At 36.2% G+C, this 204647-nt stretch carries 201 protein-coding genes and 1 tRNA gene (1 of these 202 cut by a window edge); 144 read left to right on the top strand and 58 right to left on the bottom strand.

What is annotated here, in order from left to right:
• The first annotated feature begins 282 nt into the window (after positions 1-282).
• Both J2786_RS09290 and J2786_RS09285 read left to right on the top strand, forming a co-directional pair.
• Positions 283-1203 carry a helix-turn-helix domain-containing protein gene (locus J2786_RS09290; RefSeq protein ID WP_047433687.1) on the top strand — a complete coding sequence of 307 codons (921 nt, stop codon included), beginning with the start codon at positions 283-285 and terminating at the stop codon, positions 1201-1203.
• 242 nt (positions 1204-1445) lie between these two features.
• Entirely contained in the window at positions 1446-2954 is a 1509-nt protein-coding gene (locus J2786_RS09285; RefSeq protein ID WP_310024841.1) for an amidohydrolase family protein, read from the top strand.
• Between the two features lie 71 nt (positions 2955-3025).
• Here J2786_RS09285 and J2786_RS09280 read toward each other — a convergent pair whose 3' ends face one another.
• The 3 genes from J2786_RS09280 to J2786_RS09270 form a co-directional block, all read right to left on the bottom strand.
• Positions 3026-4237 carry a winged helix-turn-helix domain-containing protein gene (locus J2786_RS09280; RefSeq protein WP_310024839.1) on the bottom strand — a complete coding sequence of 404 codons (1212 nt, stop codon included), beginning with the start codon at positions 4235-4237 and terminating at the stop codon, positions 3026-3028.
• A gap of 56 nt (positions 4238-4293) precedes the next feature.
• Positions 4294-4434 (bottom strand): hypothetical protein, encoded by a 141-nt coding sequence (locus J2786_RS09275; RefSeq protein WP_156121537.1) that lies wholly within the window; start codon positions 4432-4434, stop codon positions 4294-4296.
• A 71-nt stretch (positions 4435-4505) separates the two neighbouring features.
• The gene (locus J2786_RS09270; RefSeq protein WP_047433684.1) at positions 4506-4994 is read right to left on the bottom strand and encodes a GNAT family N-acetyltransferase; all 489 of its coding nucleotides are present in this window, start codon (positions 4992-4994) and stop codon (positions 4506-4508) included.
• 361 nt (positions 4995-5355) lie between these two features.
• Between J2786_RS09270 and J2786_RS09265 the strand changes: the two genes are divergently transcribed.
• Positions 5356-7026: a hypothetical protein gene (locus J2786_RS09265; protein WP_047435845.1), complete on the top strand. Its 1671-nt coding sequence runs from the start codon at positions 5356-5358 to the stop codon at positions 7024-7026.
• Between the two features lie 148 nt (positions 7027-7174).
• On the opposite strand, the gene J2786_RS09260 is transcribed toward J2786_RS09265, so the two are convergent.
• The gene (locus J2786_RS09260; RefSeq protein ID WP_047433683.1) at positions 7175-7639 is read right to left on the bottom strand and encodes a hypothetical protein; all 465 of its coding nucleotides are present in this window, start codon (positions 7637-7639) and stop codon (positions 7175-7177) included.
• 486 nt (positions 7640-8125) lie between these two features.
• Between J2786_RS09260 and J2786_RS09255 the strand changes: the two genes are divergently transcribed.
• The 3 genes from J2786_RS09255 to J2786_RS09245 all read left to right on the top strand — a co-directional run bounded on the left by J2786_RS09255 (position 8126) and on the right by J2786_RS09245 (position 12277).
• Entirely contained in the window at positions 8126-9493 is a 1368-nt protein-coding gene (locus J2786_RS09255; RefSeq protein WP_047433682.1) for a phage tail-like protein, read from the top strand.
• A 430-nt stretch (positions 9494-9923) separates the two neighbouring features.
• The gene (locus tag J2786_RS09250; protein ID WP_310024835.1) at positions 9924-11063 is read left to right on the top strand and encodes a helix-turn-helix domain-containing protein; all 1140 of its coding nucleotides are present in this window, start codon (positions 9924-9926) and stop codon (positions 11061-11063) included.
• A gap of 155 nt (positions 11064-11218) precedes the next feature.
• On the top strand, positions 11219-12277 hold the full coding sequence (locus J2786_RS09245) for a serine hydrolase domain-containing protein (RefSeq protein WP_047433680.1): 1059 nt from the start codon (positions 11219-11221) through the stop codon (positions 12275-12277).
• Between the two features lie 104 nt (positions 12278-12381).
• On the opposite strand, the gene J2786_RS09240 is transcribed toward J2786_RS09245, so the two are convergent.
• Positions 12382-14778 carry a hypothetical protein gene (locus tag J2786_RS09240; protein ID WP_047433679.1) on the bottom strand — a complete coding sequence of 799 codons (2397 nt, stop codon included), beginning with the start codon at positions 14776-14778 and terminating at the stop codon, positions 12382-12384.
• A 482-nt stretch (positions 14779-15260) separates the two neighbouring features.
• Between J2786_RS09240 and J2786_RS09235 the strand changes: the two genes are divergently transcribed.
• A complete protein-coding gene (locus tag J2786_RS09235) occupies positions 15261-17171 on the top strand; it encodes an amidohydrolase (RefSeq protein WP_185097559.1) in 1911 nt (636 codons plus the stop codon).
• A 69-nt stretch (positions 17172-17240) separates the two neighbouring features.
• Here J2786_RS09235 and J2786_RS09230 read toward each other — a convergent pair whose 3' ends face one another.
• The 4 genes from J2786_RS09230 to J2786_RS09215 form a co-directional block, all read right to left on the bottom strand.
• Positions 17241-17411 (bottom strand): lmo0937 family membrane protein, encoded by a 171-nt coding sequence (locus tag J2786_RS09230; protein ID WP_047433678.1) that lies wholly within the window; start codon positions 17409-17411, stop codon positions 17241-17243.
• Between the two features lie 55 nt (positions 17412-17466).
• On the bottom strand, positions 17467-17784 hold the full coding sequence (locus tag J2786_RS09225) for a hypothetical protein (protein WP_047433677.1): 318 nt from the start codon (positions 17782-17784) through the stop codon (positions 17467-17469).
• Positions 17785-17909: 125 nt separating this feature from the next.
• Complete coding sequence (locus J2786_RS09220; protein ID WP_310024831.1) at positions 17910-18458, bottom strand: type 1 glutamine amidotransferase domain-containing protein; 549 nt, start codon at positions 18456-18458, stop codon at positions 17910-17912.
• A 97-nt stretch (positions 18459-18555) separates the two neighbouring features.
• Entirely contained in the window at positions 18556-19008 is a 453-nt protein-coding gene (locus J2786_RS09215) for a PA2169 family four-helix-bundle protein (protein WP_052187098.1), read from the bottom strand.
• Positions 19009-19222: 214 nt separating this feature from the next.
• Here J2786_RS09215 and J2786_RS09210 point away from each other — a divergent pair, with 214 nt between their 5' ends.
• The 7 genes from J2786_RS09210 (at position 19223) to J2786_RS09180 (ending at position 26390) form a co-directional block, all read left to right on the top strand.
• On the top strand, positions 19223-20101 hold the full coding sequence (locus J2786_RS09210) for a helix-turn-helix domain-containing protein (RefSeq protein ID WP_047433675.1): 879 nt from the start codon (positions 19223-19225) through the stop codon (positions 20099-20101).
• A 90-nt stretch (positions 20102-20191) separates the two neighbouring features.
• Positions 20192-21247 (top strand): alpha/beta hydrolase, encoded by a 1056-nt coding sequence (locus tag J2786_RS09205; protein ID WP_047433674.1) that lies wholly within the window; start codon positions 20192-20194, stop codon positions 21245-21247.
• Between the two features lie 68 nt (positions 21248-21315).
• Positions 21316-21882 (top strand): DapH/DapD/GlmU-related protein, encoded by a 567-nt coding sequence (locus tag J2786_RS09200; protein WP_310024825.1) that lies wholly within the window; start codon positions 21316-21318, stop codon positions 21880-21882.
• A 105-nt stretch (positions 21883-21987) separates the two neighbouring features.
• Entirely contained in the window at positions 21988-22407 is a 420-nt protein-coding gene (locus J2786_RS09195) for a cupin domain-containing protein (RefSeq protein ID WP_310024823.1), read from the top strand.
• Between the two features lie 269 nt (positions 22408-22676).
• Entirely contained in the window at positions 22677-23348 is a 672-nt protein-coding gene (locus J2786_RS09190) for a hypothetical protein (RefSeq protein WP_047433672.1), read from the top strand.
• 411 nt (positions 23349-23759) lie between these two features.
• Positions 23760-24398 (top strand): hypothetical protein, encoded by a 639-nt coding sequence (locus J2786_RS09185; RefSeq protein ID WP_052187097.1) that lies wholly within the window; start codon positions 23760-23762, stop codon positions 24396-24398.
• Between the two features lie 360 nt (positions 24399-24758).
• Positions 24759-26390 carry a DUF6119 family protein gene (locus J2786_RS09180; RefSeq protein WP_047433671.1) on the top strand — a complete coding sequence of 544 codons (1632 nt, stop codon included), beginning with the start codon at positions 24759-24761 and terminating at the stop codon, positions 26388-26390.
• A 110-nt stretch (positions 26391-26500) separates the two neighbouring features.
• On the opposite strand, the gene J2786_RS09175 is transcribed toward J2786_RS09180, so the two are convergent.
• Together J2786_RS09175 and J2786_RS09170 are read right to left on the bottom strand one after the other, a co-directional pair.
• Positions 26501-26974: a hypothetical protein gene (locus J2786_RS09175; RefSeq protein ID WP_047433670.1), complete on the bottom strand. Its 474-nt coding sequence runs from the start codon at positions 26972-26974 to the stop codon at positions 26501-26503.
• A 197-nt stretch (positions 26975-27171) separates the two neighbouring features.
• On the bottom strand, positions 27172-27393 hold the full coding sequence (locus J2786_RS09170) for a hypothetical protein (RefSeq protein WP_047433669.1): 222 nt from the start codon (positions 27391-27393) through the stop codon (positions 27172-27174).
• Between the two features lie 215 nt (positions 27394-27608).
• On the opposite strand from J2786_RS09170, the gene J2786_RS09165 reads away from it, so the two are divergent.
• Positions 27609-28136, top strand: coding sequence for a hypothetical protein (locus tag J2786_RS09165; protein WP_047433668.1), 528 nt, complete (start codon positions 27609-27611; stop codon positions 28134-28136).
• Between the two features lie 686 nt (positions 28137-28822).
• Here the strand turns inward: J2786_RS09165 and J2786_RS09160 are convergent.
• Complete coding sequence (locus J2786_RS09160) at positions 28823-30040, bottom strand: phage tail-like protein (protein WP_047433667.1); 1218 nt, start codon at positions 30038-30040, stop codon at positions 28823-28825.
• Positions 30041-30460: 420 nt separating this feature from the next.
• Here J2786_RS09160 and J2786_RS09155 point away from each other — a divergent pair, with 420 nt between their 5' ends.
• The 10 genes from J2786_RS09155 (at position 30461) to J2786_RS09110 (ending at position 43551) form a co-directional block, all read left to right on the top strand.
• Positions 30461-32965, top strand: a complete 2505-nt coding sequence (locus J2786_RS09155; protein WP_047433666.1) for a PIG-L family deacetylase — start codon at positions 30461-30463, stop codon at positions 32963-32965.
• A gap of 100 nt (positions 32966-33065) precedes the next feature.
• Positions 33066-34757 carry a sodium:solute symporter family protein gene (locus J2786_RS09150; RefSeq protein ID WP_047433665.1) on the top strand — a complete coding sequence of 564 codons (1692 nt, stop codon included), beginning with the start codon at positions 33066-33068 and terminating at the stop codon, positions 34755-34757.
• Positions 34758-34791: 34 nt separating this feature from the next.
• Positions 34792-35310: a DUF2911 domain-containing protein gene (locus tag J2786_RS09145; RefSeq protein ID WP_047433664.1), complete on the top strand. Its 519-nt coding sequence runs from the start codon at positions 34792-34794 to the stop codon at positions 35308-35310.
• Positions 35311-35622: 312 nt separating this feature from the next.
• Positions 35623-35922 carry a hypothetical protein gene (locus J2786_RS09140; protein ID WP_047433663.1) on the top strand — a complete coding sequence of 100 codons (300 nt, stop codon included), beginning with the start codon at positions 35623-35625 and terminating at the stop codon, positions 35920-35922.
• 346 nt (positions 35923-36268) lie between these two features.
• Positions 36269-37744, top strand: a complete 1476-nt coding sequence (locus J2786_RS09135) for a hybrid sensor histidine kinase/response regulator (protein WP_047433662.1) — start codon at positions 36269-36271, stop codon at positions 37742-37744.
• A 5-nt stretch (positions 37745-37749) separates the two neighbouring features.
• Entirely contained in the window at positions 37750-41358 is a 3609-nt protein-coding gene (locus tag J2786_RS09130; protein ID WP_047433661.1) for a response regulator, read from the top strand.
• A 15-nt stretch (positions 41359-41373) separates the two neighbouring features.
• Entirely contained in the window at positions 41374-41739 is a 366-nt protein-coding gene (locus tag J2786_RS09125; protein WP_047433660.1) for a response regulator, read from the top strand.
• Complete coding sequence (locus tag J2786_RS09120) at positions 41740-42570, top strand: CheR family methyltransferase (RefSeq protein WP_047433659.1); 831 nt, start codon at positions 41740-41742, stop codon at positions 42568-42570.
• An 11-nt stretch (positions 42571-42581) separates the two neighbouring features.
• The gene (locus J2786_RS09115; protein ID WP_047433658.1) at positions 42582-43151 is read left to right on the top strand and encodes a chemotaxis protein CheB; all 570 of its coding nucleotides are present in this window, start codon (positions 42582-42584) and stop codon (positions 43149-43151) included.
• 28 nt (positions 43152-43179) lie between these two features.
• Entirely contained in the window at positions 43180-43551 is a 372-nt protein-coding gene (locus J2786_RS09110; protein WP_047433657.1) for a response regulator, read from the top strand.
• A 56-nt stretch (positions 43552-43607) separates the two neighbouring features.
• Here J2786_RS09110 and J2786_RS09105 read toward each other — a convergent pair whose 3' ends face one another.
• Positions 43608-43895: a hypothetical protein gene (locus tag J2786_RS09105; protein ID WP_047433656.1), complete on the bottom strand. Its 288-nt coding sequence runs from the start codon at positions 43893-43895 to the stop codon at positions 43608-43610.
• Between the two features lie 117 nt (positions 43896-44012).
• Here J2786_RS09105 and J2786_RS09100 point away from each other — a divergent pair, with 117 nt between their 5' ends.
• Positions 44013-44696 (top strand): MarR family winged helix-turn-helix transcriptional regulator, encoded by a 684-nt coding sequence (locus J2786_RS09100; protein WP_047433655.1) that lies wholly within the window; start codon positions 44013-44015, stop codon positions 44694-44696.
• A gap of 141 nt (positions 44697-44837) precedes the next feature.
• Here J2786_RS09100 and J2786_RS09095 read toward each other — a convergent pair whose 3' ends face one another.
• On the bottom strand, positions 44838-45659 hold the full coding sequence (locus tag J2786_RS09095) for an alpha/beta fold hydrolase (protein WP_047433654.1): 822 nt from the start codon (positions 45657-45659) through the stop codon (positions 44838-44840).
• A 483-nt stretch (positions 45660-46142) separates the two neighbouring features.
• Between J2786_RS09095 and J2786_RS09090 the strand changes: the two genes are divergently transcribed.
• The 9 genes from J2786_RS09090 to J2786_RS09050 all read left to right on the top strand — a co-directional run bounded on the left by J2786_RS09090 (position 46143) and on the right by J2786_RS09050 (position 55668).
• The gene (locus tag J2786_RS09090; protein ID WP_047433653.1) at positions 46143-46685 is read left to right on the top strand and encodes a hypothetical protein; all 543 of its coding nucleotides are present in this window, start codon (positions 46143-46145) and stop codon (positions 46683-46685) included.
• A gap of 202 nt (positions 46686-46887) precedes the next feature.
• Positions 46888-47433, top strand: a complete 546-nt coding sequence (locus J2786_RS09085; protein ID WP_310024806.1) for a peptidoglycan-binding protein LysM — start codon at positions 46888-46890, stop codon at positions 47431-47433.
• Positions 47434-47755: 322 nt separating this feature from the next.
• Positions 47756-48301 carry a peptidoglycan-binding protein LysM gene (locus J2786_RS09080; RefSeq protein WP_142017105.1) on the top strand — a complete coding sequence of 182 codons (546 nt, stop codon included), beginning with the start codon at positions 47756-47758 and terminating at the stop codon, positions 48299-48301.
• Between the two features lie 323 nt (positions 48302-48624).
• Complete coding sequence (locus J2786_RS09075; protein ID WP_047433651.1) at positions 48625-49170, top strand: hypothetical protein; 546 nt, start codon at positions 48625-48627, stop codon at positions 49168-49170.
• A 66-nt stretch (positions 49171-49236) separates the two neighbouring features.
• Complete coding sequence (locus tag J2786_RS09070) at positions 49237-49782, top strand: hypothetical protein (RefSeq protein WP_047433650.1); 546 nt, start codon at positions 49237-49239, stop codon at positions 49780-49782.
• A 201-nt stretch (positions 49783-49983) separates the two neighbouring features.
• A complete protein-coding gene (locus tag J2786_RS09065; protein WP_047433649.1) occupies positions 49984-50529 on the top strand; it encodes a hypothetical protein in 546 nt (181 codons plus the stop codon).
• An 80-nt stretch (positions 50530-50609) separates the two neighbouring features.
• Positions 50610-51410, top strand: coding sequence for a fimbrial biogenesis chaperone (locus tag J2786_RS09060; protein WP_310024800.1), 801 nt, complete (start codon positions 50610-50612; stop codon positions 51408-51410).
• A gap of 9 nt (positions 51411-51419) precedes the next feature.
• Complete coding sequence (locus tag J2786_RS09055) at positions 51420-54224, top strand: collagen binding domain-containing protein (protein WP_047433648.1); 2805 nt, start codon at positions 51420-51422, stop codon at positions 54222-54224.
• Between the two features lie 10 nt (positions 54225-54234).
• The gene (locus J2786_RS09050) at positions 54235-55668 is read left to right on the top strand and encodes a hypothetical protein (protein ID WP_047433647.1); all 1434 of its coding nucleotides are present in this window, start codon (positions 54235-54237) and stop codon (positions 55666-55668) included.
• 116 nt (positions 55669-55784) lie between these two features.
• Here the strand turns inward: J2786_RS09050 and J2786_RS09045 are convergent, their stop codons facing one another.
• Positions 55785-56072, bottom strand: coding sequence for a hypothetical protein (locus J2786_RS09045; protein WP_047433646.1), 288 nt, complete (start codon positions 56070-56072; stop codon positions 55785-55787).
• Positions 56073-56148: 76 nt separating this feature from the next.
• Here J2786_RS09045 and J2786_RS09040 point away from each other — a divergent pair, with 76 nt between their 5' ends.
• The 7 genes from J2786_RS09040 (at position 56149) to J2786_RS09010 (ending at position 63346) form a co-directional block, all read left to right on the top strand.
• Positions 56149-56883 (top strand): sensor histidine kinase, encoded by a 735-nt coding sequence (locus J2786_RS09040; protein WP_047433645.1) that lies wholly within the window; start codon positions 56149-56151, stop codon positions 56881-56883.
• A complete protein-coding gene (locus J2786_RS09035; protein ID WP_047433644.1) occupies positions 56883-57527 on the top strand; it encodes a response regulator in 645 nt (214 codons plus the stop codon). The genes J2786_RS09040 and J2786_RS09035 overlap by 1 nt, the downstream gene beginning before the upstream one ends.
• Positions 57528-58231: 704 nt before the next feature.
• Positions 58232-59854, top strand: coding sequence for a helix-turn-helix domain-containing protein (locus J2786_RS09030; protein ID WP_052187096.1), 1623 nt, complete (start codon positions 58232-58234; stop codon positions 59852-59854).
• A gap of 462 nt (positions 59855-60316) precedes the next feature.
• Positions 60317-60748 carry a hypothetical protein gene (locus J2786_RS09025; protein ID WP_047433642.1) on the top strand — a complete coding sequence of 144 codons (432 nt, stop codon included), beginning with the start codon at positions 60317-60319 and terminating at the stop codon, positions 60746-60748.
• Positions 60749-60811: 63 nt separating this feature from the next.
• Positions 60812-61141 carry a hypothetical protein gene (locus J2786_RS09020; protein ID WP_047433641.1) on the top strand — a complete coding sequence of 110 codons (330 nt, stop codon included), beginning with the start codon at positions 60812-60814 and terminating at the stop codon, positions 61139-61141.
• A 29-nt stretch (positions 61142-61170) separates the two neighbouring features.
• Positions 61171-62595, top strand: coding sequence for a phage tail-like protein (locus J2786_RS09015; RefSeq protein WP_156121535.1), 1425 nt, complete (start codon positions 61171-61173; stop codon positions 62593-62595).
• Entirely contained in the window at positions 62573-63346 is a 774-nt protein-coding gene (locus J2786_RS09010; RefSeq protein ID WP_047433640.1) for a hypothetical protein, read from the top strand. Before J2786_RS09015 ends, J2786_RS09010 begins: the two co-directional genes overlap by 23 nt.
• A gap of 54 nt (positions 63347-63400) precedes the next feature.
• Here the strand turns inward: J2786_RS09010 and J2786_RS09005 are convergent.
• Positions 63401-63474 (bottom strand) — tRNA-Arg (locus J2786_RS09005).
• Positions 63475-63533: 59 nt separating this feature from the next.
• On the opposite strand from J2786_RS09005, the gene J2786_RS09000 reads away from it, so the two are divergent.
• From J2786_RS09000 to J2786_RS08990, 3 genes are read left to right on the top strand one after another with little or no spacing between them, the layout of a single operon-like run.
• Positions 63534-64580 carry an ABC transporter substrate-binding protein gene (locus J2786_RS09000; protein ID WP_047433639.1) on the top strand — a complete coding sequence of 349 codons (1047 nt, stop codon included), beginning with the start codon at positions 63534-63536 and terminating at the stop codon, positions 64578-64580.
• A gap of 43 nt (positions 64581-64623) precedes the next feature.
• Entirely contained in the window at positions 64624-65268 is a 645-nt protein-coding gene (gene mtgA, locus J2786_RS08995) for a monofunctional biosynthetic peptidoglycan transglycosylase (protein ID WP_047433638.1), read from the top strand.
• A gap of 13 nt (positions 65269-65281) precedes the next feature.
• On the top strand, positions 65282-67312 hold the full coding sequence (locus tag J2786_RS08990) for a transporter-like protein (protein ID WP_047433637.1): 2031 nt from the start codon (positions 65282-65284) through the stop codon (positions 67310-67312).
• Positions 67313-67367: 55 nt separating this feature from the next.
• Here J2786_RS08990 and J2786_RS08985 read toward each other — a convergent pair whose 3' ends face one another.
• From J2786_RS08985 to J2786_RS08965, 5 genes are all read right to left on the bottom strand, one after another.
• Entirely contained in the window at positions 67368-67535 is a 168-nt protein-coding gene (locus J2786_RS08985; protein WP_156121532.1) for a bacteriocin-like protein, read from the bottom strand.
• Positions 67536-67636: 101 nt separating this feature from the next.
• The gene (locus J2786_RS08980; RefSeq protein ID WP_047433636.1) at positions 67637-67930 is read right to left on the bottom strand and encodes a hypothetical protein; all 294 of its coding nucleotides are present in this window, start codon (positions 67928-67930) and stop codon (positions 67637-67639) included.
• Positions 67931-67991: 61 nt separating this feature from the next.
• Positions 67992-68369, bottom strand: coding sequence for a four helix bundle protein (locus tag J2786_RS08975; RefSeq protein WP_047433635.1), 378 nt, complete (start codon positions 68367-68369; stop codon positions 67992-67994).
• Positions 68370-68501: 132 nt separating this feature from the next.
• Positions 68502-69581, bottom strand: a complete 1080-nt coding sequence (gene recF, locus J2786_RS08970; protein ID WP_047433634.1) for a DNA replication/repair protein RecF — start codon at positions 69579-69581, stop codon at positions 68502-68504.
• Positions 69582-69584: 3 nt separating this feature from the next.
• Positions 69585-70340, bottom strand: coding sequence for a UbiA prenyltransferase family protein (locus J2786_RS08965; protein ID WP_047433633.1), 756 nt, complete (start codon positions 70338-70340; stop codon positions 69585-69587).
• 18 nt (positions 70341-70358) lie between these two features.
• Between J2786_RS08965 and J2786_RS08960 the strand changes: the two genes are divergently transcribed.
• From J2786_RS08960 to J2786_RS08910, 11 genes are all read left to right on the top strand, one after another.
• Positions 70359-76307, top strand: a complete 5949-nt coding sequence (locus J2786_RS08960) for an alpha-2-macroglobulin family protein (protein ID WP_047433632.1) — start codon at positions 70359-70361, stop codon at positions 76305-76307.
• 155 nt (positions 76308-76462) lie between these two features.
• Positions 76463-76951 carry a serine protease inhibitor ecotin gene (gene eco / locus J2786_RS08955; protein ID WP_047433631.1) on the top strand — a complete coding sequence of 163 codons (489 nt, stop codon included), beginning with the start codon at positions 76463-76465 and terminating at the stop codon, positions 76949-76951.
• An 896-nt stretch (positions 76952-77847) separates the two neighbouring features.
• A complete protein-coding gene (locus tag J2786_RS08950; protein WP_047433630.1) occupies positions 77848-79266 on the top strand; it encodes a TolC family protein in 1419 nt (472 codons plus the stop codon).
• An 11-nt stretch (positions 79267-79277) separates the two neighbouring features.
• Positions 79278-80234 carry an HlyD family secretion protein gene (locus tag J2786_RS08945; protein WP_047435837.1) on the top strand — a complete coding sequence of 319 codons (957 nt, stop codon included), beginning with the start codon at positions 79278-79280 and terminating at the stop codon, positions 80232-80234.
• Between the two features lie 67 nt (positions 80235-80301).
• Complete coding sequence (locus tag J2786_RS08940) at positions 80302-81510, top strand: ABC transporter permease (RefSeq protein WP_047433629.1); 1209 nt, start codon at positions 80302-80304, stop codon at positions 81508-81510.
• A gap of 251 nt (positions 81511-81761) precedes the next feature.
• The gene (locus J2786_RS08935; protein ID WP_034699611.1) at positions 81762-82217 is read left to right on the top strand and encodes a DUF1569 domain-containing protein; all 456 of its coding nucleotides are present in this window, start codon (positions 81762-81764) and stop codon (positions 82215-82217) included.
• 13 nt (positions 82218-82230) lie between these two features.
• The gene (locus J2786_RS08930) at positions 82231-82701 is read left to right on the top strand and encodes a hypothetical protein (protein WP_047435836.1); all 471 of its coding nucleotides are present in this window, start codon (positions 82231-82233) and stop codon (positions 82699-82701) included.
• A 2-nt stretch (positions 82702-82703) separates the two neighbouring features.
• Positions 82704-83108 (top strand): hypothetical protein, encoded by a 405-nt coding sequence (locus J2786_RS08925; RefSeq protein ID WP_047433627.1) that lies wholly within the window; start codon positions 82704-82706, stop codon positions 83106-83108.
• Entirely contained in the window at positions 83105-83476 is a 372-nt protein-coding gene (locus J2786_RS08920; protein ID WP_047433626.1) for a VOC family protein, read from the top strand. Before J2786_RS08925 ends, J2786_RS08920 begins: the two co-directional genes overlap by 4 nt.
• A 23-nt stretch (positions 83477-83499) precedes the next feature.
• Positions 83500-84048: an SRPBCC family protein gene (locus J2786_RS08915; protein WP_226798660.1), complete on the top strand. Its 549-nt coding sequence runs from the start codon at positions 83500-83502 to the stop codon at positions 84046-84048.
• Positions 84049-84080: 32 nt separating this feature from the next.
• Entirely contained in the window at positions 84081-84530 is a 450-nt protein-coding gene (locus J2786_RS08910) for a VOC family protein (protein WP_047433624.1), read from the top strand.
• 79 nt (positions 84531-84609) lie between these two features.
• Here J2786_RS08910 and J2786_RS08905 read toward each other — a convergent pair whose 3' ends face one another.
• Entirely contained in the window at positions 84610-85455 is an 846-nt protein-coding gene (locus J2786_RS08905) for a T9SS type A sorting domain-containing protein (protein ID WP_156121530.1), read from the bottom strand.
• A gap of 315 nt (positions 85456-85770) precedes the next feature.
• On the opposite strand from J2786_RS08905, the gene J2786_RS08900 reads away from it, so the two are divergent.
• The 16 genes from J2786_RS08900 to J2786_RS08825 all read left to right on the top strand — a co-directional run bounded on the left by J2786_RS08900 (position 85771) and on the right by J2786_RS08825 (position 98331).
• The gene (locus J2786_RS08900) at positions 85771-86097 is read left to right on the top strand and encodes a hypothetical protein (RefSeq protein ID WP_047433623.1); all 327 of its coding nucleotides are present in this window, start codon (positions 85771-85773) and stop codon (positions 86095-86097) included.
• 18 nt (positions 86098-86115) lie between these two features.
• Positions 86116-86748: a hypothetical protein gene (locus tag J2786_RS08895; protein ID WP_052187093.1), complete on the top strand. Its 633-nt coding sequence runs from the start codon at positions 86116-86118 to the stop codon at positions 86746-86748.
• A gap of 21 nt (positions 86749-86769) precedes the next feature.
• Positions 86770-87546 (top strand): sensor histidine kinase, encoded by a 777-nt coding sequence (locus J2786_RS08890; RefSeq protein ID WP_047433622.1) that lies wholly within the window; start codon positions 86770-86772, stop codon positions 87544-87546.
• A gap of 11 nt (positions 87547-87557) precedes the next feature.
• Positions 87558-88247: a response regulator transcription factor gene (locus tag J2786_RS08885; protein WP_047433621.1), complete on the top strand. Its 690-nt coding sequence runs from the start codon at positions 87558-87560 to the stop codon at positions 88245-88247.
• Positions 88248-88398: 151 nt separating this feature from the next.
• The gene (locus J2786_RS08880) at positions 88399-88791 is read left to right on the top strand and encodes a DUF1398 domain-containing protein (RefSeq protein WP_047433620.1); all 393 of its coding nucleotides are present in this window, start codon (positions 88399-88401) and stop codon (positions 88789-88791) included.
• Between the two features lie 130 nt (positions 88792-88921).
• Positions 88922-89599: a DUF2490 domain-containing protein gene (locus J2786_RS08875; RefSeq protein WP_052187092.1), complete on the top strand. Its 678-nt coding sequence runs from the start codon at positions 88922-88924 to the stop codon at positions 89597-89599.
• A 77-nt stretch (positions 89600-89676) separates the two neighbouring features.
• Positions 89677-90681: a bestrophin family protein gene (locus tag J2786_RS08870; protein ID WP_047433619.1), complete on the top strand. Its 1005-nt coding sequence runs from the start codon at positions 89677-89679 to the stop codon at positions 90679-90681.
• Positions 90682-90810: 129 nt separating this feature from the next.
• Positions 90811-92424 carry a Na+/H+ antiporter gene (locus J2786_RS08865; RefSeq protein ID WP_047433618.1) on the top strand — a complete coding sequence of 538 codons (1614 nt, stop codon included), beginning with the start codon at positions 90811-90813 and terminating at the stop codon, positions 92422-92424.
• A gap of 219 nt (positions 92425-92643) precedes the next feature.
• Complete coding sequence (locus J2786_RS08860) at positions 92644-93069, top strand: SRPBCC family protein (RefSeq protein WP_047433617.1); 426 nt, start codon at positions 92644-92646, stop codon at positions 93067-93069.
• 3 nt (positions 93070-93072) lie between these two features.
• A complete protein-coding gene (locus tag J2786_RS08855) occupies positions 93073-93579 on the top strand; it encodes a GNAT family N-acetyltransferase (RefSeq protein WP_047433616.1) in 507 nt (168 codons plus the stop codon).
• Positions 93576-93959, top strand: a complete 384-nt coding sequence (locus tag J2786_RS08850) for a VOC family protein (protein ID WP_047433615.1) — start codon at positions 93576-93578, stop codon at positions 93957-93959. The genes J2786_RS08855 and J2786_RS08850 overlap by 4 nt, the downstream gene beginning before the upstream one ends.
• Positions 93960-93994: 35 nt before the next feature.
• Positions 93995-95017 carry a glutaminyl-peptide cyclotransferase gene (locus J2786_RS08845; protein WP_047433614.1) on the top strand — a complete coding sequence of 341 codons (1023 nt, stop codon included), beginning with the start codon at positions 93995-93997 and terminating at the stop codon, positions 95015-95017.
• A gap of 101 nt (positions 95018-95118) precedes the next feature.
• Positions 95119-96144, top strand: a complete 1026-nt coding sequence (locus tag J2786_RS08840; RefSeq protein ID WP_047435832.1) for a glutaminyl-peptide cyclotransferase — start codon at positions 95119-95121, stop codon at positions 96142-96144.
• 145 nt (positions 96145-96289) lie between these two features.
• Positions 96290-97252 (top strand): hypothetical protein, encoded by a 963-nt coding sequence (locus J2786_RS08835; RefSeq protein ID WP_052187090.1) that lies wholly within the window; start codon positions 96290-96292, stop codon positions 97250-97252.
• A 26-nt stretch (positions 97253-97278) separates the two neighbouring features.
• The gene (locus tag J2786_RS08830) at positions 97279-97893 is read left to right on the top strand and encodes a deoxynucleoside kinase (protein WP_002977952.1); all 615 of its coding nucleotides are present in this window, start codon (positions 97279-97281) and stop codon (positions 97891-97893) included.
• An 87-nt stretch (positions 97894-97980) separates the two neighbouring features.
• A complete protein-coding gene (locus tag J2786_RS08825; protein ID WP_310024781.1) occupies positions 97981-98331 on the top strand; it encodes an arsenate reductase family protein in 351 nt (116 codons plus the stop codon).
• Positions 98332-98385: 54 nt separating this feature from the next.
• Here the strand turns inward: J2786_RS08825 and J2786_RS08820 are convergent, their stop codons facing one another.
• The 3 genes from J2786_RS08820 to J2786_RS08810 form a co-directional block, all read right to left on the bottom strand.
• On the bottom strand, positions 98386-98859 hold the full coding sequence (locus J2786_RS08820; protein WP_142017046.1) for a hypothetical protein: 474 nt from the start codon (positions 98857-98859) through the stop codon (positions 98386-98388).
• A gap of 62 nt (positions 98860-98921) precedes the next feature.
• Complete coding sequence (locus J2786_RS08815) at positions 98922-99227, bottom strand: DUF493 family protein (protein ID WP_047433612.1); 306 nt, start codon at positions 99225-99227, stop codon at positions 98922-98924.
• A 40-nt stretch (positions 99228-99267) separates the two neighbouring features.
• A complete protein-coding gene (locus tag J2786_RS08810; RefSeq protein ID WP_047433611.1) occupies positions 99268-99939 on the bottom strand; it encodes a DUF4197 family protein in 672 nt (223 codons plus the stop codon).
• A gap of 365 nt (positions 99940-100304) precedes the next feature.
• On the opposite strand from J2786_RS08810, the gene J2786_RS08805 reads away from it, so the two are divergent.
• The 17 genes from J2786_RS08805 (at position 100305) to J2786_RS08725 (ending at position 122910) form a co-directional block, all read left to right on the top strand.
• A complete protein-coding gene (locus tag J2786_RS08805) occupies positions 100305-103142 on the top strand; it encodes a SusC/RagA family TonB-linked outer membrane protein (RefSeq protein WP_047433610.1) in 2838 nt (945 codons plus the stop codon).
• 3 nt (positions 103143-103145) lie between these two features.
• The gene (locus tag J2786_RS08800) at positions 103146-104612 is read left to right on the top strand and encodes a RagB/SusD family nutrient uptake outer membrane protein (RefSeq protein ID WP_047433609.1); all 1467 of its coding nucleotides are present in this window, start codon (positions 103146-103148) and stop codon (positions 104610-104612) included.
• A gap of 76 nt (positions 104613-104688) precedes the next feature.
• Positions 104689-106080: a glucoamylase family protein gene (locus J2786_RS08795; protein WP_052187088.1), complete on the top strand. Its 1392-nt coding sequence runs from the start codon at positions 104689-104691 to the stop codon at positions 106078-106080.
• A gap of 100 nt (positions 106081-106180) precedes the next feature.
• Entirely contained in the window at positions 106181-106888 is a 708-nt protein-coding gene (locus J2786_RS08790) for a carboxylesterase family protein (RefSeq protein ID WP_047433608.1), read from the top strand.
• A 78-nt stretch (positions 106889-106966) separates the two neighbouring features.
• Positions 106967-109294, top strand: a complete 2328-nt coding sequence (bglX, locus tag J2786_RS08785) for a beta-glucosidase BglX (protein WP_047433607.1) — start codon at positions 106967-106969, stop codon at positions 109292-109294.
• Between the two features lie 92 nt (positions 109295-109386).
• Positions 109387-109785 carry a hypothetical protein gene (locus J2786_RS08780; protein WP_047433606.1) on the top strand — a complete coding sequence of 133 codons (399 nt, stop codon included), beginning with the start codon at positions 109387-109389 and terminating at the stop codon, positions 109783-109785.
• Positions 109786-109908: 123 nt separating this feature from the next.
• A complete protein-coding gene (locus J2786_RS08775) occupies positions 109909-110319 on the top strand; it encodes a hypothetical protein (RefSeq protein WP_047433605.1) in 411 nt (136 codons plus the stop codon).
• Positions 110320-110713: 394 nt separating this feature from the next.
• Complete coding sequence (locus tag J2786_RS08770) at positions 110714-110857, top strand: bacteriocin-like protein (RefSeq protein ID WP_156121528.1); 144 nt, start codon at positions 110714-110716, stop codon at positions 110855-110857.
• 1090 nt (positions 110858-111947) lie between these two features.
• Positions 111948-113375 (top strand): adenylosuccinate lyase, encoded by a 1428-nt coding sequence (gene purB, locus J2786_RS08765; RefSeq protein WP_047433603.1) that lies wholly within the window; start codon positions 111948-111950, stop codon positions 113373-113375.
• A 160-nt stretch (positions 113376-113535) separates the two neighbouring features.
• On the top strand, positions 113536-114444 hold the full coding sequence (locus J2786_RS08760) for a hypothetical protein (protein ID WP_156121525.1): 909 nt from the start codon (positions 113536-113538) through the stop codon (positions 114442-114444).
• 27 nt (positions 114445-114471) lie between these two features.
• Positions 114472-115443 (top strand): WG repeat-containing protein, encoded by a 972-nt coding sequence (locus J2786_RS08755; RefSeq protein ID WP_047433601.1) that lies wholly within the window; start codon positions 114472-114474, stop codon positions 115441-115443.
• A 199-nt stretch (positions 115444-115642) separates the two neighbouring features.
• Complete coding sequence (locus J2786_RS08750) at positions 115643-116674, top strand: PDDEXK nuclease domain-containing protein (protein ID WP_047433600.1); 1032 nt, start codon at positions 115643-115645, stop codon at positions 116672-116674.
• A gap of 26 nt (positions 116675-116700) precedes the next feature.
• Positions 116701-120396 carry a phosphoribosylformylglycinamidine synthase gene (locus tag J2786_RS08745; protein WP_047433599.1) on the top strand — a complete coding sequence of 1232 codons (3696 nt, stop codon included), beginning with the start codon at positions 116701-116703 and terminating at the stop codon, positions 120394-120396.
• Positions 120377-120790: a barstar family protein gene (locus J2786_RS08740; RefSeq protein WP_052187087.1), complete on the top strand. Its 414-nt coding sequence runs from the start codon at positions 120377-120379 to the stop codon at positions 120788-120790. The genes J2786_RS08745 and J2786_RS08740 overlap by 20 nt, the downstream gene beginning before the upstream one ends.
• A 492-nt stretch (positions 120791-121282) precedes the next feature.
• Positions 121283-121912, top strand: a complete 630-nt coding sequence (locus J2786_RS08735; RefSeq protein ID WP_082002012.1) for an SGNH/GDSL hydrolase family protein — start codon at positions 121283-121285, stop codon at positions 121910-121912.
• Complete coding sequence (locus J2786_RS08730) at positions 121912-122244, top strand: gamma-glutamylcyclotransferase family protein (protein WP_047433598.1); 333 nt, start codon at positions 121912-121914, stop codon at positions 122242-122244. The genes J2786_RS08735 and J2786_RS08730 overlap by 1 nt, the downstream gene beginning before the upstream one ends.
• A 207-nt stretch (positions 122245-122451) precedes the next feature.
• Positions 122452-122910 (top strand): GyrI-like domain-containing protein, encoded by a 459-nt coding sequence (locus J2786_RS08725; RefSeq protein ID WP_047433597.1) that lies wholly within the window; start codon positions 122452-122454, stop codon positions 122908-122910.
• Between the two features lie 145 nt (positions 122911-123055).
• Here the strand turns inward: J2786_RS08725 and J2786_RS08720 are convergent, their stop codons facing one another.
• Complete coding sequence (locus tag J2786_RS08720) at positions 123056-123412, bottom strand: diacylglycerol kinase family protein (RefSeq protein WP_047433596.1); 357 nt, start codon at positions 123410-123412, stop codon at positions 123056-123058.
• 183 nt (positions 123413-123595) lie between these two features.
• Here J2786_RS08720 and dnaN point away from each other — a divergent pair, with 183 nt between their 5' ends.
• The 6 genes from dnaN to J2786_RS08690 all read left to right on the top strand — a co-directional run bounded on the left by dnaN (position 123596) and on the right by J2786_RS08690 (position 130709).
• Positions 123596-124726, top strand: coding sequence for a DNA polymerase III subunit beta (dnaN, locus tag J2786_RS08715; protein WP_034699704.1), 1131 nt, complete (start codon positions 123596-123598; stop codon positions 124724-124726).
• 206 nt (positions 124727-124932) lie between these two features.
• The gene (locus J2786_RS08710) at positions 124933-125766 is read left to right on the top strand and encodes a M23 family metallopeptidase (protein ID WP_047433595.1); all 834 of its coding nucleotides are present in this window, start codon (positions 124933-124935) and stop codon (positions 125764-125766) included.
• Positions 125767-125821: 55 nt separating this feature from the next.
• Positions 125822-126652: an AraC family transcriptional regulator gene (locus tag J2786_RS08705; RefSeq protein WP_047433594.1), complete on the top strand. Its 831-nt coding sequence runs from the start codon at positions 125822-125824 to the stop codon at positions 126650-126652.
• Positions 126653-126715: 63 nt separating this feature from the next.
• The gene (locus J2786_RS08700) at positions 126716-127333 is read left to right on the top strand and encodes a DUF417 family protein (RefSeq protein WP_047433593.1); all 618 of its coding nucleotides are present in this window, start codon (positions 126716-126718) and stop codon (positions 127331-127333) included.
• Positions 127334-127539: 206 nt separating this feature from the next.
• A complete protein-coding gene (gene pheT / locus J2786_RS08695) occupies positions 127540-129942 on the top strand; it encodes a phenylalanine--tRNA ligase subunit beta (protein WP_047433592.1) in 2403 nt (800 codons plus the stop codon).
• 356 nt (positions 129943-130298) lie between these two features.
• Entirely contained in the window at positions 130299-130709 is a 411-nt protein-coding gene (locus tag J2786_RS08690; protein ID WP_047433591.1) for an META domain-containing protein, read from the top strand.
• Positions 130710-130758: 49 nt separating this feature from the next.
• On the opposite strand, the gene J2786_RS08685 is transcribed toward J2786_RS08690, so the two are convergent.
• The 6 genes from J2786_RS08685 to J2786_RS08660 all read right to left on the bottom strand — a co-directional run bounded on the left by J2786_RS08685 (position 130759) and on the right by J2786_RS08660 (position 136479).
• A complete protein-coding gene (locus tag J2786_RS08685) occupies positions 130759-130998 on the bottom strand; it encodes a DUF8828 family protein (RefSeq protein WP_002977986.1) in 240 nt (79 codons plus the stop codon).
• A 51-nt stretch (positions 130999-131049) separates the two neighbouring features.
• Entirely contained in the window at positions 131050-131940 is an 891-nt protein-coding gene (locus tag J2786_RS08680) for a 3-hydroxybutyryl-CoA dehydrogenase (RefSeq protein ID WP_185097571.1), read from the bottom strand.
• A 10-nt stretch (positions 131941-131950) separates the two neighbouring features.
• On the bottom strand, positions 131951-132361 hold the full coding sequence (locus J2786_RS08675) for a hypothetical protein (RefSeq protein WP_047433589.1): 411 nt from the start codon (positions 132359-132361) through the stop codon (positions 131951-131953).
• Between the two features lie 31 nt (positions 132362-132392).
• Positions 132393-133271: a CGA/CIA family class A beta-lactamase gene (bla-A, locus tag J2786_RS08670; RefSeq protein WP_047433588.1), complete on the bottom strand. Its 879-nt coding sequence runs from the start codon at positions 133269-133271 to the stop codon at positions 132393-132395.
• A 66-nt stretch (positions 133272-133337) separates the two neighbouring features.
• The gene (locus J2786_RS08665) at positions 133338-135068 is read right to left on the bottom strand and encodes a cellulase family glycosylhydrolase (protein WP_047433587.1); all 1731 of its coding nucleotides are present in this window, start codon (positions 135066-135068) and stop codon (positions 133338-133340) included.
• Positions 135069-135516: 448 nt separating this feature from the next.
• Complete coding sequence (locus J2786_RS08660; RefSeq protein ID WP_047433586.1) at positions 135517-136479, bottom strand: Gfo/Idh/MocA family protein; 963 nt, start codon at positions 136477-136479, stop codon at positions 135517-135519.
• 134 nt (positions 136480-136613) lie between these two features.
• Here J2786_RS08660 and J2786_RS08655 point away from each other — a divergent pair, with 134 nt between their 5' ends.
• The 4 genes from J2786_RS08655 (at position 136614) to J2786_RS08640 (ending at position 139708) form a co-directional block, all read left to right on the top strand.
• Entirely contained in the window at positions 136614-137261 is a 648-nt protein-coding gene (locus J2786_RS08655; protein WP_047433585.1) for a hypothetical protein, read from the top strand.
• A gap of 102 nt (positions 137262-137363) precedes the next feature.
• Positions 137364-138014 carry a protein-L-isoaspartate(D-aspartate) O-methyltransferase gene (locus J2786_RS08650; RefSeq protein WP_047433584.1) on the top strand — a complete coding sequence of 217 codons (651 nt, stop codon included), beginning with the start codon at positions 137364-137366 and terminating at the stop codon, positions 138012-138014.
• 364 nt (positions 138015-138378) lie between these two features.
• Positions 138379-139365 (top strand): 2-hydroxyacid dehydrogenase, encoded by a 987-nt coding sequence (locus J2786_RS08645; RefSeq protein ID WP_047433583.1) that lies wholly within the window; start codon positions 138379-138381, stop codon positions 139363-139365.
• 49 nt (positions 139366-139414) lie between these two features.
• Positions 139415-139708: a hypothetical protein gene (locus J2786_RS08640; protein WP_047433582.1), complete on the top strand. Its 294-nt coding sequence runs from the start codon at positions 139415-139417 to the stop codon at positions 139706-139708.
• A 114-nt stretch (positions 139709-139822) separates the two neighbouring features.
• Here the strand turns inward: J2786_RS08640 and J2786_RS08635 are convergent, their stop codons facing one another.
• Positions 139823-140260, bottom strand: coding sequence for an endonuclease domain-containing protein (locus J2786_RS08635; protein ID WP_052187086.1), 438 nt, complete (start codon positions 140258-140260; stop codon positions 139823-139825).
• Positions 140261-140543: 283 nt separating this feature from the next.
• On the opposite strand from J2786_RS08635, the gene hutU reads away from it, so the two are divergent.
• From hutU to J2786_RS08620, 3 genes are all read left to right on the top strand, one after another.
• A complete protein-coding gene (gene hutU, locus J2786_RS08630) occupies positions 140544-142529 on the top strand; it encodes a urocanate hydratase (protein WP_047433581.1) in 1986 nt (661 codons plus the stop codon).
• A 14-nt stretch (positions 142530-142543) separates the two neighbouring features.
• Complete coding sequence (locus J2786_RS08625) at positions 142544-143086, top strand: Crp/Fnr family transcriptional regulator (RefSeq protein WP_047433580.1); 543 nt, start codon at positions 142544-142546, stop codon at positions 143084-143086.
• Positions 143087-143464: 378 nt separating this feature from the next.
• Positions 143465-144226 (top strand): MBL fold metallo-hydrolase, encoded by a 762-nt coding sequence (locus J2786_RS08620; RefSeq protein ID WP_052187085.1) that lies wholly within the window; start codon positions 143465-143467, stop codon positions 144224-144226.
• Positions 144227-144342: 116 nt separating this feature from the next.
• Here J2786_RS08620 and J2786_RS08615 read toward each other — a convergent pair whose 3' ends face one another.
• The 3 genes from J2786_RS08615 to J2786_RS08605 form a co-directional block, all read right to left on the bottom strand.
• Positions 144343-145158, bottom strand: a complete 816-nt coding sequence (locus J2786_RS08615; protein ID WP_047433579.1) for a hypothetical protein — start codon at positions 145156-145158, stop codon at positions 144343-144345.
• Positions 145158-145730, bottom strand: a complete 573-nt coding sequence (locus J2786_RS08610; RefSeq protein WP_047433578.1) for a hypothetical protein — start codon at positions 145728-145730, stop codon at positions 145158-145160. Before J2786_RS08610 ends, J2786_RS08615 begins: the two co-directional genes overlap by 1 nt.
• Before the next feature lie 68 nt (positions 145731-145798).
• Positions 145799-147019 (bottom strand): PIN-like domain-containing protein, encoded by a 1221-nt coding sequence (locus J2786_RS08605; RefSeq protein WP_047433577.1) that lies wholly within the window; start codon positions 147017-147019, stop codon positions 145799-145801.
• Between the two features lie 412 nt (positions 147020-147431).
• Between J2786_RS08605 and J2786_RS08600 the strand changes: the two genes are divergently transcribed.
• The gene (locus J2786_RS08600; protein WP_047433575.1) at positions 147432-148157 is read left to right on the top strand and encodes a TonB-dependent receptor plug domain-containing protein; all 726 of its coding nucleotides are present in this window, start codon (positions 147432-147434) and stop codon (positions 148155-148157) included.
• A 237-nt stretch (positions 148158-148394) separates the two neighbouring features.
• Here the strand turns inward: J2786_RS08600 and J2786_RS08595 are convergent, their stop codons facing one another.
• The 3 genes from J2786_RS08595 to tpx (J2786_RS08585) form a co-directional block, all read right to left on the bottom strand.
• On the bottom strand, positions 148395-148769 hold the full coding sequence (locus J2786_RS08595; protein WP_047433574.1) for a helix-turn-helix domain-containing protein: 375 nt from the start codon (positions 148767-148769) through the stop codon (positions 148395-148397).
• 229 nt (positions 148770-148998) lie between these two features.
• Positions 148999-149157 (bottom strand): hypothetical protein, encoded by a 159-nt coding sequence (locus tag J2786_RS08590; protein WP_156121523.1) that lies wholly within the window; start codon positions 149155-149157, stop codon positions 148999-149001.
• Between the two features lie 120 nt (positions 149158-149277).
• Entirely contained in the window at positions 149278-149847 is a 570-nt protein-coding gene (gene tpx, locus J2786_RS08585) for a thiol peroxidase (protein WP_185097557.1), read from the bottom strand.
• A gap of 286 nt (positions 149848-150133) precedes the next feature.
• On the opposite strand from tpx (J2786_RS08585), the gene J2786_RS08580 reads away from it, so the two are divergent.
• The 6 genes from J2786_RS08580 to J2786_RS08555 all read left to right on the top strand — a co-directional run bounded on the left by J2786_RS08580 (position 150134) and on the right by J2786_RS08555 (position 155059).
• Complete coding sequence (locus tag J2786_RS08580) at positions 150134-151765, top strand: NADP-dependent glyceraldehyde-3-phosphate dehydrogenase (RefSeq protein ID WP_047433572.1); 1632 nt, start codon at positions 150134-150136, stop codon at positions 151763-151765.
• Between the two features lie 155 nt (positions 151766-151920).
• Complete coding sequence (locus tag J2786_RS08575; RefSeq protein ID WP_047433571.1) at positions 151921-152430, top strand: RNA polymerase sigma factor; 510 nt, start codon at positions 151921-151923, stop codon at positions 152428-152430.
• Between the two features lie 10 nt (positions 152431-152440).
• Positions 152441-153256: a hypothetical protein gene (locus tag J2786_RS08570; protein WP_047433570.1), complete on the top strand. Its 816-nt coding sequence runs from the start codon at positions 152441-152443 to the stop codon at positions 153254-153256.
• A gap of 61 nt (positions 153257-153317) precedes the next feature.
• A complete protein-coding gene (locus J2786_RS08565; RefSeq protein WP_047433569.1) occupies positions 153318-153677 on the top strand; it encodes a DUF7716 domain-containing protein in 360 nt (119 codons plus the stop codon).
• Positions 153678-153945: 268 nt separating this feature from the next.
• Positions 153946-154455: an RNA polymerase sigma factor gene (locus tag J2786_RS08560; RefSeq protein WP_047433568.1), complete on the top strand. Its 510-nt coding sequence runs from the start codon at positions 153946-153948 to the stop codon at positions 154453-154455.
• Positions 154456-154468: 13 nt separating this feature from the next.
• Entirely contained in the window at positions 154469-155059 is a 591-nt protein-coding gene (locus J2786_RS08555) for a hypothetical protein (RefSeq protein WP_047433567.1), read from the top strand.
• A gap of 41 nt (positions 155060-155100) precedes the next feature.
• Here the strand turns inward: J2786_RS08555 and J2786_RS08550 are convergent, their stop codons facing one another.
• Positions 155101-156495, bottom strand: a complete 1395-nt coding sequence (locus J2786_RS08550; protein ID WP_310024754.1) for a S41 family peptidase — start codon at positions 156493-156495, stop codon at positions 155101-155103.
• A gap of 315 nt (positions 156496-156810) precedes the next feature.
• On the opposite strand from J2786_RS08550, the gene J2786_RS08545 reads away from it, so the two are divergent.
• Positions 156811-157908, top strand: coding sequence for an MBL fold metallo-hydrolase (locus J2786_RS08545; protein ID WP_047433565.1), 1098 nt, complete (start codon positions 156811-156813; stop codon positions 157906-157908).
• Here the strand turns inward: J2786_RS08545 and J2786_RS08540 are convergent, their stop codons facing one another.
• Complete coding sequence (locus J2786_RS08540) at positions 157909-158196, bottom strand: GNAT family N-acetyltransferase (RefSeq protein ID WP_047433564.1); 288 nt, start codon at positions 158194-158196, stop codon at positions 157909-157911.
• 528 nt (positions 158197-158724) lie between these two features.
• Here J2786_RS08540 and J2786_RS08535 point away from each other — a divergent pair.
• The 4 genes from J2786_RS08535 (at position 158725) to J2786_RS08520 (ending at position 162344) form a co-directional block, all read left to right on the top strand.
• Positions 158725-159183: a hypothetical protein gene (locus J2786_RS08535; RefSeq protein ID WP_047433563.1), complete on the top strand. Its 459-nt coding sequence runs from the start codon at positions 158725-158727 to the stop codon at positions 159181-159183.
• Between the two features lie 96 nt (positions 159184-159279).
• Positions 159280-160185 carry a helix-turn-helix domain-containing protein gene (locus J2786_RS08530; protein WP_047433562.1) on the top strand — a complete coding sequence of 302 codons (906 nt, stop codon included), beginning with the start codon at positions 159280-159282 and terminating at the stop codon, positions 160183-160185.
• 86 nt (positions 160186-160271) lie between these two features.
• On the top strand, positions 160272-161273 hold the full coding sequence (locus tag J2786_RS08525; RefSeq protein WP_047433561.1) for an aldo/keto reductase: 1002 nt from the start codon (positions 160272-160274) through the stop codon (positions 161271-161273).
• Positions 161274-161351: 78 nt separating this feature from the next.
• Positions 161352-162344 (top strand): MBL fold metallo-hydrolase, encoded by a 993-nt coding sequence (locus J2786_RS08520; protein ID WP_047435824.1) that lies wholly within the window; start codon positions 161352-161354, stop codon positions 162342-162344.
• A 305-nt stretch (positions 162345-162649) separates the two neighbouring features.
• Here J2786_RS08520 and J2786_RS08515 read toward each other — a convergent pair whose 3' ends face one another.
• The 7 genes from J2786_RS08515 to J2786_RS08485 all read right to left on the bottom strand — a co-directional run bounded on the left by J2786_RS08515 (position 162650) and on the right by J2786_RS08485 (position 170110).
• The gene (locus tag J2786_RS08515; protein WP_047433560.1) at positions 162650-163042 is read right to left on the bottom strand and encodes a DoxX family protein; all 393 of its coding nucleotides are present in this window, start codon (positions 163040-163042) and stop codon (positions 162650-162652) included.
• Between the two features lie 37 nt (positions 163043-163079).
• Positions 163080-163856: a DUF1223 domain-containing protein gene (locus tag J2786_RS08510; RefSeq protein WP_047433559.1), complete on the bottom strand. Its 777-nt coding sequence runs from the start codon at positions 163854-163856 to the stop codon at positions 163080-163082.
• Between the two features lie 335 nt (positions 163857-164191).
• Positions 164192-164956: a LytR/AlgR family response regulator transcription factor gene (locus tag J2786_RS08505; protein WP_047433558.1), complete on the bottom strand. Its 765-nt coding sequence runs from the start codon at positions 164954-164956 to the stop codon at positions 164192-164194.
• The gene (locus J2786_RS08500; RefSeq protein WP_047433557.1) at positions 164937-165950 is read right to left on the bottom strand and encodes a sensor histidine kinase; all 1014 of its coding nucleotides are present in this window, start codon (positions 165948-165950) and stop codon (positions 164937-164939) included. The genes J2786_RS08505 and J2786_RS08500 overlap by 20 nt, the downstream gene beginning before the upstream one ends.
• A gap of 80 nt (positions 165951-166030) precedes the next feature.
• Positions 166031-166474 carry a hypothetical protein gene (locus J2786_RS08495; protein ID WP_142016946.1) on the bottom strand — a complete coding sequence of 148 codons (444 nt, stop codon included), beginning with the start codon at positions 166472-166474 and terminating at the stop codon, positions 166031-166033.
• A complete protein-coding gene (locus J2786_RS08490) occupies positions 166471-167454 on the bottom strand; it encodes a heme-binding domain-containing protein (RefSeq protein ID WP_310024749.1) in 984 nt (327 codons plus the stop codon). The genes J2786_RS08495 and J2786_RS08490 overlap by 4 nt, the downstream gene beginning before the upstream one ends.
• 436 nt (positions 167455-167890) lie before the next feature.
• Positions 167891-170110, bottom strand: coding sequence for an NADP-dependent isocitrate dehydrogenase (locus J2786_RS08485; RefSeq protein WP_310024747.1), 2220 nt, complete (start codon positions 170108-170110; stop codon positions 167891-167893).
• 360 nt (positions 170111-170470) lie between these two features.
• Here J2786_RS08485 and tpx (J2786_RS08480) point away from each other — a divergent pair, with 360 nt between their 5' ends.
• The 25 genes from tpx (J2786_RS08480) (at position 170471) to J2786_RS08360 (ending at position 189092) form a co-directional block, all read left to right on the top strand.
• A complete protein-coding gene (tpx, locus tag J2786_RS08480; RefSeq protein WP_310024744.1) occupies positions 170471-170971 on the top strand; it encodes a thiol peroxidase in 501 nt (166 codons plus the stop codon).
• An 83-nt stretch (positions 170972-171054) separates the two neighbouring features.
• Positions 171055-171630 (top strand): Crp/Fnr family transcriptional regulator, encoded by a 576-nt coding sequence (locus J2786_RS08475; protein WP_310024742.1) that lies wholly within the window; start codon positions 171055-171057, stop codon positions 171628-171630.
• Between the two features lie 66 nt (positions 171631-171696).
• A complete protein-coding gene (locus tag J2786_RS08470; RefSeq protein WP_310024740.1) occupies positions 171697-172386 on the top strand; it encodes an alpha/beta hydrolase in 690 nt (229 codons plus the stop codon).
• Between the two features lie 86 nt (positions 172387-172472).
• Positions 172473-172820 carry a VOC family protein gene (locus J2786_RS08465; RefSeq protein WP_047433550.1) on the top strand — a complete coding sequence of 116 codons (348 nt, stop codon included), beginning with the start codon at positions 172473-172475 and terminating at the stop codon, positions 172818-172820.
• A 105-nt stretch (positions 172821-172925) separates the two neighbouring features.
• On the top strand, positions 172926-174137 hold the full coding sequence (locus J2786_RS08460) for a DUF763 domain-containing protein (RefSeq protein WP_310024737.1): 1212 nt from the start codon (positions 172926-172928) through the stop codon (positions 174135-174137).
• Between the two features lie 270 nt (positions 174138-174407).
• Positions 174408-174998, top strand: coding sequence for a Crp/Fnr family transcriptional regulator (locus tag J2786_RS08455; protein WP_052187084.1), 591 nt, complete (start codon positions 174408-174410; stop codon positions 174996-174998).
• A gap of 77 nt (positions 174999-175075) precedes the next feature.
• Positions 175076-175483 (top strand): VOC family protein, encoded by a 408-nt coding sequence (locus J2786_RS08450; RefSeq protein WP_047433548.1) that lies wholly within the window; start codon positions 175076-175078, stop codon positions 175481-175483.
• Positions 175484-175577: 94 nt separating this feature from the next.
• Complete coding sequence (locus J2786_RS08445) at positions 175578-175988, top strand: VOC family protein (RefSeq protein ID WP_047433547.1); 411 nt, start codon at positions 175578-175580, stop codon at positions 175986-175988.
• Positions 175989-176015: 27 nt separating this feature from the next.
• Entirely contained in the window at positions 176016-176477 is a 462-nt protein-coding gene (locus J2786_RS08440) for a DinB family protein (RefSeq protein WP_310024734.1), read from the top strand.
• 311 nt (positions 176478-176788) lie between these two features.
• The gene (locus J2786_RS08435) at positions 176789-177289 is read left to right on the top strand and encodes a DinB family protein (RefSeq protein ID WP_310024731.1); all 501 of its coding nucleotides are present in this window, start codon (positions 176789-176791) and stop codon (positions 177287-177289) included.
• Between the two features lie 2 nt (positions 177290-177291).
• Entirely contained in the window at positions 177292-178068 is a 777-nt protein-coding gene (locus tag J2786_RS08430) for an alpha/beta fold hydrolase (RefSeq protein ID WP_047433544.1), read from the top strand.
• Positions 178069-178157: 89 nt separating this feature from the next.
• Positions 178158-178589 (top strand): VOC family protein, encoded by a 432-nt coding sequence (locus J2786_RS08425; RefSeq protein ID WP_047433543.1) that lies wholly within the window; start codon positions 178158-178160, stop codon positions 178587-178589.
• Positions 178590-178667: 78 nt separating this feature from the next.
• Positions 178668-179081, top strand: a complete 414-nt coding sequence (locus tag J2786_RS08420) for an SRPBCC family protein (RefSeq protein WP_047433542.1) — start codon at positions 178668-178670, stop codon at positions 179079-179081.
• A gap of 35 nt (positions 179082-179116) precedes the next feature.
• Positions 179117-179356 carry a helix-hairpin-helix domain-containing protein gene (locus J2786_RS08415; RefSeq protein ID WP_226798657.1) on the top strand — a complete coding sequence of 80 codons (240 nt, stop codon included), beginning with the start codon at positions 179117-179119 and terminating at the stop codon, positions 179354-179356.
• A gap of 141 nt (positions 179357-179497) precedes the next feature.
• On the top strand, positions 179498-180364 hold the full coding sequence (locus J2786_RS08410; RefSeq protein ID WP_047433541.1) for a VOC family protein: 867 nt from the start codon (positions 179498-179500) through the stop codon (positions 180362-180364).
• Positions 180365-180411: 47 nt separating this feature from the next.
• Positions 180412-181245 (top strand): SDR family oxidoreductase, encoded by an 834-nt coding sequence (locus J2786_RS08405; protein WP_047433540.1) that lies wholly within the window; start codon positions 180412-180414, stop codon positions 181243-181245.
• 94 nt (positions 181246-181339) lie between these two features.
• Positions 181340-181768: an SRPBCC family protein gene (locus tag J2786_RS08400; protein ID WP_047433539.1), complete on the top strand. Its 429-nt coding sequence runs from the start codon at positions 181340-181342 to the stop codon at positions 181766-181768.
• 84 nt (positions 181769-181852) lie between these two features.
• Complete coding sequence (locus tag J2786_RS08395) at positions 181853-182311, top strand: SRPBCC family protein (protein ID WP_047433538.1); 459 nt, start codon at positions 181853-181855, stop codon at positions 182309-182311.
• 101 nt (positions 182312-182412) lie between these two features.
• Entirely contained in the window at positions 182413-182871 is a 459-nt protein-coding gene (locus J2786_RS08390) for a DoxX family protein (protein WP_047433537.1), read from the top strand.
• Between the two features lie 173 nt (positions 182872-183044).
• Positions 183045-185048 carry a S9 family peptidase gene (locus J2786_RS08385; RefSeq protein WP_310024725.1) on the top strand — a complete coding sequence of 668 codons (2004 nt, stop codon included), beginning with the start codon at positions 183045-183047 and terminating at the stop codon, positions 185046-185048.
• Between the two features lie 788 nt (positions 185049-185836).
• Complete coding sequence (locus tag J2786_RS08380; RefSeq protein ID WP_047377580.1) at positions 185837-186415, top strand: RNA polymerase sigma factor; 579 nt, start codon at positions 185837-185839, stop codon at positions 186413-186415.
• Between the two features lie 11 nt (positions 186416-186426).
• Entirely contained in the window at positions 186427-186759 is a 333-nt protein-coding gene (locus J2786_RS08375; protein WP_047433535.1) for a hypothetical protein, read from the top strand.
• 90 nt (positions 186760-186849) lie between these two features.
• The gene (locus tag J2786_RS08370) at positions 186850-187107 is read left to right on the top strand and encodes a hypothetical protein (protein ID WP_142016923.1); all 258 of its coding nucleotides are present in this window, start codon (positions 186850-186852) and stop codon (positions 187105-187107) included.
• Between the two features lie 259 nt (positions 187108-187366).
• Positions 187367-187915, top strand: a complete 549-nt coding sequence (locus J2786_RS08365) for a lipase family protein (protein WP_310024719.1) — start codon at positions 187367-187369, stop codon at positions 187913-187915.
• A 529-nt stretch (positions 187916-188444) separates the two neighbouring features.
• The gene (locus J2786_RS08360) at positions 188445-189092 is read left to right on the top strand and encodes a J domain-containing protein (protein ID WP_310024717.1); all 648 of its coding nucleotides are present in this window, start codon (positions 188445-188447) and stop codon (positions 189090-189092) included.
• 6 nt (positions 189093-189098) lie between these two features.
• Here the strand turns inward: J2786_RS08360 and J2786_RS08355 are convergent, their stop codons facing one another.
• Positions 189099-189248 carry a hypothetical protein gene (locus tag J2786_RS08355; protein ID WP_164723264.1) on the bottom strand — a complete coding sequence of 50 codons (150 nt, stop codon included), beginning with the start codon at positions 189246-189248 and terminating at the stop codon, positions 189099-189101.
• Positions 189249-189734: 486 nt separating this feature from the next.
• Between J2786_RS08355 and gcvP the strand changes: the two genes are divergently transcribed.
• Positions 189735-192593: an aminomethyl-transferring glycine dehydrogenase gene (gene gcvP / locus J2786_RS08350; protein ID WP_310024714.1), complete on the top strand. Its 2859-nt coding sequence runs from the start codon at positions 189735-189737 to the stop codon at positions 192591-192593.
• 258 nt (positions 192594-192851) lie between these two features.
• On the opposite strand, the gene J2786_RS08345 is transcribed toward gcvP, so the two are convergent.
• The 3 genes from J2786_RS08345 to J2786_RS08335 form a co-directional block, all read right to left on the bottom strand.
• Positions 192852-193670, bottom strand: coding sequence for a hypothetical protein (locus J2786_RS08345; RefSeq protein WP_047433531.1), 819 nt, complete (start codon positions 193668-193670; stop codon positions 192852-192854).
• A gap of 383 nt (positions 193671-194053) precedes the next feature.
• Positions 194054-194791: a YggS family pyridoxal phosphate-dependent enzyme gene (locus tag J2786_RS08340; RefSeq protein ID WP_310024711.1), complete on the bottom strand. Its 738-nt coding sequence runs from the start codon at positions 194789-194791 to the stop codon at positions 194054-194056.
• Positions 194788-195507 carry an AAA family ATPase gene (locus tag J2786_RS08335; protein ID WP_310024709.1) on the bottom strand — a complete coding sequence of 240 codons (720 nt, stop codon included), beginning with the start codon at positions 195505-195507 and terminating at the stop codon, positions 194788-194790. The genes J2786_RS08340 and J2786_RS08335 overlap by 4 nt, the downstream gene beginning before the upstream one ends.
• Before the next feature lie 985 nt (positions 195508-196492).
• On the opposite strand from J2786_RS08335, the gene J2786_RS08330 reads away from it, so the two are divergent.
• Entirely contained in the window at positions 196493-196828 is a 336-nt protein-coding gene (locus J2786_RS08330; RefSeq protein ID WP_047433528.1) for a DMT family transporter, read from the top strand.
• Here J2786_RS08330 and J2786_RS08325 read toward each other — a convergent pair.
• The 3 genes from J2786_RS08325 to J2786_RS08315 all read right to left on the bottom strand — a co-directional run bounded on the left by J2786_RS08325 (position 196825) and on the right by J2786_RS08315 (position 199085).
• Entirely contained in the window at positions 196825-197481 is a 657-nt protein-coding gene (locus J2786_RS08325; protein ID WP_047433527.1) for a glycosyltransferase family 32 protein, read from the bottom strand. The two genes, J2786_RS08330 and J2786_RS08325, sit on opposite strands and share 4 nt — an antisense overlap.
• A gap of 196 nt (positions 197482-197677) precedes the next feature.
• Positions 197678-198649 carry a hypothetical protein gene (locus tag J2786_RS08320; RefSeq protein ID WP_310024707.1) on the bottom strand — a complete coding sequence of 324 codons (972 nt, stop codon included), beginning with the start codon at positions 198647-198649 and terminating at the stop codon, positions 197678-197680.
• Positions 198650-198656: 7 nt separating this feature from the next.
• The gene (locus J2786_RS08315) at positions 198657-199085 is read right to left on the bottom strand and encodes a hypothetical protein (protein ID WP_047433525.1); all 429 of its coding nucleotides are present in this window, start codon (positions 199083-199085) and stop codon (positions 198657-198659) included.
• Between the two features lie 191 nt (positions 199086-199276).
• On the opposite strand from J2786_RS08315, the gene J2786_RS08310 reads away from it, so the two are divergent.
• Both J2786_RS08310 and J2786_RS08305 read left to right on the top strand, forming a co-directional pair.
• Positions 199277-200353, top strand: a complete 1077-nt coding sequence (locus J2786_RS08310; protein WP_310024704.1) for a sensor histidine kinase — start codon at positions 199277-199279, stop codon at positions 200351-200353.
• Entirely contained in the window at positions 200353-201075 is a 723-nt protein-coding gene (locus J2786_RS08305) for a LytR/AlgR family response regulator transcription factor (protein ID WP_310024867.1), read from the top strand. The genes J2786_RS08310 and J2786_RS08305 overlap by 1 nt, the downstream gene beginning before the upstream one ends.
• Positions 201076-201261: 186 nt before the next feature.
• On the opposite strand, the gene J2786_RS08300 is transcribed toward J2786_RS08305, so the two are convergent.
• Together J2786_RS08300 and J2786_RS08295 are read right to left on the bottom strand one after the other, a co-directional pair.
• Entirely contained in the window at positions 201262-201996 is a 735-nt protein-coding gene (locus J2786_RS08300) for a DNA-formamidopyrimidine glycosylase family protein (RefSeq protein ID WP_310024702.1), read from the bottom strand.
• A gap of 91 nt (positions 201997-202087) precedes the next feature.
• Positions 202088-202717: a class I SAM-dependent methyltransferase gene (locus tag J2786_RS08295; RefSeq protein ID WP_310024699.1), complete on the bottom strand. Its 630-nt coding sequence runs from the start codon at positions 202715-202717 to the stop codon at positions 202088-202090.
• Between the two features lie 205 nt (positions 202718-202922).
• On the opposite strand from J2786_RS08295, the gene J2786_RS08290 reads away from it, so the two are divergent.
• A complete protein-coding gene (locus tag J2786_RS08290; protein ID WP_047435818.1) occupies positions 202923-204278 on the top strand; it encodes a deoxyguanosinetriphosphate triphosphohydrolase in 1356 nt (451 codons plus the stop codon).
• A gap of 3 nt (positions 204279-204281) precedes the next feature.
• Here J2786_RS08290 and J2786_RS08285 read toward each other — a convergent pair whose 3' ends face one another.
• Positions 204282-204647, bottom strand: partial view of an NAD(P)H-dependent flavin oxidoreductase gene (locus J2786_RS08285; RefSeq protein ID WP_310024697.1) — the 3' end only. Its footprint extends 729 nt past the window's final position; only the last 366 of its 1095 coding nucleotides appear in the window; its start codon lies off the right edge, out of view; it ends in the stop codon at positions 204282-204284.

Genomic DNA, 204647 nt, shown 5'->3' with positions numbered 1-204647 from the left:
AATAAAACACGGACTACTTTAATCACCAACATCTGTGCAAATCTGCGCCATCTGCGGGAAAATATAAACCACAAAAGTCACAAAAGTTTTTAATCTTTTAGTAGGACGAAGAGCATATTCTTACGCTGAAAAGTACACTTAAGAATAAAACACGGACTACTTTAACCACAAATATCTGTGCAAATCTGTGCCATCTGTGGTAAAATATAAACCACAAAAGTTTAAGCAATAGTCAGGAAAAAATGGCAGCATTCACTGTAAAACAATTTGTAATTTTATGATATGGAAAAACGGGCTGTAAAAAGAATAAAGACCATCACAGAATTTCACCGCTCGAGAGGATTACCGCCTCCTGAACATCCATTGATCAGTGTGATTGATTATAAAGACGTAAAACGGCCAGCTGATATTGGTGAAGTTAACTGGATGCTGGATTTTTATCAGATTTCTTTAAAAATTGGCATAAATGGGAAGCTGAAGTACGGTCAACAGGAATATGATTTTGATGAAGGAACACTGTTTTTTATCTCTCCAAACCAGATTTTCAGAATTGAATCAGATCCTAAAATACAGGAAAAACAATCCGGATGGATGCTGTTGATTCACCCTGATTTTCTTTGGCATACTTCACTGGCGAAGACCATAAAGCAATATGATTTTTTTGAGTATTCAGTGAATGAAGCTTTATTTCTTTCAAAAAAAGAAGAACTTACCATCAATGGAATTATAGAAAATATTGAACTGGAATATCATTCGGTGATCGATAAATTCAGTCAGAATATTATCATTTCCCATATTGAAACATTGCTCAATTATTCAGAAAGGTTTTATGAAAGGCAGTTTATCACCAGAAAAATAACCAATCATACCATTTTAAATCGTTTAGAAGTTGTACTGCATGATTACTTCAATAACAATGATCTGATATCGGAAGGTTTACCTACAGTTCAGTTTGTTGCTGGTGAGCTTGGAATTTCTCCCAATTATCTCAGCCGGTTATTGAAAACACTTACCGGACAGAGTACTCAGCAATTCATTCATGATAAACTGATTGAAAAAGCGAAAGAAAAACTCTCTACTACCAATTTATCCGTGAGTGAGATTGCATATGAATTGGGTTTTGAACATCCGCAATCCTTTACCAAACTGTTTAAAAATAAAACCAATCTTTCTCCTCTGCAGTTCAGAGCTTCTTTTCAGTGAGGGATTAAAAAATAATTTATAATAAGTCTATAGCATTGATGTTGTAGACTCTTTTGTCTACTGTTTAATTTCACTTTATGCTTCATGCACAGAAAACAATGAGCGCATAATAATGACTTGGTGGCTTTAAAAATTAATATTATTTTTGAATTAGCTTTATTTTGCACAATTTTTGCTGTAAAAAGCTACTTTTAACGGTTAAAGCATAACCGATAGTACAAAAAACTCCTCCAATATTTATTATGATGAAAAAATACCTTATTTATATATCACTTTTTGGAGCACCCTTATTTTGGGGGCAAGGTAAAGTGACTGAAAAAACTGCATACCAACAGAACCTGACATTATCAGAGGCAGAAAATGCTGCAATGGCATTTGATGCTGATATAAAATTGTCTGATGAAGAAATCAATTTGGATAAAAAACTATTCCAGATTCGTAAACAGTTTCTCAGTGATTCGGAAGCAAAGAAAATATCTTTATATAACAGCTCTTTTAATGAATTAAAACCATTAATAGAAAGCAGCAGGCTGTTTGAAATTCTTCAGACAATGCCGAAAGGAGGGCTGCTGCATACCCATAGCGGTGGAATCACAGACGTAAGATGGATTATTTCAACAGCCAGAAAATATACTGAATGCTATGTTTACGATCAGAAAGATAACGATCAGTTTATTTCCGGGCAGCTGGCATTTTTTGAAAAAGGAAAAGTCCCGAACGGATTTGTAAACCTTGATAAAAAGCTCACTTCAAACCCTGGTTTTGAAAAAGAACTGGAGGATCTTCTTACGTTGAAACGTGACAATCTTTGTTTTTATACCAATTATTGGATTGAATTTGAAAAACGTTTTAAACGCATCAGTTTAGTGCTTCCGTATCGTCCTTTCTTTAAAGAATATTATCTGAAAGGATTTCAGGATTTGATCAAAGATAAAGTTCAGCACGTAGAAATAAGATATATCTTTGATGAACTTTATGATTTTCAACATGGAAAATATCCTTTGAAAACATCCATTACAGATCTGCAGGACATTCTTAAAAAAGTACACCAGTCAGATCCGCAGTTTACCCTGAAACTGATCTATTCGAGTTTTAAATTCTTAGATAATGACAACATTGAAAAGCAGCTGGAAACGGCATTTGAAATGAAAAAAGAATTTCCGGATATGATCTCAGGCTTTGATCTTGTAGCAGATGAGGCAGCGGGACATCATATCAGTTTTTTTGAGAAAAGCTGGGCCAAAATGAACGGGCTTAGTAAAAAATACGGAGTAGAACTTCCTCTTTTTCTTCATGCGGGCGAAAGCAATTCTATCCTGAATAAAAATATTCTGGATGTTGTGCCGCTAAACAATAAGAGAATTGGGCACGGACTGAATCTGATTTACTTCCCAAAAACCATGGAACAGATCAGAAAACAGGATAAGCTGGTGGAAGTAAGCCCGCTTAGTAACCAGATCTTAGGATATGTAAGTGACCTGAGAAACCATCCGGCAAGAGTTTTATTGAGCAATGGGGTACAATGTTCCATCAACAGTGATGATCCGTCTGTGTACGGATATACAGGTCTCAGCTATGATTTTTGGGTGACACAGGTTTATTGGGAACTGGATGTGAAAGCCCTGAAGAAGCTGGTCTTCAATTCTATTAATTATTCTTCTATGAATGATGGTGAAAAAAAGAAAGCACTCACTTATCTGAACCAGCAATGGAATGATTTTGTTCAGAAAACAAATCAGAAATTAAATTAATAGGAGTTTTCCTAAAAAATAAGATCGCATTATTGAAGTCAATAATGCGATTTGTTTTTTAATAGCTTCAATTACTTTTTAAACTTTACTTTGGATAACTCCTTTTTTACAGAAGAACCCAACTTTGATGGACTTACTTTTGTCAGAAGCAAAGATTCACAACCATTGAAAATGACAAAACGTTTTATGGTTTCTACGAAAGGTGTAAGCCATAAATCAAGGTCAATAGTACTGTTTTCAATATGTAGATGGATAAGTTCAAACTTTTTTTCTTTTCTGTGCGCTTTACAGTCAACCCTTCCGATAAACTGATCTCCAAACAGGATAGGCAGACAGAAATAGCCATATTGTCTTTTTTCTTTTGGAGTATAGCATTCCAGACGAAAGTCAAAATCAAAAATCTGTTTGATCCGCTCCCTATGAATAATGGAGTTATCAAACGGAGACAGCAGCCGGATATTGGAATCTTTAAGATCATATGTCTTTTCAAAAAAATCGTTCCGAACAAAGACGGAGGGCAATCCTTCTATTTTGACCTGAGAAATCAAGTTTTCTTCAAGCATCATGTCTAAGACCTTGTTGACATTTTTCTTTACATCATTTCCTTTTCGACGGTGAGTGATCTGTTTTAACGTCGTAAAGCCATAAGCTCTCAGATTGGTTTTTACCAGATATTCAGCAAACTCAAGTGGAGTAGGTTCTGTAGTATCAATGATAGATGGTAAAACTCTCTTAGCGAGATCATAAGTTTTCTGCATTCCCGAACGTCCGCTGATCATCAGATCTCCCTGCATGAAAAGTCTTTCCAGAGCCAGCTTGGCAGGTTTCCAGTTCCACCAGCTTCCTGGTGTTTGGCTTTCATTTTCAAAATCTCTTGCTCTTTTAGGCCCTTCATTCCGGATGGTGTCTGTCACATATTCCATCACTTTAGGATCAGCATTGTAGTAACGGGATTCTCCTCTTTTGATCGTCAGCATCTGAGGTAAAATATACCGGAAATCCTTCATGGGAAGATATGAAGCTGCATGAAACCAATATTCAAATACTTTACGTTCTTCTACCAGTTCTTCCAGATAATCGGCCCGGAAATCCGGAATTCTTGTCCAAAGGGTGTGATGATGAGCCCGCTCCACCATAGACAGCGTATCGATCTGGATATATCCAAGATGTTCCAAAGCATTGAGAACAGCTTCTTTTCCGGTTCCGAATGGCGTATTGTGCGTTAATCCCTGGCTGTCTAATGTGGCAAGCTTCAATTGTCCTAATGCCAACTTGTTTTTCATATTTTAAATTCAAGAAACATGCTTTATAATGTCTTGGTACTAAGTTGGAATTTATATTACACTTTAGATATTGCCTGGTAGAACCCTGAGGCATTAACGGATATTCCGCCCTGAGGTTTCCAGCCACGGAGGATGTAGTCGTTAACTTCCTGTTCTAAATTTTCTAAAATAAAATTGGAAAGTACTTTATAATTCATGATAAGAGATTTTAGTGTATCGAATATACAATTATTCATTCATAGACCATGCAGTCAAATACAGTTTTCTCTTATCGGTCAAGCCTGTAAATAAATTCCTCAATTTCCGTTTGTCTGGCATTGGCAAAACCTTTGTCAGTACCAATTTTCATAAAACCACATTTTTCCAGAACCTTTTGCGAACCCAGATTATCAAAAGCAACCCGTCCAAAAATAGGTCTTGTTGTTTCCAAGACTAGAAAATTCTTTAACGCCGTTGTGGCGACACCTTTTCCCCAGAAATTCTTATCAATCCAATAGGTGATTTCTGCGTCACCCTCCATGATAAATTTGGCAATACTTCCGGCAATTACTGTATCGGCCATAATGGTTTGGTTGTTGACGGTGGGATCGGCCAGTAATTTGGTAAACTTAGCAATGTAAGCTTCTTTATTCGTGGAATCTTTTGATGTAAATGCTGCCAGATGATTCGCTTCATCATCAAGCTGAAAATGAAAAAGAATTTCCAGATCTTCCACTGCGGTCGGCCTGAGTTTAATGTTATATTGAATATCTTTCATATATGAGATAGGTGTTGGTTGATCTTCAAATATAGACTTTATTTAAGCTATTTAGATAACGTTTAACCTTTAAAAAGAGCTTTGAAGATAAAAATCAAATATTTTTAAAACTTTTGTGGTTTATATTTTCTTACAGATGACACAGATGCTGGTGGTTAAAATAATACGCTGTTTTTTATACGTACAAATGCGTATAGGTTTCAGTAAAAATACCTGGCTTCAAAATCGGAAATTTATACTCTGAAATCCGGTCTTTTTTCATCGTTACTTTGGTATGTTCAAAAGAAGCTTCAAAACCCTGAACAACGGCAGCATCCGAAAAGCCAGGAAAAGAGTAGGAACCATACCCAAAATTATTATCATGAAAAATCGAGAAAATGTTGCTCCCTTTGTAGAAGCATCACAAATTATTACAGAACTGAAAGACAGAGCCAATGATATTCTTGCAAGTGTTTTAAGTACAGATCTGTCTGCAATTACTATTAATGGAAAAGGAAATTTTCCTTATTACTGGCAGGATCCGTCAAACCTGAAGTTTAATAAAAAAACTTACGACTGGATCTCTTCCAACCTGAGAGCCAATACTGAGCCGGTACAGCTGGATCAGGTATTTACCAATTACTTTATTGATGCTTTTTCAAAAGTCAACTATTCCTTATCTGTAGAAGATACAGCTGTACTGAATGATGCTCATACCAGAGCGACAGATCAGCAAATGGCCCTGCTTAATGCCTGGGTAGCCGCTTATAACACACTTCCTCCAGCTACCGACACCATGCAGCCTATTGATATCATTATGGATAAAATTGCTACAGAGTGGGCGAACCCTGCTACCACTTTGTACCAGATTCAGAAGAGTGATAACCTTGATGCATTACTGAATAAGACACCGGCAAGCGGAAAACCTATTATTCCTGTACTGGCCAATTATCTGGATGCGCTGGGGGCCACTATATCTTTGCAGAATAATGTGACAATGAATAATGGCTACCTATCCAAAGCCTTGAAGAATGTACAGAATCCTAAAAAAGAAAACGGCGGACTGCTCCTGAATGACGACAGTATTTTACCCGCTTTTGAGGTGACCACGCCGCTAAATGAGATTTTAAACGGGCTTAAAAATACTTCTCAGACTGCTCAGATCGATATGGAAGTAAGCCGTGAATCCGAAAGTCGTTTCCGGGTTTCCGTAGAAGGGAAAACGGGTTTTTCTATTCCTATCTTTGATTTCTTTACGTTAGGAATCGGGGGCAATGCCAATTATTTCAGTGAAGATATTGCGATAAGCAAAAACTCAATCAAAATATCTATGATGTTTACAGGGGTTACTCTGGTGAACTTTGGACCAAAAGATTTTAATATTGCCAGCAATATGTACTGGGCATGGTTTGATCCTATCCGCAAAGCACAGATCAACAGCAGAGACAAAGAAGAAGAAAAGCATATCTCAGGATATAAATTTTCTCCGGATCCTGGGATGAAATTCGGACCGGAAGGACCTTTCGGACTCCTGAACGGGGTGGCAATCTCCAATTATCCTACTGTAGAGATTACAGTAACAGGTGAAGATTATAAAAGCATTCAGAAAACCTTTGAACAGTCTACTTCTGCCACACTTTCTTTCTTAGGTATTCCATTGGCAAGCGTTAAAGAATCTACCTATTCTTCCTCCATCTCTGTAGACCAATCAAAATCTACAATCAAGATCACACTCAGTCCTCCGCCAAGTCTGGTGGCTGGAAACAACAGAGATTCCATAGCATGGGTTCTGGGTGCTGTTGTCGATTATCCGGCTGAGGTGGGTGATGATGTCGAACTTCTTAATAATGAAGAGTTGGTAGCGAAGGGCGCTTATCCTAACTACCAGCTGTATAAAGATAACTTCGGAACTACCTATTGTTCTGTGAAAAAAGTGAAATCTCATGCTGTGGGAGCCACATGGGTAAGTGAATGTCTTGCTGCCCATCCGGGAACAAGTCCTGCAGGAAAACCATGGACGAGCCCTAAACAATCCGGGGTGATCTGGCCATAATAAACAAAAATAAGTATAACAAAATAGACTGTCTCAACAAGGCAGTCTATTTTATTAGGTTGATTTCAAAGTATTCTCATTGTGGCAATTTTCAGACTTTTTGCTGGCCTAAACATGGAAACTTTGAAGTATAGGAATGTTTAAAAAACTATTTGACCAGAAGATAGATTCCAACACCAATGGCGGCATAAGCCGTAACGGTAAGAATATCAGCAATAGGCTGTGAAAAGCGTTTTTCTGCAATTCTCTCACTATTGATCTGGTTCTTATGGAATTTCAGACTTTTTTTAGCATTACGAACAGGGTGTGCGACCAGACTGTCTCCTTCCCATCGGTCAACAATGACTTTATAACTGTTGTTATCCACTTCAATTTTAACATTTTTACCGGCGGCCAGTTTCTCCTGAATATTGACAGGAGCAGGTTGTGCGCTCAGACTTTGAGATGCTGGATTTGTACCTGTTATTTCTGTAGAAGGATTATTAGCTATAGCTGTATTCTTTTTAGTGCCTTGATTATTGTTGACTGCCGGATCTACAGGCTTTTTTACCTGATAGGTATAGCAACTGGTAAGCGTACATAATATAATGATGAAATAAAGATTCTTTCGCATAAGCCAAATTTAAGAATTAAACGGAATATTTGGGAGTTTCTTTTAAAAGATGATGTTTTTTTTAAAGTTCCCAGTTGTTCCTGATATAAAACGTCTCCAAATATCAGTGGGGGATAAAGTAAAAAGATTTTAGGTGTCTGATATAAATTTAAGTCAAAGGAACTCATGCAACAGAATATTCTGATGAAAAAGAGTTTTTAGATTACCTTTTTGTTTTTAGAATCTTTTATTGACAATATTAAAAGAAGCCCGAAAAAAATTGTGAAAAAAAATTAAATATAAAAACAGAAACCGGTCTGTCGGTTTTTCAGATCTATCGTTAGAAGCAGTTGAAACATACTACAAATTATCCTGCTTATATGACGTATATAATGGATAGATGTATCATTGGTGTATTAATGATCTGTTAAAAATGCATGTTTGATGTAGTTGTATTTTGTTGGTATATCTTTTATCTCTCTACTTTTGCGGCAACAAAATGATCAAATGATGAAAAAAAAATTTCTATCACTTGGAGGCATTATACTCAGCCTTCAGGTGTTCTCGCAAGTAGGTATTAATACGCCAAATCCCCAGGCCAGCCTGGATGTTGTAGGTAAGCCGACATCTACAAATGTATTCGATGGTATTATTGCTCCAAGAATTACGGGGGCACAGCTCAGAGCAAAGACCTATACCCAAAAACAGCAAGGAGCGATGGTATATGTAACTGCTGCTGATACAGCTCCCAGCGGGCAGACTACAGAAGTAACCAGCACAGGGTATTTTTATTTTGACAGCAACCTGAACCGCTGGCAAAAACTGAATTCTGGAACGATCGCCGTAGGGGATCCCACAGCAGATGCCTTCATAGATGATCCGGCCAATACAATGGTAAAATTAGGAGCAGCCTCTACCGGAACTGCCAGAACTTCAAACACGGATTTCGTTATTAAAGACAACGGAAGAGTAGGGATAGGAACGCAATTGCCTGATGCAGCCCTGCATATAAAAGAAAATGGCAATACTGACAGTAATCAGCTGAAAGTTCAGTCAACCAATAGCTCTCCATTGATTAATCTGGAAAGAACAGGAACCAATAACCTGGCTTCCGGAACAGAGCTCGGAAAAATATCCTTTAACGGAAAGATTTCAGGATCTAATTTCCCATTAGCAGGTATAAAAGCCAATTACTGGGGTAATGGAGCAACCAATTCTTCAGCTCTTACATTTTCTACGAGTGACCGACCAGCTGTTTTAATTAACGAGAATGGAAATATGGGAATAGGACGTTATGATACCAATTATGCCTTGTCTCCTACCCAAAAACTTGATGTAGACGGAAATGTAAGATTCAGAGGGGTTCCGTCATCCACAATGAACAGCACAGACATGTTAATGGCCTTGGATGCTAACGGGGTTGCTAAAAAAGTAGATATCACAACACCTGTCAGTGCTCTGGTTGCAACAAGAACGGGACCTTCATTAAAAACGGCGGATGGCTCCGCTGCTATCATGTGGTTTGAAAATACCCGTCTTTCTGATAATGCCTATCTGACAAGAGTTGATAGTGGTACCTTTAAAGCAGTCAAGACAGGACTATATACTATAAGTATCACAGCCCATTTTGACCAGGTTCCTGAAGGTACACCATTAGAAAGCCATTACAGAGGAGTATCAGTTGGGGTTAGGACTACAGGGAACAAGCTTACCCAACATTACGGATCTAATTATTTAGGAAGTGGATACACCAATATTACTGCTGTTTTTATAATGAATGCAGGCGAACAATTTCATGCATATAGCCAATGTAATAAAGGTGGATCGTACAGACAGATGGAAGCTACAATGTCCGTTGTTTATACACCTTTGTAAAGTATTTCAAATATATTGCATTAATAAACTTTATAATACGCCAGTTTTTATATAAAAAATATAAGCAGCTAATAAGGTAAACTTCATAATTGCCTTGCTTCAAAACCAAAACCCCGTTCAGAAAACTGAAAGGGGTTTTGGTTGTTATTTTCCAAGAATTTTGCTGGAATCCTTGTCAAGGTTTTAAACCTTGACAAGGATAAATTTTTCCGTATAGTGGAAAGATTCTTTCTTCATAAAGAGGCTTTACAACATTAATTCCTCACTCCAGCTCCCATCTTCCAACCTCTCAGATGATGACAGATAAAAAACTCAGCCAGTGTCAATCTAATTTTTATATTTGCATTTGTAGGATTGGGATTCTCAGAAAACCGCCGGAATACTCATAAAAATTTTAAAATATAATAACCAAAACAAAGAAGAATAAGGAATGGATAAGAGTAATTTATTGATTATTATCGCTTCGGTTTCCGTATTCATTTCTGTACTTCTTGCGATTTTCCTTGTTACAGTAAAAACCAGGCACAGAGTAAGCAATGTTTTATTTGCTGTTTTTCTCATCATTAACGCCATAGATATGAGTGATCCTCTGTTTACTATGGTGTCTGATGGACCATCCAACCTTGGAATATTCAAAAATATGCTTGTGTTTCTGCAAATTCCGGTTTTTTATCTCTACGTGTTATCCGTTTGTTATTCGGATTTCGAACTGAAATCCCAGTATCTGCTGCATGCGCTTCCGTTTTTGATTGCTAATCTGACTTTACTGCCTCGTTTTTATGGGGTAGATATGGCATCGAAAATTCACTTTATTGAAAACCGTCAAAACATGGTAGAATTGAAGTTTAATCATGTTCTGTTGCATGTCCAGATGGTTATCTATTTTGTTGCGGTTTTCAGAGTATTAAGGAAATCAAAGACGCTTTATCTTGAAAATTATGCCGGGAAAAACATCAGTTCTTACCACTGGCTGTTCCAGTTTACGGTTGTATTGTGTATAGTTTATGCCATCGCTCTTTTAAAAAACATTCTTAAGTTTTCAGAATATGTCTACATTTCGGAAGGGATAAAGGCTGCACTTTTATTATTATCCCTTTTTATTATTTGCTGGTATCTTTTCAAAGCATTGAATCATCCTGAGCTTTTCAGAAACGTGGATTCAAAATTGAAACTGGTTTCCGAGATGGTTTCGGAAGAAAAAAATAATGAAGAACCAGTGACAAATGACAGGGAATATAATGAGGATCTTTTGAGATTAAAAAAGTATATGGTGGAGAAAAAACCGTTTCTTAATTCTTCCCTTACCATTCAGGAGGTTTCGGGAGAAATTGGAATTCCTGTCAGAGAATTGTCTCTTTTAATCAATCATCAGTTGGGTCAGCATTTCTATGATTTTGTAAATACCTATCGTATAGAAAATGCCATGAATATGTTAAAAGATGAAACCAAAAGTAAGGTGACGATCCTTGAAATTCTGTATGAAGTGGGGTTCAATTCAAAATCTTCTTTTAATACTGCCTTTAAAAAACATACGGGAACTACGCCTACGCTTTATCGTAAGGGGTTGTAACACAATATTTTGTGATTACTCGTACGCTTTCTCAGAATGATCCGTACTTATTTTTCTGAGAAAATGGGAACGATTACTTTTATTCGGTCGTCTGCTTTCAAGGGCTTCCACATCTTTGTATCGAAATAAATTTTTAACATTTAAAAAACGATACAATGAAAACATCTTTTCAATTTTTAGCAGTACTGTTATTCTTAAGCAGCTTTACTTTCGGACAAAAAAAATCCGCAAAAATTGATTCCATTATCCAGGATAATTATAAAAAAAGTCCAGAGGTAGGAATCAGTGTTGGCTTTATCAGTAATAATGAAGAATATTATACGGCATATGGTAATATAAGTAAGGAAAGTAAAAGCAGGATTGATAAAAATTCTCTGTTCGAAATTGCCTCTATTACTAAAATTTTAACTGCCAATTTAATTGCCCAGGCAGTGATAGACCGAAAAATAAAACTGGATGATTATATCGACGGTTATCTTCCCAAAGAATATGTGTTGCAACAAAATCTTAAAAATAAGGTCAGAATTTCAGACCTTGCATCTCATCAATCCGGTTTACCCGATATCGACTTCCCCAAATTAATAGAACTGAATCCACAGCAGCCTGTAAGCAACGTCACCCAAAGTACACTGACCTCTCTAATCAATAACTGTAAAGAGCTTAGAGATTATGGCAAGTACCAATATTCAACCATGGGTTACACTTTACTGGGACAGATTCTGGAAAAAGTATATGGAAAGAGTTATGATCTCATTATTAGAGAAAAACTAATAGATCCATTGAAAATGACCACTACATTAACAAAGGATTTTAACGTGAAAAACAAAACGACTGGTCACAATGCGGATGGAGGAATTCAGGAATTTTTCAATTGGAATGTTACCGCTCCCGCCGGATTGGTAAAATCTAATTCAACCGATATGATAAAGTTTTTAAAGGCGGTATTAAATGATAAAACCAAAGTAGGTCAGGCTTCCATAATAGCGGAGAAAATCTTTTATAAAGATGACAAAAGAGAAATGGGATTAGGCTTAAATATATCAACGGATGATCAAAATACGCTCTATTTAAAATCCGGAGATTCTATGGGACAGTCTTCCATCATATGTTATAACAGGGCTAAAAAGTGGGGCATTATCATCCTTCTTGATCAGAGAAACTCAAAGATGAGACAGGATCTTCTGAATACAATTTATGATACCGTCCTGAAGTAAGGGTTGTAAGCCTGTTTATTCAATCAATATTTATTGTAATGAAAAGGGACAAGTCTGAATACAGACTTGTCCCTTATGGTGATCTACAGAATCTTTTTTGAAGATTATTTTAAAACTTGCTGGTCATAAAGAAGATTGTCATCTTCATCAAAGCTTATGATCAACATTTTATATTGTTTTGCACTGTCGTTATTAAAGAATTTAATTCTTGGAGGAACATAATCACTGTCAAATAAATTAGGATTCCAGTACAGTGTTTCGCGGGTATCGTTTTCAATTTTTTCCGGTGCGTCATCATCTATCATTTCAATCGGGAATTCTGAAGGTTTATCATATCCTTTGATGATGGATGAGTTGTTCTTTTTCGTCTCTTTTTCATTGCTTTTAGCCTGCATGTTGCCTTTCATTGTGTAGATGGCTACGGCATCACCTACCAATCCTGATCCCTTAATAATTTTTACCATCGCAATATTGTTGATGGGTAGAGTGGAAATCATGGTAGGATCGGTCGCTATTTCATCTAAAAAGAGCTTGGCTTGCTGGCCCCGGATGTAGGGTACGTTAGCTCCTGAATTATTCCTCTGAAATGTCAGTCCGGCAGCTTTTCCCTGCAGCCAGTCTAAAATATTGGTGTATCCCGAGGTATGCTGATCTTCATTGACAAAATCAAATACCGTAGAATTGACTGAGCTGAACATTCCGGTGGACAGTTGTTTATCCAGTTCTGCTTTCGGATCTTTCTTTTTTCCTACTAAGGCTACTTCCTGAATTTGTATATCATTACTCTCTTTCTTTTTAATATTTTTTTGAGTATTGATAGCTCTGGAAATTGTAGAGGTAAGGGTTTTATTTTTACCCGCTTTCACCAAGGTATATTGAGTCGCCGGGAAATTACCCTTAAATTGGGAAGGGGTGACCAGCGGTTCTATGGTGACAAACAAATCATTATTTCCTGATTCTTTATTTTCTGAATTAACAAAGGCTGAAATTTCCAGCGGTTCATCATTATTCAGGTTATTTAAATAGATATATCCGTTTTGATCTGTTTTGAATTGGCTGAATACAGGCTGACTCTGACCGGATTTTGATAACAAATTGATATTCGTGTTGGGCAGAAGAGCATTATTTTTAATAGGTTTTACTCTGTAAGAAAGGTATTTTTGAGATGGGGTTTTAATGGCTGGGGCAACTCCGCTGAGTACAGCATTCCAGTCGAATCTTTTCCAGTTTTCAGAAATAAGAAGGGCGTCCAAAGCTTCCGTATTGGCATTCTTCGAGAAGTATTGTGCCGGGCTGTCTATTCTTGTTGGAAAATCTCCCGTTAACCAAAGCGCACTCAGAATATTATCTTCTTCAGGAATTGGGGTACCACTATCATCACTTACTAAAACCGTGTAGTTTTTGAAATAAGATTCCGGAGAAAGATCAATACTGTTGAAAGCTCTTGGGGTTAGCTTTAAGCTTTGACCTACTATTTCTGCTTTCTCAATCTTTAAATTACCTGGTTTTACAAAACAAAGCCTTTGTGCAACAACATTATCCTGTTCATCAAAAATAACCAATTGCAAAACCACGTTGGCGCCACTGCTGATTTTCGTAGGAATAAGACTTGATGCTTCATTGGTCAGATGGTTGATATTGGCTCTGTAAGCAAGATGATTATTGATCATTCCAATAATTTTATAACCCTGAAGCTGCTGTTTGAGATGAACACCTTTTAAATTATATTTTACTCCTTCTTTGGAACTTGAAACTTCTATACTCAGGCCGCTGTCTGCAACTTGTGGCAAATCTATTGTCTGACTTTTTCCATTATTATCCTGAATAACAGCCTGATATTTCTTGCCTGATGCCGGAGTTATCTTAAAAGAAGCTATATTTTTATCAAAAGATTTGAATGTGGTAACAGGAGTATTGGGATTTTGGCTGTCTATAATTTTTCCCGACCAGTTTTCCGGCAGAGAAGAATTGGAAGATAATCTTACCGCAAATTTTGTAGGCATACCGCTAACAAAAGTTCCGCCTTCAGGAAAGACTTTGGCAGACCAGTCCGAGCTTTTTGCAATGACCAGTGATTCCGGAGAGTTCGGATTGTAAACCGGAATTGTTTTGACAATTTGGAAGTCTTCATTAAAATTGGTCATGTAAGGAGTGTAAGCTCTTACAAAATAAACCTGCTCGGGAAGGTCTTCTTTCAGTTGAAAATCTCCGCTGCCTTCACCATTGGTAAGAAGTACAGTTTTCCAGTCTATTAATTTTTTATCGGAATTATACAGCTCAACAAACAGAGTAGTGGATAATGCGGAGCGGTTATATCCGTCAAATACAAAACTTTTGAACCAAATTTTATCACCAGCTGCGTATTGCGGTTTGTCGGTAAGTACATATACTTTCTCCTGCTCGTAATTATTCTCAAGATTAGTAATTGCTTTTTCCAGTTTGGTTTGTGACAGTACAGGCTGTACCATTGAAAGTAGCAATACACAGAACATATTTTTCATAGAAATCTCAGCGCATTTTAATTCTTTGCTAATGTAATCATTTAAAGACTTCTGAAGTTGATTTTTAACATGTTATTTCACAAGACCGAAAAGAGATTGGTGATGGTTTTTTACCAAAAATTACCGGATGCATTGCCTGATGAGGTATTCCAAACATCATGTTGTAATTGTGAATTAAACAGGAACATGCTGTAAATTAAAATTTTAGACAATAAAATTTAATCAACATTGAGTGATAAAAAATATTTTGAATGAATATTTTTATTATTTTTATAAAATAAACTAAAACATGAAAATATATGAAATTTATTCACGTTCCCGAATTCAATCTGACCTAGTACCTTAAAAATCATCATCAATTTGCATTACAAATAAGCCTCCTCTGATGAGAGGCCTGTATTTCTATGTACTTAAGGTACAGTATAATTAAAAGTCAACACACAAAATTAAACTTAAAAAAAACCTTAAATCCAATTATTCCTATGGAAAAATCACACAATCACACGCATGGCTGCACGCATTGCTCTTGCCACAATCCTGTTTTGGATGTTCTTAAAGAAGACCTTTTCAGTGCAGAAAATATGACGAAACTCAATCCGGGTTCCGGAAAAGCAACCCACGAAAAACCACAGACTCTGATGGTAAGCGGAGGAATCATCCGTCCTATGATCGGAGGATCTACAGCTACCGTTGAATCCGTTGGGATCGCGGATGGAAAAGTAGTGGTAACCGGTACAAAAGATCAGGTAGAAAACTATATGAAAGCAAACTATCAGGGATTTCAAAGAAAAGAGTTAACTCCTACCCAAACTTTACTTCCCGGCCTCATAGAGCCTCATGTTCATATGATTCCAACAGCCATGATGCAGGGATGGCTGGATCTGAGCCCTTTTGAAGGACAGAATTTAAAGGCCGTATATGACCTAACCTCTGTAGGAACCATCATCAACAATCATATTCCTAAAATTCCGGGTGCGGTTATTTTAGGTAGAGGACTAGATCCTTCATTAATGCCTTTTAAGGAAAAAGACGGTAAAAAAGAGTTAATAACCATCGATAATATACTGCTTGATAGTATTAATCATATTACACCGATGATGCTGTTAAGTGCTTCCATGCATACCCTTTATCTGAATACCAAGGCGCTGGAATATGTATTTAAACATAATTCTGATATCAGTGACGAGTATAAAACTGTTGAAAATTATATTGCTGAAACTAAAGGTCAGCTGCAGGAAGGCTTACAAATGACTCCGGCACTGAAGACGGTAAAACTGCAGATCATTGCGATGAGCATAGAGATTAACAGGTATCTTACTAACCTTTTCAATACGGCCAATTCGAGAGGAGTTACTTTTATGTATGATGCCGGATTAAATAAAGGATCAGAAATGCTTTTGACCAAATATTTTGAAACTCATCCTGAATGGGTAAGAACGGGCGGGGCATATCTTTGTTCCAATCAGGAAGATGTTGACAACCTGAAGCCTTATAAAGAACCGGATCATTATAAACCTGTTTATTACGGACATATTAAAGTGGTTTCAGATGGCTCCAACCAGGGTTTGACAGGGTATCAGAGTGCTCCTTATCTGTGTAATCCTGCAAATAATACAGGAGTATTTAATTTTCCGCAGACAGGTATTCCTGCCCATACGATTCCGCCAAGCTATAATGCATTAATTAATAGTGTGGTAGCTGTAAAAGGCTGGCCACTCATGGTTCATGCCAATGGAGATCAGGCAGTGACATTTGCCATTAATGCTTATCAGCGTACTTTGGCTCAATATAAAGGTCCTGAGCTTCGTAACCGTATTGAACACTGTTCACTGCTGACGGCAGACCAAGTTACCAATATGCTCCAAATGGGAGTTTCTCCAAGCTTCCTTATCGGACACGTAGGCTACTGGGGCTATGCTTTTAAAGAAGTCATCTTCGGTGAGAAAGCGCAAATGCTTGATCTTTGTGGTTCAACACTTGCTGCCGGTATGAGAATTACCCTTCATAGCGATAATGAGGTAAGTCCCTTGGGTCCTTTAAGAATGATGGAGCAATCCATTACCAGAATCATGGAAAAGAATCCGAATGATATTGAAGTTTTAAACAGTGCAGAACGTCTTACCCCTGAACAGGCTTTGATTGCAGTTACTTACGATGCTGCCTGGCAATGTTATGCAGATAAATGGGTAGGATCACTAGATAAAGGCTACTTTGCTGATTTTGTTATTTTGGAACAGGATCCTCTTTCCTTAAATACCCCTTCACTGCAGTATATGAAAATGAGAGATATTCCGGTATTGGAAACCTGGGTGGGCGGTATACCCGTGTATATAAATGATAAAGCCACAAAAGCGGCTACTGAAAAAGATGTACTTTTTTCAGATAATTCATAGTTTGTTTTACATTATTGCTGATTAAATATCAATCAGAGTAGATGGTTTTCTACTCTGATTTTTTTGTTTTTAATTAAGAGGTTTTCTGCCTGTAAAAATATTGATCAGAACAACAATAATGGCAACAACTAAAAGTGTGTGGATTAAACTTCCTGTGTCCATCCCCGGAATGATTCCGAGCATTCCCAGGAGCCAGACGGCAATGCAGATGACTGCAACAAGCCATAATAAATTTCTCATAATATTATTTTTTGTGGTTAGTGTTGTGGTGTCGTGTATATCTGGTGGCTTCGTTTTATTGATGCCTTACCCCTTTATGGTGATATTGGGTGCTTTTATGATCGGTTTTATAGTTGGAGTAAACGTTATCAGTAACTGTACTGTAGCTTTTATTAGAATACTGATCATTCTCTACCTGCGGCAGGGAATAATGAAACTCCTTGCCGTTCTTATAAAGTTTGTTATCGTAAGTACGGTAAATCTGATTTTCTTTATAAGAGTTTCCATCAGGAGCAAGATATATTTTGCTTTTCTTGCCTTTTTTTCGCAGGCCCAGATAAAGCAAAGAACTTCCTGCTGCAAGAGCCAATGTAATTTTTACTATATTGTTCATACGATTGTGATTTGATTTTAATAATTACAAATTTTTTGCCATAGGACATAAATGTGGTACTTTTTACATACAAAAATCTGATGATAAGAAAAGAAAAAGTCTGGAAGAACCAGACTTTATTTGTTTCAGAGCGTTTGTTCCGAATGTTTTCCTTCCCTGATCTCTTCTGCAAGTTTCGCGTTGAAGGCAGGAAGGTCTTTTGGAGTTCTGCTCGTAACGAGTCCGGCATCTACTACCACCTCGCTGTCTTCCCAGCGTGCACCAGCGTTTTTTAAATCCTGGCTGATGGAGTTTACGGAAGTCAGATTTCTGCCTTCTACCACACCAGCGTTGATCAGTACTTGTGGTCCATGGCAAATGGCCGCTACTGGTTTATGCTGAGCAAAAAAATCCTTTACAAAGTTGAGTGCTTTCTCATTGGTTCTGAGCTGATCCGGATTAATAACTCCACCCGGTAATACCAACGCATCATAATCCGAAGCTACTGCATTTTCCAGCGTTTGATCCACCGGATATTCCTTTCCCCAGTCTTTTTCTGCCCAGGCTTTAATACTTCCTGATTCCGGACTTATGATATGCGCGGTCCATCCCTGTTGTTCCAGATATTCTTTTGGTGAACTTAGTTCACTCTCTTCAAAGCCATGTGTGGCCAGTATTGCAATTTTCTTTGACATACTACTGTTTTTTGTGTTAAGTACCGGAAGATTTATGACTTCCAATGACAACGTGCGAATGTTGTGATGATTAAATAGAACTTACCTCAGAGGTTATTTACTTCTTTAAGTCTTCAAGAACCTCAAATTTATCATGAGAAGCCTTAAGCTGATGAAGCTGATCCAGTACAACCCTTGAGCTTTCCGGGCAGAGATCACCGCTGTCTAAAGCATCCTGATAAGCATCTATAGCAGCATTCTCACCATATACAACATTTCCCAATGTAGAGTCGGCTGTATCTGTGGCAAAAGAATTTTTAACATCAATCCATGCTCTGTGGATAGCTCCTGCAGCTGATCCTGACTGATCCGGAGTGCCACCTCTTTCCGTGATCAGGTTGCTCAATTCGTTTTTCATCTTGTGAGACTGGGCGACCATGGTATCATAGTCTGCTCTCAGCAGTGGGTACTCATCCCAAACTTTGTCTTCAACTTTTGAAAATCCCTGAATTCTGTCGTTGGTAATGTTCAGTAAATCATTTAATACTGAAACTGTTTTCTCGTTGTTCATATCTTTATATTTTTAAAATGGTACTATGAACTTTGCAAGTGCCGTGCCTCAAACAGTCTATTTATAAAGATGTGGTATTTAAAAAAAACTTAAAATTTTGAAAACAAATCTTAATGAATCCCTGAATCGCTGAAATGATTACCATGTTGAGGAGGCAAAGGGATGGTTTTTTTGACACGTAATATTTATAGTTTGAATTTCTTAACTTTGAAAAATGAAAGAAAAGGTAAAAAGAGTTGTTTCGGAGTTTAATACTGAATTGAAATTAAAAGGTTTCCGTGCATTTCAGATTGAGCAGGACGGGAACGAAACCCGTGTGTACAGCAGAAAAGAATTCTATAAAATTTGCCTTACAACAGGAAAAAGTAAAATTCATTATTCTGACAAAAGCTTCGAGCAGGAAGGAACTGTCCTGTTTTTCGGAAATCCACATATTCCATATTCCTGGGAAACAATTTCAACCACTTATAAAGGTTATACCATTCTTTTTTCTGAAGAATTTTTCAAAAATTCTGAACGTTCCGAAAGTTTGCAGCAGTCTTCTTTCTTTAAAATCGGCGGAACTCCTGTTCTTAAAATCACAGAAGATCAAAGACAGTTTCTCAATACCATTTTCCAAAAGATGATTGAAGAGCAGGAAAGTGATTACCTTTACAAAGATGAGCTGATTCGCAATTATATAAGCCTGATCATTCACGAATCTCTGAAGCTGGAGCCTGCAGCAGATTTTGACCAGAACAAAAATGCAGCATCAAGATTATCATCCGTTTTTCTGGAACTTCTGGAAAGACAGTTTCCCATTGAAACCACTAATCAGTCGCTGCAGCTGAAATCGGCTCAGGATTTTGCGAAAAGCCTGAATGTCCACGTTAATTATCTCAATCGTGCTGTAAAAGAAATTACCGGAAAATCAACAACGGCTCATATTACGGAACGTATTCTTACAGAAGCAAAGGCATTGCTGCACCATACAGATTGGAATATCTCAGAAATAGCTTTTGCGCTTGGATTCGATTATCCGACATATTTTAATAATTTCTTTAAAAAACAAACCGGAACCAATCCAAAAGCCTTTCGTTTAACGGAAGTTTGAATTTCTTAATTTTTGGTTTGATTATCATTAACTGTCAGCACACGGCTGTTTCTAATTTTGTATCAGTAATTTTTAGAATAAAATTCAGATATGAAAATAGTAACAACAGTAATGGCTTTGTCCTTCCTTTTTATCGGACAGACTTTTGCGCAGAATAAAAAATCAAATCAAATTACAATGAATCCAACAGAACAAAGCGAACATTATACTTTCCAGCTCAGCAATAAAGTAACCCGTAAAGCTGTTACCTTCAAAAACCGTTACGGAATAACGCTTTCAGGAGATTTATATCTTCCGAAAAATGCAGGAAACGAAAAACTGGCCGCTTTGGCAATCAGCGGACCTTTTGGTGCGGTGAAAGAACAGTCTTCAGGTTTATATGCCAATCAAATGGCGGAAAGAGGTTTTGCCGTTGTCGCTTTTGACCCTTCTTACACAGGCGAAAGTGGAGGCGAGCCGAGAGATATTGCTTCACCGGACATCAATACCGAAGATTTCAGTGCCGCAGTTGATTTCCTGGGGCTTCAAAACAATGTTGACCGGAACAAAATCGGAATCATAGGAATTTGCGGATTTGGAGGAATGGCACTGAATGCGACTGCAATAGATAAGCGTATAAAAGCCGTTGCAACCACAAGTATGTATGATATGACAAGAGTAATTTCTAAAGGATATCATGACGCCGTTACCCTGGAGCAGCGGACAAAAACGCTTGAAGATCTGAATCAGCAAAGATGGAAAGATGCGGAAACAGGAAAGATGGAATATCCAGCTTCACATCTTCCGGAAAAATTAACTGGCAATGAACCTCAGTTTGTAAAAGATTATTTCAATTATTACAAAACCGAAAGAGGGTTTCACGAGCGTTCAGTAAACTCAACAAAAGGATGGAGGCTTACCAGCGCACTTTCATTTATGAATATGCCTATTTTAAGTTACATCAAAGAAATTTCACCACGCCCGATGCTTTTAGTTGCCGGTGAAAATGCACATTCAAAATATTTTTCCGAAGACATTTATAAAATGGCTGCAGAACCGAAGGAATTAATGATTATCCCCAATGCGGTTCACGTAGATTTATATGATAGAGTGGAGGTTATTCCTTTTGAAAAACTGGATAATTTCTTCAGAACACATTTGAAATAATTGAATATTACAAGAGTTGAATCCGCTTTGAAATGGCGGATTTACCACCTTTTTTTAAGTATATAATCATGAGATTTAACGAAGATATTTTCGCCAGACTTAAAAATGGCGAAACAGTAATGCCAGACGACCCGGAAATTCACAAACTACTGGAAGCTTCTTATGAGGTTAAAAAACAATTGATCCCACTCAATAATTCCACAGAACCGGATGAGATCTTAAAAATATTAAGTGAGATTGTTGGTGAAAAACTGGAGAACGTAGCGGTATTTACCCCGATCTATATCAATTACGGAAAGAATATCAACATCGGTAAGAATGTATTCATCAACTTCGATTGTACTTTTCTGGCTTTGGGCGGAATTACCATCGAAGATGATGTATTAATCGGTCCGAAAGTAAGTCTGATCACTGAAAATCATCCTTTGGAGCCTCAATATAGGAAAGGATTAACAGGCCAGCCTGTTCACATCAAAAGAAATGCGTGGATTGGCGCCAATGCTACCATTCTTCCCGGAGTTACAATTGGGGAGAATGCTGTGGTAGCAGCCGGAGCGGTGGTTTCAAAAGATGTTCCGGACCATGTTGTAGTAGGAGGAATTCCTGCAAAAATCATCAAAACAATTGAATCATAATGTAGGTGTAAGTTAATGAAATATCTAATTATCATTCTCTTAGCGTTCATTCCATCTGTAACTGCACAAAATAAAGTAAATTCAAACAAAATAAAATCCAGCAAAATGAGTACAGACATTCCTAAAATAAGTGATTTTCCTACAGGTGAAGAAAACAGGGCTTTTGCTCAATACTTTATTGGTAAATCCTATCTGGCACCTCTTACCGGTAATAAAGATCTAAATGTTCCTCTTTCCAATGTCACATTTGAGCCGGGCTGCCGCAACAATTGGCATAGTCATACCGGTGGACAGCTTTTGATTGTGGTGGGTGGCGAAGGTTTATATCAGGAAAGAGGAAAACCTGCCCGTCGTTTAAAACCCGGTGATATTGTGGAAATTGCTCCGAATGTGGAGCATTGGCATGGCGCAGTCGCCGGAAGTTGGTTCTCACATCTGGCAACGAATGGCAATCCGCAAACCAATCAGAATATTTGGTTGGAAGCTGTCTCAGATGAGGAATATGCTGAAGCCAACGCAATCTAATTTGCTGCCATAAGCAAAATTACTGCCTGTTTTAAAGGTAACGAATTAAAAAAATACACCCGATTGTTCATTATACAATCGGGTGTGTTGGTATCAAAAGGAGAATTAACATTTTTGTAAAATATAACCGGAGACATCCAGGTATAGAATACCATAATTTTTTCTATATTTATAATAAGTAAGTATATGTTTTGCTAATAGTTAGAAAAATGGCTTGTGTTTGTATTTTACACTCTAAAACATGCCTGTAAATAATATAAAAAAAGACAATGCCAATAAACTCAATACCTCCTGACGGAGGCCTGTTATATAAAGAAACAGATATGACTCAGTTTTTCCCTGAGCCTTTAAATGCAATAACAGCCCTATTATTTTTAGCCATCGCTATTTTCTGGACCTTCAAAATGAAGGATGATTTCAAAAAATATCCTTTTTTAACCTACTGCTTAATTTTATTATACATTGGAGCCATAGGAGGAACGGTTTATCATTCTTTCAGACAGTGGCCGGTATTTATTATGATGGATTGGCTGCCTATTATGTTGCTATGTCTCTCAGCCGGATTTTATTTTGTGGCGCAGAGTACCCGATGGTACTATGCTGTTGCAATGGTTCTGGGATGTCTGTTACTTATGGTGGGTTTGAGAAACTGGATTCTGATTGATAACCCTTCTCTTTTTATCAACGTCAATTATGCCATCATGGCGACATTTGTAGTTTTTTCGGTAATAAAATATTTGATTTATACCCAATGGAAAGCGGGAAAATGGGTAGGATTTGCAGTGTTGTCGTTTGTTTTTGCATTAACTTTCCGTATCTCTGATAAATGGGAGTGGTTCAGTTTCGGAACACACTTTTTATGGCATACTTTCGGGGCGGTGGCGACGTTTTGTATGTTTAATTATATTTATCTTACGCGGGATATCATTAGGAAGGCGTAAGTTCTTAGATCTTTCATCAGATCATAACTGGAGTTCTTTTAATGTAAAGGCCATTGATAATTTCGTTGTATCATAAGTGAGCTAGTGCTTCGACTTCGTCGCTCATGAAGCGGTGTGCTTATCCATGCGCTTCAAGGAATCAGCAAAGTTGAGTCTACACTTGGCTATCTTAAAAATCATCACTTCAAAAATAAAATCTCTGCGTCAAAAATATCGTCAGTATATTATCTTTTTATTCACTAAACTCCTTAAAATTAGGGATTTCCTATCCTTATTTTTATTTGTAAGTTAGTGCCGCAAAAATAGTACAGGATAAAAATCTACAGAACGATTCTGATGAAGAAGGATTCGTATTATTTTATCCTTCACTGTTTTAAAAAAATTATACACCCAAAAACTAAATTTATTACAATGAAGAAGACACTGATTATTCTATCAATAAGCGCTTTGCTTGCTGCCTGCAACAAAAAGGCTGAACAAAAAACAGAGGCAACTAAGGATACTGTCGCCATAGGAAATACTACAGCCGCAGAAAAATCTCCGGGAGAAACTACTCAATTTGACATCAACGCTGTGCCGGTTTCCACCGCTGATGTGGGTGATTTTCCCTTTTTCAGTTTTCCCAAAGGACTGGATTTTCAAAACAAACCAGTACAAAGAAGCTTTGACATGCTGTATTTTCCACTTAACGGCGTAATGAAACCCATAGAAGGAAAAATATGGAAAACATATGTAGTGAACGGGAAAAATAATGAAGAAGAATGGTCATTGCCGTATTTTTTGAAAAGCTATGATGATGCTATTACAAAAGTTGGCGGTGTAAAAATATTTGATGGTAAAGTTTCTCAGCCAGAGCTTGACAAAATAAAAGAAGATGCCAAATACTTTGGCGAGGAAGGTTCTATAGATTATTGGAATGAACCCGTAAAAGTATATGTCATCAGAAGAACAAATGGCGATGATATTTATATTCAGCTCTATGGAAATACAGCTAACGGAGCCATACAGATTCTACAGAAAGTCCCGGTTGAGCAAGGCACAAAATCGTAGAGTGAAGATGGTGGAAAAATAATGTAAGGATTATTAGATATCTTTTTGCTTAAAAATCCCAACGAAAGGTGGGATTTTTTTCGTCACTGAAACAAAACATCAGGCTTTAGAAAGTAACAAAGTAGCAAAGTCATAAATGTAGAAAGGTCAATAACTGAATTGTGTTATTGAGTAAGATAAGAATACAATAAAAACTTTCTTTTAGTTTTACTTACGGAAAACCGTAGAGTAAATACATTTTATATAATGATATTTGTAATATAGTTTTTAAATTTTAAGTATAGGTCTTAATTAATAAAGATTTCAATTTGTTAATTCATGAGTATTATTTATAATCAATTAAATTAAATCAGTAATTAGATGGCTAAAAAGAAAATAAAATTAAATGTAGTTCTTTTAAAAAATAATTTAAATATTGCAGCTCCTGAAACATTTATTGAAAATTATTTGCAAGACAACGAAATCAATTTCAATAAAGGAAATATCAATGCTATTCTCTATAAAAAGTTAGGTAGCTATAGTGAGCCTAAGTGGGTTGCGAATTTAAAAAATAAAATTGTTGGGGATTTTACTTGTGACTTTCCATCTAATCAAAGTTCAGGTGTAACTTTATTTATTGAAGTACAAGATAGAATTTTTGCAATTAATTTTGGAACGTTAGGGCGTTTCAATATAAATAAGAATGTGATAGAGAAAACATTTGGAATATATACTGCCAATAAATTGTTAAACAATGATTTAACAGCAACAATAAAAAGTGCTCATAGTCGAGTAAATGAAACAAATCCGGTTAATAAGCAACGCCAATACGGGGCTGATATATCAAATAATCAACTTTTCCTTTCAATGGAGGATAACGAAGCTCTTAAGGAACTAGCTGTAATTAGTTATTCATCAGAAGATTTTTCAAGAATGATAGGGAAATATAGCTCGTTAAATGTCCAATTTCTTTTTAATAATGTTGAAATACCTTGTTTTCAATATCTTCAACCAAAATTAAGCAGGCTTTTAGATCTTTATAAGTCTGTCTCTCCTGATGATGTTAAAAAACTATTTAAGGGAATTTATCCTCTTAATAGTCTGGAAGCAGAGCCTTTGAATACACAATTACCTAACAAATTAATTATGTCAACCGACACATTCTTTTTGTTTGAACCTGAAATAGATTATGATCTTAGTCTTGTTGCAGAGATTAAAATTGAAGGTGAATTATATGATGAATTGTCCCTATCTGCTTATCTCGACAAAAATCCTCAACCAAGTTTTGAAAACCTCACTGAAGACAAAATCTTTTTTCTAAATGAGGATGGTGATATAATTAAGGAGTGGTCAATTTTGGAGTGCTTGTATGGCGAAATTGAAGAAAACAATACAAATTACATCTTATCTGGTGGTGAGTGGTTCGAAGTTTCAAAGGATAAATATGATCGCGTTAGTCTTGCAATTGATGAGATAACTAATACTTCATTTGGTATTCCTGATCATATTAAACACAATATAAAAGGAGATATTGAACAAGCTATTATTCAAAATCAAAATTCAAATCAAAAAATTAATAAAGAAAATATCTTTAATATACATTTATCAAATTATATTCATGGTTATTTGTTTGATGAAGCAGCTAAGCAAATTAATCTGTACGAAGATAGATTTGAAGTATGTGATGTGCTTCATCAAAATACATTTTTTCATGTAAAATATAATTATGGTGCTTCGGCATTAAGTCACCTATTTAACCAAGGTTATGTGTCGGCCAAATCATATGCAGAATTTACTAGTAAATATGCAGAAGCAGTCAATTTACATATACCTGATGCTACAAATCACCTTTCTGATCAACCTGATAATGCTAAAGTTCATTACCTTATTCTTAACGATAAGTCAAAAGATAGATTAACATTTTTTTCAAAAATGGCTTTGGAAGAAAAAATTAGAACTTTACAAGCAATGCGATTTAATGTGAATCTGACTTGGATCCGAGATATGTATTAAATCAAAATCTCCAGACTTTGAGCTAGTAAATAATATTATTACCTTTAAACTTACTCCGATGTCAAGAGACTTCTAAAAACTAAGGGAATATTAATTGTCTAGTAACCAGATTATTTTTTTTCGAATAGTTTATCGAAATCAGTTATTAATGCTCTCATCAGCATTTCACCATTCTCACCTAGACCTTTATTATTTAACCCAATGTCACGCCTCATTTCATACATTATTTTTGTTATTAAACTTAAATGAAATGTTGATTCTTCTTTCTTCTGTGTATCATAAATATATTGGAAATAATCAGAAAAAGCTTTTATAACATTTGGAGATGCAAAAAGTACATATTTCTTATAAAACTCATACAATGCTTTTAAATTTTGCTCTGAAGTATTTCTTTTTAGTTTAGTATTAGCAAAAATATCAATGATCAGATTGACAAAGTTTTGATAAATTTCTCGTCTCTGCTTATTCAACTCATTGTTTAATTCTTTCTTCTTCTCAACTTGAGACTTTATTAAATATCCAATTCCTGCTCCAAATAGTGGTAATGTGATGGTCAATAAAGTTATAACTTGAGTTGTGTCCATAATATTTATTTATATGAAGTCTTCGAAATTGTAATAATAAGAACTTTCACAAATCGATTAGTACGGCTTCCCGTAAACAACAAAAATAAAAATCGTCTAAATATTTTGTATCCGTATTTTCACGGAAATTATTCGAAATTTCATCACAAAAAAATCCCAACTTTCGTTAGGATTTATCAATTATATTTTTTCGTAATCTATATTCCAACCATCTTAAAAAAGTTGGCAAGAGTTAAATTTCTGGCATGGCAGATTCGCATGATCGTGAGAAGAGCAATTTGATAATCTTTATCGTCTTTTATTCTTCGAACGGTCTTTTCATCAATGTTATGATCTACTGCAAATTTGCTGTTATTGTTCATAGGAATAACCCATTCATCTCTTATAAATTCAACAATTTTTCTATTTGCTTCTGTCATAGAAACAAATAAATTACATATTCTTATAAAAAACTCGGACTCAAATCCGAATATTTGCAATTTTTTCTTACATTTATAAAAAATAAGCCATTAAGAAAATTGAAGAATAATAAACGGTTCGCTTAAAAAATAGCTTCAGCTATACCTTAACGATTCTTCATCGCTCAAAATCCCTTAATGGTTGAGAAAAATTTCAACAATAAAAAATACAAACAATGAAAAAAAGCAGAACAAACTTTGGTTCCCGGTTTCGGGCAGAAAAGAAGCACTCAGGCTTGCGGGTGATGGAAACTTTCTTTCAGTTCAATGAGCTGGATGTTTCCAAAGAAAGGCTCAGCAATATTATGAATTATGCGGTAAAGAGAAATAGTTGGATCAATGAAGATCCGGCGGTGATCTTTGAGTTTCATCAGTCGATGAGGTCGTTGGTGCGGGCAGGCTATCTCATGATGCTGAAGGAAAAGAAATGGACGGTTGACACAAGACAGGAAAAGATTTCCCCGTGGGTTCTTGGTCTGCTTTCGGAGAAGGAATACCGGAATCCTCTGTTGGTTTTTAAAAAAGCCTTCAGCGCCTACACACTCAAAGAATTTGATTATTTTATGTCCGGAATTGTCTATTTTTCAATGGGCGTCTATGAACCTGCCGGAAAGGAATATTGTGATGCCTTACATTCATACGGTGAAAATGCTGGATGCTGCACATCTTATTCTTCAGAGAAAAAGAGAAAAGAAAATGACTGAGACTAATGAAGAATAGGGTGTAAACAATTGATTTACTTTCTTTTGTAAAAAAAATATAGTATTTTAACCATTAAGAAAATGAAGAGGATAAGATAAGTTAAGATTCATCTTTGATGAATGAAGAAGACGCTTTATGAATAACTTTAGCTCTGTTCTTAACTTTTCTTAAGAGCTTAAGAAAACTTAATGGTTCAAAGAATTATTAAGAGGAAATTGAACTTTGCATGCTTACATAAAACGGAATTATTAATAGAAACTTTGCGTTCATCTTTTTAATCAGGAATAATTTAAAATACAAACTGATGATATGTTTTTTCAGACGCAAAGATTTTATTTTTTAACTGTTGATTGTAAGGGAGCAAAGGAAAGAATCAACTTCGTTGCTTCGCTAAAGCATATGGATAGTCGTGCCGCTTCATCAGCGACAAAGTCGCATTGCTTTGCCCACTTAAATTAAACGGTATTATAAATGATCTTTGCGTTTACTTTTTAATTCAGAAATAACTTCAAATATGATTCCCCTGAGCCTTTGAGCTAGTAAGTAAGATTATCGTATTTAGGCTTGTTCCGAAGTGAGGAGACTTCGGAGAGCAATTAATGCAACCATCCCTTATGATTTTGCATCGATAAATGTACTGTAAACTTTGTAGATAAATAAAAAATGCCCCTTTTTCAGGGGCATTATATTATTGAGCTTTTACCTGCTCTATCTTGATGAATATTTTAGAAAGGTTGGGCTGGGCACTGCCTGTAGTGGGTGCTCCTACCATAATGGTTGCGGTATAAGCGGTTTTTGAAGAAGGATTACTGTCTATCCAGGTATATCTTCTGTGCTCAGGTCCGCCGCCGGCTCCATCTATAATCCCTATATTCCCCCAGTAGGCACTTCCAACTGCCCCTGTACCTTGAGGAAACCAGGTGGCAGATGAGTCTGCCATACCACCCCATACTCCTGAAGTAATATTGTTGGTGGTTACCGCAGAGCCAATATAACCACCATATTCGGTATTATAATTCCAGTATAGATTAACGGTAGCACCAGTATTATTAAATAATTGTACATTAGGAACTGCAGCGGTTGTACCACTTGTGGTATCAAATATTACCCTGATCGAATACTTACCATCCGGGGTCGCAAGAGGCAAAGTATAGGCCTGTTTCCCGTTGCCATCGGTGGTTAGGGTAGGGTATCCCATTACAGCAACAGGCGCAATGTCTGCACGGCTGCTATTTCCTACTGTAGCAGTACAGTTTTGTGCTGCAGTTAAGAAAGAAACTGTAGCGCTGGTCATCGGAACAGCCATATCATTACCGGTGGCAGGAGTTCCACTCACGGAGAATACCAGTTCGCCATCACCAAACTCTAAAGTTCCGGGTCTTAGCTGGAAGGTTAATCCGTTTACTGTAAAAGGGGTTCCTGAATTATAGGAACCTCCGTTTCCGCCACTGTAAGTAACTCTCAGGTTTCCGGTGTACGGAGTACCGGGAGTATAAGTAGAAGGATTTAAGTAAGCTGTAGTACATTGTAATGCAGAAATTGCCGGAGCCACAGCATTGGTTGCCTGCGTCAGCCTTTGCCATACTGTTCCATCAAAATAATAATAGCCCATAGCAGTAACATTAATACGTTGTCCTGCAGTATCTCCACCGGTAACATCCGTAATATAAACTAATGCTCCGGTCTGATTGCTGCCATACGTAGCTGTATTGGCTGTAAGCTCTGCTCTTGTAAGCCTCGGAGCCTGTAGTCCGTATGTTTGTGTGTTATCCGTAATCAGTCCTGAAGTATCTCTTTTTGCAGATACATCCACCGTTGTTTTAGGTGAAGTGGTGTTGAACCCTACTTGGGCAAATGAGAATGCAGAAATAAGAACTGCACAGAGTTGTGTAAATTTTGTTTTCATATAAAAGTGTGATTTTGTGTAAGTTCAAATATAGCTTTTTTTTATGGAAAATAAAATAAAAGACCTTTGTAATTGTGAAAAATTAATTAATTGGTAATATTCTGTTTGATTTAAGTATTGAATATGGGTTTAAAACTATTGATGTCAAATTCTCTGTTTTTCTCTATATCACCTCCTTTGATTGAAAAAGATACGATGATTTTTATGACGCAAAGTTTTCATTTTTGAACCTGTTGACTATATATGGAAGCCCACTTGCAATAAAGTGGAATTATTGATGAGCTTTGTATTGGTCTTTTTTATATTTATAGCGCTTTTTTTAGAAAAATTTAATACAATGTTTGAAATTTATAGGTTGTTTTTCTTTTAATGTTGAAAGAAAGATGATTTACTTATATTTGCCCCGCAAAGCAAATTCATATGTTCAAAAAAGTAATTACTGTATGTGTCCTTAGCTTTTATACGGTTTTTTGTTCGGCTCAGCAGGTTCGGCCTTCAAAATCATCTGAAATTTACCGTGAACTCAAAACCCTTAAACATCTGCCTAAAGTTTTATACCTTGCGGCTCATCCCGATGATGAAAATACAGGATTACTTTCCTGGCTGATCAACGATCAAAATGTAGAAACGGGTTATCTGTCTTTAACCAGAGGAGATGGCGGGCAGAATTTATTAGGTACAGAGCAGGGTGCTGCATTGGGTTTAATCAGAACACATGAGCTTTTAGAGGCAAGAAAGTTAGACGGCGCTCAACAGTTTTTTACCCGCGCAATCGATTTCGGGTTCTCTAAAAATACGACCGATACCTTTAAACAATGGGATGCAGATAGTATTACAGCGGATGTAGTATGGGTAATCCGTCAATTCCGTCCTGATGTTATCATTTGTCGTTTTCCTCCTACTGCGGCGGCAGGGCACGGACAACATGCGGCTTCGGCTGTGGTTGCGGAAAAAGCTTTTAAGCTGGCGGGCGATAAAACAGCTTTCCCGGATCAACTGAAATATGTCAATACATGGCAGCCCAAACGTGTATTGTGGAATACTTTCAGGTTTGGAGGAGTCAATACGACCGCTGAAAATCAACTGAAAGTTACCGTTGGACAGTATGATGCCCAACTGGGAATGGGGTATGGCGAACTGGCGGGATTAAGCAGAAGTCTGCATAAAAGCCAGGGTGCAGGAACACAGTCTGTAGCCGGGATCAGAACTGAATATTTTTCCCACGTTATTGGTGAACCTGCAAAAACAACCCTTTTCGATGGAGTTGTTAAAACCTGGACTTCACAAGGAAACGCTGATATAGACCAATCCTTAGATAAAATTATTTCCGATTTTAATTTTAATAATCCTGACCTTAGCGTACCAGCTTTGCTTGCTTTGCGAAAAAAGGTCATGGCGCTGAAAGATGGAGACCTGAAAAAAGATAAAATTAAATCGCTTGACCATATTATTTTAAGCTGTGCCGGATTTATGGGCGAGGCAGTTACCAGTCAGGCTGAAGCTGTTGCCGGGGATCATTATAATTTCAGGCTCAATCTGATTTCAAGAGCGGCCAATCCGGTTGTTTTAGAAAATGTTAAATGGTTAAATCAATCAGAAAATTTCAACAGAAAATTATCAAAGGATTCTTTAATTACTATTCAGCATGATATTCAGATTCCTGAAGATGCAGCCCTCACAGAACCTTACTGGCTGGCAAAAGCGCCTGTGAACGCAGCCACTTTCTCCGTTCCCAATGATACTTTAATCGGTTTACCCGAGGCAGAATCACCACTGAATGTTTTGCTTGGTTTAAAAATCGGTTCAGAACAGTTTCAGGTTAAACTTCCTTTATCTTTCAAGAAATTAGATCCGGTACGTGGTGATGTTGTTGAAGCGTTGCGTATTGTTCCCGCCCTGGAACTGAAATATACTCAACCCCTGTATTGGGCCAAAGAAAATGAAGATTTACATTTGAGCTTACACATTAAGGTTAATTCTGACAAACAGTACAATAAAGGTGTTCTAAACCTGATGTATAACGGAGAACGCTTAGGCAGCACTGATGTAAATTCACTTAAAGGAAAAGACTTTACCGTCGATTACGTTATTCCAAAAGCTAAGCTTGCCTCAATACACTCCGCCCGTTTGCCATTGGATGCCAGTTTTGTTGCAAATGGAGTTACTTACAATAAAAAGCAGATGTTAATTCAGTATCCGCATTTGCCTTCTTTACAATATTTTTCACCAGCAACAGCAATTGTAATGAAAGGTGAAATTCAGACAAATATTAAAAAAATCGGTTATGTAGAAGGTGCAGGTGATTTCATTCCTGAGTTTCTGCGCATTGCGGGTATTCAGGTAGACGTCTTGAAAGACGAAGATTTTTATGGTAACTTAGATGAAACCGGTGGAAATAGTAGTCAAAACAAGCTATCACAATATGATGCAATCGTATTGGGGATTCGTGCTAACAACACAGAGAAAAAGCTTGGTCGCTGGATGCCTTTTTTATGGTCTTATGCAAAAGCTGGGGGGAATCTGGTGATGCAGTACAACACCAACCAGGATACCACCGTTGACAAATTGGGAATGTACAATTTCAGTATTGCCAATAAGCGTGTTACCGAAGAAAACGCTGCTGTTACCTTTTTAAACCCCAATCATAAATTACTGAACTTCCCGAACAAAATCACGGCGGATGATTTTAAAGGCTGGGTGCAGGAGCGTGGTGCTTATTTCCCCGCTCAATGGGATGCAGCCTATGAACCGCTTTTTGAAATGCATGATACAGATGAAGAACCTCTTCAGGGATCCACTTTATATGCCAAATACGGAAAAGGGAATTTTATTTACACACCGTTGGCATTTTTCAGGCAGCTGCCTGCAGGAAATGTGGGTGCAGCCCGTTTATTTTTTAACTTTTTATCTGCACAGAAGAACTAATGAACAAACAACTTAAAAACTGGAATATCTGGTACATACTATTAGCCGTTGCATTAGTATTGCAGATCGTATTTTATTATGGGTTTACTAAATTCTGGGCATGAGTAATATAGATTGGACTGTTCTTATTTTTACACTTGTTATAGTGGTGGTTTACGGCGTATTCATCGGTCGTGGCCAAAAAAGCAACGAATCCTACCTGAAAGCAGATAATAAAATGCCCTGGTACATTGTGCTTATCGGTATTATGGCCACGCAGGCCAGTGCCATTACTTTTCTTTCAGCACCGGGCCAGGCGTATACAGACGGGATGCGTTTCGTTCAGTATTATTTTGGCTTGCCACTGGCGATGATTGTAATCTGTATTACCTTCATCCCGATTTTTCAGCGCTTAAATGTTTATACAGCTTATGAATATTTGGAAAATCGTTTTGATAAAAAAACAAGGGTGCTCACTTCACTGCTTTTTCTTTTTTCCAGAGGTTTATCAACAGGAATCAGTATTTACGCTCCAAGTATCATATTATCGAGCGTATTAAACTGGAATATTTATTTAACCAATGTTTTAACAGGAGGGATTCTGCTGATTTATACCTATGTTGGTGGAGCAAAAGCAATTGCCCACACCCAGAAATTACAGTTTCTTATTATTCTGGGAACAATGGCTTTTGCAGGTTTTCTGCTTATTCAGAATATGCCGAATGGAATCGGGTTTACAGATGCGCTATATCTGGCGGGAAAATCCGGCAAGCTTAATGTAATTACCACAGAATTCGATTGGAAAGATAAATACAATATCTGGAGTGGATTGATCGGTGGTTTTTTTCTGGCACTTTCTTACTTCGGTACGGATCAGAGTCAGGTTGGCAGATATATTACTGCAAAAGACAATACCAATGCTAAAATGGGTTTGCTGTTGAACGGATTGGTGAAAATTCCGATGCAATTTGCTATTCTTCTTATTGGTGCTTTGCTTTTTGCATTCTTTTCTCTAAAACCGGCTCCGATTTATTTTAACGAACGCTCTTACCAACAGTTGAAGGAGGCAAAACCTGAACAGGCCGCGGTTTTTGAAAAAGAACATCAGGATTTACAACTGAAATTTAACGCAGAATCGAAAGAAATTTTAAAGTTGAAAGAAACTCATTCTCCTCAGCTCAAAAAAACAATTCAGGATTTTAAAGATACACAGACCCAGGTAAAAGCACTTCACAGCAGGGTAGAGGAAGCGATCAATAATTCAAACTATAATGCAGAAAAAACAGATACGAATTACATTTTCCTGTATTTCGTAAAAAATACTTTGCCTGTAGGGATGATCGGTTTACTGTTTGCCGTCATTTTTCTGGCCAGCTGGGGTTCTATTTCGGCAGCGCTGAATTCCCTTGCCGCCTGCTCATTAAAAGATGTTCATTTAATATTCAGCAAAGAAATTCCTGATGAAAAAACCGAATTGAAGTATAGCCGTCTGCATACGTTAGCCTGGGGTATTTTTTCAATCGCTGTCGCAATGTTTGCCACACAGATGGGTTCTCTTATTGAAGCGGTTAATGTACTGGGTTCTCTTTTCTATGGTCCGATATTGGGGATCTTTCTTGTAGCATTTTATTACAGGAAAATCACTGGCCCGAATGTATTTATTGCTGCCATTTTATCGGAAATTGCTGTGATTGCCGTTTATCAGTTCGATATCGTTTCTTTCCTTTGGCTTAATGTAATCGGGGCAGCAGCGGTCATTGTATTTTCTGCAATCGGTTTGCTGTTTTATAAGCAGAAAACAGTAAATTCGTAAACGAACAATAATAAAAACAAACAAATAAAATATTATGAAAACGATTCTTAAATCTGCGACTGTACTTGTTGCTACCATGACGATTTCAATGAATGCCTTTGCACAGGAGGCCAAAAAACCTGCCAGCCCTCCGGCTACTGCTACGGGAAAAATTAAAGATGCAAACATTACCATTGCCTATAGCAGCCCTTCTGTGAAAGGACGTACAATCTGGGGAGGTTTAGAAGCTTATAATAAAGTTTGGCGTGCAGGTGCCAATGAAGCCACTACTTTCGAAACAGATAAAGACATTACTGTTCAGGGTAAAAAACTGCCTAAAGGTAAATACAGCTTTTTCTTAATCCCTAAAGAAAGCGGAACCTGGACTGCAATTTTTAACAAAGAGCCAAAACAATGGGGTGCTTATAAATATGAAGAATCTAAAGATGCGCTACGTGTTGATGTAAAAACAAAAGCTTTACCGGCAACACAGGAAACTTTAGTGTATAAAGTAAATAATAATGGATTCACAATGGATTGGGATAAAATCTCAGTTCCTGTAGAGATCAAATAAACTGAAATATAATAAATTAAAATCCCGCATTAGCGGGATTTTTTGTTTTGTAGTATTAAAAGTCTTTCTAAAAAACACCATCATACTTGAAAAAAAGTAAATGGTGGTCAATTATTTTTTAAACTTTGCTAAAAAGGTGGGAATAGAGCTGCCTGCTTTTTTCGCTGATGTACCTCAATGATGTAATTCGTCTGAGCAGAATTTTTGTTTAAAATTTATGCTAATTTCAATTTTAAGAAAAATTTAAGATACTCTTTCTTTTTTAGGCATGAAGATTGTTTATTTATATACCAAATACTTAAATATTATATTATGAATAATTCAGATTACAACAAAGCGGAAAAAGCAGTAAACGAAACAGAAAATAATTTAAAAAATGCAGCCAACGATGTAAAATGGAAAGTGAATGATCTGGCAGATAAAGCCAGAGATTACATCAATGAAAAAAGGAATAATGATGAAGAGGCAACTCAGGAAGATTGGCTGGAAAGAGTAAAATCCAATATTACTGATACTTGGGATGATATTAAAGATAAAGCGGATGAGGCTTGGGAGAAAACAAAGGATGCTGCTGAAGATGTAAAAGCCGAATGGAGAAAGAAAACAAATTAAAGTTAGTTTGATAAAAGACCGGAACTCTAAAAGTTCTGGTCTTTTATTGTTTGTGTAGTTTATTTGTATTCTATATTTAGGATTTTAATTTTCTGTTATATTGATAACCAATCAAAAAACACCTGAGAAGTTATAATTCATTTTTTCATAGAATTTTGTTTCTTATCAGAATTATAATTTTTTTAAATATTATTATCTGTTTCAATTCTCACACCATCCTATTTTCAATAGTAAAAATGTGGTATGAAATAGTTATTCATAACACTTTAAAAATTGTTATGCTTTGAAATATTGTGACTATTTTTGAGGTTTAAATATCTGTAACCAATTATTGATTTTAACTTCTATGATTTTAATTGTTGATGACAATCAAAGTAATCTTTATTCACTGCAAAAATTACTTGAATCCAAGGACTTTAAAGTAGAAACTGCCAATTCAGGAGAAGAGGCTCTTGGAAAAGCTCTCAAAAATGACTACGCCCTTATTATTCTGGACGTTCAAATGCCTGATATGGATGGTTTTGAAGTAGCAGAAACACTGGCGGATTATAGTAAAACAAAAGAAGTTCCCATTATATTTTTATCGGCTGTCAATACGGACAAAAAATTTATAACCCGAGGCTATGCTTCAGGAGCTAAAGATTATGTAACCAAACCTGTAGATCCTGAGATCCTTTTACTGAAGGTGAAAACCTTCTATAATCTTCAGGAAAAAAATATTGCGATGAAAAAGAGCCAGCAGAATCTTGAGCTGGAGGTTAAAGGAAGACGAGAGTCACAAGTGACCATGAAGTCTCAGATAGACCATTTTCATTTAATGCTTGAATCCCTTCCACAAATTGCATTTACCCTGAATGAATTAGGAACTGTAGATTTTGTGAATGGTAAATGGTACGAATATTCAGATTCTGAGCAGAATTTCCCTAAAATACATCCGGATGATCCCGATATCACCGAGGAGTTTGAAAGATGCAGGAAAAAAGGAAAAGCGCTTGAGCTCGAAATCAGAATTAAGAATGTCATTTCGGGTAATTACCGTTATCATTTGCTTAGAGTGACTCCTGTGTACGATGAAGATCGTATTAAAAACTGGGTAGGGACTTTTACCGATATTGATGATCAGAAAAAAGTTGAAAAAGAAAAAGATGAATTCTTAAGCATTGCAAGCCATGAGCTGAAAACCCCTTTAACGAGTATTAAAGCATACGTGCAGTTATTGGAAAGAAAGTTGAAACTGGATAAAGAAAGTTCTGAAGCGGGATTTGTAATGAAGGTTCAGAGCCAGATTGAGAAGCTGAATACATTGATTACGGATCTGCTGGATGTTTCTAAAATAGAAAATGGCAAGCTTAAAATTAATAAAAAACCCGTTAATCTCGAAAATCTGATCAGTAATGCGATTGAAACTATCCTGCAGACCCATGATGAACAGCAGGTGAAGATAGAGCGCCATGGAACAAAACCGGATATTTTAATTCCTTTAGACGAAATCCGGATAGAGCAGGTGCTTATCAATTTTCTGACGAATGCGATCAAATATTCACCAAACAATAACCAGGTTATTGTGAGTACTTTTGTAGATGAAGAAGCGGAGGAAGTAAGAGTAAATGTAACCGACTTTGGAATCGGAATTCCTGATTTTAAACAAGATGCCGTATTTAAAAAATTCTATCGTGTAGAAGAATCTTCACTCCAGTTTCAGGGAATGGGGATAGGCCTGTTTATCTGTTCTGAAATTATCAAACAGCACCATGGAAGTGTCGGTGTTTCCAGTATTTTAGATGAAGGCTCTACTTTTTATTTCACATTACCACTAAATTAATTTTAATGCCTAAAAAAATAATACGAAATCTTCAATTTGGAGTAGGATTTTCTCTTTTGATTTTAATAGTAAGCTCACTGGCTTCCTATTGGAGTATCCAGAATCAGATGAATCATAGGGAGAGCCTTTCGAAAAGCAGACGTTCTGTAACGGCAGTGAAAGATGTGCTGGTTGCTTTATTGGATGCAGAAACTGGAAACAGAGGGTATCAGCTGACCGGAAGAGAAGATTTTCTTGAACCTTATAAAAGAGGTCTGAGAGAATATCCTAAAGCTTTGATACGTGCTGAATCTTTGGATATAGATGATCAGAATCAACAACAAAGAATTGCCGGTCTGAAAGCTTCAGTTGCTCAGGTGATGGAGAATCTGAAGCACTTGGTAGAGAACAGACGACGAGGTGTCATAATGACTCAACAGCAGATTACTGAAGGTAAAATCTATATGGATCAATGCCGGAGAATTGTCAATGATTTTGTACAATATGAAGAAAGCCAGCTTGAAATTAAAAATAAGGATCTTAACCAGTCATCCGGAACAACCGTTCTTTTTATTATTTTTTCTGCCATTGCTGCAGTAGTCGTAACTACATTTTTCTATGTAAAAATGCGTGCAGATCTTATCCGAAGAGATAAACTGGAAAGAATGCTTAAAGAGAAGGATGAAGAAATGACGCGACGTGTAAGTGCAATTCAAAGGATTGCCAACAGAGTAGCTAATGGTGATTACAGTGAGAGAGTAGTGGATAATGCTCAGGATGATCTTGGAGATCTTGTTGAATCTCTCAACCATATGACAGAATCTCTCAAAACTTCTTTTGAGAAAATTAATAAAAGCGATTGGCGTCAGAAAGGTCTTGCATTACTGAATGAATCACTGGTAGGAAATAAATCTGTACAGGAAGTTTCTAATAAAGCTTTGATGCAATTGATTGAATATGGAAACTGTATTAATGGTTCGGTATATTTGTATGATGAAGGTATTTTAAAGCTTAATCAGGCATTCGGGCTGGAATCCAATATGAAAAAAGCTTTTGAGCCGGGAGAAGGAATGGTGGGTCAGGCTTTTGTGAATACTAAAACACAGGTTTACAACAATCTTCATGAAGACGACTTTGTGGTAACTTTTGCCAGCAGTACGATTAAAATTTATGGAATTATATTGCTTCCGCTCTTTTCAGACGGCCACATCATAGGAGTACTGGAACTGGGCTCCACTTCCAACTTTGATAAAGACAGAATAAGTTATTTTGAAGAATGCTGCGTGAATATAGGAATTGCTCTGAGTGCTGCAAAAAGCAGAGAAAAAGAGCAGCAGTTACTGGAAGAAACCCAGGCTCAGTCTGAAGAACTGCAGGTTCAGCACTCTGAACTTGAAAACCTGAATACAGAACTTGAAGCACAAACACAGAAACTTCAGGCTTCGGAAGAAGAACTCAAAGTACAGCAGGAGGAATTGCTGCAGGCAAATGCTGAGCTGGAAGAGCGTTCAAGATTGCTGGAAGAGAAAAATCACTTGATTGCAGAACGTAATAATGAAATTCAGAAAAAAGTTGAGGAACTGGCATTAAGCACTAAGTACAAATCTGAGTTTTTAGCCAATATGTCTCATGAATTGCGGACTCCACTCAATTCAATTCTTCTTTTATCACGATTAATGACGGAAAATCCGGAGGAAAATCTTAATGAAGATCAGGTGGAATCTGCAAAAGTAATTCATAGTTCCGGTACCAGTTTATTAACCCTTATTGATGAAATTCTGGATCTTGCAAAAATAGAATCCGGTAAAATGACTCTTGAATACCAGGATGTGGTTATTGAAGAAGTAGTAAAAGATTTAAAGAGTCTTTTCAATCCTGTTTTTCAGGAGAAAAGTCTTCCATTTAATATCAGGATTGAAGCAGATGTTCAGAGGGTTATCGAAAGTGATCGGCTAAGAATTGATCAGGTCTTAAGAAACCTGCTTTCTAATGCTTTAAAGTTTACAACGAAAGGAAGCATAGGATTACATATCAAAAAACATTCTGAAAAACCAGATTTTGTTGTATTCTCAGTTAAAGATACCGGTGTTGGAATACCGGCGGATAAGCAAAAAATTATCTTTGAAGCCTTCCAGCAGGCTGACGGATCTACCAAACGGAAATTTGGAGGAACAGGTCTGGGACTTTCTATAAGCCGTGAAATTGCCAGGCTTCTCGGAGGTGAGATGGTTCTGAAAAGTGAAGTAGATAAAGGAAGTGAATTCAGCTTTATTATTCCTGTACATGCTGTGACGGAAATTACTCCTTCTGAAACAGATCAGGATCTGGTAGAGGTGATACGCGAAGATGTGGAAGAAATTCAGCATATTCTTGATGAAGGCGAAGTAAAGCCAGTGATTTTAAATACGCTTGAGATCCCTGAAGATGTTGCTGATGACAGAGAAAATATTCAGGATGGAGATAAAGTTATTCTGATCATTGAAGATGACATTAATTTTGCAAAAGCACTTTTGAAATATGCCCATTTGCAAAACTATAAAGCAGTGGTGGTGGTAAGAGGAGATCATGCACTTTCTGCAGCTCGCAAATACCACCCGCATGCAATTTTACTGGATGTACAGCTTCCTGTAAAGGATGGTTGGGAAGTAATGGATGAACTGAAATCTGATCCTCATACCAAACATATTCCGGTTCATATGATGTCTGTTCTTCATCTTAAAAAAGAAAGTCTTATGAAAGGTGCCGTAGACTTTATTAATAAGCCGGTAGCACTGGATAAAATGACCGATGTATTCGGAAAGATCGAGGAAGCGTTAAAAAAAGGATCTCAAAAAGTTCTGATTGTGGAAGAAAATGCCAAACATGCCAGTGCATTGTCTTATTTTCTGAGCAATTTTAATATTTCTTTATCAGTAGAACATACGGTGGAAGATAGTGTGAAAGCACTCACTTCTGATCTCGTTGACTGCGTTATTCTGGATATTGGAAGTACAAAAGGAAATGATTATCATGTAATAGAATCAATCAAAAGCCATGAAGGTCTTGAGAATCTTCCTATTATCATCTTTACAGAGCATCATTTATCTAAAGAAGAAGAACTTAAAATAAAACAGTATGCAGACTCAATTGTGGTGAAGACTGCACACTCATATCAAAGAATATTGGATGAAGTAGGACTCTTTCTGCATCTGGTGGAAGAAAAAAACAGTTCAGCAGAAAATAATACAGGCAGAATGCTTGGATCTTTAACGGAAGTTCTGAGTGGTAAAAAAGTCCTGATCACTGATGATGATGTCCGTAATATTTTTTCTTTGACAAAAGCACTGGAAAAATATAAGGTTGACGTAATTGTTGCCATGGATGGAAAGCACGCGCTTGAGCAAATTCATCACAATCCTGATATAGATGTTATTTTAATGGATATGATGATGCCGGAAATGGATGGCTATGAAACAATAAAGCAGATAAGAAAAATGCCCGCCTTTAAAAAACTGCCTATTATAGCGGTAACTGCAAAATCAATGATTGGAGAACGTGAAAAATGTATTACGGCAGGAGCTTCAGATTATATCTCAAAACCTGTAGATATCGATCAGCTGTTGTCTCTGCTTCGCGTTTGGTTATATGAAAGTTAAACAGATAAAATTCTGATGAGTAAGAAAATTTTAATTGTGGATGATGATTCACGTAATATATTTGCATTGAAACTCACCCTTAAGGCTCGTGGATATGTAGTTGAAACCTCTACAATGGCTCAGGAAGCTTTGGATATGCTAAAGGCTGATCCTACGTTTTCAGTGGTGCTTATGGACATGATGATGCCCGGAATAGATGGATATGAGGCGGTAAGAATTATAAGAAATACCCCTGAAATCAAAGATATTCCTGTGATTGCTGTTACAGCGCAGGCAATGCCTGAGGACCGTCAGAAATGTATTGAGGTAGGAGCAAATGATTACGTTTCAAAACCAATTGATGTAGATCTTCTAATGATGGCAATAGAAAAAAATTCATAGATGCTGGAACCAAGTATCGTAAAAGATAAAGAAATAGAATGTCTGATTAACGATGTCTATGAGATGTATGGCTATGACTTTTCCGGTTATAGCAGAGCTTCGTTTAAAAGAAGGGTAAATCGGATATGTCTTTTAGACCGGTTTACCAGCTTTGCTGAACTTAGATATACCATTATGAATGATGGCGAATATTTAAAGCGGTTCGTGGAAGAAGTGACGGTAAATGTTACAGAAATGTTTCGGGATCCTTCTTTTTTTAAATCATTGCGGGAGAAGGTTCTGCCGCAATTGGGTACTTATCCGCTGATCAGAATATGGATTGCAGGATGCTCTACGGGAGAAGAAGCATATTCCATAGCCATTTTACTGAAAGAAGCCGGGCTTTATCATAAGTCACTGATTTATGGAACGGACTTGAATCCTGCGGTTCTCGAGACAGCCAGAGCCGGAGTTTTTCCGTTACAGCAGATGAAATTATACTCTGAAAACTATATGCTTTCTGGAGGAAAAAGAGATTTTTCTGATTATTATACGGCCAATTATGACAGTGTGAAGTTTGATAAAAGCTTACAGGAAAAACTTATTTTATCTACTCATAATTTGGTGTCAGACAGCTCTTTCAACAGCTTTCAGCTGATTATATGCAGAAATGTTTTGATTTATTTTGATAGAGAGCTGCAGGAGAGGGTATTCAGTCTTTTCGACAATAGTCTGGAAAATTTAGGATTTCTTGCCCTTGGAGCCAAAGAAACACTTAGATTTTCTACCATAGAAAAGAACTATCATCAGATTGATGACCAGAAAATCTGGAAAAAGCTTGATCATCATTAATAAATACCGCTATGAAATCACAGACAGGCATTGAATTAATTGTAATAGGAGGATCGGCAGGAAGCTTACAGGTCATTATTGAAATGGTTAAAAATCTGGATAATACAACCCCTGTTCCCATTGTTCTTGTGATACACCGCAAAGCTCAATCTGGAGATATTTTGCGGACTTTACTGCAGCAGTTTACGAAGATACCGGTCGTAGAGGTGGAAGATAAAACAGCGGTTGAAGATAATACAATATATATTGTTCCTGCTGATTATCATCTATTGTTTGAGAATACAAAATGGATGTCATTAGACAGTTCAGAAAAAATGAATTATTCCCGCCCATCGATAGATGTTACATTCAGGTCTGCAGCAGAAATCTATGGGGAAAATTTAATAGGTATTCTTTTATCAGGAGCTAATGCTGATGGGGTAGAAGGGTTAAGCTATATTAAAAAAAATAATGGACAAGTATGGGTTCAGGATCCTGAAACGGCAGAAATAAAATTTATGCCTGAGCATGCCATAGAAGAAATTGAATATGATTTAATTATTACGCCGGCTGGTCTGGCAGATTATATAAAGCAATTGTAATATTTAAGAATAAAATAATCTACATAATATGAGTAAAAGGAAAATCTTAATTTTTGATGATGAAACGGCTATTTTAGAAGTGATCACCATTATATTCGAAGAAAATGGGTATGATGTCAGAATTTCAGAGACTTCACACGATATCCTGGAGAAAGTGGCAGACTATCAGCCGGATGTTATCCTGATGGATAACTGGATTCCAAAAATAGGAGGGGTAGAAGCTACAAAACTTCTTAAAAGTACCGAAGCATTTAAACATATTCCGGTAATCTACGTTACCGCCAATAGTGATATTGTTGCTTTAGCATCGGAAGCTGGAGCTGATGATTATGTTTCAAAACCTTTTGATCTTGATGATCTTGAAGCCATGGTAGCGAAACATTTAAAAGAACAGGTGTAAGACCTGATTTATTTAAACGATATACTGAAGATTTCTCAAAACTTTGAGAGATCTTTTTATTTTCTCTCCAATGTCTTCATAATCTGGTCCTTTGTTAAAAGATGGGTATTCACATCGTGAATTAAAGAAGCCAGTAAAGTATACAATTCTGAATTCTCCATAATAACATCTGAAAAGGTTTTAACCAAAATTAATTTTCTGGAAATGATATTTTGAGCGACAATATATTCATTACCCACATTGATATCGATGTTCAATTCCCTTTTTATGATGATACTAAAGTAATTATCAATAAAATTTTTATCTTTTATTAAATCTATTGGTGTTGTTTCTACGTGGTCCATACCGTTATTTACTTTAGTTTATTTTTAAACAATTATTATACCGTAGTAAGGAAAAAGTAATTTCAGTATGGGATATATTGCGTAGTTATTGGTATATTTGTAAACTATTTTAGAGAAATGAATTATACGCTTATTAAAGATTTTATAGACCTGTTGCAGGAATTTGAAAACGAAGTTCAGATGGGTTCCGATGCGTATCCGGGAAATATTCAGGGATTTAAAGCATGGATTTCCAATAAGCAAAATCCTGAAGAACTTCATGCTCAGGAACCGTATTGGGAAGGTAAAGAGAATGGGAGAACCCCGGAAAGTGCTATAAGTACTTTGCTCGTTCACCTTAACCGATATGCAAAAACCTACTCAAAGTCTGCCATCTCAGATTCTGAGTTTTCAACACAGGAAGACTTTATTTATCTGATTAATCTTAAAGCTTTTGGCGAAATGACAAAAATGGCTCTTATCAAAAAGAATATTCATGATAAGCCGGTAGGTATGCTGATTATTGCAAGACTTCTGCGTCAGGGACTTATTGAGCAGACAGACTCTGACCAGGATAAAAGAAGTAAAGTGATCCGGATTACTGAAAGAGGTTTGCAGGTTTTGGGCAACCAGATGGAAAAAATTCGTCAGGCTACCAATATCGTTGCCGGAAATCTGAATTATTATGAGAAGATGGAGCTTATACGGATTCTTAATAAACTGGATCGCTTTCATTATCCCATTTTTTCACGAAATATCAGTTCTGATCAGCTTATCGATATAGTATATGATGATTACTCATTTAAAGATTCATCAATTTAGTAAGTAATATAGCAAAAAAAATACGGCGATTTACATCATCCACGGATAAGTAAGATTAAAGATTTTCTGACCAGTGAAGGTTTTGGAGATAGTAATAGAAAAATGGGAATCATTTTCGATTCCCATTTTTTGTATATTATATTAAGACTCAATAAACTCCAAAAGATCTTTATTAATAGTTTCGTGCTCCGTAGTAGGCATTCCGTGAGGGAAACCCGGGTACGTAATCAGTTTTCCGTTTTTCAGCAGTTTTGCAGATTTAATTGCAGAATTTTCGATAGGAACAATCTGGTCATCTTCTCCGTGAAGAACCAAAACAGGAATATCCACAGCTTTTAAATCTTCAGTAAAGTCAGTCTCTGAAAATGCTTTGATTCCGTCATAATGTGCGACAATACCACCCATCATTCCTTGTCTCCACCAGTTTCTTTGTACTCCGTCTTTTACAGTAGCGCCTTCTCTGTTGTATCCGTAGAAAGGGAAAGTTAAATCAAAATAAAACTGGTTTCTGTTATTCAAAGTCTGTTCTCTGATCCCATCAAAAACTTCCATCGGAACACCGTCAGGATTGTTTTCGCTTTTTACCATTACCGGTGGAACGGCACTGATTAAAACTGCTTTTTTGGCTCTTCCGTTAGAATATTTGTGAACGTAACGGATAACTTCACCACCTCCTGTAGAGTGGCCAATGTGAACGACATCTTTCAAGTCTAGGAATTCAACCAATTCCGCAGCATCAGAAGCATATTGTTCGATGGTGTGATTGTAAATATTCTGACTGGAACGACCGTGGCCTCTTCTGTCGTGAGAAACCACCCTGTAACCTCTCTGAAGGAAGAAAATGACCTGCGCATCCCAATCGTCCGATGATAATGGCCATCCGTGGTGAAACATTAATACAGGTCCTTCGCCTTGGTCTTTATAAAAAATCTCTGTTCCGTCTTTTAATTTTAGTGTGCTCATTTTTTAAATTTTTATTGGTGTTGTTAATTTATTTGATAATTGTTTTTTTCTTATTACTTCAGCAAATGTACGGTAGATAAAGCAGGTAGAAATTAATCTAGTTTAATTTCGTACATTTTCATAATGACAATATCAAAATAAGCTCCCTGAAGTTGGGTTGCATATTCGGTATTAAGTTAATAATAAAAAACAGAATAAATTTTAGTAATAAAAAATAGTGGCCCAACCATGAATAATGAGATCAGTCACACTTATTCTCCAACATAAGCCATCGAACCGTCCAACAATTTTCTTATGCATAATGATATGGATAATAATGTAAGATTTTAATAATAAATTACTCTATCTGATTGAATATCTGCAAACTTTAAGATGGTAATATGTAATGAATGATGAAAAAAGCTTTGGTAATGTCAGATAATGTTATTAGATTTATAATGAAGTTCTGAATGACAATATTACACCTCACTAAATTTATTAATCATGAAAAAGCAAATCTTTATCGTTGCGCTGTCTCTGGGAGCCATCGCCTTAGGAACCCACCGGGTTATGGCACAAAATTCAGAGCAGGTGAGTACATCAGTCAATATTATTTTATCGGACGTTATTGCTATGGACATTGGTTCTGCTGCTTCAGAAGGTGCTGTAGATTTTAATTATGGGAGTACAAAAGATTATAATTCATCAAAAAATGTGACCGTTCCCAACAGTTTGGTCATTATTTCCTCCAAAAATTTTGATGTAAAAGTAAAATCTGAAGGAGCACACTTTGTAAGTGGGGCCAACTTAATTCCTGTAGATATATTACAGGTTAAAGCAATACCAGGAGGAAATCTGGTGGGAACCCTGAATGAAGTCACTTTATCTACAAATGATCAGGTGCTGGTGAGTAATGCAAGCTTAGGCACCAAACAGTCTTTAAATATTGCTTACTCTATTTCGGCTGAAAATGCATCCAAGGTACTTCTGGGAAAACCCCAGGGAACCTACACACAGAAAATAACTTATACTGCCACTGCATTGTAAGTAAATACCAATTTTAAAATAGAAAAGCCCTTGATACCATAAAAGTATTGAGGGCTTTTTTTTATCATATGAATAAACCGTGTAGTGATTTTACTACATGAACTTCCTTTTTCCACTACAAAGAAAATTTTAGCACCACTATAAATTTGCAGTATACAAAAGATAACAATTAAATAAAAAATAATAATAAAATATTTCTGCCATGACAAAACAAATCGTAATCACAGCCTTAACTTTTGGAGCAATTATACTAGGAACTAACAATGTTCAAGCTCAAAATACAACTGCAACCACAACGGTAAACATTACCCTTAACGATGTGATCTCTATCGATGCAGGAAGTACAGCTATTGGTAATACGGTAGATTTTAACTATGTTACTGCAGCCGACTACAACTCTGATCAGACGATTACCAAAGCCAACTCTTTGAAAGTTACTTCTACAAAGAACTTTAATGTTAAAGTAAAAGCAGGAGGTGCTAATTTTATGAATGGAACCAACTTAATTCCTGTCAATGTTCTGACGATTAAAGCCGCTACCGCTGCCGGAACCATGGGGGGAACAAAAAGCGCAGTAGTTTTATCTGCAACCGATCAGACTTTGGTATCCAATGCTCCTCTTGGAAGTGCATTAACATTGAACCTGGACTACACTATTCCAGCGGCAAAATCTTCATCTTCTGATATTTTAGGTAAACCAGCCGGAACTTATACTCAAACAGTAACTTATACTGCAACAGCTTTATAAGTTAACTTTTTTCATATTAATATTTTGTGATTTGGTGTTTCGAAGGCTTCCTCAGGGAAGCCTTTGATTTTGTATGTATTGTACCGATATAGATAAAAATTTAAAATCCGGGAATAAATATCTGTCAGCTGTAAGGTAGAATCTACCCTCATAATTAGAAAGTGCTGAGGGTTTTATTATTTAAGTCAAAATGATAAACCGTGTAGTGATTTTACTACATGAACTTCCTTTTTCCACTACAAAGAAAATTTTATCGCCGCTATAAATTTGCAGTATACAAAAGATAACAATTAAATAAAAATAACAATAAAATATTACTGCCATGACAAAACAAATTTTAATCTCAGCCTTAACTTTTGGAGCAATTGTACTAGGAACTAACAATGTTCAAGCTCAAAATACAACCGCAACTACAACGGTAAACATCACCCTGAATGATGTGATCTCCATCGACGCAGGAAGTACAGCTATTGGCAATACGGTAGATTTTAATTATGTTACTGCGGCAGACTATAACTCTGATCAGACGATTACCAAAGCCAACTCTTTGAAAGTTACTTCTACAAAGAACTTTAATGTTAAAGTAAAAGCAGGAGGTGCTAATTTTATGAATGGAACGAACTTAATCCCTGTCAATGTTCTGACGATTAAAGCCGCTACCGCTGCTGGAACCATGGGGGGAACAAAAAGCGCAGTAGTTTTATCTGCAACGGATCAGACTTTAGTATCCAATGCTCCTCTTGGAAGTGCACTAACATTGAACCTGGACTACACTATTCCAGCGGCAAAATCTTCATCTTCTGATATTTTAGGTAAACCAGCCGGAACTTATACTCAAACAGTAACTTATACTGCAACAGCTTTATAAGTTAACTTTTTTCATATTAATATTTTGTGATTTGGTGTTTCGAAGGCTTCCTCAGGGAGGCCTTTGATTTTGTATGTATTGTACCGATATAGATAAAAATTTAAAATCCGGGAATAAATATCTGTCAGCTGTAAGGTAGAATCTACCCTCATACTTAGAAAGTGCTGAGGGCTTTACTATTTAAGTCAAAATGATAAACCGTGTAGTGATTTTACTACATGAACTTCCTTTTTTCACTACAAAGAAACTTTTCCCACCATTATAAATTTGCAGTATACAAAAGATAACAATTAAGTAAAAAATAACAATTAAATATTACCATCATGAAAAAACTAATCGTAATCTCAGCCTTAACTTTTGGAGCAATCCTATTAGGAACGAACAATGTTCAAGCTCAAAATACAACCGCAACTACAACGGTAAACATTACCCTTAACGATGTGATCTCTATCGACGCAGGAAGTACAGCTATTGGTAATACGGTTGACTTTAATTATGTTACTGCAGCAGACTACAACTCTGATCAGACGATTACTAAAGCCAACTCTTTGAAAGTTACTTCTACAAAGAACTTTAATGTTAAAGTAAAAGCAGGAGGTGCTAATTTTATGAATGGAACGAACTTAATTCCTGTCAATGTTCTGACGATTAAAGCCGCTACCGCTGCCGGAACCATGGGTGGAACAAAAAGCGCAGTAGTTTTATCTGCAACCGATCAGACTTTAGTATCCAATGCTCCTCTTGGAAGTGCATTAACATTGAACCTGGACTACACTATTCCAGCAGCAAAATCTTCATCTTCTGATATTTTAGGTAAGCCTGCCGGAACTTATACTCAAACAGTAACTTATACTGCAACAGCTTTGTAGCAGCTGTAGATTTGTAAGGTTCAAAAGAGAACCATTAAACAAGAATAATAATTAAATCTTACTGCCATGACAAAACAAATCGCCATCACAGCCTTAACTTTTGGGGTAGTTATATTTGGAACTAATAATGTTCAAGCTCAAAACACAGCCGCAACCACAGCTGTAAACATTACCCTGAACGATGTGATCTCTATCGATGCAGGAAGTACAGCAATTGGGGGGATAGTTGCCTTTAACTATGTTACTGCAGCAGACTATAACTCTGATCAGACAATTACCAAAGCCAACTCTTTAAAAGTTACCTCAACGAAGAATTTTAATGTAAGGGTAAAAGCAGGAGGACCGCATTTCGTCAATGGTTCAAACTCAATTCCTGTAGATGTTTTGATAATCAAGGCTGCAGAAGCTCCCGGAAATATGGGCGGAATCAAAAACGAAGTGGTTTTATCTCCAGGAGAAAGAACCTTAGTATCCAATGCTCCTCTTGGAAGTGCATTAACACTGAATCTGGACTACACCATTCCAGCGGCAAAATCATCATCATCTGATATTTTAGGTAAACCAGCTGGAACTTATACCCAAACAGTTACTTATACTGCAACTGCTTTATAATAAAAAAAACACATCAATATATCTGCCCTCAGTACCTGGAAGTGCTGAGGGTTTTTCTATTTATCAAATGAATAAGCAGTGTAGTGATTTTACTACATGAACTTCCTTTTTCCACTACAAAGAAACTTTTACCACCACTATAAATTTGCAGTATACAAAAGAGAACAATTAAGTAAAAAATAACAATAAAATATTACCATCATGAAAAAACAAATCGTAATCACAGCCTTAACTTTTGGAGCAATCATATTTGGAACTAACAATGTTCAAGCTCAAAATACAACCGCAACTACAACGGTAAACATCACCCTTAACGATGTGATCTCTATCGATGCAGGAAGTACAGCTATTGGTAATACGGTAGATTTTAACTATGCTACTGCAGCAGACTATAACTCTGATCAGACGATTACTAAAGCCAACTCTTTGAAAGTTACTTCTACAAAGAATTTTAATGTTAAAGTAAAAGCAGGAGGTGCTAATTTTATGAATGGAACGAACTTAATCCCTGTCAATGTTCTGACGATCAAAGCCGCTACAGCTGCCGGAACCATGGGTGGAACAAAAAGCGCAGTAGTTTTATCTGCAACGGATCAGACTTTGGTATCCAATGCTCCTCTTGGAAGTGCATTAACATTGAACCTGGACTACACTATTCCAGCGGCAAAATCCTCATCTTCTGATATTTTAGGTAAACCGGCCGGAACTTATACTCAAACAGTAACGTATACTGCGACTGCTTTATAATAAAAATTTTAGTTTGTAAAGGTTCCTTTTGCTATGTTTTCAGTAGTTTTGGGAATCTTTATCATTAAACTATTTACACCATGCACAAGTTTATTCACCTTTTCATTTTCTTTATCCTCACAGGATCTTCTTCACTTCTGGCACAAAGTATCTCCATGTCGCCTACGCGCTTGTTTTTTACAGGTAATCCGGGAGAAAAAGTAACAAAGACAGTCACGCTTCAAAACAGCTCGGATAAGGATTATGTTTTTAATCTCAATTACAAAGACTGGGTTAGAGAAGAAGACGGAAATAAGGTTTATCTTGAAGCAGGCAGTTCAAAAACTTCTAACGCTTCCTGGGTATCCACCTTAGAAAACGCTGTAACAGTTCCTGCAAAAAGTACAAAAGAGATTGTAGTAACCATGCAGATTCCGGCAAATGCATCACCATCTGCCGTTACGAACAGCATGTTGTTTTTCACCCAACTTCCTCAGCAGGCAGATAAGGCACGTATTCAGAATGGTATTGGTATTATCACCTTATTTGAGGTAGGGCTTCACATCTTTTATACTCCACCGGGAAACCATGTGAAAAGTCTGGATATTACCAATATTTCAGAAGTGAAAAGTGAGAATGCAGCGAACAGAAAAGTGGCAGTAAGTATCCATAATGATGGAAACACCATCAACGATGCCACCGTTGAGTTTGAACTTACCAATACAGACAGTGGTAAGGAAATAAAATTACCCGCCATTTCCATCTCTATGCTTCCGGATACCAATCAGCTTGTTCAGTTTTCTTTACCAGAGAACATTTCAGGGAACTTCCTTGGTGTAGTTATTATCAAAATGGCAGAATCCAATGATTTACGTGTAGGAGAAAAAAACTTTAAATTTTAAAATTAAGCTTTGAAACCACAGAATGGAATATCGATATCAGTGCTAAGAAGAACAATCTTATGTTTTGTACTTGTTCTTCTGCAATTTTCGTGGGCTTTTGCACAGGAAAGGAAGGATATTCAGATCCATTTTGAAAACGACAGTGTTGCTGTTGAGAAAGGTTCTACTTTTACTAATTTCCTGGTCATTGAGAATAAAAGTTCTGAAGAGATTATCATTCAGAATATCATACCTCAGGAAAAATATCCGGGATTGCTTTTCTATCCCAAAAATGACTTTACCTTAAGTGCGGGTCAGTCTAAAAATCTTCCTGTGAAGCTGATCGCCAACGTGGATTTTATGAAACTGAGATCCAATGAGATCAAATTCCAGGTTTCGTACGCCACCCCGACAGTTACCAGAACTGAAAGCGCCTCATTCTTAGTTGTTAAAGGCGAGAACAAAAACATCGCAATTTATACGGCCAACTACGAAAATTTCATTAACCCCGCTTTGCCTCAATCCTCAATTCTGCTGACTGTAGAAAATCAGGGTTACAGTAAGCGAACTGTCAGGATTGATTTGCAATCTATTCCTGATGGCCTGGAAATTTTACCAAAGCAGCAAACTTTATCTCTGGAAGGTTTAGAAAAACAAACGGTTGAGATCAAAATTGCAGTCAGAAAACAGAATACACTTTATCCGGAATTTAATATTAATGCCATCGTCACAGATCTGCTTGATAATAAAATTGTGGGAAGCAACACGCTCTACTTAGTCATTTTATCGCATAACAGACAAATGGCCAGAGGAAACGAAGCGGTGAGCGGAAGTAATTTTGCGGAAATGAGCTATAACGAAAACAGTTCAGGTTTCAATTATCTTCAATTAAGGGGAAATACAGCATTTCGGGTGTCTGAGAATTTGAAATCGCGCTTCAATATCGGAGCAGATTACTATGTTGAAGACGGCCGTTATAACCTGTATGATACCTGGCTGGAACTGGAGAGAAAAAATACGGTTTTACGCTTGGGAAATGTTAACAGCAGCGATTACGATTACCCGGTTTTCGGAAGAGGAGGGAAAGTTTCTACCAAATTTGGTGAAAATAATCAGATTGAAATTCTTGCACTGGAAAATAATTATAATCTGTACGGTACTTATTTCCAGCAAACAGAAGGATCTACCATAGCGGGTGGAAAATATGCTTTTGGAAATGCTAAATCTTTCAATGGGAAAGTGTCCTATCTATTCGACCATGATCCACGCTTTAACGTAGATACGCAGGTACTGAACGCGGTAACATCATTGTTAATTAGTGATAAACATGCAATTCGCACGGAGGTAGGCCTGAGCCACGAAAAAGGCCTTGTGAACAGAGATGAAAACGCAGGAGCTTCAATGGGAGCTAATTACGAGGGGAAAATAGGGAAATGGGATATACAATCTGTTAACTCTTTTGCCACCAAAAGCTATGCAGGGATCAAACGGGGATCCTTTTTCTCAAATCAGAGGATCGGCCGCCAGTTTTCTGGTGCTCAGCGCGCTTTTATACAATATCAGAATTCGCAGGTAGAACCTGAGTTCCTGAGTTTCCAGAGTGAGCCAATTCAACCTGGGAACACCTCAAATTTGCGTTATTATTTCAACAGTACAGAAGCTTTGGGCATAGGTTACCAGTTTTCTTTAAAGAAGTGGAATTTTCTCCTGTCTCCCAAGGTTGAAAAGCAGAAAACAGCTAATTTTTACACCTCACAGGAACTTTTTTCATATAGGTTGGAAGCCAATATCAGCACTACATTAGGTGCCCATGGATTGAACCTTACGGCGGAATATTCTTATTCAAAAGAGAACAATAAACCGGACTGGTTCAACAGTTTGAAAACAACCCTGTCTTACAGATATAAGTCATTCTCCCTCAACGGAACAGCGCAATGGAACGCAACCAGTGTTTTTGATTTAAATTCTTATTATGATGTAAACCGTGATTTCGCCAACTATAATGTATACGCTTCGTATAATTTCCAGATGCTTAATCATAATCTGACCGGATCTTTTTCAGCCGGAACCTTCTATTCAGAACTTTATAAGAATTTAAACAGCAATATCACCGGTAATCTGGAATATAAGATCTCGTCTTCCTGGTCCACCACAGGTTATTTTAATCTTTCCGGTTATAAATCTACGGCTGAATATTCAACCAGTGGCAGCTATTACCAGTACAGAGTGGGAATTAAAAAATATTTTACCACAGCTACGGCTCTCGGAAATCATAAAGTTGCTTTCCAGTTCTTTGAAGATAAAAATTTCAATGGACTTTTGGAATCCGGTGAACCGGTACTTGCTAATGAAATCGTAAAGCTGGACAATTATGTAGCAATGACGGATAAGAATGGAAAAGTAGTTTTTCAGAATGTGCCTGAAGGTACATACACCCTGAAAGTGAACGAAAGTGCGGGTGCCCGGTTGATGATGGATCCTGTGATTATGGTACATAACAATATTAACCGTAAAGTAGGTCTGGTAAAAAATATCAGAGTAAGTGGAAAATTAACAGAGATCAAACAGGCTTACGATATTTTGGAAACAGATGTAACCGGAATAGTAGTATATGCAAAAGGTGAAGATGGTGCCATCTATACTGCTGTGGTTAACCAAAAAAATGAGTTTGAGTTTTTCCTGAAAGATGGGAAATACAACCTCTATATTGAAAATGACAAATACAGCTATACACAACCTACCCAAACGATTCAGGTGACAAAAGAAGGGTATTCCAAAACCGTGGTTTTTGAATACAAGAAGAAAGACACCACCATTAAGGTGAAAAAGTTTTAAATTTAAAAGTATGAAAAAGATGAGGGTTTTTTTAGTAGGAATTTTTACCGTGTTCTGTGGGGCTGCAGCTACGCAAGCTCAGGATATCTACCTGTCAGTTCCCGATAATAATATTTTTAACAGGACCGAATTTACTTCAGTGCCTACAAGAGTAATGACGAACGCCAACAGAACCAACTGGGATTATGCCTTTTTGGGATTACTCCCAACAGCTCCTACCTTTACCTCTGTTTCCGGACCAAATTTTACTCACTCTTCTTCCTCACTTACTTTACCCGGTTCCACTCTTCTGTGGCAGTTGGAAAGTATGGGCGGGCAGCTGCCATATACCGGACTTTCAGGTTATTTGCCAGGGTTTCAGTCGTTCAGTACAAGCGCTATAAAATGGTTTGAACCGCCATCAATCAGTCTCGCGGGAGGATTTAACCGCGGAAATATCAATTTTACATTTAAAATTCCTGCCTCACAATTTACTGCCAATGCCTTCCGGGCCGGAAATTACTCCATGGATATCACTCAGAATTATAATGATTTCACACCACATAATTTTAAAACAATTTTAGTTATTCCTTCATCTATACGATGGGTCGCAAACTCCTTAACAAAATACATAGAAATATCTTCTCTGAATGATTACCGCAGTACAAGCACGCGGGTGTGGGATTTGGGAAACACGGAAATCGCAAATACGGTTGATTTTAATTTTTGGGCGAAAGCTGCTGGCACAAACATTCAGTTTACCTCCTCTAAAGGTGTTCCGGGAACCAGAAATATAGCAAGCATTAAATTAGGCAGTAACGGGTCGGCACTCGCCACCAAAGCCTTATCTTCCGATTTTCAGAATTTTTCCGCTGCTAATTTCAGTGTTGCAGCGGGAAACAGAAACAGCTTCATTCCTCAGCTTTATGTGTCTGCGGAAGATTTTAAAAACTTCTTTTTTGAAGCCGGAACATATACTTTTGAATTGAACTTCAATGCCAGAAGTACAGATAATTCAATTAACAGTTTGCAAAATACAGCCGTTCAGTTAAAGGTGCTTCCTCTGTCTGAGATCACCATTCCCAGTTCCGGACGCAACGTCAACTTTAATTTTAATACCGCTGCCCAGTACACCGGAGGTCAGTCACAAATGATTCCCAACCAGATTATGTTGTCCAATAATGAAAATTTTGAGCTCTATGTAAAATCGGATGAAAATTATTTCAAGAAAGGGGGGCTGCAGACCAGCATCAATTCCAACATATTACAAATTGGTGTGGATGGAAGTTCTGTAAGTGCACCCTTATCCAAAACGCCTCAAAAAATACTCTTTAACGGAGCACCGGTTTTGGACCGGGGACTGAATATAAGATATACCATATCACCCGAGAGTGGCCAAAGTTTGGTTGGTAAGGAAAATACTACTTACTCCATCAATGTTTATTATAGTTTTACGGCAATTTAACAATGCTCTTCCTTATAGATCATTTTAATAGCAATAATCAATCGACTGATCAGCACGATATTATCAAATTAACTGCATGAGAAAAATTCAAGCTGTTTAAATTAAAATTTTATTAGTTAATCTTCTGATATTTGGTACAAGAATATAAACACTGGCATTTTCGTTTTTTCTTTCATAATCTTTGGAATGTCTTCTGGTATTAAGAGTCCGGCAGATAACTTTCTCAACAATTCAGCGCTTTTCATGAATTTCAACTTTGCCGTTTGTGCAATGTGGATTTTAGTAAGATAAAATATGGGATTTACTATTTCAAGTAAATCCCATTCTTTTTTTTTAACTAATATGATATTTTTTTTAACTTGCCAGTTCCTGAAGAAAGGCCTGAAACGGATGTTTTTATTCACATTTAAACAATATAACCCTTCTGCTTTCTTTCAAAAAAAATAATTCAAACAGCTTCTAAACCGTGATACTTAATTTATGAATGATCTTATCAACGAGCTCCAATTAAAAATCGAAAAACTGGAAAATGAAATCAATTTCAAGAACGGACTGATTTCAATATTGTCTCATGACTCAAAAGAATTGTTTGGAACCTTTCTTTGGCTTACAGAAGAGCTGGAGCAAAAGACTTTAAGTGAGGAAGATTTTTTTAAGTTATTGCCACAGGTAAAACGTGATACCCAAAAGAATCTGCAAACTATTCAGGATAGCGTTGCCTGGCTAAAAACACAATACGGGGAATTTCAGATCAAACCTGTTAAAATAATGGTGATGGATCTTTTTCACTATCTGGAAGAAAAATACGCTGCTAAATTAAAGGAAAAAAATATTAACTTTTATTTTAAAGGAGATCACAATGCATCTATTACAAGTGATCGCCTGCTGCTGGAATATGTTTTAGACAAAATTTTTAACAATGCAGTAAAATATTCATTTGAGGGTCAGGATGTTTATTTACAGGCGATTACAGAAGGTGATCAGGTTGTGCTTTCTGTAATTGATTCCGGAACAGGAATACATGAAAAGTATTTATCTACGATCTACAATTATGATAGTCCCGTATTCCTGGGAACTGCGGGTGAGAAAGGCGTGGGATTAAGTTTGAAAATTGTAAAAAATTTTATATCCTTGCTGTATGGAAACATCCAAATCATTTCCGCTGAAAATAAAGGCACTACGGTTTCCCTTTTTTTACATAAATTTATAGAATAATGGGTTTAAAAGTAAACATTCGCATTGTTGTAGCAGACGATCATGGTATCGTCCGGATGGGTTTGATACAGACAATTAAACGATTCAGACCCGATGCCATCATTTCAGAAGTAGAAGATTATAAATCGCTTTATAAATTAATTCTGAACGAAGAATTTGATCTGGCCATTATGGACGTTAATATGCCTAATGGTACTGTTCAGGAAGCAATAGATTACATAAAAATTCACCAGCCTGCATTAAAAACTCTTATATTTTCTTCGCAGGATGAAGAATTGTATGGGATGCGTTATCTGAAAATGGGTGCTGGCGGCTATCTCAGCAAGCTAAGCTCCACGGAAGTGATTGAGACTGCTTTAACGGCGATGCTCACTAAAGGCCGATATATCAGTGATAATATAAAAGAAGCTATTTTTTTAGAATCATTAAATGGCACACCCAAAAGTTCTCCCTTTGAAGCGCTGTCAGACCGCGAATTGCAAATTGCCAATAAACTTGCAGAAGGTCTTCCCCTCAAAGAAATTTCTAATCAGCTGAATCTCCATTCATCCACGATCAGTACTTACAAAATCAGGTTGTTTGAGAAGCTGAAAATACGATCCATACCCGAATTGGTGGAAATCCTCAGACTGTATAATCAGTAGATATTCTATCACAAAAAATTTCATTTTAATTGAATGAGATTAAGTTACTTTTCTGTTTCCTTTTCAGTTCCGTAAGAATTGTTTGTTCTTCGGGAAATATTAATCGTACTGTATATAAAAGTTCAGAAAATGCTCAGTTTAGGTATAGAAAAGTGTTTCGGATCATTTTATAAACTATTTTGTGTATCATTATTCTCGAATACTGGCAGCCAGTTGATTGCAAGCTACGGACATTGTATTTAATTTGCTGCCACAAATAATGATGGAATCCACTTGCGGATTTATAAATTTTTTGGAGAGTTCCCTCAGTCTTTATGACTTTATCCCAAGATTTTATTTTCATCTCTATTTCTTCATTTTAAGCATCATTATCTTTATTACTGCCGGATTGGCTGCCCACAACAGGATCAGATTTTCACTGTTGAAGATATTAAGAAACCGGAATCAAGGTATTCTTACGAGAGATTTTGTTCAGTAGCATCAAAGGGTCATTCGAAAGAAAGACTTTTTTATCATTACATTCTCCCACTTATCAAGTCATTTAAAAGTTCTGGAAATTGTGGACTGTCTTTTGCAACTTAATGTTGATTTTTTAATTTAAGTAATGGTTTTACATAATATCTACAGGTGTATAATGCATATAATGATGGGTATGTGTTTGTTTTTTTCAGTATTAAATTCGTTAAATATAATTTTCTTAAAATATGGTTCGCAAATCTTTTTATATTCTCATTTCAATCTTACTGACAAGTCTATCGGTAAAGTCCCAGACAAAAAATGATCAGGATTTTATAAAGATTTATTACCATACATTTAAGGAAGAACGGGTTGATAAAATGCTGAGAATTGGTGATTCTATTTATCAAACTTCACATAATGAAGACCATAAGATAAGATCACTGGTTATTATGGGCACCGCCTACTCACGTCAGCTTAATGCAAGCAAATCTATCAAAAGCTGGAAAAAAATAGATTCAATGGCAAAAAAATCGGGTCTTTCTGACTGGGAAGCACTTGCCAATGAAAGGCTTGCTTCGGAATATTTAAAGCTCAATCTGCTTGATGCCAGCAAACAGTTTTTAAATAGAGCAAAAGCAGCTGGAAAATCATTATCAAACTCTATTGAAGGAAGATATATCTATGCAATGTTACTCGAAACAGAGGCCCTGCAGAATCTGGAAGAAAAAGATACAGTAAGCTTTATCAAAAAGATTAAAAATAATCAGGCTTATCTTGAAAAAATACAAAAAAATGAAGTCACTGACTTTCTTTTGGGTAAATCTTATCTTAAACTAGGTGAAGTATATGTTCAAAAGAACAGTCTGGATTCCGCAAATAACTACTTTCATCTTGCTGATAAAAAACTGCGGGACTCAAAGATTAAATCTGATGCAGTTACCAATGCCACTTACTACAGAGGATTGGGTAATATTGCTTTAAAACGGAAAAAGTATGATGAGGCGGAGGCATTTTTGCTAAAAGCGAAAAATATTGCTTTTGTCCAAAAAAATAAAAAGGAAAGTGATTTTGTCATTAACGATCTTAGAAAGCTTTACAGACTCACTCATAATCACGAAAGGCTTCTTGAAATCAGTCCAATAAAAGACTCCATTGACCTTCTGAAAAAAAATGAGCTGGTGGCTTTGGCAGATCAGGATTTCAAGGAAGAAGCAGCAAAGAAAAATAAATTTGCCGGGTATTTTCATATTTTAATCTACGTATCTGCATTCTTATTTCTGGTGATGATTGGTCTTTATTTTTATTATAAAAAGCAAAAAAGAAAGAATAGACTGCCGTTTGAGAAAATTATTAACGGTTTAAATGCTCCGTTGGAGAATGAGTGTGCTGAAATAGTGGCTGATACAGAACCTGTAAGAAATCACTTTATAAAAGACGATTCAGATAAAGGTACAGAAACGGATACGGAGACAGAAGTAGCTTCCTCATTTTATATAAGTGTGGAAAAAGAGGAGGAGCTGGTAAAACGCATGAAAGATTTTGAGCACCGGCATTTATATCTGGATAAGAAAATTTCCAGGCCTAAAATGGCCTCACTGCTTAATACGAATACAAAGTACCTCTCTTATATTATTAAAAAGTATAAAAAGTTAGATTTTAGCGAATATATCAATCATAACAGAATCAATTATATAACAAAAAAGTTATACAAGGAACCCGAATACCGTAACTATAAGATAAGCTACTTAGCGGAAATATGTGGTTACTCATCCCATAGCAGATTTGCTGATATATTCAAAAGGCAGATGAATATTTCTCCATCAGAGTTTATTGCACAGTTACAAAACAGAGCAGAAAACAAGTTTTAAGTATTGAAAATAGTGCTTTATTTACTATTACGAATTAAAATTTATTTAACCTATCAGAGTTTCAAATTCTGATAGTTTTTTTTTAATCACCAAATAATAAGGCGTCACTTTTATTATGTATTGGTTTTTTGGTCCAAAAATAGACCCTGAAATTTAAAAATATCCTTCATTTTTATCCCTATTAAAATACATTTAGTATAAGTCAAATTTTGATGTTATATTGTTTTAAATCAGTTGTTTGTAGTTGGTTTTATACTGTTAGTATTCACGAATTGTAAAAGGTATTTCTGTATAGTTTCTGCAAGATCACTATACCTTTGTCTTTAGTAATAAGGATATCTGATATACTGATTTTTACCTTTATTCTTCCTATAAAATTATAACAGATATTCATATGGGAAAACCAAAGAAATAATACCTCTATTTCTAGCTAAGCATGAAACTGAGATTTAAATATACCTTATGAAAACAGATTTTAAAGATATCCGTATTGGACAGTTTATAGCAAAAAGAGTACAGGAATGTGATATGGATAATGTACGGATATGTAACTTTTTCAGATGTTCTCAGGAAGAAGTTGAGGAAATGTATAAGAAGCAGGATTTATGTACAGAATTGCTTCTTAAATGGAGTAAACTGTTAAGTTATGATTTTTTCAGGTTATATACTCAGCATCTTATATTGTATTCGCCACCGGAAGGAGGTGAGAAAAAAAATGAACCAGTATCTACTTCACTACCCATGTTCAGAAAGCATATTTATACAAAAGAGCTTATTTCTTTTGTGATAGATCAGATCAATACAGGAGCAATGAATAAAAGTGAGGTCATGAGCAGATATAGAATCCCTAAAACAACTCTTTACAAATGGCTCAGTAAATACAACCCTAAGTGAGATCTCAGGAATCTATACAGTAATCCACTTCGGATAAAATAATTAGTAACAGAAATTACGTATATGAAAAATGAAATATCGCCTAACTATATAGCAATTTACCAGGATATCATCAAGATAAAATATCCTGAAAAGGAAGAAAAATGTAAAAATCTTCTTCAGAAGCATAAACTGACAACCAGAGAGGTTATTCTTCTCAATACGATGATATTTGGAAATGAACAGCCTTCTCCCCATAAAAAGAATAGTAAGTTCAGATCTTACGATAAGGAAACAGTAGAGTATATCATAGAATATCAGAACAGAAATAATCTTAACCTCAGCCAAACATCCAAACACTTTAAAATGAGTAGGAATACGCTGTCTAAATGGAGAAAGGATTTAGCAAAATAATATCCAAATACGATTCAAAACAAAGCAAAATGAAAAAAAAAATAACAATTGTATCAGCATTATTGATTTCCGGAATCACCTTTTCTCAGCTAGGGATTAACACTTCTTCTCCAAAGGCAACGCTGGATATCAGTGCAAAAATTCCTACAGGTACTACAACATCCCCTGAGGGTCTTCTGATCCCTCAGGTAAACAGGGAGAGAGCACAGTCGATGACCGGAGTTGCTCTTTCTACGATGATCTATGTAAATGAAGTCAGCACCGGAAGCCAGTCCGGTAATGCAGTAAATATCGACAACGTAGGTTATTATTACTTTAATGGAAGTGTTTGGATAAGATTAAGCGCAGATACCAGCAAATTTGTGGATAAAAGCATTTATACAGCGGATGGAAGTTTAGAAGCCAACCGTACTGTCACCCAGGGAGCGAATACACTAGCCTTTACCGGAAATGCAGTAAATGCTTTTTCTGTAGATGGATCTACCTTATCAGTAGATGCTGCCAATGACAGATTGGGGGTAGGAACAACGGCGCCTGAAGTAAAACTGCATGTAGAGGGTAGTTCTATTCTCAATGCTGCAAGGACGGTCAGTTCAACAAAAAATGCACTTGATATTAATATTGGCCAGAACGGTTATAGTTATGGTAACAGGACCGATAATTTTGGGATTAATATTGCTTCCAGATCAACCGTTGGTACAGGCCCGGTTGCGAGGATCAATTTTGGAGATAATAATGTAACAACAGCAGGCTCCGGAAAGTATTTATCATTTAGTGTAGGAAACGAACTTAATGAACTTATGTTCCTTACGAGTAGTAATTCAGGCAGAGTCGGAATAGGAACTTCTGCTCCTACCCATAAACTTCATGTCAACGGAACCAATCCATTACGATTACAAGGGCTTTCTGCGGGAAATACCTCTACAGATTCCCTGATGGTTGTTGATGCTACTGGCGTTGTTAAAAGAATTGGTGCATTAGGTTCCTTATCTATGATTCCAAGCGCTGCAATTTTCAGGCTGGAAACTCCACAATTAAATTTCTTGCAGACACAAGCTATAGGTGAAAGGCAGGTGGTTCCTATGTCTTTGGTTAAAAATACCATTCCCGGAATGAGCTTTAATGCAGCAACAAGTACCATTACTTTTCCGGCAGGGACTTATCAGATGACCTTTGTATATGAAGCATTACATAATGCGACAGGATGTACTATCAGCTCATACTTTGTAGATTTTCCTCTTAATACAGGCAGTACCAGAATTCATAGTACAGCTTCACACATTGAAGGAGTTGTTTCCAATCACGGAAGTACCATAACCCATGCTACCACGGTTCCTGCTAACAGAACATGGACTATAACTCTTGGAAGAGGCCAATCGGGCAACTGTGCAGGAGCAGGGATGAGCCTGACCGCATATTCTACCCAATTACTTGTTTACCGGATGGGAGATTGATTTCTTAATTCAAACTTACGGATTTTGTTTCTTCACTTTCTGCTATTACCTTCAGAAAATCAGAATCAGGCATCGCTGGAAAGCTGTTGAAATAGAAAACAGCTCTTGTAACGAGTACTCTGCTGAAGCAGGAGTTTTCGAAAACGGAAATACCTGGAAACAGTTTTATCAGTATAACAACGCATTAGGAAATAAAAAACGACATCAAAGAGTGAAATCTTCAAATGTCGGTCTTGTGGCCAAGACGAGCGTATCTTCAAACACTTTTATCGATGCATGGAGGGAAACCAGTTTTAACATTCTGGCTCATAATATTGAATTTCCGTATATTGACGAGATGAATAGGGAAGTAAGAATAATATATATATCAGAGATTAATTATGAATGTTATTTTTGCGGTAATTGCTGGAAAATAGTTTACGAAGGTAAAACCACAAATATTAATATGAATAATTTCTATGGTCATCCATTTTATATAATTTTTGAACATGTAGAAACGGTGAGTAAACAGTTAACAATGCTAATCAATAAAAATAATAGATTACTTTCCGATCTTTTTCCTATAGAACTGATCTTGAGAGGTATTATTGATAACCATCAAGGTTACTGGTTAAATTTATGTTTATCTTTTATTATTAAAATGGAATGCTTAGACAGTAATATTATTCAACTTTTGAATACAGCTCAAAACAATAAAAAATTCAGTCAAGAATTAAGACATAAAATAGCATGCTGTAAAAGTTTGATATAGAGATTTTTATGCATAAAAAAAGAGAGACAACTATCAAATAGTTGTCTCCTTAAGTGACCTCGACAGGATTCAAACCTGTAACCTTCTGAGCCGTAATCAGATGCGCTATTCAGTTGCGCCACGAGGCCTTTTGTTATCTTGTTGTTTAACGGTTGCAAATATACCACTTTTTTCCGTTCTTTGAAAGATGAAACAGAAAATTTTACTTTTATTTACGGTCTTCTCGCTAATTGCCTGTAAAAGAGAATCAAAAATTTCGTCCTCAGATTGGACAAATATCTCAAACCGTACCCAATTTAAGGAACATGATGGTGCCCTTGAGCTAAAATCGGGGAATTTTACTTATAACTTTAAGCAAAATCAAACTCCATTCAAGAAAATAATCCTGCTGAATGCAAGTATGGCCGGATATATTTCGGAGCTTGGAGCTGAAAATCTGATCATAGGAGTTTCCAGCCCGGAGTATATTTATTCTGAAAAAATTCTGAATCTTATTAAAGAAGGAAAAATCCAGAATGTAGGAAGCGAACAGAAATATGACGTAGAAAAGATCATCTCTATGAAACCGGATGCTATTTTTACCAATCACATTGCCAGTTTTGACAATACGTATGAGCTTTTAAAGAATAATGGTATTCAGGTGATATTTCTGGATGAGTACATGGAGCAGAAACCTCTGGAAAAAACAGCTTATATCAAACTTTTTGGAGAATTTTTAGGAAAAGAAAAAGAAGCAGAAACAAAATATCAGGAAGTAGAAAAAAATTATAGAGAACTGAAAAAACTAGCATCAACTGCCAAAGAAAAGCCAGTTATCCTTGCCAATGAAATGTACGGGAACGTATGGTATCTTCCAGGTGGAAATACCTCTGTTGCTCATTATATTTCTGATGCTAATGCGAATTATATCATGAAGGATAATAAAGACGAAAAAGCATTGACAATGAGCTTTGAGGAAGTGTATGCCAAAGCAGGAGGCGTTCAGTACTGGGTAAATGCAGGAAGCCACACTTCAAAAAAAGAAATGCTGGAAATGAATCCTTTCTATGGAAAGCTGGATGTATTCAATAAAGGGAAAATTTATACCATTGCCGGAAAAGAAAAACTGAAAGCCAATGATTTCTTCGAAAGCGGCGTGGTAAGAGCAGATCTTGTCCTTAAGGATTATATTAAGATCTTTCATCCTGAACTTTTACCGGATTATCAGCTTACTTATATGAAAGAATTGCAGTAACTCGTACTATTTGCTTATTTTTGCCTTTCCTTTTTATCAAGTTATGTGGAAAAAAATTAAACAGCTTATCTTCATCATTCTTGTTCTGAATGTAGTTTTTATCATCTGGGGTAGATTTTTTAATCCTCCCATCACTCTTACCCAGATAGGAGGACTTTTTGAATATGGAAAACTGCACAGAGATTATATTTCCTATGATGAAATGGGAAGCAATGTGAAAAAAGCCGTAATTGCCTCAGAAGACCAGAAATTTTTTGTTCATGACGGTTTTGATTATACAGCCATTGAAAAGGCAATGAAATATAATGAGAAAGGCAAAAAAATAAGAGGAGGAAGTACTATTTCCCAGCAAACTGCAAAGAACGTATTTCTTTGGCAGGGCAGAAGCTGGGTAAGAAAAGGACTGGAAGCGGTGTATACTTTCATCATTGAAAAAGTATGGACTAAAGATATCATCCTTGAAAGATACCTGAATTCCATAGAAATGGGACAGGGAGTATTTGGAGTGGAAGCGGCAGCACAATATTATTTTGGAAAATCATCCAAAGATTTAAGTACCTCAGATGCAGCCTGGATTGCTGCTGTATTGCCTAATCCAAAGAAGTATGATCCTAAAAATCCATCCCCGTATCTGAGAAAGAAACATAATTGGATTATGAGACAGATGAGGAATGTGAGTTTGAAATAGTATCTTTGTACTAATGAAATTCTTTAATTCCAGCACAAATTTTGAGTCAGTTCTTAAAAAATACTTTTCTTTTAAGAACGAAACCCTTTCTTTAGAACCTTTTGCAGAGTTTCTTGAGACCATAAAAGAGGCGGACTTCACTGATGTGCTCAATTTCTTTAGAAGCAATCCTAATTTTGCTGAAAACTTTAAATATTACATTCACAATATTTTTAGAGGAAGACCTTTCAACCTTTCCCTGACAGAAGCAAATATTCTTTCAGAAAATGCCTTTTTCCCGGAACTTAAAAAAAGAATACTGAACAAGGTTCTGCCGCCCGTTGAAAACGAAAATACGGTGTGGTACATGATCGATAATGTCAGTATGAGGCCGAAAAGAGATTTGAAATATCTCCATAACCTTCCTGAAAATGAAATCAATGAGTTTTTAAATATGTTGGGAGCTTCGGATTTTATTATCCGTCCTAATGTTAAAAAAGAACTTATTTTCTCTATGAACATTCTCTCCTGGAGGGTAACAGGAATGGCAATGGAAGTGGAAGTGGTGAGAATGGCACCTCAATACAGAAATTTAGACAATCCGTTCCTTGCTCTTCAGAATGAGCTGGAGACATTAGCGGATGATCTCGTAAAAGATCCTGAATTACAGCTGCATTCAAAAGACAGCAGATATAAGCAGATAAAAATCTATGCAGAACAGTGCCAGGAATTTGTAAATATTGCTTTTAAAAATTCTGCCAAATATGGTATTTCAGGAAAGATTAATCAGTCTCTTCTGAAAATCCGCCAACAGACAGAAAGAATTTATGAGATTGTTCAGTTATTGATTATTGATACCGATGAAGATATTCAGATCAAATCCAAGCAGCTGATTTTTAATATTCTGAGTTATAAATCTCACAAAAATAATATTTCAGACCTGATCAATGACAGTACAAGACTGATTTCACACCTTATTACCAATCACACCGCTGAAGCAGGAACTCATTATATTACCTCTACCCGTAAGGAATATATGACCATGTTTTACAAAGCGAGTGGTGGTGGAATTATCGTAGGAGCGCTCTGTGTATTGAAAATGCTCTACGGGTATATCCCCGGAAGCGATTTTTCACACGCTTTCCTGTACTCCATGAACTATGCGATGGGATTTGTGATGATTTATCTGATGGGTTTTACGCTGGCTACAAAACAGCCGGCCATGACAGCCGCTACGATGACAAAAGTATTATCCGAAGAAGGAAATGCCCAAAGAAACAACACAGAATTTGCCCATCTGGTATCTAAATTATTCAGAAGTCAGTTCATTGCCTTTGTGGGGAATGTTTTGCTGGCTTTTCCGGTGGCACTTGCCATCATTTACGGATTGGATGTATTTTTCTCACAAAACCTTGCTGTGGAGCGTTCTGATAAACTGTTAAAAGATCTCGATCCTTTTAAATCAAAAGCTATTCTGCATGCAAGTATCGCCGGATTTTACCTTTTCATTTCAGGAATTATTTCGGGGAATATCGGGAACAACTCTGTGTTTTACCAGATCCCGGAAAGAATTGCCAAAAATCTCTCCATCAGGAGCTTTTTCGGAAAGAAATTCGCAAAAGGACTTTCAAAATATTATGCTAAAAACTGGCCGGGAATCATTTCCAATTTCTGGTTTGGGGTTTTCCTTGGAGCCACAGCACCTGTCGGAATGTTTTTCGGGCTGGATCTGGATATCAGGCACATTACCTTTGCCGCTGGTAACTTTGCTTTAGGATTGTACGGAAAAGATTTCTCCGTAGATTCCTATACATTCTGGATGTCTTTTTTTACAGTCTTTTTAATTGGTTTCTTCAACTTCCTGGTAAGTTTCAGTTTATCAATGTTTCTGGCCTTCAGATCAAGAAAGATGAACTTTGGCCAGGTAAGTGAAATCTATAAAGAAATTTTCAGATACTTTACAAAACATCCGCTGAAATTCTTCCTGCCATTAAGCTCTGGCCTGGATAAGAAGGCAGATGACCTGATGAGCAGTACCATTTCCAATAAATCAGAAGAACATTAATATAACAAAAAATGCTACCGTATGGGTAGCATTTTTCTATCATTATAAGTTACTTTTAAAGACAAATAGGAAGTAACGGGCATTTTGTAGGTAATGTTGTCCAATAAGCACATTCGTTTTCATTAGCGCAGCTTACAGCACAGCAGATCTGTCCAACTCCTCCTCCCTGTATTGTTTTTAAAGTGTTTCTTGTCAGTTTTTTTGATGCAATTGATTTTTTCATGATAAAAATAGTTTTAATTTACCCTAAAAATACGTATTAAATTGCATACAATAAAATAATTTCAACATTGGTGAATTATTTGAAGGATTTGCTCTGTATTCCTATAATATCTGAAGGTCATTAAATTTATCTGCCCCAAATTTATCCTGAAACTTCTTAAGATAAAAGCTTTTCCGCATTTTAAAATCGTGTTTCAACAGGGGAGAATCAATTTTAATAATAATACATTCTTTTTCGATATTAACACTTCTGATTTCATTGAACAGGCTTTCATCAAGATACTCTTCAAGGAAATCTTTAATATCAAAAGCAACAAGTTTATGTTCAAAACCATAAATTCTGGCAAAAGATTTTACCAGTTCAGAGGATTGATATTCACGTTTTTTCTTCTTCATAGTCGGGGTTTCGGGGTTCGGGATGCGTGATTCGAGGTTTTGGGTTGCGTGGTTTATTTTTTTATTGCAGATTGTTTTTATTCCAGTTTTCTATGACCCATTTTTTATAAACGTTAATCTTTCCACCCAGTGTATTATATTCATTTCTTAATGTTTCAAATTCTGAGCAAAATTCAGGGTATAATATGATAATTTTTTCCAAATGATTAATTGTTTCATCGTTACTTGCATGGCTGTAAATCAGAAAGCGAATGTAGTCATTCCTATATGTTGATCTTCCATAGCCTTCGACAATATTTGTAATGACTGAGTCTGAAGACCTTCTTAATTGACTACCCAGTTCGAAAAGTTCGTATTTAGGAAGAAGATGAGATGCTTTATGGATTTTTAAAAATAAATTAAAAGCCATTTTATAAATGTCAAGATTTCTATAACTCATATCATTTGTGTTTTAGGATCTTAAGTTAAGACAAAAAAACATTCCTTTGATAAAGAAAATTCGTTTTTATATCTACACTTACATTTTGTCTACTGTACTTTATATCTCGTAACTCGCATCCCGAATCTATTATTAAACCTCAAAAATGATACTTTCCTCATTAATTTTCTTCACTACACTTTCCGTACGCTCTCTATGGGTATCGGTGATAAAAATCTGTCCAAAGCTTTCCTTATTGACAAGTTCAATCAATTGTGAAACTCTGGTGTCATCAAGCTTATCAAAAATATCATCAAGCAACAGGATAGGAGTCTTTTTGGTGAGTTCTTTTACAAGACTCATCTGAGCAAGTTTTAAAGAAATCAGGAATGACTTCTGCTGTCCCTGAGAACCGATTTTCTTGATTAAAACATGGTCCATTTCAAAAAGAAGATCATCTTTATGAATTCCTTTTGAAGTGTAAGTAAGCATACGGTCTCTCTCAAGGCTTTCTTTTAAAAGGTTTTCAAAAGAATCTTCCAGTAAATGAGATTCATAAATAACAGATACCGTTTCTTTTCCCCCTGAAATAATCTGATAGAAGTTCTGAACAATTGGATTGAGCTGTTCTACAAACTCCTTTCTTTTCTTAAATATTTTCGTTCCGGATCTGGTAATCGGATCATCATAGATTTCCAGAGAATCTTTATCCCAGGTTCTGTTTTTTGCAAAATATTTCAGTAAGGCATTTCGCTGCTGAATTGTTTTCTGATATTGAATAAGATCAAAAAGGTATTCTGAATCCGTCTGAGAAATCATTGCATCCAGAAATTTTCGCCTGCTTTCCCCGGAATCCGAAATAAGATTAGAATCATAAGGAGAAATCATAACACTTGGTAAATATCCGATATGATCTGCAAGCCTGTCATAGCTTTTATCATTCTTCCTGATGACCTTTTTAGCTTCCTTAGGCTGGGTAATTCTGATAATATCTTCGCTGTCTTCATTCTGAATTTCAGCATCAATGGTAAAAAAATCTTCCTCCTGTTTAATATTGTTGAGATCAGTATTTCCTAAAAAGCTTTTTCCTACTGATAAATAATGCAAAGCATCCAGAATATTAGTCTTTCCTACACCGTTGTTCCCCACAAAACAGTTGATTTGCGGGGAAAATTCAAATTTTTTCTCAGAGTGGTTTTTGAAATTGTAGAGGGAAAGCTTCTTGATAATCATTCGTCAAAAATACTCCATTATTACTAAAAATAAAAAAGGAAGTGCCGAACAAGTTTCTACCCCGAACGAGTAATAAGCGTCATCTCTTTTATTATCAGAGAAATAGATGAGAATATAAGTTGCGATGCTTGCCATAAAAAATGCCATGGCATATTGTAATTCAAGATAGAAAACTCCAATGATAGTACTGATGAAAACCAGGGCGTAGGCAATATATTTAGTATTTTCCACACCTATCAGCATTGGGAAAGTCTTTACGGTATCACTGTTCATATCCCGGATATCAAAAGGAAGCACAAGGGCAGTAATAAAGAAAAAGCTGATCAGAAAAATAGGAATACTAAATTCCGGAAGCGTAAGCCAGCAGTTGACCAGTGCCCACACTAATCCTACGTAGAAAACTTTCAGTAAAGGGATTTTCCGGATGTAAACATCAAGAAAAAAACTATTGTAAAGTAATCCCAGTACTACAATAATAAACCATTTCAGAAGTCTTATTTCATTATGATTATGAATGATTAAAAGAGCACAGACAATTCCTGCAATGGCATTGAGAATTACTATTTTTAAAAAGTGTCTGGTGTATTGGTATTTAGTATACAGATAACCACTGAAATAAGTAATGAAAATTAATGCAAAGGTAGGGAAACGGAATGTGTTTTGCTCTTTCATGAAAAATACTGCAAAAAGCGTTCCCATAAGCGAGACATAAAGCTGGCTGTCTATGACCGTTTTTTTCAGTATTTTTAAAATGTTCATTTATCAAAATTAATATATATGAAAAGATTTTCCAAGATTTTTCTGCTTTTGCTTATAATGCTGAGCTTTTCAACGGTATCCGCACAGAAATATTACGATACCCAATGGAAAAAAGTGGCTGATAACAGTGTAAAAGGAGCGTATAAATCTAATCTTCCCATTATTTTAGACATACAAAAACAAGCCATGAAAGAAAATAATGCCTTCGAACTGATCCGTTCTCTGAAAGCGGAATTCAGTATTGTAAACCAAACAACGGACGATGATCAGAATGATTCCGCCTCTCAATTTTTCAAAAAGCTTAAAGATGCGGAAGGAAAAGTGAACGGAGAAGGGAAATTGGTGTACAAAGTTCTGCTGAATGGTTTTTTTATGGATTATTATCAACAGAATTCATGGAAAATAAATGGGAGAACCAATATCAATTCGCAGGATGTTTCACAGATTGAAACCTGGAGTAAGCTTGATTTTAAAAATTATCTGACGACAAGCTTTCAGGAACTTTATAAGGAGAAAGCCGAAATGAAAAAAATCGCTCTGGAAAAGTATAAGAATATCTTTTCAGAAACAGGAGACCTTGTTTATTTCCCGACATTATCGGATTGGTATGCAGTGAAGAAAATAGCGTTTTTATCTGAAAATAATATTTTTACCAAAAATGAACTGACAGAAAATCGTACAACAATCAATACAATTTATGATGAACTGATCGAACAGAACATAGGAAATCCAAAGTTGTACTTTATGAAAGAAAAGCTTACAGAAAACTGTAACTTCACTCATTGTAAGGATAAACTTGAGCAGCTTCAGAATCTTTTGAAATCTGATGTAGAAGGAGATTATAAAGTGATGATCATGGGAGAAATCATGGATGAACTTACTAATCAGAAGAAGCCTAAAGAAGCTCTAACATTAGCGGCACAGGCTAAAAGTGAATATCCGAAATCCTTTTTTCTGGAGAATATTAAAAGCAAAGAAGCTCAGATTGTAAATCCATATCTGACTTTAAAATATGAAGCACAGACGCAGAATAATAAACCAATTCATTTTGTGGCGCAGTATCAGAATGTATCAGAATTTACCCTGAATATTTATGAAGTAAAAGATGATTTTACTTCGTTAATTCGGTATGTTCATGACTCTTATTCCGATACTTTTAACAAATTAAAGAAGAATCTGGTTCGGAAGGAAACATTCCAGCTTCCGGATCCTAAAGATTATCAGAGTCATAAAACTTCTTTGGAAGTGAAACCGCTTCCTTCAGGGGTGTATGTTGCAGAATTTACGGTTGCAGGAGCAGATATGAAAGATACAGACTCCAGACAGAATTTGTATTTTCTTGTTTCCGCAAACAAAATTATTTATCAGTCTAAAACGGACAGAAACCCTCTTTCCGATGAGCTGAAATTGGTTAATAGTGAAAATGGTAAGCCTTTAGCCAATGAAGGGCTTCGATTTTATGAATTTGTTTCCAATAAAACATTAACTAAAATTGAGGGAACAACCAATGCCAACGGGGTATTTAAGTTTCCTGCTACTGACAGCAAAGAATATTACAGAACTTTCCTGATCCAACAGCCTAAAACCAATGATTTCCAGATCATGCAGGTGTACGGAAACAGAGGAAATGTTGACGATTATAATCCAAATAAACAAACGCGTTCCACCGCTCAGATTTTTATAGATCGGGGAATTTACCGCCCAGGACAGACTGTTTATTTCAAGGTAGTTAATACCAGAATGAATAAGGAAGTCGAAGCTGTTATTTCAGGGTTGAAACAAAAAATTACCTTATTGAATACCAACAGTGAAGAAGTTTCTTCACAGGAATTTACTACCAATGAATTCGGTTCTTATCATGGAAGTTTCATTCTTCCAAAAGGAAAACTGAACGGTAATTTTTACCTGAGAATAGAAGGGGAAAGCACAGGATATAAAAATTTCAGGGTAGAAGAGTACAAAAGACCAAAATTTGAGGTCACCTTTGACCCTGTTAAAGAAGAGTACAAATATGGTCAGACGATAGAACTGAAAGGAAAAGCAATCATGTTTTCTGGTGTTCCGCTGAGTAATACGACCGTTAATTATGAAATAAAGAAACAGAATATCAGATGGAGGTATTTCAGCTGGTACCCGCAGAATGATGACAATGAAAATTCAATTCTGGGTGAAGCGAAGACTAATGAAAAAGGAGAATTTACGATTCGTTTGGAACTTAAAAAAGATGAAAAGCTGGAAGGCATACAGATTGATAACTATGCCATCAATGCATCCGTTACAGACATCAATGGGGAAACACAGACTGCCAATACTCAATTGAAAGTAGCATCAGTTTCTCATTACATTCAGGCGGAAAACATCAGCAATACTTTTACAGACGAAAATGTAAAAGTAAAGGTGGAAACTAAGAATTATAACGATCAGAATCTTAAAAAAACTTATCAGGTTAAGCTATCAAAACTGACTGCTCCTGACAGAATTTTCAGAGATAATTTCAAATCTGATGTGCAGAATCTTCCGAAATATTCAAAAGAAGAGTTCATCAGCAAATTTCCACATGATCTTTTTGATGAAAATGATGAGATTAAAAACTGGAAAACCGAAAAAATATTGATTGAAAGACAGCAGCAGCCAACCGCTGATAATTCTCAGGCAGCAGCAAGTCTTGACTTAGGAAAACTGGAAGCAGGAGATTACCAGCTGGAACTTTTCAATATTGAAGGAAAAGACACGATCAAAACTTCACAGTATTTCAGTGTCTGGGATAAAACAGCTTTAAAACCCACTCAAAAAACTTTCCTTACGGTGATTGCTCCGAAGGAAGAATTGTCAAGAGGAGAAAAGGCGAAAGTTTATGTTTTCTCAGCGGTTCCTCATGCATTAGTGAATGTTTTTGTGCAGGATGGATCCGGGAAAACGGTTTCAGAAGTTCGTCAGATGAAAAACGGAATATTAGAATATACCGCTGAAATTCCTAAAGATAAAAGTGTTTCGGATCTTAACCTTCAGTTTCAGCTGGTGGCATTTAATGATGTGAATACACAATCTGTTTCTTTAAAAATAAAGGACACAGAAAAACCTTTGAAAATTGAAACCGTTACTTTCAGAGATAAACTGGAACCTAACGTTAAAGAAAAATGGATGGTAAAAGTAACCGGAAATGACAAGGAAAAGATCAATGCTGAGGTATTGGCCAATATGTATGATATGTCTCTGGATCAGTTTGCAGCAAACACGTACAGCTGGAGAAAATTATATACTCCATTTGTAATGGTGACTTCTTATGGGATCAGAAATTACCTGCAACAGCAAAACTATCAGAAAAGACTGAGATACTTTGAAGACAAATATGTACAGGTTCCTCAGTTTAACTGGTTTGATGGAAGGTTTGGTATAGGATGGGATTCCGATGGCGATGGTATTACTGATAAAGATGATGCCTGTCCCACTGTTCCCGGATCTACTCAATATAATGGTTGTCCTAAACCTAAGAGTGTAAATGCTTCAGAAGTTACAAGCTACAGATCTATGAGGAGTGCGAAGGTTGCTCTTCCGGCTGCTCCTATAGCGAAGGAAGAAGCTATAGTAATGGATGCAGTAGCTGGTAATGCAAGCGGAGTATTGGATGGTACAGCAAAAGAACTAGATAAAGTAGCTGTACGTCAAAATCTGAACGAAACTGCCTTCTTCTATCCGGATCTGAAAACCGATGCAGAAGGGAATGTAAGCTTTGAGTTCACATCTCCTGAAGCATTGACCAAGTGGAAACTGATGTTCCTTGCCCATACAAAAGATGCAAGAGCAGCTACTCTGGAAAAAGAAGTAGTAACCCAGAAAGAATTCTCTGTAACGCCAAACTATCCTAGATTCCTGAGGGAAGGGGATGAGTTGAATTTACAGTCGAAGTTATCTAATCTTACCGGTAAAAAACTCAACGGCTCTGCAGAATTACAGATTCTAGATGCTTTTACCAATGAAAATGTTTCTTCGAAATTTGGAATGAATTCAGGTGTACAAAACTTTAATTTAACTGAAAACGGAAGTAGTGCATTAACATGGAAAGTAAAGGTTCCGGATAATGTTTCTTCTGTTATTTTCAAAGTGGTGGCTAAAGCTGGCGCTTATTCTGACGGAGAACAGCAGGCCATTGCTGTATTGCCGAACAGAATGCTTGTGACTGATGCCGTTCCGGTTTTTGTGAAAGAAGGCGAAACCAAAACATTTGTGTTAGACAACCTTAAAAATAATACTTCCACAACAGCTTCTAATGTTTCGAATACGTTAGAGCTGACAACCAATCCGATCTGGGAGATTATGTTTGCGCTTCCAAGTCTGAAAAATGATCAGAATAATTCTGCGGATGTAATCTTTAATAAATGGTTTGCTGATGTTTTAGCTTCAGAAATATTCAAAGCGAATCCGAAAATGAAAACGGTTTTTGAAGAGTATCAGAACAAAGGATTATTACAATCAAACCTTGAAAAAAATCAGGAGCTGAAACAACTGTTGCTGGAAGAAACTCCTTGGGTGCTGGAAAGTAAAAATGAGGGCGAGCAGATGCAGAAGCTGGCATTATTGTTTGATGTCAATACGATGAAAAACTCTATCAGTCAGGATTGGGATGATTTCAAAAAACTGCAGAATCCTGATGGTGGATTCTCATGGTACCCTGGCTATCCAAGTTCTTACGGAACATCATTGTATATCCTTAAAAACTTAGGAAAAATCAATTCCTGGTTAAAAGACAATGTGAAAGATTATCAAAGTGCTGATGAGAAAGTGCTTGTAGCAAAATTGATTCAGTATGTAGACAATGAGGTTGCCAAATACTATGATGTGAAAAAAGATAATGTATGGAACAACTGGGCAATGGATTATCTGGATACGAGAAACTATTGGGAGCAGCAATATCCTTTGAAAGGAAAAGGTGCTACCCTGAAAACATTGGTAAAACAAAAAGCCAAAACAGCTAAAATTACTGATTTTACATTCTTCGGACTTCACCGTGCCGCATTATTAATGGACAATTATGGTCTGAAAGAGGTGTCTGCCAAATTGATGACCTATCTTAAAGAAACTTCTACAGATACCAAAACACAAGGTGTCTATTGGAAGCAAAACCTGAATGATTGGGGATGGTTTGGTTCCAAAGTGGTGAACCATGCCGGAGCATTGGAAGCTTTTAACAAATTGAAAGCTAATGATCAGTCTTTTATTGAGGATATGAAAATCTGGCTGGTAACCCAAAAAGAAGTCAACTCGTGGGGAAGCTCAAGAGGAACTGCTGAGGTGATCTTTACCATTTTGAATTCAGGAAAATCATGGACTGGAGCAGAAAGTGATAAAGCAACAATACTTTGGGGCGGTAAAGAAGTTGCACCGCAGACTCAGGCAACTGGCTATGTGAAATCAACAGTGAAAACAGAAGCTATAGATAAAAATTTAGCCACCGTAACCGTTACAAAACCTGGTCCCGGGATTGTTCAGGGAGGATTGTTCTGGCAGTATTATGAAGATCTTGATAAAATTAAATCTTCTGAAAACTATATTGCTGTAACGAAAGAACTTTATAAAAAAGTGAAAACGGTAAACGGAGAAGAGCTTCAGAAAATTTCAACAGAAACCCCATTGAAAGTGGGAGATAAAATTACCGTTAGAATGATTCTGAACACAGACAGAGCGATGGAGTTTATTCATATTAAAGATATGCGTGCGGCAGGATTTGAGCCCATAGATGTATTGTCCGGATATCAGTGGAAAAATAATCTTGGATATTATCAGTCAACCAAAGATGCTTCTACGAACTTCTATATTCAGTATATGCCGAAAGGAAAATATGTATTTGAATATGATGTTGTAGCCAATGCATCCGGAAAATTCTCCAATGGAATTACCACCATGCAGAATTATTATGCACCACAGATGAATGCTCACACAAAAGGAAGTAACGTAACAATTTCAGAGTAATTAGTCAATATAGAAAACTGTAGTAATTTTTTACTGCAGTTTTTTTTTTCCGGATTTTCAATGAAAATAGAATTAAATCGAAAAATCAAACAATTGTTTAATTTTGGAATGGTTTTTGGAATTAAGATAGTAGCAATTAAAAAAATTATTAAAAGATGAAATTTTCTAAAACTTTAATCACAGGATTAGTATTAATGGCTGGAATAAATGCTTTCGCACAAAAGAAAGCAGAAAAGTTTGAAAAACTGCAGATTGAAATGTTCCCAAAAGCAAAAGAAGGATATAAACAAGTATATATTCAGCTTCCTGTAGCAAAAAACGAAAACGACTTAAAAGTGGAGGTTTTTGTAGGGGCTGAAAAAATGTTAGACTGTAACAACTATTTCTTAATGGGAGAAATGAAAACTCAGGATCTTCAGGGATGGGGATACAACTATTATGAAGTAGAATCCAAAGGAGAAACAGGAGGAACCCTGATGGCTTGTCTGGATAAAAAACTGACAAAAAAATTCGTGACGCTAAAACCTGAAATTGTAAGATACAACAGTAAACTTCCATTGGTATTCTATGTACCAAAAGATATCGAAGTTCGTTACAGAATTCTACGCCCTGATGCTGGCATGAAAAAAGCAGTTCAAAAATAAATCAGCTTATTATAATAATACAGAAAACTCCTCACAGCGATGTGGGGAGTTTTCGTTTTTTTTTCAGGATAAGATAATTCGTCATGTTCTTTGCTAAGTGAAACGCCCTTGCTAACGAATTCGAAGCTATCGACAATGCTTTTGCGAACACAGCGTCGTACTTTAGGTTTCGGCTAAAGCCAATTGAATTTTATTTTTTTCCAAACGGACTAAAGTCCGTTCCTATTGAATATGATCTCTCGCAGTAAAGATCGTTTTTTCAAAGTTTATCTACTCCGTTTGTCATTCCACAGGAATACACACTCTAAAATTCAGAATCAACTTATTATTAATCCTGTTTTCATTAACCATAAATTTTATTTAAAAAACAATTTTTATTGAATGATTTCAAGTAAATATTTCGTCATTATTTTCGCTGAGTGAAACGCGCTTGCGAACGAAAAAACAATTCATAATGCTTTTGCGAACATTGTGTTGTATTATAGGTTTTGGCTAAGCCGTTTGAATTTAACCTTTTATCAAATGGGATAAAGCCCGTTCCTATTTAATATGATCTCTCGCAGTAAAGATCGTTTTTTCAAAGTTTATCCACTCCGTTTGTCGTTCCACGGGAATCATCTTCCAAAATTCAAACAATGTTTTTTAAATAAAACATTGTTTTATCCTCTTTATTTCCTAAGAAATATGCAGTGAAAAACTCTATTAAAAAGGTAGAGTTAATTACCTTTTCAATTTTTTTTGGCTTTTAATTAACATTTAAACACTTTGCCCAAAACTTTATTTTGCAGGGTTTTAAAATTAAACATATTTTAAACTGAATTTAAATTCACCGTATTGTAGAATTATCTTTAAGGATTTTAACAATTTTTGCATTATATTTGTTATAAACATAAACCATGAAAAACAATTTATTGATTTTTACGTTTAGTTTTTTTGCTTTCCCTGCTTTTGGCTGGGCACAGTCTGCGCCGGATTTTAAAGAACTTCTGGATAGTGCTATGGTTCGGGATTCGAACCTTAAAATGCAGATTACCCAAAATAAGCTTACCGATCTTGATGAACACAAACTGAAAGACATCTTTCTTCCAACATTGGAATTGAGTGGTAAAGCCGGCTATCTCAATGGAACAGCAAGACTGACGTCTCCCGAATTCAATCTCGCGCCCTTTATCAATATTCCCGAAGGGACTTTCAACAATAATTTCAACGTATCCGGATTTTCAGGTATTGCCAAGGCAGATGCCAAAATGCTTCTGTATTCAGGAGGAAAGGTTAAATACATGAAAAAAGCGGTGGAAGAAAAGAAAAAGTCTGAAGATATCCTTTTGGAAAAAACAAAAGATGAGGTGATTGCCACCATTTCCAAAGCCTATGATCAGTTAGCATTGATTCATCAGTCCAAAAAGGTGCTGGACGAAAGTAAAAAAAGACTGGATATTAACAGAAAAACAGCCGATAAAGCCCTTGGCTATGGTTTGATTACTCCTTATGATCATAAGAAGATCGAACTCGCTCAGGCTACTTTAGATGCGAAAATGGTAGAATATGAAGGGAAAAAAGAATTGCTTCTTACCCAGCTTTATATTTTAACCGGGATCAATAGAGAAAGGCTCAGAATGATTGATCCGGTCTTATCTCCGGTGGAATTACTGGCTGCAGAAAAGGGGATAGAGCAAAGAGCTGAAATCCGTGCTCTGGAACATGGAATCAGTGCTGCAGATTATAAAATAAAAGCTGAAAGGACATGGATGATTCCTAAAGTACAGCTGATGGCCTCTGCCTATTATATCGGATTGTACGGAAACAGGATAAAATCCTCAGAAAATGTCATTCCAGCTGTTCCTATACTGGGATACGAAGGAAAAAAGCTGGACTGGAGACCCAATAATATCAATGTATTTCCATTGATTACTGCAGGAGTTGGTTTTAAATGGGAAATTTTTGACGGGAAAGAAGGCAAACATGCAGAAGAAACCGCCAAAGTAGGAAAAGAAGTATTACAGAATCAGAAAGAAGATGCTTTGAAAAAGCTGACACTGAATCTTGCCAATAATCAAACCAATTATGATATCGCTTCTGCACAGATTACCCTGAAAGCCAAAGAAAAAGAGCTGGCTAAAAATGCACTCGTACAGGCAGAAAAAGAATTCAGATACGGAATGAGCAAATCTTCACAGCTTATTGATGCCGAAAATGATCTTGAAGTTGCAGAACTGGAATATCAGAATGCCATTTTCAACCAGAGAAGAGCGGGAATAGAACTGATGAGGTCTACCCAGGAACTGGATATCACCAAATTTTATTTAATCCCTTAAAAATTTAAATGATGCATAAAAATATATCTATACTCTTCGCTGCTCTGTTTTTATTGGGGAGCTGTGACAAAAAAAATGAAAAAATCAAAGAACCGGAAGGAAAAACCAAAAAGGATGTGATCTCTTTTGCCCCTAAAGTTACCGGAAGGATTCTGAAAATATATGTTTCCGAGGGCCAGACTGTGAAGAAAGGAGATACGCTGGCTCAGCTTGATGTTCCGGAAGTGTCCGCAAAAATAGCACAGGCACAAGGTGCCGTAAATGCTGCTACAGCTCAGGAACAAATGGCAAAAAACGGAGCTACAGCCGACCAGCTGAGACAGCTTCAGGCTAAGTATAAAGGACTTAAGGAACAGTATGAATTTGCTCAGAAATCTTATAAAAGAGCTAATAATATGTTTCGTGACAGTTTAATGTCGCCACAGGCTCATGACGAAATTTATGCGAAATTACAGGGAGCGAAGGCACAATATGATGCGGTAGTGGCAGAACTGGATGATGTAAACAGAGGTACCCGATTCGAGAAAGTAGAGATGGCAGCAGGGCAGGCTTCACAGGCCAAAGGAGCTTTACAGGAAGCCAATGTCGCTTATTCCGAAAGATATATAATCGCTACCAACGATATGGAGATCGAAACCATCAGCCTCAATACAGGCGAACTGGCAACAGCAGGTTTTGCTCTGTTTAACGGATATATTCCGGAAAGTACTTATTTCAGATTTACCATTCCTGAAAGTGCTATTTCAAAATACAAAAAAGGGCAGGAGGTGACCATGCAGGTAGTTTATAACAAAGAAACTCTGACAGGAAATATCGTGTACATCAAACAGCTTACAAAATATGCAGATATCACGACAGCCTATCCGGATTATCAGTTACAGGATGCAATCTACGAGATCAAAGTAAAACCTAAAGACATGAATAAGGCTAAAAATATTTTAGTCAATGCCAATGTAATCCTGAAATAAATTGAAAAAGAACATATAGATCTTCTATTGAATTTCATTTCGTTCTTCCACCTATAAAAATATACAGATGAAAGAATTTTTCCGTCTTTTGAAACGTGAGTTCAAACTTTTTATCGGCAATTCCACCTTAAGGACAGTGTTCTTTTTGGCACCGGTCTTCTATGCCACCTTGCTGGGGTTTGTCTATAAAAGCGGAAAGGTTGAAAATACCCCTGTTTTGGTTGTTGACAGAGACAATACCCCTTTATCCAACCAATTGACGGAAATGCTGGATGATAATAAAAGCATTAAAATTATCAGATATCTGCAGGAGCCTCTCAGCATCAAAGATGAGGTGATCAGGCATGAGGCAGCTGCTGTGGTCATTATTCCCTCAAGATTTGAAGGAGATATGCTGCAGAAAAAATATCCTGAAATGAATGTGTATATCAATACAGGAAATGTGTTAACGGCCAATTTTGCTTCCAAAGCACTTCAGCTGACCATAGGGACATTTTCTGCAGGAGCTTCCATTAAAGCCCTTCAGAAAGCTGGAATGCCTGCTGTAAAAGCTGCCACACAGTATGAACCTTTCAAAGCCAATTATATTACCCTCTTTAACACTACTGGAAATTATCTGATCTTCATGTGGCCCGCCATGCTGGCAGTGGTTTTACAGCAAGTCATTCTCTTGGCAATGGCAGTGAGTTTTGCTGCCGAATTCGAAAGAGGATCTTTTGTGAAAGAATATCTTAAAATGAAAAAGTGGGCTTTCCCAACCATGCTTATAAAAGTCATTCCAATCTGGGTGTTTTCTATTCTCATTGTCGGTATTTACTACTTTATGCACATGATTTTCCATGTTCCGATGCCGGAAGGAATACTCAATTTTATATTGCTGACAGCCGTATTTGTAGGATCGGTTTCGTTTCTGGGAGTATTCATTAGTATTCTGATTCCGGATGCTTTGAAGGCGACACAGATTCTTATGGTTATTGCTTCACCGGCTTTTATTATCAGTGGTTTTACATGGCCTTTAAATGCAATGCCTGCTTTCGTTCAGTTTATCGCGAATATTATTCCGTTAACCCCTTTTTTACAGGCTTTCAAAATTTTATTGATTCAAAAAGGTTCCGTGGAACTTACATTCCCTTACCTGAAGCACCTGAGCATCCTTTTAGTAATATATGCGATTATAGGATGGATTGCTTTAAAGATCAAACTTTGGTTTATATTCAAAAAATCTGCACCACAGGAAATTGCAGTAGAGAATACTTCTCCGGAGGATAGCGAGTAGTTTGTAATGGATGGTTTAGTTGCCTATTGATGTTATATTGGTTATTGATTTCAGCATTTGTTCTAAACAATTTAGAATAGTAGTGCAGAAATCATTCTCTTTTACCTGGGCTTTACCTATCACAAACTCACCATTACCAACTCGTAACCCCGTAACTCGAATCCCGAGACTATCCACGCTCAATTTTTTCAGCCAACGATAAAATAAAACAAAAAAACTGATATATTTGTCCATAGTTAAATAGAAATTATATGGAAAATGTATTTGATGCAAAAGATGCTCAAAACTATATAGATAGGATCAACAGATTGGTGGAGGATACTCACGGTTTGTGGGGGAAAATGACAGTAGACCAGATGCTGGCGCACTGTTGTATTACTTATGAAATGATCTACGAGCCGGAAAAACACAAAAAGCCGGGAGCGATTGCAAAATTTATACTAAAAACTTTCGTAAAACCTAAAGTAGTAGGAGAAAAAGCATATCCGAGGGATTCTCCTACCGCACCACAGTTTTTGATTACCACAAGAAAGAACTTTCATGAAGAAAAAACAAGACTGATCGGGTTCATTCAAAAGACACAACAGTTAGGAGCGGATGCTTTTGATGGTAAGGAATCTTTTTCTTTCGGAAAACTGAATTCTCAGGAATGGAATAATATGTTTGCCAAACATTTGAACCACCATCTGGCACAATTTGGCGTATAAAAAATCACACAATATGAAAAAAATTTTACTTCTCCTCATTCTGACCGCCAATTTTGCATTAGGGCAGATGCCGGATATCTCAAATACCTGGCTGAACAACAGTAAACCTTATATAGGAACTATTGGAAACAAAGGGCAGGAACTGAAACTGAAGATCAATATTTCTGAACAGAATAAAAAGAATGACCAGGAATATTTCGTTTCAGGATACTCTCTTGTGGATACCAATTATGCGAAATTTGAAGGAAAAATTACCATTTCAAAATATAAAGATTCCAAAAAACAGGGAACAGTCTACGGCGAATATGAACTGGCGGAAGAAAATAAAGGAAAACATTCCGGACTTTTTACAGGAAAGTTTATCTATCATTTCAAATGGAATAGGAAAACAGAGAAAATTGAAGAGCAGTACATTGAACTTACAGGTGACTGGAAAAGCTATGACGGAAGTATAGCATTTAAAACCCAATTAAAAAACCAGTAGCCATGCTGAGAAGAATATTGGCCGTGTTGGCTGGTCTTATCGTAGGATCGATTTGTATTACTGTAGTGGAAAAAATAGGACACGCACTCTATCCACCTCCGGCAGAAGCTGCAGCCGGAGATATGGAGGCTTTGAAAGAGTATGTGGATCAAGCCCCTTTTATGGCTCTGTTTTTTGTCATCATTGCGTATGCTCTGGCAGCAATAGTTTCAGGATTTACGGCTTCAAAAATTTCAAATAACGGGAAAAGTACATCTGCCGTAATCTGTGGAGTTATTTTCCTGTTGATGACTATTTACATGATGATTTCCTTGCCTTCTCCAATCTGGTTCTGGATTCTGGGAATTTTCGTTTGGGGACTGGTTTTCGTAGGACATCAACTCGCTTTAAAAACAATTAAAATATGAAATTAGGAGCTTTTTCAATCAGCTTAAGTGTAAAAGATCTTCAAAAATCCAAAGACTTCTACGAGAAACTTGGGTTCACCACCATGGCAGGAACGGAAGCACAAAATTATCTGATCATGAAAAACGGTTCTACTCTGATAGGCCTTTTTCAGGCGATGTTTGATGGAAATATGCTTACTTTCAATCCGGGATGGAACGAAAATGCACAGAATCTGGAATCTTTTGATGATGTGCGTGAAATTCAGAGAAGATTAAAAGAAAATGGAGTAGAAATTGGAAAAGAAGCCGATGAAACTACTTCAGGACCCGAGCATATCTATCTGAAAGATCCTGATGGAAATATGATTCTTATAGATCAGCACAGATAACAGATAATAATTAAAACACATTTATGATGAGAACATTTAAAAGAATTATTTTACTTTTAGCTACATTACTAATCATTTTGTTGGTTTGGGCTGCTTTTGTTTCAGGAGACTGCAAATATGAAAAGTCGGTTTCTATCAACGCACCGGTAGAAAAAGTATGGCAAAACACCAATACCCTCAAAGCTATGGATCAATGGAGCCCGTGGAATGATCTTGATCCACGGATGAAAAAAGACTGGACTGGAATAACCGGACAGCCTGGAGAGAAAGTTTGCTGGGACAGTAAAAATAAAAGTGCAGGAAAAGGTTGTCAGGAATTAGAAAAAGTAGATGAAGCAGGGAAAAGGATAGATACGAAAATCAAATTCCTTACGCCCTATGAAAGTGAAGCAAATGCTTATGTAATAGTAGTTCCGGAAGGAAGCGGAAGTAAGGCAACATGGGGATTTACATCACAGATTCCTTATCCGTTTACTTTGATGAAGTTGTTTATGAACATGGAGAATGCCATTGGAAAAGATTACCAGAAGGGGCTTTCAAGATTGAAAGCACTATCTGAAAAACCTCAATAAAAATAAACTAAACTTAAAAAAACAAAACAATTATGGCAACAGTAAACGTTTACCTGACATTCAACGGAAACTGCAAAGAAGCATTCGATTTTTATAAATCTGTTTTCGGAGGAGAATATCCTTACATCGGAACATTCGGAGAAATGCCTCCAATGGAAGGAAAAGAAATGCCTGAAGAAGACAAAAACAAAATCATGCACGTTGCACTTCCGATCTCTAAAGAAACAATTTTGATGGGAAGTGATACAGGAGGAGAATGGTCTTCCAACTTCAAGGCAGGAAATAATTTCTCTATTTCTGTGAACGCTGAATCTAAAGAAGAAGCAGACAAATTATTTGGTGGTCTTTCTGCAGGAGGGCAGGTAACAATGCCTATGGCAGATACTTTTTGGGGCGCTTATTTCGGAATGTTTAGTGATAAATTCGGAATCAACTGGATGGTAAACTATGATGATCCCGCTAAAATGCAGCAACACCCATAAAATTGATCCTTGTAATCAAAATATTGAAAAAACCGGCAGACTCCTGTCGGTTTTTTATGTATTGTAAGTTTCAATGTTTTTATTTCTTTTTAATGATTTTGTAGCTTCCTGATTCTGTTGTGATGAGATAAATTCCGTCAGGAAGTTCACTAATGTCGAATCTGTTTTTCCCTTTTTCAGCTGCTGCAGATTTCATAAGTTTTCCAGACTGGTCGTATAAGGAAATTTTTTCATTTTTCTTCAGGTCATCCATATAGAAGATACCAGTAGTTGGATTTGGATAAATATTCACTTTGCCCTTAAGGGAATTTTCTAAAGTTCCCAATGTGGAAATTTTTGTCCATGTCAATGCATCCAGGCACATATAAACGTATCCTCCGGTGGATTGCAGCTGAAGTTCATCAATGATAGTATTGCTATTGTTTTGATTGTTTAAAGTAGCAAGATCAATCAGGGTAAATCCGTTGTTAATACCTGTTGTTCCCACTGTTGCATTGAATGTTGTGTTAAATCCTGATGTTTTTGTGGTAGTAAACTTTGTAACTCCTCCTGCTTTTCCTGTAATGATCAGTGTTCCTGATGAGGCTGACTGATTTAAAGAAGTATTGCTTAAGAATACCCAAAATTTTGATACCGTGAATGCAGAATTGCTTTTAACACTAAAAGAAGGAGCATTGATATTGGTAGTTCCTGTGTTGTCGATGTAGACATTGTCATTAGCTGTTCCATTCCAGCCGGTGTTTGGATAATTACTTTGAATTCTGAAAGTTCCGGCCTGTGAAACAATATTGAATGTATATCCATTGCTGGTAAAGCTTGTGCTGCCGCCGGATGACGTTTCAAAAGTTACCGTGGTTATCTGTGCATTGAGCGCTGCCATATTGCTTAATAAAGCAAAAAATACAAAAAAGATAATTTTTTTCATGATACAGATTTTTAATGTTTGCAGAAGACCATAAGCTTCCTGTATTGTTGAAATGCTCACGAGACTTTTCTGTAAAGGATACCACAAAGTAACTTAGAAATATAAAGTGGCAACAGCGTATTAAAGACCGAATTGAAAAACACGTAGAAATACGCAATTTCTTTGGTTTTTATTATTATAATTTTGAAAAAGCAATATTATGTTAATTAAAATGGATGTATTTCACAGTATGGTTAGTTTTTTTTCATAACTTGTAATGTGTAGCTACAGTAACTTTATTCTAAACCTATTATATAATTTAAAACGAGAAAAACTATGGAACTACCTAAACATGCAGTCTTATTAGATGATGCTAAAAAATGGATCAGTAATTGGCAGAATACAAAAATTATCGATGGAACCTCTATCCGGGCTCACCTTATTCCGGCAAAGGATGTTCATGATATTTTTATTGACGACAAAGGATTTGCGAGATACCGGGGTTATAATGCAATTACCGATGAAGGCGAATTTAAATTTCTTCTGGTAGGCGTAGATGCAGATAACAATGATATTGTAGACTATGATAAAGGAGATTATGTGTATGACATGACCACACCTTGTCCAAGCGTATGCTCCACTGCAAAATGGTGGAACCTGTAATCTGAAAACTGGAGATCATTGGATCACTGGATTGAAATATTGTCGTTAATTGGAAAAGGCATTCTGCTGATTAATCTGGCAGTATACTGTATAGGCTTTTCCGGAAGAGGAAAAGCCTATACATTCTTCATCGGCTATTTGGCCTGGATATTAGTATGTGAAATTGTTTTCTATGTATTGAATTCACAGAAGATTAATAATCTGTTTTTCTCACATTATTATCTGATAGGCCAGTTTTTATTACTGGGATTATTCTTCCATGAGATTATAACGGAAAAATACCAGAAAAAAACAGCACGTACACTTTTAATTATCATTCCTGTTGTTCTTGTTATACAGTATATAATATATCCGGAAAAGTATTATGTTTTTAATCTTTTTGAAATTTTTGTCACGTCTTATTCTATTATAATTCTGGCATTATTGCATTTGTATAATATACTGGATACCAAAAAGAAATACAATTATATAAGCCTGGGACTTTTACTTTATCTGATAAGCAGTACCGTAATATTTTTGTCCGGGAATCTGTATACGGTCATGAACAGAAAACTGCATAAAGAGATTTGGGTATTCAATGTTGTCATGTTTATTGTGTACCAGATCTTTATTCTGATAGAATATCTGTCTACCCGTAAAAAAAATGTGTAATTACTGTTATGATTTTACAAAATGAATGAGAATACAATTATTTCCACCATCGTTTATACCTTTCTGGCCTTTACCTTACTGGCTGTTACCCTGATCATATTTTATTACTTTTCAAATAAGAAAATAACAAGAAATCTTATTCAGAAAAAGGAGCTGGAGGTCAGATACGAGAAAGATCTTACCCATGCCATTATCAGTGCCCAGGAAAAAGAGAGACTGAGAATAGCCCAGGATCTGCATGATGATATCAGTTCAAAACTCAGTGTGGTTTCTTTAAATATTCATCTTTTGGATTTTGATAATTTGACCAGAGAAGAATATAATGATCTGAAAAATAAAATAATACATCTCGTCAACAAAACTGCGGAAAGTGCCAGACAAATCTCACATGATCTCCTTCCTCCGATTTTAGAAAAGTTTGGACTTCATGCTGCAATAGATGCATTATGCTCAGAAATTAACCTGTCCAAAACCCTGCAGGTGACTTATTCTAATAGCCTGTACTTTGCAAAAGCAGAAGAAGAGAAAAATTTGCATATCTTTAGAATACTTCAGGAGCTCATTAACAATTCCATTAAACACGGGGAAAGTACGCATATTGATATAGAATTTTTAGGAAAAAACGGAAAAAATACCTGCATCTATAAAGACGATGGTAAAGGATTTAATCTGAATGAAAATACTTTGAAAGAAGGATTAGGCTTGAGAAATATCAGAAGCAGGGTAGAACTGATCAATGGAACACTAAAGATTGAAAGTGAAAACAATAAAGGAATCACTGTAGAATTTACATTTTAAATCATTATAAGATGGAAAAGGACATAATTCGTGTAATAATTGTAGACGATGAAGCACTCTTTCGTCAGGGAATTTCATTGTTGATACAGAGAGAAAAAGATATTGAACTGGTAAGGGATTTCAGCAACGGTAAAGAGCTGCTGGATGAGCTTGTAACCCTGGAAGAACTGCCTGATATTATCCTGATGGATCTTAATATGCCGGAAATTAACGGAGTAGAAGCTACCAAACAGATCCATATCAAATATCCTCAGATCAGAATTATTGCATTAACGAGCTATAACACAAAAGCATTTATTGTCAATATGATACAGTCCGGGGCATGCTCTTTTCTTAAAAAAAACTCAAGTCCTGCAGAATTGCTCACGGCAATCCGGGAAGTACACAGCAAAGGTTTCTTTTATAACAATGAGGTCATGGAAGCCCTCCATCAAAACCTTACAGAGCATAAAAAGAAAATTTCCAGTATTTTTGATGCCAATCATATTTCCAAAAGAGAAAAAGAAGTATTGGAATTAATCTGTAAACAATACAACACCTCTGAAATTGCCGATCAGCTTTTTATAAGCTCCAGAACCGTCGAAGGCCACCGCAACAACTTACTGCTGAAAACAGGAGCCAAAAATACGGCTGGCTTGGTAGTATATGCCATAGAAAGTAAAATTGCCGATATGAATTATTTAAAAGACAGATTCGAATAAATGTCCATACCGTTGTTTTCATTAAAAAATTAATAAAATTATATTTTCTGACTAAATTAGTTGTTGTTTTATAAGCAGATGCAGATAATTTGTTTATTAAAAATGCAATAATTTTATAACCTTAAATAATAAAATCAGGAAATACAAAATAATGAAATTTACCCTTGAAAACATTAAAGCAGAGCATCAGAAAGTAAAAAGCGGTGCCGATTTCCCTCAATATATTCAAGCCCTGAAAACATTGGATGTTTCTCACTACAAAACATACGTGTCAGATGGAAATACAGAGTACTTTAATCATGAAAGCCAATCTGTACAAACAGGAAGCAAATATGATTTTCTTTCCATCTCCGATGATTTAAACGTTGATAATTTTAAAATAAGACTGAAGCTTCACCAGCAGGGAGGAACAGATTATATGACTTTCTGTAAAGACTGTGCAGAAAACGGAATCAATGGATGGACAATGGATCTTCATGCAATGACCTGTACTTATTTTGACCGGAACGAAAGTGATGTTCTGACAGAACAGGTTCCAGGATAATCTTTTACAAAAAACGGATGCAGACCATTGCATCCGTACTTCTTTATATTAACTTATAAAATATAGTTTGCTATTATTGATTTAAAATATTAATTTTGTTAAAAACGATAGATAATAGTAATTGACAAGCATGAGAAAGGTTTTTACGAAGTTGGCGTTCACCGTATTAGGTTTGGGATCCATTTTGACATTTGCTCAAAAAAACGATCTGGGAGCATGGTATATGTATTTTGGAAATAACAAAATCAGCAGGAAGCTGAACTGGCACAATGAAATTCAGTACCGTAATTTCGATGCAGTAGGAGATCTGGAACAGTTACTGATCCGTACAGGGATCGGATATGATCTTACAGAGAATAATAACAATGTCCTATTGGGATACGGATTTATTCTCAGCCAACCTTATGTAAACGGTGAAAAAAAAGAAAATATTGAACATCGGATTTTCCAACAGTACATTACCAAGCAAAAATTTGGACGTTTCTATCTTCAGCACCGCTATCGTTTGGAAGAACGTTTCCTTCAGGATGATTTCAGAATGAGATTCCGTTATATGCTGGGAGTAAATATTCCGATTACTCAAAAGGAAATGCTGCCGAAGACTCTTTACGCATCAGTATATAATGAGATTTTCCTTCACTTCAATAATCCGGTTTTCGATAGAAACAGAGTCTACGGAGCCTTAGGATATGTCATCAACAAAAATATGAGAATTGAAGCCGGGTATATGAACCAGATTCAGGAGAACAGAAACCGCGGACAGATTCAGATTGGTTTTTATAATAATATCCCATTCACCAAAAACTAATAAAACAGTTACTGAATGCTCTTAGGTAAACCATTATCTGAAAATAAATTATAATAAACACAATAAAATAAACACTTATGCATTCAGGAAAAAGATTCGGAGCCCGGGAGTTCATTATCTGGACCAGACGGAGTATTTACGCACTGGTCGTATTATCTGCGATCCCTACAGTTCTGTATTTTATGGGCTGGAAATTTCTCTCAGTTCCATGGCAGCCGATTGCGATTATGGGAACAGCAGTTGCCTTTATCGTTGGATTTAAAAACAATGCCAGCTACAGCAGACTGTGGGAAGCCAGACAGATCTACGGAGCAATTATTAATGACAGCCGTAGCTTTGGATATATTCTCAGAGATGCATTACTCTCAAAAGATCCGGGTAAAGTAAAAGAAATGTTTCTTCGTCATTATGCATGGCTTACCGCATTGCGATTTCAGCTTCGTGAGCCAAGGGCATGGGAAAACATGGGATCAGATCAGTTTGATGAATATGCTAAAAAATATGACATTCCCGAGAGACTGACCCAACTGGACGAAGAATTGAAAAAATATCTTTCTGAATCTGAACGTCAGTACATTGTAAGCAAAAAAAACAGAGCGACCCAACTGATGGCAATGCAAAGTAAAGCTTTGTCCGAAGCTTATGAAAAAGGAGAACTGAATGATTTCCAATGGACACAGATCAATCAGCAACTGGTGAAATTTACCGACGATCAGGGAAAAGCAGAAAGAATTAAAAATTTTCCCTATCCGAGAAATTTCTCTTCCATTACCACCTATCTTCTGCTTCTCTTTATTGTTTTTGTGCCTTTTGGATTATTGAAAGAATTTGACAAATTAGGAGAAGGAACAATGGTAGAAGGCTGGACACTATGGTTTAATATTCCATTTTCTTTACTGGTAACCTGGTGTTTCCATACGCTAGACAACGTAGGAGAAGCTTCCGTCAATCCATTTGAAGGAAGTCCTAACGATGTGCCAATCACCCAGATCAGCCGTACCATTGAAATCGATATGAGAGATATGCTGGATGAGTCTGATCTTCCGCCAGCCATTACTCCGAAGAATAATATCGTGCTTTAATTCTTTCTGGTTGTAAAGATAAAGTCTAAACGTTGGATTAAATTAAACCTTATAGGTTTCTAAAACCTATAAGGTTTGGGAAATTTTCCAAATAAAAATAACACTTAAACTTAAAAAAACTAACTCAAAATGATTCACAGCTATGTTATAATATCCATTGCAGTCCTGCTGTCTGTGATGATATTGGTAATGATCGGCCAGAAATTAAAAGTAGCTTACCCTATTTTTCTTGTTATTGCAGGATTACTGATAAGCTTCGTACCGGGAATGCCGCGCATTGAAATAGAGCCTGACCTTGTTTTTCTTATTTTCCTGCCGCCTATTTTGTTTGAGGCAGCCTGGTTTACCTCATGGCAGGATTTTCATAAATGGAGAAAACAGATTTTTTCCATGGCTTTCGGATTGGTATTCTTAACGTCCATAGTCGTTGCTTATCTTTCATCTTCCATTATTCCCGGACTTACCGTGGCAATGGGCTTCTTGCTGGGAGGAGTGAATTCTCCGCCGGATGCGGTAGCTGCTACTTCTGTATTGAAGCATATGAAAATTCCTAAGAAAATTACCAATATTCTGGAAGGCGAGAGCCTTATCAATGATGCATCCAGTTTGATCGTATTTAAATTTGCTCTGGCAGCCGTTATTTCAGGACAGTTTATCTGGAGGGATGCCGTTCAGGATTTCTTTACAATGGCTATCGGTGGAATTGCAGTAGGAGTGGCGGTAGGATCTCTTTTTGGAGCATTGCTTAAGATTATTCCTACCAATTCCAATATCGATACCATTATTACTCTTATCGTACCTTACATTATGTATGTGGGAGCGGAGCATTTTCATTTTTCAGGAGTGTTGGCTGTTGTGGTTGGAGGTTTATTGATGTCTTATAACTCACATTGCTATTTAAGCCATACCTCCAGAATCCAGTCCGGGAATGTATGGAGCGTACTGATATTCCTGATGAATACCATTATCTTTATCCTGATTGGTCTTGAACTTCCTATTGTAGTGGAGGGAATGCAAGAATACACCATTTCAGAAGGTATTTTCTACAGTGTAGTGATTGGCGGAGCGATTATCGGAACAAGAATTTTGTATAGTTATGCATTAATGTATTTTCCAAGAATCTGCTCTAAAGAATTAAGATTAAAAGTTCCCAAACCGGATTGGAGAGAGCCTTTTATCATCAGTTTTGCAGCAATGAGAGGAGTCGTTTCACTGGCTGCCGCATTGTCAATTCCTGCATTTTTACCCAACGGAGAAGCGTTTCCGCATAGGAATATTATTTTATTTGTAACTTTCGTTATTATATTGATTACCCTGGTAGGGCAAGGATTATTGCTGAGTCCAATCTTGAAATTATTGAATATTCAGGATGCCGGAAGTGAACTGCCGGAAGAAAAACAGGAAGTAATCCTTATGCGCAAACTAAAGGAAACAGCTTTGCACAAACTGGATAATGACTTTTCTGAATTAGCTGTAACCAACAGCCTTGTACGTCATCAAAAGCACAAGTTGGAAAATGAAATGATGCTGATGGCAGATAAAGCCCAATGCATGGCTTCCACAGGAGATTATGTAACCGCTATCAATGAAAATAAAGATGTCCTTCGACAGATCATTCAGGCACAGAGAAATGAATTGCACAGAATGAAAAGAGAAAAGATATTCGATGATCATGTGATGAGAACCATTGAAATGCAGCTGGATTTTGATGAAGCCAAGATTACTGGTTTTTCACATGGGTAATTACAAAATAAACCGCAAAAGTCACAAAAGATAAAAGTTAAAATACTTGCAGGAATAAAAAGTTTACAAAAGGAAAATTCTGAATTTTAAAGGCTTACGTGTACTTCTCATGAGTAGAAATTTAAACTTAAATAATTTAGTAGATAAAAACTTTTGTGACTTTTGTGGTTAAATATTATGGATAAAATTGTGTACATTTAAACATATTAAATCCATCATATGAGCACACCCATCACAGTTCAGTACACTATAAATGCTCCGGCTGAAAAAGTCTGGAAAGCATTAACCGATAAAAAAGAAATGAAATCCTGGTATTTTGATATCCAGGATTTTGTATTGGAAACAGGTAAGGAATTTAATTTCTATGAACCCGGAGGTGAGAATAAATACCATCACCACGCACAGATTTTAGAAATAATACCCCATCAAAAATTAAAGCACACATGGTCCTATCCTGATTTTTCAGACCTGAAGACCGTTGTAACGTGGGAATTACAGCCAGAAAATGAACACACGGTGGTAAAGTTAACCCACGAAGATATTGAAAACTTTAAAGACTTAGGGGAAGGCTTTTCAAGAGAAAACTTTACAGAAGGTTGGAACACGATTTTGGGACAGAGTTTAAAAGAATATTTAGAAAAATAAATAATGATCACATTACACCTTTTTACAATAGAAGATGCCCCAAAACTGATTTCAAAAATAAAAGATGAAAGGATGCTCCTTCAGTTTGCCGGCCCCGCATACCGTTTTCCTCTCACAGAAGAACAACTTGATGCAGACTTATCTGATGAAAAGAGAACTCTTTTTAAAATTACAGATCAGTCGGGAAATACAATCGGGCATGCACAGATATTTCTAAAAGAAAAAACATTCCTGTTGGGAAGAGTTCTGATCTGGGATGAAAACAATAGAGGAAAAGGCTATGGAAAGAAGGTAATGCAGGAGCTTCTGAAATATGGATTCAGTCATTTTGACAAAGAAACCGCAGAACTGAATGTGTACGACTGGAATACAGGAGCTATAGAATGTTATAAGAAAGTAGGTTTTGCTTTTGATCCCGACGTTAAAAGCGAAGCCAGAATTGATCAGGAAACATGGGTTTCCCTGAATATGAAGATCCATAAAGATGCCTTTGAATTACAGGAATTATGATACAATTTACCACACTTCGTCCTGTTTTATGGACAGAAAACCTTGATGAAACCATCGCATTTTATATGAACGTTCTTGGATTTACACTAATGGGCAGAAATGATGACTGGCAGTGGGCCTCTCTTCGAAAAGATGAAGTGTACATTATGCTCTCTCAGCCTAATGAACACGAAAATAATACTTCAATCGGGTTTTCAGGTTCTTTTTATTTCAATGTAAATAAAGTGGATGATCTTTGGGAAGACCTTAAAACAAAAGCCAAAGTCTGCTATGAAATTGAAACTTTTGAATGGGGAATGAGAGAATTTGCTATCTATGACAACAATGGATACATATTACAATTTGGTGAACCCGCAGATAATATTGGCAATACGGAATAAAATTTGCTATTTTTGGAGAAATATTTAGAAATTCAATGAAAAAAAGTATAATAGCGGGTTTCGCAGCGATTTTATTATTGGCGTCTTGTAATAAGGATAAAGAGATTCTTAATACACTAAACACTTATAATACTTCAATGGAGGCGAAGGGATACCATTTCGGAGATAAGCTTGAGCTTCCGAAAGAGGTAACGGAAAATGCAGAAAGCGTAACGATCAGCTTTGGAGATAAAGAAACAAAAGATTTAACAATTGACCCTAAATTTTTTACATTAGGTGATAATGCTGTTACCTTTAATATTAAAACAAAAGGAGGTGAAGTCCTGAATCAGGATGCTACGATCAATGTATTTGCAAAAAATCCTGAAAAAAATATTCCTTATCAGATTGTAGCGGAATATCCCCACGATCCCAAAAATTTTGTACAGGGTTTCCAGATTGAAGGAAATACCATTTATGAAAGTGACGGACAAAACGGATCTTCACAGATTTTAAAATATACACTGGGAACAACAACTCCGCTTGCTTCTACGAAACAGGCTCAGGAAGATTTTTCTGAAGGAAGCACCATCGTTGGCGATAAAGTGTACCAGTTGACATGGCAGAGCAAAAAAGGATATGTTTATGATAAAAATTCTTTAAAACTGCTTTCAGAATTTGCTTATCCCAATGTACTGGGTGAAGGTTGGGGATTAACCTATGATGGAAAAAGCCTGATTGCTTCTGACGGAAGTAAGCTTTTATATTTCCTTGATGTCAATGATCCTTCAAAACTGATTAAATATATTGCTGTTGCAGGAAGTTCCCAGGCATATGATCAGTTGAATGAACTGGAATACCACAACGGATTTATTTATGCCAACGTATGGCAGAAGCCCATCATTTTAAAAATCAATCCTGCCAATGGAGAAGTAGTGGGAACTTTTGATTTTACAGAAATCGCAAAACAAAATACCAAAGGAAGTGATGATGTACTGAACGGAATTGCTTTCAAAGGAGATAATATGCTGGTAACAGGAAAGAACTGGCCAAAGATTTATGAAGTTCAGATCAAATAATCTGATTTTATGGATGAAAATAAAAATAGCGTTCCCTTGGGAGCGTTATTTTCGTTTTGAGGATTAAATTTTAGTACTTTTGGCAAATGATTAAAACCTTTATGAAGCAAAACATTACGATGGGTTTTGCTGCAGTTCTATTCTTAGTTTCCTGTAGTAACAAAGAAAAAATGCTTGATTCTCTGGCAGACTATAACAATGCAAAGGAAGCAAAAGGATATCATTTCGGAGATAAGCTTGACCTTCCAAAAGAGGTGACGGAAAATGCAGAAAGCGTAACGATCAGCTTTGGAGATAAAGAAACAACAGATTTAACAATTGATCCTAAATTTTTCACATTAGGAGATAATGCTGTTACCTTTAATATTAAAACAAAAGGAGGTGAAGTGCTCAATCAGGATGCTACTATCAATGTTTTCACAAAAACACCTGAGCAGAACATTCCTTATACAATAGTAGCTGATTATCCCCATGATCCTAAGAATTTTATTGAAGGCTTTGTAGTGGAAGGAAATACAGTGTATGAAAGTGACGGAATGAAAGGAGCTTCACAGCTTATAAAATATACATTAGGATCAGATGTTCCCAGGATTGTTGCAAAGCAGCCTGCTGAGATTTTCTCTGAAGGTTGTGCCATTGTGGGAGATAAGGTGTATCAACTGACATATCAGAATAAAATTGGTTTTATTTATGATAAAAACACTTTGAAAAAAATCTCTGAATTTCCATTGCCTGGTGTAATTGGAGAGGGTTGGGGACTGACGTATGACGGAAAAAACCTGATCGCAACAGATGGTTCTAAGAATCTTTATTTTCTGGATGTCAATAATCCTTCAAAAGTAGTGAAAACTATGGCAGTTGGCGGAAATTCTACGATTTATAATCAGCTCAACGAACTTGAATATCACAACGGACTTATCTATGCTAATGTTTGGCATGAACCTGTAATTCTAAAAATTAATCCTGTAAATGGAGAAGTTATTGGAAAATTTGATTTTTCACAATTGACCAAAGAAAATGATAAGGGAGACAGCGAGCATGTCTTAAACGGAATTGCTTTTAAAGGTGATCATATGCTGGTGACAGGAAAAAACTGGGAGAAAATTTATGAAGTTACTTTTAAATAAACTCATTATATCTTTTGTAGAACAGCTTTTTTTCAGCAACAGGATGGTCTCAGTTTTGATTAACATCAAAGAAGATTCTATCAAACTTAAACATCTTTTGGGTAACGTTATTTTTCAGTAAATTAACCCCAATTAAAAAAACAGAGTGAAGTTTTTAAACATACTATTTTTTTTCCTTTTCTGTACGGCTTCAGCGCAGAATATTCTTCCTTTGGATACTTTGAAACTCAAGGAAGCTAAAGATATGCTTGCTGACGACTATGGAAATCTGTATATCTATAAAAATAAAGATTTCAGTTTTACCAAATACGATTCTTTAGGAAAGCAGATCGGGAAAATGATGCTTACTGTTCCATACAAAGTTCAGACGGTACAAAATCCACTGAATGTACCTTTGTTTTCCGAAAATGCTCAGGAAATGAAATTTGTAGACCAGAATATGAATGAGATTCAAAGATTGGATTTTAAACAGAAATTTGGTTTTATCAGAATGGCTTATGCTGAAGATCTTCAGCAGCTGTGGCTTTTGGATGACAGTACAAAACGTTTGATACAGTATAATTTCAGAAATGATACAACCATCAATTCATATCCTTTTGATATCAGCTTTGAAGATCTGATGGATATGCTGGTTTATGAAAATAAGGTCTATATTTTAACCAGAAAACATATCAGGATTTACAACCTGAAATTTGAAAAAATATTCGAAGCCCCTTTGGAGAATGGAAAACGTTTTCGAAGAGAGAATGATATAATCCTGGTTGTTGCCAATAATTTTATATCACAATATGTGCCTGAAAAAGGTATGTTAACCGTTTTCGAAGATCAGGAAGCGCAAATTGTGGATAAAAACATCCTCTCTTATTTTGCAATCAAAGGGAACAAACTCTATCTTTACAGCCTTGAAAAAGTAAAGAAAGCCCAACAGCAAAAACAGCTCGAAGCTCAGCCGGAATCTCTGCAGGCACCTACAGAAAAACCAGTAGAAAAGACTGAAGAGAAACCTGATGAGAATACAGCAGAGAAGCCTTCAGACAATACTTTACAGAAATTAATCGAAGATACTTCTAAAGTTCAGACTGAGGCCATCGAAAAACTTATCAACTAATCAGTAAATACAAGGAAAAGAATATTATGCACATTGCAGTTACAGGAAACATCGGAGCCGGAAAAACAACTTTGACAACGATGCTTTCCAAGCATTACGGATGGGATGCACAATTTGAAGATGTAGATCATAATCCTTATCTGGAAGATTTTTATTCAGATATGAGCAAATGGAGTTTTGCATTGCAGGTATATTTCCTGGGAAGCAGATTCCGTCAGGTGAAAGAGATCAGAGAAAGTGGGAAAAATATTATTCAGGATCGTACCATCTATGAAGATGCCCATATTTTTGCAGAAAACCTTAATGATATGAATCTTCTTTCAGACAGGGATTTCAATAACTATTCATCAGTGTTTGATCTGATGAAGTCTTTTGTATCCGCTCCGGATCTTTTAATCTATTTGAAATCAGATGTTCCTAACCTGGTAAAAAAAATCTACAAAAGAGGTCGTGAATATGAAGCATCCATCAGTATTGAATATCTTTCAAAACTGAACCAGAAATATGAAAAATGGATTTCCAATTACACAGAAGGAAAACTTCTTATTGTGGAAGTGGATGATCTGGATTTCGTTGAAAAACCGGAAGATTTCGGATTTATTCTGGAGAAAATAGAAGCGGAGCTGCACGGATTGTTTTAACATATTTTTATCAGAACATTAAGACATAGTCAGGGTAAATCTTTTTAAATTTGTTCAGATCAAGTTTAATTCTTGAAAAATTATATCATGGTAGTTAAAGTTTTACATAACGGAAACTGTTCAAAGTCAAATGCTGTACTGGAGTATCTTGACGAAAACGGAGTGCCTTTTGAGATCATTAATATTGTTGAAGATCCCTTAAGTCCTCTTGAAATAAGAACGGTGCTGAAGAAGCTGAACCAGGGTGTTTTTCATATTATCCGTAAAACAGATAAACTGTATATTGAGAACTATGCAGATAAAAACTATTCGGAAGAAGAATGGATAAAAATTCTTTCTGAGAATCCATCTTTGATACAAAGACCCATTCTGGTAAAAGGCTCAGTAGCAATGCTGGGAAGACCCATTGAAAATGTAAAGTTCTTTATTGAAAAATAAATGAAATTTAATAAATAAAAAAGATCCGTTCTGCTAAAGAGCGGATCTTTTATGTTATGGGGTTTTCGTTGTACCCGGGCCGTTTATTGCCTTGTATAAAGCTTCCAGCTCTTTTGGAGGGCGTCCGGAATCAAAGTCTGAAGAAGTATACTCTTTTCCGCCAGCAGTAATAATAATAGATGCTATCATCGCCTGGTCAGAATGTCTGCCTGTAGTAGGAGCTTTAAGTTCAGATATCTTCGGTAGGTCAATGTTCTGAGCCAGCTTAGAGATTGCTGTCCATTCGGCACTGGAGATCTTTGTATTCGTGATCTCTTCGTTGATATTGGATTCTTTTGAGGAAGGGGTAAAAACAATGTTTCTGCTGAATCCTCTTGTTCTTTCTGTTAATCGGATCTGTTCAATCTTTTGTTGCTGAACAGCAGAAGGGATATTGGATGTATTATTTTCGTTGTTATTTTTATGCATGCAGCTTGTCGCAGAGGTTGCTAAAATGATGGTAAACAGGATCAGTTGGATGTTCATCATGTTCTTTTTTTATGATTTAAATAATAAAAAACCGTTTCAGTATGATGAAACGGTCTTTGTTTTTACAATAGAATAACGCCTTCTATTTTTGCTACTTCTTTATAAATATTCACTACCTGATTGGCATCCAAAACAAATGCATTAATGTTGCAGGCTGTGTATTTTCCATTTTTGCTTTCACGGTTTCCCAGTGTAAATTTAATACCATCAAAAACTCTGTAAATTTCAGTAAGTTTTGCCTGGTCTGTAGGAATAATAAATTTAAATAAATAATCCTCCGGAAAATCATGATGATCTTCCAGTTTCTCCCTCAAAGACTGATAAAAATCTTCAGGGCTTGCGTGTTGATTTCCTTGTAATATATCCATCTGCAATTGTTAATATAATATAAATATAACGAAAATTTTCCTATTTTCCAAATGGTCCCAGCAGAGACTTGGAGTTCTGGTGCTCATAATCTTCGATGATGTTGAATAACCCATTTACCAACTGTTCAGAAGCAAGTTTACTCAGCCCTCCTGAATTGACAGTGTTATTATTTCCACCTAAAAGGCTGCCCAGAAAATTACTTCCGGATAACGCTGTATTGATTGTTTTTACAATGCCATATTCGTTCAGCTTTTCATCCACTTTTGGAGCAATGGCAGCAATAAGCTGTTGGGATGTTTTTTCCTTCAGAATTTGTGTAGCAGTGGTTCCCTGCATAATTCTGGTTACGTCCTGTGCATTCAGGCTGTTTACTGCATCCTGTAAAATAGGTTTTGAAGTATTTACAGTGTACGCTGCTGCCTGTGCTATATAATCTCTTTCTTTAGCAACGAGAGAGGGCGCAATTTTTTCCAGAGTAGAATTAATATCTCTCAATTCTTTGGGAAGAGCTTTATCAACCATATTATTCTGCAGGAACGCTTCTTTATTCCCATAGATACCCATTCCTTTATCAATACCATTGAGCAGAATTCTTTTTATAATGGAAAGCCCCATGTCTGATGTGGCCAGTGAAGTGCAGGATTGTACACTGGTGGTAATAACAGCACCAGTCCCGATCAGAAGAGCGGCTGCAATGATATATTTTTTCATTAATCTTTTATTATGTATTTCTAAGATGCTTTTGTCAAAAACTGCACCAAAGGTAATTACTATTCTGTATTTAACAAAATATTAAATTGAGTACATGTTTTGGTGAATATTGTGTCAAAACATTTAAAATTTCATTTAGAGATATGATGAATAAAGTATCTTGATTTTAAATAAAGGATTGTAAAATTTAATTTTTTAGTATTTTTCATTTAATAAAATGCAGGAATTTTTAAATATTTAAGATAGTTTAACAGTATTGGATATTTTTTATATTTTTGGCTAATGTCTTTTTTTGAGATTTTAAATAACTCCACTATTTAGAGACAGGTACAAATTTGAATTTATTTGAATAAAATTGAAACTATATGAAACAAAGTAATTTAAAGTATTCAGGTCTCATTGCCGTGTTATATTTCGGGATGAACGTGAATGCACAGGTTACGCAGGATTCTGCTAAAGTCCAGAAGATCGACGAAGTCGTGATGATTGGATATGGTAGCCGTAAAAAAGTTGATAATACAACAGCTATCAGTTCTATCAGTGCGGAGGAAGTAACCAGAACCAAAGTATTGAATGCGTCACAGGCTATTCAGGGAAAAGCTGCCGGAGTACAGGTAACTGCTTCCGATGCACCCGGATCTACCCCTACGGTAATGATCAGAGGTCTTGGAACCGTGTTGGGAGGGCGAACGCCTTTATTTGTTGTTGATGGAATATATTCTGATAATATTAATAATATCAATTCCAATGACATTCTTACATATGATGTATTGAAAGACGCAGCAGCCTTAGCTATTTATGGTAATAGGGCAGCTAATGGGGTAATTATTATTACAACAAAGTCAGGGAAAGGGAAATTAAGTGTTTCCTATGATGGACTAGTAGGATTTAGAAGTCCTTTAAAAACGGTTAAAATGGCAAATGGTTCTGAATTTGCAACTTATAATAGTGCCGGTAAAACCAGTACTTATCTGAACCCTAATCAGCCATACAATACAGACTGGTTCAAGGAAATTACCAGAACAGGTATTTACAATCAGCATAATATTTCTATTTCAGGATCTTCTGAAGCTGCAAAATATTTCTTAAGCTTAGGAAATTATGATGAACAATCTATTCTTAAAGGTACCAATTATAACAGAACAACTGTAAGAACAAATAACGAGTTCAGAATTTCTAAAGGAATCAGATTAGCTCAAACTTTGAGTGCTACCTTTACAAATGATACTCCTAAATCATTTGGTGCTTTTACAAATGCTTACAAACAATCACCATTAGTTCCTGTATATTATCCAAATGGAAAATATGGTCAACCAATTTACGATGCTAATGGGAACATAAGCTATACGGGAGGTCGTTTTAATAATGTTGGAAACCCGGTAATGCAGCTTGCTTATGATAATCAAAGAGGAAAAAATTTCTTATTACAGGGTGGTTTAAAACTGGATATTGATATCTATAAAGATTTGAAATTTACTTCTCAGTTCAGTGGAGAGTATAACAATTATAAATATTACAACTTTGTAAACTCCAAAGCATTCTGGTTAGATAGTGATCCAACGAGAATTGAAAGTGGCTATGATGCTTCTCTGCCTCTGACAAGATTGACCAATAAAAATCAAAATTACTACAACTGGGTACTTAATAATTATTTAACCTATACCAAAAAAGTAGGAAACCATGATATTGAAATTGTAGCTGGTACAGAAACTTCAGTAGCGAATGGTATTGAAACTTTAGTGATCAACAGAAAGAATATACCTGTTTCACAAGACTACTGGAATCTGGATGGTGAAGATTATTATGGTAAATTATACAGTGATAATACAACCAAAGCTATTGAATCTATAAAAGGAAACAGAAATACAACACTTTCTTATTTCGGAAGACTTCAGTATAAATTCATGAACCGTTATTTACTAAGCGGGACAATCAGAAGAGACGGATCATCTCAGTTTGCTGAAGGGCACAGATGGGGGACATTTCCATCATTTGGTGCCGGATGGATAATCTCTGAAGAAAGTTTTATGCAGGATGGATTCTTTAATCTTTTAAAATTAAGAGGAGGCTGGGGTAAGCTGGGTAATCAGAAAGTTCCATTAAACTATTTACCGCTTTCATCCGGAGCAACTTACAATTATGGATTCGGGACATCAGCTGTGAGCAATGGAGTAACGGTTAACCAGGGATATGACCCGGATTTAGGATGGGAAGTGACAGAAGAAACTTCTTTGGGATTAGATTTTGCGATCCTAGATAAAAGGTTATCCGGTAGCTTTGATGTTTATAACAGAAAAACCAATAACCTTATTTTAGGAGTAGTACCTTATCTTGCAACAGGTATTTCTGATGTGAATTATTCACATATGGGAAGTGTTGTTAATAAGGGGGCTGAGGTGAGCTTAAACTGGTCAGATAAAGTAGGTGAAGATTTCAGCTATTCAGTCGGAGCTAATTATTCTTACAATAAAAATAAACTTGCCAGAATTGATACTTCAAAACCGGTTTCTCAGATTATAGGAGGAAATCTAGGCAACGGAGTAGATACAAAACTATTTAATGCTTCAGCAATAGGTTATGCTTTGGGAAGTTTCTATTTGTATGAAACAGATGGTTATGATGCCAATGGTAACCTGAAGTTTAAAGACCTAAACGGTAACGGTATTATGGATGGTGGAGACAGACGTTTCTTTGATTCCTATATACCAAAATCTACATTAGGGGTGAACATTTCCATGTCTTATAAAAATTGGGACTTTGCACTTAACGGATATGGAGCTTTCGGATTTAAAGTTTATAATGGTAAAAAAGCACAAAGAAACGGAGGAGAAAATGTTGAAGCATCTGTAGCCAATAATTTCTGGTCATCATCCAATACGAATGCTGCAAACCCTGTAAATCCTTCAAGTATTCCAGTAGCTTCTAACTTCTATTTGGAAAGTGGAGATTATTTCAGAATTAATAATATTTCAGTAGGATATACATTTAAAAATGTAACGGATTATATGAAATCTATCAAGCTTTATGTGAGCGCAATTAATCCAATTGTATTCCAGAAGTATTCAGGGTATTCGTCAGAATTATCAGGATATAACCCTGCAGATCCAACAGCAGAAGGAGATCCCTACAAACGTGCAGGGATAGAGTTGGATGCTTATCCTACATTGAGGTCTTTTGTATTTGGTGTTAACCTAAATTTTTAAAAAATGAATAAGAAATATATCATAGCAGCTGCATTTTTAATTTTAGGAGCTGTTAACCAGAGTTGCAGCAATGACTTTATTGATGTATCTCCTACAGAAAAAATTCCCGAAGCTGCTTTGGGTGAAATATATAATAATAATGAAGGAGCCAATAGTTTGGTAACTGCTGTTTATGCTAAGTTTTTAGACTGGAACATGAGTACTTTTGCATGGATTGGAGTGACATCCATCGTTTCAGATGATGCTGATAAAGGTTCGAGCCCAAGTGATTCAGGTTCTGATAAGGATGTTCTGGATGCTCTGAATTTTAATGCAGCGACTCCGTCATTTAAAGAGTTGTTCGCCTCCAATTATCAAGGGATTAACAGATGTAACCAGGCATTGAAATATCTTCCTCAATTAGATAAAGCTGATCCGCAATTACGCGCAAGATTAGCTGGGGAAGCAAAGTTTTTAAGAGCATTTATGTACTTTACGCTGGTAAGATCTTTTGGAGGAGTCCCGCTAGTAGATCACGTTCCCGTAACAGGAGTTGAAGCCGACAAGCAAATGACATTAACTAGGAAAAGTAAGGAAGAAATTTATGCATTCATTGAACAGGATCTTAAGGATGCCATAGCCGTTCTTCCTAATAAATCAGCCTATGGGGCAGGTAATATAGGGAGAGCATCTGTTGGTGCTGCTCATGCGCTTTTAGCTAAGGTGTATTTATATCAGAAGAAATGGCAGCTGGCTGTAGATGAGACTAATTTGGTTACAGGTTATTCATTAACACCTAATTTCCAAGATATTTATAAAGTTTCAGGAGAAAATAATGCTGAATCTGTTTTTGAAATCAACGGAACAGGAGGAACAGCAGGAAGAGCAATCCAGCAGTATAGCCAGGTTCAGGGAGCAAGAGGTACTACAGGCTGGGGCTGGGGATTCTCTACTCCTACCCAAGGTCTGTATGATGCATACTCTGCAACAGATTCAAGAAGAGATGCTACGATTATCCACAGAGATATGACTTTATATGATGGGTATTATGTAGGTCCAAATACAGAAAATAAATTCTATAATTATAAAGCTTATTCTTCCAATTATAGAGATCAGGCTTCAACAGACGTAAACATTCGTTATTTGAGATATGCCGAAGTATTACTAATCAGAGCTGAAGCAATGAACGAATTGGGACAAACATCTGCAGCTATTCCTTTCCTGAATCAGGTAAGAAACAGAGCTAACATCGGAAACACTACTGCTTCTTCTCAGGCAGACGTAAGATTGGATATCTGGAAACAAAGAAGATTAGAGCTTGCTTTCGAACATGACAGATGGTTTGATCTGGTAAGAACCGGACAAGCACAAGCAGCAATGGCAGCCGATGGTGGTAAAAAATTCATCGTTGGGAAACATGAAGTATTCCCACTTCCACAAGACTTCATAATGGAAGCTGGTGGATTGTCTGCTCAAAACCCTGGCTATTAAAAATAAACCATAAACATTAGAGGAGAATGAAAGTTCTCCTCTTCTTTTAGTAAGAAACCCTATAAAAAGAGAGCTCATGAAAAGGAACGTATTATCAATGGCTATTACTTCATTATTCTTTGTGTATTCCTGTAAAAATGCTCCCGTTGCCAAACAGGAGACTGGAAAAACGGAAGCCGTAAAAAGTAATATCACAGATGAACAGCTGATGAACAGAGTACAGAAAGATGCTTTAAAGTATTTCTGGGATTATGCAGAACCCAACTCACTGTTGGGAAGAGAGCGTTACCATGAAGACAATATCTATCCGGATAATGATAAGCACGTGATCACTACAGGAGGCTCAGGATTTGGGTTGGCAACTATTCTGGTAGGAGTGGAAAGAGGATTTGTTCCAAGAAAAGAAGCGGTGAAAAGACTTACTCATATCATGGGTTTTCTGGCTAAAGCAGACCGCCACAAAGGAGCCTGGTCACATTGGATTAATGGGGAAACCGGAAAAACCGTTCCTTTTGGTAAAAAAGATAATGGCGGTGATCTTGTAGAAACCGCATTCCTTACTTCAGGAATACTGATGGTCCGTGAATACTTTAAAAACGGAAATGCAGAAGAAAAAGCCCTGGCAGCAAAATGTGACGAACTATGGAAAGGAATTCAGTGGAACTGGTATACCAAAGGAGGTCAGAAAGTTCTTTACTGGCACTGGTCACCGGATTACCAATGGGAAATGAATTTTCCTCTTGAAGGATATAATGAATGTCTGATCACGTATATCTTGGCAGCATCTTCACCTACTTATTCCATTGATGCCGAAACGTACTATAAGGGATGGACCAGAAACGGAACTTACCTTACAGACAAAACAAAATACGGGTTACCCCTGTATGTAAAACATAATTATGCCGAAGAATACGGCGGCCCGCTTTTCTGGGCACAATATTCATATATCGGGCTTGATCCGACGGGATTATCCGATAAACTTGTCAAAAATTACTTTGACATCAATAAAAATCAAACCCTTATCGACTATCAATACTGTGTCGAAAATCCAAAACAATGGAAAGGTTACGGACCCAACTATTGGGGACTGACAGCCGGCTATACAAGAAACGAGGATGGAACTACAGGTTACACCGCTCACATGCCTGGCAATGATAATGGAGTAATCACTCCTACCGCTGCATTGAGCAGTTTTCCCTATACCCCAAAAGAGTCCATGGCGTTCCTGAGATTCATTTATACTCAAAAACCTGAATTTATAGGATCGGCAGGCCCTTATGATGCAACCTCTATCAATTATAACAATTGGTTTACCCCAAGATATCTGGCGATAGATCAGGGAACAATAGCACCAATGATCGAAAACTATAGATCGGGATTCCTTTGGAAACTGTTTATGAATGCTCCCGAAATTCAGCAGGGATTGAAAAAACTAAGCTTCCAGTCAACCAAGTATGGAATAAAATAATTCAATAGGAACGAGCTATTATCCAAATCTTAGTCGCAGTGAGCCGTTTAAATAAAAAAGATCAAATCCGCTGGCTTTTAGCTAAAACCTAAATAACAATATGAAACTAAAACTGAAACATATCCCTCTTTTATTACTGCCGTTTTCATTACCAATGAGCGCACAGGAGATAAAAGGGGAACTCAATAAAGAAATTAAAAGACAGGAAAAAATCTCCTATATTCTGGATTATCCCAAGAATACGAAAGGGAATATTCCTTTGATTGTTTTTTTACATGGCTCCGGAGAGCGCGGGACTAACCTTGATTTGGTAAAAGCCCACAGTCCGTTTACCTATAAAAATCTGATCAAAGAACCTGTAGCTATTCTGGCACCTCAATGTCCGGAAGGAACATGGTGGGATACCGTTAGCGTGTATAATCTCATCAAAGAGATTCAGAAGAAATATAAAATTGATGCTTCACGCATTTATCTTACAGGACTTTCGATGGGAGGCTGGGGAACTTTAAAACTAGCCATGGAACATCCGGAAATGTTTGCTGCTGTGGCTTCGGTGTGTGCACCGACAGATCAGGTAATGACCGCCAATATTCATCAGTTTAAAGATCTGAATATGAAAATTTTTCATGGCGGGATGGACGATATTGTATTGCCAGCCAATGCCTTTAATTTTTATCAAAAACTACATCCTGTAAACCCAACTGCAGAACTGGTTATTTTCCCGAATGATAATCATAATTCATGGGATTCTGCCTATTCAAACCCTGCGTTGTATGAATGGATGCTCTCAAAAAAGAAAGAAAAGTAATCCAACACACAATGATTGAAAAATAAACCCATCAAATTAAAGCAAAAAATATAAACAATAATTTAAGAAGATAGATTTATGAAAAAGTTAATTGTAATCGCCACTTTAGCATTGGCTCCTGTATTTTCCGCACAGGAAATGGTAACGAAGCCCGTTCAGTCTTACCAGACGGCTCAGTATCAGGCTAAAAAGAAAGCTTTTGTAGATAATCTTTTGTCTAAAATGACATTGGATGAAAAAATTGGCCAGCTGAACCTTCCCACTTCCGGGGATTTCACGACAGGACAGGCACAGAGTTCTGATATCGGAAAGAAAGTAGAGCAGGGATTAGTAGGAGGATTATTCAATATAAAAGGAGCAGATAAGATCAAAGCTGTTCAGAAAGTAGCTGTAGAAAAAAGCCGTCTGAAAATTCCTATGATTTTCGGGATGGATGTTATTCACGGCTATGAAACTACTTTCCCAATTCCTTTAGGATTAGCAGCTTCATGGGACATGAATCTTATCCAGCAGTCAGCAAAAGTGGCTGCCAGAGAAGCAGCTTCTGATGGGATTAACTGGACATTCTCTCCCATGGTAGATATCTCCCGAGAACCAAGATGGGGTAGAGTATCAGAAGGTTCAGGAGAAGACCCTTATTTGGGGAGTGAAATTTCTAAAAACATGGTGTATGGCTATCAGGGGAAAGACCTTGCCAACGGTACCAACATCTTAGCTTGCGTAAAACATTTTGCCCTATATGGAGCAGGTGAGTCCGGAAGAGATTACAATACAGTTGATATGAGCCATGTAAGAATGTTCAATGAGTATTTCCCTCCTTATAAAGCAGCCGTGGATGCGGGTGTTGCTTCGGTAATGGCTTCTTTCAATGAAGTGGATGGAGTACCTGCGACAGGAAACAGATGGCTTCAGACTGAAGTATTAAGAAATCTATGGAAGTTCAAAGGCTTCGTAGTAACAGACTATACCGGTATCAATGAAATGGTAGACCACGGTATGGGAGATCTTCAGCAGGTATCTGCTCTGGCTTTAAAAGCTGGAGTTGATATGGATATGGTGGGAGAAGGTTTTTTAACCACTTTAAAAAAATCTCTGGCGGAAGGAAAAGTGACACAGGCCGAAATTGATATGGCAGCAAGAAGAATTCTTGAAGCAAAATATGATCTTGGCTTATTTGATAATCCATACAAACATGGAGATGCGAAGTTAGCGGCAAAAGAAGTCTATAATATGGAAAACCGTAATATAGCAAGAAATACGGCTGCTCAATCCATGGTGTTATTGAAAAATGACAATCAGGTATTGCCTTTAAAAAAATCAGGAACAGTGGCTGTGATTGGACCATTGGTGAATAACTCAATGAATATGGCCGGAACATGGAGTGTTGCTACAAAACACGCAGCTTCAATTTCTTTGATGCAGGGATTGCAGTCCAACTACGGAAAAGAAGTTAAGTTTTTATCAGCAAAAGGTGCCAATATAGATTATGATGCCAAATTAGAAGAAATCTATGCTGCTCACGGTAAAAAAACAGACAGAGATAACCGTTCCAAAGAAGAATTGTTAAAAGAAGCGGTAGACGTTGCCAGCAAAGCAGATGTGATTGTTCTGGCTATAGGAGAATCTGCTGAAATGAGTGGAGAATCTTCTTCAAGAACAGAAATTACCATTCCTCAGTCCCAAGTCGACTTACTCAACGAATTAAAGAAAACCGGAAAGCCTATCGCAATGGTTCTTTTCACAGGACGTCCTTTAGCTTTAACCAATGTAAAAGATACTCCGGATTCTATCTTAAATGCATGGTTTGCAGGATCTGAAGCAGGTAACGCTGTTGCAGATGTTCTTTTCGGAAAAGTAAACCCGTCCGGAAAACTTCCAATGACTTTCCCAAGAAGCCTTGGACAGGTACCTATTTATTATAATGCTAAAAATACAGGTCGCCCGCTAAGTCAGGATAAAGTAGATAAATGTACTTATGAAAGATTCCGCTCAAACTATATGGATGAGTGTAACACGCCTTTATATGCTTTCGGATACGGATTAAGCTACACCAAATTCAATTACTCGGATATGACAGTTTCTAATACTACTGCGAAAGGAAATCAGACGGTTCAGGCAAGTGTTACAGTAACCAATGCAGGAAACTATGATGGAGCTGAGGTTGTTCAGCTGTATATCAGAGATATGGTAGGAAGTATTACAAGGCCGGTAAAAGAACTAAAAGGTTTCCAGAAAATATTTTTGAAAAAAGGAGAATCTAAAAAAGTAACTTTTGATATTACTCCTGAAAGCCTGAAGTTCTATAACGGAGATTTGAAATATGACTGGGAATCAGGTGAATTTGATATCATGATCGGAACCAGCTCTGACAATGTTCAGCATTCAAAGATTAACTGGACTAAGTAATATCTGAAGAGTAACTCACCGGATTGTGTTATCATGTTTTTTTTGGCACGATTTTTAATAATACCACGAGTAATTATTATATACAAATCGACATGAAAAAAACAATTTTATTAAGCACAATGTTCCTTGGTTCTTTAGCATTTGCACAGAAAGGAGTAATAAAAGGAGGTGACAAAGATGCGCACGGATGTATTGGTTCTGCAGGGTACACTTATTCTCAAATTAAGAAAGACTGTATAAGAACGTTTGAGCAGAAAATCAAGTTAACAGAAGTAGCTCCGAAAGACAGCTATACTTCAATAGCTGCAGTTATTTTCAGTAAAGACATGAAAAAAGCTGAGGTTTTTGTAAAAGATGCGGGAGAAAGAAGCATTATCCTTACCAGAGCAGGAGGTAGAGCCAAAGCATGGAAAAAGGATGGTTATGTATTGGTTCCTTACAAAAAGCACGGATATCAGCTTAAAAAAGATAATATCGTGATCTATCAATAAGATCCGGTTTTCAAAAAAGAAAAACCACTCGCGAGAGTGGTTTTTTTTGTACCTTAGGGAGAAATTAATTAATATCCCTTTTTTGGGATATTTTTAATCCATCAGAAAACAAAAATTTTACATATGAAAAAAATAATTTTACTCAGTGCCATGTTCCTTGGTTCATTCATTTTTGCGCAAAAAAGTACTCCTGTTCTGGGAGGTGACAGAGATGTTCACGGTTGTATTGGTTCCGCAGGATATACCTATTCACAATTAAGAAATAATTGTATACAGACTTTCAATCAGAAAATAAAACTCAAAGAAGTAAATTCAGATAAAAGCTACACTTCAATGACGGCAGTTATTTTCAATAAAAGTATGACTAAAGCTGAAGTATTTATTCCCGATGGAGCTGCAAAAAGTATTATCCTAAATAAAGAGGGAAAAGGGAAGATCTGGAAAAGCGGATCTTATATTAAAGACAGCTATGTTTTAAGCCCATACAAAAAAAGTTATCAGATCAAGAAGAATGATGAAGTCATTTATCAGTAAAATAAAACTTTAAAAATATAAAGCCACTCGGAAGAGTGGTTTTTTTGTGGCTTGAAATCAATGAAATCAATGAATTCAATTGGATTTTAATGCGACAAGTTTTGTCGTTGTGGGTAGATATTTTTGTTCCCTCCCCGCTGGCGAGAGCGTCTCGCTCATGCCAGCAAATAAAACAAACCCTCTGCAACAGCAGAGGTTTTGATTTATTTTGTCTTAAGAAGCTCTATTGATATATATAGTGATTATCAAAAGCTAATAAACAATTGTCTTTGTAAATTATATAAAATGAATAAGTTATATTTTTTTATCCCAAAAATATGTATATTGGTATTACCAAATTAAAGCGTAATCCGAAAAGCATATAGAGTAGGAGAAAAATCAAAAAAACGTTACTATGAAAAATTTAAGAAAACTTTCAAAAAGAGAATTGAAAACAGTTCAGGGAGGTATTCCAATGTGTCTTGCAGGATACTTCTGGTGTTCATTGGAAAGAAAATGTATTCCGGTAGGATCACCTTGCGGACTTATTATCGATTAATTAATTAAAAATAGTAAAAAAAGGCTGTTTCAGAAATGGGACAGCCTTTTTTATACACTCTCCACCAATCGACTTAGGAATCAGGAGCGTAAAGAAAATTTCAACGTAATCCGTTAAAAAATCCACTGTCTGAGCATGGGACTTACTCAGAACCGAAGCAGAACCGAATGATCCATGCGAGTTTGGGAATTTTAGGAGTACATTAAAATTTTTAGCGGATGATTCCCGTCTTGAACTTTTGCATACTTTGGCTTCAAGGCAAAAGTATAAATGAAAAAAATGTTATTTTGCAGTTTTAATTATAAAACTTTCGTGCGGTCCAGAACAAATTATATTCTTGCTGTTTGTACCATTTTTCTCAATGTCATAATATTACTTGTAAATATATACATAATAAGAAATGGTTTTCGTCCCTTTGAAGGAGGCTTAAATTTTTCTATCGTGTTAATGATTTCAAATGTTTTTATCTTTCCTGCAGTTGCAACATTTTTCAAAACCTTAAGAAGTAAATTTATAATGTTAGCACTGAACATATTAGGAATGGTTGTAGCTGTTTTAGGAGCTTTTCTGGCTTTTCTGCTAATGACAATTCAATGCTAAAGGTAGATTATTGCGTTAATATGCGACTTAGGAATCAGTAGCGTAAAGAAAATTTCAATGTAATCCGTTAAAAAATTTCCACTGTCTGAGCATTGGACTTGCTCAGTACCGAAGAAGAACCGGATAATCCATGCGAGTTTGGAAATTTTAGGAGTACATTAAAATTTTTAGCGGATGATTCCTGTCTTGAACTTTTGCATACTTTTGTTTCAAGACAAAAGTATAAATGAAAATCATAATCTGTTAAAAAATCCACTGTCTGAGCATGGGACTTACTCAGAACCGAAGCAGAACCTAATGATCCATGCGAGTTTGGAAATTTTAGGAGTGCATTCCAATTTTTAGCGGATGATTCCCGTCTTGAACTTTTGTATACTTTTGTTTCAAGACAAAAGTATAAGTATAAATCATGAATGAAAATCATCAAAGCTGGATTTTCATCTCTCACCGAAAAACCGTATTTTTGTACATCTAAAAAGTAAAAGAACGAATGAATTCCTACAAAAATCCATTGGAAGAGCGCTACTCCAGTGAAGAAATGTTATTTAACTTCTCACACAATAACAAATTCCAGAATTGGAGAAAGCTTTGGATAGCTCTTGCTGAAATCGAAAAAGACCTTGGACTTGAAATTACAGATGAGCAGATCGCTGAGTTAAAAGCTAATGCTGAAAACATCGATTACGTAAAAGCTGCAGAGTACGAAAAAAAATTCCGTCATGATGTAATGGCTCACGTTCACGCTTATGGTGATGTGGCGCCTTCAGCAAAAGGAATTATCCACCTGGGGGCAACTTCGGCTTTTGTAGGAGACAATACAGACTTAATTCAAATCCGTGACGGACTTTTAATCTTAAAGAAAAAGTTGGTTAACGTAATGAAGAATTTAGCAGACTTTGCTATTCAGTATAAAGACCTTCCGACTTTAGGATTCACACACTTCCAGCCGGCTCAGTTAACAACAGTTGGAAAAAGAGCTACACTTTGGTTACAGAGTTTGGTTCTTGACATCGAAGAATTGGATTTCTTCCTTGAAACACTTCGTTTCAGAGGAGTAAAAGGAACTACAGGAACTGCTGCAAGTTTTCTTGAACTGTTCAACGGTGATTATTCTAAAGTAAAACACTTAGATAAAGAACTTTCAAAAAGATTCGGTTTCGAAAAAGTTTTCGGAGTTTCCGGACAAACTTACGATAGAAAAATTGATGCGAAAGTAGTTGCTTTATTAGGAAATATCGCACAATCAGCACACAAATTCACAAACGATTTACGTTTACTTCAGAACCTTAAGGAAATTGAAGAACCATTCGAGAAAAACCAAATCGGTTCATCAGCAATGGCTTACAAGCGTAACCCAATGAGAAGTGAGAGAATCGGAGCATTGGCAAAATATGTAATGTCTCTGACAACAAGTTCTGCAATGGTAGCTTCTACGCAATGGTTTGAAAGAACATTGGATGACTCTGCAAATAAGAGATTGACAATTCCTCAGGCCTTTTTAGCGGTTGATGCTATTCTATTAATCTGGAATAACATCATGAACGGAATCGTTGTTTATCCGAACAGAATCAACAAACATATTATGGAAGAACTTCCTTTCATGGCAACAGAATACATTATCATGGAAGAAGTAAAAGCTGGTGGTGACCGTCAGGAAATCCACGAAGTGATCAGAGTTCACTCTATGGAAGCTTCCAAGAAAGTGAAAGAAGAAGGAAAAGAAAACGACCTTATCGAAAGAATCTTAAATGATGATTCTTTAAAACTAGACAAATCAAAACTGAAAGAAGTTTTAGATCCTAAAAACTTTATTGGTTTCGCGCCGATCCAGACGGAGGAATTCATCAAAAATGAAGTGCAGCCAATTATAGACCAAAACAAAGACTTAATAGGATTGGAAGCTGATCTTAAAGTATAAAACAATATGCAGTCTTTTGGGCTGCATATTTTATTTAATTCGTATGAAGATTTACCTGTTTTTTATTTTGTTTTTATTTCCTGTGATGATATTTTCCCAGGATTTAAAACCAAATAAAAAAATCAGATCCGATGCCGATTTTAGCCATATAGTTTCAGGGATGACCGCTCCTTTTAGTTTGGGTGACTTTTCCAGAATGGGATTGTTTACAAACTCTAAAAATGACAGCGTTTTTGCTGCAGAGTATGAAAATAAGAGTAATGATGCCTTATTTAAATTCAAAATTATTCCGGCTTTCCTTGATGAGGAAAGGCTTTTAAATCATTATTATAAAGATTTAACTGAAAGAAAATATATTCCTAAAGAAAGTGAAAAAGTAAATAAAGGAGTAACCTTTAAAGAAGGAAAGTTCAAGCTTCACGGAATCAGTAGCTATTTTAACCATCTTAACAGACTGATTAATGTAAGAGTTTATGATGCGGGGTTTTGGGTTTTTATTTCAGAAATAAGCCAAAAAGGAAATGATACTTTACTTCTGGATAAAATGCATGAAGGATTTTTAAAGAATTTACAACCAGCAAAAATTGTACAAAATAATCCTTTAACAAGATATTCGAATATTATTTATGCACCTGTTGCTGCTCGTGACACTGTATTATTAAGAATTACAATGAGCAGTGCTACAAATAAGATGAAATGGATATATGAAAATATTGATAAATATGAAAGAGCTTCAGGAATTCCTGGAATCCTTTTAGATTTTCACATTGCGGGAATAAATGGTTTTATAGATTACAAGACGAAAAAAAATTCTACATCAATTAAAGAAGGTAATTTCACAGTGGATAAATTGATTTCGTTCTTCACAAAACTTCGAAATGATGGCTTTATAGACGAATATTTAATGGAGCAGTATAACTATTTATTAAGTCCTCCAGAAAATCATCAGTTTGATTATGAAGGTTATCAGAAGTGGAAGCTAAACAATTCTATAGACTATGATGTTGCTAATAAGTATTATATTATTGTAAATTCGCGTAAGAAAACAGATCTCACTAAAGACGAGTAAATAAGCTTTGAAACCATTTCCAATTCAATGAAAAAAATACTTTTAACCATCATACTGACACCGATCATTTCTTTTTCTCAGATTAAAGAAGATTTACATTATTTTAAATCCAAAGATTCTTTAGTGGGAGTAAAAGATAAGGCCGGAAAAATAATTGTTCCGGCACAGTTCAAAGTCTTTTCATTTATTAAAGATGGAGATCCTGTAGAAGGAGAAACCATTCTTTTTGATGGAAGTAAAGAAGGTGAAAAACCGGAGAAGAATGCATGGGGCTATGTGTACGACAGAAATGGGAAATTCCTGTATCAGCCTTTCCTTTTTGACAATGGGGCAGATTATTTCTCTGAAGGATTGAGAAGATTGGTTAAAAATGGTAAAGTAGGATTTGCAGACCGTAATGGGAACACTGTTATTGAAGCTGAGCATGACTTTGCATTTCCTTTTAATTACGGTTATGCTGCATTTTGTGATGGCTGTGATTGGGAAAAAACAAATGATGAACACAGATCCATTGTAGGTGGAAAATGGGGCGTGATAAATGTCAAAGGACAAACGGTTCAGCCATTAACAAAACCAACAGATCAGAATGTTGAAATAAATGGTAAATACTATCCTAATCCTTTTCATTATACTGAAAAGGAGAAGAATATCCTTCAGTTCTTTGAAAAGCAGAAGAAAAAACTGTCAGATCTTTATTATGTAAATTTTTATGACAAATTATCTGAAAAAGAAAAGAATCTGTTTTTTGAAATCGTAGAAAGGCCAAAAGAAAATTTTCCCTATTATCAGGTTAATACTTATAATGATAGGAAGAAAGATTTAGATATGCTTTACCGCTTCAAGTTTTTGGTTTCAGAAGATGGAAAAACATTTTATGCCATTGAGGGTTTTAATGAAAAGAAAGTTCCTTTTGAAAACTGGCTGAAAGAAGAAATAAAAAATGCTGAGGATTTTCAGAAAGAACATAAGGACAATCCCAATAAGTTTATCAATAAATAATATAAAATTGGAAATTCAGCAGTTCAAATTTGAAGAACATATGACTTATTCCTTTAAATTTGTACAGAATAATAGTTGGAGGGAAAATCTCTTTCAAAAATTTCCAATATAGATGGGTTTAAAGAAGGAAACTTTAACTCAGAAAAAGTAAAAAGAAAAATAAATCTAATATTAAAAATCTGATATCTAATTTTTAATAATGTTACAGAATCAAAATCATCAACAATTAATAACCGACCTTAAGGAGCTGGTGGACAAGACAAAAAGTCAGGTTGCAGCTCAGGTAAACTCGGCAATGGTGGTTTTGTACTGGGAAATAGGAAAAAGAATAAATGAAGATGTTTTAGATAATAAGAGAGCAGAGTATGGCAAAGAAGTTATTGTACAGATCTCTCAACAACTTACGTTAGAATTTGGAAATTCATTTTCTGAAAAAAATATCCGGAAAATGATGCAGTTTGCGTCTGTTTTTAGTGATTTTAATATTGTCGCATCAGCGATGCGACAATTATCATGGACCCATTTTTTACTCCTCATTCCTATTTCACAAGATACTAAAAGAAACTTTTATCTTGAAGTTTGTAAAATTGAAAATTGGAGTGTCAGAGTCTTGAGAGAAAAAATCAATTCTCTGCTTTTTGAACGAACAGCAATAAGCAAAAAGCCTGAGGAAATAATAGATAAAGAACTGAAAAACTGGTCTGAAAATAATATTTTAAATCCTGATCTGGTTTTTAAAGACCCTTATTTCCTGGACTTTTTAGAATTGAAAGATACCTTTTCTGAAAAAGATTTAGAAGAAGCTATTATCGTGGAACTTCAAAAATTCATTTCTGAATTAGGAAGTGATTTTGCATTTCTTTCAAGACAGAAAAGAATCACAATAGATAATAGAGATTACTACCTGGATTTGCTTTTCTATCATAGGAAACTAAAATCCCTGGTCGTTATCGAACTGAAATTAGGTGAATTTGAAGCCAGCCATAAAGGGCAGATGGAGCTTTATCTCTCATACCTTAATAAATATGAAAAAGTAGAAGGGGAGAATCCTCCCATTGGTTTAATCCTTTGTTCCGGGAAAAATTCAGAACATATAGAACTCATGAATCTGGAAGGAGATCATATAAAAGTAGCAGAATATTTACTTATCTTACCTTCTGAAAAAGTTTTGCTTGAAAAATTGCATCGTTCAATAGAGATAGCAAGAAATAAATTTGAAAATAAAAAATAAATCTAATATTAAAAATCTGACATCTAATGTCTAATAACAAAAGAATTTTCGTAGAAAAAAGAGGAATTTTCGATGTTGAAAGTCCAAAAATTTTTGATGAAGTAAAAGCGGTGATTCCGGCAGTTCAAAGCGTGAAAGTATACAACGTTTATGATATTTTCAATCTGAATGACGGAGAATTTGAAAAAGTGGTAAACAACACTTTTGTAGACCCTGTTACTGATATTTTACATACCGAAAACCCTGCAAAAGCTATTCATTTCGGAATGGAATTTTTGCCAGGTCAGTATGATCAGAGAGCAGATTCTGCACAGCAGTGTATCGCTTTGCTTACAGAAAATGAAAAATCAAAAGTAAGAAGTGGAAAATTAATCGAATTTGAAGGAGTTTCTGAAGCTGATTTGATTAAAATCAAAGATCTTCTGATCAACAAAGTGGAATCTCAGGAAAAAGACTTATCTATCCTGGACATTCCAGCAGATGAAACACCATCAAAAGTAATCATCCACGAAAATTTCATCAATTTCAATGATGCGGAGCTGGAGAACTTCTATAACAATCACGGTTTTGCATTAGGATTGGATGACCTGAAATTCATTCAGGAATACTTCAAAACTGAAGAAAGAAATCCTACGGAAACAGAATTAAAAGTATTAGACACCTATTGGAGCGACCACTGTCGTCACACGACTTTCGAAACTCAGTTGTCAGACATTCAGTTTGAAGGTCAGTTCAAACACACATTGGAAACTATTTTCAATGATTATATCGAAAAAAGAAAATTCTTAGGCCGCGAATTGAAGCCAATTTCCCTAATGGATCTTGCAACAGTATGCGGAAAATATTTCCACAAAACAGGGAACCTTGATAACTTGGTAATTTCTGACGAGATCAATGCTTGTACCATCCAGATCGAAGCAGAATACGACGGTAAAAAAGAACCTTGGTACTTATTATTCAAAAACGAAACGCATAATCACCCAACAGAAATTGAACCTTTTGGAGGAGCATCCACTTGTTTGGGAGGTGCTATCAGAGACCCATTATCGGGAAGATCTTTTGTATTCCAGGCAATGAGATTAACAGGAGCTGCAGATGTTTTGGAGCCCGTTGATAAAACATTACCAGGAAAACTTCCTCAGAAAACCATTACAAAACAGGCTGCCAACGGATATTCATCTTACGGTAACCAGATAGGCCTTGCGACTACAATGGTTTCAGAAATCTATGACGAAGGCTACAAAGCCAAGAGAATGGAAGTCGGTTTTGTTACCGGAGCTGTTCCTGTAGATTGGGTAAGACGTGAGAAGCCTGAAAATGGTGATTCAATCATTATTTTAGGTGGTGCAACTGGCCGTGACGGAGTAGGAGGTGCAAGCGGAAGTTCAAAAGAACAGGACGAAACTTCCATCCACACGATGAGTTCAGAAGTTCAGAAAGGAAATGCGGTAGAAGAGCGTAAAATTCAAAGGCTATTCAGAAATCCTGAAGTAACGAAGCTGATTAAAAAATCAAATGACTTCGGAGCAGGAGGAGTTTCTGTGGCAATTGGTGAGATTGCAGACTCTTTAGAAGTAAACCTTGATGTATTACCATTAAAATATGAAGGATTAAACGGTACCGAACTGGCGATTTCTGAATCTCAGGAAAGAATGGCGGTAGTTGTAGATCCTCAGGATAAAGAAAAATTCATCAGATTCTGTGAAGCTGAAAACATTGTTGCTGTAGAAGTAGCAAAAGTGACAGATTCTGGAAGAATGCAGATGTTCTGGAAAGGAGATAAAATTGTAGACCTTTCAAGAGCTTTCTTAGATACCAACGGATGTTCAAAATCTCAGAAAGTGAAGATCACTCACCTTGAAGAAGTAAAAGAAGAAACAAAAGCTTTCACAGCAGAAAACTTCCTGAACATCCTAAAAGATAAAAACGTGGCTTCCCAGAAAGGATTGCTTGAAATGTTCGACTCTTCAATCGGAGCAACGACAGTTGCAATGCCTTTAGGAGGAAAATATCAGCAGACCCTGATGGAAGGAAGTGTGCAGACCCTGCCAATTTTAGGAGCAAAAGATATTAAAACCGTTTCTTTGGCAAGCTGGGGATTCGATGCTGAAATTTCAAAACAAAACTCCCTGTTAGGATCATCTTACGCTGTAGTAGAAAGTGTGGCAAAGATTGTAGCAATGGGAGGTGATTATAAAAATATCAGACTAAGCTTCCAGGAATACTTCGAGAAATTAGGGCAGAATCCTGAAAAATGGGGTAAACCTTTAGCTTCACTTTTAGGAGCTTACGATGCTCAGATCAATTTAGGTCTTGCAGCCATTGGAGGTAAAGATTCCATGAGTGGAACCTATCAGGATCTGAATGTTCCGCCAACCTTGATTTCTTTTGCATGTGCCAACGGAGATAAAGAAAATATCATCTCTCCTGAATTGAAAAATGCAGGAAACAAACTATATTTCTTTAATCACATTGCTCAGGAAAGCGGACTTCCAAACTATAATGCTTTAAAAGAAGTTTTTGAATTCATTTTCGAAAACATCAAAGCAGGAAAAATCGTTTCTGTGAAAACAGTAAAAGAAGGAGGTCTTGCCGTAGCTTTAGCAAAAATGAGCTTCGGAAACAGATTAGGAGCGGACATCAATGCTGATGAAAATGTTTTATTGGCTAAAAATATCGGAAGCTTAATTATTGAAGCAAAAGAAGAATTAAGCTCAGCAGCTCTTCAGTTTATCGGAGAAGTAAAAGATTCAGGGACTTTAAAAATCAATGGTCTTGAATCAAATATTACAGACCTTGTAGCAGCCAACACGAATACATTCGAAAATCTTTTCCCAACAGTAGAAAAAGAAAAGATCACGGTTGAAATTGATGCTAAACACAACTCTGTCAATCCAAGAAATATCATCATTAAAAAACACGGAATTGCTCAGCCAAAAGTATTCGCTCCGGTATTCCCGGGAACCAACTGTGAGTATGATACGCTGAATGCATTCCAGAAAGAAGGTGCTGTAGTAAGCAGCTTACCTTTGATCAATATCAATCACCAGTTACTGGATGAAAGTATTGATGCATGGGTAGAAGAGATCAGAACTTCCCAGATTCTGGCATTCTCAGGAGGTTTCTCTGCTGGTGATGAGCCGGATGGTTCTGCAAAATTCATTGTAAACGTTCTGAAAAACGAGAAAATGAAAAATGCAGTACACGAATTATTAGACAGAGATGGGATGATCATAGGGATCTGTAACGGATTCCAGGCGCTTGTGAAATCTGGATTGCTGCCTTACGGAAGAATCAAAGATCTTGATGAAAACTCTCCGACGTTAGCTCACAACGCAATCAGAAGACACATCTCTCAGATGGTTACGGTACAAGTGGTGAATGACGAAAGTCCTTGGTTAAAAGGAATGAAAGGACAAACTTTCACTATTCCTATTTCTCACGGGGAAGGACGTTTCATGGCTTCAGAAGAAGAAATCAAGAAATTATACGAAAACGGACAGATTGCAACCCAATACATTGATCTTGATGGAAACATTGCCCACGGGATGCCTTTCAACCCTAATAATTCATTATTCGGAATTGAGGGGGTTACCAGCCCATGTGGAAAGATCTATGGAAGAATGGGACACCCGGAACGTTTTGCTGAAGGTCTCATGAAAAATATACCAACCGCAAATTATCACAACATATTCAAAAACGGTGTTGAATACTTCAAATAACAATACAAGAAAAATGATCGTCATCCATGGCGGTCATTTTTCGTCTTTAGGAGGTTTCTACGAAGAAGCTTCCAGTGTCCTGATGAAAGATGCAGATTGGAAGGTAGGAACATTAGATGGATTTGATGACATTCTCTACGGTGGTTTCGGAGTATTTGAAAACAAAGAAGAAATTGAAATCATCTGGAAAGAATCACAGAAATCAAAAGAAGAATTAGGTTTTGCTGCTACTTGTGAATTCTACGAAAACAAAATCAGACAGGGAAAACCATTCAATATAGAATTAATTCAGCAAAAATTAAATGAATTGGAGGAAGGAAAAGGACAAACACTTTTTGAAATCCTGATTGAAATTATAGAATCACATACCAATATTACACTGAGACTTGAATGATGAGTAATGAGTAATGAGTAATGAGTAATGAGTAATGAGTAATGAGTAATGAGTGGAAATTTTGAAATATTGACATTTTCCAGCTAGCTTCATCCAATCAACTTGTTGATTCCTTCTTTGCCTCCTGGAATCAAAATAATACCAATAAAATCTTTGCGTCAAAAAAATATATATACTATTTAACCATTAAGAATAGTAAAGTTTTTAAGGAAAGTTAAGATTCATCTAAGATGAATAAATAAACGGTCTGCTTAATAATAGCATCAGCTGTTACCTTAATAATTCTTCACTTCTTATAAAATCTTAATGGTTCAAATAAGTTTATTCAACCAGGGTACAAATCGATCTATAGCTAAGTGAAACGCCCTTGCGAACGAAAAAAATAATATAAAAACTTTGCGTCTTTTGCGTTAAAAACTATGCAATTTGAAAGATATTAAGAATTTTTCTCACTATTTTTACTTCAACAAAAAAGGAAATAACAGAAGTTGAATGAAGAAAATTATTTACGGGCTGTTCTTCGGTGACAGCATTACCTACGGGGAATATGACGGAGTTTTTGGAGGTTGGGTAGATATTTTGAAAAGATACGCCCTGCAGAAATTTCATGAAGGAAATGGAGATGAACTGATCCTGTTCAATCTTGGAATAGGAGGAGAAACCACAGAAGGACTATTAAAAAGGATTCCTCATGAATTGGCAGCAAGAAATTCTGCTGATGGAAATATTGTTTTCCTAAGCTATGGTGCCAATGATCTGGCTGTAAAAGATGAAGTACAAATTGTAGATCCTGAAAAATTTAAAAGCAATATTAAAGAAGCGATTGCACATGCCAGACGGTTTTCCAATACCATTTATCTTGTAAGCATTCTCCCTTTTTCTCAAAAAATAGATGGAGTAGTGGTAAGTTCGGGGAAGAAAAGAATCAACGAAGATGTAGTAGTTTATAATCAGATTCTGAAAAATATTGCCGCTGAAGAGTCGCTGGGATATATTGATTTCTATTCGGCTTTCCTTGCTGATAAAGAGGTTCTGCTTTCTGAAGACGGCGTACATCCTAATGAAAAAGGCTATGGAATGATGGCCGAAATAGCAATCCCAATCATTGAAAAATATCTATAATGCCTAATTTATTTTCTTACGGAACCTTACAGAAAGAGCAGGTTCAAATGGAAACTTTTGGAAGACTTTTACAAGGTGAAAATGATATCTTATCAGGCTATAAATTAAGTATGCTTGAAATCACAGATCCTGAAGTACTTCGGAAAAGTGGTCAGAAATACCATCCTGTCCTGGAGTTTTCAGGAAATAATAATGATCAGGTGGAAGGAGTACTTTTTGACGTAACAGATGCAGAAATCCTTCAGGCAGATGAATATGAAGTCGATGATTATAAAAGAATAGAAACAGCCTTTAAATCCGGAAAAAAAGGGTTTATCTATGTCGGAAAATAGTCATTGTGAGCGAAGCGAAGCAATCTCACTTACATTCAGTACTAAAATAGTTCAATAGAGGTGGGTTATTATCCTGAGCTCAGTCGAAGGGAGCCCACTCATTTTATAAACACAAATCCACAGGCTTTAGCCAAAACTTTAAAAAACTCCTGACATACCCTTGTCACAACCAGTTCTTATCTTTGTAACACAACAAAAAATCAAGAAATGAATAATGTAAAAGTAGCTTCTTTTAAGGTAATTGGTATTGCGGTGAGAACAACCAATGAAAATGGACAGGCAGGAAAAGATATTCCGGTATTATGGGAGAAAATGATTAATGAGGATATTCTCAATTCAATTCCGAATAAGATAGACAATACTATCTATTCCATCTACACCGATTATGAAAAAGACCATACAAAGCCCTATACAACAGTTCTTGGTTGTCAGGTAGAAAATCTGGACACAATTCCGGAAGGAATGGTGGGATATTCCTTTGATGGTGGAGAATATTTAAAATTTACAGTCAATGGGGATCTCTCAAAAGACTTAGTAATTAATGAATGGATAAAAATCTGGAATATGGAGTTAGGAAGGACATTTACTGCCGATTTTGAAGTGTATGGAAAAAAAGCACAAAATCCTTCCGATGCCGAAGTAGACATCTTCATCGCTGTCAAATAAGAAAAAAAGAGTTCTTGCCTTTACAACTTATGAACTGAAGACGTGAAATTCCCCTCCCTCGGAGGGGTGTCAAAAATTCAAAGAATTTTTGCCGGGGTGGTTAAGCATGTAACTTAAATATTTGCCAGCAATATTTCAGATTTCTCTACCCGCAAATATATTTCCAATACACCAGAACCCCAACAATCACCGAGGCAATGGCTGTCAATACTACAGCTCCTGCCGCAATATCTTTGATAAAGCCGATTCTTTTGTCAAAATCTGGCTGGATGATATCACAGATCTTTTCAATAGCAGTATTGAAAATTTCAGCACTTAAAACAGCAAATGACGCGATCATAACCAAAGCTGTGTCTGTATTGTTCAGGTTGAAATAAAAAATAAGAAAGAGGTTGGCAAAAAATGCAAAGAGTTCAATCTGGAAATTTCTTTCCGTTTTTATCATCATAAAAACACCCCTGAAAGCATTGAGAAAACTTTTATGGATAGGAGTTTTTTGCATAATTCTGAACTTTTAAGACAAAGATAGTCTTTGTATTTTGATAAAATTGGGTTCACCGAAGAAATATAAGCATAATGTCAAGGCTCAAAACAAATTAAGGATCTTTGTTAAAAACTCCTCCATATTATTCTTTTCTTTGTTGGATCTATTTATTATATTTGTAGAAACTTATTTTATAAATCTATGAAATTTATTATTTCAAGTGGTGAACTGCAGAAGGCTTTGCAAACTGTAAGTGGCGTAATATCAAGCTCTCAATCGAGACCGATTTTAGAAAACTATCTTTTTGAATTAGACGGAAATAATGTTACCATTACAGCATCTGACGGCGAGACAACTCTTGTTACTTCTCTGGAAGTAAAGTCTGATGATACAGGTAAATTTGCTGTTCCTGCTAAAATTTTTCAGGATTTTATCAAGACATACGGTGAACAGCCTCTGACATTTGTTGTAAAAGACAATGCCGAAGGTACTGGAAGCCAGCTTGAGATTTTAGATGAAAAAGATAATTTCGCAGTAGCATTAGACAATGCTGATGATTATCCTGAATTACCGGAATTCGACGCTTCCCAAAGTGTAACGATGCCGGCAGGAGTTTTGTCTGAAGCATTGACAAACACACTATTCGCTACAAGTAACGACTCTCTTCGTCCGGTAATGACAGGAGTTCTTTTCCAGTTTGGAGAAAATGAAACCAATTTCGTTTCTACAGACTCCCACAGATTGGTGGTGTACAAAAGAGCAGACCTTATGAATGCTGAGCCGATGGAGTTTATCATGCCTAAAAAGCCTCTTAACATTTTCAAAAATATCCTGGCAAGTTCCAATGAAGACGTTACGATCGACTTCAATGAGAATATGGCTAAATTTACTTTTGGTAAGCATATCTGGATCTGTAGACTGATTGACGGAAAATATCCGAACTATACAGCGGTAATTCCAAAGGAAAACCCAAATGTGTTGACAATCAACAGAAACCTGTTGTTAGGAGCGATCAAAAGAGCATCTATCATGTCCAACAAATCTACCAATCAGGTGAGATTTAAGCTTTCCGGAAATATTCTTCACCTTCATGCAGAAGATACTGAATATGCAAACAAAGCTGATATGCAGATTCCTTGCGACTACAACGGAGAAGATATCAATATCGGATTCAGTTCAAAATTCTTAACTGAAATGCTGACAATCCTGGGATCTGACGATATCACTATGAAAATGTCCCAACCTAACAGACCAGGGATCATTGAACCTCTTGACGGTCTTGAAGAAAATGAAAATATCTTAATGTTATCAATGCCGGTAATCGGATTGTAATAGTAAGATAACAAATAATAGAAAGCCGGAATTTTCCGGCTTTTTTTATAATCCTGTCTTCCGATTTATAGTTAAAAAAAGATGGAATCTACTTAGAATAAGGAGCGTTAGGATAATTTAAATGTAATCCTTCAAAAAATTTCCACTGTCTGAGCATTTATACTTTTGCTTCAAGGCAAAAGTATAATAAGAACAATTTAATAAACATGAAAAAAACAGCAATTCTCGGATCACTTATTTGCTCTCTATGGGCTTTTTCGCAGAAGAGTGCGAAAATGTACTATGAGCATACGAAAGATATGATCACTTACTATGCTGATAATATTGAAATCTATCCAATTTCAATAACGTTCTCCGAACAGCCTGAAACAGAAAATCTGAAGAGTCCCGAAGCATTTAAAATGATCAGAGTACTGCCTCCCAAATCAATGAAAAACAAAATTGCTTATTTTGTTGTCAACGATAATAAAAAAGGGTGGAAAATCAAGAAAATGCCTGCTTACTATACATTAGCCGGAGATGCAACGATAAAAACCTATGATGCTGACTATACTTATGATCTTCCTTTTCAAAAAGGGAAATCTTTTAATGTTTATCAGGGTTACAATGGAATATTTTCTCATCAGAATGAAAACTCTTTAGATTTTGTAATGCCTGAAGGAACCGAAATTACAGCGGCAAGAGAAGGTAAAGTGATTGATGCAGTTCAGAATAATAATACAGGATGTCCTACATCAAGTTGTGCTAATCAGGCTAATTATATTTCAATTTTACATTCGGATGGAACCATTGCGCAGTATTTTCACCTGAAACAAAATGGGGTTAAAGTTAAAATAGGAGATGAAGTTAAAAAAGGTGATTTAATAGGATTGAGCGGCAATACAGGCTGGACAAATGGCCCGCATTTACATTTCCAATGTTTTCTTCCCGATCCTTCAAAGCCTAAACAAAAGAATACACTCAAAACCCTTTTCAGAACCGGTAACGGAAGTAAAACCGAATATCTTACAGAGAAAAAAACATATTTAAAAGAGTACTGAAAAGATAGTGTTATTTGTGAATCATTAGCGTCATTAGTGTTTAAATTGACTCATCATGAAGATAAAAATACAATCTTACCACACTTCAGATTTTCCTTCAGAATTCACTACTGAAAACTATAGTGTGGTTTTATGGAAATGTTCAGGTGTTTTTTCTGTGGACGATATTAATTATTCTTACAGCGGATACAATATTCTGTTTCTTTCCCCTTATCAAAAACTGAAACTGGCTTCGGAATCTGATGAAAATATCGATGTGCTTTTCTTCCATGGAGATTATTACTGTATAGAATATCATAAAGAAGAAGTAGCTTGTAACGGTCTTCTTTTCAATAATATTTACCTGAATCCGGGGGTTGAATTGTCAGAGGAAAACTACCATTATATTCTGGAACTTTTCAGTCACATCAAAAAAGAAGAATCTGAAAAACATCCATTTTCTGAATCCATTATCAAAACTTATATACAGCTTATCCTTGCCATTGGAAGCAAACAGAAAAGCAGTATTGAAAAAAGTGTGATTGCTAACGAAAAACTTCCCAATAAAAATGCTGCAGAATTTCAGAAACTTTTGGAAACACATTTTAAAAATGAAAAAGAACTGTCATTTTACAGTGACAAACTGAATATTACCAATAACACATTAAGCAAAGCGGTAAAGAAAGAATTTGCCAAAACACCTACTCAGCTTATCAATGAGAGAATTATCCTGGAATCTAAAAAACTGTTGCATTTAACCTACAGGTCTGTCAAGGAAATTGCTTCAGAGCTGGGATTTGAAGACGAATTTTATTTCAGCAGGTATTTCAAAAAATCTGTGGGCTGCTCACCTAAAAATTACAGAGAGAAAGTAGGGATCTCTGTGGTGGCGAAAATGTCCATGTAATGTCCTGAAATGTCTATGTTGGCGCTGTATGCATGTGAATACCTTTGTTAAAAAAATAATCACATGAAAAATAACAGACTTTACGGCCAACTATTACAATGGGATACGTATTTTTTCAATTTTCTCAGAATTTCAATTTTCATCGTTATGGCATGGATTGGAGGCTTGAAAGCATTTCATTACGAAGCTGATGGAATTGTTCCTTTCGTTGCCAACAGCCCTTTGATGAGTTTTTTCTACAAAAATGCAGATCATAAAGTTATTAATGAAGATAAAAAACTGGTTGCAGAATACACTTTGTATAAAAATCCTGAAGGAAAAGTGATTCAGAAAAACATTGACTGGCATCAGGAAAACGGAACATATACCTTTTCCTACGGTTTAGGGACAATGATCGTTGTAATAGGAGTTATGGTATTACTGGGGATTTGGTTTCCTAAAATTGGAACAATTGGAGGTGCTTTAACATTTTTAATGTCGTTGGTTACCCTGTCATTTCTGATCACCACTCCTGAAGTATATGTACCCAATCTGGGTGGAGATTATGCAACTCCTCATTATGGTTTTCCCTATCTGTCCGGAGCAGGACGTCTGGTATTGAAGGATATTATCATGATGGCCGGAGGGTTGGTGTTATTTTCTGATAGCCTGAAGAAGCTGGTAAGACCATCGGACCAATAGTTTCCATAATCAGCAGCAGAAAGATTAACGAAAATTTATTATCTTAAAATCGCTTCGAAATTTCTCTATTTCTCAAAAAAACACGACATTTGTAGCTCGAAAAATCATACCGGAAAAGGTGTGGTATTCCAAATAAAAGTTTCAAAATAGAGCAGATGAAACCTTAGGACTCATCTGACGAATTAAATAAGTAGATAGATTAACAAATGAAAATATCAAACAACTGGCTGAAGGACTTTGTAAAAACGGAATCAAAAACTGAAAGAATCGGTGAATTCCTTACAGATATAGGTCTTGAGGTTGAAGGGATAGATAAATTTGAAAGTGTAAGAGGCAGCCTGGAAGGAATTGTTGTAGGTAAAGTACTTACTTGCGAAAAACATCCTAATGCTGATAAACTGAAGAAGACAACAGTAGATGTAGGAAACGGAAAAGTGCTGAACATTGTTTGCGGAGCTCCTAATGTTGAAGCAGGACAAACTGTTCCTGTAGCCGTTGTTGGAACAAAAATCTATGACAAAACCGGAAACTTTTTTGAAATTAAAGAAGCTAAAATCAGAGGAGAGGTTTCTCAGGGAATGATCTGTGCTGAAGACGAATTAGGTCTTAGCGAAGATCACGGAGGAATTATGGTGCTGGATGAAACAAAATATGAAGTAGGAAAAAACTTTGCAGACTATTTTGAGCTGACCAGTGATGAGGTATTTGAAATCGGATTAACACCGAACAGAACAGATGCTATGTCTCATTATGGTGTTGCCAGAGATTTACACGCTTATCTTTCTACGAACCAATTGAAATCACAGTTTAATAAAGTAGCTTCCGAAGTGTTGAATGGTGAGGGAACTCATGATTTCAAACTGGAAATTGAAGATGCAGAATTGTGTCCAAGATATATTGGAGCTGTTATTGAAAACGTAAAAATAGCAGAATCACCATCCTGGTTGAAAGACAGACTGAAAGCAATCGGACTAAGCCCGATTAACAATGTTGTAGATATTACCAACTATATTCTTCACGGATACGGACAGCCGCTTCATGCATTTGATGCAGATAAAATTGCAGATAAAAAAGTGAAAGTGGGAGTGGTGAAACCGGGAACAAAATTTACGACTTTAGATGGTGTTGAAAGAACATTGAACGGTTCTGAAATCATGATCAAAGACGGTAAAGATAAGCCGATGTGTATTGCCGGAGTATTTGGTGGTGAGAACTCAGGAGTATCTGAAGCAACTAAAACAATATTCCTTGAAAGTGCTTATTTCAACCCGATTGCTGTGAGAAAAGGTGCTAAAGCACACAGCTTGAATACAGATGCTTCTTTCAGATTTGAGAGAGGAGTAGACCCGAACCTTACAAGAACAGCGATCACTCATGCTATCAAAATGATTCAGGAAATTGCTGAAGGTAAATTAGTAGGTGAGTTACTGGAAGAATATCCTAAGAAAATAGAAGATAATTATGTGATTATCAGATTCTCTAAAATTGAACAGATTTTAGGGACAAAAATTCACAGAGAAAAAGTAAAAGAAATTTTAAAAGCGCTGGAAATTCAGGTTTTAAATGAAATTCCAAATGGTTTCGAAATTTCCGTTCCTGCATACAGAGCAGATGTAACAAGAGAAATTGACGTAATTGAAGAGATCTTAAGAATCTACGGATACAATAAAATTGACGCTCCACAGAAGATTTCGTTTACTCCTGTTAAGCTAAGTGCGAATGATCAGGATGAACTGGAAAACAGCTGGGCAAGAACATTACAAGGCCTTGGTTTCAATGAAGTAATGAACAACTCATTAACCTCTGTAAAAGACGAAACAGATGCTGTAAAACTATTGAACCCTTTAAGCGGTGATCTGGCATTCATGAGAAAGTCTTTATTGGAAGGACTTCTTCAGAATACAGTATACAATATCAACAGAAAGAACCAGGATATCAAATTCTTCGAATTAGGAAAAATTTATCACAAAAAAGATAAATACGAAGAAAGAAAACAATTGGCATTATTAGTTTCAGGAAGAGATGTTGCTGAAAACTGGCTTCAGCCAAAGTCTGCGGTAAGCTTCTATAACCTTAAAGCTTATGTAAAAGTTTTATTGGAAAGACTTGTGGTAGATTATAAAGAAGTAGCTCTCACTGATGATAGATTCTCTGATGCATTGGTATATGAAGCTAACGGTAAAGCATTGGTGAGAATAGGAAAGGTAGCACCTGCTTTGTTGAAAGACTTTGATATTGATCAGGAATGTTTCTATGCTGAAATTGAATTGGAATACGCTCAGGAGTTGCGTTCTAAAAATGAATTGAAATTCAAGGACATCCCGAAATTCAACAAAATCAGAAGAGATTTAGCCTTATTGATTGATAAAACAGTTAACTATCAGGATTTGTATCAGACGGCTAAGAAGAACAAATCTCCATTCATTAAGAATATCAATCTGTTCGATGTATATGAAGGTAAAAACCTTCCGGAAGGAAAGAAGTCTTATGCCATGAGCTTCGAGTTGCTAAACGAAGAGAAAACACTGGAAGAAAAAGAGATTACAGAAGTAATGGATTCTCTGATCAAAGCTTTCCAGAAAGAATTCAACGCTGAGTTGAGATCTTAATATTTGAAAATACATTTCATAAATAAATAGAAACGGACTTTTTTAAGTCCGTTTTTTTGTTGTATTGCGTTGCTGTTAGGCTTGGGATAAAACCATTGATATGTTTGTATTTTAAACAAACGGGCTTCCTTCAACTAAGTTCAGGATTATAGCCCGTTCCTATTGAATTGCATTAGTGATATTAGTGAAAATATTAGTGTTATTCGTGTTTAAAAGAATCCTTCCAAGGGCATTTTTTACTACAAAACAACCAGAAAAATATTCAAAATAACAAGTGTTAAAGAATAATAAAATTCACGCCAGCCCGTTTAAATAATATAATTTCCGTAAATTTGGGTTAATTCAAAAAGAAAAAAATGAAAAATCTTTTTTTAAGTATATGTACAGCTGCAGTCCTGGCTTCATGTGGATCTATGACAAGCCCGTCTGCCTCTAAAGTAGGAAAAGCTCAGCCTGCTCTTGCCAGCACAAAATGGACATTGGCTGAAACGGTAAAAGGTAAAGTTCCGACATTGAATATTGAAGGAGAAAAGATCACTGGAAATGCAGGATGTAACAACTATTTCGGAACGGCTACCATAGATCCGTCTACAGGAAGTTTTACAGCTGGACAGATGGGATCTACGAAAATGATGTGCAGCAACATCGGAGTAGAGCAGAACTTTATGGATATGATGGGAAAAGCTAACAAATATGTGGTTTCCGGAAATACTTTAGAATTGTACAAAGACAATCTTTTACTATTGAAATTCACAAAATCAGAATAAAAAAACAAAAGGAACTCTATTGAGTTCCTTTTTTATGTTTAGAGTGTTATTAATCTTCCTCTTCTTCGTCGTACTTAGCCAACTCTTCGTCGCACCATTTGAACGCTGCTTCTACTACCTTAGTAGCCTCGTCTGCCATCGTTTCTTCATCATCACCTTCAAGATCATCTAACCACTCAACTTCTTCTTCCTCAACGTTTAAGATAAATCTTGGATATTCTGTATGAACCACGAATAGATCCTCTGGAAACTCCGAATTATCTGCTAATAAAAACTTTGGTAATTTCATTTTTTTAATGTTTTAACTTTCTCAAAGATAATTAAAATTATTGATTTAAGATTACTTCAAAAACATTTTTGAAACTTTTTCAGCTTTTTTGCTTTCAGAATAATCGTAGAACCCTTCTCCTGATTTTACACCCAGTTTTCCGGCTGTCACCATATTCACAAGCAATGGATTTGGAGCGTACTTAGGATTTTTGAAGCCGTCATACATTACGTTCAGAATAGCAAGACATACATCAAGACCAATAAAGTCTGCCAGCTGAAGCGGACCCATCGGATGAGCCATACCCAATTTCATTACCGTATCAATTTCTTCTACACCAGCCACTCCGTTGTAAAGTGTTTCAATAGACTCATTGATCATTGGCATTAAAATTCTGTTCGCTACAAAACCAGGGTAGTCATTCACCTCTACAGGAACTTTGCCTAAAGTTTTACTCATCTCATAAACCGCATCAAAAGTCTCTTTGGAAGTAGAATATCCTTTGATGATTTCTACCAGTTTCATAATAGGAACCGGGTTCATGAAGTGCATACCGATTACTTTATCAGCTCTTTTGGTAGCAGCAGCAATTTTGGTGATAGATATCGATGAAGTATTGGTTGCAAGGATACAGTTGGCAGGAGCCAGTTCATCCATCTGACCAAAAATCTTCAATTTAAGATCAAGGTTTTCAGTAGCAGCTTCTACAATAAGATCAGCAGATCCTGCAGCATCGTTCAATGCTGTGAAAGTAGTAATATTGCCTAAAGTTTCAGCTTTTTGCTCTTCTGTAAGGTTTCCTTTTGCAATGATTCTGTCAAGATTGGTAGTAATGGTTTTTAAACCTCTGTCCAAAGCTTCCTGGGATACGTCTACAAGATTTACTTTAAAACCGCTCTGTGCGAAAGTATGTGCAATACCATTCCCCATGGTTCCCGCTCCGATAACTACAATGTTTTTGATCATTTTTCCTTTATTTTTTATAGATAGTTAAATTTTTTATATCTGCAAGATCAGATGGTGTGACAACAGCTGTTGAATCAAAGGAAACATTTCCTATACTTTGACTTTTCTTATTATTGTTCTGGTTGGAAACAGTAGCTGTTAATCCCCTTATCAGTCGTTTTTTTTGATTCTTTGTAAGAAAGTCTGTGCCAACATATAATGTATATTCGCCTTCTCTTCCCAGCCCCTTTTGAATCAGGACTTCCAGGCTTTTTATCTGGCTTTTATTCTTAAATTCTTTCAGAAAACTCATCACAGGCTTATCAGATGGAGGACCACAGCATACACTTCCGTAGCTGATCTCTAAATAATTCTGATTCTTCTGTGAATAAAAGAATGTAAAAGCAAATAGAGCCGTTGTTAGTATTATTTTTTTCATGTTAAATCGCTTTAAAAATAAGCTTAAAATTTTACTTATTAAAATATTCCCAAACCTCCCTGGAAATATCCGAAATCACTTTGCAGTTCACCGCATCCGTTTCCGTTGAATTACTGACAAATACAGCTAATGCATAATGTTTTCCATTAGGTAAAGTAATGATTCCTATTTCATTTTCTGCACCCGTTAAACCTGCTTTATTCTTTCCCGACGATCCCGTTTTTCTTGCCACAGGCGTATTTTTTGGAAGCTGTTCAACCATTTTATTCATTCCCGTTGAGGTAGACCATAGTACTTTCATCAGATAATCTGTAGATTTCTTTGATAATAATTTTCCGTCATAAAACTTTTTAAGGACATCAACCGCAGATTTCGTTGTACTATAATTTTGATACTGAACATTCCAGTCTTTATGCATTTCCTCTTCATTATATTTGATTTGAAAACCTTTTACACCCTGGGAATCCATAAATTTCTGAACAGTCTGTGTGCCTCCCAATAACCTTAAAAGAATGTCACAGCCGTTATTGTCGCTTTTGGCAACGGTATATTCAATCACTTCACTTAACGGAACTTCTGCATTTTTTCCTGCGTATTGATCACGAAGTGGCGACCATGTGTTCTCAAGAAGGTTTGATGAATCCAATTTGATTTTCTGATCCAGAGAAAGCTTTCCCTTATCTACAGCATCCAAAACAGCTGCAGCAATGTGAAACTTGAATACACTTTGCATGGGAAGCTTTTTATCTGCATTTTTATCGTATGTAAAACCATTTTCAAAACCTAGCACAGAAACGCCTACTGTCGCTTTTTTGTTCTTAAGAATTGAATTTATTTTTTGTTCTAATAAAGAGGTCTGAGCAAAGGCAAATGCTGAAATCAGAAGGAAAAATAGTGCTGTTTTTTTCATAGTATGATCATTAAAAAAGCCCTCTTCCGAAGACCAGAAGAGAGCTGCAATTTAAGACAATTATTATTATTTTAATTCAAAATAGTTCAGATTAACTCCATCATTTTCAAAGATGATCCTGATTTTGTTTTCTCCTTTCTGTAAGGTGATATTTTTGGCTGAAACCGTTTTCCAGTTTTCATTTCCTCCTGTTGATGCAAGCGAAACCGTCGCTAAAACTTTTCCGGAAGCCGTTTCAATTCTTATTTTAGAATCATTGGCTGATGCATACCGGATGTCAAACGTATAATTTTTGTTTTCTTTTGACTGAATTGAATACTGCAGCCATTCTCCCGTTTCTGTTTTTCCTACATAATATTGATTGGTAACCTTATCATTACATTTATAAATATCCACCCCATCATTTCTCATCTCCTGTCCGGAGTTCCATTCCGATCTTTTAGCCGGATCACTCACCCAAAGATTAATGAAATCTTTATCCAGATAGGCAGAACCCATTCTTCCCAGATCATATTCCGAGGCGAATATCCTTCCCGGAGCCTGATGGTTTCTGAATGGCTTTGTAGAAGCATCCGTAATCTGTCTGAACATCGCATCAATGACATCTCTCTTGATCTCTGTGTTGTTCAGCTTATAATTGCCGGCAATCTGTAGTAAAGCTTTTCTTGCATACTCTTTGGAAGGCTTTTTACCTCCGTTTTTCCAATAATCCAGTAGTTTTTCATATTCAGGAGTAGTTTTTACATTGGTAATTCCCGCAATATTATCAATCTTTTTCATCGGCCAGAAGGCATATCCGATGTTATGCTTACCCAAAAGCTGAATCAGCTCAGTAAACCATACATTGGAATTTTCACCCGTTTCACCAAGCCAGATCGGCATATTATGCTTTTCTCTTAGGTCCAGTGCAAACTTCAGAGTCTGATCATCATTGTAATTCCAGTATTTATGAAAACTGAAAGCCATATTATTGTCCCAGATAGCCGGAAGTCCGTTATAATTGTTTCCCCAGCCGTTTCCTTCAATGAAAATAATATGCTTTTTGTCAACCTCTCTGATGGCTGCCGTAATGTCTTTCTGAAGCTTCCAAAGAGGAGCATTGGACATTTCATCTGTTCCATTTGGGTTTTTACCTGTGAAATTAATATTGGGCTCATTAATCAGATCATACCCACCAATCCATGGATTATCTTTATACCGTTCAGCCAGTTTTTTCCATAGCGCTACTGTTTTTCTCTGGTTTTCTTCATTGGCCCAAAGTGAAGGCTTGGATTTATCATTATCAGAAATATTTGCATCATTTCCCTGACCTCCCGGAGCGGCATGAAGATCCAGAATCAAGTATATTTTGTTATCTGTACACCATTGAAGAAGATCATCTGTCATTTTAAAACCTTCCTCCAGCCACGTATCTTTTCCTTTGGCAGCCTCCTTTTCAATCGGTAACGTATAAAGATTGTAATGCATCGGTAATCTTATAGAATTGAATCCGGCTTTGCCTAAAAAGTCGATATCCTGCTTTGTGATTCCGTTTTTCAGGTAAGCTTTGTAGAACTCATTCATTCCGTCTTCGCCAATTAATTCTGCAATTTTCTCCTTAATCTTATACTGAGGTCCTGCAAAATCTGCAGTTTTCAGCATGTATCCTTCCTGCAGCATCCAACCGCCAAGTCCAAGACCTTTCAATTGAATGTTTTCACCTTTATCATTGACGATTTTCTGTCCTGATGTCTTCAGTAATTGTGATGTCCCAAATTGAGACAATAAAAGTGCGGATAATAGAATGGCTCTTTTCATAGTAGTTTCAATGGTTTAAATAATAGGGAAATATTAGAAATTATAATTAATAATAACCGTCCCAGATGAATCTATATTCAGATCATTGAGTATGTCGGATATCCATATATGTAAAACAAAATCTTTCAATGCTTTATTGAATTATTCTTCAAATATATTGTTTTTTTGTTTTGAAATGGATTTTTTATTGATAAATCAATACTTATAAATGAAAAATTTTTATTTCATTACAGGTTTTAAAGAATACAAAGCAGTAATTAACAGAACGAGTAACATAGCTTCATCAAATCGATTTTTAATCGATTCAAGCTTTGCTCGCTTAAAATAATACATAGCTAAAGATGGAAACTTTGCGTTTACAGTAATAACATTAGAAATTAAAATGCTATCTCATAATCCCTTATAAGATAGCATTATATCTATTGCTGCTTAATAAGACAGCGAATTTTTAACTGATCAGTTTCATAATCTCTAAAGCCACTTTCAACGCTTCAGTTCCGTCTTCAAGAGAAACTTCTACATTTTTGTCGCCAGTAATCGCATCAGCGAAAGAGTTTAATTCATCCAGAATAGCATTGTTAGGTTGGATATTCGGATATTCAAACAGAATCTGGTTCTTTTCTCCCTCTGCATTTTCAATGATCATATCAAATGGAGTAGGGTTTTCAGGAGCGTCCTTCATTCTGATCACTTCAGCTTTTTTCTCAAGGAAATCAACAGAAATATAAGCATCTTTCTGGAAGAATCTGCTTTTTCTCATCGCCTTCATAGAAATTCTGGAAGTCGTAAGGTTAGCTACACATCCGTTTTCAAACTCAATTCTTGCATTGGCAATATCCGGAGTTTTGCTTACTACACAAACACCGCTTGCATGGATGTTTTTCACCTTAGATTTAGCAATGCTTAATAAAATATCAAGATCGTGAATCATAAGATCCAGTACTACAGAAACATCCGTACCACGTGGATTAAATTCTGCCAGTCTGTGAATTTCAATAAACATTGGAGTACTGATGTATTCCTTGGTAGCAATAAATGCAGGGTTGTATCGCTCAACGTGTCCTACCTGTGCTTTGATTCCTTTTTCCTGGCACAAACGAAGAATTTCTTCTGCCTGCTCAAGAGTCTGGGTTACCGGTTTTTCAATAAAGAAATGAAGGCCTTTTTCAATCGCTTTTAAAGCATAATCATAATGATAAACTGTAGGAGTGACGATGTCAAGCATGTCAATCTGTTCAAGCAATTCATCAAAATTTTCAAAATATTTATATCCGAATTCGGCTTCTAATTTCTTTCCGTTTTCAACATCTTTATCATGGAAACCTACAAATTCATATCGATCTGACTGATTAAGAAGTTTTAAATGTATTTTTCCCAAGTGTCCGGCACCTACCAAACCTGCTTTTAACATAGCTGTATTAAATTTTTGTAAAGATAGTGAATGTACATTTATAAAATACATGACTTTTCACTTGGAGATATTCAAGATGGAACCCCTTTATTCATTAGAGAAATTACAGTAAATTCACAGTCAGAAAAATAACTATGAAAAGAATAATTTCGATTTTATTCATCTTTGGATTATCTGCTGCAGGATGTATCGGAGATAGCCCATATGATCCGCAGGCGCAATGCGGAACTCCAACAAATCTGATATTTGAAAAAGGAAATAACAAGCTTTCCTGGAGCTTTATAAGTCAGGGAGAAGGATATTTTGAAGTACAGTATGGGGAACAGGGTTTCACTTTAGGAAAGGGAACTACAGTGGTCACCAACAAGTATTTTTATAACCTTCCTCTCTATAAAGATCATAAATACGACCTTTATGTGAGAAAAAATTGCGGAATAGCTAATGGACGTAGTCATTGGGCAGGACCTGTTACCATTTTGGCCAGTAATACAACAACTTGTGTAAAACCAGAATATGCAACCTATTCAAAAACAACCTCTTCTGCGAATTCTTCTATTTTTGATGCTACAGTGTCCTGGGAAAATGATGGAGTTTCTGCATACGAAACTGTGTTGACCACCAGTTCTGCTCCTCCTGCAAGCGGAGATCTGGTATTTGCAGGTCAAAAAGCCATCTATGCAGGGCTAAGTAAAACAGTGACTTATAATTTTTTTGTGAGAAAAAAATGCGCTGATAATACCTTCAGTGATTTTTACGGACCTTATCCGATCAAGTGGAATTAAGAAATAATAATAAAGCAGTCATTATTTGATTGTTTTATTTTTGTGGATAAATCTTTACTCCGATTTTTTGAAATCTAATATCTAATTTCTTACTTTTGTGAAATGCAGGATTCGTTTGTACATAAAGGAAAAAGAAAGATTTTAGTCGAGTATCTTCGAAACAGAATTGGAATTTCAGACGAAAATGTACTTTCGGCAATGAGTGAAGTTCCAAGACACCTTTTTATTGAGAGTATTTTTGAAGATTTTGCCTATGAAGACAGAGCATTTCCCATTCTGGCTCATCAGACCATTTCCCATCCTTCTACGGTAGCAGAACAGTCTGAATTGTTGAAGGTAAAACCAGGTGAAAAAGTGCTGGAGATTGGAACAGGATGTGGATACCAGACCGCAGTTTTAATGGCGATGAAAGCTCATGTCTATACGGTGGAAAGGCAGAAAGATCTGTTTGATTTTTCTAAAAAGAAACTCAGAGAACTTCATCTGTTTCCTAAATTTCAGAGTTTTGGAGACGGTTTTGCAGGGCTTCCTACTTTTGCTCCTTTCGACAAAATCATTGTAACCTGCGGCGCTTCCACACTGCCTACAGAACTTTTAAAACAACTGAATGTCGGAGGAATAATGGTGATTCCATTAGGCCCAACAGACGAACAGGTATTATACAGATTTACAAAAGTAAGCCCAACAGAATTTGAAAAGGAAGAATTTGGAGCTTATAAATTTGTTCCGATGCTTGGTAATACAAATCAATAGCAACTTATCTCTAAAAGTGTGTCATTCCGAATAAAATGCAATGCAGTGAAGAATCTCATACAGTTTCGTCAATGAGATTATTTTCCATTCAGAACAGCAAAATCTGGATAATTTGACTTTTAGAGAACCTTTTTCATTAATAAAATTCATTTGGATTTAATCAAATTTAAAATTTTTTAACTTCATTTCGGAATGAAAATTGATAGAATTAAAATCCTCAGTATACAATCACCATCACAGAAAATAAAATAGATCTTGAATAAACATTCAGATGAAAAGAGATAATTTTTTTAATATTAAAGTTCAATAACCTTACTTTTTGCGAGTGAGGTTTTTTTATTTAAAATCATTAAACAATAGTACAATGAAAGTTTTTATCAATAAAAGAATTCCAGAAACAGGAATTGATATGCTGAAAGAAGCAGGTCTGGAACTTATATTCCCGGAAAAAGAAAATCTTTCTTACGAAGAATGGCTTGGCTACTGTAAAAATGCAGATACCATTCTCAATGTAGGTGGAGATTTCAAATATGATAAGAATTTTTTTGATGTCTGCCCGAATATCAAAGCCATTGCTTTATATTCTGTAGGATTTGATCACGTTGACATTAAAGAAGCTACCCAAAGAAATATTCCGGTGGGAAATACTCCGGATGTTTTGAGCAGGGCCACTTCGGATGTCGCTTTTTTACTGATGCAGTCTGTGGCAAGGCGGGCAAGCTATAACTTTCAGAAAGTAAAAGATGACAATTGGGGTACGTTCGACCCTTTACATGCTTTGGGACAGGAATTGTATGGGAAAACACTGGGGATTTTTGGATTAGGACGTATCGGTTATGAGATGGCCGAAAAATCAAGAAAGGCTTTTGGAATGAATATTATCTACCATAACCGCCATCAAAATGAAGAAGCCGAAAACGAGCTGGGAGCAACTTATGTTTCTTTCGAAGAACTGATCAAAAGTTCAGATGTATTGAGTGTACATGCCAATTTTACACCTGAACAGAAAGAATTATTCAATCAGTCCATATTTGAGCAGATGAAACCAAACGCTATTTTCATCAATACAGCAAGAGGAGGTTTTCACAACCAAAAAGATCTGTATCAGGCACTTGTAGATAAGAAAATCTGGGGAGCTGGTCTGGATGTTACCAATCCGGAACCAATGTCTGCGGATGACCCTATTCTTGGGCTTTCCAGTGTTTGTATTCTGCCACACATCGGCTCTGCGACTGTTGAAGCACGAAACGGAATGGCCAGACTGGCTGCAGGAAATATTATCGCCTTTTCAAAAAATGAGAAAATGTCAAATTGTGCAAATCCTGACGTTTATTCTCATCAATCATCATAACTTGGAATTATTTTTGTTCTGATGATATAAACCTAAAATCTTAAATAGTATGGCACCAGAGAAAAATATTAATGAACAAAACAAGAGGTTAGAACAGATGGATTATAACCCCAGTGAAGATATATTTAAGAGAGAAAAACATATTTCGCTCGATGGCGACGGAAATCCTATTCTGGATGAAGAATTTGACGATGATAAAATTGATAAAGGGCTAGACATTCCCGGAGCTGAGGACGATGATGAAATGGAAGAAATAGGAGAGGAAGATGAAGAAAACAACTACTGGAGTCTCAGCGATAATGAAGATGACCATGAAGAAGAAAATGATGATGTTTTAACCTAAATTTTAACGATAAAAAAAACAACCTTATTGAATTTCAGTAAGGTTTTTTTATGTTGAATATCAACTCATATCCGTAAGAACAATTCCCCTCTATCGGAGGGGTGGATTCAAAAATTAAAGAATTTTTGAAGACGGGGTGGTTCCATAATGCAGCGCAATAAAATCCTCCAATTCCTTCATCACCAGACTCAGATTATTTCTTACATCAAAATCACTGATTCTGAAAACCAATAATCCCAATGAATCCAGATCTTTCTGCCTTATGCTGTCATAAACTTCTTTCTCATCATGACTTGATCCATCTATTTCTATAATGAGCCCAAGCGTTTTTACATAGAAATCAACAATATAATTTCCAATAATCCTTTGTCTGTCAAAATCAATGGTATAAAATTTTTTTGCACGGACTTTCTTCCAGAAGATTACTTCACCTAAGATCCGGGCTTTACGTTTTTCTTTTAATAATGCTTTTAAATTAGGATTGTAGGGTAGGTTTTCAACGAAATTCCTGCGGATAGAAATTCCGTTGATGGTAGTAAGGATTTCTTTCATTGTTGTGTTTTGACCACCCCGTCTTTCAAAGTTGTTAACTTTGAAATCCACCCCTCCGGGGGAGGGGAATTGAGGTGTATTTATTCAAATATAGTATTAATATCAAATTGTGAGATATCCGGATTCAATAATTTTGCTTAAACCTTAAACCTTAAACCTTAAACCTTAAACCTTAAACCTTAAACCTTAAACCATTCTTCTTTCCCCTCTTGCCTATATTTCCTATTTTGAATATCTTTAAAACTTCAAACATTGTTTAAAACATAGACCTTTAAATAGTAATATGACATTTCAAGAACAGATAAAGCAGGGGATTCCTGATCAGCTGCCGCAACCCAAACCATACGAGACGAATATCAACCATGCTCCGAAGCGTAAAGAAATTTTAGGAGAAGAAGAGAAAAAACTGGCATTGAAGAATGCTTTACGTTATTTTGATCCTCAGTTTCATGCAGAACTGATTCCTGAATTTAAACAGGAACTGGAAGATTATGGAAGGATTTATATGTACCGTTTCCGTCCGGATTATGAAATGAAGGCAAGGCCTATCACAGATTATCCCGGAAAGTCTGAGCAAGCCAAAGCCATTATGCTGATGATTCAGAATAACCTGGATTATGCCGTGGCCCAGCACCCTCACGAACTGATTACCTATGGTGGAAACGGAGCGGTTTTCTCAAACTGGGCACAGTATCTGTTGACGATGAAGTATTTGTCGGAAATGAATAATGATCAGACATTGGTGATGTATTCAGGACATCCGATGGGATTGTTCCCGTCTCATAAAGATGCACCAAGAGTGGTTGTAACGAATGGTATGATGATCCCGAATTATTCAAAACCGGATGATTGGGAGAAATTCAATGCGTTAGGGGTTACCCAATATGGACAGATGACCGCAGGAAGTTATATGTATATCGGCCCTCAGGGGATTGTTCACGGAACAACGATTACGGTGCTAAATGCTTTCAGAAAAATCAAAAAAGAGCCTAAAGGAGGACTTTTTGTAACTTCAGGATTAGGTGGAATGAGCGGAGCTCAGCCAAAAGCAGGAAATATAGCAGGCTGTGTTACGGTATGTGCAGAAGTGAACCCTAAGATCACAAAAATCCGCCACGATCAGAAATGGGTGAATGAAATCCATGAAGATCTTGATGAATTGGTTAAAAGAGTAATAGAAGCACAGGCTAACAAAGAAACCGTGTCTTTGGCTTACCTTGGAAATATTGTTGAAGTTTGGGAAAAATTTGATCAGGAAGATGTAAGAATTGACATAGGGTCAGATCAGACTTCGCTTCACAATCCCTGGGCCGGAGGTTACTACCCTGCAGGGCAAAGTTTTGAAGAATCTAATACCATGATGGCGGAAAACCCTGAGTTATTCAAGGAAAAAGTTCAGGAAACACTGAGAAGACATGCTGCAGCCATCAACAAACATACAGCAAAAGGAACCTATTTCTTTGATTATGGAAATGCCTTTTTACTGGAAGCTTCCAGAGCCGGTGCTGATGTAATGGCAGAAAATCCGACATTAGGAAGAGAATTCAGATATCCGAGTTATGTACAGGATATTATGGGACCTATGTGTTTCGATTATGGTTTCGGACCGTTCCGTTGGGTATGTTCCAGCGGAAATCCGGAAGATCTGCAGAAAACCGATGATATTGCATGTGCTGTATTAGAAGAAATGGTGAAAAATTCTCCTGAAGAGATTCAGCAGCAGATGAAAGACAATATCCAGTGGATCAAAGGAGCACAGGAAAATAAACTGGTAGTAGGTTCTCAGGCCAGAATTCTTTATGCAGATGCAGAAGGAAGAATGAAAATAGCAGAAGCCTTCAATAAAGCTATTAAAAACGGAGAAATCGGACCTGTAGTATTAGGTAGAGATCACCACGATGTTTCAGGGACAGATTCTCCTTACAGAGAGACTTCCAATATCTATGACGGATCAAGATTTACGGCAGATATGGCCATTCACAACGTGATTGGAGACAGTTTCCGTGGAGCTACATGGGTGTCTATCCACAATGGTGGTGGAGTAGGCTGGGGAGAAGTTATCAACGGAGGTTTCGGAATGCTCCTTGATGGTAGTGATGATGCCGACAGAAGATTAAAATCCATGCTTTTCTGGGATGTGAATAACGGAATCTCAAGAAGAAGCTGGGCAAGAAACGAAGGCGCTGTTTTCGCTATTAAAAGAGCGATGGAAGCAGAACCTAATCTGAAAGTAACGCTTCCAAACCTTGTAGACGAAAATTTACTATAATATAAAATTCAGCATTGGCAACGATCAACAAAAAACTGTTTTCACACCTGAACGTAGAGGATAGTGATCCTGTATGGGAGAAGTTTGCTGAGGTTGAATTTTCAAAGAAAAACATATTTACAGACAACAGAGCCTATCTTGTAGAAGATGGGCTTGTCCGTAAATATTACATCAACAACTCCTCAGATATTGATACTGAAATCTGTGCAGAATTCTACTTTCCCGGTGATATTTTTACAGTGGAAGAAAAAAGCTCCGATGCCGTTTACGAATCCATCAATAAAGGATTGGCATGGGAGATTACCTTGGATGAAGTGAAAAACCTGTTTGCTGTAAATCCACACTGCCGTTTCGTGCAGAATTACTATCTGAGCAGAAAACTTAGTGCTGCGATGAAAAGAGAAATGCTCCTGCTGAAAAACACTCCACAGGACCTCTATGAATACTTGCTCAAGAACAAACCTCATTACATTCAGAATATTCCTCTGAAATACCTTGCCTCTTATATTGGCATTACGCCAATCTCTTTAAGCAGAATTAGGAAAAGGATTTTGTAATAAGCTGGAAATTTGAAGATAATAAAAGAACTTACTAAGACTATATTATCTTGCAGAGTTTTTTTAACGCAAAGCTTCAATTTTAAATCCACATTATAAGTGAGCAAAGGATGAATCGATTTTCAATCGATTTGATGAAGCGTGCTCTTATCATTAGCTTGGACAACGGCTTTGCCGCCTTCTTTGCCCCCTTAGAATCTGCAGTTAATAAATAAAAACTTTGCGTTTATAAAATCCTTACTGTTAATTCAAAGAAAAGACAATAGAAACTGTAGAGAAAGAATCAACTTCCATCTCCCATCCGTAAAACACTCCATTAATTATCTTTTGTTTATTGTCTTACCTTCCATAAGTTCCTTCCTTTGCTGAAAAAAGAATATGGAAATACAAAAATTAAACTGGGCAGGCATCCGCCTCACTTCACACAACAAAACCATCTTAATAGACGCTGTAGAAGATTTCTCTTACTATAAACCTGTTTTGGGAGATGCCGTAGAGAATCTTATAGAATTTTTAGACCATGTAAAGGCAGATTATATTCTGTTTACGCATATGCATCTTGATCATTTTGATAAAGGAGTGATCCGAAAATGCTTAAAAAAAGACGGTAAACTGATTGTCTATGCAGGACTGGAAACTGTTGTAAAAAAGTTGGTGGATGACGTAGAAATTATTGTTCTTGACCTAAATGAAACCTTCACAGAAAACAATATCACCTTCAAACCCGTATTTGCTATGGATGGAGTAGGAGAAATACAATCTTCCTGGATTGTCGATGATGGAACGACCAAAATATTTCATGGTGGCGATACCATCTGGCATAACCAGTTCTGGAAGCTTGGAAAAGAAAATCCCAATATAGATTACGCTTTCTTACCCGTAAACGGCGTAGTAGTAAATTTTGAGATCATTGGACTAGAATACAGTCCGGTTCCTGCTTCCCTTAATCTGAAAGAAGCCTTTGCAGCAGCTCATCTTCTGCATGCCAAAAAGCTGGTGCCTATCCATTACGGATTGTTTGCTCATGAGAAATGCTATATCCCTCAGGTTTTTGATGATCAGGATTTGAAAAATGTTTCAGAGGAAGTAGGACAGGCGTTTCTTACTTTGAAGGATGGAGCTGTGCTGGTAGAATCTTAACTAATATTTGTAAGGAAAACTGTCATTCTGAATGAAATGCAATGGAATGAAGAATCTCAATCTTAAAATGAAAACCTGCTACGAGGCAGGTTTTATTCTTTAGACAGATTTTCATACTATATTATTTCTAATATTTTTTCTTTTTCACTCCACAAAATGGGATGTCTTGTAGTTTTTTCTTGAAGCAATTCTAACAAACTTTCAGAACGTGATTTTACAAAACCATCACAAGAGTCATTAATTATAGAAATCTTTTCAGTAATATCTTTATTTTCTATTGATTTTTCTGATATCTCAAAATTAACAATTGACTTTCTTAATCCATTTTCGAAATATTGTGGAGTTGAGCCTGTAACATATGTTAATAAGTTGAGTTTACTACCTTTAAATATGATTGCATTAAATTTTATATTCTTGAGATCTGTTAGAAATTTGTCTAGTTTTACATTTTGATTATAATGTTGCTTTAAAAAGTTGTTTGCTTCAATTCTGAAATTTTCTTTTTCCCGCTCATCTTTTTCATCTTTATATCTTAAACAATAAGCATTAATAACTCCTACTAAAAAATTAGACAGATCAAAAACAAGAGAAGGAATATTAGAAATGTTGTTTGTAGATTTATAGTAGAAAACATTTTTTTCAACATCCTCTGTTTGTTTTATGTCATAGGAGAATAAATATGATTGCTTGATTCTTTCAGCAATTTCTTCTTGTTCTTCGCTAAAGGATATGTCATAATAATTTTGATCCAGCCATCCATAATCAGAAACAATATATTTTCCATTTTTATTTTTGTGAATAAAAACAGAAATAAACTTAAAGTTTATAGTGGAATAACCTGTAATAATTTCTATAAAATTATTTCTAATTCTTGCACTGGTTAAGTTGCAAAAAGATGATTTTATTAAATTAATTATTTCATCATTTTCCATTATTCAAAGTTTAAGTCATCAAAATTAATCATTTCTTCATAGTTGAAATTCAAAGTTGCCTCTTTCAAAACAATTTCAGGAAAATCTTTATTTCTAGATTTCGAATTGGTTTCTTGACAAAATAAAGATACTCCAAAATTTATATCATCAACTATAATTTTAGCAGTCTCTTCATTTTTTAATATGTCATTTTTATAAGCTATGGAAACTCCTTCTGAATTGAATGTATTAAAATGTGGAGTTGTAATCATTTGCTCACTCAAAGGAATATTCTCATCGTAATTTCGATGTGCAGGACCATCTGAATCAAAACGAAAAAAAGGGATCTTACAAAACTTTTGACTTCTGAACTTTACTCCATATTTTTTGTTGAGCTTTTTCTTCTCTACAATAAACTCTAAATCATCAAATTCTAATTCTATTTCAGTACAAGAGTTACCAATTGTCCAATCTTTTTTTGTTTCCTTTTCAACTAAAATAATTTGATCTTTAATGATAGTTTTACTATTTTCAAAAAGCTTTTGAAAATTAATAAAATTGTCCTTTATTTCGAAAATTATCTTACTTGCCATACTTTAAAAATTCATATAATGTTAGTAACAATGGATATAAGTTTCAAAGCTATTTTAGCGATGATATATTATTCGTACTTATTTTTATTATTATCGAAATTTATTTGTATAAATTTCTTTAAAATTTCTTCATCAATTTCAGATGTTTTATGTTTAATATAATTATTTCTATATGAATGCTTATTGTAATAATCAATCTTATCCTTAATTAAATCTCTTTCTTTTCTTAAATCTAGAATATAGTTATTATAATTTTTTATTCGATCTTCTATTTTCTCATTGCTACTATAGTCATTTAAGATAGAAATCATTTTATCATCATTATGAATTAACTTTTCAATTTCAAGTAATCTATTGTGTAAGAGATCTGTTTGTTCTCTAGATTTTTCATTGAAATAGAATCTGCCTTTTTCATTTTCTATAATCTCAAGTTCTGCTGTTTTCATAGCTTGAATTTCTTCTAGTGCCTTTTTATTTATTTGTTCCTTCAAATATGTTTGACCATAACTTAAAAATCTTTCAGAAGAATACATATGGAATTGTTTTTGGGACTCTTTGTAAATTTCTTCAACCAATTCTTGTCTCGGCCCCATATTTCTTCCATCTTTTAATTTCCACCACCAATCTATTTTTCTTTCATCTGTAATTAAAATTACATCTTTATTTAAATCCTTAGAAAGTTTTATTATTTGTTTCCACAAAATTAAATCTCCAAATTTTCGAAGACCATCTTTTGTTTTTTCATCTTCAAATCCCGGAGGTATTTTCTTTGTATATCTATCTTCTCCTTCTTTATATATTTCTTCTAATTCTTTACTATTAAATTCTTCTCCAACTTTTAGCCGGAAAAATTCTGTTAGTTTATTATAAATTGGATCTTCTTTTAAAAAGTCACAATATTTTTTTATGCTCTCTTCAACTTCTTTGCTAACATTTTCAAACACTTTGTTTAGTTCAGAATCTATGCTTGAAGATAGAAATGGTGGTTTATTTGTTGATTGTAGATCCTGCTGAATTTGATGTATTTTATTTAAAAAATCTTTATATGCCTTTTCTTGTTCAGCAATAACTTCATATCTATTACGATTATATTCTAAAGCTGCCTGATGAGGAATATAAATTTTATCTGAAAATTTTGATATTAAGTCTATGAGGGTTTCTCTTGTTGTATCAGAATAACGATATAAATTTAATAAAACGTTCGCATCAAATATTATTAATCCATTATTCCATATGGCTTCGATTTCTTCTTCAGTTTTCTTATAATAACCTTGAAATGTAGTTTTCATGTTTTGTTAAGGTTTTGTTAAAAATTTCTGTAATTTATAAAATAATCCCTATTATAATTTCCGTAGAAATACGGAAATGTTACCAAATATATATTTTATTACTTCTAAAACGTTACGGGTTCCCGTAACCCCAAAACATCCTACCTTAAAAAACATCCCCGTTTGTAACCACCCAAACCCTCCGCAAGTCTAAAACAACAGTAAAACAAACTTCCGAAATCCTCCGTTTGTTAAAAACAAGGATGTTTGCGACTTCCGACCTCTCGGGAAGTCTCCTGTAAGTTGTGGGAAACCTTCAGAAATGTCAGGAGGTTGGTTGTGGGTATGTTTGTAATTAAACAATTTTATTGAAATGTATACTTGTGTTCCAACCTTTTCTTGTATCACTGCATCTTTATAAGAAAAGAATTTTATGAAAATAACCATACCAAAACCTTGTCATGAAAACTGGAACGCCATGACACCCGATGAGAAAGGAAGATTTTGTGCGGTCTGTTCCAAAACAGTAAGAGACTTCAGAAGAGCTCCTGATGATGAGATTATAGATGTTTTTGCAAAAGCATCGAATGAGATCTGCGGTAGTTTTCTTCCTTCACAGCTCAACAGAGATCTGCATTATTCTTATATCAACGCTCTTTTTGTGAAATTTGCGGTGGGCTTTATGTTGACAACAGGAGGTATTATAAGTGTGAATGCACAGCAAAAGACAGCTAATGATACTTTAAAAACTGAAGACATCAAGGAAATTACCCTTACTGAATTTGGCATTCATAAAGACAGAAAGTTACTCGGATCAGTTTCTGTAGTACCTGCTGATGCTTTAGCCTGCAAAGAGAAGAAAAGTAAAACATCTGCCTCCAATTTAGCCCAACCATTAACTACGCAGGTATCACCCAATGTTGTTCAAAGTATAAGTTCAGTACGTATTGGTGGAGTACCTTCAAGTAAAGCTAGACCTTATAATCCACTGTATGTTGTAGATGGAAAGATCAGTGATTATGAAAAAGTAAAAGCTCTGGATCCTAATATGATAAAAACAATGAATGTTCTGAAGGGAGCCTCTGCAAAGTATGGCGAAAAAGCTAAAGATGGGGTAATCGTAATTACTACAAAAAGAAAAAAATATAAAACAAATTAAGACTCTTTATTTTCCCACAGATTTCACAGATCTTTTCCTATTTATCTACTTGATTGGCGCAATCTGAGAGTGAACATTGAGATTGCTTCACCTTCGGTTCGCAATGACAGTGGTAGTGTTGAAATTTTATCGGAGATAAAATCCTTGCGCCTTAAAACAGAAATTTTTAATATCATTTTGCGCCATTGCGTTGATCCCAACTACAATACAAAAAAACTCAGCATATAGCTGAGTTTTTTATTTTTTCTTAAGAGCATTTAGCTCTTCTTGTAATCTCTGGTTTTCTTTTTTTAGCATTTCTATAAGCTCTCTTTGGCTTTCGAGAAGAAATTCTGGAACATTGCAATAATAATTACCACTAACATTTCCTATATTGTTACTATTGGTATTATTTTCAAAATGATTGATCTGCTTTGCTTCCTCTTCTTCAAAGATTTCCTCTACGGGAACTTCCAGGAAACGGGCAATTTTTTCCCATTCATCATTGAAAATCTTTACATCTCCACTTTCTTTTCTGCTGTAGTTAGAGACATCTGTAGCAATATATTCAGCGACTTGCTGTTGTGTGAAGCCTTTTCTTTTTCTTACGTTGCGTAGTTTTTCTTTTTGCATGACCGTATTTTCTACAAATATGCAAAATATTACCCGAAAAAATATTTCTTTTTGTTGGAAATTTTAAACGTTCGCTTCATACAATCAATCTTGATTGATTCCCTCTTTGCTCCCTTGAATTATTCATTTTTAAATTAAAACTTTGCGTTTTATAGTTTGTTTATTGTGTTGGGAAAACGCAAAGACGCAAGGTTTTTAAAGTGTTGTATTTATTTAAGGCGCAAGAAAATCAAAGATTTTCAGCAAGTGGAATGTTATGAATTTTATCGGAGATAAAATCTTTGCGCCTTAAAAAGGTATATTTTAAATACCATTTTGCGCCTTTGCGTTTTTCAACATCAATAAAAAACTCAGCTGCACGCTGAGTTTTATTATTATTTTGAACCATTAAGAATATTGAAGTTGTGAAGGTAAGTTAAGAGAAACATCAAGATGTTCTTAAAAAGCTATGCGCTTATCTTAATAATCTTATATTTTTAAATGTTCTTAATGGTTTTAATGTGATTCACTATTTCACAGCCGCAATAGCTGCTTCATAATTTGGTTCCTGAGAAATATCCGGTACTTGCTCTTCATAGATGATATTACCTGAAGGATCTATCACCACAACAGCTCTGCTCAGAAGCCCTTTCATTGGAGAATCTACCAGTTCCACCCCATAGTTCCATCCAAAATCGGAACGGAAATCAGAAAGCATTACTACGTTTTTGATTCCTTCCGCACCACAGAATCTTTTCTGGGCAAACGGCAGATCTTTGGAAATACAAAGAACTACAGTATTGGGAAGATTTCCCGCCTCTTCATTGAAATGATGCACAGAAGCTGAACAAACACCAGTGTCTACACTCGGGAAGATATTCAGAATAACATATCTACCTTTGAATGAATCCAGTGTCTGATCATTCATATTAACATCTGTAAGGGTAAATTTGGGAGCCGGCTTGTTTAGTGCGGGTAATTTGGCGTACGTGTGAACTTCTTTTCCTCCCATTAAAACAGTATTGATCGCTTTAGATTTTTGGGCAAACCCCACTGCAGAGAAGAATAGCAGTGTGCTGCAAACTAATTTTGAAAACATGAAATTTATTTTTAAGCTAAATTATTCTTTTTTTAGGAGCTGAGATTAATTTTAATTCAAATAGATCGAATCTATTGTCAGATTGTTTCTTCTAAAATATTTTACCTCTACCTTTATGTTATAAAATGTAGTAGTTTCAAAGGTGTCATTCTGAATGAAATAAAATGTAATGAAGAATCTCATATAAAAATCAATAAAGATTCTTCCTTCGTCAGGATGACAAAAGTCAAATAATTTAAATTTTGAGACAATTTCAATCTTATCACATAAAAAAATAGAAAGATTTATGAGTTCAGAAAATACAGCATCATTTCATCACAACATTTTTAAAGGAGAAAACGAAATTCCGGAAGAATATAAAGTTCCGGTTATCCATCAGAGAACTTATCTTTTGAATGGGGAACTGGTAGAGTGGAACGGCGATGTCACGGAAATTTATTCTCCGGTGTGCATCCCCACAGAAAACGGATTGGAAAGAAAACTTCTGGGAAGCATCCCGAATATTGGTCCGAATGAGGCTATGGAAGTTCTTGAAGCCTGTGTAAAAGCTTATGATAACGGACTTGGTGAATGGCCTACCATGTCGGTGGAAGGACGAATCAAATGCATGCAGAAATTCGTCTATCTGATGATCCAGCAGCGAGATCTGGTTATCAAACTGCTGATGTGGGAAATCGGAAAAACACTTGCTGATTCTACCAAAGAATTTGACCGTACTGTAGATTATATCAATCAGACCATTGATGCTCTTAAGGATCTTGACAGAGAATCTTCCCGCTTTCAACAGGCTGAAGGAACCATTGCGCAGATCAGAAGAGCACCGCTGGGCGTGGTCTTAAGTATGGGGCCATTCAATTACCCTCTGAATGAAATTTTTACCACATTGATTCCTGCTTTGATCATGGGAAATACCATCCTTTTTAAACTTCCAAAGCACGGTGTTCTGGCTCATTATCCTTTATTAAACGCCTTTAAAGAAGCATTCCCGAAAGGAACGGTGAATACATTATACGGAAAAGGATCAGAAATTATCACACCGATTATGGAAAGCGGAAAAGTGAATGTTCTGGCTTTTATCGGTTCAAGTAAAGTAGCTAACGGATTGAAAAAACTGCACCCGAAGGTAAACCGTTTAAGAGCGATCCTAAGTCTGGACGCTAAAAATGCAGCCATCGTTACCAAAAATGCGAATCTTGATGTAGCGGTAAGTGAGTGTATTTTGGGAGCACTTTCTTTCAACGGGCAACGTTGTACAGCATTGAAACTGATATTTGTCCAGAAAGAAGTGGCCCTGGAGTTTACAGAAAAATTGAGTGCTGCAGTTTCTTCGCTGAAGGCCGGGCTGCCATGGGAAAAAGATGTAAAAGTAACACCACTTCCGGAAGTCAACAAACCTGCTTATCTGAAAGAATGTATTGATGATGCCTTACAGAAAGGAGCTGCAGTGCTGAATGAAGATGGGGGCTATACAGATGAATCTTTTGTTTTTCCGGCCGTAGTGTATCCTGTAAACAGTGATATGAAGCTTTACCATGAAGAGCAGTTTGGTCCTGTGATTCCTGTTGTTCCGTTCGAAGATATAGAGGAGCCTATAGAATATCAGGTGAATGCTTCCCATGGGATGCAGGTAAGTATTTTCAGTGAAGATCCGCAGGAAGTAGCAAGACTGATTGATCCGTTTGTAAATCTTGTAAGCCGTGTCAATATCAACTGCCAGGCACAGAGAGGTCCTGATGTTTTTCCTTTCACCGGAAGAAAAGACAGTGCAGAAGGAACACTTTCCGTGTTTGATGCGCTCCGCTCATTCTCCATACGGTCTCTGGTGGCTGCAAAACTGACGGATTCCAACAAAGAGTTGCTGAATACGATTGTCAGAGAACATGATTCTAACTTTTTAAGCACAGATTATATTTTCTGATTCTGACTGATATTGTATTTAACATAAAATAAAAATCCTCAATAAACGCCTTGGTTTGTTGAGGATTTTTTTAACTTAATGCCGGAAATTAAAGTTTTGTGTTATAATAAGATGATATTTTTTGGAAATATTATCTAAGGATCAGTGTGTAAATCATGTCTTCACCAGAAAAAGAATTTTTAGAGAAAATTGAAAAACACAAAGGTGTTGTTTTCAAGATCTCTAAAATGTATATGGATAATAAGGACGATCAGAATGACCTCTACCAGGAGATCATTTACCAGGCCTGGAAATCATACGCTGATTTTCAAAAGAGAAGTGATTTCTCCACATGGCTGTACAGAACTGCGCTTAACACAGCAATTGTTTTTTTGCGAAGTGAAAAAAAACGTAGTTTTATCCAAAATCAGAATATTGACGGGCTGAGTGCCCGGCAGGAACCTTATAATGATACGGATGATATGAATATGAAGCGGATGTATGAAGCCATCCATCAGTTAAGCCCCATTGATAAAGCCCTAATATTTTTCTTTTTAGAAGGCTTTTCGGGAAAAGAGATCGCTGTACAGCTGGGAATTACTGAAGTGAATACACGCGTAAAGCTGAAGAGGGCAAAAGAAAAGCTGAAAGAGATCATTACCAGACAGGGTACAGGTTCCTATTAAAAATAACACTATGGATTTAGAAAACTTTAAAGAACTTTGGAATAAAGATACAGGGCAGGAATCCCCTGAAATTTCTCTGGATAAACAGAAGGAAATACATTCTCCGCTGGAGATGCTGAAAGTGAATATGGAAACTGAATTCTGGCTGATGATTATAACATTGCCTTTGCTTTTAACAGGGGTTCCATCAGCTTCTGCTGATTCTAATATTAAAACGATTTCAGCATTTGTCACCATACTGACCGTGGCCATTATCGTTTATTTTTATTCCCGCTTCCTGAAATTGTATAAGCTGCTTAGAAAAAACAGTACGAATACAAATTACGACTTGTTTAATCTTAAGACGCAGCTTCTCATCTCGAAAGAAATTTATATTTCCTATTATATTGCTTATATTCCCCTTGGCTTTCTTTTATCTCTGATACAGATCAATTTTCATTTTGATAGAGAGTATAACCTGGCTATTTTCGGGATCAGTCTTCTGATTACTCTTCTGTTGATCGCTTTTATCATCAAATACTGGATCTATTATATGTACGGAAGGTATATTGATGATGTGGTACGTTTGGTAGATGAACTTAACGGAATTGAAGTAAGTCCAAAACCTGAAAAGAGAAAAACGTGGTTTGAACGCTCACAGACATTTTTTATGAATAAAATGGGGATTAAAGGAAATGTCCTGAATACCGTCATATGGTTTGTATCCATGTATTTTTTTATCATTTTATTTCTGACAATTGTTCTTTTGATCATTATCATAGTAGGCGCAAAACTTGATTTTCTTGATATCGGTTCATTGCAGAGAGCTTTAAATAAACTGAATTAGATAATCCAATCTTCTGTAAAATTTCTATCTTTAGAAAATTGAGTTGTAAAAAAAATATCACATGGATGATTTTAAAAATCAGATGTATTCTATAGAAGAATTTCTGGAGTTAGTAAAGAGCAAACAGGACAGGAAAGCATCGTTTGATCCGGAATTTAATTATGCTGTCTATTCTTCAACAGATGAATTTAAATCCGAAATGAAAGTTTTTATCGGAGATCCCTTGGATATCGGTGGAAATGATAATGAAATCTTACCTGATTTCGTTTTTCACAACAAGCTTCATTATATGTGTTCTGATGAAAATATTCAGGATGTGGTGGATCTTGCTATCACGCAGCAGGCTGATGTTACTTCTTCCCAACTTATTATGGCTCTGAACCATTATCTGGAAAAAGATGATTTCTTAGATTTTAAATAATAGGAGAATTAAATACTTTAAATAAATAACCTGATGTAAAAAAATATCAGGTTATTGCTTTTTTTAATGTAACATTTTTACTTTTCTTCTACTAACTGATCAAGTCAGAAAATTATTTCGACTCATACTATTCTGAAGAAATAGTAAAAAGCTTAAAAAACACACAATGAGACCTGACATTATTTTGCTGTCAGGTTTTTTTTATTTCTTTTGTCAAAATCTGTAACAATTTTTTTAAACGAAAACTAACTCTATAGAGTAACAAGCTATGACCTCATTAGAACAAGAGTTTATAAGTAAAATTGAACAGCATAAAGGAATCCTGTTTAAGATTTCTAAAATGTACATGACTGAAAAGGATGATCGTGATGATCTTTTTCAGGAGATTACCTATCAGCTCTGGAAAGCATTTCCCGGTTTCAGAGGTGAAAGTGAATTTTCTACCTGGCTGTACAGAATTGCTTTGAACACAGCTATTATTTTCCTGAAATCAGAAAAGAGAAGAAGTTTTATCGCTCACGCAGATTTTTCCAATCATATCATTATCCAGGAAGACTATGATAATCGCAAAGAAGAACGCCTGGCTGAAATGTATAAGGCCATTCATCAACTCAATCCTATTGATAAAGCTTTTATATTCTACTATCTGGAAGATTTTTCAGGAAAGCAGATTGCAGAACAGATAGGAATTTCTGAAGGCAATGCAAGAGTGAAAATGAACCGGGCAAAAAATAAACTTAAAGATATCTTAAGCCAAATAAAAACCAACAAACATTAAAATCAGTAATCCCATGAATATCGATGAATTGAAAAATACCTGGAACGAAGATATTGTGGAGGAAACTCCCGAAATAACCATAGAACAGACAAATAAACTGAATCTTCCTCTTGAAAAGATACGCAAAAATATGCGTGTTGAATTCTGGTGGATGATCGGGATCTTTATTTTCGCCTTTCTGGTGTGCTCCGTATGCAGACCATTTAAACTTCAATTGTACATAACGGTATTGATTGCCTCGATGCTTATTGTCACTGTTTTCTTTTTCAGTAAGTTTTTTAAATTGTACAATGAAATCAGCAATCCTGCACCTAAAACTTATGATTCTTTGAAAGATCTCGTGATGCAGCTCAATCTTAACAAACAGTATTACCTCTCATACTATATCAGTTTTGCACCTTTTCTGGTGTGTGAAATCCTTATTGTTCTGGAGTTTATCCCATGGCCCAATCCTCCGGGTGAACTGAAGATTGCGGTGATCCTAATTAGTACAGTAACCATAGGCTTATTTTTGCTTTATATTGTTGGAAGGTTCTGGTATCAGCGCTACTATGGAAGATACATCCAACATATTGAAGGTCTTTTGGAAGAATTAAAAAGATAAAAAGAGTTCGGCGGGCTGAAAGCCCGCCGAACCTATATTTACTATTGTCCTTTATTTTCTTTTTCTTTTGCAATTTCTTTTTTTATCCAATCCAGCTGTGGATCTTTTTGATTAATAATATCCTGCATGTTTTCAGGAACAGTCACATCAGGAACAACACCTTTCCGCGAGTCTGAAAAATTGATATTGGGCTGTACCAAAAGCAGTCCTATGGGAAATCTGATTTCAGAATTGGGAAGCTTCTGGTAGGAATAAAATCCGGCAACAGTTCCGTCATTGGCGCCTCCTGTTTCTTCTCCCACAAGCGTTGCTCTTTTATCATTTTTAAGCTTAGCAGTAATAATAGAAGATGCAGAAAAGCTTCCTCCGTTGATCAGTACAAAAACTTTTCCATGAAAGGCCTCCTTTTTAGGTTTTGTAGGTTTGTCTGCCTTCATTTTGTAGAATACCTTTCCATCCTTTTTATAGGTACTGAAAGTCTGTGCAAAAAAATAGCTCGGATAGGCAATACTTTTAAGAGCATACTCTAAAGGATTGCTTTTTCTGAAATAATTGGTGCGCAGAGGGGCATTTCTTGACGTTAACTGAGAAGGTTTGATCAGCGTAAACGGTTCATCAGCTAAATAGGAATACAGATTATTGATTTCATATAAAGAGCCGCCATAATTATTCCGGACATCTATGATGAGGTAGGGCGATTTTGCATGGCTGATCCTGGCAAAAGTCTTTTTATAAAACTCATCTGAATAATCCCTTGAGAAGCTTTTCACCTTAATATAAGCGATTGTACTGTCTTTATCAAGAAACCTGAAACTTCTGTTATAAGAATTACTGGAAGCAACATAATCGTTCAGTTTCTTTTCCGGGGTCTTTTTCTGCATTTCCTTATCTTTTTCAAGATCAGTATCAGATTTTGTTTCTCTGGTTAAGGTATATGTCTTTTTTTCTCCATTATAAAGCGTTTCAAGAGTAGCTCTGCTTTCAAATCCATTTTCGGCAGTATAAAAATTAAAGAACAGATCTTTTAAAAAATACGGATGGAAGGTGGTATTATCACCATCACTGCTGATCAGGCTTCTGTACTTCCTGATATAATCGGATACAGGAACATTATTGATGGATAAAATTTCAGTTCCCGGCTGTATATGGTCAATAGAATCTTTGTTTTGAATAATGTACATCTGATCTCCTGAAATATAATATTCAAAACGGCTGAACATTCCTTTCTGATGTTCCAGTCTTTTTATTTCATTTTTGGTAAATTTCTTTCTGGGAATCCTCAGGGAAAGATGTCCTTCACGAATTCCGGCAATAACAGGCTGAAGCTTGAAATAAAACTGAAGAGGAGTAAGAGGCTCTGTGATGGTTTGTTTAAGACTGTCAAATTTACTTTCCAACTCCTTCTTAGGAATATACCAGTATAATTGAGGGTGCATTTGCTGTAATTTTGAATACGCAAAATCCACATCTTCTTTAAGTTGCTCCGGTGGAATACATGAGGCTCGCTGTTCATTGTGTTTTTTTATAGAGGCACAAGACGAAAAAATAACGAGAAGAAATATTACCGAATAATTTTTCAATGTATCTGAGTTTTTTAGGGTGCTAAAATAGAAAGTTTAAAATTAATCCTGATCTAAATGAATAATAAATTTTTAAAAATGCATGATAAATTTAGTTAAAAAATAGAGTAAAATGGAATAAACTTTCATTTAAAAGCAAAAGTCAATACATTTGATATTTATTTTGTACCGATGATTTACTGGATTATTACCTGTGTGGTTGTTTTGACGGTTACTTTTTTTATAGTGATCAATATGAAAGCGTTTGGTGGAGTCCCAAAAGGGAAAAGACTGAAGCGTATCAGACAGTCGAAACTCTACAAGAAGAGACAGTTTCAGAATATCAGCCATACTCCTTCCCTTACAGAAGGCTACAAAATGTGGAAAGTAACCTACGATTTCTTTTTAGGAAAGAAAGATCCGCTGTTGAAACCCCTAAAAGCTATTCCGTCCCTTCATACCGATCTGAAAAATATTGATAAAAATGAAGATGTATTGATCTGGCTGGGGCATTCCTCTTATTATCTGCAAACCAACGGAGTTTCCTTTTTAATAGATCCTGTCCTCAGCCTGTATGGTTCTCCTTTTAAATACTTTAATAAAGCTTTCAAAGGTTCAGATATTTTTAAGCCTGAAGACATTCCGGGTATAGATTATCTTATCATTACCCATGATCATTTCGATCATCTGGATTACCCAACTGTAAAATCTATTGAGGGAAGGACGAAAATGGCCATTATACCTTTGGGAGTAGGAGCACATCTTGAAAGATGGGGCTATGCTGAAAATAAGCTGATTGAAGAAGAATGGGGAACACAAATTACCCTGAAAAATAATATAAAAATTGTTTTTACTCCTGCCAGACATTTTTCCGGCAGAAGAGTAAGGCAAAATGATACACTTTGGAGCTCTTATGTTCTGATAACACCTACCAGGAAAATTTTCTTAGGAGGGGACAGTGGCTATGATTCTCATTTTAAAACAATCGGTGAGCAATATGGACCTTTCGATTATGCTGTTCTTGAAAACGGACAGTATGGAGAGGCATGGAGGTATATTCACAAATTACCTGAAGATGTCATTCAGGCGGCTATTGACCTTAGAGCACAACGTATCATTCCGGTTCATGCTGCCAAATTTGCATTGGCACTTCACCCGTGGAATGAGCCTTTACAAAAGATAACGGCCCTTGGAAAAGAAAAAAAACTGAATATCCTCACTCCGATGATCGGCGAGGTAGTAGATCTGAATCAGTCAGAACAGGAATTTACAGCCTGGTGGGAAAGCTGATCAGGCATGCCAGATTTCTTTATACCTTGCAGGATGATTTTCAAACTGCTGTCTTACAAAATCACATTCCGGGTCTACAAGCAAATCTTTTTCTTCTGCGTAGCGTACCAGCTCGTCCAGCAATAGTTTGGCGTATCCTTTTCCTTCACGCTCTTCGTCAAGTTTCGTATAAAATACAATAAGCAGTCTTCCGTCAACCTCTATGGACATATAACCTGCCTTTTTCCCGTCTATAAGTAGCTGCAACTCATCCTGATATTGAGATACCTGAAACTTTATATTTTCCATAACAATGTAAGATTTGGTTGATTAAAATAATTTGAGAACATTGCATTAAAAACATTCTCTCCATTAAAATTACAAAATTATATCATATGAAATAATAGTTTTTTGGAATCTTAACGAATTTTATACCATAAATGGTGTAATGATAGGTTAAAAGATAAAAGATAAAAGATAAAAGATAAAAGATATTACTATTAAATATCCGTATGTAAGGATCAATAGAGGTGGGCTTTAGCCCGCCATACAATACATAATTTCTCCTACGGCTTTAGCCGAAACTTAAATATATGTGTTTTTATAAATCTGCAATGTGTTGATTATTAATTTATAATAGGGTTGTTGTATAATAATTCTTGGGATCTAATCATAGCTTTAGAATCATTAATGTTTAAGAATTTAATAAAAAATACAGAAAATAATTCAAAGATAATCAGTTGTTTATGATTTTTTTTAACAAATGTTAGTATTGGTAATTAATAATTGGCACTTTAATTGACTATCCCTTGATAATTATTTTTAAAGTGGAATGAAATGAAAAAGTTAATATTAACCGCATTATTGGTTGGGACCTTCAGTTTGAGTTATGCCCAATCAGATTATTATAATGATTATAGAAGGAGTATCTCGGATATCAACTGGCAAAGAGTGATTACCGACCTTGTTCTTTCATCAACACAGGCTAATCAGATCTATGTGTTGAATGACAGATACCATGATTATGATACTTGGAACAGAGTATATGTTGTAGAACCTGGAAGATGGAGAAATGACCGTTATTCGGAGCTGGAAAGAATTCTGGGTAGAGAAAAGTATATCATCTTTAAAAAGAAATACTACAGAGGTCAAAACCCTGTAATTGTTTATGGAAGAAACAAAAACGATTATAAAAAATACCGTAAACAACAGGAGAAGTATTACAAAAATCAGGAAAAGTACTACAAAAAACAAAATAAACATCATGGTCACGGACGTGATGATGATTGGGATTAACCCATGATCAACTTAAATGACTGGCATTTTTTGTCAGTCATTTATTTTTTCAATATGTGATTTATGTAATTTGTTTGATTTTTATAACTTTGATCTATGGAATCACATGAATCACTCAAAGGTTTTTATGAAAGAAATGCTCCCAACCTGGCATCACAATGTATTGGGGTGAATAAAATGGGGCACTTCAATGTGTTTTCGCGGGAATACTGTTCTCCTCTTACCCCTTACAGCAGAAGAGATTATTATAAGATTTCACTCATCATAGGAAAAGGAAAATTACATTATGCCGATAAATGGATCAAAGTAGACCGTCCCGCATTATTGTTTTCCAATCCTATTATTCCTTATTCATGGGAAGCTGATGATGAGGATCAGAAAGGTTGGTTCTGCCTCTTTACCGATCAGTTTCTGCATAACGGAAGCCGTATAGGGAATCTTCAGGATTCTCCGCTGTTCAAGATTGGAGGAACTCCCGTTTTCTTTGTAGATGAAGAACAGCAGAGCATACTTTCTGAGATCTATACCAAAATGATGACGGAGATTCAGTCGGATTATATTCACAAGTATGATATGTTGAGAGCATACCTTCATCTGATGATTCATGAAACCATGAGAATGCAGCCGGCTGAAAGTTTTGAACCTTATCAGAATGCTTCACAAAGAGTGGCCTCTTTATTTATGGAACTGTTGGAAAGACAGTTTCCTATCGACAGCCCTGAGGCCTTTTTAAAATTAAAAACTCCTAATGATTATGCTCAGAGCCTCTCTATTCATGTGAATTCTTTAAACCGTTCTGTAAAAGAGATTACAGGAAAAACAACCAGCCAGCAGATTACCGGAAGGATTATTCAGGAAGCCAATGCCTTATTGAAACATACAGATTGGAATATTTCTGAGATTGCCTATGGACTAGGTTTTGAAGAACCTGCTTATTTTACCAATTACTTTAAAAAACAAACCGGAATTACTCCCAATGCTTTAAGAATGGATGTTGTTTGAATTTTATAATTCTTAGTTTGAATTCTATATCGGGGTTAGCTTCCGGATGCTCTAATTTTGTCATGTAAAATTAAATCATACCTATCATGAAATTTAAAAAATTAGGAAACACAGAAGAACAGTTATCAGCAATCGGTTTAGGATGTATGGGAATGAGTTTTGCCTATGGTCCTACCGATGAGCAGGAAAGTATCAATACCCTGCACAGAGCTTTGGATTTAGGGGTTAACTTTTGGGATACAGCAGATATGTATGCCAATGGAGAAAACGAAAAACTAATTTCTAAAGTTTTAATACCCAACAGGGATAAGATTTTTATTGCGACCAAATTCGGATTCAGGTTTAAAGATGGCAAAGCAAGTCACAGCGGAGCGCCGGGAACCTATTTCGATGGTTCTCCGGAATGGATCAGACAGGCTGTAGACTTAAGTCTTCAAAGATTAAAGATCGATACTATTGACCTGTATTATGCTCACAGAGTAGATCCAAATGTTCCTGTAGAAGAAACAGTAGGAGCTATGGCAGAGCTGGTGAAAGCAGGAAAAGTGAAATATATCGGATTGTCTGAAGCTTCAGCAGAATCTATCAGAAAAGCCAATAAAATTCATCCTATTGCAGCATTACAGTCAGAATATTCCATCCTTACCAAAGATGTTGAAAAAGAGATTTTACCAACCATCAGAGAGCTTGGAATTTCCTTGGTTCCATATTCTCCGTTAGCAAGAGGGCTTTTCACCAATATCTATGATGTAAAGAACCTGGGTGACGATGACTTTAGAAAATCATTACCGCGTTATCAGCAGGAATATCTTGAAAATAACACCAAACTTGCGAACGAGATCAATGAACTTGCCGCTTCCAAAGGAGTAAAAGGAACTCAGCTCGCCTTGGCGTGGGTGTTGAATCAGGGAGATGATATTATTCCGATTCCCGGTACAAAAAGAATCAAATATCTGGAGGAAAATATTGCAGCAGTCAATATAGAACTTTCTCAATCCGATCTGGATGCCATTGATGCCATTCTGAAAAAATACCCGAATGTAGGAGAAAGGTATACCGAAGGTTCAATGAAACTGGTGAACAACTAAAAACTATTCATATAAAACTGAGCTCTGAACATGAAAGGAGCTCAGTTTTATTTTATATTTAAACCAAAGTATTCAACGATGAACAGAAGAGAATTATTAAAAAACGGATTACTTGCAGGAACATTGAGTATGATTCCTTTTTCCGGTTTGATGGCCGAGCCTAAAAGAACTGCTGAAAAAACTGGCGAAGATCTATCAGGCTTTAAAAAAGTAAAGCTAGGTGAACTGGATCTGTTCATCCTCACAGATGGATATATTCATGAAGAAAACCTGAGCTCATTTGCTCCCAGAGGTACCGTTCAGGAAGTGAAATCAATCCTTAAAAATAATTTCAGACCCGATAATTATATCGATATGGCGATGAATATTCTATTGGTTAAAACAAAGAATAAAATCATCCTGTTTGATACGGGAATGGGAATTTTTGCAGATGAAAGAACCGGATTTCTATTAAAAAGCCTTCAAAAAGCAGGATTTTCTCCAAAAGATATTACCGATGTTTTTATCTCTCACGCCCATCCGGATCACATAGGCGGAGTAGTGGATAAACAAAATAAGTTTATTTTTCCTAATGCTGATATTTTCATCTCCAAAACGGAACATGATTTCTGGATGAAAGCTTCAATCAAAGACTTCAGTAACAGTGCTCTGAAAGCACAACCTGAATTCCTTAATCAGATTATTCCTGCAGTTCAGAATATTCTGAAAACCATTCAACCCAAACTGAAATTTTATGACCTTAATAATCCGTTGTATGATTATTTTAGTTTCCAGTTGGCTCCCGGCCACACACCAGGTTTAACGGTTACCACTATCTCTTCAGGAAATGAAAAACTCATCTATATTGCTGATCTGATCCATTCTGATGTTGTCCTTTTTCCACATCCTGAATGGGGATTTTCTGGAGACACTGATCTGGATATCGCAACTGCATCAAGAAAAAAACTCCTTCAGCAATTGGCTGATACCAGAGTAAGAGCATTTGCTTATCACTTACCATGGCCAGGCTTGGGGTACACAAAGAAAAAAGCAACTGGATTTGAGTGGTTTCCCGAAGGTTTTATGAATTAAATGTCAGGTAATAGTTTGCAGAGATTAGGGATGACAAATAGAAATTGGAAACAAGGAAATGTTATCTTAACCAATAGTAATAATGTGCTTGGCATTCCCATCCTCCGGAGGGGTGGCAAAAATTCAAAGAATTTTTGACGGGGTGGTAAAATCATACACACAATACTATCAATAGCAGCGGACTTTAGTCCGCTTTTTCAATAAAATTTTACCATTCGGCTTTAGCCCAAATTTATAAAATAACAAATCCTCCCGGGCAAAGAGAGGATCTGTTTTTATACATAAGAAAAAATTAGAGTTTATCATTAAGCTTCACCAAATACCACTTCAGGAGAATATAGCTTTCTGAACATCAGATAAGTCATCGTAAGCACAGAAAAAGCGACTATTGCATCTACCGTAGATGGAAAACCAAGCACGGCAATCTTCGAAAAGAAAGCAAACAGGATATCAAAAAACATTCCTGCAAATACCCATTCTTTTAATCTCAATAATCTATTGGGAAGCAGAAGAACCACAACTCCGGAGATTTTAAAAATATCTAGTATATAAATAAAGTGAGGCGGATAGCCAAGCTGTTGGGTAATGTCCCACACAACCGGATTTTTTGTCAGTTCAAAGAAACCGCTGGCTCCAAACCATAATGACATAAAAATAGCGCCTGTCCAGTAGATGATTTTTGTAGTTTTTGTTTTCATTGTTGTAATTTTTAATGTAATTAAATTGTATATTATTTTATTTAAAAGCTGTTTTTGCTGATCCTGAGATTTCTCCGGTTTTCATATTCTGAATAAAAGCGATAACTTCCCAGTTTTCAGGAGAAAAGCCTTCAGGAAGTTTGAATGTGGTTATTCCTTCTTGCTGCTTATTGATAGAGATCTGATTTTGCTTGTGAACAATCTGCCAGTGATGCAAATGGCGTCCTTCATTTTCACCTTTTCCTACCTCAGTGGATGAATATTTTTCAACCAGATTAATGAGCAGTATATTCTGAGAATCTGTGGAAGATGTTTTATACTGAACGTCAATTCTATTCTGAGAAGCAGCTGCAGATAATGCTACAGGTGTTTTTTTAGAAGTAAATAAAGCTTTCTGAATAGCATTTCTGATATTGTTTTCATCAGAACCTACAAATTCTGTTTTTCCGTTCACTACCAGCTGTGGAGTATAAACCTGCGAATTCAAAATACGGCTGTACTGCTGTTGTCGTTGTGAGTTTTCAGCAGTACTGAATCGGTCTTTCCATCCAAGACGGTTCCAGTAGTCTACGTGGTAGGAGAGAAGGTAAACCTGCTCATCTTTATATTCTTTTTCAATTTTTCCCATCAGTTCATCTGCGGGAGGGCAGCTGGAACAGCCTTCTGAAGTAAAGAGTTCCAGAACGGCAAAACCATTGTTTTCAGATGTTGAATGTTGTGCTGCCTTTTGATCTTTATTTTGATGAATAAATGCTGAAGTAGCAAATAATAACGCGGTAAAAGCGCTTACTGTGATTAAGTTTTTTAGTATCATGTCTTTTAATTTGATTCAAAAGTAGATACTCTGGAGAGGCAAAAGAATGTAAAAAGAGGTTAACCGGACAAATTGAAAGGTGAACCCGGAAATTGTGAGGGGAAGGATATCTGGGCTGGGAGAAGGAAGTTGGAAGTTTCCAGAGTACCAAAGGAATAAAGTATGTCTTTTAAGTATTGAAATATAAGCAGGAAAGAGCTTAAGAAATTGGTACAATCAAATAAGAAATAAGAAGAAAACCCTGATCATACCGATCAGGGTTATAATGTATTTCAAAAGAGTTCTGTAGCTTAGAATGACTGCAAGTACTTCCTACTTCCAGCCTCCCTTCACCTTTATCTATCCTCCAGCCAGGTGAAGAAACTATGCGTTTTTTCTTTATTAATCAAAAGCTTTTCAGGTGTTTCAACGGTGAGTTTCACCAGTATTTTGCGCTGAAAATAATGCTCCATCTCTTTAATGGCTTTAAAATTAACAAGATATTGTCTGTTAACTCTGAAGAATTGTTTATCGGAAACCTGTTCTGCCACTTGCCCTAAAGGTTGTGTAAGAGGAAATTGTTCCTTTGCGAATGTCACCAGGTGGGTGATTTCATTATGAATATAAAAATAAGCAATGTCGTCGGTTGGGATTGTGGTATATTTTTGATTTTTAAAAACCAGGAAACTGCCCTTACCTGCAGCCGCAGGCTGACTGATTTTCTGTATCAGGGACTCGAGATCAGGAAGATCATTTTTTTGAAAGAATTTTTTCAGTTCGTCAACCTTTCCCAGAGCTTCAGCAATATCTTCCTTGGAAAATGGTTTTAAAATATAATCAACTCCCTTGCTTTTAAAGGCATCCAGCATATACTGATCAAAGGCGGTACAGAAAACCACAGGGCATGTAATCTCCACTGATTTAAAAATTTCAAATGAAAGTCCGTCCGAAAGATGGATATCCATAAAAATGAGATCTGGTTTGTTCTCATTTAATCCTTCAATACTTGTTTCAATACTGTCGTAAACACCCAGTATCTTTGAGTCCGGTTTTAAGTCTGAGATTAAATTCTGAAGAGCTTTTGCCGCCCTGAATTCATCTTCAATAATGATTATATTCATGAATTAATGGTAGTTTTATCTGAAATGTTTTTTCGTCTGAATGAATAGTAATATCCTTTTCCAGCAAGTGTTTATAGCGCATTTTAATGTTATCCAGTCCGACTCCCAGGGAATCTTCGGGGTTTACTTTTCGCTGTATAGGATTTTCGATCACAATTTTGTCTTCAGCATTATAGATTTTGATATGTAAAGGTTTGCTTTGTGAGACAATATTGTGCTTAATGCAGTTCTCCACCAGAAGCTGAAGAGTGAAAGGAGGAATAAGGGTTTGTGCTGATTCTTTTCCAAGTTCGTTGGTGAAATTAATGCCTTCTCCAAAACGGGCTTTCTGAAGAAAAAGATAAGAATCCACTATTTTCATTTCTTCCTGAACACTTATCAGATCCAGTTTTCTGCTTTCCAGTGTAAATCGGTAAAAATCAGAAAGTTTTACAATAAAATCAACGGTTTCTTCATCACGGGTTTCCGCCATCAGTTTTAAAGTATTCAGGCTGTTGAAAAGAAAATGAGGATTGATCTGTTGCTTTAACAATTCATACTGAGCTCCCAGATTGTCACTTTTTACCTTTTCCAGTTCAAGCTGTATCTGCTGGCCTGTATAGTTATTTTGAAGAAGATTCAGAAACATGTAGCACACCAGATTGATTAGAATTCCTCTTACTTCAATCATCAGCATGACCGGTCCGAAGTTAATATGTGAAAGAATCAGCTGCTGAATCCAGGCCAGTCCAAACATAATTACCATCCCAAAAGCCAGTACCACCATCAGTCTCGAATAAGAAATATGCTGTCTTCGTTTTGCTGTACGGTTCAGCATATAAATGTTGATATACCACATGATTACAGAAAAAGCTGCTGTAATAGCTGAGTTTACCACGGCTTCTTTCCAGTTAAACTGATGAGAAGCCAGCTGAGGTACTGAAGATAGAACTCCCAGGAAAATGGAGCTTATCCAGATAATGGCCTGTGAGATTTTTATTTTTTGCTGTTGCATGAAATCTGCTGGTTTGAAAGGGTTAAATTAGTGCTTTTTATTGAAAATATTATGATAAATAATGAAACGGGAATTTTTTATTATGGCCTGCTTACAGGGCGATAACTCATGAAATACTGTATTCTTTCCTGGTTATCTGAGAGCCTAGTCTTGGGTTGATCATTTTTAAGATCATAAGAAACGTTTCCATCATTGTCAGCCTGAACCGTTTCTATACTTACTAGTTCTCCGGTGATAGTTCCGCCAATATATTGAGGATTATCATGGTATTTCCAGGTTACCAGTTTCATAACAGAGCCGGCTTCCGGTGTCTGGTTTTCCTTTGATAAAGATTCCAGCGCTTTTTCGTTTCCATATAAAGCGGACATTGTTTCTTCCTTAGGATTTAAAGAATTGGAAATGAATTTCAGAGGGCCTGGGTTAAAAACAACCCTTGAAAGACCATCATTTGTAACATTATTTTCTTTGCTGCAAGCGGTAAGAGAAATCAGGCTTACCATTAAGATCAGAATGATATTTTTCATTTTTTCTGTAAATTTTGAATTAATCTTTGAGTATTTACTTTCATCGGAACATCAAACAGATATCCTGTTTTTTCAGCGAGTTGTCTGTGGCACGCAATACAGGATTCTTTGGCGAAAGATGCCGTTTTTCCTGTTGGATGAAGATCATCCCCGGAGAATTTTGCGAACCCCCAGCCTTCAGTATCCTTATATTGTCTGGAATCTTTTACCATAAACTGAGCATTGATAAATTTTCCTGGTCTGATTTCTCCGTTGGGAAGTTCTTCCTGTTTCCATACAGATTTTACTACCATACTTCCGTCCGGCCATGGATGAAAGTTCTCTGTTTCCACAGCTTTTACCGCAATATCATTTCCATAAATTACGCGGATTGAGTTATCAAAAAGAGTACTCATGCTGATAACCTTCCAGTTTTTAAAATCATCAGTGTATCGGATTCCATTAGGAGAAACCGGAAATTTTGTTAATGGCTGAACTGGTAAATTGGATGAGACTTGAGGGGGCTCACTCTTTTTTTGAGCAGATGCGCTTGCTGAGGATAATGAAAGAGTATATTTTCTAATCGTTTCAATATCTTTTGGTGTAATCTTAGCCGAAGGATGCAGAAGAGTGTACTCATGGAGAGGCATTTTACCACTTTGCATCATATTAAGAATAGCATACATCTTTCCCTGATGCTCAGCGGGAGATAACTTTTCCCATTCTGAGAAGTTCAGGACTTCCCTGGCTCTTTTGATATCTTTATTCACAGCCCATGAAACAGGAGCAAGTTTATCATACCAGCTTAAATTCTGCTGATTGGAATGACAGCTGAAACATGAGTTTTCAAGAATACTGATCACTTCCCTTGGGGCTTCAATCTTTCCTGTAACCGGTTTTCCTTCCAAAGGTTTACTGAATAACTGCAGTCCACCGAAGATTACTAGTATAGCCAGAAAGACAATGGCAATGGGATTTCTTTTTTTCTTTACGGTATCCATAATGAGTATTGTTTTATTTTTCTGGATCAAAAGTAGGCGGGTAGTACATGCTGTGAAACAGAAAACAGACCGAGCTGGACAAATCAAAAGGTGAATCCCGAATTTTAAACCCCAAAACTCCCGTTTTAATAGAATATGAACCTACAGAATACTGCCGAACCTTTGGAAATATCATCCAGGAAATGATCAACTGGGACAGAGAACATAGAAGAGTGATTGTAGAGGATAGGTAGGTGAGGGGTAGCAGGTAACAGATGAGAGGTAGCAGTGATCAGGTAGCAGCGACCTTTATCAATAAGTATGTGCTCATTATTCCCCTCCCTTGGAGGGGTGTCAAAAATTCAAAGAATTTTTGACGGGGTGGTTTACTACGCAGATTATATCCACAAAAAAAGCCCCTTAAAAAAGGAGCTTTCATTTATATCAAAACGAAAAATTAGATTCCGTCAATGATTTCATTTAAAACAGTGCTAGGTCTCATTGCTGCATATGTTTTATACGTATCAGTTTTGTAGTATCCTTCAATGTTCTGAGGTTTACCCTGAGCACCAATTAATTCTGCATTGATTACTTCTTCATTTTCCTGCATAGCCTGAGCTACAGGAGCAAACTGAGCAGCCAGTTCAGCATCAGCAGTCTGGTTAGCTAGTGCTTCAGCCCAGTACATTGCTAAATAGAAGTGAGAACCTCTGTTATCGATCTGTCCTACTTTTCTTGCAGGAGATTTATCTGTAGCTAAGAATTTAGCGTTAGCTTCATCCAATGCATCAGCTAAAACCTGAGATTTTGTGTTCCCCTGAGTTTGTGCCAGGTGCTCTAAAGAAGCCTGAAGTGCTAAGAATTCACCTAGAGAATCCCATCTTAAATATCCTTCTTCTAAGAACTGCTCAACGTGTTTAGGAGCAGAACCTCCGGCACCTGTTTCAAATAAACCACCACCGTTCATCAATGGAACAATAGAAAGCATTTTTGCAGAAGTACCAAGCTCAAGGATTGGGAAAAGGTCTGTTAAATAATCTCTCAATACGTTTCCGGAAACAGAGATCGTGTCTTTACCTTCTCTGGCTCTCTTCAACGTTTCAGTCATAGCATCTTTTACATCAAGAATTCTGATGTCAAGACCTGTTGTATCATGATCAGCAAGATATTTCTCTACTTTTTTGATGATTTCTCTGTCGTGAGCTCTTCCTTTGTCTAACCAGAAGATGGCAGGAGTATCAGATAATCTTGATCTGTTTACCGCTAATTTTACCCAGTCCTGGATAGGAGCATCTTTAGTCTGACACATTCTGAAGATATCATCTTTTTCTACTTTTTGAGAAAGAAGAACATTTCCAGCTTCGTCCTGAACTTCTACAGTTCCGTCAGTAGTTAATTGGAAAGTTTTATCATGAGAACCATATTCTTCAGCTTTTTGAGCCATTAAACCTACGTTTGGAACAGATCCCATAGTGGTAGGGTCTAATTTTCCATGTGCTTTCATATCGTCAATGACAGACTGATAGAAACCTGCATAAGAACGGTCCGGAATGATACAAACCGTATCTTCTTCGTTTCCGTCTTTGTTCCACATTTTACCTCCTCCTCTTACAAGAGCAGCCATAGATGCGTCAACAATGATATCAGAAGGTACGTGGAAGTTGGTAATTCCTTTGTCAGAGTTTACCATTGCCACTCTAGGTCCGTTTGCCAACGCAGCTTCGATATCAGCTTTGATGTCAGCTTCCTGAGCATTTCCTTTGATTTTTTCAAAAAGATCAGCAAGACCGTTATTTGGATTGATATCTAAAGACTTGAAAGTCTCAGCATACTTTGTAAATACTTCTTTGAAGAAAGTCTCAACGATAGCCCCGAAAATAATTGGGTCAGAGATTTTCATCATCGTCGCTTTAAGGTGAGCAGAAAGAAGTACATTTCTGTTCTTAGCCTCCTCAATAGCTTCCTGAACAAATGCTCTTAATGCATTTAAGTTCATTACAGAAGAATCAATTACTTCACCAGCCTGAAGACCTGCGAAGTCTTTTAACACAGACTCAGAACCGTCATTACCTTTGAATACGATTCTGTATTTTGTAGCGTTTTCTAATGTTGTAGAAGTTTCTGTACCGTAGAAATCACCATTGTTCATGTGAGCTACGTCAGTTTTGCTGTCAGATGCCCAGTTACCCATTCTGTGAGGGTTTGCTTTTGCATAGTTTTTAACAGCTTTCGGAGCACGTCTGTCAGAGTTTCCTTCTCTTAATACCGGGTTTACAGCACTTCCTAATACTTTAGCATATTTAGCTTTAATTGCTTTTTCTTCGTCATTTTTAGGCTCTGCAGGATAGTTTGGAACTGCGAAACCTTTACCTTGTAATTCAGCAATCGCTGCATCCAATTGCGGTACAGAAGCAGAAATGTTAGGTAACTTAATGATGTTCGCATCAGGTTGCGTTGCCAATTCTCCTAGTTCTGCCAAAGCATCACCAATTTTCTGGTCGTCTTTTAAAAACTCAGGGAAGTTGGCTAAAATTCTTCCTGCCAAAGAAATATCCGGAACTGCGATTTCGATATCTGCTGATTTTGTGAAAGCTTTTACAATAGGTAAAAACGAGTGAGTAGCCAGCATTGGAGCTTCATCAGTAAGTGTGTAATAGATTTTTGATTTTTCTGACATTATACTGTAATTTTTTATTTGAAATTTTAAGTCCCACAAATTTAGTAAATATCATTGTTTTATTTAAGATATTTCCATAAAAAAAAGAGGCTTTTGTATCTTTAATTTTATATCGGTCTAATTGTATTGCTTCATGATGTGTTATTATTAATTCTAAAAAAAAATGTACCATTTCACTGATTGAACTTTGGCAGTCCGAAGTCTTGTTTTTTCAGGCTGCAACTACAGGGAAAATTTTGTTTGAAAAACTGATTATCAGTAAGATGGTTTTTATTTTCACTTTAAGATTAATTTAACCATAATAAGACCGGGAAAATTTTCTTTTTTGATTACATTTGAAAAAATAAAAAAATAAATATTATGTCCACGACCATCACTTTAAAAGGAAACGAAGTACACACAATAGGAGCATTACCATCTGTAGGAACTACTGTAAAAGATTTTGCACTGGTGGATTCAGGGTTGAATGTGAAAACACTTCAAAATTTTGACGGAAAGAAAAAAGTATTCAATATCTTCCCAAGTATTGATACTCCAACTTGTGCCGCATCTTCCAGAAAATTCAATGAAGAAGCTTCAAAACTTGACAATACGGTTATCATCAATGTTTCTAAAGACCTTCCCTTTGCATTAGGAAGATTCTGTGCTGCTGAAGGATTGAATAATGTGGAAACACTTTCAGATTTCAGAAGCAGCTTCGGAGATGATTATGAAGTGACCATTGCAGATTCTCCTTTGAAAGGATTATTGAGCCGTGCCGTTATCGTTACAGACGAAAACAACAAAGTAGTATATACCGAGCAGGTTCCGGAAATTGCCGATGAACCTAATTACGATGCCGCTCTTGCAGCATTGAAATAATAAAATAATTTTTATAGAAAAGCCTTGTGAATAAAATTTTGCAAGGCTTTTTTTGAATATAAAACCCAATCAAATCACACCAAATGATGTCAAATAATTACAAGAAATACGGAGAACTTTTTCAGGTAGACTCAGAACACTTCGAAGAATTTTATGCGCTCCTTCATGATACAAAGCTTTTAAAATCTGATTTTTGTCTCAAACAGGGAGAGAAATGCAAATATCTTGGTTTTATTAAAAAAGGTACCATCAGAAGTTTCTACATCAATGATCAGGGACGCGAAATCAATTTCGGATTCTATTTTGAAAATGAATTTTTCACCGATTACGAAAGTATACTTTGTGATACTGTTTCCAATATGAACATCCAGGCGCTGGAAAACTGCGAAATTCTGCTGTTGAGTAAGGAGCATTTACAGAATTTATATAAAAAAGAAGCCTACTGGCAGCAATTCGGAAGAGTGATGAGCGAAAAGATTTATCTGGATGCTAAAAAACGGATTGATGATCTGCTGTGCTTTTCCCCTGAAAACAGATATCTCAATCTTGTCAAAAAGCAGCCTGCTCTCTTTCAGAAAATAGCCCAGAAACATATTGCCAGTTATTTGGGAGTAACAGAACAATCACTGAGCAGGATAAGAAGCCGGATTGTTAATTAACTTAAGTTAACGTCCACTCATGTTCTAACCCGTAGCTTTACCATATCAAATTTTAACACAATCATTATGGAACAAAAAGATTTAACCATTATTTTAGTACACGGAGCATGGGGAGACGGATCACACTGGCAATACATTATCCCTTCACTGACAAAAGCGGGCTATAAAGTAAGAAGTGTCCAGAACCCACTCACTTCGCTGCAGGATGACATTAACAAGACCAAAGACCTTATCGATGCTCAGGAAGGAAAAGTACTTTTAGTAGGACATTCTTATGGAGGAGCTGTTATTTCGGGAGCTGGACATCATGATAAAGTTGCAGGGCTGGTTTATATTGCTGCTTTTGCACCTGATGCCGGAGACAGTCTGGGATCCCTGTTGGGAAGAAGAGAATCACCGGGGGGAGCAAGTATTTATCCGGACAACAAAGGTTTTTTATGGATTAAATATGATGAATTCAAATCTGCTTTCTGTCAGGATCTGGATGATGAAAAAGCACTGGTAATGTCATTATCACAAAAACCTATTCACGGTCAGTGTTTTGGAGATGTAGCGGGTGAACCGGCATGGAAAACACGTCCAAGTTGGTACCAGATCTCCCTGCAGGACCGTATGATTCCTGCGGAAACAGAAAAAGAAATGGCAGAGCGTCTTGAACCAAAGAAAATAATTTCGTTGGATGCAGGACATGCTTCACTGGCCTCACATCCTGAAGAAGTTACTCAGCTGATTTTAGAAGCTGCTGCTTCCGTTTAATAGAAGATACAATACAATAATTAGCTAAGCCTTGTGAAATTTTACGTAATTTCACAAGGCTTTTTTAATGAAAAAATACTTCAGAAATGGTAAAAAGAATCGTAGCTAATATTAAAACAGATGATCTTTCAAAAGCCAATCTGTTTTATCAGGATATTTTGGAACTGGATGTTTTGATGGATCATGGATGGATTAAAACGTTGGGTAACGATGAAGAAGCAAAAGTTCAGATCAGTTTTGCCGAGCAGGGAGGAAACGATACAGAAGTTCCGGATCTTTCCATTGAAGTAGATAATGTAGATGAAATTTATGAGAAAATGAAAAATGCAGGCTTTGAAATCAACTACGAGCTCACCAATGAAGAATGGGGAGTCCGCAGATTTTTTGTTAAAGATCCATTTCAAAAGCTGATCAATATACTGTCTCACCAATAAAATAATTTCACAGGGCCACATCTTTTACCGTAATGGGTCATTATTAATGATCCGGATCATTAAAAATAAAGGGGAATAAACCTACCTTTACATTTTAAAAATATAATGAAACGTTCAGGAACAGCAGATTTACCCCTTCACTATGGCAAAGTACCGCCATGGCTGTATGAACGTATGTCTATGCTGGGACTTTCTATTATTGAAGTCATTCTCATGGATTATGGTAAGGATGAGGTGTTGCGCCGTCTGGCAGACCCGTTCTGGTTTCAGAGTTTTGGAGCGGTGATGGGAATGGACTGGCATTCTTCAGGAATTACCACTTCCGTGATGGGTGCTTTGAAACGTTCCATTAACCCTAATTCTCAGTCTCTCGGACTTTATATCTGTGGTGGAAAAGGAAGGTTTTCCAGGGAAACTCCATCAGAATTAATAAAAATAGCTGATAAAACAGGTCTCAACGGAACAGATCTGGTAAGAGCTAGTAAACTTTCTGCAAAAGTAGATAATACAGCCATTCAGGACGGTTATCAGTTGTACCTGCACAATTTCGTTCTTTCAGATAATGGAAACTGGAGTGTTATTCAGCAGGGAATGCATGAGTCTGATGGAACAGCAAGGCGGTATCACTGGCATTCCGAAAATATAAAATCCTTTGTAGAACAGCCTCATACGGGGATCAACGGAATTTCAAGAGGAAAGATACTTAACCTTACCGATGCTGAAGCTTCAGGGAACAGAAAGGGGATTCTAGATATTTCCCATACCGATTCCGCAGAAGTAATGAAGGATTTTGCAACATTGATTCTTCCTGCCCACCATGATGTGCAGGCTTCTGATGTAGATCTGAAGCGTTTGGGAGCACTTCTGTATGTTACCAGAGAGCAGCAACCTCAGAATTTTGAAGACTTGCTGATGCTGGAAGGAGTAGGACCACGAACCATGCAGTCATTGGCTTTGGTAAGTGAAGTGATTCACGGAGCGCCATCGAGATTTGCCGATCCGGCAAGGTTTTCCTTTGCTCATGGAGGTAAAGATGGACATCCTTTCCCTGTCCCTGTCAATACGTATGATGAAAGTATCAACATCATCAGAAAAGGGATTGAGAAATCTAAGCTAGGAAATTCTGATAAGCTGAATTCTTTAAACAAGCTTCACCAGATCGTTGCCAATGCCGAAAAAGATTTTACTCCGGATTTTGATATTCAGCAGGTGATTGAAGAAGAAAGACAAAATTCCTGGCGTTTTGGCGGAAAGACCGTATTTGGTGATGCCCAGAAACCCACTACTCCCAAATCAATACAACTTTCCCTGTTTTAAAAATATTTCCTGTAAAAAGCTTACAATTACTATATCGGCAGATAGTCATTCCCATCCTCCGGAGGGGTGGCAAAAATTCAAAGAATTTTTGACGGGTGGTTAGAGATAGTATGTTTCAAATAACTGTTTAAAAACAATCTGCTTTAGAAATACCTTTTATTTCAATGTGGTGTGCGGTTTTTTGTAAAATCATTCCATTCTTTGTTTAATGTTTTTTGCTCTTAATTCAATTAAAAATTTTATTTTTAAAGACTTAAAAAATTGACACCAATGACCAATCAAGCTTTAGAAATCTGCTATGATTTCCCTTTCTTTTTTCCCGAAGAGCTTGCTGAGATATTTCAGGCTCATGAGAAAACATCTTTCCAGAAAGGTGATTTCATCCTTGAAGAAGGAAAAACAGCCAATGAATATTATATTCTTGAAAGCGGATTGGCGCGTTCCTATGTTAATGATTTCAACGGAAATGAAGTAACCACTCACTTTTTCGTAGAAAATGAAGTCATTATTGAGGTTTTGTCAATGTTTCAGCGGGTTCCGTCTCAGGAAAATATCGTTTGTATTACAGATTGTGAATGCTGGAGGATGGATTATGATACGTTTCAGGAATTATTCCATAAAATTCCAAACCTTAGAGAATGGGGAAGATCATGGATGTCTCAGGAACTTTTTGCCTATAAACAGAGATCTGTAGAAATGTTCACCCTCTCAGCAACCAGAAGATATCTTAATCTGCTGGAGCAGAAAGCTAAAGTCATACAATTTGCACCTTTGAAACAGATTGCTTCCTATCTGGGAGTTACAGACACTTCTTTGAGCCGTATCCGTAAGGAAATTGTCTCACATCCTAAGAAAATTTAAATCTTGCCCTATGACAAGTAGATTTTCATTACACCTCGGTAATTTTGGATTACAGATTAACACTAAAATTACGAAAAATGAAAGTCAACCAAATTTATGTCAACCTTCCGGTAAAAGATGTACAGAAAACCAAAGAATTCTGGACTAAGGTAGGTTTCTCTATTAACGAACAGTTTTCAGACGAGAAAGCAACATGCGTTGTTTTGAATGATACCATTTATGTGATGTTTTTGCAGGAAGATTATTTTATGACCTTCACCAATAAACCTGTTGCCAAAGAAAATACCAGTCAGGTTCTTGTGGCCGTGGGATTAAACAGTCGTGAAGAAGTAGACAAAATAGTAAATACTGCCGTAGAGAACGGAGCATGGCAGCATGAAGAACCTCAGGATTATGGATGGATGTACCAGAATTCTTTCTGGGATCTGGATGGGCATGGCTGGAATATCACTTTTGCCGATATGTCTCAAATGCCGACAGAATAATTTAAACCAAATAAATGAAATCTTGTCCTATGGCAAGCAAATTCTTACCATATCCTGGTAATTTTGGATAACAATCACCACTAAAATTTACAAAATGAACATTACAGATATTTACGTCAATTTACCCGTAAAAGACGTTCAAAAAACCAGAGAATTCTGGACAAAGCTTGGCTTTTCTATTAATGAACAGTTTTCAGATGATAAGGCAATATGTGTAGTAATGAAAGAAAATCATATCTATACCATGTTTCTCAAAGAAGAGTTCTTTCAGACCTTTACCAACAGGCCTTTTGCCAAAGGCGATACAACACAGGTGCTTCTCGCTATCGGGGTAAACAGCCGGGATGAAGTAGATGGCATGGTAAAAACCGCTATCGAAAACGGAGGTTCGAAATACAGTGAACCTGTAGATTACGGATGGATGTATCAAAGCAGTTTTGCAGATATCAACGGCCATCAGTGGGAAGTAATGCATGGAGATGTCTCTCAGATCCCTGCTGAATAGTTTGCTCATATCATAAATACACATCAAATGGAGACACAATCAAACGATATAGAAATCATAAAAAATCAGGTAACCAGTAACTATTATGTGATTACTTTGAATATTGATGGTATCACCCACGAAGAATCTATGATTTTTCCTAATGGTGAAGCCAATTGTATGAACTGGATTCTGGGACATTTAATCTACATCAGAAATCCTTTACTGAATATTTTAGGAGAAGAATCTGTGTGGGACAGCGAAAAGTTTTCCTTCTATAACAGAGGAGAAATTCCTTTGGACCGCAAAGACGAACTGGTGAATTCTGAAGATTTAAAATCTTACCTGAAACAATCTCAGGATAAGCTGGAAGCAAAACTCGGTCATCTTGAAAATTTTCAACCTGAAATGGTTAAAGATATATCAACCCTCAGCCTTCATGAAATCTATCACAGCGGACAGCTGGGCTATCTCCGAAGAATTTTAGGGAAACCGGGTGCTATAAAATAACATTGTATTTTTAGAGTTCTAACCTTGTCAGAAATGAGAAAAAGAGACCAAGCAAAATAATACATGCGAGCATCTGCAAAATTTCCAAGATCTGCGGGATCATCTTAAATTTAGATTCCTTGCTTTGCTCGGAATGACAAGTACAACGCTGAAATATTAGTATTACCTTTTTAGATGAGTACAATTTTACCGAAGATAAAATCCTCGCACCTTAAAAACGTATAGCTTGTAAAATACTTAGCGACTTTGCGTTTTTTCAACATTCTAACTTCTAATCTCTAATTAAAATGGACACACCAAAATCAAAAAAAATGGAGCTCGTCATTCCGGCTTACAGAATGCATTCCCAAAGCTTTATGAATGTTTTAGACGGCATTTCGGAAGAAGATGCCTTGAAAAGAATTGAAAATAAAACCAATCATATTGTGTGGATGGCAGGAAACTTTGTCAATATGCGTTATGGTTTAGGTTCAGTACTTGGACTTCAGGGAGAAGATCCGTATAATGATTTGTTTTTCCAGGGAAAAGCACTGGATGAAAGTTTTAAATATCCCACTTTAGCTCAACTAAAAGAAAATTTTCATGCCACTTCAGCTAAAGTATTTCAAAAGCTTCATGAAGTAACAGATGAGGAGCTGGATGAAATATTTGAAATAGGAATGAATATTCCATTCATTAAAGAAACAAAACTCAATTTTGTCGGAATGTGTATTGGTCGTGAAGATTATTTGTGCGGTCAGATAGGCTTAATGCGAAGAATTTTAGACTATCCGGGTATGAAGTATGATGTAGACGAAAACCTTAAGTATTAACAATGAATCCAATAGAAAAAGGTTATAAAAAAGTCAACGGAATCCAATTATACTATGAAATCTATGGATCTGGAAAGCCTCTGGTTTTAATCCATGGTGGTGGCTCTTCCATTCTCTATGATTTTAAAGAGGTTATCGCAAGACTGAAAGATAAATTTCAGTTGATAGGAATAGATTTACAGAATCATGGCAGAAGTGAACACCGCGATATTCCTGAAACATTTGAACAGGATGCTGATGATGTAGCCGGAATTTTAGCAGAACTCAATATCATGAAAGCTGCATTCTGGGGATTCAGTAATGGAGGAAGTACCGTCATGCAGATTGCCCATCGTCATCCTGAGATTGTTGAAAAATTGATCGTTGCCTCAGCTTTTTATAAAAGAAGCGGAATGATAGACGGTTTTTTTGAAGGAATGCAGGAAGCCACTTTTGAATCAATACCAGAGCCTTTCAAAATCAATTTCTTAAATCTTAATCCGGATTTTTCAAAACTGGAAAACCTTTTTGAGAAAGACTGCAAAAGAATGCAGACGTTTGAAGACTGGAGTGATGAGGTACTGGCATCTATCAAATCACCCACATTATTTATCAGTGGAGATCAGGATGTGATGAAACCGGAACATACTGCGGCAATGTGGAGGTTGGTAAACGGTTCACGGTTAATGATCCTTCCAGCTACCCATGGCACTTATATGATGCCGGACTTTGATGGAAGTTTGGATACCAACCTAATAGACTTTACCATCAGAGAAGTAGAAAAATTTTTAAACCATTAAGTGTTTTTTATTCATAATAAATTAATTAATCCTTAATGGATCAACAGTAGAAACAATATCTTATAATAATAACTTTAAAATTAAAAATCATGGCTAAATTAAATCCATACCTAAATTTTGATGGAACAGCTGAAGAAGCGTTCAATTTTTACAAAACGGTTTTTGGTGGTGAATTCGTTGGAGGAATTCATAAAATGGGAAATGCTCCCGGAACAGAAAACCTTTCAGAAGAAGAAAAAAACAGAGTAATGCATATTGCTTTGCCTGTGGGAGGCGATCTTTTAATGGCATCCGATATTGTACCGGGATTCGGGCAGACTCTTACCGTAGGAAATAATAATTATGTATCTATTTTTCCTGATTCAAAAAGTGAAGCTGACAGGATCTTTAAAGAACTTTCTGATGGCGGAAATATAGAAATGCCCATTGAAGATCAGTTCTGGGGAGACTACTTCGGATGTTTTCAGGATAAGTATGGTGTTCATTGGATGGTGAACTATAATGAACAATTTGCAAAATAATCTTATATTTAACTAATGATAATAAAGAGATGCTCATTTTTGGGCAGCTCTTTATTTAACTTTAAAAAATGTAGAACTATGGATCCAATTAAAATCGATATTACAATTTTAGCACCAGTGGAAAAGGTTTGGAATTATTTCAATGAACCTAAACATATTACGAAATGGAATTTCGCCCATGAAAGCTGGCAGTGTCCTAGTTCTGAAAATAACCTTACGGTAGGGGGCAAATTCAAAAACAGAATGGAAGCGAAAGACAAAAGTTTCGGATTCGATTTTGAAGGAGTATATGATGAGATTATTCCTCATGAGGTCATTAAGTATCACCTGGAGGACGGACGGAAAGTAGAAGTGGTATTCGATAAAATAGATGAGAATACAACAAAAGTGATAGAAATTTTCGATCCGGAAAAACAAAATTCTGTGGAAATGCAAAGGGATGGCTGGTATGCTATTCTGAACAACTTCCATAAGTATGTTGAGAATCATTAACAATATTTTTTGTAGCCATGATCAATCTAGTTATCATGTCAAAGAGTTTAAATTCCATGTATGCTTTTAATTATGACTCTGAAGCAGCATTCCTTCACGGAGTTATTGCAATACCAGCGAGAAGAGCCTTAGAAAAAGAAAAAATAAATTCTTTGGAAAAACTTTCAGACTATTCCGAAAAAGAAATCATGCAGCTGCATGGTTTTGGTAAAAATGCGATGATGAAACTGAAGAATTACATGAAAGAAAATCAGGTTTGCTTTAAAGAAGCATAATACATATACAACTGGAATTATGCAATGTCATTACAGTAAAAACGTAATTGTATCGTTTTAGGTAAAGGCATTAGATCTGTTTTGCTCCTGTATAGAGAATTAAAAGTATAAATACATCACTCCCTGTTAAAATTTAAAATTATGAATAACGATATTTTCCCATGTCTCTGGTATGATGGAGACGCCAGGCAGTCTGCAGAATTTTATTGTAAAGTTTTTGGAGGCGAAATCACAGCAGATACTCCTGTTGTAATGAACATTGATTTGTTTGGACAAAGGATTATGCTTCTGAATGGAGGCCCGCAGTTCAAAAAAAATGCTTCCATTTCTTTTATGGTCATCTGCGAAACAGAAGATGAAGTTCAGAAATACTGGGATCAGCTACTGGAGGGCGGAATGGCTTTAATGGAACTTGGATCTTACTCATGGAGCCCGAAATACGGATGGGTTCAGGATAAATACGGCGTAACATGGCAGTTGTTTCTGGGTGAAAAAGCAAGTGAGCAAAAAATAATTCCTACTTTGATGTTTATTCATGCAAACAACGGAAAAGCAAAAGAAGCAATGGAACTTTACACTAAAACGTTCCCTAACTCAAGCATAGGAAACATATTGACCTATGGAGCAGGAAGTGAAGGGCATGACACTCCGGAACCGGCAGAAAATGTTCAGCATGCTCATTTTACGATCGATAATTACAGCTTATTCTGTATGGATAACTCCTACGACCACCCGTTTGATTTCAATGAAGGAATATCATTGGTTGTGATGACAGACAACCAGGAACAGACAGACAGGTACTGGAATACCTTTACAGCAGATGGAGGAAGAGAAAGTATGTGCGGCTGGCTGAAAGATAAATATGGATTAAGCTGGCAGATTGTTCCTAAGAGACTCATCCAGTTAATGAACGATTCTGATCAGGAGAAAGCCTATAAAGTAGTTCAGGCGATGATGAAAATGCAGAAAATTATCATCCAGGATTTGGAGGATGCTTATAATTCTTAAATATTTTCGGCGTATTGTTTGATGTGATTTAGAGAAAAGATTTGCCTATGAAGACGCAGAACAAATCACAATCTAAGTCGAAAGTCCCTAAAGAAGGGCTGTTTCCGGAGATTATCCGGAACGATTATCAGGGAAGCCGGAAGCTGAAAGGCAAAAAAGCAGTTATTTCCGGAGGAGACAGCGGCATAGGACAGGCTGTAGCTGTTCATTTTGCCAGAGAAGGAGCAGATGTTGCCATTATCTATAAAGAAAGTGACAACGATGCTAAAGAAACCAAAAAACTGATTGAAAAAGAAGGGCAGAAGTGTCTCCTGATCAAAGGAGATCTTACCCGGAAAGCATTCAGGATCCGATGTGCAGACAAGATTAAAAAAGAGTGGAAGAAACTTGATATTCTTGTGAATAATGCAGGAATTCATACTTCCAAAAGTAGTCTGGAAAAAATTTCTGATGAACAGATTCAGGAAACGTTTGATACCAATATCATTTCCATGATTTCATTCACCAGAAATTTTCTTCCGATGATTACCAAAGGAGGGCGTATTATCTGTACAACTTCTGTTACGGCTTACCGTGGAAGCGATCACCTGATAGATTATGCGGCAACGAAAGGTGCTGTTTTGTCTTTTATACGGTCTTTGGCAGATAACCTCGCAGAAAAAGAAATTCTGGTGAACGGAATTGCCCCCGGACCTATATGGACTCCGCTGGTGAAAGAAGCTTTTGATGATCTCGCTACATTTGGAAAAGATACTCCGCTGAAACGGGCGGGACAGCCTTCTGAAGTAGCACCAGCCTATGTTTTTCTTGCTTCAAAAGATGCAAGTTACATCACAGGAGAAATTATTCATATCAACGGCGGTGATTTTGTCGGAGGATAGATGAGAAGTTAAAAGTTAAAAGTTAAAAGTGTTACAGCATAACCCTCCAACCCAATTACTTATAGTCAATTACCCACCACTTAATACTTTAAATATGGAAAAATTATCATACGAAATAGAAATCAATGCTGAACCTGAAAAAGTATGGAGTGTCCTTTGGAGCGATATTACCTACAGACAATGGACTACAGCATTTACAGACGGTTCTTTTTACGAAGGAACGCTGGAAGAAAATAATATTGTTAAATTCCTTGATCCTAAAAACAACGGGATGTACAGCAGAGTAATAAAAGTGATTCCCAACGAAGAAATAACATTTCTGCATCTGGGTGAAATTTATGAAGGTATTGAAGTGCCTCAGGATTGGGGAGAAGCTACAGAAGCTTATTTTCTTGAGGAAAACGAAGAAGGAACTCTGCTGAGAACAGAAGTTCATACTCCGGCAGAATTCAAAGAATTCTTTGAAGAGAAATTTCCAAAAGCAATGACAATTGTTAAGCACCTTTCAGAAAATCAACTGTAAATAATTCAGTTAGAACTAAAGAAAAAATTATTGAGCTTTGAGATTGATTCGCTTAGCTCGCAATGACCACTAAAAATAAAACAAATGGAAACCTTATCATACGAAACAGTAATAGATGCTCCTATGCAGAAAGTATGGGACATCCTTTGGAATCCTGAAACGTACAGCGAATGGACAAAGTATTTCGGGCCAGGATCTGTCATGAAATCCGACTGGAAAGTAGGTGGGAAAACCTATTTCCTTAATGCACAGGGAGAAGGAATGGTCTCCACCATAGACAGCCTGGACGAACCTAATCAGATTGTTTTCAAACACCTGGGAATGGTAGATAAAGAAGGTAATGAAGATACCCAGAGCAAAGAAGTCATGGAATGGAACGGAAGTTATGAAAAATACTTTCTGATAGACTTTGACGGAAAAACGAAACTTCATGCCGAAGTTCAGGTAGACAAACAATGGCAGGATCATATGAATACAGGCTTTACAAAAGGACTGATGGTGGTAAAAAGCCTTGCCGAGGGAGTTAGCCTTGGCTCAGTATGATGAAGTTCAAAGTTTAATGTTTAATGTTTAATGTTTAATGTTTAGAGTTGGTATCTTACCCTGAATACTAATACCTGTTACTTAATATCTGCCACCTAAAAATGAAATTACTCACCATACTTTTCGCAACATTTATTCTGGCTTTGCTGGGGACTTTTTTGTTTCAGGGGAAGCCGGATTTTATATTTTCTGGTAACCTGGGAATGGCTGTTTTTATCATATTTACAGGTTTTTCCCATTTTAAATTCCAAAAGGGCATGGCAATGATGATTCCTGATTTTATCCCTGCCGGAATGTTTTGGGTATATTTTACCGGAATTCTGGAAATTGCAGCAGGAATCGGATTGATGATTCCGGCAATTCGTGAAATCACAGCTATTTTACTGATCATTTTCTATGTATTGGTTTTCATAGCCAATATCAATTCTTCCAGGAAAAGGATTAATATTTTTAAAGCTGATTACACCGGTCCGGGAATGAGATATCTTTATACTCAAAGAATTCCTATGCAGATTATTCTGATAGTCTGGACCTGGTATTTTGGAATTTATTTACACTAAAAAAGACAGTCTGCAAAGGCTGTTTTTTTTATATAATCGATATTTTTTTAATTAAATAATATAAAATTGTAACATTTTGTAGGGATAATGTGTCTTATTATATAAAATGCATTTGTTTTCTATTGTTTTAAAAATGAGTGCTATCTATAACTTTAACCTTTAAAACAGAAGTTATGAACCTAAATCACAACATTTTCGGTACAGCCCTTATTGTACTATCCACCATTATGACCAACGCACAGAGTTCTACTGCCAAACTGCCGGGAGATCCTACTTTACCCTCTTCCAGGGCCAACCTTGAAAAGCTTATTTCTTACGATAAAGGAAACTTTAAATATAAAGTTGAAGATTACTTTGCAAGACCAAAAGCTTCAGCCTTTAAAATCTCTCCTGATGGGAAATATCTTTCCTATAAAGAAAAAGATCAGGAGAAAAAAAATCATGTTTATGTAAAAGATTTGAGCACGGGAAAAATTACCAAAGCTATTGTTGAAAAAGATGACCTGATCAGAAATTATGGCTGGTTGAACAAAAAACGCCTTTTCTATACACAGGATAGAGGAGGAAATGAAAATATACATCTTTATGCTACCGATACGGATGGAAGCAACCAAAAGGATTTAACACCATTTGACGGGGTAAAAGTGCAAGCTATTATTCCTGTAAAAGATACTGATTTCGTTGTGGTTACTATGAATAAAAACAACAAACAGATCTTTGAGCCTTTTAAAATCAATTTCGTTACCGGGGAAATGACTCAGCTGTATGAAAATAAAGATGTCAACAGCCCTATCGATGACTATCTTTTTGATAAAGATGGAAACTTGAGAGGCTATAGCGTTCTTGAAAACGGATTAACCACAAAAACCTATTATAAAGATCTGCAGACAGGAAAATTTAACCTGATCAAATCTGCAGACTGGTCTGATACCTTCAGTATTATCGAGTTTAATGAAAATTCTAAAAATAAAGACGAAGCATATGTAGTAACGAATCTTGACAGTGATAAAGCGCGAATCGTACTGTATGATCTGAAAAAAAATGCAGTGATTAAAGAAATTTATTCCAATCCTGTATATGATGTAAGTTCAATAAGCACAGCAGGTAAAAACAGAAACTATGAACTTGACTATATCAGCTATGAAGGCACAAAAGGAGAAACAGTTCCGGTAAGTAAATTCTATAAGGAAATACACGACAAATTAAAATCTCAGTTTGGAGACAAGGAATTTGGAATTGCTTCTTCTGATGATAATAATGATAAACTTCTGGTTGTAGTAGGAAGTGACAAGCTTTACGGAACCTATTATGAATATGATACCAAAACCAAACAGACCAAACTTCTGTACAATCTGATGCCTCAGCTTAAAGAAGAAGATATGGCTGAAATGAGACCTATCGAATTTAAAAGCAGAGACGGATTGACTATTCATGGATATATTACTCTGCCTAAAGCGGCATTGGAAGGTAAAAAAGTTCCTCTGATCGTAAATCCTCACGGCGGACCTCAGGGAATCAGAGACAGCTGGGGATTTAATCCGGAAACACAGTTGTTTGCAAGCAGAGGCTATGCAACGCTGCAGGTGAACTTCAGAATCTCCGGAGGCTATGGAAAATCATTCCAGAAAGCGGGTTACAAGCAGATTGGAAGAAAAGCAATGGATGATGTGGAAGACGGCGTAAAATATGCCATTGAACAAGGATGGGTAGATAAAGATAAAGTGGCTATTTATGGAGGAAGCCACGGTGGATATGCAACCTTGATGGGACTCATCAAAACTCCGGATTTATATGCATGTGGAGTGGATTATGTAGGAGTTTCCAATATCTTTACTTTCTTCGATTCTTTCCCGGAATACTGGAAACCATATAAAGAAATGGTAAAACAGATCTGGTACGATCTTGATAACCCTGAAGAAGCGAAGATTGCTAAAGAAGTTTCTCCGGTGTTCCAGATTGATAAGATTAAGAAACCTTTATTTGTAGTGCAGGGAGCCAATGATCCAAGGGTAAATATCAATGAATCTGATCAGATCGTAAAAGCGATGCGTGCCAAAGGTTTTGAAGTGCCTTATCTGGTAAAATATGATGAGGGACACGGATTTGGAAAAGAGCCGAACAGAATAGAGCTTTACAAATCGATGTTGGGATTCTTTGCAGAAAATTTTAATAAGTAAACTATTAAATTAAATACTATTGAACGGAGGACTTAGGTCTTCCGTTTTTTTTATGACAAAGTCATTGCGAGCAAAGCGAAGCAATCTCAATATAATATATAAGTCTATAAATGGAGTTGGAAAAGCGCAAAGTCGCTAAAGTTTTACAAACGGTATGCTTTAAGTCGCAAAGATTTTATCTCCGATAAAATTGTACAGTTCTAAAGATTTTACGGATATTTCAACGGAGCATTTGTCATTCCGGGCGAAGCGAAGAATCCAGGCTTTGTGTTGAAAATAGCTCTTCTTGTTAATTATACAGGTATTGATAAAAACTGTTTAATAACCCTTGATTTACAATGATCTACAAGAAAATAAAAAGAATCTCACTTGCTGAAAATCTTTGATTTTCTTGCGCCTTACCATTATACATAATAATGATTAAAACTTTGCGCCCTTGCGTTTTCCAACCAAAAAAAATATATATGGAAATACAAAGATTTTATCATTCATTGCTTATCAATCATCATTGATACTCTTAGCCCCGATAGCAGCGGTTACCCCGGAGCATGAGTGGGAACGTCGGAGGTGAGGTTGGGGAATAGTTTGGCGTGAGGAGTATGAGCGGATAGCGGGAATAAGCTCCTTTAAACATAAGCAATGAGTAATAAGTAATGAGTAATGAGTAATGAGTAATCCGGGAATAATTGAGAAGATAAAAATGTTGATGGATAAAAGAAAAACTGATTTCTAAGAAAAATATTTTAAATTTATTAAAGTAAAACCAAAAGGCTAACCGTCATATCAATATGGAGGTTGTCGAAAAAATAACAATGCCACAGAAGGAGAAAGAAAGCATCATCTCACAGACCGTTTCCAACTACGGAGGGAAGCTGATGTCCTATATTCGTCCGAAAGTGAAAAACACGGAGGATGCGGAAGATATTCTGCAGGAGGTGTGGTATCAGTTCAGTAGCCTGACGAATATTTCGGAGATCGTAAATGTTGGTGGGTGGCTGTATAGGGTAACGGCAAATAAAATTACAGACCGTTACCGGAAAAAGAAAACAGAAAATCTTGAAGATTTCGTATATGAGGATGAAGACGGCAGTTTTTCTATCAAGGATATCTTATTGATGGATGAAAGCGCGGGACCTGAAGTGAAGATGTTTCAGGATGAGATCTGGAAAAAACTGTTTGAAGCGCTTGACGAACTTCCCGAAAAACAACGACTGGTCTACGTAGAAAACGAACTGAACGACAAAACCCTCCAGGAGATTGCCGATGAACAGGGAGAAAACATCAAAACTATCATCAGTAGAAAAAACTATGCTGTGAAGCATTTGAGAAACAGATTGAGAAAATTATACGAAGATTTAAAAAGTTAGAAAAAGAAATTATGAATCATAAACACAAAAAGGGTTGGATTTTTTTATTGCTATGCCCGCCATTAATTTTAGCTGCCGTTACATGGATTGTAATGATGCTTTGGAACTGCCTTCTTCCGGAGATTTTAGGAGCAAAAACGATTACTTTCTGGCAGGCCATGGGAATACTGATCTTAAGCAAAATTCTTTTCGGAGGTTTCCATTTCGGTAAGGGAGTGAGAGATTTCAAGGAAAGAAAGATGAGAGAGAAAATGGCAGGTTTATCCCCTGAGGAAAGAGAGAAATTCAAGGAAGTCTGGAGAAATAAATGCTCCGGTGGATTCTTCAACAGAAACAACGAATAATTTGAAAATTTTAAGAAGTAGTAAAGTAAAATTAAAATTCATTCGTCTCTATAAAAAACAAGAAGTAGTAAAATTTAAAATTTTGAAAAAATGAAAAATTCAGCATTAAAAGGAGCTCTTGGAGCATTGGCCGTTGTAGGTGTAGCCTTAATCGCTAAAAAAGCAATACAAAGAAAAAGATTTATCAAAGGTATTTTTGATGAGTACGGAATTAAAGAAAAGTCACCTTTCGGACTGGCAGATAAGATCAGAGAAATGAACGACGAAGACTATCAGGAACTGAAAGGGAAATTCAAAAAAGAATTTCATTCAAGATGCTGCAAAAAGGATAATATCTGCGAAGCATAAGAAAAAGTAAAACTAAATTGAAATTGTTACATTCCGGCGCGGGAAGCTCTGCTTCCCGCGCCGGAATTTTTATTTAAAATACTTCCTGTAAGGGCTTTTAACAGTATATTTGTTGTCACTAAATCCTTTTCCTGCTATGATAAAGTGTAAGAATATTTTCTTTGTGCTATTTTCGTTTTTCTCAATCATCATATATGGACAAAAGTCCGGACAACAACAACAACAACAACAACAACAACAACAACAATATGTTTTCTTTTTGCATAATAAATTTCTGGAAGATCATTCTTTTGAGGAAAAACATCCCAGATATGGTGTTGCAGAATATCAAACAATACTCAACAGGCTAAGAGATCAAAATACGGTTGTTATTTCTGAGAAAAGAAAAGCAGACACAGATCCGTCAGTGTATGCTGAAAAAGTAAAGAAGCAGATTGACAGCCTGATGAAAAAAGGAATTCCTGCCGGAAGGATTACCGTTGTAGGAACTTCGCAGGGAGGATATATTGCACAATATGTGTCTTATTATGAAAAAAATCCGCAATTGAAGTTTGTCTTCATTGGAGCCAGTTTTAAAGATGATTCTTTGGAAAAAGATAAAAATTTCAGGTTGTACGGAAGGATTCTTTCCATTACGGAGAAATCAGATGATGGGCATGTGCAGATGTCTCAGGAACAGAGATTGATCAGATCCGGCATTAAGGATTTTAAAGAAATAGAGCTTACTACAGGACTGAACCATGGTTTTCTTTTCAAAGCCCTCAATGACTGGATTGTTCCCACTAAGGATTGGATTTCCCGTAAATAATTACGGTCGGTCTATTACCGTTCAGTTCTTATGATTGAAGTTACTACGAAATGATCTGGGTAATTTGCGGGATCTGTGGGAAATACCTTTAATATGAAGTTGAGATTCCTTGCTTTGCTCGGAATGACAAACTCGCCGTTGAAATTTTATCGGAGATAAAATCTTTGCGCCTTAAAAACATGCAGGTAGCTGTAAAAAAACTTTGCATCCTTGCGTTTTCCAACCAATAAATTACGAGCTATATTGAGAATGCCTCACCTTCGGTTCGCAATGACAGCGGGACCTTTGGAATAACAAATTCATTTTTAGTGAAGTACAATTTTATCGGAGATAAAATCTTTGCGTCTTAAAAATATGCAGGTAGCTGTAAAAAACTTTGCGTCCTTGCGTTTACCAACCTATAGATTATGAGCTGTATTAAGATTACTTCACCTTCGGTTCGCAATGACTTTTTGATACATACTTTCAACAAAATTTACCGTAAACATCAAACACAAAGAAAAATAAATCCTTATTTTTGTCATGCTCAATGAAAGATTACTACTATTTTCTCGGTATATCACAGGATGCTTCAGAAGAAGACGTCAAAAAAGCCTATCGAAAACTGTCTTTAAAATATCATCCCGATAAAAATGACAATGACGACTTTTTTGCTGACCGTTTCCGCGAAATTCAGGAAGCTTATGAAACCTTAAGTGATCGTGCACTCAGACGTACATATGATCAGAATTTAGAAAATCATCAGCGAAGTTTCAGGTATAATATTCCGCCGGCTATTAAAACTTTTACAGCGAATAAAATTCATGCGAAAAAAGGAGAGGAAATTATCATCAACTGGCAGACGAGCAATGCTGATGTGGTGAAAGTATTGCCTTTCGGATTGGAAAAGCCGTATGGAGAGAGGATCTTTAAGATCACAGAATTTAAAGACGGAAAATTCCAGCTTTTGCTTCATGCAACCAATTCTCTTTTGCACAAAACGGTTGTTCAGGGAATTACCATCACAGAAGTTTTTGAAAACGATTCTGAAAAGTTCAAAAATTCGGTGGAAGAAATGTTTAAGCCGCAGCCCAGAACAAGAATTAACAGGTCGGGTCAGCCTAAGATGATGATGCTGATCTGGGGAATTATTATCCTGGCGATTGCTATCTATATGCTGATAAAAAACTTCAGCTAATTGAGTTTATGCCATTTTCTTTCTTCCAGGGCACTTTTTACATCTTTTCCCTTTCTTGAATTTTTTACAGCATGATTTCTTTTCACAGAACATCTCTTCGTTATTGAATGAGTAAGGAGCCAAAGGCGGAACTTTAAATGGGACAATCATATTCATGCTGCAAATATATTAATTTAGAATAAATATAATTAATAAAATTTCATAAAATTCTTTAAACCTGATGTATAGCAGTGTTGAATTGCTTTAGCAGGAATTAATCAACTTACATTTTACTGATCATAACCTTTTACATTCATGATAAATGAGGCTTAAGTTTACATTTTGAATAAAATTCACTATTACAGTTCTTTTGAAACCAAGTTTCCTCAATAAGATAGGATCTGTTGAAAAACTTATAGTATTTTAATATTGGTAAAGGTGTTTAATTAAATATGAATTGAAGTTTTTATTGTATATTATGTATAGAATAGTGAATATGATTGTTGAAACTAATGTTAACTTTACCTGAAGCTTGATAAAAACAAATTGTGATAAAAATCACAAATATTTTTGTGAATTATCACTCCGGATATGCTCTTGTACAATCGTTCAAAAAATTGTAATTTTACCCATCTTTTTACAAACAAAATCTAATAAATAAAAATGAATACAGAACAGTTTGTGAGCCGTCACATTTCCCTTAATGAAGCCGATAAACAGGCGATGTTGGAGAAACTTGGCGTTTCTAGTATTGAAGAGTTAATTTCTCAAACCATCCCTTCTTCTATCCGTTTAGAGAAAGATCTTGAGATCTCGGAACCACTTTCTGAATACGAAATGTTGAACCACTCAAAAGAATTGGCATCTAAAAATACTGATTATACTAGTTATATCGGATTTGGATATCACAATACACTTTTACCTTCAGCAATCCAGAGAAATATTTTTGAAAATCCTAGCTGGTATACGGCATATACTCCATATCAGGCAGAAATTGCACAGGGAAGACTTGAAGCTCTTCTTAATTTCCAGACTGTAGTATGTGATCTTACCGGTTTTGGACTGGCTAACGCATCGTTATTGGATGAATCTACTGCTGCTGCTGAAGCCATGCATATGTTCTTCAACAACAGATCTAAAGATCAGAAAAAAGCAGGAGCGAATAAGTTCTTCATTTCTGAGCTTGTACTTCCTCAAACAGTTTCTGTATTAAAAACAAAAGCTGAAGGATTAGAAATAGAAATTGTAGTAGGAGATCACAAAACACACCAGTTTGATGGTTCTTATTATGGAGTTTTATTACAATACCCAGGTAAAAACGGAATCGTTTTAGATTATACTGAAGATATTGTAGAATATAAAAAACTTGATCTTCAGGTAGCTGTTGCCTGTGATCCTATGGCTTTGGTTAAGCTAAAATCTCCTGCTGAAATGGGAGCTGACTGTGCAGTAGGAACTACACAGAGATTTGGTATTCCATTAGGATACGGAGGTCCTCACGCAGCTTTCTTTGCTTGTAGAGAAGACTATAAAAGAGATATCCCTGGAAGAATCATTGGAGTTTCTCAGGATATGTACGGAAGACGTGCGTTAAGAATGGCATTACAGACAAGAGAGCAGCACATCAAAAGAGAGAAAGCTACTTCAAACATCTGTACAGCTCAGGTTCTTTTGGCTGTAATGGCAGGAATGTATGCTGTTTACCACGGACCAAAAGGATTAAACTATATCGCTGATCAGATCCACTTTAAAGCAAACGCTTTGAAAGGAGGCCTTAAAGCATTAGGATATCAGGTAGTAGAAGAGCCAATCTTCGATACTGTAAAGATTACGATGCCTGAGGAAGAGAAAGCAAAATTAGTAAGACTGATGCTTGATCACAGATTAAACTTAAACTACTTTACAGAAGGTGTAGTAAGTATTGCGATCAACGAAAGTACAACATTAGAGAAATTAAACTATCTGATGGCTTCTTTCGCTCAGTTCAAAGACAAGCAGACTTTCAAATTAGAAATCAAAGAAGGATACAGCATTCCGGAAGAAAACTTAAGAAAAGACGAAATTCTTACAGAATCAGTATTCAATAAATATCACACGGAAACAGAATTGATGCGTTACATCAAGCGTCTTGAGAGAAAAGATTTATCATTGACTCATTCAATGATTTCTTTAGGATCTTGTACCATGAAACTGAACGCAGCAACTCAGATGTTGCCGCTTTCCTGGGAAAACTGGGGTGCAATTCACCCATTCGTACCTGTAAATCAGGCTGAAGGTTACCAGGAAATGATCCGTGAACTGGAGAAAGACTTAGCAGAAATTACAGGTTTTGCAGGAACTTCTCTTCAGCCGAACTCCGGAGCTCAGGGTGAGTACGCAGGATTAATGGTAATCAGAGAATATCATATCTCAAGAGGAGACCACCACAGAAATGTAGTATTGATCCCTCAATCTGCACACGGAACAAACCCGGCTTCTGCTGCAATGGCAGGAATGAAAATCGTAGTTGTGAAAAACCTTGAAAACGGTGAAATCGACTTCGAAGATCTTAAAGCTAAAACAGAACTTCATTCAGCGAATTTATCAGCTGTAATGATCACTTATCCTTCTACTTACGGATTCTTTGATGCTAACATTAAAGAAATTACCAACCTTATCCACGAGCACGGAGGACAAGTATATATGGATGGTGCGAACATGAACGCTCAGGTAGGATTTACAAGTCCTGGAAACATCGGAGCTGACGTTTGCCACCTTAACCTTCACAAAACTTTCGCTATTCCTCACGGTGGTGGAGGTCCTGGAGTAGGTCCAATCTGTGTTGCTAAACACTTAGTACCTTTCCTTCCTTCTAACGCGAATATCAGAATCGGTTCTAAAGAAGCTATCGAAGGAATTTCTGCAGCACCTTACGGTTCAGGATTGATCCTTAACATTTCTTATGCTTACATCAAAATGCTAGGAACTGAAGGTCTTAAAAAGGCTACAGGACATGCGATCATGAATGCTAACTACCTGAAAGAAATTTTAGCAGAACATTTCCCAATCTTATATTCAAACGAAAACGGAAGAGTAGCTCACGAATGTATCGTAGATTTCCGTCAGTTCAAATCTTTAGGAATTGAAGTGGCTGATGTGGCGAAGAGATTAATGGATTATGGTTTCCATGCTCCTACCGTTTCTTTCCCGGTTGCCGGTACACTAATGATTGAGCCTACAGAATCTGAAAGTAAGGCTGAAATTGATCGTTTTGCTGAAGCATTGATTTCTATCAAAAAAGAAATCGATGAAATTGCCAACGGTGAAGCAGATGCAACAAACAACGTATTGAAAAATGCTCCTCACACAGAACAGCTGGTAATCTCTGACTCATGGGATAAGCCATACAGCAGAGAAAAGGCTGCTTATCCGTTAGAGTGGGTAAGAGACCACAAGTTCTTCGCTTCTGTATCAAGAGTAGATGAAGCTTACGGAGACAGAAACTTAGTATGTACTTGTGAGCCGATTGAAGCTTATATGTAATCTCAGTTTTTTAACTATAAAAAATCCCTTTCAGTAATGAGAGGGATTTTTGTTTTTATAGTCATTGCGAGCGTAGCGAAGCAATCTCTTTAACGCAATTGTCGCAAGGATTTTTCGACTACTAATTGTTTCACCGTTCGCAAAGGCGTTCCACTCAGCCAAGCTTAAACGATGTATTTTTCCGACAAATTATGAGCCTTGTCATTGTCATTGTCATTGTCATTGTCATTGCGAGAGTAGCGAAGCAATCTCAATTTTCTATTTCTCTCTATAATCTCCTTTTGACTTAAAATGCCCTGTTTTTTGATCGTAAAGAAAAATATATTCTACAGGAATTTTTTTGTAAGGACTATCAACAGAATATTTGATTTCTCTGCCATCTATTGTTGTGCTGTCATACCAGAATCCATCCGGTGTCCGCCTCTGGATCAATACTAGTTTTCCCACGAAAGCAATATCATTAAATCCGTCATTATTGTAGTCTTTAATCTTTAATTGCAGCTCGTAAGGTTCATAAATTTTGTTGTCTTCATGAGCATCATATGTTCTGACGTTACTCCCATAAATACCTTCTAAAGAGTCTGCTGTTATTTTGTAAATTTCATGACCTCCGTTTCCATGTGCTGTGACCAAAGTTGTCAGTAAGTGTGGATTTTGTTTTGGGAAAATAGAAACAAATTCATACCGTTCTGCTGATAATATTTTAACAAGCTTCCCTTCTTGTGTTAGTAAGAGTTGGTTTTTCCATGGATATTCAGAATTAGGTCCGGTTTTCCAATCATACTCAATAAAATAATACTCCTGATCTGAACCATTGATTTTCACCTTTTTGAATGCTGTTATTTTTTCACCTCTCTGCTGAACAGAAATTTCATGAATATGGAGACCAAAAGCCTGCTGAAGATTCCTGATAAATAAGGAAGAGTCTTTTATTGCCGGATAATTTTCAAGATATTCAAGTGGGATTGCCATGGTAGGGCTTGGATTATCCCTGTTTACCTGTTGAACATTTTCTTTTTTGTGGGTACAGCTCAAAATAAGCAAAGATAAATAGGCTGACAAAAGTGTTTTTTTCATGGCGTATTAATTGCGAAAGGAAACTTTTTTGAAATTTATTATATTTTAATGAAATGTCAATCATTTACTTAAAATTCTAAAAAAACAAAATCACCTCCCAAAAGTTGAGAGGTGCCTTAGTATTTAAATTCCGGTTGTTATCTTCGTTTAAAGCTATACGCCAGCAAAATGGCAAAGCCCATAGTAACGCAGGTTATAATTGAAATGGTTTCAATGGAAATTCCACTTTTCATCTGTGTGTTTTCTTTTTCACATGAAAAAAAGAATAATAATGTCATGAGTAGACATACCGATAGTAATTTTTTATCCATAAGTATATTTGTTTGGTTATGAAATATTTACATCAAAAAGTATACCGATTTTATAGACTTTAAAAAGGTGTTCTATGAGGGCTTTCCTTCGTCCCAATAATAGCTGTCCGGGTAGATTCTTGCTCCAAAAACAGCTGTTCCCACCCGTACAATGGTGGCGCCTTCTTCAATGGCTGTTTCCAGATCTCCGCTCATTCCCATGGAAAGCTCTTTCATCTCTACGCCAGGAATATTTTCGGTGATGATATCCTGCTGAATCTTTTTCAGGATTTTAAAGCATGCTCTTACTTTCTCTGTTTCAGCACTGAATAAACCGATGGTCATCAATCCCTTTATCTTTAAAGTAGGGTAGTTGGAAATCTTTCTTATAAGTTCAATAGCTTTATCGGGATCAACACCAAATTTACTTTCTTCATTGGAAGTATTAACCTGAATTAAAACATCCATCGTTCTGTTTTCAGCTAAAAGTCTTTGATGAAGTTTTTCCGCCAGTTCCAGTCGATCCAGAGACTGAACGCAGGTAATATCGTATTTCAGGATATCTTTAATCTTATTGGTCTGAAGATGGCCTATAAAGTGATTTTCATGAGGAATGCTTTTCAAATCTTCATATTTCTCCTTCAGTTCCTGAACTTTATTTTCAGCAATTAACGTCTGTCCGCGTTCCAGCGCAACTCTGATACGTTCTGCAGAAACCGTTTTTGTAGCCAGCAGTAATCTTACTTCATCAATGTTTCTTCCGGATTGTTCACAGGCTTTTCTTATCCGTTCATTAATGATATTGAGATTGTGGATGATGTCATCTTTCATGATGAGATGGTTTCTTTGGCTTCCAGTTTTTTGATTAAAGCAGCTTTCACAGCCGTTAAAGCATAATCTTTAGCTTCAGCAAAGGAAATGGAATACTTCCTTTCAACAGTTCTCATATCTTCAGGAAACTGAGCTAACAATTGATCATAGTAGGTATCCAGAATCTCCGCAGAAGGCATTTCGTAATTAATTTTTAACTGGAAACGTCTTAAAAGAGCAGTGTCAATAATCTCAGGATGATTGGTAGCACAGATTAAAAGAGCATTCTCAGGATAATAATCAATCAGCTGAATCAAAGTATTAACCAATCTTCTCATTTCGCCTACATCTTTGTCATCGCTGCCTCTTGCTTTTCCGATCTGATCCAGTTCGTCAAGAAAAAGTACGGATCTTTCTCTGGCGGCTTTATCAAAAATCATTTTAATGTTCTGGGATGTTTCTCCTATACGGGATGAAACAATATTACTAAGGTTTAAAATTATAATATTTTTTCCCAAAGCATTAGCAATTGCCTTTGCTGTCATTGTTTTTCCACATCCGGAGCTGCCTTCAAGGAGAATCTTATGGTTAACCGGCACTCCATATTCCTGCAGTTCTTTAACATAAGTATATTCCTTGATAAGCTGTACAAGCTGCTCTTTATTGCTGGTATCGAGAAATACCTCGTTAAGGTTTACCTGTTCTTTATCTTGGATAATGAGGTTGTACAGATTCATAATGACGATTAAAAGGATTATTGAATAACAAAGATAAAGCTTTATTGAATGTCAAAAAGAATCCTGAAAAATAATAAATACCTGGTCCAACGGATAATGAATGATCAATGATGAATGGATGCTGGCATTAGCAACAATCTGTAAAAGTCTGTGAGATCTGTGGGAAAAAGACCCCAAATAAAAAAAGAAAAGCCAGACTTGCGACCGGCTTTTCTCATTTGGATATTAAAATTTGTTATGAAACTAAGATCTTTCTGCTTATGTTTTTGGGCCCTTTTACCCGATGGTAAAAGAGCAATCCGATTTCTCAGACTAAAAACATAAAACAATATAATTAGTATAGATATTCTATAGGCTTGTTTTATTTTAAGATTAGTTTCTTTCTCTTCTTACTGTCATGAAATATGAAGTGATTACTACTAGACCTGTTGCGATACCGATATAAGTTATCATTTTGTATTATTTTTAATTATTTGACTTTTTTTTATCAATCTTTCAATTGCAATATTACTACTTTCAAATCATGTGCCAAAGTAAAATACTATGATGTTTATCAGTGTATTACGGTGGTGTAGGTTCGTTTGTTGGTGAATTTTGTTTATATTAAATTAATGTATTATTGAGAATTTATTAATACTTTTATTATTCTATCTGTAAAATTGTGTGAATGTGTTAATCGTTTATCGACTTCTATATTGGAGTTGATAAAACAAATAATAAATAATGCTTAGCATAATATTGTTTTAAAGTGTAATTTTTGGATGTTAATTTTTCACTTCAAACAGATTTTTATGTTAATAAAATTTATTTTTAGCACCAATTTTCATGGCGGAATTTTTGTCAGCTGTCACATTTCATGTCATAGAGAATTATAATTTCATGTCACAAACTATGGCAAAGCTGTCTGCTGAACGATTATGGGAATGCTGTGTTTTGAATTACCCGACGGCTTTTATTACTTTTGTATTGTATAAAGAATGAATTTATGGGACGCAGTTATATTTTTCTCGCCTTGGCCATTATATTTGAGATTATTGCCACTACTTTTCTGAAGAAATCTGAAGAATTCTCTAAACTATGGCCATCGGTTGTGACAGTCATCGGATATGCCTGCGCTTTTTATTTTCTAAGTCTTACCCTTCGCCAGATTCCCGTGGGAATTACCTACGCCATCTGGTCCGGCGTAGGTATTATCTTTATAACAATGATTGGGGTAATTGCATTCAAACAGATTCCTGATTTGCCTGCCATTATTGGTATTGCCCTGATTGTGATTGGAGTAATTATTATTAATGTATTCTCAAAAATGGGAACTCATTAAATAATAATGTCTTGATGAATCTGTTGTTGTTTCCAGTGCTGGGATCTTTTTTTGTACAAAAAGAATTTACCCAACTTATATTTGAATTTTAAATATCCCCGGAACTCAATCCCGTCAAACAGGGTAAAAGGTATAGCCGGATTTTCAGCTAAAGACTGTTTGATTCCTTTGCTGAATACGGTGGGACCGGTAGTAGCATGTACATTATTAGGATAGCGGTGGTTGTTAATATTATCGATCATCAGCTCCAGGGTCTTCTTCAGAAAAGGATGATTTTTATTAAAAATAAGTCCCCATTGTACATATAGATTTGCATGTCTTTCTGCACTGATCACAGCTTCGTCATTTTCTCTGATGAGTTTTCGGAACGGCTTTATAATACTGCTGTCAATATCCAGGTAGATACCTCCTTTTTTGTATAAAATGGCATACCTGAAAAAGTCTGCTTTTGCTGCACCAATAGTCAGTTTATGATAGGTTTCAATATATTGGGGAGGAAATTCTTCTGTGAGAAACTTTTCTATATCCTGATCATCGTAAAAGAAATAGCTATATTCTGGATTCTTTCGCTTCATATTCCAGATATGATACCGGGTGATTAAAGGAAGCTTTTTTGTTTTAAAAGTTTGAAATATTTGTTTGGGTACAGACATACTCTTTTATTTTGTCAATTCTTAATAATATCCTGAAATCATTTTCATAAATCATTTGCATGTTAGGTAATAAGATTTTTCCTGAAAGAGAATCTTTGAATTTGTGCTTTTTCTCTGTTTTTGATTGTAATTTGTAAGAATGGTTAAACACTTAAAGAAGAAAAATACTGTCTTTTACAGTGAACATTTTTACCCATTACTTTGCCCTTTTCCTTTCGAATGGATTATAAGAGATTCCAACATTGAAGTATAATGAAGGTTTATAAGTCCCTTTCCATATATACTCATCAAAAGAATCCTGCTTATTAAATGCTCTGGAATTAATATTAGCCCTGACTCCTGTTTTGAACATACCTATGAAGTTTCCTCCAAGATGATGCTCATACATTGCTCCTGAATTGAGTGCAACCTGTCTGAATTCATAAGTATTATCATTATGGTAAGTATAAAATGAGTTGTTATCCATTTCCGTTCCCAGAGAAATTCTTCCGCTGGAAAAAATATCTTTTCTTACCAATACCTTTTTCGGAAGAAGGACATCCAGTACCCATCCGTTATTGAATCTGTTTTCATAAGTGAAAATAGGCAGCACAGGAATCTGAGAACTTGAGTAAATGACACCAGCCAGTCCAAGGGTCATTTTTGTTTTTGGAGTGACCTTTAAAATCAATGAAGCGGTTACTAATCCTCTGATCCTTTCAAAATGCCGGTCACTTCCATCCGTAGAAAGAGTGGCAGAATAGATGGCCGTCTTATTAAATAACCTTGAGAAGTAGCTCAGATTAATGGCTTCCGAGTGATAATGAAAGTTTTCTTCATTTTGAGTTTCGGGAATTACAGGATTTTCGTTCCCGATGGAAGTGTAACGGTAGCTTAATGCTGTGCTCAAAAGCCAGCTTCTGTTCTTGATAAAATAAATATTGGCATCTGCTTTCATTTGCTGAAAGCTTTTTACTTTGTTATCCGGAAGGTCTTTGCCCTGGAGTTGTGAAGAAAAAGAAGACGGAGTAACCTGGGTATATTCAAGATTGAAGTTTCTGGATTGCGGAATTTTATCCGCAAAAAAAGCACGGACTTTCAAAGGGATACTATCCTTTTTTTGGGCGTGCATAATGTTTTTAAAAGGAAGTATTGCCAGAGGAACAAGTACTCTTCTCAATGTTTTCATGGGTTGGTTATTTTAATGGCTGAATAATGGATTGGAAAAAACTGAATGTAAAAATCCTATCATAGAAGATGTCCAGACTATTTTCAATAATAGCATCCGTATAGCAGGCGGTATCGGGAATAAATGTTTCTTCTACAAAAACAAACCAGAGTTCTGAAAGTCCGTATCTTCTTCTGAACTCTTCAGATGCATTGCTGTCAGGCACTGCAGAATGTTTAAGGTCACAAAACAAAATCCCTTTTTTCTCTCCCTCATGATCCACAATATTAATGGAATGGTGCAGGTAGCTCAGAATTTTCATTTTTGCATCGAAACATTCTACAAAATGGTGCAGATCAATAAGCTGTATTACTTTTTCTTCCTGTTGAGATTCTGTCATAAAAAAACATTCCAGTGATATTTCCTGAGTCAGTTCGTGAAAAGTTGTTAATTCCATAGGTGTTCATTTACAGCACAAAGGAATAGAGAAAAGAAGTACGTGAATTTGTTTTTATACAAAATGGCTGGTATTTTATACAAAACCCCGGAGGAGCATAATTGGTATAATAAAATACAGGTTTTGTATAATAAAATAGTCGTAATTTCCGTTATTGTCTATTTTTGCTAATGATAAAATGAGCCTATCCTATGAAATACAGTCCGCGGAAATTTGAAGAAACCTTTGTAATGGATTTTTTGGTGGAAGCGAAGTATGGATTCCGAAGACATCTGCTGTTTCTGATCTTCTTTTTTATTTTGATCTATAGTGCGAGGTTCTGGCACTGGTACTCGGGAATATATCAGTACTATGTTTTATTTTTTGTGTATACGATTCTGATCACCATGGTCTATATTAATATATATGTATTGGTTCCGCGTTTTTTCTTTAAGACAAAATATGTCACCTATCTTATTCTGCTTGTTCTGATGGGAATAATAGGACTCAATTTTATCGGATATGGTTTCAGATTGTTTTTCGAAGAATTCAGAGTAAAGAATATTCTTAGAGAAAATGAAAAAGGAGGAATTTATGAAGGGGTTCTGATGTGTATTCCGATTATCATGACGACGACAACAATTAAACTTCTGCAAAAATGGATCAATGATAATAAAAGGATCAATGAGCTGAGCAATCTTACTTTGAATATGGAACTGAATGAGCTCAGAAATCAGATCAATCCGCATTTTCTTTTTAATATGCTGAATAATGTGAAAGCGTTGATCAGGACAGATCCTGCTAAAGCTTCTGTTGTGATTGTAAAACTTTCAGAATTTCTCAGATATCAGCTGTATGAAAACAGTGAAGAGAAAACGCTGCTGACTTCAGAAATCGACTTTCTGTCCAATTTTTTAAACCTTGAAAAAATAAGACGTGACAATTTCTCTTTTGATATTCAGATCAATATTGAGAAAAGAATAATGAGCAGTACATTCATTCCACCGAATCTGTTTACCACTTTTGTAGAAAATGCGGTGAAACACAGTGTAGACCTAAGTGGAGCAGAATCCTATGTGAAAATAGAAATCAATACCAATAGCAGGCAGCTTTATTTCAGATGTGTCAATTCAAGAAGTGCCGGTTATGCAGTCTCCGACAAAAAAAACAGCGGGCTTGGGCTTGCCAATATTACCAGAAGGCTTGAGCTTCTCTATGATGAGACCTTTGATCTTCAGATAAAATCAGGAGAAGTAGAATATGATGTCAATTTAAAAATTCCCGTATGATGAATTGTATTATTATTGATGATGAACCGTTGGCAAGATCCGAGATGAGATCCTTAGTTACTGAAATTTCCGGTATTGATATCCTCGGGGAATTTTCCAACGCACCGTCTGCCCTCGGATTTCTTAAAGATAATGATGTAGATCTTATTTTCCTGGATATAGAAATGCCGATGGTGACAGGCCTTGAGTTTGCAGAAATGCTTCCCAAAAAATCACTGATCATTTTTACTACTGCCTATTCCCAATATGCATTGAAGAGCTACGAACTGGAAGCTGTTGATTACCTTCTGAAACCTATTGATCCCCAAAGGCTGGAAAAAGCAATTGATAAAGCGATACTTTATACTGAGCTTTTGTCTAAAGATACCGTAAAAAATACGGTAGAATCCAATACTGCAGATTTTTTGTTTATTAAAGCAGAACGGAGATTCTATAAAATCAGTTTTTCAGATATCAAATTCATAGAAGGACTTAAAGACTATGTAGTTATTTATACAAAGCAACAGAAACTTATTACCGCAATGAATTTAAAAACGATCCATCAGAAAATTTCCGGTGAAAACTTCATCAGAGTCAGCAAATCCTACGTGGTGAATATGAATTACATAGACTCATTTGACAATCATAATATTTACATTGAAGATTCTGAGATTCCTCTTGGAGAAGTGTACAGATCCGAATTTTTCACAAGATTTGCGGGAGGACTTCTCAATTCAGACTGATCTATGAGTAATAGGTAATGAGCAATGAGTAATAATAAATATCACTCAGGTAATCAATAAATCTGTGAAAATCTGTGTAATCAGTGGGAAAAATAGAATATTATGATTCAATTGAAACGAGCTTCAACCCCTTTAAATAAATCAAATCTTTCAACGGCTTCAGCTAAAACTTAAAATAATATTGATCTAATAAAGTTTCTGATCCTTTTCACAAAAGAAACTCCTTCTTTTTCCAACCCCGGTTTGCTTTTTAACCAGCTTTTGTCCACAAATTGGACATACAGATTTCGTATGAACCAGCCAATGTTTTTTCAACACAAATTCTCTTTTCCATTTCAGAAAGTCAAAACTGTAATTTCTGGCTTCAGCAATAAGCTCTTTCCTTTTTTTGGCTGGAAGATTTCCCAATAAACTTTCCGGCTGCACTCCGATTCTGAAAAGAACCTCGTTTTTAATGATATTTCCGACACCCGAAAAAATATCCTGATTCATCAATGCATCACAGACCATCATTTCCGGATTCGATTTCAGCTTTTTTTCTGTTTTTTTTGGATCCCATTGATCGCTCATTACATCGGCTTCCCAATCAATGGTAGACAGAAATTCCAGATCTACGGACTTTACAGAACAGGTATAAAAATAGATGCTCCCGGTGGAAAAAAACAATGCTAAACGTAAACTTTTATCCGGCTTGGTCTGTTCATCAATGCTGTAAGAACCAAACATTAATAAATGAATCCGGATCGCTGCTTTTTCAAAAACCAGATAAGTCTGTTTTCCAAAAGTACGGATCTCAAGAAGGGTTTGGCCAACAAAAGAATCTTTCTCAAATTTGGCATTTCCAGAAATCTCTGTCACTTGCTGTCCTGCAAATGGCTGCAGGTTTTCTTTCATTAATATGATGGATGGTCCTTCAGGCATACGTTTGTTTTGGGATAAAGATTCAAATAATATTCCATAGCTATCTGAAATCTTAATTTTTTATCCCAAAACAAACCTGTTTTAAATGTCTTTAGGCTAATTTCTGTCCTACAAAACGAATCACAGAGCCCGTCCCATTATGAAATAATCCCTCGTTGAGCTCAATTTCTGTTTCTGCTAATTCAATAATGTGATAATCAGGAAAGTCTGCCTTGATTTCTTCAATAGAGAATAGAGATTCAATATCTTTTGGGCCACCTACCTTTTCATTCCTAGCAATATATTCAAGGTGATTTTTACTGAAAGCTTCGAAAATAACAAAACCACCTTTACGCAGATATTGATTCAGCATCTGATGAATGGAAGATTTGATATCTCCCGGGAAATGAGCATAAATAAGAGCAATAGCATCAAATTGTTCTTTCTGATAATCCAGAGTAGAAAGTTCTCCCACCTGATAATCAATGGTGGTTCCCAGTTGTTCTGCAAGCTGTAATGCTTTACTTCTGCCATTGGCACTGATATCGAAGGCTGAAACCTGCCATCCGTGTGTGGCTGCGAAAACCGCATTCCGGCCTTCTCCTTCCGCAGGGAAAAGTATTTTTCCGGGAGTTAGTTGTGATAATTGTTCTCTGAGATAATTGTTGGGTTCTGTTCCATACGCAAACTCTTCGCTGCTGTACCTTTCGTCCCATCTGTTAAGCCATGTGTTGTCCGTCATTGTAAAAGAATTTTAAAATTTGGATAAAAGAAGAATGATAAGTATTCTCCGGTTGTATTAGTTGCATCAAATGTAAAGTATTTCTTTAATCTTTCCGATCCCTGAAAAGCGTTTACTATAATAGATTTTTTGAATGACAGATCTGTTTAATAAAAATCTAAATACTATTCCGTACAATTAAAATTTGGAGTAATTTTGAAAAATGATGAATTTAAACCAGATTTTCACCAATCAACGTACAGGAAACAATCCACAGACCAAAGCTTCACGAACTGATTTTCAAAGGGATTTCGACAGAATTATCTTCTCTTCTGCCTTCAGAAGGCTGCAGAATAAGACACAGGTTTTTCCTCTTCCGGGAAGTGTTTTTGTACACAACAGACTTACGCATTCTTTAGAAGTATCATCCGTAGGAAGAAGTTTGGGAAGTATTATCGGTGAATTTATTGCTGAAGATTTTAAAAATGACCTGACTGAAGATTCAAAGAATTTTTATCTCTATAATTTAGGAAATGTAATTGCTGCTGCATGTTTATGTCATGATGTGGGTAACCCTGCATTCGGGCATTCCGGTGAAGATGCCATTGCAAGTTATTTTGAAAGAAATGAAAGAGATCTGAAATCTAAGTTCAATGAAAAGGAATGGGCAGATCTGGTTAATTTTGAAGGAAACGCCAACGCCATCAGAGTGCTGGCACAGCAACAGCAGGGAAAAGATGCCGGAGGTATTCAGCTGACATTTTCCACGCTGGCAAGTATTGCAAAATATCCATGTGAAGCAGTAGCAAAGAAGAAAGGAATCATTCACAGAAAGAAATTCGGGTTTTTCCAGAATGAAAAAGATATATTTCTGGAAATTGCCAAAGGAACCCAGCTTATTTCTGAAAGTGAGGAACCTCATATTTTCAAGAGACACCCTTTTGTATGGCTGGTAGAAGCAGCTGACGATATCTGCTACAACATTATTGATATGGAAGATGCTCACAGATTGGGTATTGTTTCAACTGCAGACTGTAAAAACTTATTTTTCGAGCTGGTAAAATCGGAGACTGATGATGTTCAGAGAATTGAAACAAAGCTGAGCTCTATCTCCAATGAAAATGAACAGATTTCATATTTAAGAGCAAAAGTAATCAATGCATTAATCAATAAGTCTATTGAGATGTACAAACATAACTTCGGAACTATCCTTGAAGGAAATCTTGGTAACGGCTTACTTGATATCTATAAAAGTGAAAATAAGGCACTTCAGGATATTGCAGGTTTCTCCGTAGAAAAAATCTACAATCACAAAGCCGTTGTTGAAATTGAAAATGCCGGATATAATGTAATGTATGAATTACTGGATCATTTTATACCTTCTATTCTGAAGCCTAAAGACAGCAGAAAATCATATGATGAAAAAGCTTTGAAACTCATTCCAAAGCAATTTATTTACAATGACGGCACCGATTATCAGAAAGTTCTCGGAGTCATTGATTTCGTTTCCGGGATGACAGATAATTATGCTACCGATTTATATAGAAAAATTAAAGGAATAGACATCGGAATGACCGTGTAAATTCTATGTATTCAATAATTCAGAAGCCTCTTCGATTAATGATTTCATTAAAGTGGAGGCTTTTTTATGCTTTAAAAGCGGAGCAATCTGACCTGCCCAGAAAAACACCAGCTCATTCTTTTGCTGTTCCAAAGCAGCCTTTCTTAATTCACCCATAAAATGCGTCTGCAAAGGAAATGGTAATGTTTTGTCGGTGGCAGCCAATACATCTCGTGATATTTTTGTGGTCATTCCACGTCCCAATCTTCCGGTATACGCTCTGGTAAGAGTAGTGGATTGAGCCGCGTCAGAAAACAAAAACTCTTTGTGTAGGGGTAAAGCTCCGGATTCTTCAGTAGCCAGAAAAGCCGTTCCAATCTGTACCGCATC

Source organism: Chryseobacterium vietnamense (assembly GCF_031454475.1).
In the GTDB taxonomy this organism is placed as follows: domain Bacteria; phylum Bacteroidota; class Bacteroidia; order Flavobacteriales; family Weeksellaceae; genus Chryseobacterium; species Chryseobacterium vietnamense.
The sequence above is the reverse complement of the archived record's forward strand: the minus strand, read 5'-3'. Positions and strand labels throughout refer to the sequence as shown.

Bases quoted from the DNA above. Each gene is read 5' to 3' on its own strand.
- J2786_RS08550 (WP_310024754.1), bottom strand. From the start codon at position 156,495: ATGCACCCTCAATTATACTGGTATATTCCTAAGAAGGAGTTGGAAAGT.
- J2786_RS09060 (WP_310024800.1), top strand. From the start codon at position 50,610: ATGCACAAGTTTATTCACCTTTTCATTTTCTTTATCCTCACAGGATCT.
- J2786_RS09140 (WP_047433663.1), top strand. From the start codon at position 35,623: ATGAATAATTCAGATTACAACAAAGCGGAAAAAGCAGTAAACGAAACA.
- tpx (WP_310024744.1), top strand. From the start codon at position 170,471: ATGTCCACGACCATCACTTTAAAAGGAAACGAAGTACACACAATAGGA.
- J2786_RS08320 (WP_310024707.1), bottom strand. From the start codon at position 198,649: ATGAAAACATTGAGAAGAGTACTTGTTCCTCTGGCAATACTTCCTTTT.
- J2786_RS08870 (WP_047433619.1), top strand. From the start codon at position 89,677: ATGCATTCAGGAAAAAGATTCGGAGCCCGGGAGTTCATTATCTGGACC.
- J2786_RS08460 (WP_310024737.1), top strand. From the start codon at position 172,926: ATGAAACGTTCAGGAACAGCAGATTTACCCCTTCACTATGGCAAAGTA.
- J2786_RS08290 (WP_047435818.1), top strand. From the start codon at position 202,923: ATGAATTTAAACCAGATTTTCACCAATCAACGTACAGGAAACAATCCA.
- J2786_RS08690 (WP_047433591.1), top strand. From the start codon at position 130,299: ATGAAAAATCTTTTTTTAAGTATATGTACAGCTGCAGTCCTGGCTTCA.
- J2786_RS08745 (WP_047433599.1), top strand. From the start codon at position 116,701: ATGTCTAATAACAAAAGAATTTTCGTAGAAAAAAGAGGAATTTTCGAT.
- J2786_RS08300 (WP_310024702.1), bottom strand. From the start codon at position 201,996: ATGCCTGAAGGACCATCCATCATATTAATGAAAGAAAACCTGCAGCCA.
- J2786_RS08760 (WP_156121525.1), top strand. From the start codon at position 113,536: ATGACCGCTCCTTTTAGTTTGGGTGACTTTTCCAGAATGGGATTGTTT.
- J2786_RS09065 (WP_047433649.1), top strand. From the start codon at position 49,984: ATGAAAAAACAAATCGTAATCACAGCCTTAACTTTTGGAGCAATCATA.
- J2786_RS08435 (WP_310024731.1), top strand. From the start codon at position 176,789: ATGGAGCTCGTCATTCCGGCTTACAGAATGCATTCCCAAAGCTTTATG.
- J2786_RS09240 (WP_047433679.1), bottom strand. From the start codon at position 14,778: ATGAAAAATATGTTCTGTGTATTGCTACTTTCAATGGTACAGCCTGTA.
- J2786_RS08465 (WP_047433550.1), top strand. From the start codon at position 172,473: ATGGTAAAAAGAATCGTAGCTAATATTAAAACAGATGATCTTTCAAAA.
- J2786_RS08815 (WP_047433612.1), bottom strand. From the start codon at position 99,227: ATGGATATATTACAAGGAAATCAACACGCAAGCCCTGAAGATTTTTAT.
- J2786_RS08545 (WP_047433565.1), top strand. From the start codon at position 156,811: ATGATTTACTGGATTATTACCTGTGTGGTTGTTTTGACGGTTACTTTT.
- J2786_RS08730 (WP_047433598.1), top strand. From the start codon at position 121,912: ATGCCTAATTTATTTTCTTACGGAACCTTACAGAAAGAGCAGGTTCAA.
- J2786_RS09155 (WP_047433666.1), top strand. From the start codon at position 30,461: ATGTTCAAAAAAGTAATTACTGTATGTGTCCTTAGCTTTTATACGGTT.
- J2786_RS08405 (WP_047433540.1), top strand. From the start codon at position 180,412: ATGAAGACGCAGAACAAATCACAATCTAAGTCGAAAGTCCCTAAAGAA.
- J2786_RS08620 (WP_052187085.1), top strand. From the start codon at position 143,465: ATGGAAATACAAAAATTAAACTGGGCAGGCATCCGCCTCACTTCACAC.
- J2786_RS09165 (WP_047433668.1), top strand. From the start codon at position 27,609: ATGAAAAAAAGCAGAACAAACTTTGGTTCCCGGTTTCGGGCAGAAAAG.
- J2786_RS09130 (WP_047433661.1), top strand. From the start codon at position 37,750: ATGCCTAAAAAAATAATACGAAATCTTCAATTTGGAGTAGGATTTTCT.
- J2786_RS08725 (WP_047433597.1), top strand. From the start codon at position 122,452: ATGAATAATGTAAAAGTAGCTTCTTTTAAGGTAATTGGTATTGCGGTG.
- J2786_RS09250 (WP_310024835.1), top strand. From the start codon at position 9,924: ATGGATAAGAGTAATTTATTGATTATTATCGCTTCGGTTTCCGTATTC.
- J2786_RS08395 (WP_047433538.1), top strand. From the start codon at position 181,853: ATGGAAACCTTATCATACGAAACAGTAATAGATGCTCCTATGCAGAAA.
- J2786_RS09170 (WP_047433669.1), bottom strand. From the start codon at position 27,393: ATGACAGAAGCAAATAGAAAAATTGTTGAATTTATAAGAGATGAATGG.
- J2786_RS08910 (WP_047433624.1), top strand. From the start codon at position 84,081: ATGGCAACAGTAAACGTTTACCTGACATTCAACGGAAACTGCAAAGAA.
- J2786_RS09120 (WP_047433659.1), top strand. From the start codon at position 41,740: ATGCTGGAACCAAGTATCGTAAAAGATAAAGAAATAGAATGTCTGATT.
- J2786_RS08295 (WP_310024699.1), bottom strand. From the start codon at position 202,717: ATGACGGACAACACATGGCTTAACAGATGGGACGAAAGGTACAGCAGC.
- J2786_RS09000 (WP_047433639.1), top strand. From the start codon at position 63,534: ATGAAACAGAAAATTTTACTTTTATTTACGGTCTTCTCGCTAATTGCC.
- J2786_RS08950 (WP_047433630.1), top strand. From the start codon at position 77,848: ATGAAAAACAATTTATTGATTTTTACGTTTAGTTTTTTTGCTTTCCCT.
- J2786_RS08905 (WP_156121530.1), bottom strand. From the start codon at position 85,455: ATGAAAAAAATTATCTTTTTTGTATTTTTTGCTTTATTAAGCAATATG.
- J2786_RS08930 (WP_047435836.1), top strand. From the start codon at position 82,231: ATGAAAAAAATTTTACTTCTCCTCATTCTGACCGCCAATTTTGCATTA.
- J2786_RS08850 (WP_047433615.1), top strand. From the start codon at position 93,576: ATGATACAATTTACCACACTTCGTCCTGTTTTATGGACAGAAAACCTT.
- J2786_RS08530 (WP_047433562.1), top strand. From the start codon at position 159,280: ATGGAATCACATGAATCACTCAAAGGTTTTTATGAAAGAAATGCTCCC.
- J2786_RS08570 (WP_047433570.1), top strand. From the start codon at position 152,441: ATGGATTTAGAAAACTTTAAAGAACTTTGGAATAAAGATACAGGGCAG.
- J2786_RS09215 (WP_052187098.1), bottom strand. From the start codon at position 19,008: ATGAACAACGAGAAAACAGTTTCAGTATTAAATGATTTACTGAACATT.
- J2786_RS08665 (WP_047433587.1), bottom strand. From the start codon at position 135,068: ATGAAAAGAGCCATTCTATTATCCGCACTTTTATTGTCTCAATTTGGG.
- J2786_RS08810 (WP_047433611.1), bottom strand. From the start codon at position 99,939: ATGAAAAAATATATCATTGCAGCCGCTCTTCTGATCGGGACTGGTGCT.
- J2786_RS09185 (WP_052187097.1), top strand. From the start codon at position 23,760: ATGAAGAAGACACTGATTATTCTATCAATAAGCGCTTTGCTTGCTGCC.
- J2786_RS08660 (WP_047433586.1), bottom strand. From the start codon at position 136,479: ATGTTAAAAGCAGGTTTGGTAGGTGCCGGACACTTGGGAAAAATACAT.
- J2786_RS08305 (WP_310024867.1), top strand. From the start codon at position 200,353: ATGAATTGTATTATTATTGATGATGAACCGTTGGCAAGATCCGAGATG.
- J2786_RS09270 (WP_047433684.1), bottom strand. From the start codon at position 4,994: ATGAAAGATATTCAATATAACATTAAACTCAGGCCGACCGCAGTGGAA.
- J2786_RS08635 (WP_052187086.1), bottom strand. From the start codon at position 140,260: ATGAAAGAAATCCTTACTACCATCAACGGAATTTCTATCCGCAGGAAT.
- J2786_RS08700 (WP_047433593.1), top strand. From the start codon at position 126,716: ATGAAAAATAACAGACTTTACGGCCAACTATTACAATGGGATACGTAT.
- bglX (WP_047433607.1), top strand. From the start codon at position 106,967: ATGAAAAAGTTAATTGTAATCGCCACTTTAGCATTGGCTCCTGTATTT.
- J2786_RS08390 (WP_047433537.1), top strand. From the start codon at position 182,413: ATGAAATTACTCACCATACTTTTCGCAACATTTATTCTGGCTTTGCTG.
- J2786_RS08915 (WP_226798660.1), top strand. From the start codon at position 83,500: ATGATGAGAACATTTAAAAGAATTATTTTACTTTTAGCTACATTACTA.
- J2786_RS09105 (WP_047433656.1), bottom strand. From the start codon at position 43,895: ATGGACCACGTAGAAACAACACCAATAGATTTAATAAAAGATAAAAAT.
- J2786_RS09075 (WP_047433651.1), top strand. From the start codon at position 48,625: ATGAAAAAACTAATCGTAATCTCAGCCTTAACTTTTGGAGCAATCCTA.
- J2786_RS08790 (WP_047433608.1), top strand. From the start codon at position 106,181: ATGAAACTAAAACTGAAACATATCCCTCTTTTATTACTGCCGTTTTCA.
- J2786_RS08510 (WP_047433559.1), bottom strand. From the start codon at position 163,856: ATGATACTAAAAAACTTAATCACAGTAAGCGCTTTTACCGCGTTATTA.
- gcvP (WP_310024714.1), top strand. From the start codon at position 189,735: ATGAATACAGAACAGTTTGTGAGCCGTCACATTTCCCTTAATGAAGCC.
- J2786_RS09230 (WP_047433678.1), bottom strand. From the start codon at position 17,411: ATGAGAAATTTATTATGGCTTGTTGCAGTCATCTGCATTGCCGTCTGG.
- J2786_RS08410 (WP_047433541.1), top strand. From the start codon at position 179,498: ATGAATAACGATATTTTCCCATGTCTCTGGTATGATGGAGACGCCAGG.
- J2786_RS09150 (WP_047433665.1), top strand. From the start codon at position 33,066: ATGAGTAATATAGATTGGACTGTTCTTATTTTTACACTTGTTATAGTG.
- J2786_RS08330 (WP_047433528.1), top strand. From the start codon at position 196,493: ATGGGACGCAGTTATATTTTTCTCGCCTTGGCCATTATATTTGAGATT.
- J2786_RS09205 (WP_047433674.1), top strand. From the start codon at position 20,192: ATGAAAATAGTAACAACAGTAATGGCTTTGTCCTTCCTTTTTATCGGA.
- J2786_RS09025 (WP_047433642.1), top strand. From the start codon at position 60,317: ATGAAAACAGATTTTAAAGATATCCGTATTGGACAGTTTATAGCAAAA.
- J2786_RS09265 (WP_047435845.1), top strand. From the start codon at position 5,356: ATGAAAAATCGAGAAAATGTTGCTCCCTTTGTAGAAGCATCACAAATT.
- J2786_RS08925 (WP_047433627.1), top strand. From the start codon at position 82,704: ATGCTGAGAAGAATATTGGCCGTGTTGGCTGGTCTTATCGTAGGATCG.
- J2786_RS09070 (WP_047433650.1), top strand. From the start codon at position 49,237: ATGACAAAACAAATCGCCATCACAGCCTTAACTTTTGGGGTAGTTATA.
- J2786_RS08755 (WP_047433601.1), top strand. From the start codon at position 114,472: ATGAAAAAAATACTTTTAACCATCATACTGACACCGATCATTTCTTTT.
- J2786_RS08445 (WP_047433547.1), top strand. From the start codon at position 175,578: ATGAACATTACAGATATTTACGTCAATTTACCCGTAAAAGACGTTCAA.
- J2786_RS08325 (WP_047433527.1), bottom strand. From the start codon at position 197,481: ATGTCTGTACCCAAACAAATATTTCAAACTTTTAAAACAAAAAAGCTT.
- J2786_RS08830 (WP_002977952.1), top strand. From the start codon at position 97,279: ATGCACATTGCAGTTACAGGAAACATCGGAGCCGGAAAAACAACTTTG.
- J2786_RS09285 (WP_310024841.1), top strand. From the start codon at position 1,446: ATGATGAAAAAATACCTTATTTATATATCACTTTTTGGAGCACCCTTA.
- J2786_RS09135 (WP_047433662.1), top strand. From the start codon at position 36,269: ATGATTTTAATTGTTGATGACAATCAAAGTAATCTTTATTCACTGCAA.
- J2786_RS08335 (WP_310024709.1), bottom strand. From the start codon at position 195,507: ATGAATCTGTACAACCTCATTATCCAAGATAAAGAACAGGTAAACCTT.
- recF (WP_047433634.1), bottom strand. From the start codon at position 69,581: ATGATTATCAAGAAGCTTTCCCTCTACAATTTCAAAAACCACTCTGAG.
- J2786_RS08535 (WP_047433563.1), top strand. From the start codon at position 158,725: ATGAAAAAGTTAATATTAACCGCATTATTGGTTGGGACCTTCAGTTTG.
- J2786_RS08420 (WP_047433542.1), top strand. From the start codon at position 178,668: ATGGATCCAATTAAAATCGATATTACAATTTTAGCACCAGTGGAAAAG.
- J2786_RS09260 (WP_047433683.1), bottom strand. From the start codon at position 7,639: ATGCGAAAGAATCTTTATTTCATCATTATATTATGTACGCTTACCAGT.
- J2786_RS09115 (WP_047433658.1), top strand. From the start codon at position 42,582: ATGAAATCACAGACAGGCATTGAATTAATTGTAATAGGAGGATCGGCA.
- J2786_RS08540 (WP_047433564.1), bottom strand. From the start codon at position 158,196: ATGGAAAATATAAAGTTTCAGGTATCTCAATATCAGGATGAGTTGCAG.
- J2786_RS08800 (WP_047433609.1), top strand. From the start codon at position 103,146: ATGAATAAGAAATATATCATAGCAGCTGCATTTTTAATTTTAGGAGCT.
- J2786_RS08960 (WP_047433632.1), top strand. From the start codon at position 70,359: ATGAAAAGATTTTCCAAGATTTTTCTGCTTTTGCTTATAATGCTGAGC.
- J2786_RS09145 (WP_047433664.1), top strand. From the start codon at position 34,792: ATGAAAACGATTCTTAAATCTGCGACTGTACTTGTTGCTACCATGACG.
- J2786_RS08355 (WP_164723264.1), bottom strand. From the start codon at position 189,248: ATGAATATGATTGTCCCATTTAAAGTTCCGCCTTTGGCTCCTTACTCA.
- J2786_RS09040 (WP_047433645.1), top strand. From the start codon at position 56,149: ATGAATGATCTTATCAACGAGCTCCAATTAAAAATCGAAAAACTGGAA.
- J2786_RS08560 (WP_047433568.1), top strand. From the start codon at position 153,946: ATGACCTCATTAGAACAAGAGTTTATAAGTAAAATTGAACAGCATAAA.
- J2786_RS08575 (WP_047433571.1), top strand. From the start codon at position 151,921: ATGTCTTCACCAGAAAAAGAATTTTTAGAGAAAATTGAAAAACACAAA.
- J2786_RS09050 (WP_047433647.1), top strand. From the start codon at position 54,235: ATGAAAAAGATGAGGGTTTTTTTAGTAGGAATTTTTACCGTGTTCTGT.
- J2786_RS09160 (WP_047433667.1), bottom strand. From the start codon at position 30,040: ATGAAAACAAAATTTACACAACTCTGTGCAGTTCTTATTTCTGCATTC.
- J2786_RS08775 (WP_047433605.1), top strand. From the start codon at position 109,909: ATGAAAAAAATAATTTTACTCAGTGCCATGTTCCTTGGTTCATTCATT.
- J2786_RS09290 (WP_047433687.1), top strand. From the start codon at position 283: ATGGAAAAACGGGCTGTAAAAAGAATAAAGACCATCACAGAATTTCAC.
- J2786_RS09195 (WP_310024823.1), top strand. From the start codon at position 21,988: ATGAGTACAGACATTCCTAAAATAAGTGATTTTCCTACAGGTGAAGAA.
- mtgA (WP_047433638.1), top strand. From the start codon at position 64,624: ATGTGGAAAAAAATTAAACAGCTTATCTTCATCATTCTTGTTCTGAAT.
- J2786_RS09235 (WP_185097559.1), top strand. From the start codon at position 15,261: ATGGAAAAATCACACAATCACACGCATGGCTGCACGCATTGCTCTTGC.
- J2786_RS08875 (WP_052187092.1), top strand. From the start codon at position 88,922: ATGAGAAAGGTTTTTACGAAGTTGGCGTTCACCGTATTAGGTTTGGGA.
- J2786_RS09180 (WP_047433671.1), top strand. From the start codon at position 24,759: ATGGCTAAAAAGAAAATAAAATTAAATGTAGTTCTTTTAAAAAATAAT.
- J2786_RS08340 (WP_310024711.1), bottom strand. From the start codon at position 194,791: ATGAAAGATGACATCATCCACAATCTCAATATCATTAATGAACGGATA.
- J2786_RS08860 (WP_047433617.1), top strand. From the start codon at position 92,644: ATGAGCACACCCATCACAGTTCAGTACACTATAAATGCTCCGGCTGAA.
- J2786_RS08795 (WP_052187088.1), top strand. From the start codon at position 104,689: ATGAAAAGGAACGTATTATCAATGGCTATTACTTCATTATTCTTTGTG.
- dnaN (WP_034699704.1), top strand. From the start codon at position 123,596: ATGAAATTTATTATTTCAAGTGGTGAACTGCAGAAGGCTTTGCAAACT.
- J2786_RS09030 (WP_052187096.1), top strand. From the start codon at position 58,232: ATGGTTCGCAAATCTTTTTATATTCTCATTTCAATCTTACTGACAAGT.
- J2786_RS08525 (WP_047433561.1), top strand. From the start codon at position 160,272: ATGAAATTTAAAAAATTAGGAAACACAGAAGAACAGTTATCAGCAATC.
- J2786_RS08640 (WP_047433582.1), top strand. From the start codon at position 139,415: ATGGCACCAGAGAAAAATATTAATGAACAAAACAAGAGGTTAGAACAG.
- J2786_RS08485 (WP_310024747.1), bottom strand. From the start codon at position 170,110: ATGTCAGAAAAATCAAAAATCTATTACACACTTACTGATGAAGCTCCA.
- J2786_RS08315 (WP_047433525.1), bottom strand. From the start codon at position 199,085: ATGGAATTAACAACTTTTCACGAACTGACTCAGGAAATATCACTGGAA.
- J2786_RS08455 (WP_052187084.1), top strand. From the start codon at position 174,408: ATGACCAATCAAGCTTTAGAAATCTGCTATGATTTCCCTTTCTTTTTT.
- J2786_RS09200 (WP_310024825.1), top strand. From the start codon at position 21,316: ATGAGATTTAACGAAGATATTTTCGCCAGACTTAAAAATGGCGAAACA.
- J2786_RS08720 (WP_047433596.1), bottom strand. From the start codon at position 123,412: ATGCAAAAAACTCCTATCCATAAAAGTTTTCTCAATGCTTTCAGGGGT.
- J2786_RS08780 (WP_047433606.1), top strand. From the start codon at position 109,387: ATGAAAAAAACAATTTTATTAAGCACAATGTTCCTTGGTTCTTTAGCA.
- J2786_RS09085 (WP_310024806.1), top strand. From the start codon at position 46,888: ATGACAAAACAAATCGTAATCACAGCCTTAACTTTTGGAGCAATTATA.
- J2786_RS08595 (WP_047433574.1), bottom strand. From the start codon at position 148,769: ATGCAAAAAGAAAAACTACGCAACGTAAGAAAAAGAAAAGGCTTCACA.
- J2786_RS09275 (WP_156121537.1), bottom strand. From the start codon at position 4,434: ATGAATTATAAAGTACTTTCCAATTTTATTTTAGAAAATTTAGAACAG.
- J2786_RS08520 (WP_047435824.1), top strand. From the start codon at position 161,352: ATGAACAGAAGAGAATTATTAAAAAACGGATTACTTGCAGGAACATTG.
- J2786_RS09015 (WP_156121535.1), top strand. From the start codon at position 61,171: ATGAAAAAAAAAATAACAATTGTATCAGCATTATTGATTTCCGGAATC.
- J2786_RS08430 (WP_047433544.1), top strand. From the start codon at position 177,292: ATGAATCCAATAGAAAAAGGTTATAAAAAAGTCAACGGAATCCAATTA.
- J2786_RS09125 (WP_047433660.1), top strand. From the start codon at position 41,374: ATGAGTAAGAAAATTTTAATTGTGGATGATGATTCACGTAATATATTT.
- J2786_RS08310 (WP_310024704.1), top strand. From the start codon at position 199,277: ATGAAATACAGTCCGCGGAAATTTGAAGAAACCTTTGTAATGGATTTT.
- J2786_RS09035 (WP_047433644.1), top strand. From the start codon at position 56,883: ATGGGTTTAAAAGTAAACATTCGCATTGTTGTAGCAGACGATCATGGT.
- J2786_RS08935 (WP_034699611.1), top strand. From the start codon at position 81,762: ATGGAAAATGTATTTGATGCAAAAGATGCTCAAAACTATATAGATAGG.
- J2786_RS09210 (WP_047433675.1), top strand. From the start codon at position 19,223: ATGAAAGAAAAGGTAAAAAGAGTTGTTTCGGAGTTTAATACTGAATTG.
- J2786_RS08655 (WP_047433585.1), top strand. From the start codon at position 136,614: ATGAAAAGAATAATTTCGATTTTATTCATCTTTGGATTATCTGCTGCA.
- J2786_RS08425 (WP_047433543.1), top strand. From the start codon at position 178,158: ATGGCTAAATTAAATCCATACCTAAATTTTGATGGAACAGCTGAAGAA.
- J2786_RS08385 (WP_310024725.1), top strand. From the start codon at position 183,045: ATGAACCTAAATCACAACATTTTCGGTACAGCCCTTATTGTACTATCC.
- J2786_RS08400 (WP_047433539.1), top strand. From the start codon at position 181,340: ATGGAAAAATTATCATACGAAATAGAAATCAATGCTGAACCTGAAAAA.
- J2786_RS09110 (WP_047433657.1), top strand. From the start codon at position 43,180: ATGAGTAAAAGGAAAATCTTAATTTTTGATGATGAAACGGCTATTTTA.
- J2786_RS09020 (WP_047433641.1), top strand. From the start codon at position 60,812: ATGAAAAATGAAATATCGCCTAACTATATAGCAATTTACCAGGATATC.
- J2786_RS08965 (WP_047433633.1), bottom strand. From the start codon at position 70,340: ATGAACATTTTAAAAATACTGAAAAAAACGGTCATAGACAGCCAGCTT.
- tpx (WP_185097557.1), bottom strand. From the start codon at position 149,847: ATGTTTTCAAAATTAGTTTGCAGCACACTGCTATTCTTCTCTGCAGTG.
- J2786_RS08890 (WP_047433622.1), top strand. From the start codon at position 86,770: ATGAATGAGAATACAATTATTTCCACCATCGTTTATACCTTTCTGGCC.
- J2786_RS09090 (WP_047433653.1), top strand. From the start codon at position 46,143: ATGAAAAAGCAAATCTTTATCGTTGCGCTGTCTCTGGGAGCCATCGCC.
- J2786_RS09100 (WP_047433655.1), top strand. From the start codon at position 44,013: ATGAATTATACGCTTATTAAAGATTTTATAGACCTGTTGCAGGAATTT.
- J2786_RS08750 (WP_047433600.1), top strand. From the start codon at position 115,643: ATGTTACAGAATCAAAATCATCAACAATTAATAACCGACCTTAAGGAG.
- J2786_RS08825 (WP_310024781.1), top strand. From the start codon at position 97,981: ATGGTAGTTAAAGTTTTACATAACGGAAACTGTTCAAAGTCAAATGCT.
- J2786_RS08605 (WP_047433577.1), bottom strand. From the start codon at position 147,019: ATGAAAACTACATTTCAAGGTTATTATAAGAAAACTGAAGAAGAAATC.
- J2786_RS09255 (WP_047433682.1), top strand. From the start codon at position 8,126: ATGATGAAAAAAAAATTTCTATCACTTGGAGGCATTATACTCAGCCTT.
- J2786_RS08900 (WP_047433623.1), top strand. From the start codon at position 85,771: ATGGAACTACCTAAACATGCAGTCTTATTAGATGATGCTAAAAAATGG.
- J2786_RS08865 (WP_047433618.1), top strand. From the start codon at position 90,811: ATGATTCACAGCTATGTTATAATATCCATTGCAGTCCTGCTGTCTGTG.
- J2786_RS08450 (WP_047433548.1), top strand. From the start codon at position 175,076: ATGAAAGTCAACCAAATTTATGTCAACCTTCCGGTAAAAGATGTACAG.
- J2786_RS08440 (WP_310024734.1), top strand. From the start codon at position 176,016: ATGGAGACACAATCAAACGATATAGAAATCATAAAAAATCAGGTAACC.
- J2786_RS08565 (WP_047433569.1), top strand. From the start codon at position 153,318: ATGGATGATTTTAAAAATCAGATGTATTCTATAGAAGAATTTCTGGAG.
- purB (WP_047433603.1), top strand. From the start codon at position 111,948: ATGAATTCCTACAAAAATCCATTGGAAGAGCGCTACTCCAGTGAAGAA.
- J2786_RS08345 (WP_047433531.1), bottom strand. From the start codon at position 193,670: ATGAAAAAAACACTTTTGTCAGCCTATTTATCTTTGCTTATTTTGAGC.
- J2786_RS08770 (WP_156121528.1), top strand. From the start codon at position 110,714: ATGAAAAATTTAAGAAAACTTTCAAAAAGAGAATTGAAAACAGTTCAG.
- J2786_RS08580 (WP_047433572.1), top strand. From the start codon at position 150,134: ATGAGTTCAGAAAATACAGCATCATTTCATCACAACATTTTTAAAGGA.
- J2786_RS08980 (WP_047433636.1), bottom strand. From the start codon at position 67,930: ATGAAGAAGAAAAAACGTGAATATCAATCCTCTGAACTGGTAAAATCT.
- J2786_RS09175 (WP_047433670.1), bottom strand. From the start codon at position 26,974: ATGGACACAACTCAAGTTATAACTTTATTGACCATCACATTACCACTA.
- J2786_RS08360 (WP_310024717.1), top strand. From the start codon at position 188,445: ATGAAAGATTACTACTATTTTCTCGGTATATCACAGGATGCTTCAGAA.
- J2786_RS08845 (WP_047433614.1), top strand. From the start codon at position 93,995: ATGAAAAAAAGTATAATAGCGGGTTTCGCAGCGATTTTATTATTGGCG.
- J2786_RS08885 (WP_047433621.1), top strand. From the start codon at position 87,558: ATGGAAAAGGACATAATTCGTGTAATAATTGTAGACGATGAAGCACTC.
- J2786_RS09190 (WP_047433672.1), top strand. From the start codon at position 22,677: ATGCCAATAAACTCAATACCTCCTGACGGAGGCCTGTTATATAAAGAA.
- bla-A (WP_047433588.1), bottom strand. From the start codon at position 133,271: ATGAAAAAAACAGCACTATTTTTCCTTCTGATTTCAGCATTTGCCTTT.
- J2786_RS08615 (WP_047433579.1), bottom strand. From the start codon at position 145,158: ATGGAAAATGATGAAATAATTAATTTAATAAAATCATCTTTTTGCAAC.
- J2786_RS08370 (WP_142016923.1), top strand. From the start codon at position 186,850: ATGAAAAATTCAGCATTAAAAGGAGCTCTTGGAGCATTGGCCGTTGTA.
- J2786_RS08985 (WP_156121532.1), bottom strand. From the start codon at position 67,535: ATGAAAAAATCAATTGCATCAAAAAAACTGACAAGAAACACTTTAAAA.
- J2786_RS08475 (WP_310024742.1), top strand. From the start codon at position 171,055: ATGATGTCAAATAATTACAAGAAATACGGAGAACTTTTTCAGGTAGAC.
- J2786_RS08590 (WP_156121523.1), bottom strand. From the start codon at position 149,157: ATGGTTCAAAATAATAATAAAACTCAGCGTGCAGCTGAGTTTTTTATT.
- J2786_RS08880 (WP_047433620.1), top strand. From the start codon at position 88,399: ATGAAATTTACCCTTGAAAACATTAAAGCAGAGCATCAGAAAGTAAAA.
- J2786_RS08495 (WP_142016946.1), bottom strand. From the start codon at position 166,474: ATGAAAAATATCATTCTGATCTTAATGGTAAGCCTGATTTCTCTTACC.
- J2786_RS08735 (WP_082002012.1), top strand. From the start codon at position 121,283: ATGAAGAAAATTATTTACGGGCTGTTCTTCGGTGACAGCATTACCTAC.
- J2786_RS08820 (WP_142017046.1), bottom strand. From the start codon at position 98,859: ATGATGAACATCCAACTGATCCTGTTTACCATCATTTTAGCAACCTCT.
- J2786_RS08705 (WP_047433594.1), top strand. From the start codon at position 125,822: ATGAAGATAAAAATACAATCTTACCACACTTCAGATTTTCCTTCAGAA.
- J2786_RS09080 (WP_142017105.1), top strand. From the start codon at position 47,756: ATGACAAAACAAATTTTAATCTCAGCCTTAACTTTTGGAGCAATTGTA.
- J2786_RS08940 (WP_047433629.1), top strand. From the start codon at position 80,302: ATGAAAGAATTTTTCCGTCTTTTGAAACGTGAGTTCAAACTTTTTATC.
- J2786_RS08675 (WP_047433589.1), bottom strand. From the start codon at position 132,361: ATGAAAAAAATAATACTAACAACGGCTCTATTTGCTTTTACATTCTTT.
- J2786_RS08920 (WP_047433626.1), top strand. From the start codon at position 83,105: ATGAAATTAGGAGCTTTTTCAATCAGCTTAAGTGTAAAAGATCTTCAA.
- J2786_RS08685 (WP_002977986.1), bottom strand. From the start codon at position 130,998: ATGAAATTACCAAAGTTTTTATTAGCAGATAATTCGGAGTTTCCAGAG.
- J2786_RS08610 (WP_047433578.1), bottom strand. From the start codon at position 145,730: ATGGCAAGTAAGATAATTTTCGAAATAAAGGACAATTTTATTAATTTT.
- pheT (WP_047433592.1), top strand. From the start codon at position 127,540: ATGAAAATATCAAACAACTGGCTGAAGGACTTTGTAAAAACGGAATCA.
- J2786_RS08500 (WP_047433557.1), bottom strand. From the start codon at position 165,950: ATGCAACAGCAAAAAATAAAAATCTCACAGGCCATTATCTGGATAAGC.
- J2786_RS08805 (WP_047433610.1), top strand. From the start codon at position 100,305: ATGAAACAAAGTAATTTAAAGTATTCAGGTCTCATTGCCGTGTTATAT.
- J2786_RS08710 (WP_047433595.1), top strand. From the start codon at position 124,933: ATGAAAAAAACAGCAATTCTCGGATCACTTATTTGCTCTCTATGGGCT.
- J2786_RS08555 (WP_047433567.1), top strand. From the start codon at position 154,469: ATGAATATCGATGAATTGAAAAATACCTGGAACGAAGATATTGTGGAG.
- J2786_RS08490 (WP_310024749.1), bottom strand. From the start codon at position 167,454: ATGGATACCGTAAAGAAAAAAAGAAATCCCATTGCCATTGTCTTTCTG.
- J2786_RS09225 (WP_047433677.1), bottom strand. From the start codon at position 17,784: ATGAACAATATAGTAAAAATTACATTGGCTCTTGCAGCAGGAAGTTCT.
- J2786_RS08380 (WP_047377580.1), top strand. From the start codon at position 185,837: ATGGAGGTTGTCGAAAAAATAACAATGCCACAGAAGGAGAAAGAAAGC.
- J2786_RS08515 (WP_047433560.1), bottom strand. From the start codon at position 163,042: ATGAAAACAAAAACTACAAAAATCATCTACTGGACAGGCGCTATTTTT.
- J2786_RS08650 (WP_047433584.1), top strand. From the start codon at position 137,364: ATGCAGGATTCGTTTGTACATAAAGGAAAAAGAAAGATTTTAGTCGAG.
- J2786_RS08470 (WP_310024740.1), top strand. From the start codon at position 171,697: ATGGAACAAAAAGATTTAACCATTATTTTAGTACACGGAGCATGGGGA.
- J2786_RS08505 (WP_047433558.1), bottom strand. From the start codon at position 164,956: ATGAATATAATCATTATTGAAGATGAATTCAGGGCGGCAAAAGCTCTT.
- J2786_RS09245 (WP_047433680.1), top strand. From the start codon at position 11,219: ATGAAAACATCTTTTCAATTTTTAGCAGTACTGTTATTCTTAAGCAGC.
- J2786_RS09280 (WP_310024839.1), bottom strand. From the start codon at position 4,237: ATGAAAAACAAGTTGGCATTAGGACAATTGAAGCTTGCCACATTAGAC.
- J2786_RS08840 (WP_047435832.1), top strand. From the start codon at position 95,119: ATGAAGCAAAACATTACGATGGGTTTTGCTGCAGTTCTATTCTTAGTT.
- eco (WP_047433631.1), top strand. From the start codon at position 76,463: ATGAAATTTTCTAAAACTTTAATCACAGGATTAGTATTAATGGCTGGA.
- J2786_RS08975 (WP_047433635.1), bottom strand. From the start codon at position 68,369: ATGAGTTATAGAAATCTTGACATTTATAAAATGGCTTTTAATTTATTT.
- J2786_RS08415 (WP_226798657.1), top strand. From the start codon at position 179,117: ATGTCAAAGAGTTTAAATTCCATGTATGCTTTTAATTATGACTCTGAA.
- J2786_RS08945 (WP_047435837.1), top strand. From the start codon at position 79,278: ATGCATAAAAATATATCTATACTCTTCGCTGCTCTGTTTTTATTGGGG.
- J2786_RS09095 (WP_047433654.1), bottom strand. From the start codon at position 45,659: ATGAGCACACTAAAATTAAAAGACGGAACAGAGATTTTTTATAAAGAC.
- J2786_RS08375 (WP_047433535.1), top strand. From the start codon at position 186,427: ATGAATCATAAACACAAAAAGGGTTGGATTTTTTTATTGCTATGCCCG.
- J2786_RS08645 (WP_047433583.1), top strand. From the start codon at position 138,379: ATGAAAGTTTTTATCAATAAAAGAATTCCAGAAACAGGAATTGATATG.
- hutU (WP_047433581.1), top strand. From the start codon at position 140,544: ATGACATTTCAAGAACAGATAAAGCAGGGGATTCCTGATCAGCTGCCG.
- J2786_RS09220 (WP_310024831.1), bottom strand. From the start codon at position 18,458: ATGTCAAAGAAAATTGCAATACTGGCCACACATGGCTTTGAAGAGAGT.
- J2786_RS08990 (WP_047433637.1), top strand. From the start codon at position 65,282: ATGAAATTCTTTAATTCCAGCACAAATTTTGAGTCAGTTCTTAAAAAA.
- J2786_RS08600 (WP_047433575.1), top strand. From the start codon at position 147,432: ATGAAAATAACCATACCAAAACCTTGTCATGAAAACTGGAACGCCATG.
- J2786_RS08855 (WP_047433616.1), top strand. From the start codon at position 93,073: ATGATCACATTACACCTTTTTACAATAGAAGATGCCCCAAAACTGATT.